The 230,686-nt window shown below is 36.2% G+C and carries 165 protein-coding genes (1 of these 165 only partly in view); 78 read left to right on the forward strand and 87 right to left on the reverse strand.

The window, feature by feature from the left end; all coding sequences use genetic code 11:
* Both A3EM_RS45355 and A3EM_RS0100985 read right to left on the reverse strand, forming a co-directional pair.
* Positions 1-463 carry the 5' portion of a hypothetical protein gene (locus A3EM_RS45355; protein WP_020526284.1) on the reverse strand. It extends 161 nt beyond the left edge of the window, so the window shows 463 of its 624 coding nt (coding positions 1-463); it begins with the start codon at positions 461-463; the stop codon falls past the left edge of the window.
* 328 nt (positions 464-791) lie between these two features.
* Positions 792-1,382, reverse strand: a complete 591-nt coding sequence (locus A3EM_RS0100985) for a phosphatase PAP2 family protein (RefSeq protein ID WP_026210028.1) — start codon at positions 1,380-1,382, stop codon at positions 792-794.
* A gap of 116 nt (positions 1,383-1,498) precedes the next feature.
* Between A3EM_RS0100985 and A3EM_RS0100990 the strand changes: the two genes are divergently transcribed.
* A complete protein-coding gene (locus A3EM_RS0100990) occupies positions 1,499-2,626 on the forward strand; it encodes a glycosyltransferase family 4 protein (protein ID WP_020526287.1) in 1,128 nt (375 codons plus the stop codon).
* Between the two features lie 78 nt (positions 2,627-2,704).
* Here the strand turns inward: A3EM_RS0100990 and A3EM_RS0100995 are convergent, their stop codons facing one another.
* Positions 2,705-3,745 (reverse strand): LIC11966 family surface protein, encoded by a 1,041-nt coding sequence (locus A3EM_RS0100995; RefSeq protein ID WP_020526288.1) that lies wholly within the window; start codon positions 3,743-3,745, stop codon positions 2,705-2,707.
* A gap of 45 nt (positions 3,746-3,790) precedes the next feature.
* The gene (locus A3EM_RS0101000) at positions 3,791-5,893 is read right to left on the reverse strand and encodes a carboxy terminal-processing peptidase (protein ID WP_020526289.1); all 2,103 of its coding nucleotides are present in this window, start codon (positions 5,891-5,893) and stop codon (positions 3,791-3,793) included.
* Positions 5,894-6,376: 483 nt separating this feature from the next.
* Between A3EM_RS0101000 and miaB the strand changes: the two genes are divergently transcribed.
* Complete coding sequence (miaB, locus tag A3EM_RS0101005) at positions 6,377-7,849, forward strand: tRNA (N6-isopentenyl adenosine(37)-C2)-methylthiotransferase MiaB (RefSeq protein ID WP_020526290.1); 1,473 nt, start codon at positions 6,377-6,379, stop codon at positions 7,847-7,849.
* Positions 7,850-7,891: 42 nt separating this feature from the next.
* On the opposite strand, the gene A3EM_RS41140 is transcribed toward miaB, so the two are convergent.
* Positions 7,892-9,544: a tetratricopeptide repeat protein gene (locus tag A3EM_RS41140; RefSeq protein ID WP_020526291.1), complete on the reverse strand. Its 1,653-nt coding sequence runs from the start codon at positions 9,542-9,544 to the stop codon at positions 7,892-7,894.
* Positions 9,545-9,771: 227 nt separating this feature from the next.
* Between A3EM_RS41140 and A3EM_RS0101015 the strand changes: the two genes are divergently transcribed.
* The 3 genes from A3EM_RS0101015 (at position 9,772) to A3EM_RS0101025 (ending at position 15,891) form a co-directional block, all read left to right on the forward strand.
* Positions 9,772-13,023: a DUF1553 domain-containing protein gene (locus A3EM_RS0101015; protein WP_020526292.1), complete on the forward strand. Its 3,252-nt coding sequence runs from the start codon at positions 9,772-9,774 to the stop codon at positions 13,021-13,023.
* 176 nt (positions 13,024-13,199) lie between these two features.
* Positions 13,200-14,696: a DUF1501 domain-containing protein gene (locus tag A3EM_RS0101020; protein WP_020526293.1), complete on the forward strand. Its 1,497-nt coding sequence runs from the start codon at positions 13,200-13,202 to the stop codon at positions 14,694-14,696.
* 85 nt (positions 14,697-14,781) lie between these two features.
* Positions 14,782-15,891 (forward strand): NHL repeat-containing protein, encoded by a 1,110-nt coding sequence (locus A3EM_RS0101025; protein ID WP_020526294.1) that lies wholly within the window; start codon positions 14,782-14,784, stop codon positions 15,889-15,891.
* A 12-nt stretch (positions 15,892-15,903) separates the two neighbouring features.
* Here the strand turns inward: A3EM_RS0101025 and A3EM_RS0101030 are convergent, their stop codons facing one another.
* The 5 genes from A3EM_RS0101030 to A3EM_RS0101050 all read right to left on the reverse strand — a co-directional run bounded on the left by A3EM_RS0101030 (position 15,904) and on the right by A3EM_RS0101050 (position 21,623).
* A complete protein-coding gene (locus A3EM_RS0101030) occupies positions 15,904-16,644 on the reverse strand; it encodes a gamma-glutamyl-gamma-aminobutyrate hydrolase family protein (RefSeq protein WP_020526295.1) in 741 nt (246 codons plus the stop codon).
* Between the two features lie 66 nt (positions 16,645-16,710).
* Positions 16,711-17,280: an RDD family protein gene (locus A3EM_RS45360; protein ID WP_083925149.1), complete on the reverse strand. Its 570-nt coding sequence runs from the start codon at positions 17,278-17,280 to the stop codon at positions 16,711-16,713.
* A 103-nt stretch (positions 17,281-17,383) separates the two neighbouring features.
* Positions 17,384-18,397 carry a bile acid:sodium symporter family protein gene (locus tag A3EM_RS0101040; protein ID WP_020526297.1) on the reverse strand — a complete coding sequence of 338 codons (1,014 nt, stop codon included), beginning with the start codon at positions 18,395-18,397 and terminating at the stop codon, positions 17,384-17,386.
* A gap of 266 nt (positions 18,398-18,663) precedes the next feature.
* The gene (locus A3EM_RS0101045) at positions 18,664-20,574 is read right to left on the reverse strand and encodes a glycoside hydrolase family 97 protein (RefSeq protein WP_020526298.1); all 1,911 of its coding nucleotides are present in this window, start codon (positions 20,572-20,574) and stop codon (positions 18,664-18,666) included.
* Between the two features lie 194 nt (positions 20,575-20,768).
* Positions 20,769-21,623, reverse strand: coding sequence for a DUF2911 domain-containing protein (locus tag A3EM_RS0101050; RefSeq protein WP_020526299.1), 855 nt, complete (start codon positions 21,621-21,623; stop codon positions 20,769-20,771).
* Positions 21,624-21,814: 191 nt separating this feature from the next.
* On the opposite strand from A3EM_RS0101050, the gene tpx reads away from it, so the two are divergent.
* The 4 genes from tpx to A3EM_RS0101070 all read left to right on the forward strand — a co-directional run bounded on the left by tpx (position 21,815) and on the right by A3EM_RS0101070 (position 25,185).
* Positions 21,815-22,315: a thiol peroxidase gene (gene tpx, locus A3EM_RS0101055; RefSeq protein ID WP_020526300.1), complete on the forward strand. Its 501-nt coding sequence runs from the start codon at positions 21,815-21,817 to the stop codon at positions 22,313-22,315.
* A 435-nt stretch (positions 22,316-22,750) separates the two neighbouring features.
* Positions 22,751-22,996, forward strand: coding sequence for a hypothetical protein (locus A3EM_RS0101060; protein ID WP_157637696.1), 246 nt, complete (start codon positions 22,751-22,753; stop codon positions 22,994-22,996).
* A 213-nt stretch (positions 22,997-23,209) separates the two neighbouring features.
* Positions 23,210-23,953, forward strand: a complete 744-nt coding sequence (locus tag A3EM_RS0101065) for a L,D-transpeptidase family protein (protein WP_020526302.1) — start codon at positions 23,210-23,212, stop codon at positions 23,951-23,953.
* 236 nt (positions 23,954-24,189) lie between these two features.
* On the forward strand, positions 24,190-25,185 hold the full coding sequence (locus A3EM_RS0101070; protein WP_020526303.1) for a sugar phosphate isomerase/epimerase family protein: 996 nt from the start codon (positions 24,190-24,192) through the stop codon (positions 25,183-25,185).
* A gap of 75 nt (positions 25,186-25,260) precedes the next feature.
* Here A3EM_RS0101070 and A3EM_RS0101075 read toward each other — a convergent pair whose 3' ends face one another.
* On the reverse strand, positions 25,261-25,956 hold the full coding sequence (locus A3EM_RS0101075) for a glycosyltransferase family 2 protein (protein WP_020526304.1): 696 nt from the start codon (positions 25,954-25,956) through the stop codon (positions 25,261-25,263).
* 688 nt (positions 25,957-26,644) lie between these two features.
* Here A3EM_RS0101075 and A3EM_RS0101080 point away from each other — a divergent pair.
* Together A3EM_RS0101080 and A3EM_RS0101090 are read left to right on the forward strand one after the other, a co-directional pair.
* A complete protein-coding gene (locus A3EM_RS0101080) occupies positions 26,645-28,021 on the forward strand; it encodes a carboxypeptidase-like regulatory domain-containing protein (RefSeq protein ID WP_020526305.1) in 1,377 nt (458 codons plus the stop codon).
* Between the two features lie 294 nt (positions 28,022-28,315).
* Entirely contained in the window at positions 28,316-29,191 is an 876-nt protein-coding gene (locus A3EM_RS0101090) for a DMT family transporter (protein WP_026210029.1), read from the forward strand.
* A 3-nt stretch (positions 29,192-29,194) separates the two neighbouring features.
* Here A3EM_RS0101090 and A3EM_RS0101095 read toward each other — a convergent pair whose 3' ends face one another.
* The 4 genes from A3EM_RS0101095 to moaC all read right to left on the reverse strand — a co-directional run bounded on the left by A3EM_RS0101095 (position 29,195) and on the right by moaC (position 33,151).
* Positions 29,195-29,980 carry an alpha/beta fold hydrolase gene (locus A3EM_RS0101095; RefSeq protein ID WP_020526308.1) on the reverse strand — a complete coding sequence of 262 codons (786 nt, stop codon included), beginning with the start codon at positions 29,978-29,980 and terminating at the stop codon, positions 29,195-29,197.
* Positions 29,981-30,089: 109 nt separating this feature from the next.
* Positions 30,090-31,676 (reverse strand): aldehyde dehydrogenase (NADP(+)), encoded by a 1,587-nt coding sequence (locus A3EM_RS0101100; protein WP_020526309.1) that lies wholly within the window; start codon positions 31,674-31,676, stop codon positions 30,090-30,092.
* Positions 31,677-31,732: 56 nt separating this feature from the next.
* Positions 31,733-32,566, reverse strand: a complete 834-nt coding sequence (locus A3EM_RS0101105) for a fumarylacetoacetate hydrolase family protein (RefSeq protein WP_020526310.1) — start codon at positions 32,564-32,566, stop codon at positions 31,733-31,735.
* Positions 32,567-32,665: 99 nt separating this feature from the next.
* Positions 32,666-33,151 (reverse strand): cyclic pyranopterin monophosphate synthase MoaC, encoded by a 486-nt coding sequence (moaC, locus tag A3EM_RS0101110; RefSeq protein WP_020526311.1) that lies wholly within the window; start codon positions 33,149-33,151, stop codon positions 32,666-32,668.
* Between the two features lie 1,004 nt (positions 33,152-34,155).
* On the opposite strand from moaC, the gene A3EM_RS0101120 reads away from it, so the two are divergent.
* Both A3EM_RS0101120 and A3EM_RS0101125 read left to right on the forward strand, forming a co-directional pair.
* Positions 34,156-40,530 carry an FG-GAP-like repeat-containing protein gene (locus A3EM_RS0101120; protein WP_020526313.1) on the forward strand — a complete coding sequence of 2,125 codons (6,375 nt, stop codon included), beginning with the start codon at positions 34,156-34,158 and terminating at the stop codon, positions 40,528-40,530.
* 127 nt (positions 40,531-40,657) lie between these two features.
* The gene (locus A3EM_RS0101125; RefSeq protein ID WP_020526314.1) at positions 40,658-41,872 is read left to right on the forward strand and encodes a molybdopterin molybdotransferase MoeA; all 1,215 of its coding nucleotides are present in this window, start codon (positions 40,658-40,660) and stop codon (positions 41,870-41,872) included.
* Between the two features lie 322 nt (positions 41,873-42,194).
* Here A3EM_RS0101125 and A3EM_RS0101135 read toward each other — a convergent pair whose 3' ends face one another.
* The 12 genes from A3EM_RS0101135 to A3EM_RS0101190 all read right to left on the reverse strand — a co-directional run bounded on the left by A3EM_RS0101135 (position 42,195) and on the right by A3EM_RS0101190 (position 59,989).
* Complete coding sequence (locus A3EM_RS0101135) at positions 42,195-42,956, reverse strand: metallophosphoesterase (RefSeq protein WP_020526316.1); 762 nt, start codon at positions 42,954-42,956, stop codon at positions 42,195-42,197.
* Positions 42,957-43,031: 75 nt separating this feature from the next.
* The gene (locus A3EM_RS0101140) at positions 43,032-45,011 is read right to left on the reverse strand and encodes a M1 family metallopeptidase (protein WP_020526317.1); all 1,980 of its coding nucleotides are present in this window, start codon (positions 45,009-45,011) and stop codon (positions 43,032-43,034) included.
* A gap of 294 nt (positions 45,012-45,305) precedes the next feature.
* Entirely contained in the window at positions 45,306-46,541 is a 1,236-nt protein-coding gene (locus tag A3EM_RS0101145; RefSeq protein WP_020526318.1) for an NAD(P)/FAD-dependent oxidoreductase, read from the reverse strand.
* A 226-nt stretch (positions 46,542-46,767) separates the two neighbouring features.
* Positions 46,768-47,196: a response regulator gene (locus tag A3EM_RS0101150; RefSeq protein ID WP_020526319.1), complete on the reverse strand. Its 429-nt coding sequence runs from the start codon at positions 47,194-47,196 to the stop codon at positions 46,768-46,770.
* Positions 47,197-47,508: 312 nt separating this feature from the next.
* Positions 47,509-49,023, reverse strand: a complete 1,515-nt coding sequence (locus A3EM_RS0101155; RefSeq protein ID WP_020526320.1) for a SpoVR family protein — start codon at positions 49,021-49,023, stop codon at positions 47,509-47,511.
* 141 nt (positions 49,024-49,164) lie between these two features.
* Positions 49,165-50,433, reverse strand: a complete 1,269-nt coding sequence (locus tag A3EM_RS0101160; RefSeq protein WP_020526321.1) for a YeaH/YhbH family protein — start codon at positions 50,431-50,433, stop codon at positions 49,165-49,167.
* 119 nt (positions 50,434-50,552) lie between these two features.
* Positions 50,553-52,481: a PrkA family serine protein kinase gene (locus A3EM_RS0101165; protein ID WP_020526322.1), complete on the reverse strand. Its 1,929-nt coding sequence runs from the start codon at positions 52,479-52,481 to the stop codon at positions 50,553-50,555.
* Between the two features lie 769 nt (positions 52,482-53,250).
* On the reverse strand, positions 53,251-53,784 hold the full coding sequence (locus tag A3EM_RS45365) for a SiaB family protein kinase (RefSeq protein ID WP_020526323.1): 534 nt from the start codon (positions 53,782-53,784) through the stop codon (positions 53,251-53,253).
* 610 nt (positions 53,785-54,394) lie between these two features.
* Positions 54,395-55,030, reverse strand: a complete 636-nt coding sequence (locus A3EM_RS0101175) for a rhomboid family intramembrane serine protease (RefSeq protein ID WP_020526324.1) — start codon at positions 55,028-55,030, stop codon at positions 54,395-54,397.
* 39 nt (positions 55,031-55,069) lie between these two features.
* The gene (gene radA / locus A3EM_RS0101180) at positions 55,070-56,449 is read right to left on the reverse strand and encodes a DNA repair protein RadA (RefSeq protein WP_020526325.1); all 1,380 of its coding nucleotides are present in this window, start codon (positions 56,447-56,449) and stop codon (positions 55,070-55,072) included.
* Positions 56,450-56,540: 91 nt separating this feature from the next.
* Entirely contained in the window at positions 56,541-57,173 is a 633-nt protein-coding gene (locus tag A3EM_RS0101185; protein ID WP_020526326.1) for a hypothetical protein, read from the reverse strand.
* 173 nt (positions 57,174-57,346) lie between these two features.
* Complete coding sequence (locus A3EM_RS0101190; RefSeq protein ID WP_020526327.1) at positions 57,347-59,989, reverse strand: DUF5686 and carboxypeptidase-like regulatory domain-containing protein; 2,643 nt, start codon at positions 59,987-59,989, stop codon at positions 57,347-57,349.
* Between the two features lie 329 nt (positions 59,990-60,318).
* Between A3EM_RS0101190 and A3EM_RS0101195 the strand changes: the two genes are divergently transcribed.
* Together A3EM_RS0101195 and A3EM_RS0101200 are read left to right on the forward strand one after the other, a co-directional pair.
* A complete protein-coding gene (locus A3EM_RS0101195) occupies positions 60,319-60,717 on the forward strand; it encodes a hypothetical protein (protein WP_020526328.1) in 399 nt (132 codons plus the stop codon).
* Positions 60,718-60,795: 78 nt separating this feature from the next.
* Positions 60,796-61,215 carry a thiol-disulfide oxidoreductase DCC family protein gene (locus A3EM_RS0101200; protein ID WP_020526329.1) on the forward strand — a complete coding sequence of 140 codons (420 nt, stop codon included), beginning with the start codon at positions 60,796-60,798 and terminating at the stop codon, positions 61,213-61,215.
* A gap of 2 nt (positions 61,216-61,217) precedes the next feature.
* Here A3EM_RS0101200 and A3EM_RS0101205 read toward each other — a convergent pair whose 3' ends face one another.
* Entirely contained in the window at positions 61,218-61,769 is a 552-nt protein-coding gene (locus A3EM_RS0101205; RefSeq protein ID WP_157637697.1) for a hypothetical protein, read from the reverse strand.
* Positions 61,770-62,024: 255 nt separating this feature from the next.
* Here A3EM_RS0101205 and A3EM_RS0101210 point away from each other — a divergent pair, with 255 nt between their 5' ends.
* Positions 62,025-63,647 (forward strand): M1 family metallopeptidase, encoded by a 1,623-nt coding sequence (locus A3EM_RS0101210; RefSeq protein WP_020526331.1) that lies wholly within the window; start codon positions 62,025-62,027, stop codon positions 63,645-63,647.
* A 5-nt stretch (positions 63,648-63,652) separates the two neighbouring features.
* Here A3EM_RS0101210 and pdxA read toward each other — a convergent pair whose 3' ends face one another.
* Both pdxA and A3EM_RS0101220 read right to left on the reverse strand, forming a co-directional pair.
* Positions 63,653-64,729 carry a 4-hydroxythreonine-4-phosphate dehydrogenase PdxA gene (gene pdxA, locus A3EM_RS0101215; RefSeq protein ID WP_020526332.1) on the reverse strand — a complete coding sequence of 359 codons (1,077 nt, stop codon included), beginning with the start codon at positions 64,727-64,729 and terminating at the stop codon, positions 63,653-63,655.
* Positions 64,730-64,781: 52 nt separating this feature from the next.
* A complete protein-coding gene (locus A3EM_RS0101220) occupies positions 64,782-66,251 on the reverse strand; it encodes a leucyl aminopeptidase family protein (protein ID WP_020526333.1) in 1,470 nt (489 codons plus the stop codon).
* A gap of 34 nt (positions 66,252-66,285) precedes the next feature.
* Between A3EM_RS0101220 and rsmA the strand changes: the two genes are divergently transcribed.
* From rsmA to dprA, 4 genes are all read left to right on the forward strand, one after another.
* A complete protein-coding gene (rsmA, locus tag A3EM_RS0101225; protein ID WP_020526334.1) occupies positions 66,286-67,071 on the forward strand; it encodes a 16S rRNA (adenine(1518)-N(6)/adenine(1519)-N(6))-dimethyltransferase RsmA in 786 nt (261 codons plus the stop codon).
* A gap of 98 nt (positions 67,072-67,169) precedes the next feature.
* Positions 67,170-67,664, forward strand: coding sequence for a nucleotidyl transferase AbiEii/AbiGii toxin family protein (locus A3EM_RS0101230; protein ID WP_020526335.1), 495 nt, complete (start codon positions 67,170-67,172; stop codon positions 67,662-67,664).
* Positions 67,665-67,816: 152 nt separating this feature from the next.
* Complete coding sequence (locus tag A3EM_RS0101235) at positions 67,817-68,041, forward strand: hypothetical protein (RefSeq protein ID WP_020526336.1); 225 nt, start codon at positions 67,817-67,819, stop codon at positions 68,039-68,041.
* 64 nt (positions 68,042-68,105) lie between these two features.
* Positions 68,106-69,197 carry a DNA-processing protein DprA gene (dprA, locus tag A3EM_RS0101240; RefSeq protein ID WP_020526337.1) on the forward strand — a complete coding sequence of 364 codons (1,092 nt, stop codon included), beginning with the start codon at positions 68,106-68,108 and terminating at the stop codon, positions 69,195-69,197.
* A gap of 172 nt (positions 69,198-69,369) precedes the next feature.
* On the opposite strand, the gene A3EM_RS0101245 is transcribed toward dprA, so the two are convergent.
* Entirely contained in the window at positions 69,370-69,810 is a 441-nt protein-coding gene (locus A3EM_RS0101245) for a nuclear transport factor 2 family protein (RefSeq protein ID WP_020526338.1), read from the reverse strand.
* A 190-nt stretch (positions 69,811-70,000) separates the two neighbouring features.
* Entirely contained in the window at positions 70,001-70,444 is a 444-nt protein-coding gene (locus A3EM_RS0101250; protein WP_020526339.1) for a MarR family winged helix-turn-helix transcriptional regulator, read from the reverse strand.
* Positions 70,445-70,751: 307 nt separating this feature from the next.
* Here A3EM_RS0101250 and A3EM_RS0101260 point away from each other — a divergent pair, with 307 nt between their 5' ends.
* A complete protein-coding gene (locus A3EM_RS0101260; protein ID WP_020526341.1) occupies positions 70,752-71,936 on the forward strand; it encodes a phospholipase effector Tle1 domain-containing protein in 1,185 nt (394 codons plus the stop codon).
* Here A3EM_RS0101260 and rffA read toward each other — a convergent pair.
* The 3 genes from rffA to A3EM_RS0101275 all read right to left on the reverse strand — a co-directional run bounded on the left by rffA (position 71,933) and on the right by A3EM_RS0101275 (position 76,735).
* Positions 71,933-73,090, reverse strand: coding sequence for a dTDP-4-amino-4,6-dideoxygalactose transaminase (gene rffA / locus A3EM_RS0101265; protein ID WP_020526342.1), 1,158 nt, complete (start codon positions 73,088-73,090; stop codon positions 71,933-71,935). The genes A3EM_RS0101260 and rffA overlap by 4 nt on opposite strands.
* A gap of 105 nt (positions 73,091-73,195) precedes the next feature.
* A complete protein-coding gene (locus A3EM_RS0101270) occupies positions 73,196-75,712 on the reverse strand; it encodes a zinc-dependent metalloprotease (protein ID WP_020526343.1) in 2,517 nt (838 codons plus the stop codon).
* 333 nt (positions 75,713-76,045) lie between these two features.
* Positions 76,046-76,735, reverse strand: coding sequence for an ABC transporter ATP-binding protein (locus A3EM_RS0101275; RefSeq protein ID WP_020526344.1), 690 nt, complete (start codon positions 76,733-76,735; stop codon positions 76,046-76,048).
* 565 nt (positions 76,736-77,300) lie between these two features.
* Here A3EM_RS0101275 and A3EM_RS0101285 point away from each other — a divergent pair.
* Positions 77,301-77,891 carry a rhomboid family intramembrane serine protease gene (locus A3EM_RS0101285; protein WP_020526346.1) on the forward strand — a complete coding sequence of 197 codons (591 nt, stop codon included), beginning with the start codon at positions 77,301-77,303 and terminating at the stop codon, positions 77,889-77,891.
* Between the two features lie 272 nt (positions 77,892-78,163).
* Positions 78,164-80,272 (forward strand): peptidylprolyl isomerase, encoded by a 2,109-nt coding sequence (locus A3EM_RS0101290; protein WP_020526347.1) that lies wholly within the window; start codon positions 78,164-78,166, stop codon positions 80,270-80,272.
* A gap of 236 nt (positions 80,273-80,508) precedes the next feature.
* On the opposite strand, the gene pbpC is transcribed toward A3EM_RS0101290, so the two are convergent.
* On the reverse strand, positions 80,509-82,902 hold the full coding sequence (pbpC, locus tag A3EM_RS0101295; RefSeq protein ID WP_020526348.1) for a penicillin-binding protein 1C: 2,394 nt from the start codon (positions 82,900-82,902) through the stop codon (positions 80,509-80,511).
* 236 nt (positions 82,903-83,138) lie between these two features.
* On the opposite strand from pbpC, the gene A3EM_RS0101300 reads away from it, so the two are divergent.
* Complete coding sequence (locus tag A3EM_RS0101300; protein WP_026210034.1) at positions 83,139-84,623, forward strand: sodium:proton antiporter; 1,485 nt, start codon at positions 83,139-83,141, stop codon at positions 84,621-84,623.
* Between the two features lie 151 nt (positions 84,624-84,774).
* Complete coding sequence (locus tag A3EM_RS0101305; protein WP_157637698.1) at positions 84,775-86,136, forward strand: S41 family peptidase; 1,362 nt, start codon at positions 84,775-84,777, stop codon at positions 86,134-86,136.
* 559 nt (positions 86,137-86,695) lie between these two features.
* Here A3EM_RS0101305 and gldB read toward each other — a convergent pair.
* From gldB to A3EM_RS0101335, 4 genes are all read right to left on the reverse strand, one after another.
* Complete coding sequence (gene gldB, locus A3EM_RS0101315) at positions 86,696-87,715, reverse strand: gliding motility lipoprotein GldB (protein ID WP_020526353.1); 1,020 nt, start codon at positions 87,713-87,715, stop codon at positions 86,696-86,698.
* Between the two features lie 132 nt (positions 87,716-87,847).
* On the reverse strand, positions 87,848-90,184 hold the full coding sequence (locus tag A3EM_RS45370) for a glycoside hydrolase family 113 (RefSeq protein WP_157637699.1): 2,337 nt from the start codon (positions 90,182-90,184) through the stop codon (positions 87,848-87,850).
* An 80-nt stretch (positions 90,185-90,264) separates the two neighbouring features.
* Positions 90,265-91,938: a carboxypeptidase-like regulatory domain-containing protein gene (locus A3EM_RS0101330; protein WP_020526355.1), complete on the reverse strand. Its 1,674-nt coding sequence runs from the start codon at positions 91,936-91,938 to the stop codon at positions 90,265-90,267.
* Between the two features lie 42 nt (positions 91,939-91,980).
* Complete coding sequence (locus A3EM_RS0101335) at positions 91,981-92,427, reverse strand: type I restriction enzyme HsdR N-terminal domain-containing protein (protein WP_020526356.1); 447 nt, start codon at positions 92,425-92,427, stop codon at positions 91,981-91,983.
* A 270-nt stretch (positions 92,428-92,697) separates the two neighbouring features.
* On the opposite strand from A3EM_RS0101335, the gene A3EM_RS0101340 reads away from it, so the two are divergent.
* A complete protein-coding gene (locus tag A3EM_RS0101340) occupies positions 92,698-93,528 on the forward strand; it encodes a phosphatidylinositol-specific phospholipase C/glycerophosphodiester phosphodiesterase family protein (RefSeq protein ID WP_020526357.1) in 831 nt (276 codons plus the stop codon).
* Between the two features lie 62 nt (positions 93,529-93,590).
* On the opposite strand, the gene A3EM_RS0101345 is transcribed toward A3EM_RS0101340, so the two are convergent.
* The 3 genes from A3EM_RS0101345 to A3EM_RS0101360 form a co-directional block, all read right to left on the reverse strand.
* Positions 93,591-94,121 carry a RidA family protein gene (locus A3EM_RS0101345; RefSeq protein ID WP_020526358.1) on the reverse strand — a complete coding sequence of 177 codons (531 nt, stop codon included), beginning with the start codon at positions 94,119-94,121 and terminating at the stop codon, positions 93,591-93,593.
* A 195-nt stretch (positions 94,122-94,316) separates the two neighbouring features.
* Positions 94,317-94,802: a hypothetical protein gene (locus A3EM_RS0101355; protein WP_020526360.1), complete on the reverse strand. Its 486-nt coding sequence runs from the start codon at positions 94,800-94,802 to the stop codon at positions 94,317-94,319.
* Positions 94,803-94,980: 178 nt separating this feature from the next.
* Positions 94,981-95,481 carry a cupin domain-containing protein gene (locus A3EM_RS0101360; protein ID WP_020526361.1) on the reverse strand — a complete coding sequence of 167 codons (501 nt, stop codon included), beginning with the start codon at positions 95,479-95,481 and terminating at the stop codon, positions 94,981-94,983.
* Between the two features lie 564 nt (positions 95,482-96,045).
* Here A3EM_RS0101360 and A3EM_RS41160 point away from each other — a divergent pair.
* The 6 genes from A3EM_RS41160 (at position 96,046) to A3EM_RS0101390 (ending at position 107,368) form a co-directional block, all read left to right on the forward strand.
* The gene (locus A3EM_RS41160; RefSeq protein ID WP_020526362.1) at positions 96,046-96,612 is read left to right on the forward strand and encodes a DUF4136 domain-containing protein; all 567 of its coding nucleotides are present in this window, start codon (positions 96,046-96,048) and stop codon (positions 96,610-96,612) included.
* A gap of 176 nt (positions 96,613-96,788) precedes the next feature.
* Positions 96,789-98,456: a VRR-NUC domain-containing protein gene (locus A3EM_RS41165; RefSeq protein WP_020526363.1), complete on the forward strand. Its 1,668-nt coding sequence runs from the start codon at positions 96,789-96,791 to the stop codon at positions 98,454-98,456.
* Between the two features lie 792 nt (positions 98,457-99,248).
* On the forward strand, positions 99,249-100,370 hold the full coding sequence (locus A3EM_RS45375; RefSeq protein WP_020526364.1) for a hypothetical protein: 1,122 nt from the start codon (positions 99,249-99,251) through the stop codon (positions 100,368-100,370).
* Positions 100,371-100,388: 18 nt separating this feature from the next.
* On the forward strand, positions 100,389-101,195 hold the full coding sequence (locus tag A3EM_RS0101380; protein WP_020526365.1) for a hypothetical protein: 807 nt from the start codon (positions 100,389-100,391) through the stop codon (positions 101,193-101,195).
* A 3-nt stretch (positions 101,196-101,198) separates the two neighbouring features.
* The gene (locus A3EM_RS0101385; protein WP_020526366.1) at positions 101,199-102,500 is read left to right on the forward strand and encodes a fibronectin type III domain-containing protein; all 1,302 of its coding nucleotides are present in this window, start codon (positions 101,199-101,201) and stop codon (positions 102,498-102,500) included.
* Between the two features lie 77 nt (positions 102,501-102,577).
* Positions 102,578-107,368: an IPT/TIG domain-containing protein gene (locus A3EM_RS0101390; protein WP_020526367.1), complete on the forward strand. Its 4,791-nt coding sequence runs from the start codon at positions 102,578-102,580 to the stop codon at positions 107,366-107,368.
* Positions 107,369-107,471: 103 nt separating this feature from the next.
* Here the strand turns inward: A3EM_RS0101390 and dnaK are convergent, their stop codons facing one another.
* The 3 genes from dnaK to A3EM_RS0101405 all read right to left on the reverse strand — a co-directional run bounded on the left by dnaK (position 107,472) and on the right by A3EM_RS0101405 (position 113,365).
* A complete protein-coding gene (dnaK, locus tag A3EM_RS0101395) occupies positions 107,472-109,421 on the reverse strand; it encodes a molecular chaperone DnaK (protein ID WP_020526368.1) in 1,950 nt (649 codons plus the stop codon).
* Between the two features lie 281 nt (positions 109,422-109,702).
* The gene (locus tag A3EM_RS45380; protein WP_020526369.1) at positions 109,703-112,465 is read right to left on the reverse strand and encodes an ATP-binding protein; all 2,763 of its coding nucleotides are present in this window, start codon (positions 112,463-112,465) and stop codon (positions 109,703-109,705) included.
* 225 nt (positions 112,466-112,690) lie between these two features.
* Positions 112,691-113,365 (reverse strand): hypothetical protein, encoded by a 675-nt coding sequence (locus A3EM_RS0101405; RefSeq protein ID WP_020526370.1) that lies wholly within the window; start codon positions 113,363-113,365, stop codon positions 112,691-112,693.
* A gap of 147 nt (positions 113,366-113,512) precedes the next feature.
* Between A3EM_RS0101405 and A3EM_RS0101410 the strand changes: the two genes are divergently transcribed.
* Positions 113,513-114,760, forward strand: a complete 1,248-nt coding sequence (locus A3EM_RS0101410; RefSeq protein WP_020526371.1) for an MFS transporter — start codon at positions 113,513-113,515, stop codon at positions 114,758-114,760.
* Positions 114,761-114,789: 29 nt separating this feature from the next.
* Here the strand turns inward: A3EM_RS0101410 and A3EM_RS41180 are convergent, their stop codons facing one another.
* From A3EM_RS41180 to A3EM_RS0101425, 3 genes are all read right to left on the reverse strand, one after another.
* Positions 114,790-115,848 (reverse strand): M23 family metallopeptidase, encoded by a 1,059-nt coding sequence (locus A3EM_RS41180; RefSeq protein ID WP_083925150.1) that lies wholly within the window; start codon positions 115,846-115,848, stop codon positions 114,790-114,792.
* 277 nt (positions 115,849-116,125) lie between these two features.
* Entirely contained in the window at positions 116,126-117,070 is a 945-nt protein-coding gene (gene trxB / locus A3EM_RS0101420; protein WP_020526373.1) for a thioredoxin-disulfide reductase, read from the reverse strand.
* Positions 117,071-117,175: 105 nt separating this feature from the next.
* Positions 117,176-117,790, reverse strand: a complete 615-nt coding sequence (locus A3EM_RS0101425) for a beta/alpha barrel domain-containing protein (RefSeq protein WP_020526374.1) — start codon at positions 117,788-117,790, stop codon at positions 117,176-117,178.
* 388 nt (positions 117,791-118,178) lie between these two features.
* On the opposite strand from A3EM_RS0101425, the gene A3EM_RS0101430 reads away from it, so the two are divergent.
* The 4 genes from A3EM_RS0101430 (at position 118,179) to A3EM_RS0101445 (ending at position 121,747) form a co-directional block, all read left to right on the forward strand.
* Positions 118,179-118,496, forward strand: coding sequence for a thioredoxin family protein (locus tag A3EM_RS0101430; RefSeq protein WP_020526375.1), 318 nt, complete (start codon positions 118,179-118,181; stop codon positions 118,494-118,496).
* A gap of 16 nt (positions 118,497-118,512) precedes the next feature.
* Positions 118,513-118,752 (forward strand): DUF6952 family protein, encoded by a 240-nt coding sequence (locus tag A3EM_RS0101435; RefSeq protein WP_020526376.1) that lies wholly within the window; start codon positions 118,513-118,515, stop codon positions 118,750-118,752.
* Positions 118,753-118,887: 135 nt separating this feature from the next.
* Positions 118,888-119,949, forward strand: a complete 1,062-nt coding sequence (locus A3EM_RS0101440) for an aminotransferase class V-fold PLP-dependent enzyme (protein WP_020526377.1) — start codon at positions 118,888-118,890, stop codon at positions 119,947-119,949.
* 184 nt (positions 119,950-120,133) lie between these two features.
* Positions 120,134-121,747: an aminopeptidase P N-terminal domain-containing protein gene (locus tag A3EM_RS0101445; RefSeq protein WP_020526378.1), complete on the forward strand. Its 1,614-nt coding sequence runs from the start codon at positions 120,134-120,136 to the stop codon at positions 121,745-121,747.
* Between the two features lie 98 nt (positions 121,748-121,845).
* Here A3EM_RS0101445 and A3EM_RS0101450 read toward each other — a convergent pair whose 3' ends face one another.
* On the reverse strand, positions 121,846-122,733 hold the full coding sequence (locus A3EM_RS0101450) for a metallophosphoesterase family protein (protein ID WP_020526379.1): 888 nt from the start codon (positions 122,731-122,733) through the stop codon (positions 121,846-121,848).
* Between the two features lie 287 nt (positions 122,734-123,020).
* Here A3EM_RS0101450 and A3EM_RS0101455 point away from each other — a divergent pair, with 287 nt between their 5' ends.
* Positions 123,021-125,231 (forward strand): toll/interleukin-1 receptor domain-containing protein, encoded by a 2,211-nt coding sequence (locus A3EM_RS0101455; RefSeq protein ID WP_020526380.1) that lies wholly within the window; start codon positions 123,021-123,023, stop codon positions 125,229-125,231.
* Positions 125,232-125,241: 10 nt separating this feature from the next.
* Here A3EM_RS0101455 and A3EM_RS45385 read toward each other — a convergent pair whose 3' ends face one another.
* The 3 genes from A3EM_RS45385 to A3EM_RS0101470 form a co-directional block, all read right to left on the reverse strand.
* Complete coding sequence (locus A3EM_RS45385) at positions 125,242-125,949, reverse strand: QcrA and Rieske domain-containing protein (protein ID WP_020526381.1); 708 nt, start codon at positions 125,947-125,949, stop codon at positions 125,242-125,244.
* Between the two features lie 19 nt (positions 125,950-125,968).
* Positions 125,969-128,665, reverse strand: a complete 2,697-nt coding sequence (locus tag A3EM_RS45390) for a VWA domain-containing protein (RefSeq protein ID WP_020526382.1) — start codon at positions 128,663-128,665, stop codon at positions 125,969-125,971.
* A gap of 108 nt (positions 128,666-128,773) precedes the next feature.
* Positions 128,774-129,403 (reverse strand): TIGR04282 family arsenosugar biosynthesis glycosyltransferase, encoded by a 630-nt coding sequence (locus tag A3EM_RS0101470; RefSeq protein ID WP_044237051.1) that lies wholly within the window; start codon positions 129,401-129,403, stop codon positions 128,774-128,776.
* A 546-nt stretch (positions 129,404-129,949) separates the two neighbouring features.
* Between A3EM_RS0101470 and A3EM_RS41195 the strand changes: the two genes are divergently transcribed.
* A complete protein-coding gene (locus tag A3EM_RS41195; protein WP_020526385.1) occupies positions 129,950-131,089 on the forward strand; it encodes a serine hydrolase domain-containing protein in 1,140 nt (379 codons plus the stop codon).
* 99 nt (positions 131,090-131,188) lie between these two features.
* Here A3EM_RS41195 and A3EM_RS41200 read toward each other — a convergent pair whose 3' ends face one another.
* Positions 131,189-131,398 (reverse strand): hypothetical protein, encoded by a 210-nt coding sequence (locus tag A3EM_RS41200; protein WP_020526386.1) that lies wholly within the window; start codon positions 131,396-131,398, stop codon positions 131,189-131,191.
* A 285-nt stretch (positions 131,399-131,683) separates the two neighbouring features.
* Positions 131,684-134,635 carry a PD-(D/E)XK nuclease family protein gene (locus A3EM_RS0101490; protein WP_020526387.1) on the reverse strand — a complete coding sequence of 984 codons (2,952 nt, stop codon included), beginning with the start codon at positions 134,633-134,635 and terminating at the stop codon, positions 131,684-131,686.
* A 115-nt stretch (positions 134,636-134,750) separates the two neighbouring features.
* Between A3EM_RS0101490 and A3EM_RS0101495 the strand changes: the two genes are divergently transcribed.
* Positions 134,751-135,398: a hypothetical protein gene (locus A3EM_RS0101495; RefSeq protein ID WP_020526388.1), complete on the forward strand. Its 648-nt coding sequence runs from the start codon at positions 134,751-134,753 to the stop codon at positions 135,396-135,398.
* A 52-nt stretch (positions 135,399-135,450) separates the two neighbouring features.
* On the opposite strand, the gene A3EM_RS0101500 is transcribed toward A3EM_RS0101495, so the two are convergent.
* The gene (locus A3EM_RS0101500; protein WP_020526389.1) at positions 135,451-137,832 is read right to left on the reverse strand and encodes an ABC transporter permease; all 2,382 of its coding nucleotides are present in this window, start codon (positions 137,830-137,832) and stop codon (positions 135,451-135,453) included.
* Positions 137,833-138,147: 315 nt separating this feature from the next.
* On the opposite strand from A3EM_RS0101500, the gene A3EM_RS0101505 reads away from it, so the two are divergent.
* From A3EM_RS0101505 to A3EM_RS0101550, 9 genes are all read left to right on the forward strand, one after another.
* Positions 138,148-138,657, forward strand: coding sequence for a hypothetical protein (locus tag A3EM_RS0101505; RefSeq protein WP_020526390.1), 510 nt, complete (start codon positions 138,148-138,150; stop codon positions 138,655-138,657).
* A gap of 145 nt (positions 138,658-138,802) precedes the next feature.
* A complete protein-coding gene (locus A3EM_RS0101510) occupies positions 138,803-141,319 on the forward strand; it encodes a YfhO family protein (protein WP_020526391.1) in 2,517 nt (838 codons plus the stop codon).
* A gap of 107 nt (positions 141,320-141,426) precedes the next feature.
* A complete protein-coding gene (locus A3EM_RS45395) occupies positions 141,427-141,801 on the forward strand; it encodes a hypothetical protein (protein WP_020526392.1) in 375 nt (124 codons plus the stop codon).
* Positions 141,802-142,078: 277 nt separating this feature from the next.
* Positions 142,079-143,209, forward strand: a complete 1,131-nt coding sequence (locus tag A3EM_RS0101525; protein ID WP_020526394.1) for a cytochrome-c peroxidase — start codon at positions 142,079-142,081, stop codon at positions 143,207-143,209.
* 6 nt (positions 143,210-143,215) lie between these two features.
* Positions 143,216-143,968: an MbnP family protein gene (locus tag A3EM_RS0101530; protein ID WP_020526395.1), complete on the forward strand. Its 753-nt coding sequence runs from the start codon at positions 143,216-143,218 to the stop codon at positions 143,966-143,968.
* Between the two features lie 51 nt (positions 143,969-144,019).
* On the forward strand, positions 144,020-144,382 hold the full coding sequence (locus A3EM_RS0101535; protein WP_020526396.1) for a hypothetical protein: 363 nt from the start codon (positions 144,020-144,022) through the stop codon (positions 144,380-144,382).
* A 51-nt stretch (positions 144,383-144,433) separates the two neighbouring features.
* Positions 144,434-145,246, forward strand: coding sequence for an MbnP family protein (locus A3EM_RS0101540; RefSeq protein ID WP_020526397.1), 813 nt, complete (start codon positions 144,434-144,436; stop codon positions 145,244-145,246).
* Positions 145,247-145,275: 29 nt separating this feature from the next.
* A complete protein-coding gene (locus A3EM_RS0101545) occupies positions 145,276-146,343 on the forward strand; it encodes a cytochrome-c peroxidase (RefSeq protein WP_157637700.1) in 1,068 nt (355 codons plus the stop codon).
* Between the two features lie 52 nt (positions 146,344-146,395).
* Positions 146,396-147,379 (forward strand): hypothetical protein, encoded by a 984-nt coding sequence (locus A3EM_RS0101550; RefSeq protein WP_020526399.1) that lies wholly within the window; start codon positions 146,396-146,398, stop codon positions 147,377-147,379.
* A gap of 18 nt (positions 147,380-147,397) precedes the next feature.
* On the opposite strand, the gene A3EM_RS0101555 is transcribed toward A3EM_RS0101550, so the two are convergent.
* From A3EM_RS0101555 to A3EM_RS41210, 3 genes are all read right to left on the reverse strand, one after another.
* Complete coding sequence (locus A3EM_RS0101555) at positions 147,398-147,649, reverse strand: hypothetical protein (protein ID WP_020526400.1); 252 nt, start codon at positions 147,647-147,649, stop codon at positions 147,398-147,400.
* Between the two features lie 476 nt (positions 147,650-148,125).
* Positions 148,126-149,763, reverse strand: a complete 1,638-nt coding sequence (locus tag A3EM_RS0101560; protein WP_020526401.1) for a sodium/sugar symporter — start codon at positions 149,761-149,763, stop codon at positions 148,126-148,128.
* Between the two features lie 233 nt (positions 149,764-149,996).
* Positions 149,997-150,299 (reverse strand): hypothetical protein, encoded by a 303-nt coding sequence (locus A3EM_RS41210; RefSeq protein ID WP_020526402.1) that lies wholly within the window; start codon positions 150,297-150,299, stop codon positions 149,997-149,999.
* 327 nt (positions 150,300-150,626) lie between these two features.
* Here A3EM_RS41210 and A3EM_RS0101575 point away from each other — a divergent pair, with 327 nt between their 5' ends.
* From A3EM_RS0101575 to A3EM_RS0101585, 3 genes are all read left to right on the forward strand, one after another.
* Positions 150,627-152,075: an arylsulfatase gene (locus A3EM_RS0101575; RefSeq protein WP_020526404.1), complete on the forward strand. Its 1,449-nt coding sequence runs from the start codon at positions 150,627-150,629 to the stop codon at positions 152,073-152,075.
* Positions 152,076-152,362: 287 nt separating this feature from the next.
* Positions 152,363-155,617: a DUF1553 domain-containing protein gene (locus tag A3EM_RS0101580; RefSeq protein ID WP_020526405.1), complete on the forward strand. Its 3,255-nt coding sequence runs from the start codon at positions 152,363-152,365 to the stop codon at positions 155,615-155,617.
* Between the two features lie 59 nt (positions 155,618-155,676).
* Positions 155,677-157,128 (forward strand): DUF1501 domain-containing protein, encoded by a 1,452-nt coding sequence (locus tag A3EM_RS0101585; protein ID WP_020526406.1) that lies wholly within the window; start codon positions 155,677-155,679, stop codon positions 157,126-157,128.
* 58 nt (positions 157,129-157,186) lie between these two features.
* On the opposite strand, the gene A3EM_RS0101590 is transcribed toward A3EM_RS0101585, so the two are convergent.
* Positions 157,187-157,648, reverse strand: a complete 462-nt coding sequence (locus tag A3EM_RS0101590) for a hypothetical protein (RefSeq protein ID WP_020526407.1) — start codon at positions 157,646-157,648, stop codon at positions 157,187-157,189.
* Positions 157,649-157,898: 250 nt separating this feature from the next.
* On the opposite strand from A3EM_RS0101590, the gene A3EM_RS0101595 reads away from it, so the two are divergent.
* Positions 157,899-158,963, forward strand: coding sequence for a Gfo/Idh/MocA family protein (locus A3EM_RS0101595; RefSeq protein ID WP_020526408.1), 1,065 nt, complete (start codon positions 157,899-157,901; stop codon positions 158,961-158,963).
* A 155-nt stretch (positions 158,964-159,118) separates the two neighbouring features.
* Here A3EM_RS0101595 and prs read toward each other — a convergent pair whose 3' ends face one another.
* The 3 genes from prs to A3EM_RS0101610 form a co-directional block, all read right to left on the reverse strand.
* Positions 159,119-160,312 (reverse strand): ribose-phosphate diphosphokinase, encoded by a 1,194-nt coding sequence (gene prs / locus A3EM_RS0101600; RefSeq protein WP_044237249.1) that lies wholly within the window; start codon positions 160,310-160,312, stop codon positions 159,119-159,121.
* A 226-nt stretch (positions 160,313-160,538) separates the two neighbouring features.
* Positions 160,539-161,483 carry a hypothetical protein gene (locus A3EM_RS41215; RefSeq protein ID WP_020526410.1) on the reverse strand — a complete coding sequence of 315 codons (945 nt, stop codon included), beginning with the start codon at positions 161,481-161,483 and terminating at the stop codon, positions 160,539-160,541.
* Positions 161,480-162,178: a glutamine amidotransferase-related protein gene (locus tag A3EM_RS0101610; protein ID WP_020526411.1), complete on the reverse strand. Its 699-nt coding sequence runs from the start codon at positions 162,176-162,178 to the stop codon at positions 161,480-161,482. Before A3EM_RS0101610 ends, A3EM_RS41215 begins: the two co-directional genes overlap by 4 nt.
* Before the next feature lie 789 nt (positions 162,179-162,967).
* Between A3EM_RS0101610 and A3EM_RS0101630 the strand changes: the two genes are divergently transcribed.
* Positions 162,968-163,381 carry a hypothetical protein gene (locus A3EM_RS0101630; RefSeq protein ID WP_020526415.1) on the forward strand — a complete coding sequence of 138 codons (414 nt, stop codon included), beginning with the start codon at positions 162,968-162,970 and terminating at the stop codon, positions 163,379-163,381.
* A 69-nt stretch (positions 163,382-163,450) separates the two neighbouring features.
* Here A3EM_RS0101630 and A3EM_RS0101635 read toward each other — a convergent pair whose 3' ends face one another.
* Together A3EM_RS0101635 and A3EM_RS0101640 are read right to left on the reverse strand one after the other, a co-directional pair.
* Positions 163,451-164,056 carry a tetratricopeptide repeat protein gene (locus tag A3EM_RS0101635; RefSeq protein WP_020526416.1) on the reverse strand — a complete coding sequence of 202 codons (606 nt, stop codon included), beginning with the start codon at positions 164,054-164,056 and terminating at the stop codon, positions 163,451-163,453.
* A gap of 423 nt (positions 164,057-164,479) precedes the next feature.
* Positions 164,480-164,770, reverse strand: a complete 291-nt coding sequence (locus tag A3EM_RS0101640) for an FtsB family cell division protein (protein ID WP_020526417.1) — start codon at positions 164,768-164,770, stop codon at positions 164,480-164,482.
* Between the two features lie 152 nt (positions 164,771-164,922).
* Here A3EM_RS0101640 and A3EM_RS0101645 point away from each other — a divergent pair, with 152 nt between their 5' ends.
* Positions 164,923-165,159, forward strand: coding sequence for a DUF3820 family protein (locus tag A3EM_RS0101645; RefSeq protein ID WP_020526418.1), 237 nt, complete (start codon positions 164,923-164,925; stop codon positions 165,157-165,159).
* Here the strand turns inward: A3EM_RS0101645 and A3EM_RS0101650 are convergent.
* Positions 165,156-165,572 (reverse strand): OsmC family protein, encoded by a 417-nt coding sequence (locus A3EM_RS0101650; protein ID WP_026210046.1) that lies wholly within the window; start codon positions 165,570-165,572, stop codon positions 165,156-165,158. The two genes, A3EM_RS0101645 and A3EM_RS0101650, sit on opposite strands and share 4 nt — an antisense overlap.
* A gap of 145 nt (positions 165,573-165,717) precedes the next feature.
* Between A3EM_RS0101650 and A3EM_RS0101655 the strand changes: the two genes are divergently transcribed.
* Both A3EM_RS0101655 and A3EM_RS0101660 read left to right on the forward strand, forming a co-directional pair.
* Positions 165,718-166,035: a rhodanese-like domain-containing protein gene (locus A3EM_RS0101655; RefSeq protein WP_020526420.1), complete on the forward strand. Its 318-nt coding sequence runs from the start codon at positions 165,718-165,720 to the stop codon at positions 166,033-166,035.
* A gap of 181 nt (positions 166,036-166,216) precedes the next feature.
* Positions 166,217-166,963 carry a hypothetical protein gene (locus tag A3EM_RS0101660; protein WP_020526421.1) on the forward strand — a complete coding sequence of 249 codons (747 nt, stop codon included), beginning with the start codon at positions 166,217-166,219 and terminating at the stop codon, positions 166,961-166,963.
* Here the strand turns inward: A3EM_RS0101660 and A3EM_RS0101665 are convergent.
* Positions 166,956-167,378: a nucleoside 2-deoxyribosyltransferase domain-containing protein gene (locus tag A3EM_RS0101665; protein ID WP_020526422.1), complete on the reverse strand. Its 423-nt coding sequence runs from the start codon at positions 167,376-167,378 to the stop codon at positions 166,956-166,958. The genes A3EM_RS0101660 and A3EM_RS0101665 overlap by 8 nt on opposite strands.
* Before the next feature lie 325 nt (positions 167,379-167,703).
* Entirely contained in the window at positions 167,704-168,411 is a 708-nt protein-coding gene (locus tag A3EM_RS0101670) for a DUF4231 domain-containing protein (RefSeq protein WP_020526423.1), read from the reverse strand.
* A 580-nt stretch (positions 168,412-168,991) separates the two neighbouring features.
* Between A3EM_RS0101670 and A3EM_RS0101675 the strand changes: the two genes are divergently transcribed.
* Positions 168,992-170,356 (forward strand): sigma-54-dependent transcriptional regulator, encoded by a 1,365-nt coding sequence (locus tag A3EM_RS0101675; RefSeq protein ID WP_020526424.1) that lies wholly within the window; start codon positions 168,992-168,994, stop codon positions 170,354-170,356.
* A 28-nt stretch (positions 170,357-170,384) separates the two neighbouring features.
* Entirely contained in the window at positions 170,385-170,741 is a 357-nt protein-coding gene (locus A3EM_RS0101680; RefSeq protein ID WP_020526425.1) for an Hpt domain-containing protein, read from the forward strand.
* A gap of 74 nt (positions 170,742-170,815) precedes the next feature.
* Here the strand turns inward: A3EM_RS0101680 and eno are convergent, their stop codons facing one another.
* A complete protein-coding gene (gene eno / locus A3EM_RS0101685; protein WP_020526426.1) occupies positions 170,816-172,093 on the reverse strand; it encodes a phosphopyruvate hydratase in 1,278 nt (425 codons plus the stop codon).
* A gap of 309 nt (positions 172,094-172,402) precedes the next feature.
* Between eno and A3EM_RS0101695 the strand changes: the two genes are divergently transcribed.
* Positions 172,403-174,577, forward strand: a complete 2,175-nt coding sequence (locus tag A3EM_RS0101695; RefSeq protein WP_020526428.1) for a PP2C family protein-serine/threonine phosphatase — start codon at positions 172,403-172,405, stop codon at positions 174,575-174,577.
* A 13-nt stretch (positions 174,578-174,590) separates the two neighbouring features.
* Here A3EM_RS0101695 and A3EM_RS0101700 read toward each other — a convergent pair whose 3' ends face one another.
* The 3 genes from A3EM_RS0101700 to A3EM_RS0101710 form a co-directional block, all read right to left on the reverse strand.
* Positions 174,591-175,946: a sensor histidine kinase gene (locus A3EM_RS0101700; RefSeq protein WP_020526429.1), complete on the reverse strand. Its 1,356-nt coding sequence runs from the start codon at positions 175,944-175,946 to the stop codon at positions 174,591-174,593.
* Between the two features lie 31 nt (positions 175,947-175,977).
* Complete coding sequence (locus A3EM_RS41220; protein ID WP_020526430.1) at positions 175,978-177,756, reverse strand: serine hydrolase domain-containing protein; 1,779 nt, start codon at positions 177,754-177,756, stop codon at positions 175,978-175,980.
* Positions 177,757-177,882: 126 nt separating this feature from the next.
* Positions 177,883-178,656, reverse strand: coding sequence for a hypothetical protein (locus A3EM_RS0101710; RefSeq protein WP_020526431.1), 774 nt, complete (start codon positions 178,654-178,656; stop codon positions 177,883-177,885).
* 768 nt (positions 178,657-179,424) lie between these two features.
* On the opposite strand from A3EM_RS0101710, the gene metF reads away from it, so the two are divergent.
* The 3 genes from metF to A3EM_RS0101730 all read left to right on the forward strand — a co-directional run bounded on the left by metF (position 179,425) and on the right by A3EM_RS0101730 (position 185,951).
* The gene (metF, locus tag A3EM_RS0101715; protein ID WP_020526432.1) at positions 179,425-180,378 is read left to right on the forward strand and encodes a methylenetetrahydrofolate reductase [NAD(P)H]; all 954 of its coding nucleotides are present in this window, start codon (positions 179,425-179,427) and stop codon (positions 180,376-180,378) included.
* A gap of 237 nt (positions 180,379-180,615) precedes the next feature.
* On the forward strand, positions 180,616-182,982 hold the full coding sequence (locus A3EM_RS0101720) for a TonB-dependent receptor (protein ID WP_020526433.1): 2,367 nt from the start codon (positions 180,616-180,618) through the stop codon (positions 182,980-182,982).
* Positions 182,983-183,215: 233 nt separating this feature from the next.
* A complete protein-coding gene (locus A3EM_RS0101730; RefSeq protein WP_020526435.1) occupies positions 183,216-185,951 on the forward strand; it encodes a cation-translocating P-type ATPase in 2,736 nt (911 codons plus the stop codon).
* 76 nt (positions 185,952-186,027) lie between these two features.
* Here A3EM_RS0101730 and A3EM_RS0101735 read toward each other — a convergent pair whose 3' ends face one another.
* Positions 186,028-186,765, reverse strand: coding sequence for a DUF547 domain-containing protein (locus A3EM_RS0101735; RefSeq protein ID WP_020526436.1), 738 nt, complete (start codon positions 186,763-186,765; stop codon positions 186,028-186,030).
* 144 nt (positions 186,766-186,909) lie between these two features.
* Positions 186,910-191,163 carry a toll/interleukin-1 receptor domain-containing protein gene (locus tag A3EM_RS45400; RefSeq protein ID WP_020526437.1) on the reverse strand — a complete coding sequence of 1,418 codons (4,254 nt, stop codon included), beginning with the start codon at positions 191,161-191,163 and terminating at the stop codon, positions 186,910-186,912.
* A 650-nt stretch (positions 191,164-191,813) separates the two neighbouring features.
* Here A3EM_RS45400 and A3EM_RS0101750 point away from each other — a divergent pair.
* Positions 191,814-194,555: a TonB-dependent receptor domain-containing protein gene (locus A3EM_RS0101750; RefSeq protein ID WP_020526438.1), complete on the forward strand. Its 2,742-nt coding sequence runs from the start codon at positions 191,814-191,816 to the stop codon at positions 194,553-194,555.
* A gap of 20 nt (positions 194,556-194,575) precedes the next feature.
* A complete protein-coding gene (locus A3EM_RS0101755; protein ID WP_083925151.1) occupies positions 194,576-195,403 on the forward strand; it encodes a DUF4249 domain-containing protein in 828 nt (275 codons plus the stop codon).
* 67 nt (positions 195,404-195,470) lie between these two features.
* On the opposite strand, the gene A3EM_RS0101760 is transcribed toward A3EM_RS0101755, so the two are convergent.
* Together A3EM_RS0101760 and A3EM_RS0101765 are read right to left on the reverse strand one after the other, a co-directional pair.
* Positions 195,471-195,758 (reverse strand): YciI family protein, encoded by a 288-nt coding sequence (locus tag A3EM_RS0101760; RefSeq protein ID WP_020526440.1) that lies wholly within the window; start codon positions 195,756-195,758, stop codon positions 195,471-195,473.
* Positions 195,759-195,851: 93 nt separating this feature from the next.
* Positions 195,852-196,322, reverse strand: a complete 471-nt coding sequence (locus A3EM_RS0101765; protein ID WP_020526441.1) for a GNAT family N-acetyltransferase — start codon at positions 196,320-196,322, stop codon at positions 195,852-195,854.
* Between the two features lie 292 nt (positions 196,323-196,614).
* Between A3EM_RS0101765 and A3EM_RS0101770 the strand changes: the two genes are divergently transcribed.
* The 4 genes from A3EM_RS0101770 to lepB all read left to right on the forward strand — a co-directional run bounded on the left by A3EM_RS0101770 (position 196,615) and on the right by lepB (position 204,017).
* Positions 196,615-200,853: an AsmA family protein gene (locus tag A3EM_RS0101770; RefSeq protein ID WP_020526442.1), complete on the forward strand. Its 4,239-nt coding sequence runs from the start codon at positions 196,615-196,617 to the stop codon at positions 200,851-200,853.
* A gap of 31 nt (positions 200,854-200,884) precedes the next feature.
* Positions 200,885-201,883, forward strand: a complete 999-nt coding sequence (locus A3EM_RS0101775; protein WP_020526443.1) for a DUF1028 domain-containing protein — start codon at positions 200,885-200,887, stop codon at positions 201,881-201,883.
* Positions 201,884-202,070: 187 nt separating this feature from the next.
* Positions 202,071-202,790, forward strand: coding sequence for a 4-hydroxy-tetrahydrodipicolinate reductase (dapB, locus tag A3EM_RS0101780; protein WP_020526444.1), 720 nt, complete (start codon positions 202,071-202,073; stop codon positions 202,788-202,790).
* A gap of 69 nt (positions 202,791-202,859) precedes the next feature.
* Positions 202,860-204,017 (forward strand): signal peptidase I, encoded by a 1,158-nt coding sequence (gene lepB, locus A3EM_RS0101785; RefSeq protein ID WP_020526445.1) that lies wholly within the window; start codon positions 202,860-202,862, stop codon positions 204,015-204,017.
* 81 nt (positions 204,018-204,098) lie between these two features.
* On the opposite strand, the gene A3EM_RS0101795 is transcribed toward lepB, so the two are convergent.
* Positions 204,099-204,497, reverse strand: coding sequence for a biotin/lipoyl-containing protein (locus A3EM_RS0101795; protein WP_020526447.1), 399 nt, complete (start codon positions 204,495-204,497; stop codon positions 204,099-204,101).
* A gap of 25 nt (positions 204,498-204,522) precedes the next feature.
* Positions 204,523-205,503, reverse strand: a complete 981-nt coding sequence (locus A3EM_RS0101800) for a DUF368 domain-containing protein (protein ID WP_245576479.1) — start codon at positions 205,501-205,503, stop codon at positions 204,523-204,525.
* 462 nt (positions 205,504-205,965) lie between these two features.
* On the opposite strand from A3EM_RS0101800, the gene A3EM_RS0101810 reads away from it, so the two are divergent.
* Positions 205,966-206,505, forward strand: a complete 540-nt coding sequence (locus tag A3EM_RS0101810) for a hypothetical protein (RefSeq protein WP_020526450.1) — start codon at positions 205,966-205,968, stop codon at positions 206,503-206,505.
* Positions 206,506-206,864: 359 nt separating this feature from the next.
* A complete protein-coding gene (locus A3EM_RS0101820) occupies positions 206,865-207,245 on the forward strand; it encodes a hypothetical protein (protein WP_020526452.1) in 381 nt (126 codons plus the stop codon).
* An 89-nt stretch (positions 207,246-207,334) separates the two neighbouring features.
* Here the strand turns inward: A3EM_RS0101820 and A3EM_RS41230 are convergent, their stop codons facing one another.
* The 5 genes from A3EM_RS41230 to A3EM_RS0101845 form a co-directional block, all read right to left on the reverse strand.
* Positions 207,335-209,644 carry a glycoside hydrolase family 3 N-terminal domain-containing protein gene (locus tag A3EM_RS41230; RefSeq protein ID WP_020526453.1) on the reverse strand — a complete coding sequence of 770 codons (2,310 nt, stop codon included), beginning with the start codon at positions 209,642-209,644 and terminating at the stop codon, positions 207,335-207,337.
* Positions 209,645-209,779: 135 nt separating this feature from the next.
* The gene (locus A3EM_RS45405) at positions 209,780-211,147 is read right to left on the reverse strand and encodes a DUF922 domain-containing protein (RefSeq protein WP_020526454.1); all 1,368 of its coding nucleotides are present in this window, start codon (positions 211,145-211,147) and stop codon (positions 209,780-209,782) included.
* Positions 211,132-211,779 carry a hypothetical protein gene (locus A3EM_RS0101835; RefSeq protein WP_020526455.1) on the reverse strand — a complete coding sequence of 216 codons (648 nt, stop codon included), beginning with the start codon at positions 211,777-211,779 and terminating at the stop codon, positions 211,132-211,134. Before A3EM_RS0101835 ends, A3EM_RS45405 begins: the two co-directional genes overlap by 16 nt.
* A 111-nt stretch (positions 211,780-211,890) precedes the next feature.
* Complete coding sequence (locus tag A3EM_RS0101840; RefSeq protein ID WP_020526456.1) at positions 211,891-213,120, reverse strand: DUF3999 family protein; 1,230 nt, start codon at positions 213,118-213,120, stop codon at positions 211,891-211,893.
* Positions 213,104-215,479: a DUF2339 domain-containing protein gene (locus tag A3EM_RS0101845; protein ID WP_020526457.1), complete on the reverse strand. Its 2,376-nt coding sequence runs from the start codon at positions 215,477-215,479 to the stop codon at positions 213,104-213,106. Before A3EM_RS0101845 ends, A3EM_RS0101840 begins: the two co-directional genes overlap by 17 nt.
* A gap of 1,375 nt (positions 215,480-216,854) precedes the next feature.
* Here A3EM_RS0101845 and A3EM_RS0101855 point away from each other — a divergent pair.
* The 3 genes from A3EM_RS0101855 to A3EM_RS41240 all read left to right on the forward strand — a co-directional run bounded on the left by A3EM_RS0101855 (position 216,855) and on the right by A3EM_RS41240 (position 220,815).
* Positions 216,855-218,720: a 2-oxoacid:acceptor oxidoreductase subunit alpha gene (locus A3EM_RS0101855; protein ID WP_020526459.1), complete on the forward strand. Its 1,866-nt coding sequence runs from the start codon at positions 216,855-216,857 to the stop codon at positions 218,718-218,720.
* 87 nt (positions 218,721-218,807) lie between these two features.
* The gene (locus A3EM_RS0101860; RefSeq protein ID WP_020526460.1) at positions 218,808-219,848 is read left to right on the forward strand and encodes a 2-oxoacid:ferredoxin oxidoreductase subunit beta; all 1,041 of its coding nucleotides are present in this window, start codon (positions 218,808-218,810) and stop codon (positions 219,846-219,848) included.
* A 136-nt stretch (positions 219,849-219,984) separates the two neighbouring features.
* Positions 219,985-220,815, forward strand: a complete 831-nt coding sequence (locus tag A3EM_RS41240) for a hypothetical protein (RefSeq protein WP_020526461.1) — start codon at positions 219,985-219,987, stop codon at positions 220,813-220,815.
* Positions 220,816-221,020: 205 nt separating this feature from the next.
* Here A3EM_RS41240 and A3EM_RS0101870 read toward each other — a convergent pair whose 3' ends face one another.
* Positions 221,021-221,839, reverse strand: a complete 819-nt coding sequence (locus A3EM_RS0101870; protein WP_020526462.1) for an SHOCT domain-containing protein — start codon at positions 221,837-221,839, stop codon at positions 221,021-221,023.
* Between the two features lie 484 nt (positions 221,840-222,323).
* Here A3EM_RS0101870 and A3EM_RS0101875 point away from each other — a divergent pair, with 484 nt between their 5' ends.
* The 4 genes from A3EM_RS0101875 to A3EM_RS0101890 all read left to right on the forward strand — a co-directional run bounded on the left by A3EM_RS0101875 (position 222,324) and on the right by A3EM_RS0101890 (position 228,801).
* Positions 222,324-223,787 carry a hypothetical protein gene (locus tag A3EM_RS0101875; RefSeq protein ID WP_169513319.1) on the forward strand — a complete coding sequence of 488 codons (1,464 nt, stop codon included), beginning with the start codon at positions 222,324-222,326 and terminating at the stop codon, positions 223,785-223,787.
* Positions 223,788-223,924: 137 nt separating this feature from the next.
* The gene (locus A3EM_RS0101880) at positions 223,925-225,403 is read left to right on the forward strand and encodes a glycine--tRNA ligase (protein WP_020526464.1); all 1,479 of its coding nucleotides are present in this window, start codon (positions 223,925-223,927) and stop codon (positions 225,401-225,403) included.
* A gap of 195 nt (positions 225,404-225,598) precedes the next feature.
* Positions 225,599-226,219 (forward strand): hypothetical protein, encoded by a 621-nt coding sequence (locus A3EM_RS0101885; RefSeq protein ID WP_020526465.1) that lies wholly within the window; start codon positions 225,599-225,601, stop codon positions 226,217-226,219.
* Positions 226,220-226,401: 182 nt separating this feature from the next.
* On the forward strand, positions 226,402-228,801 hold the full coding sequence (locus A3EM_RS0101890; RefSeq protein WP_020526466.1) for an ABC transporter permease: 2,400 nt from the start codon (positions 226,402-226,404) through the stop codon (positions 228,799-228,801).
* Positions 228,802-228,820: 19 nt separating this feature from the next.
* Here the strand turns inward: A3EM_RS0101890 and A3EM_RS0101895 are convergent, their stop codons facing one another.
* Genes A3EM_RS0101895 through A3EM_RS0101905 form a run of 3 tightly spaced genes read right to left on the reverse strand, consistent with a single transcriptional unit; the run spans position 228,821 to position 230,559 of the window.
* The gene (locus tag A3EM_RS0101895) at positions 228,821-229,564 is read right to left on the reverse strand and encodes a class I SAM-dependent methyltransferase (protein ID WP_020526467.1); all 744 of its coding nucleotides are present in this window, start codon (positions 229,562-229,564) and stop codon (positions 228,821-228,823) included.
* A gap of 9 nt (positions 229,565-229,573) precedes the next feature.
* On the reverse strand, positions 229,574-230,134 hold the full coding sequence (locus tag A3EM_RS0101900) for an NADPH-dependent FMN reductase (RefSeq protein WP_020526468.1): 561 nt from the start codon (positions 230,132-230,134) through the stop codon (positions 229,574-229,576).
* Positions 230,131-230,559, reverse strand: a complete 429-nt coding sequence (locus A3EM_RS0101905) for a MarR family winged helix-turn-helix transcriptional regulator (RefSeq protein WP_020526469.1) — start codon at positions 230,557-230,559, stop codon at positions 230,131-230,133. Before A3EM_RS0101905 ends, A3EM_RS0101900 begins: the two co-directional genes overlap by 4 nt.
* Positions 230,560-230,686: the final 127 nt, after the last annotated feature.

Raw genomic sequence — 230,686 nt, forward strand, 5'->3', positions numbered from 1 at the left:
CAAATATTTCAAATCTTTTATCCTGATTAGCCGGATCATTTTCAAACCTTGGAATGATTGGTAATTTATCCCAATTGTAATTGGCATACTTAGGACCAAAAACATTTTGAATTACAGGTTCAATACCAATGGTATCAATCTCAATTCTAACACTATCCCCTAAATATTTTCTTGGGTCATCAAACTCCCTTTCAGTAATGATTTCTCTTTGCTCGGTGATATAAATCGAATCATTTTTAATAAAATTGATGAGCGTATCAAAACTACTGGTATACTCATCATATTTAGCCAAATAAGCTTTCTCTGCATCCCTGACCAGCATTAATTTGTTTTTAACTCTTTCTTCATCTGCTGCAATTTCCTTGGCAAGTTGAATTTTGCCAGCAATTCCATCAAATAATAAATATGACAGAAAAATAATTAATGGGATTAAACTGATAGAAAAGATTCTAGTCTTAGTCATTACTATTAAGTTTTAATGCAATTTATAATTTTTTTTAATTCTAAAAAATTTCACTTTATGATAAGACAGCAGAACAAAGTAAAATTTGTTAATACTAGCTTATTAAATAATATTATTCAAGTTATTAATTGTACTATTCCAAGTAAAATTAGTACCTTATCCACTATCTTACAAGTTTTTTGGCCGCAATCATCAAAATTTTGTTCCAAAATACTTCCCCCGCAATTAGTGGAATGCAAAAGTGTAAAAAAAGATACAGGAATCTAAATAAAATTTTAATAATTATTTATCGTTAAATAATATTTTTTTCCGCTTAAAAGCCAATGTTTTAAACTTCCCCTGATTCCTTTAATCTAATTAATAATTCCCCTTTAAATCTTTTAAAACCCTGAAAGACCAACCAGCCTATCAGGCTACCAGCCAGTGCTCCGAAAAAAATATCTCCCGGATAATGAACACCAACAGCAATTCTGCTATAAGCTACAATTGCCGCCCACAAGTACATAAGTTTGATATATTTTACATCATTTCTAAGCAGCAGGAAAAATATGGTAGCAATTGCGAATGAATTGGAAGAATGTCCCGAAATAAAGCCAAACTGGCCACCACATCCTCTAAATGTAAGATGCACAAGTGAGGAAATTTCCGGATCGTGACAGGGCCTGAGCCTGGCAAAAAATGGTTTACAGAATCCGGAAGAAAACTGGTCTGCTAAACCTATAGTGATTAAAATTGCAGCCAAAAGATAAAGGCCCTGCCAGCGGTACTTTTGAAAAATAAAAATCAGAACTAAAGCATATAGCGGGTACCAGGTCTCCTGATCGGTCATAAACCCAAAGAAGGAATCGGTAAAAGAACTGTGAAGGCTATTTAGAAATAAGAATAGTTGTTTATCAAGCTTATCTAAATATTCTATCATTTTATTCTCTTACTTTTGCGGTTCAATCTTAATTCCCCTGATTTTAAAAAAGGAAATTTTGGCTAAAAATAGAGAGAAATAATTATTTCAAAGAATTGAAAAGTAAAAGTTTAAGGATGAAAATAGGTTTTTTGTGTAATTCTCCATCATGGGGTGGACTTGAAATCAACAACTATAAACTCGCTCAATGGCTTACGGAAAGAGGACATGAAGTGGTGATGATCGCCCATTCGGATTATCCTATCTACAAGCATTCCAGAGACGCGGGCCTTCCTCTTATTCACTTTCCAGCCAGGTACAAAGACTTGAGCCTGAGAGCCTGTATGCGATTATCCAAAACTAACAAAACTGAAAAATTTGATACCTTAATTCTCGGGGTTAATCAGGACATAAAGCTTGGAGTACTTACCAAAAAATTTGGATTAGGGAAAACCCTGCTCATTTATCATCAGCAAATAGAACTTGGGGTAAACAAAAGAGATTTTTGGCATACTTCCATCTACAAGTCATTGGATGCCTGGGTAACACCCCTAGAAGTATTGGCCAACCAGGTGAGGGAAAGGACAAATATTGATCCTGACAAAATTAAGATAATTCCCCTGTGCATAGATGTAAATAGGTTTTCGGAAAATAAAATGAAAATGCAGGAAGCCAGGGAAAACCTGGACTTGCCACAAGAAGAACTAATTATTGGGATGGTAGGGCGAATGGACCACCAAAAAGGACATGCTTATTTTATTGAGGCATTGGGAGAATTGAGGAAAAAGGATATTGAGGTTAAAGGCTTGATTTGTGGGGTAAAAGAAGAAGATAAAGGCTCTGAATATTTAAAATCACTAGAGTCACTTGCAGAAAAAAATGGGCTAAAAGACCAAATTTACTTTCGGCCGTTTAGCAAAGATGTAGAAACAGCCTACAAAGCCATGAACATTTTTGTGATGGCTTCTCCTGCAGAAACTTTTGGAATGGTGACGGTTGAAGCACTTGCCTGTGGAGTTCCTGTGGTAGGAACAAACCATCTGGGCACTAAGGAAATTCTAAAAAGTGGTGATTACGGACTGGTATTTCCCCCACGTGATGCAAAAGCCTTATCCAACTGTCTGGAAGAATTAATCGATGATGAACTTTTAACCAGTACACTTGCCGCAAAGGGAGTTGATTACGTAAAATCCACCTACAACTTCACCAGACAATGTGAGCTATTTGAACAATTAATTACGGAGTTGAAAGAAAAGAGAGGGTGATCAAAAACAAAAAAAGCGAAGATAAACCATTTTAACTTCGCTTTTCAAGATATCTTTTTTCTAAATTAACAGAGCAAATTAAGGCACATTTTTATTAAGGAAACTATCACTAACTTTATTATACTCCTTAATCATATCATTTTTTTCATCAAACAATTTCGCATTTACTTCATTATATCTTGCAATGGCCTCATTCACTTCCTTAATTCCATTGTTATATTGATCCACATCTGCCTGAGTCCGCTTATTGGGTTTTATGGCATCAAATGAAGTTTTTATTTTTTCAAATTTTTCCTGAGCCAATATGCATTCTATGATAGCAGGTACAGTAACTTCAGCCTCTTCTTTGTAAAAGTTTAAGGCCTTTTTGGTCATATTAGCCATGTCATAGTTGCCTTTAAAAGCCCCAAATTCTTTCAGCTTTTCCAGCCCCTCATCGCTGTAGCTGATTAATGCACTTTTATTTTGTTCGATCCCGCTTATATCCTTAGCTGACAATGCTTCCATAAGATAATTATCCTGGTGATAACTTTTGAAAAACAACAGATATAAGTCATTATAATAACTAAATACTTCAGAAGCTTTTCTCATCTTCTCCCCCAATTTAGTTTCAGATTCTATCAGTTTAATATTGTTTTTGGCAGCAAAGGCCTCCTGCGCAGTTGACATTCTTATGGCAGCATCAGTCAATTTTTCATCAGCAAGCTCCTTAGCTATTAAGTAAGCCTCCATGGCATCAAATGATTGTTCCTTCACTTCATCCATATCCACCAGCTTTGCATAATCTTCATTAATCACATTATAACTGATGGCCAAAAAACTTCCTACTGAATCCTTAAGGGTTTTGTCTCCTTCAAAGGCAGGCATTTTTGAAATTTTGTACTTAGTTTCCTTTATGGTATTTAAAAGTTCCTTTCTTCGTTTTTCAACTTTTCTCGCACTTTTTCCATGTGCAACTGATCGTGTATAATCCCATTGGTCTTTGGTGATTTTATTATATTCTTCACCAATGTAACTCATATACCCAACACTGGTTTTCAAATCCTGAGCCTGTATTTTTTTTAGATGTCCACTAATAATAAAAATTAGTATTAAGAATAGAAATGATTTCAATCTCATGTTTTTACAATACTTATATGGTTGAAAATTTTTTAAACTTTAAAATTATTTAGCATCAATTAAATCCCTTAGAATAAGATAGGTCTCCTCCAGATAGGTGTCTTTTTGCAGCGCTGTTTTAAATTCATGCTGAGCCAATTCCCTATATTTATCCATCTGCATTAATTCCTCATCCCAGGCAGTATTTTTTAGGACAAATCGGGAACTTTCCTTTCCTTCCAGTTCCTCCAAGCCATTCACCAAAGGAGCTTGGGATTTTTCATTCTTGTAAGTTTGAATATCCAAGGGTACGACATGTTCAGACAGCTTTGTTTTTTTAAGGAATTCACCTGTCTTTTGCACCTTTTTCAGATATTCGTTTTCACTTTGCCTTTCAAGACTTCTTTTCTGTAAGGTGAAGACGGGAAGTTTCTTTAGAGGTTTATAATATACCTTTTTCACAATTTTATCATTGGCCAGGGCAGTTTCATAAGTTGCCTCTTTTTCAATAAAATATTCCATCAAATCAGGTAAATAAACATCTGGTTGAATTCCCTCTTTTTGATAAGTTCTCCCATCAAGGCGGTAAATTTTAGAATAAGTAGTCTTCATAAAACTTGAGTTTAAATCAGAAGTATTATAATCCGAATATTCTGATTCACCCTCTATATTAGTTGGGAATAATATCTGAGCTGTTGCCTTTCCATAGGTTGGGCTGCCAACAATTACAGCCCTGTTATAATCCTGCATCACTCCTGCAAAAACCTCTGAAGCAGAGGCACTTAAACCATTCACCATCACTACTAAAGGACCATTGTAGATAGTCCCTCTATTCATATCTTTTTTCAAAATAAGATTTCCTTCGCTGTCTTTCTGAATAAATACAGGTCCCGAATCTATAAATATACCAGCAAGTCCAATGGCCTCATTCAAAGCTCCACCACCATTATTCCGGAGATCGAGAATTAATCCCTCCACACCTTCATTTTTTAATTTAATTAACTCCTTGGCAACATCATTTGCACAACCCAATCGCTGGTTATCCATATCTGTATAAAAGCCAGGAAGAGCTATATAACCTACTTTTTTGTCTCCATCAATAATCAAACTATTGATGATATTTTCCTCTGAAACAGCATTTTCATTTTGCAAAATAATTTCCTTCTCCCGCCCATCAGATTTTTCAATAGTTAATTCAATACTTTTTTCAGCATTGGACACTAAAAGTTTGTTCACTTCATAAATATCCAGTTGTGAGAGTTGATAAATTTTTTCATCAGATTCTTTCAAAACCAAAAGCTTATCCCCTTTGTGAATAGCATTGGATTTCCATGCAGGACTGCCAGGAACAAGCTTTTCTACCAAAACTTCCCCTTCTTCATTTTCACCTATTTCAATTCCAAATGAATAAGTATTTTTCGATACATGGGAAAGGAAAAGCTCAGTCATGGAAAGTGAATAATAATTGGAATGGGGATCAAATGCAGTGGTAATGGCATTAAAAAATGACATGGCAACATGGTTTTCAAACCCCATAGGATGGTCAATTTTCTTTTCAATATTTCTTTGGTAGATTTTACATATTTTTTCCCGTGAAAAAGGTTCTCTACTCAGTAGTGCCTCTTCTGAAATGGAAAAAGGGTCATCAGATTCATCAGCAGGGGAAAATATTTCCTTAATGACCTGGTACTTAATCCATTTAGCCCATTTATTTTCTAAGCTTTGAACATCATTTCTAAACTGCCCCTTTTTGGATTGAATAAAAACGATTGAATCTTTTTGCACAAAGTCAATAGGATTCCCGGCCATTTTTACCAAAATACTATCGGCTCTTAATAAAGCTTTTTGGTACTGTTTGATGGCCGTTGTCAAGAAACTACAATTTTTATTTCTAATATTATCATCAATTTCCAGACTTTTTGAAGCCAAAAAAATAGAATCCTGACGAGTAAAGTAAAGCCTGGATGGGTCAAGGGCTTTTATAAAATTTTCAAATGTTTTAACAGCAAGGGAATCATCTAAGGCCAAGGGGTGATAATGGATTTTTTCCAATAAAGCATACACTCTACCTGCCTCTGAACAATTATTTTCATTTATTTGTGAAAACGCAATAACAGGGCAAATCAGCCATAAAAGCAAAGTCCTTAGAATAAAAGGAAAGATTTTCATGGTAAACAATTGTTTATTAAAACTTTGATAGCAAGTGGATTTGAACTTTCAGGAGAAATTAAACAGCATTTTGACTCAAAATAAAATTAATCACACCGCTTAAATAATTTCACCTAACGGATATTGGCAAATATAACCCATTTTATCATATGTGAAAGATTTCTCTTAAATAATAACTATTATTCACTTTTTCCCATATTTTAAATAACTCAGTAAAAAAATACCCACATTTTGCATTATTATAAAATCCCCCTTAAATTCCTTAACTTAATTATTTGTTATTTTTCTTAAAAGAGTTTTTACAGTGTTAAATCCATGATATTCATAATTAAACATCCATAAGAATAAATTAACCAGATCGAATAGCACTTATTTTCCGAAACAAAATTATTACCTTTGCGGGTTGAAATTGAGATGGAGGGTTTTGGCTAAAATCCACTGAAAATGATTTGATTACCCTATACTTAAAAGTACCGGAATTAAATGACAGAATTAATTAAAGACATTGAAATATTAGATAAAAGCAGTCAGGAGGCATGTGAAGTGGTAAATATATCTAAAGATAAAGCTGAAGCAGGGCAAAGGAAACTTTACATTGAAAGCTATGGCTGCCAGATGAATTTTTCTGATAGTGAGATCGTAGCTTCCATCATGGAAAAACAGGGTTTTGGTACTACTTCAAAGTTTGAAGATGCTGACCTTATTTTCCTGAATACCTGTTCTATCCGGGAAAAAGCAGAGCAAACCGTACGTACCCGATTATCTCAATTTAATAAGGTAAAGAAAGACAAACCAGGCATTACCATCGGGGTTTTGGGATGTATGGCGGAGCGGCTGAAAGCCAAACTTTTAGAAGAAGAAAAAATTGTGGACCTTGTAGTTGGCCCGGATGCCTATAGAGATTTACCCAATCTGGTAGCCGATGTGGATGATGGTCAAAAAGGGGTAAATGTATTTTTATCCAAAGAAGAAACATATGCAGAAATCACTCCGGTAAGGTTAAATTCCAATGGCGTTACGGCTTTCATCTCTATCATGAGAGGATGTGACAATATGTGTTCTTTCTGTGTGGTTCCTTTCACCAGAGGAAGGGAAAGAAGTCGGGATCCTTATTCTATTGTAAATGAGGCAAAAGATTTATTTGCCAAAGGTTATAGAGAAGTGACGCTTTTAGGACAAAATGTGGATTCCTATAAATGGTCTGCAATTGATGAATTAAAAAGCAAAGCTCAGATTGAAAAGAAAGAAAAGGAAGGTGTAGAAGTTCAGTCTGTAAACTTCGCTAATTTGCTGGAAATGGTGGCTGAAATCGATCCGGATTTAAGGGTGAGGTTTTCCACTTCCCATCCTAAGGACATTACCGATGAGGTTTTGTATACCATGGCCAAATATGAGAATATTTGCAAATACATTCACCTTCCTGCCCAAAGTGGAAATAGCAGAGTATTAGAATTGATGAACAGGACTTATTCCAGAGAATGGTATATGGAAAGAGTGGACGCCATCAGAAATATTCTGGGTGAAGAATGTGGGATTTCCTCTGATATGATAACTGGTTTTTGCACAGAAACCGAAGAGGAACACCAGGATACTTTGAGCCTGATGGATTATGTAAAATACGATTTCAGTTACATGTTTTTCTATTCTGAAAGACCGGGAACACTTGCTGCTAAAAAATATAAGGATGACATTCCTCTAGACATTAAGAAAAGAAGGCTTCAGGAAGTGATCAATAAACAACAGGAACTTTCAATGGAAAGAAATAAGCTGGATGTGGGAAAAACTTTCAGGGTTCTAATAGAAGGCACTTCCAAGAGGTCTGATGATCAATTGAGAGGAAGAAATTCGGCTAATAAAGTAGTTGTTTTCCCAAAAGGCGATCAGAAGATTGGAGAATATGTAAATGTATTCATTGAGGATTGTACTGCAGCTACATTGATTGGAAAGGCGGTTTAATTTAAGTCATCAATGGGAATTTATTTCATTAATAATTAGTCCTTAAAACTTTGAAATAAATTCCCACAAGCCTTCTTCTCTGTTTAATCCCAGTTTTTTCCTCAACCGATATCGGGAAGTGTTCACACTTTCCACAGAAATCCCCAATAGTTTTGCCATTTCCTTGCCCGAAAAATTCAATTTTACCAGGGCACAAATTTTCAGGTCGTAGGGACTAAGTTTAGGAAATTCCTTTTTCAGATTTTCATAAAACTGATTATTCACTGCTATAAATCTGGCTTCGAACTCTTCCCAATACTGGTTAGAATTATGATCAATTTTTCGAATAATTTTTTCAATATCCCTGTTATCTTTTCCCTCTGCAGCCTTCTTCTGAGCTTTTAATTCTGTTTTTATATTAGCCAGCATTTCTTCTTTTTCAATTAACTGGATGGTAAATGCTGTTAATTCTTTATTTTTAATTTCCAGAATTTCCCTAGACTGCTTTTGCTCCAGCATCCTGTTATTTTCCAAAATTTTCTTTTCAGCCCGGTGTTTCACAATTAAAAACCTGACAATTAAAATACCTACTATCAGGATAAACACCATACCAATCACAAATATCAGCGATTTCAAAAACCAGACACTTTGTTCGTGTTCCAGTGAAGCCAGCCTCTTTTCCTTTGCCAATTGTTCTATTTTACTTTTTTCAATCCTATAGTTATCCTGAATCTCCAGTAAATGACGATTGTTGGGACTTCTGCTACTGTATAAAATATAATTGATTTCATTGGCCTGCTTCAGAGATTCAAAAGCAGATTCAAATTTTTCAGTTTTGGCATATAGCCGGGATAATTTGATATAAACATCAGGAACAAAATTCAGATGCTTCATAAAATGCTTTCCAGCATGAAGGCTCATCAAATAATAATATTCCGATTGCTCAAAGTTTCGGGTATCATAATAAATATCACCCAAAAAAGAATAAATGACTACCAGATACTGACTTTTATAGCTTTCAAAAATTTGAAGTTGCTGAAGAATTTGGGGAATACTTGCTTCTATTTCCCCAAAATGATATTGTAGGAAAGCCCCCTCCAAATCATAAAATGCTTTATTAAGGGCAGGAATACTATCCCATGATCGAACATTATAACAACTGTCCAGATAATTTCTGGCTGTTTTAAATTCCTTTTCATATCGATAATGGATCGCCAGGGAGAAATAACTTCTGGCTAATAAAAGATCACTTCCCAAATTTTCCATCACCAGGTTTCTACGCAGTTCCAAAGCCTTCAGGTAATAATCCAATGCCTCCTCCCTTCTTTCATAAAGACTATACAAAATCCCTATACCATTATAAGCCGCTGCTTTGGTTTCTAAATTGTTCATTTCATCGGAGAGCAATAAGGCTTTCCAATAGGCTTCATAGGATTTATCATAATTCGCCCGATTGCTATAAAATCCCGCAAGGTTATTCAGTATCCTAATCGCCTGAAGGGAATCTCCATTTTCCAAATACTGCTTATAAGCTCTTTCCAGATTTTCAGGAATAGAATCCTGTTCAGCATTGAAGTCATTTTCCAGATCGAATAATTGAAGATTGGAAACCTGAGGTAATTGGATAGGATGATTTTGATTTCCCCACAAATCCATCGGGTAAAGAAAATTAAAAGCAATACTTATGAATAAACACCTGAGGGTTAAAGCCACCATAAATAATTTCTGTAGGTTTCAGAAATATAAAATTGAGGAATCTAATTTATTGTCGATAGAAAATCACAGAGAAATTCAGACCTGTCTATTACGTGTCTATGTAAAATCCTTAATTCTGAGCCGCAGAGCGGGTAAATTTGGAATAATGATGATCAAAGCTGTACACCATTCCATTTCAATGTTGTACAGTTCTCTTAACTATAATAGCTTTCAATTTAATCTTTATTATGCATTCCAAAACAACTACCGGATTCCTTTGTCTGCTTATTTTTCTGACAATACAATTCACAGCCTGCTCACCAGATTTACCAGATGATGTAGCTGAAGCTTATGCTGAATTACCCCAAACGCTGGATTTCAACATCCATGTAAAACCAATTTTATCTGACAAATGCTTTGCCTGCCATGGTCCGGATAAAGCCAATCAGAAAGCAGGCTTACAATTGGATGAAGGGAAATTTGCTTTTGCAGAATTACCCGAAAATCCAGGGAAATATGCCATTAACCCGGGAAATCTCAAAAAGTCTGAAGTATTTCACAGAATAACTTCCGAAGATCCGGAAATATTGATGCCAACTACCGAATCTAACCTGATCCTGACCGCTAAAGAAAAAGCTACTCTAATTAAATGGATAGAAGATGGGGCGGAATACAAACCCCACTGGGCATTTATTAAACCAGAAAACAGGAAAGTTCCAAAAGTTAACAACCGGGAATGGATAAAAAATCCTATAGACAACTTCATATTAAAAAAACTGGAGGAGAAAAATCTTCAGCCAAATAAAGAAGCAGACAAAGCACTTTTATTAAGGAGATTATCTTTTGACCTGACTGGCCTTCCTCCTACTCCAGAAGAGTTGGAGCAATTCATCAATGATAAATCTGAAAATGCTTATGAGAAACAAGTTGACAGGCTACTCAATACAGTCCATTATGGGGAAAAAATGGCAATTGACTGGCTGGATGTGGCCAGGTATTCAGATACTCACGGATATTTGGTAGATCGCTATAGGGACATGAGCCCCTGGCGGGACTGGGTAATCCAGTCATTTAATGAAAATATGCCTTATGATCAGTTTATTACCTGGCAACTGGCTGGCGATTTGTTGCCCAATCCTACTCGTGAGCAAATCCTTGCCACCGGGTTCAACAGGTTGCATCCCCAAAACCTGGAAGATGGCATCATAGATGAAGAATTTCGGGTGGAAAATGTCGCTGACCGGACAGCAGTTCTGGGTCAGGGACTCATGGCTCTGACACTAAGTTGTGCCCGATGCCACGATCATAAATATGATCCGATTTCACAAAAGAACTATTATGAGTTTTTCAGTTTCTTCAATAATATCAATGAATCCGGGCAAATTCCCTGGGATTGGGCCACTCCAGTTCCCACCCTAATGATTCCGGATGAAGAACAGGAAAAAATCCTGGCTTTTCTGGAACATGAGGAACAAGAAAAGCTCGCTCAAACTAAACGATCACTGGATCAGGAACAACAGGCTTTTGAAAAATGGACAGAAAATGAAGCTTACCAAAACCTGTCTTTTCCCAAAAACCCTAAAAACCTGGTCGCCCGCTTTAATCTTGAAAATACCCAATTAGTCAATCAAATCAATCCCGCGCAAAAAGGAAAAATGGGCAGGCAGGCTTCTAATAATGAGTTTCCCGAATTTACAAAGGGCTTAAATGGCAACGGACTTTTATTAAATGGGGATGCCTGGCTCGATCTGGATGAAGTTGGAATCTTCCAGAGACATCAGCCATTTACCATCAACCTGAATATTTATTTACCCGAAAGCATTAAAGAAGGGGTAATTTTCCATAAAGGCTATGGCACTTATCTGCATAGTTTCAGAGGCTATCATGTGACCATTAAAAACAATAGGCTGGAAATTCTCATGGCACACACCTGGCCGGATAATGCCATTATTGAACATACACTGGATGAGATTCCAAAAGACAAGTGGATTAATCTGGCTTTAACCTATGATGGTTCCAGCAAAGCCAGCGGTCTGAAAATTTTCCTTGATGGCGAAGAACTCCAAACAGAAGTACAAACAGACAACCTGTATAAAGACATCATCTTCCATGATTTCGAAGATTATATTTATAGTGAACCCATTGAACCCGGATTACAAATTGGAGCAAGATGGAGGGGAAAGGGCTTAAAAAATGCCATTGTGGATGATTTGCTGGTTTTCAACAGGGAAGTTACCCAATTGGAATTGATGCAAATTAGTAATCCAGAAAAGGTTAAATCCATTTTACAAAAACCTAAGGCACAACTGAACCAGGGAGAAAAAGCTCTGCTAAACGAATATTTCCTCAATCATTTTTCCAAATCCTACATCAATTCCCTGAAAGCTCTTGAAAAAGCCAGGGCTGTTCTGGTAGATTCTATGGAAAATGTACAGGAAATCATGGTAATGAAGGAAATGGAAAACAAACGGAAATCCTTTGTTTTGAATCGTGGGCAATATGATGTATATGGAGAAGAAGTTTTTCCAGCTACTCCGGAAAGCATTATGCCCATGAAAGATGATATGCCCAAAAACAGACTGGGGCTTGCCCAATGGCTAATTCATCCCGATCATCCGCTGACAGCCAGGGTGGCTGTAAACCGGTATTGGCAAAATTATTTTGGCAAAGGCCTTGTAAAAACCACTGGAGATTTTGGCAATCAGGGTGAGCTCCCAAGCCATCCCGAATTGCTGGACTGGCTCGCACTTGAATTTATACATTCAGGGTGGGATGTAAAAGCCCTGCAAAAATTGATGGTCATGTCCGCTACTTACAGACAAAGTGCTGTTTGTCCCAAAGAACTCCGGGAAAAAGATCCGGAAAATATCTGGTTGGCAAGAGGTCCAAGTGCACGACTTACTTCGGAAATGATTCGTGATAATGCCTTAATAGCAAGCGAATTACTCAATCGGAAAGTTGGCGGGCAAAGCGTTTATCCTTATCAGCCAGAAGGGCTTTGGAAGATGAATAATGCCACCTACCAACAAGATACCGGAGATAAACTTTACAGAAGAAGCCTGTATACTATATGGAAACGGACCGTGCCTAACCCAACTTTATCCACTTTTGATGCCCCTGACAGAAATGAATGCACGGTAAGAAGGCAAAAGACCAATACCCCTTTGCAGGCACTGGTTTTACTGAATGATCCCACTTATATAGAAGCCGCTAAGGTAATTGGGGAACAAATGACGGCAAATGGAAATGATAAAAATTCCATTGAAAATACATTTGAAAAACTGACTGGAAGAAAACCAAAAGAGGAAGAAGTGGGGATTCTAATGGAATTAAGGGATAAAGAATATCAAAACTTTAAGGAAAACCCTGAGAAAACCTTAGGCTGGTTGGAAGCAGGGGAATATCGGGTAAATGAAAAACTTGATTCCAACTGGATTGCTGCTAATGCAATTGTAGCAAGTGTAATTTTAAATGCAGATGCGTCAATCACAAAAAGGTAAATTGTTATAAGGAACCTTTTCACTGGCTAAGCTATAAGCAAAGCGAATACTTAAACCTCTGAATATAAGAAATATAGTAAACTTTCCAGATTCGCTTTTTGCAGTCTAAAAAGGCTAAAGTTGCAAGTTTTAGCCAGTCATAGATTTATAAAAAAAATTAAAAAATATAAAAAACCATGTGTAACCATCACCACAAAAGACCACCTCAAACCAGAGAACTATTTGAAGAGAGTAAAAAGCTGGACAGAAGACAATTTCTGACCAAAACGTCCCTTGGCATAGGCGCCATGGCACTGTCAGGTTTACTTGGAACGGAAAAGGTATTTGCCAGTACCAATCCTGAACCTTTAATAGATACAGGAAAAGGGCTTCCCGGATTTCCCAACTTTGTACCCAAAGCCAAAAGAATTATTTACCTTTTTCAAAGTGGAGGTCCTTCTCAGTTCGAAACGTTTGATTACAAACCCAAACTGGGAGAAATGCAGGGACAGGATTTACCCGATTCTGTCCGGCAGGGACAAAGACTTACGGGAATGAGCACCAATCAGGCTTCACTTCCCATAGCTTCTTCCATGTATAAATTCAATCAATATGGAAAATCCAGGGCCTGGGTAAGTGACCTAATGCCCTATACGGCTGAGGTTGTGGATGAGCTTTGCTTCATTAAATCCATGCATACGGAGCAAATCAATCATGATCCGGCTATCACCTTTTTTCAGACAGGCCATCAACTGCCAGGCAGACCTTCTATTGGTGCATGGCTGAGTTATGGACTCGGCTCGGATAATGAAAACCTGCCAACATTCATTGTGCTGCAATCCAAAAATTCGGGTGGTCAGCCTTTATACTCCCGACTTTGGGGAAATGGATTCCTGCCTACAGAACATCAGGGTGTACAATTCAGATCAGGGAAAAATCCTGTTTTGTTTCTCAGTAATCCGGAAAACTATGATGGCCAGGACAGAAGAAGAATGCTGGACTACCTGAAAAAACTCAATGAAGTGCAGGAAAGTACTTATGGTGATCCGGAAATAAATGCCAGAATTGCCCAATACGAAATGGCTTACAGAATGCAAACTTCCGTGCCTGATGTGGTTGACCTTTCAGATGAACCTGATCATATTTTTGAAATGTATGGAGAAGACAGCCGGGATCCCGGAACTTATGCCGCCAATTGCCTTTTGACCAGAAGATTAATTGAAAAGGATGTAAAATTTGTCCAGCTATACCACCGGGGATGGGACCAACACTTATTCCTGCCCAATGGCATAAAAAAACAGTGTAAAAACACAGATCAGGCTACAGCGGCTCTAATTAAAGATTTGAAACAAAGAGGCTTGCTGGAAGATACACTCGTAGTTTGGGGAGGAGAATTTGGCCGAACTGTTTATTCTCAGGGTAAGTTAACCGCTACGAATTATGGAAGAGATCATCATCCCAGATGCTTTACGATGTGGATGGCCGGGGCCGGAGTAAAACCAGGATTTACCTATGGGGAAACCGATGATTTCAGTTATAATGTGGTAAAAGATCCTGTCCACGTGCATGATTTTCAGGCTACCCTAATGCACTTATTCGGTATAAACCATGAAAAGCTAAATTACAAATATCAGGGCAGAAGATTTAGGTTAACCGATGTCCATGGACATGTTGTAAAAGATATATTATCTTAGGGATTAGTAGTTAGTGATTTGAGGTTAGGGGTTAGAAATAATTCTAGCTTCTAAAAAGAAACAATTTTTAAAACATAAATTCACCATGAGTTCCAGAAGAAAATTTATTAAGAAAACTACCTTATTATCAGCCACGGGAATGGCTTTACCCTCCTTTGGGTTTAATATTATTAAAAATGTAAAAAACGATCAACCTGTAATAGTGGGTCATGGGGATTACCAATACAAAGTGATACGAGACTGGGCAAAAATGTCCAGTGTGGAACATCCTATTTTAAATTGCCATGAAATGGTAATGGATTCTAAAGGCCGGCTGATTATGATTGGGGATCACCCCAAAAACAACATCATGATTTTTGACAAATCGGGAAAATTACTGGATACCTGGGGCACTGCTTATCCGGGCGGTCATGGGCTTACTTTATCCAAAGAAGGAGAAGAAGATTTCCTATTTCTTTCCGATTCCGGATGGTTTCTGGATAAAAATGGGCAATGGATTCATCACAATGGGAGAGTTACTAAAACCACATTAGATGGTAAGGTAATTTTTGACATTGGACATCCTCAAACCATTGGGGTTTACAAACCAGGGAACCAATTCTGCCCTACCGAAATAGCCATTGGACCCAATGGAGATATTTATGTGGCCGATGGTTATGGCAGTGATTTTATCATTCAATATAATATGCATGGAGAATATATCAGGCATTGGGGAGGACATGATAATGAGGACAAAAATTATAATCTGGCCAATGCCCACGGGGTAGCCATCGATTACAGAGATAAAGAAAATCCTTTAGTAGTTTGTACTTCCAGAAATGAAAATGCTTTTAAATTTTTCACCCTTGACGGGAAATATGTAAAAACCCTGCATTTGCCAAATATGTTTGTGTGCAGGGCTGTTTTTGACGAGCAGAATTTATATGCCGGGGTATGCTGGTCCACTCCAAAAGGGGGAACTTTTAGCTGGAAAGAACATACCGGATTTGTAACAATTTTGGAAAATGACAAGGTAGTTTCCAATCCGGGAGGCACTACCCCGGAATATAAAGAAGGGAAATTACAACCCACATATCAGGCAGAAGACAAACCTTTCCATCATGGCCATGATGTTTGTATTGATGAGGATAAGAATCTTTATATTTGTCAGTGGAATGCAAATAATACCGCTCCAATAAAGCTGGAACGTGTATAAAACAGGAAGCCATCAGGTGCAGAATTGCAGAAAATTATCATAAAGCAATTCTGCATCTAACATGGTTCCCTTTAAGGAATAGGCAAATTCAGGGTGCCATTGTACGCCCAACACTTTTCCCGCTGCTGTGCCTTTCCACATAATGGCTTCTACCATGCCATCTTCGGTAGATTTAGCCAGAATTTCCAGCTCATTTCCCAAATCCTTAATTCCCTGATGATGGATTGAATTGATAACACGTTTGGTATGTTCCCCATAAAGATTTTCTAAAAAATCGTTTCCAGTAAAGACTATTTCATGGGTGATGCTGTCATATTTTTCCGCATCTCTGTGCACAATGCTGGTTTGGGTTTGTGTGGCAATATCCTGATATAGTTTTCCTCCAAAATATACATTGAGTAACTGCATTCCCCGGCAAATGGCAAATACCGGTTTATCATTTTTTATGGCAAAATCCATGATTTTCAGTTCATAATCATCACGGTGTTTATTGCCTTTCCATCTACCAATTGGAGTTTCTCCATATGATTCCGGAGCAATATCATCCCCTCCCTGAAAAACGAACCCATCGAATTCACCCAGGAATTCCCGTAGTGCTGCATCGGGCAATTCAGGAATTAAAACGGGAATTACTCCCTTTCGGGTGAGATAACGAGCCATGTCATTTTCAATGTAAGTCAGTGTTTTAGGGCCGAAAACGGCTCTGTTGATATCCTGATAAATGAAACATGGAGAAACACCAATTTTGATCATATTGAAAAAATTCAGGTGAAGGCGCAAGCTTGAAGCTTGCGCCATAAAAACCTTAATATTTATATTTTACTTCGATTTTATACAAAAGGTACCAGCCGACTTATCGTGAATTCCCTGCTTAAATTTGTCGAATATAAGGCTACCAACCAAAATTAAAAAAACAAAATTATAACCCCTATTTATGGCATCAAAAGGCAAACCTTCTGTAATCATCCCCAATTCCACAAAATCAGTGGTGGTACCAAATTCAGGAGAGGTAAACAGAAAGAAATCCAAAATCAAAGCCAGGGTATAATTTATCATCCAGGGAAAATACCTGATCAAAGCCTGATTGAGGGTAATTGGTTCAAAATTCATATTAACCACTTTTATGCCTACCGCACTTTTCCCTATTGTAGCCCCTTTTTTCCATTCAAAATAAGGCTTATAAATTGCCCCGGCAATCGTAAGAACCAGCATTAAGCTCATTGATTTAATACTCAGCATATTAAATATACTCAATCCTACAACAGGTAACAAAACCAAAAAGTCGATTAAAGAGGCGCCAACCCTAATCCAGAATCCGGCATATTCTACATTTTCTAAATCTTCAGGGCTGGCTGTAAATTCAGCATCTAATATTGACTCATTCATCATTTATTTGTTCATTATAATTAAAAGATCATCATTAAAACGAACAAGTCTTTTTCACTTACATGAATTTAGAAAATAAAACCAACTAAATTAAGATTGCCCAACCCTAAGCAAGAGCTTCAGCCTGCACATTTTGCTTATTTCCAATGCCAATAGGAATAAGAGCCGTGCCATACATAATAAGACTATAAACTGCTGCGGCAATAGCCAAATCAGACCGGCCCAGTGAAACCACTGCAACATGAATGGCTAACGTTCCATTTTGGTTTCCGGATTCTATACAAATCGTTAGAGCCTGCCTAAAGCTCAAACCAAATATTTTTGCCGTAATAAATCCTACCAGCATAGTGGCTATATTTAAGCTCAGGGCAATGATTAAGGCACTTTCAAAATAGGCAGGGAGATTATCCTTTTCTTTAATGGTAATCCCAATGATAACCAAAACGAGCACAATTGCACTGGCAATTCGCACTGGTTTTTCCATTTTGAGGGCAAAATTATTGGAGTATTTTTTCACTGCCATTCCTATAGCCAAAGGAATCGCAATTACTACCACAAGAGATCCGGCAATTTTTCCGATTGGAGCATCCACTATTGTACCTTCCCCTCCCATAAATTCTGTTAAACCGAAGCTCACAATTAAAGGGATGGTGACAATGGTAATCAGGCTGTTTACTGCTGTAAGGGTAACTGAAAGTGCGGTATCCCCTTTGGCCAGGAGTGTCAATAAATTGGAGGTTGGTCCACCCGGACAAGCGGAAAGAATCATTATCCCAACTGCGATATTGGGGCTGACCTCTAGCAAATTTAAAAGCACATAAGCGATAATTGGTAATAAAATGATTTGATTTAAAAATCCGGCAAAAACAGCCAGCGGGAATTTCAGCACTCTCTTAAAATCATTAATAGTAAGAGAAAGTCCCATCCCGGTCATGATAATAAAAAGGGCAATGACAAGAATTGCCGTAGATAAGCTATCCATAAGGTAAAAGTTTGAGGTGTCAGAAACCTTAAATATAGCAAGAGATTTCTTAAGCACCCGTGCTCCACACCGGGTACTCCATACCGGGTACTCCATACCGGGTACTCCATACCGGGTACTCCATACCGGGTACTCCATACCGGGTACTCCATACCGGGTACTATTATTTCAGAGAAATTGTAATCTCTCTATCAGTCTTTTATGGCAAAATAATACACGATTAATTTTGAATTACTACTTATAAAGGTATGAAGTAAACAAAAATGGGTTGGATACATGAACACCCAACCCCCTATATTTTTCAGGTTACACTTTTTCGAAAATGCTACTTAATCATAATCTATTTTAAACCCAGATAAAGCATTTAGGTCCGTGTCACCTTCTATAATTTTTATTTGCATTAATTATTCTACCTCCACTATTCTGATAGCCATGCCACCACTGGGTTTAAGGTCCATTTTTATTTTATCTCCTGTTTTCACTTTTTTCTCTTCAATTTTGACATGGGTCCTGGTTTTAATTTTTTCTCCTCCATCTTCATACAAGAAAGCCTTATATTTTTTGCCTTCCTCCAGAAAATCAAGAGGAATTTCCAAACTCCTCCCATCATTATTGGTAATGACACCTACAAACCAGTCCTTTCCACTTTTCCTGGCCATAGCGATATATTGACCAATTTCCCCATCAATTACTTGAGTTTCATCCCAAACAGTTGGGACATGGTCGAAGAACTCAATCTCAGGTTCTCCCTGATAATCAGCAGGTTTATCATACCAGTAAATCCATTGTAGCGGACTGTAATAGATTACAGATATAGCCAGCTGATGAGCAGGCGTAGTTTGAATATGCCTTTTCGGATGTCCAAATTCTTCCCTGTAATAATAACAAACCGTATAATCTCCTGCACCGGCAATGTATCGGGTAAAAGGTAAAATCGTGTTGTGTGTGGCATCCGGCATTTCCTCATTCCCCCGAATTCCTTCCTGCGTCATCAGGTTAGGGTAGGTTCGACTAAATCCAGTAGGTCGGTAAACATCATGAATATCCACCATTAGTTCATGATCAGCTGCTTTTTTTACCGCTTCATGCAACCATGTGGTCCATCGATGTGAGCCGGCATGCACGAAACCATATTTTATTCCATCAATTCCCCAGCTCTTATAGAGGGGTAAAATTTCATCAAGCTGCCTTTCCAAAGCCCTGTGATTCACATAAACCAATACACCTATTCCTTTTGATTTGGCATATTTGATAGCCTTATGCAAATCCAGATCCCGTCTTGGGTTTCTTAAAGAATCAACTGTAATGGTAGTGGCATCTTCAGCCACATAATATTCATGGCCATACCAACCCGCATCAAAATGAATGTATTGTAAATTTCTTTCCACAGCAAAGTCGACACAGGCTTTCGCTCCGGCATCAGATAAAGTAACTTCCCTGATCACCTTTCCCGGTCTAATCCAAGAAGTATTTTCAATTTTTGAGGGAGGATTCAGATTGAGAATAATATCATTGTTTTCAATTAAATCACCTGGATTTTCGGCCACCATTACTACCCGCCATGGTGTGGTAAATGGAGGGCCTTCAGTTACTCCTCCAAACAAATTCACCTTTAAGGTATGGGATTTTCCTTCTGCCAGCACCAATCGCATTCGGGAATAATTTACCATTTCTGCTTCAGCCACACAAGCGTATAATCCATTAGGCAATACAAGTGTAAGCGGTCTTTCACTTTCGTTCTCCCAATCACTTAATGGTAATAATTCGTATTCGCCCTGAGCTCTGTTGGAGAAATACCCTTTGGTTCCGGGTTCAAAAGCAAATGAAGTCAACTCGTTTTCAATATCAATAATATGAGCACTCTTATTTTCCGGATAGTGATACTTAAAGGCTATACCTTCATTATAAGCCCTCACAAAAACGATGAGTTCTCTTCTGGTCTGGCCTTTCATCCCCAACCGAATAGTCATTTCATTATAGTGATCCCTGACAGTGCTTCTTTCCCCATAAACGGGTTGCCAGGTGGTATCCTTACTCGATTCCTCTGAATCTATAAACTCCATGTTTTCAGACCAGGCTGGGGTATTCCAGCCATTTCTGGTCTTGTGTAAAATACCTAACTGGGAAGGTTTTACCACTTCTTTTCCATCATACTGAATGGAATAAAACATTGCCTGCTGCAATCCCTCACTGTTTTTGATCTCAAAAGTAAATTCAAGTTTCTGATCAGGAGACTGTAAAACAAGGGGAGTATTTTGGGCAAAAAGTGTATGTGTAATTGAGAAATAAAGGATAATAGAGATGAAGTATTTCATTAGTAATCAATCATTAGTAGTCAATTATTTTTTAGGAAAACTAATGAAATACTAAAGGATTATCAATTTTCAGATAGTATTTTAAAGGAAAACGATTGCCATCAATTTTGATTTCATGACTAAAAAACCAACAAAAAAGGGAAGGCCTAAATAGGTATTCCCTTTCCTGAAAAATTTCTAAACTTACAAAAGCCTTACAATTGCTTCTTCCACTCTTCGATATTATTTCTGTTAAGCCTTACATAATCCATATTTCCAGCAGCTTCAGCAGCTTCCATGCTTTTCTCTGCAGTTTGGATAGCAGCTTTGTATTCTTTTTTACCTGCCAGAATACTCGATTTCAATCTGTACACCCAGTAAGGTTTAGGATCCAGTTCCAATGATTGATTTACCCACTCTAAAGCCTGGTCCAAATCCCGGTCGGTTTGTAAATAATATGCTGCAGCCTGATAATATGAACCCGCATTCAATGCATCAGGATTTTTCATAGTGGCTTCAATTTGGGCCATCACCTTGCTGTCTACCTCCATTTCTATTTTTAGAGGAACAGACACATTTTCCCATTTAAGAGACATTATAGTACTGTTATCAGTGAAATCACTGAAATCAATGGTAAAAGTTTCCACTGATTCCGCTAAAGTTTCTGCTTTTGCACTCAATCGTAGAACATCTTTCTTTTTATCGTATACAGTCCCCCACCCCTCAAAACTATTAAGAATAATGGTCCATTCTTCTTCTCCGGGAATTGTATAAATTGAATATTTACCTGCTTTCACATTTTCGCCAGCAAAAGTAACATCATCTTTAAAGGTAATGGCTGTGGCTCCATTTGCCCCTGTCCTCCAAACAGCACCATACTGAACCAGGTCACCAAAAATTTCCCTTCCCTTTTTCCCGGGGCGATGATACTCCAATGTAATTTCGGAAAGTCCAAAAGCCTGGGTAATTGTAGTTTTTGGGCTTGCTGCAGGAGCCTGGATTTGGCTAAAACCTACCGATACAAATAAAGCCATCACATTAATCAGGCAAAAAGAAATAAACTGTTTCATTAAAGTTTCAGTGTTTAGTTAAAAAATTTGACAAAAAAATCATGGTCAAATATCCGATGGAATGAGATGGCATCAAAAAAAAATGAAACAAATAATGGTAAAAGCAACTTCTTATATTTAGCTTAGAGATTATAGACCGATTAAAATTATTAATTTAATACTCATATTTTTTAACCTTAAAATTTAACCAAATGGCTTCTATTACATTAAAAGGAAATCCAATAAATACCATAGGAGATTTGCCCGCAACTGGCACATCAGCTGCAGATTTTACTTTAACCAAAACTGACCTTAGTCCTGCTTCCCTAAAAGATTTTGAAGGAAAAAAGGTGGTGCTAAATATTTTCCCAAGTGTAGACACAGGCATTTGTGCTGCTTCAGTCAGGAGCTTCAATGAAAAACTTAATTCCCTTGACAACACTGTTGTACTCTGTATTTCAAAAGATTTACCATTCGCGCACAACAGATTTTGTGAGGCTGAAGGATTAAAAAATGTAATTCCATTATCTGATTTTAAATCAAGTGAATTTGGTGATGCCTATCAGGTCACAATTAAGGATGGTCCCCTGGCAGGATTGTTATCCAGGGCAATTGTGGTAATTGACGAAAATGGCAAAATTGTTTATACTGAGCAGGTTCCCGAAATTGTACAGGAGCCAGATTATGACAAAGCCGTAAGCGCATTGAGCTAAATTTCGCAAATAATCATTCAAAGGTTGCTACTCAAATGGCAACCTTTTTTTGTTTTTAGGCAATTTATTTTTAGAAATGGAGAACTTTTTAGCTAAAACCTGGTGTTAATTAAACACTATTCTTTTGACCCTGCATAACAATAATCAACCTATTTTTTATTGGCAACACACCTCAAACAAACAATTTTTTATTTCATAAAAACCAAAATTATCCTTATTTTATTTTTAATAAAATTCAATTGAAATAAATTAAATTGATAATAAAAAATAAACCAACCAATCAGTTTTTTGTACTTTATAAACTCACTTAATTTTAATATTTTTTTCAATTGTTTACATAATTTAAACCTTAAACCATAAGGTATCTGAAATTATATTTGGAGTATTAACATTTTATTAATACTTTTACAGATTAACTTTCCAAAAATTACTTCTATGTCGATGAATAGCACTATTAATTTTGAAGGCCTTTCCCTTATGCAAAAGGGAACAATCGTATTCGGAAAAGGACAATTAATCGGGTCTGAAACAAAAGGTAATTGTAAGGTTTCATTATTTGATTTAGATGGGCAGTTTTATGAAGTTGTTTATAATAATGACACTCAAAAAGTAATTAAAATTGAACCAATGAATGACTTTAAAAGAGCCCAGATTTTAATGAAAAATGGTATTTCCGAATAACCCAATCATTAATTTTTGAAAAATATTAATAGAAAAGTAACTTGAAAAAGTTACTTTTTTTATTTATGAGGTGTTCCTTTTTTCCTTCGCTGTATTATGAACAATAAAGCAACCTTAAGTACAAGTGCTTTTTAAATATTGAGTTACCACATCTCATTATCAATAAATTATGGTAACTGAAATACTTGTTATTTTGCCCAACCACTTACTAAAATGAAAACCACCTTTTTTGTTTTTATCTTTTTTCAATTTCTTATCAATCCTGGGAGCGACTTTAAAACTGACCAGATGAGGTACCCAAGGGTAAGGGAAGCTTATCGTGATTGTGCAAAAACTATTGAGCAAAACCTGAGTGACAAGGGCTTTACGATCTCCAATTTCCAGATTTTTATAAGGGCCTTTAAAAGAGAAGGTATTCTGGAAGTATGGGGAAAAAGGAAAGAAGATCAAAAATTTCAATTTATTAAAGACTATAAAATCTGTAAAGCATCGGGAGAAGCCGGCCCCAAAAGAAAATCAGGTGATTATCAGGTACCCGAGGGATTTTATTATATTGATCGGTTTAACCCAAACAGCACTTTTCACCTTTCTCTGGGAATAAATTACCCTAATCAATCTGATAAAATACTTGGAAACCAGGAGAACCCCGGTGGTGACATATTCATTCATGGCAACTGTGTAACTATTGGTTGTCTTCCCATTACCGATGCGAAAATAAAAGAGCTATATGTAATGGCAGTGGAAGCCAGAAACAATGGGCAACAAAAAATTCCTGTACACATTTTCCCCACTATCCTGAATGAACCAGGAATGGAATGGTTGGATGACCAGAATTCTTTTTTCAATTCAAAAATGAACTTCTGGAATAATCTCCAACCTGCTTTCAAGCATTTTGAAAAAAATAAAACACTTCCAAAAATTAAGGTAAAAAACAATGGGGAATATTTCCTGGATTAGCCCACACCCCTACTGAATTGGAATATTTCGTGGGCAACAGCTATTTAAAACGTATTAATTATTAAATTTGAGCGATTTCACGTAGATGACTATTGTTGATAATTATCCCTTTTTGCCTGAATTTTAAGGATTCTTGCAGTAAAATTTTAATGTGGCTCATACCTGATAAATTGAGGCAAAACATTTAACAATAGTCCTGCGACTACATACAAACTTATTTTGAAAAATCATTAATAATGAAAAAACAAAGACGAATTTTTTTACAAAATTTAGGTAAATCAACTGCTGCCCTTACCCTTGCCGGGGGAGCTTCTTCCCTTCTCTGGGGATGTGGACAAAAACAAGGTGGAGCACAGGAGAACGCTCCTTCAGCTGAGGAACAAGAGGAAAGCAACCTGGCTAAAGCATTGTTTTTCGATATTTCCTTAGCAGAATGGTCGCTACATAAAACACTGTTTGCCAATAAAATGACTAACATGGAATTCCCGGCCAAGGCTAAAAATGAATTTGGTATTTCGGCTGTGGAATATGTGAATCAGTTCTTCAAGGATAAGGCTAAAGACATGGAATACCTAAAAGAACTGAAGCAAAGAACTATTGACCTGGATGTAAATAATGTGCTGATCATGATTGATGGTGAAGGTAATCTGGGAAGTACAGATGCCACAGAAAGAAACACTGCAGTAGAAAACCATTACAAATGGGTAGAAGCCGCAAAATTTCTGGGCTGTCATTCTATTAGGGTAAATGCAGCCGGTAAAGGTACTGCTGAAGAAGTTGGTGGTGCGGCTGTTGAGGCGCTTGGCAAACTTTCCACATTTGCCAAAGACCTGGATATAGGGGTAATTGTAGAAAATCATGGAGGATATTCTTCGGATGGTTCGTGGCTGGCCAACGTGATGAAGCAGGTTAATCTACCAAACTGCGGAACACTTCCCGATTTTGGTAACTTCTGTATTGAAAGAGGAGATAACGGTTGTGCCAATGAATATGACAGATATAAGGGAGTGGATGAATTAATGCCATTTGCCAAGGGTGTAAGTGCCAAAGCGATGGGTTTTGACGATCAGGGAAATTGTACCGAAACCGACTATTCCAAAATCATGAAAATTGTGAAAGATCATGGATACAAAGGGTATGTGGGAATCGAATATTCAGGTCAGGTTCCTGAAGATGAAGGAATTATGCTTACTAAAAAATTACTGCAAAAAGTTGGTGCTGAGTTAAGCTAAGCTTTTGTTGAAGATAAAAGTAGGAGTTTAGAAGCCAGAATTGAATCCGGCTTCTAAACTCCTACTTTCAGAAAATTATCGGTATTTAAACAAAGTCCAAAGTATTTTATAACCGGCCAAAATGGTTCCTTTTATTGTTCCAGAGACTTTGGAAACGCCAATTCTCTTTTTATAATTGACCTTTACCTCACAAAAACGCAGTTTGTGTTTAGCAGCCTTCACCTGCATTTCCACTGTCCAGCCATAGGTTTGATCCTTCATATCTATTTCCAGCAATTTATCGAAGCGAATGGCACGGAATGGGCCCAAATCGGTAAAGTCGGCATTATAATATAATTTTAGCAATTTGGTGGCTAGCCAGTTTCCAAAAATCTGCTGAGGTGTCATGGATCCACTTTCCCGTTTTCCCAATGCCCTCGAACCAATTACCATATGGTAATCTTCCTCCACGATTGGCCTGACCACATCGGGCATTTCCTGTGGGAAATCGGAATAATCTCCATCTATAAATACAATGATCGAGTTTTCTTTTTCAGCTAAAACTGACTCGGCATACTCAATTCCTTTCAGGCAGGCAAAACCGTAGCCCTGTCTGTTTTCATTCAGCACAGTAGCTCCAGCCTTTGAAGCTTCTTCTGCGGTCTGGTCTGTGGAGGCATTATTCACCACTACAATTTCCGTAACAAAATCTTTAGGAATATCATTTATCACTTTCCCAATTGACTTTTCCTCATTGAAGGCGGGAATAATTACCAATACTTTATATTCCAATTTGCTTAGTGTTTAATAATGCTATTGTCTTCTTTTAATTGGTCCTAATTTATAAGGATTTAAGGTAAGCCGGTTATTTAAATCCAGGTTTTAAACAGGAATTTAATTTCAACCGTTCATTTCTGCTAAAATTAGGGAATTACCAGAGTTCCAATCCTGGTTTTTTAAGCACCAGTGCCCCACACCGGGTACTTTTATTTCCGAGAAAAAGTACTCTTTCTATCAGTTTTTTATGGCAAAATAATACACAATTAATTTTGAATTACTATAAATATGGAGCAAATCCCACTTAATATCCATCAGTACAATTCATATTAGAGCCCGATCATATTTTTTCCAGAATCTATTAAAAACCTTCTTTTTTTATAAAAAAACCACCTATTTACTTACAGCCTCCTCCCACCCGTTATTTTCCAGTTGTTCCTCTTAACGGTTAACAGACGTTCAATTAAAAACATTAAAAAAACACAAAAAACACAATATTATATTCTGTTTTTGCTTTTCTACAATTTATTTAATAAATTTTAATATTCTTAAGAGATGTAAATGAGAAAGGCCAAATCATTCTTTTTCTGTAAAAAATTGGCGAATATTACATCAGGATTTCGAAGCAATCCACAATCCAGGATTCCTAACTACTACTTCAACCACTATAAAATTTTCTTAGAACTGAAATTATTAACTGGCAATGAAAAATTTATTCTTAACAACACTTCTCTTACTCTCCTTCTCATTTTTATCTGCAGAAAATAGAATTATTACCGGAATTGTAGGTACCACAGAATTGTCACCCACTATCCCTGGGGGAAAACATTTGGAACAATTTATGGCAATTCCAGGGGTAATGGTAAAAGTAAAAGGCTCCCCCCTCGGTGCAACTACCAATATTGAAGGAAAATTTGCCTTAACCGTAGCAGACAAAGAAGTTACTTTGATTTTCAGTCATTATGGATTTTTGGAAAAAGAATTTAAAGTAGGCACTGAAAACAATATTAATATTACCCTGGAATCCGACCAGGAGGTAAAAGACAAAACTGAACCTTCTTATAAGGTTGGGGGCAAATTAAGAACTGATTTACCCAAAGAAGCACTTACTGCTGCTGCCTGGAGTGATTTGGATAACTGGGATTTGTGGATGGAACTTTTGATTGATTACAATTGGGATTACATGGAAAACTCGCTTGGGTTTAACCTGGAAAACCGAATCACGACATTCATTGTAACGCCCGGGCAATTGCCAGTTAACAATGTGGAAGTGAAATTATATTCAAAGAAAGATGAAGTGCTATGGAGTGGTATTTCGGATATGGAAGGGAAAGTAGAACTTTGGCCTGACATCTACGATCTTGCTCCCTCAGATAAATTTACTGTAACTGTAAAAGCAGAAGGTTCAGATCTAAAAACCTTTAAAGCCATCCGATCGGGTGGAATTTATTACCTGGAATATAATGTTCCGGTTATAACTCCACAAAACCTTGATATACAATCCATTGGCATCACCAATAACACAGAGGAATTTAGAAATATTGATAAAACTATTTCAGAAATTGCTCAACATTTATCACTAAACAACAGAAATATTGAGGCCAACATGCATACTACTTATTTCACTAAGAGTGCTCAGGGGCAGTATATCAATCAGAATGAAAAAGCCAGAGGAATGGCAGAAGATTTGGCAACCACTTCATTCGAAGATTTATTATCCAAAAAAATCAACTCTGCTGATTGGTCAGAAAAAGCCTGTTCGAAAGTACTTTTTTTAAGTTTAGAAGAGATGCCTCACAGAAATAATTTAAATCTTCCATACCTGCAAAAATCAATAAGAGAAGCTTCAGAAAAAGGGATAAAAATTGTACCTGTAGTAACCAAAAGTATAGACAAGGAATCAGAGTTTCTACTGAGATTTATGAGCATGGCTACCGGAGGAACCTATATTTTCTTAACTGATCACCTTGGTAATACTAATTATATTAAACCGACCATTGGAAAATATGAAGACAATAAACTGGAAGTAGTATTGAAAAAATTACTGGAGAAATATGTATCTCCCGTAGGACAACTTTAAGCACCTTTTCTTCCTTTTAAGATATTTTTAATTGCCTTAATTTTTTAGTAAAAGCTGTATAAATCAATGATTTGTACAGCTTTTTGTTTTTTACCTGCAATTCCAATGTACCTTAAAAACTACTTTTCTCAGCAGGGACTTCGGAAGAGACCTTGCGGAAAATTGAATTCATGGGCTTTAAAGACGCAGGGTTGCGAAAATGCAGCCTCTGCCGGGAGATCTTTTTAATTACATTAAGGATTACTGATTTTTTATTACTCTCTTTGCGGTTAATCAGAAAACCCATAAGAAGCAATGAACAAAAATATAAAGCACCTTCTTGAGCTTAATTTTGCGACAATTATCATGTCCACCTCCGGGGTTTTTGGAAAATTAATTTCACTGCCTCCATCCTACATTATTTTTTTGAGGTGCTGCATTGGGACTATTTTCCTTTATATATTCCTTAAATTAACTAAAAAAAAACTCAAAATTGACCTTAAAAATGATTGGAAGTTTTTTGCGATTTCAGGGGTTTTATTGGCTTTTCATTGGGTCACTTATTTTTATTCTATTCAAATTTCTACAGTGGCCATCGCCTTTATATCTCTTTTTACCTTTCCGGTAATCACTACTTTACTGGAACCTTTCTTTAGAAAAACACCATTTTCTTTTCAAAACCTGATCAGTGCGGTTTTAGTCATTATTGGAATTTATTTTATTGTACCCGACCTGAATGTGGGAAATAATATCACCATGGGGGCTGCTTTTGGTGTATTTTCTGCCCTTTTGTATGCGATAAGGAATCTTATGAACAGTAAAAAACTGGTAAAATTTCAGGCTTCTACCATGATGTTTTATCAACTCATGGTAGCAGGTATTACCCTTTTCCCAGTGCTTTTTATGGTTGATCTGGAAATAGGTTACACTAACCTTGGATATTTGTTGATATTAGGAATTGTGAATTCGGCAATTGGCCAGATGATGTTCACCCATTCCTTTAAATTCTTCTCAGCCAGTACAGCTAGTATTATAAGCAGTTTCCAGCCTATTTATGGCATTATTATCGCCTTTTTTCTATTGGGTGAAGTGCCTGAGGGGAACACCATAATAGGGGGCACTTTGATATTTCTGACTGTCCTTTATGAAAATATTAAACCATTTTTGGGGCGAAAGCGGGTGTTAAACTGAAAATTATTTCACTTGAACCTGACTCTTCACTTGAGGTAATTGCTTGATGTAATTGGCAATTAGGAAAAAATGGTTGGAGGGAATCGTACTTAGCTTGTAATTTTTAATATTGCTTACCAGTGGCTGAATATGTTTTTCGGTAATGATAAAATCCTTGTCTCCAAGTATAACTTCTACTTCTACTTTATTCTTAGAGATTTGTTTTCCAATTTTTTTAAAGTTGAATTGAAAATACCGGTAAAGCCGCCAGGTATAAAAAATTCGATCTCTTAGTTGTTTATCTTCCAATTGCCATTTAGCAATTTGAATTTGCCCTGCGGGTATAATTCTTAGGTTTTTCAACATATCCAGCACTTTGATGCACCAGGCAGGATTAGCTATAATCGAGGAAAATATTTTTTGTCCGTAGCTATTTCGAATGGCAAAGCGGTACCAGAAATTTTCTTTTATACCATCAGGAGCAATCAGGGTAATTTTATTAATTTTTTTGGGGAAATACTTGAGTAATGCCAGCGCAGACCTGCATCCCATAGAAAAACCGATCAGTTCGAAATTTTTTATGCCTTCTTCCTGGAAAAATTGTTTAAAGGCCTTCTTGAGTTTTTTTGGTTTCAAAAAATCTTTTTCTTCATTCCAATAGCTTTTCCCATGGAAATAAAGATCGAAACTGTAAATTTTATAATCAGGTTTTAATTTGGCTAATGGTTCGTAAGCAGAACCATCCTGACCAAAACCATGAAATGCCAATAAAACTTTCTCCCCATTCCCGAATTCAGAATAATTTTTCATTTGGCTTTATGCCTAAGGTATAAAGTGATTGATTAAGGTAATTAATAATTAAAGGGATACAGCAAATGCCATATCCCTTTGGTAAAAATAAATGATAAATTTCACTTTTTTAAATCTCTTCCTTAGATAACTCTCCGTTTACCAATCTCCAGATTTTTAAAGGATTTTCATTTTTTAATTCATCGGGAAGAAAGGCATTGGGGAATCCCTGAAAACAAACTGGTCGGGCAAATCTTTTTATTGCAGCTGTCCCTACGGAGGTAGTTTTGGAATCTGTAGTAGAAGGAAATGGACCACCATGCACCATGGAATCACAAACTTCTACTCCGGTGGGGAAACCATTGAAAAGTACCCTTCCGGCTTTCTCCTGAAGAATGGAAATTAATTCTTTAAATTCCTCCAAATCAGCTTCTGTTCCGTGAATTGTGGCCGTTAAATGTCCCTTTAAATTTCGTGCAGCTTCCAACATTTCCGCTTTACTTTCAGCAGAAAATACTAAAGACGATGGACCGAAAACTTCCTCTGCCAAATCAGGATTTGCTAAAAGACTTTTGACATCTGATTTTAAAATTTGCCCCTGAGCACTATTGTAGGTATCTCCTTTTATCCCTTCCCCCACTGTGGAAATGGAAGCCTCGCCTTTTAGCCTTGAAATTCCTGCATCAAAAGCTTTCCTGATTCCTTCGGTAAGCATATTTCCGGCATCAATTTCAGCCATTTTTTCACCAGCTTTAGCAATAAGTACATCGGTTTCCTCATTGGCCAAACCTATAACTACACCCGGGTTGGTACAAAACTGACCTACACCCAAAGTTACTGATCCTGCCAGTCCAGCAGCAATAGCCTCTCCCCTTTCCTTCACTGCGCCAGGCAATAAAAAAACAGGGTTTGAACTACCCATTTCTGCATAAACAGGTATAGGCTCTGGTCTGCGGACAGCGGCATCAAATAAAGCTTTCCCTCCTCCAAATGAACCGGTAAATCCAACGGCTTTAATTAAAGGATGGTTCACTATGGCCATTCCCACATCAGTGGTAGTACCTTGTACCAATGAAAATACGCCCTCGGGCATTCCAGTAGCTTTTGCAGCGGAAATAATGGCTTTGCCCACTAATTCGGAAGTTCCCGGATGGGCGGGATGACCTTTCACCACCACCGGGCACCCTGCTGCCAAGGCAGATGCAGTATCTCCTCCTGCTACAGAAAAAGCCAAAGGAAAATTACTGGCGCCAAATATTCCTACAGGACCTAATGGGATATGCATTTGGCGAATGTCTGGTTTGGGAATAGGCTGCCTGTCAGGAATTGCAGTATCAATTCTGGCATCGAGCCAGGTACCTTCCCGCAGTACCTTGCTGAAAGCTTTTAACTGATTCACCGTTCTTCCTCTTTCCCCAACTAACCTTCCTTCGGGCAAAGCAGTTTCCAGCATACACCTTTCAATTAGTGTATCTCCCAACGCTAATATTTCTTCTGCAATTTTATCCAGAAAATCAGCTTTTTCCCTAGCAGACTTTCTTTTATATATTTCAAATGCTTTTTGGGCTAAATTTACGGCTGCGTCAACTTCAGCTTTGGAAGCCTCATAAAATTCCACCTCCAGATTAGTGTTGTCTTTTGGATTTTTGGCAAAAAAGCTCATGCCACTTTTTGCCGATTGTTCATTTCCAATTTGTTGTTTTCCTTCTATTTGCATTTTGGGAAAATGGTTTATAATTATTTAAAAAAATTGTAGAAATTTCATTTGAGCCACTACTTTTTGGCAATTGAGTGAGTAAGCGTACCAATATGCTCAATAGAAATACTCACTTTGTCCCCTTCCTGTAATGTGAATTCATTGGGAGGCACAATACCTGTTCCGGTCATTAAAAAACACCCGGTAGGAAAGCTACATTCCCGGAATAAAAATTCTACCAGATCCGTATGTTTTCTTTTCATTTGGTCGATTCCAATTGTTTCTGAAAAGGCTTTTTCATTGTTTCTGAAAATTTCAAGGGTTATAGATGTATTTTCAGGAATGGGTTTTTCAGTAACATACAGGCAAGGACCAAGACCAGCACATTTATCATATACTTTTGCCTGGGGAAGATACAGCGGGTTTTCCCCTTCAATACTCCTTGAGCTCATATCGTTGCCAATGGTATAAGCCACAATTTTCGCATTTGAAGTCATAAAAAGGGTTAGTTCTGGCTCTGGCACATCCCACTTCGAATCTTTTCGAATGAATAATTCTCCTCCCGGATGGGCGGTTCTAAAAGCATTGCCTTTAAAAAATAATTCAGGCCGTTCGGCATCATAAACTTTATCATAAAAATCGCCCCCATCTTCAGACTCTTCCATTCTGGCCTCTCGGGATTTGTAATAAGTTACACCCGAGGCCCAAATCTCCTGACTTCCAATTGGGCTCTCTATATTTTTAAGCAAATCCCCCTCACTTTTTTCAGGAGTAATTCCCTGAATAGCTTGTTTGAGATGGTTATAAAGATCGTCTCTATTTACCAGGTTGTCCCACAATACCTGATCTAATTGATAATAGCTACCATTTTCTTCTACAATAGCTCCCTGAACTACCTTATACAATTTCATTTTCAATAATTTAAATTAATTTCAATTAAAGTCCCAGTGAATATAATCCATCTTTTTCCCTTTCAGAAAAAAAAGCAAATAAACGTTTACTGAAAGGTTTCACCTTTTAAAATCACTCTTTCCACCCGTTTTTTCCATAAGTTTAATTTCCTTGATCACTATTTTATGGGAAAAAGCTTTGCACATATCATAAACAGTAAGCGCAGCAACAGAAGCACCAGTTAAGGCTTCCATTTCAACTCCGGTTTTTGCTGTAAGACTGGCAGTGCAATCTATCACTATCTCATTATCCTGATTGATGACAATTTCGATTTTGCAATTGTCTAATCCCAAAGGATGACATAGTGGGATAAGGTCACTCGTTCTTTTGGCTCCCATAGTCCCGGCAATAATTGCAGTCTGGAAAACAGGGCCTTTTTTAGTTTGAATGTCCTTATCTTTAAACTGGGCGATTACTTCTTCTTCTAATACCACAATTGCCCTTGCCCGGGCTACTCTAAGGGAATTTTTTTTTGCACCTACATCCACCATTTGTGGATTTCCTGAGGCATCGAGATGGGAAAAACCTTTATTTTTTTCTTCCATTGTTCCAAAATTTTCGAAACAAAGTTAAGCATTCAGTTTATTTTGAATAGGAAAAACAAATGAAGTTTAAACAAATAAAAAAATAAAGACCCCATCCTGAATCAGAATGGGGTCTCAATGCTTTAACAATTAAACCAAATAATCCTTAAAATATCCTACTGACAAAATAAACGGAAGCATTACCCAAAGGATACCAACCTTCGATTAAGGGCACAAAATTTTCGATAAACAACAAGTTAAATCGGTAAAGCAATAAAATGCTCCTCCAAAATTTTGTGTATGGGTTGGGAATTTTTCAGGAAATCAGAAATTAAAAACAGCAGAAAACCCAAGAAACAAAAATGAGTAGTGACTACTTGGAATGGGAAAAATAAAAGTCAGTCACTACTCTAATTGGTGAGGATTCCAGTATGGAAAATGATAATTAAAATTACAAAAATTCATAGATTATAGTCAAGCATTTTTACTAAAAAATTTGATTTTAATGATAAAATAATTTCCACTTCATAGTTTATTAAAAATTGATTTTCTGCAAGTCAAAAAAAATTGCAAGTCTTTTTTACTCAAATCCAATTTCTGGTTATTTCAGTAAAATTTAGTACATCAGCATGAAATGAGAAATTAAAGACTTTTTTAGGTCTTTCTTTTCAAATGATTTTTTGTAATATATTTTCCAAATAAATCACAAAGCCTTAACCTTCATTTTCTTACCCTAAATGCACACCAATACACGGAATTTAATTCTGAAAAATTAAACTTAAACAACAAATTATTCTATTTTGATTCGCCAACTTTTTAGATAAACACAACACATTAAATCCAGATTGCAATTCCTTATTTTATTAATTGTGTTACGTTCTAAAAAAAACATCAATTCATAGAAATTGACAATTTTAATTCCTTAAAAATCTTACAATATGAGATTCTAACAAAGCTTAACAAATACCCCATATGGGCACTCGTTTGTATTGAAAACGATAGATTGACTAATTGAAACAACATCTATGGCATACAAATACCAGTTAAAATCTAGTTCAAGGAAAATTTTCCAGTATTTATTTCTTCCCTTTTTCCTCATTTCCTATTCTTCATTTTCGCAGGTAGTTTTTGTGGATCAAAATGCGCCCTGTGTTGGGGTGGCATGTGATGGACTAAACTGGAATTCGGCCTATAAAACCCTGGAAGAAGCCTTACAAAATCCAATACTTTCAATTGCAGGTGGAGAAGTATGGGTAGCTGATGGCATTTACAAGCCCACAAATGGCTCAGACAGAACTAAAAGTTTCATTATTCCAGATGATGTAAGGGTAATCGGTCATTTTAAAGGCGGAGAAATCTCCCCGAATGACAGAAATCTTAATGACTCTTCCTATAAAACCATTTTGTCAGGAGATATAGGCATGGCCAACGACCCCTCTGACAATTCTTATCATGTGGTTACTATTCCTGGAAATGGAACATTTACAGCTTTGGATGGCTTACACATTACTGAAGGATTTGCCAATGGAGGAGGAACAAATCAAAAATTTGGAGGGGGAGTTTTGCTTTTGGATGGATATTTAAAAATAGTTCAATGTCATTTTGTAAAAAATTATGCTGAAATAAAGGGAGGTGGTATTTATTCAAAAGATGCCGTACCAAAAATTACAAGTTCCAGGTTCGTAGGGAACAAATCAGATGATAATGGAGGAGCTATCCATGTAACTCAAACGATGGGGGAAACAGTTGAAATAATAAACTCCATTTTTATCGGAAATATGGCCGAAAATGGCAGTGGTGGTGGAGTGTATGCAAGCAGTTTTTCAACTGTTTATGTAGTAAATAGTGATTTATTATTCAACAAGGCAGATAAAGGAGGCGCTTTAACAAATGCATCAGGTAACAGCATGGAAGTTTACAACTCCATTTTTTATGGGAATAATGGAAACCTAAACCCTTTAGAAGAACTTATTTCCGGAAGTATAACTTCCCAGAAAAATTTAAGAGATGTAAGCTGTACTGTAGGTTGCTCTTTTAATATTTATTCCAGTACGCCCCAATTTGTGAGAATGCCCTCGGAAGGTACAGATGGCATTTGGGGAACTCCTGATGATGATTTGGGAGATTTAAGATTATTATTTTGTTCTCCTGCAGTTGATAACGGAGATAATTCCAGAATTTCGCTGTCAAAGGATATCGAAGGGAAAGATCGTTTTCAGGACGTTATCCAGAATAGTAATACAGGGTTTGGTACTTCTCCTTACGTAGATATAGGAGCTTATGAATCCCGATCAAACAGTAATTTCGCTCCCACAATTGATCTTTCCCAAAAGCCTGAATTAGAACCCATAACCAGAGACATCCCGGATTCAATTAATGATGGAACTTATATTTGGGACCTTGTAGATGGGGTTATTTTTGATCTGGAAGATGCCTGTGTTGGTGAATCAAATGGAATGGCCATTGTAGATATAGAGAATAGTAATGGTATTTGGGAGTATACTTTAGATGGTACAAACTGGAATACGATAATTAACCCTTCAAATACTAATGCCTTATTATTAAATACAAATGGAAGTACAAAAATCAGGTTTATTCCAAACCCAGGGTTTTCTGGAGATTTGGAACAGGCATTTACCTATCACGGTTGGGACCAAAGTGATGGTAAGCCTAGTGGTTCTTATTCAGACATCTCAGCATCCAATGAATTTGGAGCTTATAGCCAGGAAAAAATTTCAGCTACATTATTGATTAGGAATCCAATTGCCATCACAAAACTAAACCCATACTTCGGTTATATTGGTGATGAGATTTCTATTGAGGGAATAGGGTTTGGTTCTAATCCCGATTCTATTGCAGTAACTTTTGGTACCATATCCGCTAAAATTATATCTGTAAGCGAAAATCAGGTTAAAGTAGAAATTCCCAAACACGCTCCCTCATTAGCTCCCGTTTATGTATCAAATTTTTCCTCAGAGGAATTGGGTTCAACCATAAAATCTGAAACCCCTCTATTTCAAACTATTTTCTATAATGGAAAAATAAGCAATGATTCCTATAACCTGAAGGATATTGGGAGTACACTGGAGAAACCTTCAGATTTGGCCACTGGAGATTTTAATGGAGATGGACAAATTGATTTAGTTTCTTCACATCCCAATAAAGATGAAATTCGAATTGCCTTTTCAAATCAGTCAGAATTCACAAATTATTACACCATTAATATTGCGGATCAACCGGATAAATTGGATGTAGCAGATATGGACTTTGATGGTATCCTGGATATTATAGTTGCTTGCAGGAACAACAATCAGATTGGGATTTTATATGGGAAAGGAGATGGTTATTTTGAAAGCCCTACTTTCTTAAATACGGGAAATAACCCAAGTTCTTTATTAGCTGTAGATTTAATTAATAATGGTTATCCTGATATTGTTTTTACAAATCAAAATGATAATACTGTTGAGTTGTATATCAATGAGGGAAATAGAACATATGACTATGATGGAGGATCTTTAATTGGAGATATCCCCGTGGAAGTAATTTCAGCGGATTTTGATAAAGATGGAAACCCAGATGTTGCAATTGCTAATAGTGGTTCTAATGATATTGGGATTATACTAGTGAATCCTGGTGATGAGGCAGAATTCTATAATTTTTCAACAGGCTTAGCACCCTCTGCCATTGATTTTGCAGATTTTAATTTAGATGGAAATATTGACCTGGCTACCTCAAACTATTCCGGAAACAATATTTCCATTTTACTTGGAAATGGAGATGGTACTTTTGCAAATGCGATTTCTGTAATTGGAGGACAAATAGATAAACCAAGTGATATAGAAACTGCTGATTATAATGGAGACGGCATCCCGGATATCGCAACAACAAGTGCAGGAAAAAACCTGGTAAATATTTTTTTAGGTGATGGATCTGGAAATTTTCCCGAATTTTATGAATTTCCTGTAGGACAACAACCTGTTTCCCTTAAAGCCATTAATGTAGACCGAGGAGGGGAAACTGATATTTTAGTTGCTAATGAAAATTCGAATTCAATTAGCCTTTTGGCTTATTCCCCCATTCCGACAAAAAACCTTAAAATGTGGTTGGCTGCGGATTTAGGTGTTAGTAAAGATGGAAATGGAAAGATAAGCAGTTGGAACGATTGGAGCAATAATGGCAATAATGCCGGTCAGTTGACTCCTGCTAATCAACCCGTATTGGAAGATAATCAGATAAATGGCTTACCTACTATAAAATTTAACGGTTCCAACCAGTTTCTAAATTTTAATGCAGACTATCTAATCGATTCAGATTATGCATTTTTCGTAGTTGAGGCCAGAAACTCTAATAAAAATAATAATTTCTTTATTGGAGGAAATGATAATTCCCAAAATAAGGGAATCATGGCAGGATATTATAATGAGAATATGATTTCACTTGGCAGCTTTGAAGATAATCTTGGGAACTATTTAACTGATTATAATATTCCTGAATACGGCATAACCCATTTCGAGTTCAGTACAGACAGCGGCAGATACCTTACCTGGAATGCTGCCCTTATGGCCTTTTCTTTCGATTCAACTGGTATTTCTTCTTATGATTCTCCTTTTATAGGAAGGAGTCTTAATCAGTACTATGAAGGTAATATTGCAGAAATTATTATCTACAATAAATGGCTTTCAGAATCAGAAAGGGAAGATATTTTCATTTATCTTCAGCAAAAATATAATATTTACCAAAATGGATCGGAGGTCAGTAACCCACCAACCAACCTTATTTTTGATGAAGTGACAGATATCAATGTAAATGCCAGCTTTACTCCTTCAATCGATGCACCAGATGGTTATTTAGTGCTTAGACATAATGGAGTCAGAGTTGCACCAATTGATACAGAACCTCTTGCTTATGGTAATATTTATGAGGACCAGCAAGTGGTGTATATAGGTCCCTCCACCAGTTTTGAGGACAGTTTAAACATAGAACCTCTTACTAAATATTATTACGATATTTATCCCTATAATGAATATGGTTTGGGTATTAATTATGGAGAGAATTTCCTTTCGGACTCAATTGTCACTTCAAAGGAAATTTACCGGGGAATAAATATAGCTGACTCCTTAGCCTTGGCTAGTCTTTATGATTCAATTGGTAATAAGCTTTTGTGGGATAAAAATAGTCCAGTGATCGAATGGGAAGGAGTTGGTATCACAGACAAACGAGTCACTTCACTGGATTTAAGTTATAAAGGACTATATTTTATTCCAACTGAGCCTTTACAACAATTAGAGGAGTTGGACAGCCTTAATATTATTTATAACAAATTATCTTTTTCACTAATCAACGATTATAAAAATCTAGTGGATTCAATTTGGTATAATCCTCAATTAAACCTGGATGAAGCACAAAATATTTATGCCTATGAGGGGGAAAACCTAATTCTTAACATTTCCAAGATAAAGCAATCTGGAAAAGACCTACTGCAATGGCAATTGAATGGACAGGATATTTCGGGTTCTACTTCCGATACCCTTATGCTGGCAAATGTTGATGGAAATACTGAAGGGAAGTACCAATGTATTTTTACCCATCCGGATTACCCCAATATGAAACTTGCTTCTGGTTACAGATATGTAAATGTAGTAGAAGAAGTATTTTATGACGATTCTATCGCACTAAAAACGGTTTATGACCAGTTTACCGAAATTGATCCTGACTTACCTGTTGAAGCGTGGCCAGGTGTAAAAGTTGAAAATAAAAGAGTAGTTGAGGTGAATTTGCCAAGTAAAGGTCTATCAGGAACAATTCCTGTTGCTTTTGGAAATCTTTCCGAACTAAAAAGACTAGACTTGTTTAATAATAATCTTACTGGTACAATACCAGAAGAGTTAGGCCAATTGAAGGAACTCACTTACCTTGACCTGGATAAAAATAACCTAATTGGTAAGGTACCAGAGGCACTAACCCAGTTAACAAAGCTTAGAACACTATGGATTTCACGAAACTTTTTCACAGCACTTCCAGATTCAATCAGTAAATGGGAGGAGTTAGAAAATTTTTATGTGCATAGTAATAAAATTGATTCCGTTCCTGCTCAATTGTCTTTTTTATCAGCTTTAAAGGAATTGACTTTTGGAAAAAATAACCTTTCAAACTTCATCCAAAATTTTGATTCACTAAATAATTTAGAATACCTGGATATTAGTGAAAACAAGATCAGTGTCCTAAATACTGGAATTGAAAAGCTTATCAACCTTCAAAAACTAGATTTAAGTGATAACGAGGTAATTCAGATTGAATTTTCACCAGATAATTTACCTGCTTTAGCAGAATTAAACCTTAGGAGAAACAGACTTTCTTTTAAAGACCTGGAAAATTTAGATTATTCCGGAAGCACTTATCAATTAGATTATTCTCCCCAAAAACTAGACACAAATATCACAGATACTTTATTGTTAATTGATTCTGATTTTACCATATTTTCAACTGCAGAAGGTGATAATAATATTTACCAATGGCAAAAAAACGGGGTAGATATACCTGGAGAGAACCAATCATTTCTTAATCTAAATGCCATTGCTATAGCAGATAGAGGTATCTACTCTTGTAGAATAACCAATAGCATGGTGCCCAATTTAGTTATTAATGATGACATTACAAGACTCCAGGTAAATTGTGGAGAACAACTAGCGACAATAACTACGGCATTTGAAACAAGTATTTGTAAAGGAAGCAATATTTATGTGGAGTTGGTATCTACGGCAGATACAACGTTATCCTATCAGTGGTATAAAAATGGGCAGGCTATTGGGCTCGCCACTTCACATGAATATATTGCATACGAACCTGGGAATTACGTACTCACTGTAACTCAGGAAAGTGGATGTTCTTCCAGATCAAATAAAATATCCATAGTTGAAAAACCCACCGCAAATTTAAATCTTGTGCATTTAGACAGTACTACTTTATTGGCCAAATCCAATCAGACTGGCCAATTCAAATGGTATTTAGATGGAGAGGAATTGGAGGGGGTAAATGACTCTATCTTAAGCATTCCCCAATCCGGAAATTATAAAGCAGGGTTTATTAACCAATATGGATGTGAAACCCAAACTGAAGAAGCTTCTTTTGTAATTACAGGATTAGAAAACAATCATTATTCAAAGGAGATAATAATCTATCCCAACCCTACAAAAGGGATTGTTGAAATAGATTTTGGGAATGTTTTTACTGGTAAAATTCAGATCAATATTTTCAATACACAAGGTGATTTGTTTCAATCAAAAGAATTGACTAATGATGCCAAAACACAATTGGACCTCAGTGGTCTGCCAACAGGACTCTATCTCATTGAAATCGTATCGAATCAGGGCCGTGCACTTAAAAAAATAAACAAAAATTAACTTATAAATACATTCTAACAAAAAAGGGCAGGCCACAACTAAAACATGGCCTGCCCTTTTGTTTTGCATTACAGATAAATGTAATTTTGGTGAGATTTTACCTCAATTTTATCAAAATTATTTATCCATGATTTCCGTACAAGAAGCCCAATCAATTATAAGTAATAACAAAATTCAATTAACAACTGAAAATGTAGCATTGGTAAATGCATCTGGTAGAATTCTAAAAGAGGAAATTTTTGCAGATCAGGATTTCCCCGCATTCAATCGGGTAATGATGGATGGTATTGCCATTAATTTTGATGCCTATTCAAAAGCTGAAGGGTTACTAAAAGTGGAAGGTATCCAATTGGCCGGAACTCCTCCCAGGACCTTACAAAACAACAGCAATTGCGTAGAAATAATGACAGGAGCTCCAATTACACAGGGTTGTGACACGGTAATTCGGTATGAAGATGTAGAATTTATAGAGCAAAATGGAGAAAGGTTTGCTAAAATTAATGTTGGTCCGAAAAAAAAAGGACAAAATGTGCATCCAAAAGGCTCCGACCAACCCAAAGGGGCCTCTTTGCTTAAATCTGGAGTTATTATGGGCCCTGCGGAGGTTGCAGTGGCTGCCACAGTAGGGAAAACAACCCTTAGTGTATCCCAATTACCAAAGATTGCCATTATTTCAACTGGAGATGAACTGGTTGATATCGATCAAACACCCCTGCCCCATCAAATTCGGAAATCAAATGTTTATGCAATTTCTTCCGCCTTGGATGAATTTAAAATTTCCCCGGAAATTTTTCACCTTTCAGATAATAAGCAGGTTTTACTAGAAAAAATTGAAGGTTTACTTGAAAAATTTGACATACTGGTGCTTAGTGGAGGAGTATCAAAAGGGAAAGCAGATTATATCCCCGAGGTACTTTCCGAACTTGGAGTTCAAAAATTATTTCATAGGGTAGCACAAAAGCCAGGAAAGCCATTTTGGTTTGGAAAAAATGCTTCTAACAAAGTAGTTTTTGCTTTTCCCGGCAATCCTGTTTCTACTTATTTATGTTATTATAAATATCTCCGACCATGGCTCAAAAGCTCCATGGGACAGAATGAAAATCAACCTATTTTCGCTCAATTACAGGCTGAAGTCACCTTTAAACCACCCTTAACTTATTTTCTTCAGGTAAAATCATATTTTAATTCCAAAGGAGTGTTGGTGGCCGAACCATACGCAGGAAGAGGATCAGGGGATCATGCAAACTTATTGAGCAGCACAGGTTTTTTAGAATTACCTCAAAACCAGGAATCCTTCCAAAAAGGGAAAATTTTCCAATATATCCCATTTAAAGGCATGTAACTTTTACTTTATTCTAACAAGAATTAACAACAAACACATAAATAACTAAAAATCAAATATTTAAAGTAAATTAAATTTCAAAAAAATCAAAATTTGACTCAATTTACTCATGGAAAGGAAAGTTTAGTTTTAAAACAAGGCGTAAATGGCACGATATTATACAGTTTTTTATGTAAGAAATTAATTTAACTGTAAACTTTCCCGCCATGAAAAATCATAATGACAGCCTTATGGGCAACCTTGAGCATACCCTTGTTTTTGTTTTAACTGTTTTTGTGTTTGTAATATTAGCCTTTACAATTTTCATTTAGTGGCTAATGGCCTATATTTCAAAATAAGCATTTCTTTTGAAGGTAAGATGCTCCTTGAATTCAATGTATCCAAGCTGATTGGTAAGTAATTGTGTACCATTCAGCATTTGAGGCAATACATTTCTGTGACTATGTCCATAAATCCAAAAATCTATTGAATTGGACTCAATAAAGTTATTCAGGTTTACACAAAAAGCATCGTTCATTGGGGTATTCATAAATTCAGGGGCATTGCATAAGGGAGAAGGGAGATGATGGGTAACTACCACAATTTTTTTCCCTGCATTTTGAGCAACTGCCCTTTCCAGAAACTGAAAAGCTCTTTGATGTAAAAGATTATAATATTCAATTGTTAATGGTTGTCCATCTGCATGGATGTACTTAAAGTCAGCCATATTTTCACTTATAAACTTCCCAAATTTTAGCTGAATCATGGACCAGAGTGTGGAGAAAACAAAAACTACCCCACCATATTCTAAGCACTGATTATTATATAGATATACATTTTCCCTTATCCTTTTCTCCAAAGGCATATCGAGAATAGATACATCTTTTCCACCATAAAATTCATGGTTTCCGGGTATCATGAAAACACGTTCGAATTGATCTGAAAGTTCATCAAAAAAGGGGTTCTGAAATCTTTGCTCATCCAGATAGGTAATATCACCTGCTAAAATTAATACATCTCCAACAGGCACGATTTTATTTCTAGCCAGAAATAAAGTATTTTCACTAATTTCCAAATGTAAATCTGAACAATACTGTATTTTCATAATTAAATTAACCCAACTATCAATTTAACCCTGATTGAATAAAAATGAAAATATACAATTACTTTTTAAATTAATTTACGGCTGAACCATCTCGCCACTGTCCATCCATATATCATTTTTGGAATTTACATCCGGTAACATCCTGTCCGGATCAAGTTGTACAGATTTTATTTTGCTTGTACTTTTATATTGAAAAGTCCATTTGTTCCCCCTTTGCCATATTTCTACAGGCAAATTTACTCGTCCGGTATTTCCATTTTCTTCCTTAATTTCCACCACAACTGGCATTACCAATTCACCATTGTTACTAATAGAAATAATCGCACCGTCTTCTGGATTTTCTCTGATATATGAGATATTTTCTACCCCCTGATCCAGGGTGCTGTTTGAATAAAACCATCCTCTCCAGAACCAGTCAAGTTCTTCTCCTGCGCCATTCTCCATTGCATTGAAAAAGTCTATGGGAGTTGGATGTTTGTAAGCCCAGTTTTGAATATAATTTTTAAAAGCAAAGTCGAATCTTTCCGGACCTAAAATAACTTCCCTTAATAGATAAAGCCCAATTGCAGGCTTGCGGTAAGCAATAAATCCTAAATTATATGTTTGAGAAACATCTGGAAAGGTATTAATACTTTCACGGGAAGGAGCAGTTAAAAAATATGCATTTCCCCTTACATTATCCAGCGAAGACGGGTACTCATTCCCATTAAAAGCGACAGTACTATAATGGTTAATAAAGGTATTAAAACCTTCATCCATCCAGGGATAAAGCCGTTCATTACTGCCCACAATCATGGGAAACCAATTATGACCAAACTCATGGTCAGTTACATCCCAAAGACTCCCTCTGGTAGCCCTCCAACTACAAAATGATACTCCGGGATATTCCATACCTCCCACAATTCCGGCCACATTCACAGCAGCTGGATAAGGATATTCAAACCACATCTTTGAATTAAACTCTATGGAAGCTTTAGTATATTCAGTTGACCTTCCCCAGGCATTATTTCCATAACTTTCCTTTGGATAAACAGACATCGCCATGCAAGACTTTCCTTCTGAAAGATTAATTCTGGCAGCATCCCAAATAAAACTTTTAGTAGATGCCCATGCCACATCTCTGGAATTTGACATTTTAAAATGCCAGGTTAATGTCCCTTCCTCCGCTGGCCTTGTAAGTTTAAAATTATCAATTTCTTTTGGCCCTACAATCATTACCGTTTCATCACTTTCAGAGGCCTTCTCTAATCTTTTTATGAGAGTGGTCGTTAAAACTTCTTCAGGATTTTGAAGTTCACCCGACCCTACCACAATATGGTCATAAGGGACAGTTATTTTATAGTCAAAATCTCCATACTCCAGGTAAAACTCACCAGACCCAAGGTATGGCTCATTATTCCACCCTTTCACATCGTCATAAACAGCCATTCTGGGATACCATTGAGCCATTTCATAAAGCCTGCCTTTCTTGGTCACCAGTCGTCCCATTCTATCAGCACCGTATTCCGGGACTTTGTAAGAGAATGCTATGGAAATGTTGATATTTCCTCCATTAGCTACCAACGCTTTTGGTAACCTGAGCTGCATTCGGGTATCATTAATAACTTTCTGAGGCTCAGCGGTTTCCCCATCATTATATTTCACTTCAACCTGGCCAATTTTATATCCTCCTGCGTAGTCTCCTACCCATCTCCCACCATTCATTGGCATTGTAAGAGATCCTCTGGATTCTTTAGAAAACTTATTTTGATCCAGTTGTAACCATAAAAAATTCAAGGAATGGGGGCTGTTGTTGGTATAGCTAATGTTAACATTTCCACTAATTAAATGATTTTCCTCATCCAGTTCCACAGCTATGGAATAATCAGCTTTATTCTGCCAGTATTTTTCACCAGGCACCCCTAGTGCTGCCCGGTAAGGATTGCCTTGCCACTCAAATAGTGGCGCAAATAACTTTTGGTTGGTTTCCTCAGCTTTCTGGGAAAATACAGGAGAAAAACTAAAAATTATGAATACAGTAATAAGAATTTTATTAATAAGGGAGTTACTTATCATTTTCAATACTCGATTTAATTAAGAAATTGAGGGACTAAAACTTTTAACATTATTGGTGTTAGAAGATTTAGCATCCTGGTAATTTTAAAAAATTTGTAATTTTCTAATCAATAATTATTAGCTTGCTGTATCAATTATCCTTCAGAGTGGGCCCTTTATGGTGAAGTACAACTAATTTTGTAAGGAATAAAATTGTACTAATATTTTGCTCTGGTTTTTAACCTTTCAAAGGTAATCATAAACCTTATAATTTTATGGAATCCTTTATCGGAAGTTTAAGCATTTGACTCAAGCTTAATCAAAAAGAAGTTTGAAGTAAAATGAAGGTTTTTTTAAATTATTCCGCACATCTAGGTCTGTAAGCATACAGGATATAGTTTCCCGAAGGGTTTTATTGGCTGAGGCTTTATTGACCACCCAGCTAAACAACCAGGGGAAATTCAACAAATCCTGCATAAACTTGCTTAGCCTCAGTTCCTTCCATATTTTATTATAGGTATACTCATCGTATTTTTTCATGAAAGCTGCGGAAAAATCATTGGCCTCAATACATTTTTTGGCGTGTTCTGCGGCATACATTCCACTTGCCATGGCATTTCCTATACCTTCCCCGGTAAAAGGATCAATTAAACTTGCGGCATCACCTACCAACATATAATGATCTCCCGAGAGACTCCTTTTTTTCGAACCTAATGGCAACCCGAATCCTTTGGCTTCCTCAATTATTCTGGCATTTTTAAACCTTTCTTTCAGGTAAGGGACATTCTCTATGGCTTCTTTAAGCTTTTCCTTGAGGTTTATTTTATGTTTGCTGATCTTATCACTTCGCATACCCAGACCTACATTTGCTTTTCCATTTGGCAAGGGAAATATCCACAAATATCCAGGAAGTAATTCTTTCAAAAAATGTAATTCTATGTAATTCTTTTCATGCATTCCTGAAACGCCTTCATAGTAAGTTCGGATGCCTGCTACATAGTGCCTTTTTTCCATCTTTATTCCGGACAATTTGGAATACCTGGACAAGGCCCCATTGGCGAAAATCACCAGTTTTGATTTAATTTTCACCTTCCCGGAATTATCCTGAAGCAGAGAAAAACCATTTTCTTTTTTAAATTCGGTAATAGAAACACCTTCCAAAACCTTAATCAATGGATTGTTCCTGGCTTCTTTAAATAAAAAATAATCAAAATCCATTCTTTTACTCACAAAGCCGGCTGGTAATCCATCCTGAATGGCATCTTCATTTTTAAATGGGACATCCAATTGATTGAAATTAGGAGCTACAAACCGGGCTCCCCAGGAATTTAACTGAATGGGTTCCAGGGCAAGCTTTTTATTTAGCTCCGGATCTAATTTATTCATAATATTTAAAACCCACCCACTAATTCCATCCCCACAGATTTTATCTCTTGGGAAAACATCCTTATCTACCAATACACTGGAAATTCCCATTTTGGCAAGAAACATGGCAGCAGATACTCCTCCTGGTCCCGCTCCAACTACACAAACTTCCGTTTCAATCATCATTCATTTTTTATTGCAAAATATCACCAAAGGCTTAAATCTCGGTGTAAATCACATTATGGCAAAATCAAAAAGGAAATTTTTCAATTAAGAATAGGATTTAGTGATTGCTGAGAAGAAAAGTAAAAAAGGGCAATGTTTGGAATCAGGTTTTACTATCAACAAAAAATAAAATGCAATAAAAATTAAATGAAAATCTATTTACCCTATCCATAAACTATGAATGGAATTAATAGTAAGATAAATTTTTGTTTTCCTTCCCAGTCAATTCCTTTAATTTTTCACATGAAAGCGGCTTCATTATAAAACCTGAAACCCTGGGGTGTTGTTTGGCCTTTTCAAAATTCTCCCCATACACTGCTGAGGTTAGCATATAAATCTTAATGTCCTTCTTTAAATTACCCAATTCTTCCTGGTAGGCATCTAGAAATTGCCATCCATTCATAATTGGCAAATTAATATCAAGTAAAATGATATCGGGAAGTTCCTCCGGTTTATTTGAATTACAGGAATCTAGATAATCCAGTGCATGAACACCAGAGTTGCAGGAGGTAAAGCTCTTTGCATTTCCAGTGTGGTTAATGAGTTGTTCACATATATAATTATTTATATCATCGTCATCTATAGCTAAAAATCGCATCCTTTTCTCCTGGTCCATTTGTCTTTATTTCAATAATAATTGGAATACTAATTTTCCAGGTATTAATGCAAATTGTGTTCTTGATCTCCCTCAGAAATGGCTGAAGAATCTTGAAAAAAAACTCATGTAATAAAAAATTAATTATCAATGGAATAAAAAAAGGTCCCTTTTAAAAATGCTTCCAAAGTGTAAAAAATTAATATAATCTCTGATAGCTATTTCTTTAAAAAACAAAAAAATCCTTTCAAAAAATTAATTTTTGAAAGGATTTTTAATGAATTGACTACTTTAAATTATTTCATCTGACTACAAAATTTTTCTAAAAAATAATTAGTCACACTGATAAACCTCTTCGTTAATTCCCAGCTTATTCTTTGAAGTAAGTTCAACCGGAAACTCCCATAAATACCTTACATGCTCCAGGGTACTTTGGGCCTCTCTTGGATCTAATCTTTTGTCATCTACAATTTGGTGCACTAAATGGAGCTTACTTGTAGTATGCAAATCCACCTTATCCACTTGAATATCAGGCACATAAAAAGCTCTTTTATATTGATCACTTAATGCTTCCCTTATTTTTCTGTACCCTCTTTCATTATGAATCGCACTAATTTCATATTCCTCTTCTTCCTCAAAATCTGCAATTAAAAACAAGCGCATGTCCCGAATAACTTTGGGAGAAAGATATTGTAAGACAAAACTATCATCCCTAAAATTTTCCATGGCGTAATGCACCTCATCCAGCCAGTTTTTACCTATCAAATTCGGGAACCATTTCCTGTCCTCTTCTGTAGGATCCTGGCATATTCTTTTAATATCCATAAAAATATTAAACCCTAAGGCATAAGGATTTATTCCTGAAAAATACGGGCTATTAAATTCCGGCTGGAAAACTACAGAGCTATGGCTATGAATAAACTCCAGCATAAAACCATCATCAATATATCCCTGCTCAAACATTTCATTGATGATGTGATAGTGCATAAAAGTGGCAAACCCTTCATTCATTACCTTGGTCATACCCTGAGGATAAAAATATTGAGCCACTTTCCGAACTATTCTAATTAATTCTCTTTTCCAGATCGGAAGTGTAGGAGCATTTTTCTCTATGAAATAAAGGATGTTTTCTTCCGGTTCTATTGGAAACTTAGCATGTTCCTCATCTTCCTTTTTCTGTGGAATCAGGTCTACAGGAAGTGTACGCCATAATTCATTGTAATTTTGCCTTTTTACATCAGCCAGCCTTTTCAATCGATTCCGCTCTCTTGTGGCAGAAAGCTTCTGAGGTTTTTTATACTTATCTACACCATGATTCATGAGGGCATGACAGGCGTCCAACACCGCCTCTACTTCCCCATGGCTAAAGTCTTCTTCACAACGCAACACATAATCCCTTGCAAAAACCATATAATCAATAATTGAATCAGCAGAGGTCCAATCTTTGAACATATAGTTATTTTTAAAAAAAGCATTGTGACCCTGGCAGGCATGGGCAATTACCAACACCATCATGGTGGTGGAATTATTTTCCATATTATAGCTAATACAGGGATTAGAATTAATCACCATTTCATAGGATAACGCCTGCCTTCCTTTGGAATAATTATTTTGATTTACAACGAAATCTTTCCCAAATTTCCAGTATGGGTAAGAGGTCGGCAAACCAATAAGAGAATAGGCATCCAGCATCTGTTCGGATGTCACAATCTCAATTTGATTAGGATAGGTGGATAACTTAAACTTTTCCCTCCCAATTTTACTGGTAATTTCATCCGCAGCCTTTAGCGTTTCATATTCCCAGTTTGAAGATGAAAATAATTTTTTATAATGTTCTTTATTCTCCATAGCTTTCTATAAAAATAACCAATTTCACAGAGAAGTTAATCTGTTGGTTATGGAATATGGCTTAGTTAAACTAAATAATAAGGTGAAACCGATTTTCTAACACTAAAGTGTCAGCACCATCAATTGAAACTAAAAATACACTTAACTTTCTTCCAAAACTTTATTTTTTCTGAAAAGCCCTTTAAAAACCGGCCAGATCTGACTCACATCGTAAATATTTCGCATCGAAAATTGGGCTTTTTCTTTAAATCTTGAATAAACCTGCCAGAGAGAACCATCAATATCATGATCATTTATCTCCAGATAGGCCATATATTGAATTACAGGCAACAAATCTCTTTCTACAATTCTTCCACAATCCACCGCATCTCTATCCGACCATACATCACCATCAGTAGCCTGGCAACAATAGATATTCCATTGGTCCACATCGTATCTTTCCCTTATGATTTTATGCATCAGCTCCAATGAAGGTGCCACAACAGTCCCTCCACTTTCCCTTGAATTAAAAAACTCTTCTTCATCCACCTCTTTGGCAACCGTATGATGACGGATAAAGACAATTTCTACATTTTTGTATTGCTTGGTGAGAAAAATATAAAGTAATGTAAAAAAACGTTTGGCAATGTCCTTCTCATGAAACCCCATAGAGGCCGAAACATCCATAATGCAAAACATTACCGCAGATGTTGTAGGCAAAGGCACCTTTTCGAAATTATTATACCTCAAATCAACCTCTTCGAAAAATGGAATAGTCCTCATGTGCTTCTTTCTCTCTTCTAGTTCATCCTGAAGCATCTTTTTCTTTTCCTTATCCTTTTCCTTTTTAATTTTTTCTTCAAGCTCTTTTATCTTCTGCTGAAAAGCCCCTTTAAGAGCAATTTGCCTTGCCAGTGATTGCTGGTAACTGGTCTTTACATTAAGTCTGGATGGAACACCGTATTTCACATAACCTGCCCTTCTATTCTTAAAACTATCAGTACTCTGCATGTACTTCTTAACCATATTCGGCAGTTCCAAATCTTCAAAAAAATAGGCCAGGAATTCCTCTCTGGAAAGTTCTACTACAAACTCATCCTCTGTAATTTCAGGACTATTTGATCCCTTTCCTCTTCCACTTCCTCTGCCCTGCTTGGGTTTTGGCACCCTGTCTCCTTCCACAAACTTATCATTGCCTGGTCTTACAATATTTTTATTCCCAGAACCAGGATCATGGCTAAAACTGTGTTCTTTTATCCCTTTGACAGGCACCTTCACTTTCCCCCCATTATGGCTGTCTTTTATTTTTTCCTGGCTTAAAATCTCAGGAAGGGCCTTTTTGATCTGGCCTTCTACCCTCTTCAAAAACTTTTGCCGGTTATTTAGGGATTTCCCTTTTGAATTTTTCCGCCTATCAATAATATTCGACATCCTATCAGTTTTTTTAATATTTGAACACTAAGTCAATGTTTTTGACTACAGACCCTTTTCTCAAAAAAGGAAATTAGAAGTAAGAACACTTTCTCTGTTCTTACTTCCGGCAAACTAACTTATGACATTGTCTTTCTGACTCTCATAAACCAATCCACCAATATTCTTATCTGTTTATCGGTATACCCTCTTTCTTTCATCCTTTTCGTAAAATCTTTATGCTTTTTCTCGTCATCTTTATTTGATTTTACATTGAATGAAATTACTGGTAACAAATCTTCAGTGTTAGTGAAAATCTTTTTCTCAATTACATTTTTAATTTTTTCATAGGCATCCCAATGAGGCATATTACCTTCATTATTAGCCTTATACCTAAGCGTAAAATTGGTAACCTCTGCCCTAAAGTCTTTTGGATTGGCTATACCTGCAGGTTTTTCAATTTTTTCAAGTTCCTCATTCAGTATCCTTCTGTCCAGTATTTCTCCAGAATCAGGATCTCGATAATCATTTCGTTGCATCCAGTAATCGGCATAGATCACATACTTTTCAAAAATATTCTGTCCATAAGTTTGGTACGACTCTATATAAGCTTTCTGGATTTCATCGGCAATAAACTCTGCATACTTACTGGCCAGAATAGATTTTACATAATTCAGGTATTTCTCTTCAGTTTCTGCATCAAGTTGCGACTTCACAATCTCTTGTTCCAAAACATATAAAAGGTGAACAGGGTTTGCGGCAATCTCCTCAGCATCGTAATTAAACACCTTGGATAAAACTTTAAATGCAAATCTTGTGGAAGTACCAGCCATTCCCTCATTAATTCCAGCCTCATCTCTATATTCTTGTATAGATTTAGCATTCGGATCGGTCTCCTTTAAAGTTTCCCCGTTATATACTCTTAATTTTGAATAAATATTGGAATTTTCAGGTTCTTTTATTCTTGTAAGCACAGAAAACTGAGCCAGTAACTCAAGAGTCTTAGGCGCACAAATAGAATCCCTTAGAGAACTTTCCCTGATAAGTTTTTTATAGATTTTAACTTCCTCATCTACTCTGAGACAATAAGGAACCTGTACTTTGTAAATCCTGTCAAGGAAGGCCTCATTTTTCTTATCATTGGTAAATTTTGCCCATTCCGATTCATTTGAGTGAGCCAGAATTATTCCATCGAAAGGAATAGCACCTATTGGTTCCGTTCCTTTATAGTTGTTTTCCTGAGTTGCAGTAAGAAGCGGGTTTAAAACTTTAATTGGCGCTTTAAACATCTCTACAAATTCCAATATCCCCTGATTGGCAAGGCATAGTCCTCCTGTATAGGAATAAGCATCAGGATCACTTTGCTGAAAATCGGCTAGCTTCCTGATATCTACTTTACCCACAAGGGTTGAAATATCCTGATTATTTTCATCACCTGGTTCAGTTTTGGCCACTGAAATCTGATGTTGAATAGAAGGATAAAGTTTTACAACCTTAAAATTATTGACATCCCCATGAAACTCCCTCAGTCTCTTCGAGGCCCAGGGGCTCATACACATAGGTACATATCTTGTGGGAATTCCATATTCATCCTCCATTTCACTTTTATAGTCGGCAAATAGGCCAAGGGGACTTTCATAAACAGGACTCAACTGGTGCCCTGCCTTCAATACATATATAGGGTTTTGCTGAACCAACTCTTTAAGTTTTTCAGCAAGAGAACTCTTCCCACCGCCTACAGGACCCATTAAATACAGGATTTGCTTCTTCTCCTCCAATCCTTGAGCAGAATGTCGGAAATAGGAAACAATTTGTTCAATGGTAGTTTCCATTCCATAGAATTCCTTAAAAGCCGGATAAATTTTTATGGTTTTATTCGAAAAAATCCTGCTTAAAGCCGGGTCCTCTCTGGTATCCAGTTGTTCCGGTTCACCAATGGCAGCTAGCATTCTTTCTGCCGGCTTGGCATATACACTAGGATCTTTTTTACACAATTCAAGGTATTCTGAAACTGAAATTTCATTTACATCGGTACTGTAATTGGTTTTAATCTTATCTAATACACCCATAATTAATATTTTGATTTATAAAATTGACTTCAATAAAAACCTTTTTAATTGAATCGTAAATTCAAATATTGTTTGTCAGTTTAATAGGGATTTAAATATTTACTTTAAAAAATCTACCAAAAGGTAGTTGTAATGACTAAAAGTAACTTTCTTGGTATTTTTACCCTGGTGTTGGGAATAGTTTATTAGTAAATTAAAAAATTAGAAAGTAGTTGTAATATAAATTTTGTAGAATTTACAATGAAAACATTTAACAATCTTTTTGATTATCGACTATTTAGTACACAAAAAAGTTTGATACAATTTTTCAAAGAACTTGGGCGAAGGAATACAGCCTGATTTATTTAGTAATCTTATTTTAAATTTCGCCCCTGATGGTTTGTCTTGAAGGTTTTTAGCACAATTATTTTCAATACTTATGCTAAATTTAATCTAAAAATTCAAAATCATTTACCTAATTAAGGTAAATTATAGTGAAAACATTGGCTATAACCTAAAATTTCACAGGAAATAAATATCCCGATATTACGACTATAGCATATAAAAAAAAGTTAATTCGATAAAAATTATTACATGGTAATAACAACATTCCAAATAAAAATATTCAAACTTTTATTAAAAACAACAAAAAAAGCAAACAGTTTTAACTTTAAACCATTTGCTTCTTTCCCCTTTTTGTAATCCTGATTCTATAATTAAACCGGCTCTGTGCTAACTTTTTCGTTATAAGTAGATCAAAATATTTTTAATTAATTGCACTCCCATTTTATCATTGGTCTTCCACTATTTTTTCTACCTTAATATCCAGACTGTATCTTGAAAAATCCTCATTTTCAGGGACAATTGAAGCCTGCAAATTATTTTCCGATAAAATGGCTACCTGAATTAATCCTATCCCTGCTCCTTTACTTCTCTCTCCCTGAGGCTTTCCTCTTTGCTCTCTTTTATATTTTCTTAGGGCTTCTTTATCCATTCCCTTGATCGTAGCACAACTTTCTTCGAGTTCTCCAGCATATTGCTGTTCCACCAAATTGCTACATTGTATAGTATATTGCTCTTCTTCCTCGGTAATGGAAACCGAACCTATTCTTTTTTCCGAATCAGAATCAGTTATTTTTTCGGCTGAATAGAAAAAAATATTCTGAGTTAGCTCCATAAAAATTGAAAAAAGTTTCCGATTAGTTTTTGGAGCATCGGCAAACCTTTCCCTTATCTGATCTCCCAAATGGGAAATCACTAATTCATCAATTACACCTGAATGAAAAACAACCTTTGAGTTATTAGTTTGTACTTCAACTGACATTTTAGAAAATGATATTTTTTAAATGAATAGTTTGGTTTTGTTTCCACAAGCAAACTACCACTTGCTGGCAATTTGAATTTTTTTGAAAAATCGTAGGTATAACGCAAGAAATTAAAAAATGGGGTGTATAAGTTTTTGCCAGCTGGAGTTGAGTGAAGTATTTAGAAAATTAAGGTAATTTGTTCAAAAAATATTAGCTTATCATTCATTTATTACCCAGTGATTATTTTTAAAAAAACCAGAAATAAAATAGACTCTTCTGTATACATATGTTACAAACCTAGAATTAAAGCGCACAAAATACTGATAATCAATAAATTAAGCTCAAAAAAGCAAATTTAAATCACCACCTTTTTTTTAATAATCAACAATTTTCTTACTTCCAATTAAAAAATTGCAAGCTCAAATTTTTATTCCAAAAAATTGTGTCTAATTCGAGAATGGCGTGAAGTTTTGATGGCCAACTCAAAAAATCATTATAGTTTTTGAACCAAAAAGCAAAATTCCCTATTGAATTAGTATGCCAGGTTAATTATCAAAATTTTATAGGCAGATTTAAACCCCGGTTTTTTAGATCGGGGTTTATTTTTTTTAAGTCACTATTTAAACTCTAAAAAATCGACCAGGAAGATAGTTTTTCCACAAAAGAAGCAGGAACAGAGGGATCAATTGCTACACTTGCTATTACGCCAAACAATGCTCCGAACAAATGTGCATCATGCCCAATTCCATCAAGACTCCCATTTTTTGACATGTTATAAGAGTACAATAGATAAATAGTCGCGAAAATAAATCCGGGAATTCCTATCGGAATAAATATAAGATAAAGTTTATTTAAGGGGAAAAACATCACATAAGCCAAAACAATAGCCGAAGTACCACCTGAAGCACCAAGAGCATGGTATCCTGGATTTTCTTTGTGTTTTAAATAGGACGGGATTCCCGCAATAATTACTGCAATAATAAAAAATACCACATAAAGGATTTTTCCCAGTTCTCCGAACCTATAATCGAAAACAGCCTCCAGGGTACTTCCGAAAAGATACATGGTGAACATGTTAAAAAATAAATGCATGTAACCACTATGGATAAATCCGGAAGTTATAAATCTATAATATTCATTGTCATTCTTAATTTTATAGGGGGTAAACATGAATTTCATTTTCAACCCATAGTTTTTATCAGCATATAAACTCACCAAAACTATTATTATGACCAGAATCGTATTCGCACTAATATTTTCCATTCGAAAAAGAAATCTTCTTTAATTTAATTAATTGTCTGATTATTTAAATAACTTGTTCATAAGGTCATCTAGTTTGCCCACCAGGTTGATCTTTATTTTATAGTTTTTCAAATCCATCCCTTTCATATTATATTTCGATATATAAATCTCCTTAAATCCCAGTTTTTCAGCTTCTGAAATTCTGTTTTCAATTCGATTAACCGCCCTTATTTCCCCCCCCAGGCCTACTTCCGCTGCAAAACAAATTTTGCTATCTACAGAATATTCCTCCAGGGAAGAAATAATAGAGGCACAAACGGCCAGATCAATTGCAGGATCTTCTATTTTTAAGCCTCCGGTAATGTTAAGGAAAACATCCTGAAGTCCCAATCGAAGCCCCCCTCTTTTTTCCAGAACAGCCAATATCATATTGAGTCGTTTGGCATCAAAACCGGTGCAGCTTCTTTGTGGGTTACCATATACTGATGTACTTACAAGCGATTGAATTTCAATCAATAAAGGTCTATTACCCTCCAGGGTAGCACCAATTGTAATTCCACTTAAATCCTCATCTCTTTGAGAAATCAGGATTTCTGAAGGGTTACTCACCTGCCTTAAACCTACAGATTGCATTTCATAAATTCCAAGTTCTGAAGTGGAACCAAACCGATTTTTAGTAGTTCTCAAAATTCTGTAACTCATGTGCCGATCACCCTCAAACTGTAAAACGGTATCTACCATATGTTCTAAAACTTTAGGGCCGGCAATACTTCCTTCCTTATTGATATGCCCGATTAAAAAAACCGGAGTTTGCGTTTCTTTTGCAAATTGAATGAGTTCGGAAGTACATTCCCTTACCTGCGAGACACTTCCTGCTGCAGATTCCACCAGATTAGATGCCAGAGTTTGGATGGAATCTATGACCAAAATATCTGGTTGTTCCTTCTTTACATGCTGAAAAATATGCTGTGTATTGGTTTCTGTGAGGATAAAGCAATTATTGGATTTCAAGGCTAGCCGATCAGCACGCATTTTTATTTGCTGGGCACTTTCTTCTCCCGATACATATAACACTTTCTGAAAAGGGAGGCTCAAGGCCACTTGTAACATTAGGGTTGACTTGCCAATTCCCGGTTCCCCACCTATTAAGACAACCGAACCTGGCATAATTCCCCCTCCCAATACCCTGTTCAGCTCACTGTCATTAGTATCCGTGCGGTCCTCTTCACTATACACAATTTCGGCAATGGGAAATGGTTTATTTACCTTTTTTTTCTGATCTGTTGAGGAAACCCAGGAGCCTTTTTGTTCTACAGGAGACTGAACAATCTCCTCTACCATGGCATTCCAGGTACCACAAGAAGGACATTTCCCCATAAATTTTGGAGAATTATAACCACATTCCTGACAAAAATATGCTGTTTTAGTTTTCTTGGCCATCCTCCAAAAATAGAGAAAATTAGAGAATATTTTATTTGAAAACTTAAGGGTAGATTGAATTTTTACAGAAGAATGACAACTAAAAAATAATTCATTCCAAATCAGTTCCGCTCCCAATCCATTTGTATTCGGGATCTACAAGATGATTGAAATAATCAATCAGAAAAATCTGATGATTGGGTTTGGTTAAATTAATTCTCTGGTCGTGAATAAAACTGTTTATTTTCGATTCATAAGCACTCATAAATGGCATTACATCCTTTTTAAAGTTATTAACCATGTAGGTTTTCTGGCCAACACTGATATAATAAAAAGCCTTTAATGCGCCATCATGGTGGGAAGTTTGCCCGTTAAAACTCACGTATTCACCATCTCTCAACACTACAATGGGCCCGTCAATTAATAATTCAAGAAAAGTATTGTTTACAAAACCTATTTTTTCAATAAAATTTTGAGAGGTAAACACTCTTTCTTTCTCCCGCTCCTGATCAAAAAATGTGAAATAACTCACTGAATAAGGGGTAAAAGCTTTTATTTTTGTCCCATTTTTTAACCTTACTACTTTTGTATTGATATTATAATTTATTTTTCCCTTTAATACATTCCCATCAGTAAGAATAACTTCTCCCTTATACCAATTTTTTTCAATAGTATCTCCAAATACAAGGCAGAAAGAAAAATAGAAGAAGGTGAAAGTAAAAATACTCCTAATGATAATTCCCATAATTGGATTGCAGTGTTAGTCTTGTTTGTGGTAAATTGAAAATTAACTCAAAAAAAACAGGCATATTTTAGACCATGACTAAAAAAATATTCTTTTAGTTAAAACAAGAATCATACACAAATCAGATATTCCAGAATAAAATTCCAAAATTCCTACCTTTACTACTAAGGAAGTTATAATAATTTAAAAGTAAGGGATAATTTTATGGCCAGGTTATCGGAAAAGGAATCAAATCCATATGGACCATACCTGTAAAAACCACCCACTCCAAGGCCGGCAAATGCAATTCTGTAAATATCTTTTATGATTAGCCCGGATTCATAAAAACCCTTTTCCATTGTTTTGAATGGATAGTTAAGATGCTGTTCCTGATTGCTTAGTTCCCCAAATCCAGCAGCTGAAGTCAGGTAAAATTCTGGTTCCGATTTTCTTCTTTTAATGGTGGCTTTAAAAAGTTTATGGGTGTAGAATAAGGCAATGTATTTGTCAGACAAAAACTCATTCATTTGCATGGTCTGAAAACTATTTACAGCCTCCAGTTGAAACCAGTCACTACTGGTATAACTTCCCCTGATATTAAATAAATCAGTGTATGGCAAATTTCCATCAATTACATACCCTCCCGAAACCTGGAAGGAGGGCTCGCCAAACCGATGGAAAGTAAAAGTCTTCTGAACTTTAAAATCTAATTTGGTATAATCAAATTCTCCCTCCAATATACCATCGAATCCTTTATATAAATTCAGCCAGACCAAGGGATATTTTGTGCCAGTAGAAATTTTATTTCCAAGTAATTGCACATATTTCTCCCTAAATGAATATTTCAAACCTACTTTTAATTCTGTGAAATTAAATTCATTTTGAGGGGTAGAAGAAATCTCATTTCCTCCTTCTGTATTCAAAAACTGGTAGCTGGTAGTCACTTTTTTATTCACCTGGCTAAATCCCACCTGAACATCAAGATATTTGAGTGTATAAAAACTTAACCTTGCCTCCTTTCGCTCTACTTTATCCATGTTTTCAATTAAAATACTCCTGTACGTTTCAGAAGAAAGTAAATTATTATCCAGGTAAAAACTGGTTCCTCCAGATTCAAAAACATCATTGGAATAAAGTAATGAGAAGGTCAGGTCATTTCTTTTGGTCAGAAAGAAATTAATATCCCCTCCGTATTTAAAGGCTTTGTCTTTGGTACCATAGGCGAAATAACCACCTAAATTAAAGGCATTCGATAATTTTTTACTGGTATGAAGTCCACCACCAAGCCGCAATCCCTCATACAGGTTAAAATTCACAATTCGATTTAAATCCAACTGTAAATAACCCAGCGGGAGCTTTCCAGAAGTCAGCATGCTTACACCAGCCATAAACCGGTCAAGCTTGGCTTCTTTCCCGATACTATCAATAAAAGTATATGTTTCTAAGTCTTTCGGCTGAAGTGGTTCTACCCTGTATTGTGCCCAATACTCATCCTTTCTTTTATTCGCATCCGGGGCAAATTCAATGGCATCCCTGTTAAAATCCCTCCCTCTTATTTCACGCTTTCCATTTTTTTCCGGCTCTATCCTGATATCCGACAAATAGGACCTTCCTACGCCCTTCACTCCTTCATTTTCTTCCGCTTCAGGATCCTGAATTATCATATCGGTATTCAATTGCTGTGGAAACCAAAACTGACCATGAAGCAATTCATATTGCTGTTGAATTCGAATAACAAAAGTTTGTTCTTTATTGGCTGCTTCCGCTTTTACATTTTGGATGGCATAGCCGTTGGTATTGATGTATAAAAAACCTTTGAGCCCTTCGAAATTCAGATTTTTCGGTTCAAAGCTAATTACATAAACAGTATCCTGATCCTTATAAATTGAGTCCTCAAGCGTAAAGTAATACTTTTTAAAACTTCCCTTACTTATTGGATTCAGGTAGGTTTTAAACATAATTTTAATCTGATCATCGTAAAAAGAAAAAGGCTGAAAAGAATTTGCCATAGTAGTAAACATGGGATTTTTCAGCCCTGAAACTCTATTGGCTAACACCATTTCTTTACTTCTATCGGGGAAAAGATACTTTCGTTCAGTAACCGATTCCATTAAAAACAAATGTTTGTCCTCCAGAAACTCATCTAATTCCATTTCTTCCTCTTCATTATTTTCTTCCGGTTCTTCCTCTTCCTCATCATTTGCTCCTTTTTTCCCTTTTGAATTGTTATTTCTTTTCTTCTTACTTTCCTTTTCCTCATCCTCATCAAAGTTAATCCCAAATGATTCTTCGTTATCCTTTGTTTTTTCTGAGTCTGCCACAACAGTAGAATCTCTTTTTACTTTGGGAACACTATCACTTTCCTCCAGTCCGGTTACAAAAAATTTATTATAAGACTTGTAAGAAAATGATTTTATCTTTTCAGGATTGTTCTTCTTTTTGTTCTTTGCAGCCAGCCTTATAATTCTATGAGCCGGATTCTCACCAGCCAGAATGTCCACCTCCTTTAGTGCTTTAATCTGGCTATTTAACCTTATAGTGAGGTTTTTAAAATCAACATTGGGGTTTTGAACACTGTAATTATCTGGGATTATTTTCACAGGATCGTACCCCACATAACTAAATTGAATGGTTTCTATCGGCAGGGATGAGGTATAAGAAAAAGTCCCGTCAATTCTGGTGGTAGTTCCTTTTCGAGCTTCATTAATTACAATATTTACAAAGGCTAATGGCTCTTTGGTTTTAGCATCAATTACTTTTCCTTTAATAAAATTGAGCTGAGCATTACAACAAAGAGATATAAAGACAAAAAAATGAATTAGGATGGCAGCTTTCATTCACAAAAAATTTATTGAACTCTCAAGACGATTTGGCTTTTAAAAAGTTACTAAAACCAATAAAAAGGTTAGAAAAAATTTATTTTAAATTAAGCGCTTTGTAACCAATCGTAAACCAAATTATTTCCCTTAACACCAAAATGTACAATGATCCACCGGGAAATAACCGAAATTTTAATATCTTATCTTGAAAAAATTCAATGATGTATAAAATAGGATTTAAATAAACGAAAAAGAAAAGTTGACTTATAAAATTAGCAATTTACAGTGGGAGTTGTAGTAAAAACATTGTAAACCAAATGAGAATTAACAGCTAAACAAAAAAACATATGTCAACTAAATTTGCCAGCATTCATTTTAAGGAGAAGGATATTATTTACGTAAAGTTTACCAGTATAAAACCAGAGATCAACCAATTTGAAGAATACCTCAAGGAGCTAACAAAAAACATGATTAGTGCCGATCAAAAGGTTTTTATTATTTTAGATGCCACTTACTCTTTTTTCCTGCCTTTTGAACTCAGGAAAAAACAGGCACAATGGATGAAAGAAAATAAGGAGTTGATTATAGAAAAAGTTTTATGCACAATTTCCGTTATTCCAAACGCTATTCAAAGGACGGTGCTTTACAGTATTTTTGCAATTCAAAAACCATATTCTCCCTATAAGATTTTTAAGAGTGTAAAAGAGAGCATGGATTACATTTCTTATCACAAGGAATTAGTTTAAGCACTAAAAGGAACATTTTACTAATCAGATTAGTTATTTTTGGAAACTAACAAGGCTGTCTAACCAGAAAAATTTGTAATGGAAGGTTCTAAATCCGCTCAGATATACCAAAAAGTAATTTTGTTCGATGGAGTTTGCAATTTGTGTAACTCCAGTGTTAATTTTATTATCGATCGGGACCCTCAAGCCAAATTCAAATTTACTTCTCTACAATCTGAGGAAGGCCAGGAAATCTTAAATGAATTCAATTTACCCACCAAAGATTTTGATACAATCATTTATGTAGAAAATGGCAAGTTATATAATAAATCTTCTGCAGCATTGAAAATAGCCAAAGGGCTCAACGGAGCATGGCCTCTACTTTATATTTTCTATTTCCTGCCTAAATTTTTCAGGGATTTCTTTTATAACATAATTGCCAAAAACCGGTACAAATGGTTTGGAAAAGAAGATGCCTGCCGAATTCCCACACCTGAACTCAAAAGCAGATTTATATAAAACTATACCATCTCCTTTTCCAGCTCAAATTCAGTTTTATAATCTGAAAGTATCCCCCACTCATCAAGTCCGGTTTGATAAAATCTTGACGAAGAATAAGTGTAATTCTCCGCTTCGGTTACTTCGATTCGTGTTTCCTGAACTGGTTCCTGGTGGATAAAATTGAGTATATGCTCCAACTCTTCAGTTGAATTAATTTCCTGAGGAACACCGCTTTTTTGCCAAAACTGGATTTTTTGGAAAAACCTATCCACCCAAAACCTGTCTAATACAGAAGGATGGTTTTCTCTAAGGTGTACTAAAAACTTGTAGGAAGTCATTTTCATAAGGTTAACATGAGGCATATCTTCCTTGCTTCCAGGGTGTTTTAATATTTTCCAAATAATGTTTACATGAGTAGGCATAATACAAAACCCATAAACTTTCACTACTCCGGTTTTTTCAAGCAGTTTTAAATGCTCTATTACATAGGATTTATAAATGTCATTGGAAAAGAGATTTTGATGTTTGTAAACTCCAAGAGTAAAAAAAGTGATGATATCGGAATTCATCATGTTTATTTTTTTTAAAGTTTAAAAAATATGAATTGCACTATTACCGTAATTGAAATTTTTTATTAGGCGTATTTGGTTTGAATCAAACTGGACAAAAAATTTCAGTTTCTAAAAAATAACGTCTCCAAGAGGATATTGTTTAGGCAGGAAACGCCTATTAAACATCTTTGTTGTAGGAAATAATTAGATCTTTATATAATTTTTCCCAAAACTTTTTAGCAACAATAGATTGTTCATTTCACTCCCACTATTTAAATGAAAAATTATCTTATTTTTCTTCTTTTCATTCTTTTAACCTTTACTTTTCACGGTCTAAGCCAGGCAAAGGATATTTACCCAAAGAATCATAATATTGATATTCTCCATTACCTTTTTAAATTGGAGTTATCTGACGAGCATGACCAGATTAGAGGTGAGACTACCATTACCTTAAAATACCTATCTGATTCGATTACCACTTTCCAATTGGATTTAGTATCTCCGAAAAGCTGGGATCCTTCAGTGGGAATGAAAATCAGGAAAATTCTAAATGAAAAAAGGGAACCAGTCCTTTTTGAGCATTCTTCGGATAAAATCAGGCTAAAATTTGAACAAGACTCCAAACCTAACCTCATTACAATTATTTATGATGGAATTCCTGAAGATGGTTTAATCATTTCAAAAAATAAGTATGGCCACAGAACATTTTTTGGTGACAATTGGCCAAACAGAGCGCACCACTGGCTTCCCACCATCGATCATCCCTACGAAAAAGCCACCTGCGAGTTTATCATCACTGCTCCGCAGCATTACCAGGTAGTAGCCACAGGACTCAAAAAAGAAGAAAGTATGCTGACCGGAAATAAAAAACTAACCCATTATGAAAACAAAGTTCCTCTTTCTACAAAAGTTATGGTAATAGGCGTAGCCAGGTTTGCCATCCAGTATTTGGGAGAAGTTAATTCAGTTCCCATTGAAAGTTGGGTGTATCCTCAAAATAGAGAAGAAGGGTTTTATGATTATGCCATTGTGGTTAAAATATTCCGTTTTTTTTATAGCCATATTGGTCCATATGCTTTTGCAAAGCTGGCCAATGTTCAATCAAAAACGAGATATGGAGGGATGGAAAATGCCGGAAATATATTCTATCATGAAGGATCTGTAACTGGGAACCGACAGTCTGAAGCATTAATAGCTCATGAAGTAGCCCATCAATGGTTTGGGGATTCGGCTTCAGAAAAGGATTGGGAGCATATCTGGCTCAGTGAAGGTTTCGCCACCTATTTCACGCATTTGTATTTTGAATTTTCCTACGGAAGGGATAAGATGATCGAACGGATGCTGACAGATAAAGCAAAGATTTTGTCATATTACGATACTCACCCCCATCCAATTGTTTTTAGTGGGTATACTGACCTGATGGAAATTTTAAACACCAATTCCTACCAAAAAGCAAGCTGGGTTTTGCATATGCTTAGGTTTGTAGTGGGGGACGATATCTTTTGGGAAGGAATAAGGAAATACTATCAGACTTATAATTTAAATAATGCCCTAACTAAAGATTTTCAAAGCGTTATGGAAAATGTATCCGGGGAAGATTTGGACTGGTTTTTTAAGCAATGGTTTTTCCACCCAGGCCAACCGAAACTTCAATTAGACTGGAAATACCACAAAAAGGATAGAAAAGCGATTATCACTATTCATCAAACCCAGAAAGATCTTATTTATCAAATGCCGATAGAGATTGGGATAACTTCAAAAAATGAGGAGGGGAATCTGACTGAAACTATTCACAAAATTCAACTCAAAGAGGGGGTCCAAACTTTTGAAATAAGTACAGAACACCCTCCCAGGGACATCATAATGGATCCAAATCATTGGTTATTATTTACTGAATGAAACCCCTAATTCATTTTTTCCTTTTCTGCTTTAGAAACATTTACCCTTATTTGGTTGGTAATTACATTACTCCTGTTTCTTACAATATCACAAGCCAAATAAATGGACTCCCTTAATGAGGTTTCACTGGCTTTATTTAACCCGGCAATATTGAAGGCAGTCCCATGATCGGGGGATGTTCTTACGATTGGTAACCCGGCTGTAAAATTCACTCCTGTATCAAAAGCTATTGTTTTAAAAGGAATTAAGCCCTGATCGTGATACATGGCTAAAACAGCATCATATTTTTGGAAAGAATAAGTCCCGAAAAAACCATCTGCGGGAAAAGGACCGCCAATTAAATTTCCCCTGTTTTTTAAATCGGAGATTACCGGAGAAATAATTTCCTGTTCTTCCTTGCCCAAAAGCCCACCCTCTCCGGCATGCGGATTGAGTCCTAAAACAGCAATTCTTGGTTTAAGGATTCCAAAATCAACCTTCAATGATTTTATCAACACCTTAAGCCTTTTGGTTAATAATTCTTTGGTAATCCTTTGTTTAACTTTTTCCAACGGAATATGTCCTGTAGCCACAGCCACCCTCAAATCCTGGCTACACAGCATCATTAAACTATTTCTGCTTTCGAATGCGGAGGCATAATATTCCGTGTGTCCGGGAAACTTAAATTCTTCACTCTGAATATTTTCCTTGCTTATCGGGCAGGTTACCACCGCATCTATAAATCCATCCTTTAAATGTTTTGTGGATTCCTTAATGGCCAAAAATGCCGATTTCCCGGCTTCATCAGTCAACCGACCTGGGTCAATTTCATAATTCTCATGCCAGCAATTAATTAGGTTGGGTTTCCGCTCATTGATATAGCTATTCTCATTGTATTGATGATAGCTGAATTTTTCAATATTGAGTGCCCTTTTATATTTTGTTAATATTTTTCCAGAACCATAAATAATTGGTGTACAAATATTCGAAATCCTGGAATCTCCCAAAGCCTTTATAATTACTTCCGGGCCAACTCCATTGAAGTCACCTATAGTAATTCCTATTTTGGGTTTAGTTTTATTTTTAGTATTTGAATTGTCCATCTTCATTTATATATACCTTAATTCATAAGGTGTATTCTTTTGGTAAAAAATTCTAATTGTTTTCTGCTCTGTGAACCAGTTTTTTAAAAAATTCCACTAATAGCCTAACTCCTGCTCCGGTTCCAAACTTTCCTCTGTAACTGTCTTCCTTTAAAAGATAAGCCGGCCCTGCAATATCAAAGTGAACCCAATTGTAATCTACAAAATGTTCCAAAAACTTCCCCGCTGTAATCGCTCCGGCAGCATTACTCCCTAAGTTCCTGATGTCGGCAATCCCAGATTTCAATTCATCTCCGTAATCTTCCCATAAGGGAAGCTCAACTAATCGTTCAAAAACTGCTTTTCCAGCTTCCTCCAGCTGGTTTTTCACGTCTTCACCTGCATTGCCCATATACACAATGCCATATTGCCCTATTGCCCGAATCGCTGCCCCTGTTAAGGTCGCTAAGTCAAAAACAAGTTCGGGGTTCAATTCCCTGGCATAATCCAAAGCATCAGCCATAACCAGTCTTCCTTCTGCATCGGTATTGGCCACTTCTATAGTGGAACCTTTTCTCGAACCAATCACATCACCAGGCGCATATGCATTTCCCCCTGGTCGATTATCTGTTGCGGGAATCAATCCAATTACCTTTACCGGCAATTTACTTTTGGCAATAGCCACAAATGTACCCACAACAGCTCCAGCTCCGGCCATGTCACATTTCATGATGTCCATGGAATTCTCTGTGGGTTTCAGACTTAAACCTCCAGTATCGTAAACCACACCTTTACCTACCAAAACAATAGGCTTTTCATTCACCGAATTTTCCGGAGCATACTCTAAAATTGAAAAAGTAGGCGGATCAATACTTCCTTTATTCACCGCAAGTAAAGCCTCCATTCTTTCCTCCTCAATTTCCTTTTTTTGGAGCACCTTCACCTCAAATCCTGAAGCCTTGCCCAGTTCCTCAATGCTTTTGGCAAATTGCTGTGCGGTTAAATAACTGACCGGTTCATTTACCAGATCCCTTGTAGCAAATACGCCTTCTGCTATATTTACCACATCTTCAGCATGATGGGTATCAAATCCACCTTCCAGCAGTGTCAGGCTCTCCGGGAAAGTTTTTTTCTTTTCTTTCTTATATTTCCCAAACTGGTAATTGCTCAATAAAAGCCCTTCAAACAAATCAAGAAAGTAGGACTCTGTTTTCTGTTCATTCTTTAGCTGAAGAGATTCCAGTTTTTCCTTATCCGCCAATTTTTGGATTTCATTGCCCAGTTTTCTGCATTTTTCCCTCAGTTTGTACGCCTCCCCATCTGTATTAATAATTACCAAAAATAAAAAAGCAGCGTACCGATTGAGAACAATAAGTTCATTTCCCTGATCAAATTGCCTTTTTGCATACTGGAATTCAGCGGGAGTTTGGCAAAAAGATTCTGCTTTAGCCAGTTCATCACACAGGACAACCAGACTTTGCTCACTATCAATTTCTTTAGAAAAATTCACCGGAGGCACCATATTTCTTGCTTTATTTGCCAAATATATTAATAATCGCAAAACTCTACACAGGAAAATGGGATATGTAAGGCCTAAGAAAAAACTCGGACAGCATTTTTTGAAAGACAATCATATTGCAGAGAGAATTGTAAAAAGCCTCACACTACATAATGGCTACACAAATGTTTTGGAAATAGGCCCGGGAACAGGAGTTCTAACCAGGATTTTATTGAAAGATTCTCAAATTAAAACCAAGGTAGTAGAAATTGACCGGGAATCAGTAACTTATCTTAAGGAAAACTTTGAATTAAAAGAAGAAGACATCATCTCAGGAGACTTCCTCAGAATGCAAATAGACACTATTTTCCCCGGAAAATATGGAATTATTGGGAACTTTCCCTATAATATATCCTCCCAAATATTTTTTAAAATTCTGGAATATCGAAATACGGTAGAGGAGATAGTCTGTATGCTTCAGAAGGAAGTTGCGGAAAGAATAAATGCCGGGCCGGGAGGAAAAACCAGTGGAATTTTAAGTATTTTACTTCAGGCCTATTATGATATTGAGTATCTGTTTACAGTACCTCCGGAGGTTTTTAATCCACCTCCAAAAGTACAGTCCGGGGTTATTTCCTTAAAAAGAAATGATAGAGAAAAGCTGGGTTGTGATGAAAAATTATTTGCCCGAATTGTAAAACAGGGATTTAACAATAGAAGAAAAACTTTAAGAAATGCTTTAAAAAGTCTGGGCATTCCAAAAGAAATCACACAGGACGAAATTTATGGAAAAAGAGCAGAAGCCCTTTCAGTAGATCAGTTTATTGATATTACCAAAAATATAGAGGAGGGGTTGAAGGAATAATTTTCCCAAAAATTAGATTATTTTTATAGAATTAGAGTTTTTCAGATAAACAACCACTTTTGGATTAAAATATCCACCTTCAAAACACTTGCTGCTGTATGGAATATTTAAACCTCTTCCGGAAATTGTTTGAAAACCGAATCAGGTACCTGGTTTGTGGTGGATTGGCAGTAAATATTTATGGAATTCCTCGAATGACTGCCGATATTGACCTGCTGCTGGATTTTAATCAGGTAAATATTACCAATTTTAACAAATCGGTGAAGGAACTGGCTTACCAGCCCCATGCGCCTATTTCGCTCGAAATGCTTCTGGATGAGGAAAAAAGGATGGACGTAGTCAAAAATAAAAACATGATTGCCTATTCTTTTTACAATACCCTTTCCGACTATATGAATCTTGATGTATTAATTGATGCACCCTTTGATTTCGATCATCTCTGGAACAATAGGGAAACCAGAAAAATAGAGGAAGTTGAAGTGTATATTGTGGCGCTGGAAGACTTAATCGCTATGAAAAAATATGCCAACCGAAACCAGGACAAGCAGGACATTATCATGTTGTCCAAACTCAAAAACATCAAACCAGAATAAAAATCTTATGCCCTCAAAGCATAAAACCCTTTTGGATGCCATCTAAATTTTCCCAATAAAATCCTGCAGCTACTTACCATTTTTTAAATTCTCCCGTTAGAACTCAGAATTTTCATATTTTTTTAATCCTGGTACCTACAAACATTTTTTTAATGCACGACCCTATTTTTATTCGTCCTATTGCCGCAAATAAAGACAAAGGTTTTTATGCCGAAGTGACCGAATCAGAAATAAAAGCACACTTAAACAGAAGCCTGGGAGATATTTTCAATTGGCTGGAAAACACGAATAAGTTTATTTCTGCGCTACAAACAGATACTGAAAAAGAAAGAAGTAGAAAGGCCAAACTGGTTTATAATCCCATTGAATTTCCGTAAATCGGGATAGTTACTCTGAGATTAACTGCTTCCTCAAATCACCTTAACCACAAGCTCACTTTTCATGGAAATCACCAATAATCTATATGAAGTCGCACTCAATTTCATTCCGGGAATTGGAAATGTGATGGTGAAACAGATTGTAAGTTATTGTGGTTCAGCTGAGGCGGTTTTTAAAACGCCCAAGGGAAAACTGCTCAAAATTCCAGGTGTTGGACCAAAAACCGTGGAATGCCTTCAGGATAAAAGTTGCTTTAATACAGCCGAAGAAGAACTAAAAAAGGCAGAGAAATTTGGGGCTTCCCTCCTATTCTATACCAACAAAAACTATCCAGAAAGACTAAAAAACATCCCTACGGCTCCGGTACTACTTTACTACAAGGGAAATAGCAACCTAAATGCCACAAAGGTAATCAGTATCGTAGGCACCAGAAAAGCAACTCCCTATGGTCTTGGTTTTATAGAATCTCTAATGCAGGAATTGAAGCATTTCAAAGACATTATAATCGTCAGTGGATTGGCCTATGGGATTGACATTTGTGCACATCGGGAAGCCTTGAAAAATAACATTCCCACCATAGGAGTTATGGCCAACGGACTGGATAAAATCTATCCGGCCGTACATAAAAATACGGCTTTGCAAATGCTGGAAAATGGTGGATTAATTTCGGAAAACAAATTTGGCACTTTACCTGATGCTCCAAAATTCCCGGAAAGAAACAGGATTATTGCCGGAATGTCGGATTTGGTCATTGTAGTGGAAGCTGCAGCCTCCGGAGGAGCTTTAATTACCGCAGAAATCGCCAATTCCTATGATATCGAGGTTTTTGCAGTTCCGGGAGATGTCAATAATCCATTTTCTGAGGGATGTAATCAACTCATTAAAAAACATAAAGCACATTTACTTACCTCGGTAGAGGATATTAAATACATGATGAATTGGGAAACTGGAGAAGCACCGCCCAAAAAAATCAATTTCCAACTCACCATGGAAGAGGCTAATATTGTCAATTGGCTGGCTAAAGAAAAAACACAAATTGATATGCTAAGCCTGAAAACCCAAATACCCATGAGTCGGTTATCCGCCCTGTTGCTGGAAATGGAATTTAAAGGACTGGTGAAAGCCTTGCCGGGTAAGAGGTTTACTTTGGCTTAATGCTTCAACCCACCACACTAAAAAAGAAAAGGGATGATCTCCCTTTTCAGTTTAACCCACCCTTTTCAAAGCAATTAAGCACCAGTGCTCCACACCGGGTAATATTATTCCCGAGAAACAGTAATCTCTTTATCAGTCTTTTAGGGCAAAATAATACGCGATTAATTTTGAATTACTGCTTAAATTTAGCTGTTACCAATTCATGGAGAATCTTCCATTCATCACCCTGCCGCACCAGCGTGTATACCGATTCGAAATCGGCTTTTGCCCCAGTCATAGTGACTCTTGCTAAAGCATTATTTCCATCAAAAACTTCCGTAATTTTGATGTCCACTTTTCTTTTATCACCACCCCACACTTTCTGCTCTATATTTCCAATAAAGGTAGCCTTATCGGCAATGAATAAATCTGGTTTGGTTTTATCATTCCAAACAAGACGATAATCATCATGTAAAACAGTCTGTAATAAACCTGTATCATGATTATCCCCTCCTTTCGCATAATTGGAAATAGTAGCTTCAATTTCCTTTTTCATATTCTGGGCATTTAGTTGAGTAAAAAAACAAAAGCTGGCAATAGCCATTACCAATAATTTCAATTTTACAGTTTTCATAGAATTATAAATTTAAATTTGACTTTACAATATTTGATATATCAATTAAATAAGCAGAGAAATAGAAATTTTAATGAAACCACCTTCAAAACTCAGTGTATTTTGATTAATAGCAACTCAAGTCGTCCCTATGCCACACATTTTATTTGATTTATAAAAATTTGATATATCAAATATATTGGCAAATTTTTTATTTATCAAGGGAATGATAAATTTTATCCAGATTTATTTTTAATGCTTCTACTTCGTCTTCTTTTAAATCTTTAATTCCTTTCGCCCTAATAGCCTGAATTAATGGAGTCATTTCAATTACCAGATCTTTCCCTAGAGGTGTTAATACCAACCTGTGGGCCCTTCTATCATTTTCCACAGGAAGCCGCTCTACCAATTGTTTCTTACACAAATGATCAATAATTCGGGTGATGGCAGCCGGATCCTTAAAAGTTGAGTTGGACACATCCGTCTGGCTGATACCATTATCATCCTCACTTATCCTTTTCAAAATAATCCATTGGTCAATGGTAATTCCATATTTATTCTCCTTCAAAACCTGTCTGGTATATTCCTTTAACCTCCGCATAGTTCGCTCTATTCTAAAATAAAGCACTTCGTGTAATTCCTTATCAATCTCCATAAAATAGTTTTGTGAGTTCTAATAACTGTAAATATAAAGTCATTCTTCACTTCCAGAAAACTAAAGTGAACAAAAGAAAAAATTGATTTAGGTCGATTTCTTTCCCTTTCTGTTAAAAGGAATATAGTAGACCTCCTTCCATAAAACATACCCATTGAATTTGACCTTCCCAAACCTTACAATAAAAATGCATAGGATTTTATCTCTTACCAGGGGTAAATTTTGCATTATTTCTCCATTTCCCTATATTCAATAAAATTTTTACTTACCCTACTTTTTAAACTAAAAAACACTATCACCATCACCTATGATCGATCAAGACCTTAATTTAGAAACCATTCATTTAGAATACACCAAAGATTTTAATGCTCAGGAAAAGGAAAGAAAACATATTATATTAATAGATGGCACTTGGAATGATGAAACAGGGGTAGGCCTGGATGGACTGGTAACCAACATCGTACAACTTCAGCGGATATTAAAGAACGATGAGGAAAAGCAAATTGTAAGGTATCATCGGGGTGTAGGGAATGATGATGACAATGGTTTTTTGGGAAATTTAATAGGTGGAGCCACTGGAAGAGGAGTGGAAGATATTGTAGAAAGGGCATATGTCCGTTTTGTGCAGGACTGGCAGAAGGGTGATAAAATTTGTGTATTTGGTTTTAGCCGGGGCGCTGCAGCTGCAAGAATGCTGGCTGCTAAAATTTGCAAAGAAGGAGTGCCAAAATCGATAAAAATCGACTATATGGCCAGAGAAAATAAAGCCACAAAAGTGGTAGAACAATTTATGTCAAAATTTGACCTGGATACCTCAAGAGCTCCTTTTCAGGTGGAAGTTGATTTTGTAGGGGTTTGGGATACAGTAAGTGCTTTTGGTCTGTTTAATAACCTCCAACGTTTTTTAGGCAAAAAGGAAAAGGATTTATTTACCGACAATTATATCGCAGATAATATAAAAAGGGCTGTTCATCTTTTAGCAATGGACGAAACAAGGCGGATTTTTGTACCTTCCTTAATGAACCAGATTGAGGATAAAAATCACAACTCAATCGAAAATAAAATACATGAAGTATGGTTTCCCGGAGTACATTCTGATATAGGCGGGAGTTATAAAGAAGATGAAATTGCTAAAGTTTCCCTTTACTATATGCTCAAAAAATTTCATGAGTATGTAAATGACCAGGGTTATGCGCCCTTGCTTATTGATGAGGAAATGTATAAAAAACGTACACTAATCACTACACAAAGGGCTCATTTCCATTTTTTTGGTTTATCCCGTGGAGAAGGACTCAGGCATATAAAAACCCAGGTTCATGGAATGGCCGACCCGGTACGTAAGCCAAAAATTCACAGGCTTTACTATGACTTGTGCGGCTCCCACCAAACTTTTTCGGTGGTGCCTTTTGGAAAAGTAACACGTCCCATCAAATTTCAATATATGCCTTTTAATGTAAAAACATTAAGGGGAAATTTCGAAATAGTGGATTAATTAAAAAAGGTATTTATACACTTGCAAATTCTGGCCACATTTTCTTTGGTAAGCTCAAAAAACAGGGGCAACCTTACCAGGCAATCTGAAAACCTGACGGCATTTGGAAGCGTTTTTCCCTTATATTTATCTTTGAAATAGGGCGACTGATGTAAAGGCAAATAATGAAATACCGCCATTATCCCCTTTGTCTTTAGAAAATTGATGAGTTTGTCCCTGGTCTCCTTGTTTTGGCAAACGAGATAAAACACATGCGCATTATTTGAAGAATAATCGGGGATAAAAGGCAAGCTGACAACACCTTTATCTTCCAATGGTTTTAAATTTTCCCGATACAAATTCCAAAGCATTTTTCGCTGTAGTTGTATGGCATCCAATTGCTCCAATTGGGAATACAAAAAGGCAGCCATCACATCGGAAGGTAAAAAGGAAGAGCCAATATCTACCCATTCGTATTGATTGACTTCTCCTTTGAAAAAAGCCGAACGATTGGTGCCTTTCTCCCGAATTATTTCTGCTCTTTCAGCGAACTGTCCATCATTTACCACCAGCATTCCCCCCTCCCCTGACATTACATTTTTCGTTTCATGGAAAGAAAATGCAGCCAATTGCCCTAAACTCCCCAGAGGCTTCTCCTTCCAAAAACCATTGATCGCCTGGGCAGCATCTTCAATTACACTTAAATCATGTTTTTCGGATAGCCACAAGATTTCTTCCATGTTACATGAGGTTCCACCATAATGAACCGGAACAATTGCTCTGGTCTTTTCACCGATTAAACTTTCAATTTTTGAGGCATCGAGATGTGGTCTTTCAGGCTCGCTATCCACAAAGCGAATAGTAGCTCCTCTTAAGGCAAAGGCGTTGGCAGTGGAAACGAATGTAAAAGAAGGCACAATGACTTCATCCCCGGGCTTTATATCCAAAAGTAATGCGGCCATTTCCAAAGCATTGGTGCAGGAATTAGTCAACAGCACTTTCTGAAAACCAAAAGTTTTTTCAAAAAAGGCATGGCACTTTTTAGTGAATTCTCCATCTCCGGAAATCCAACCTGACTGAACTGCCTTGTAAATATAATGGACCTCCTTCCCCGTAAGATAAGGTTTATTAAATGGGATATTCAAAATAAAGCTATCAATTGGTTTTCTACCCAAAGTTAGAAGAATCAGGATGAAATGGAGCAGAAAAGTTCAGAAAGCAAAAAGCTGGAAATAGACCTTTGCTAAATCCAGCTTCTTGATAAAATAAGGAGATTTTAATTATTTTGGGTTTAATATACCATCAATTCTGGCCAACAATTCATCATAATGATATCTTGTCAATTGATCATTGGTCAGGTTTCTTCCTCTTTTTATTAAATTTTCCACAGCTTTGAGTTCTCCTCTGGCAATTGGCCGGATGTCCGAAGAACTCACATCAATAGCCGTATAATCCAGAAAATCCACCATTCTCCCATTCACTTTTCGTTGTTCTTTTGTCATTAATTTTTCTAACTCTTCCACATACACCCTTTGCAGATTTCTTCGGTAGGTATCTACTTTTCTACCTCTGGTGGTTTCAGTAAATATGCCACCTCTCAGGTCATTCATCATTTCGAGTACGGTAAAGGCCTCTGTTCCATTGATACTTTCATTTTCGATCATTCGTGCCAGTCGACTGAAATCAAGGAGATTTCCCAACGCCCTCGCCTGATTGGCTCTGATCCTGTTCACAATTCCTGCTGCTTCAATTTTTCTCAGGATTTCCTCATTAATCATCCACTCGGGGGTTTTAAAAGCCTGATCAATAATAAAATTCAGTGATTCTTCCTGTCTGGCTTTTGGCACATGAATATACACATCTCCTTCCTGATCGTAGGTTTTATAATATTCATAAACTCCCCCAACATTTGCAGCAACATGCCCCATATACCTGTTCCACTGGCCTAAAACATTCATGTAAAGTTCATCCAAATTCTCATAATCTTTGCCATCTTCTTTAGTCCATTCTATCAGGTTGGGCAAAATAACTTTCAGATTTTTAATACCATAATCGCTGGCTTTTACCGCATCATCCCCTAAATCTTCTGTTTGAGCCGATGGATCCAATGGACTAAACATTTGCTTACCAAACCGGTACATAGGATCGTCCTCATGTTCCCTTATCCATTCGTGCAAAATCTTATCTTCCTCATCCGAACTTTTGGCATCAGGAATAAATCTATATCCCCAGTTAATTGCATGCATATCATAAATACCAATATTTGGCATTAGTACCACTCCTTCATCTCCCGGCTGGGCCACATAATTAAACCTGGCATAATCCATAATAGATGGAGCAGTACCCATTTTCTGGGTAAACTCGGCAGAACGCAGGGAATCTACAGGATAAGAGGAGCTGGCTCCCATATTATGCGGAAGACCAAGTGTATGGCCTACCTCATGAGCTGAAACGAACCGAATACACCGTCCCATTATTTCCTCATCAAATTTCACTTTTCTAGCATCGGGGTTTATGGCAGCTGTCTGCACAAAATACCAGTTTCTCAACAAATTCATCACATTATGGTACCAGATAATATCACTTTCCAGGATTTCCCCGGTTCTTGGGTCATGTACATGTGGTCCCATCGCATTTTGAATCGGATTGGTCACATATCGAATCACCGAATAACGCACATCTTCAGGACTAAACTCAGGATCTTCTTCAGCAGTAGGAGGATCTTTAGCGATAATGGCATTTTTAAAACCAGCTCCCTCAAAAGCCACCTGCCAGTCTTCCACACCCTGTTTGATATATTTTCTCCACTTTTCAGGAGTTGCCGGATCGATATAATACACAATTGGTTTCACCGGCTCTACCAATTCACCCCTCTCATAAGCTTCAGGGTCTTTGGGTTCCAGTCTCCATCGGGTGATAAACTGCCTTTTAGCCGCTTTTTGCTCATCCAATCCGTAGTCATATTGAGAAACGGAAAAATACCCTACTCTTTTATCAAAATTTCTGGGCATCATCGGCTCTTTTGGCAACAACACAAAAGATTGATTCATTTCCAAAGAAAGTGCATTGGTAAGTTGATTTGCAGGAAGTTTACTCCCATTATAAGTCATCACATGTCGAACTTCCACATTCTGCGGATAGCTTTTCATACTCATTATTAAGCTCCTGCTTTTATCCAGACTTTTTACTCCAAAGTTTTTCCTTTGATCAGGAGATAACGGTCCAAGCATTTCCACATCTGTGGTAAATAATTCAGAAACTTCCAGGATAGTACTGGTAGAGTCTTTTCCAAAAGCGGCAATATCAAAAGCCATAATGATTGGCTCAAAATTGTTATTCTTTACAGATTTATAAATGGGAAGTTCCTCACTGGCTACATTGTTATAAGAAACAGACCTAAGTAATACTTTTTCCCCGTGCTTTTGCCATCTCACTACTTGTTGAGGCCTTGAGCGCATGCCAGCTCCACCAAAATTCAGGTTTTCTACAGTTCCGGAAATTCGGCTTACCACCAGGACTTCTCTTTCCATCAGGGAATCTGCTATTTCAAAGTAATACTTATCCCCTATTTTATGTGTGGTAAAAAGCCCTTCATCAGTTATTGCTTTTTCAGTGATGATCTCATCATAGGGTTTAATTTTTGAATCATCTTTATCTTTTTTAGCTTTTTCTCCCTCCGCATTTTCTACCTTTCCTTTTTTACCTTTTTTCTTCTTTTTCTGCGCATAAAGCGCTGGAGTAGATAAACTCCCTATAAGGACAGCAAATAAAAACACTGTCAATAACCTTCTGATCATTGTAATTGTTGTTTAAAAATTGTTGTAATATTTAATTTCAATTGCATTCTATTTTAAAGCTATCTTCCGAACAAAGACAACTGACAGGTCTACCAAAAATCATCCATTATGGTAATCAAAACCATTAACAATTTTCTGAAAATTCTGTTTGAAAAAACCTTCATGAAGCTATTGAATAGACATTCATGAAGGCATAAAAGATGAACAACGTTAAGGAGTCACTCCTAATATAAGATAATTTTTCACTAAATAATAGCTCAAGTCTTTGTTACTCACCCAAATTTAAAAATTATTTGTATATACACGCAATTCACCCCTAAATGTGGCAAAATTTCAGGCATTCACGGCATTTGGCTTTTCATCTTTCACAATTGCCCCATCTTCAATTGTTACCACTCTGCTGCCATAACTGGCATTTTTTTCTGAGTGTGTCACCTGTATAATGGTCATTCCTTCATCATTAAGACTTTTGAATAAATCCATTATCATTTCCCCCTGCTTGGAATGAAGATTACCGGTCGGTTCATCAGCCAAAAGTAATTTGGGTTTTCCAATAATGGCTCTGGCAACACCCACTACCTGCTGCTGTCCACCCGATAATTGGTGTGGAAATAAATCTTTTTTGGCCACAATATTAAATCTGTCCAGCATTTCCGCTACCATACTTTTCCGCTCACTTCCTTTTACCCCTTTATAAAGTAATGGCATTTCAATGTTTTCGTAAACAGTTAGTTCGTCTATCAGATGGTAGGCCTGAAATACAAAACCAATATAATTTTTATGGATTTCCCCTCTTCTCTTTTCATTGAATTTATGGGCAGGCTGATCAAGGAAAAAATATTCCCCGGCATTTGGCTGATCCAACATACCAATGATATGCAACAGGGTAGATTTCCCAGCTCCACTTGGGCCCATAATCGTTAAAAACTCGCCTTCATTTACTTCTAAATCAATCCCTTTAAGAATAAAAGTCTTTTGGAATCTTGATTTAAAGTACTTATCAACATCAGATAGTTTTATCATAATAAATTATTTACTAGAAAATAAAGCACATTTGTGTTCCCAAACAAAAGAACATAAATCAATGGTTAATTTAGATAAATAATTGGATTAACCCCAAGATAATTTTGATAAAGGGTAGAAGATTAGTTTTAATCCTTTGAGTTTATATTTCTTATAATTTCCTGAGAGGTTTACCGTATAAAAATTATAGTGCTCAAAAATTTCCATTATCCCAGGATATTTATTTTATTGATTTTTCTTGTTTGAAGAAATTGGTAAAGTTGGGAAAACAAAGTCCTATTTTTATGCAGTTATTTTTTTCCAGGATGACGCGTTTTTTGGACACATAGCAGCATTGTACAATGAAAAAACAAAGACGTACCGGGCAAAAAGAACAAGTAGAAAACGGGAAGTTATTGTTTTATCTTTATTTTAATTAGATTTTTGGGGAAATGATTTTTTTCACTACTGTGTTAATTTTTTCAACATTCAATCGACACACTCAATCATTTGATTACTAATTACCGAAGAAACTACACTTAATTTTTTTGCTTTTTGTTAATTACTCGTAACCTGCTATTATCTCATGAAGCTTCACTATAATGCGCCAGTCACCCTTACATACACCATAATTTGTACTGGAGTACTGCTGATTAACAACCTTACGGGTGGTTTAATCATGAATCTTTTTACCGTTTATCCCATAATGAATTTTGCCAACCCTATAGATTATTTCAGGCTTTTCAGCCATGTAATTGGACATGGGAGCTGGGATCATTTGGCCGGAAATTTTACTTTCATATTATTATTAGGTCCTATTCTGGAAGAAAAATACAGTTCCAAAACACTACTTAAAATGATCGTCCTCACCGCTTTTATCACGGGGGTGATTAATATCTTAATTTTCCCGAGCGGATTATTAGGGGCGAGCGGTATTGTATTTATGATGATTCTTTTAAGCTCCTTTGTGAATTTCAGACAGGGCCATATTCCGCTCACTTTTGTATTGGTAGTTATCCTATTTTTGGGAAAAGAAATCACCAACATCTTTGCCCAGGACAATGTTTCTCAATTTGCCCATATCCTGGGAGGAATTTGTGGAGGAGTTTTTGGATTTTACAAAGGATCTGCCAGTAAACTGAAAGCCAAAAATGAAAGGCACGAATATTTAGGCTAAGATTTAGGTCGAATTTGTTTTTTGAAAGATTTCTAAAACGGTTGGAATATACGAAGCCTCCTTTTATTCAACTAACTGAAAATGAGGCTCAATTCCATAAATTAACCATTCACTTTTTTATTATCCATAATAAGTTAGTGTTGTACTAGATAAAATTTCCTTTTTTTACCTACTTTTGCAAATCCAAAATTTTTTATCAGTTTTGTTTTCCGCTAAATATTTTGGTGAACTTTGATGTTGTTGAACAATTAAATTGCTGAAAACCATTTATTATGACAATTATTAATAAAATCCGGGATAAATCCGGGTTGCTTTTTCTGGTCATTGGTGTCGCTATGTTAGCCTTTATCCTTGGAGATTTATTTTCAAGAAACTACTTATCACAAGGTAATGATCGTATTGTTGGAACTATAGCCGGTGAGGAAATCACTTTCCAGCAATTCTCCAATGCATTTGAAACTTTCAAAAACAACTACGAATCGAATGTAGGACGACCTGCAAGAGATGTAGAATTGCCCGGACTGAGACAACAAGCCTGGCAACAATTGGTTTTTGAAATTGCTTATACTAAGGAATTTGAAAAGCTTGGTATTCAGGTTACTTCGGATGAAATGACAGATATGATTCAGGGGAATAACATTAACCCTGCTTTTGGAAACCTTTTTGTAAATCAGGAAACCGGAGAAGTGGACAGAGGAGCTATTAAAAACTTCCTGGCTTCATTGCCTCCAGGCCCTCCAACTAACCCCGGACATGCTTTCTTCTTAAATTTTGAGGCGAATCTCAGACCTAACAGATTGAGAGAAAAATACGAAGGTTTAATTAACCAGACCTATTATGCCACTGAAGCCGAGGCAAAAAGAGAATATGAAAGCCAGAATACCAAAGCTGATATCAGGTATGTGTATGTACCTTATACCAATATTCCAGATTCGGCAGTGGATGTTTCTGAAGGTGAGTTGAAATCATACTATGACGATCATAAAGATGATTTTGAGAGAGACGGAACAGTTTCCCTGGATTATGTAACTTTCCCAATCAGTCCTACAGCTGAGGATATTGAGGAAATTAAAAAAGAATTGGACGTAATTGTAGATAGATTTGCCAGTACTCAAAATGATTCTATCTTTATCGATGCCAACTCGGAAACCAATAATAATTTCCAGATTTTCACTCCAAAAAATCTTCCCAAAGCAATTGATATCAATGAGTTGGAATTAGGGAAAGTTGTAGGACCTGTTCAGGAAGGGGATTTTTACAGGCTTTATAAAGTGATTGATATCACTGAGGATACTGTAAATACTTTTGCAAGAGCAAGTCATATTCTGATAAAAGCTGATGACAGCAACAAAGCTGAGGCGAGAAGTAAGGCTCAGGATATTCTAAATCAAATAAGAAACGGAGCTGATTTTGCCGAAATGGCTCAACAACATGGTGAAGATGGAACTAAAGCCGTGGGAGGTGATTTAGGATGGTTCGATGACAAAACCATGGTTACCGAGTTTAATGATGCTGTGATGAACGCCAGTTCTTTAGGTTTAATCCCAAGGTTGGTGGAAACTCAATTCGGATTCCATATCATTTCGGTTACAGGTTTGAAAAACAACAAGAACTTCCTGATGGGAGTAGTTGAAAAGGAAATTGTTCCAAGTGATGATACAAGGAATGAAATTTATAGAAAAACAACTCCATTCGGAAGTGACAGGTCAAAAGAAAATTTCATGAAAGCCTCTGAATTGGATTCATCCATTATCAGATACCAGGCACTTAACATCAACAAAGAGGCACAGTCCATTAATAATATCTATGATAGAAATATCAGAACGATTATAACCTGGGCCTTCAGAGAGGCTGAAGTTGGAGATGTTTCTGAAATTTTAGAATTAGAAGACCAATATATCATTGCTCTTGTAACAGGCAAAACTGAGGACGGTATTGCAGAATTTGAGGACGTAAAGGATGAGATAAAAAGGATTCTTGTAAAAGAGAAAAAGAAAGCACAACTTATGGCCAAAATGGAAGGTTTAAGTGGTACTGTTGACGAAATCAGATTGGCATATGGTCCGGGAGCTACTGTTTCTTCAGCAACTGACATTTCATTAAGCAGTACTTCATTGCCATCTGTAGGATTTGCTCCGGTTACTATAGGAACTGTATTCGGAATGGCTGCAGGAGAATCTTCAGCACCAATTGCTGACGAAAATGGAATTTTGGTAGTAGAAGTTGATAAAATTGATGAAGCTTCAGAACTTGCTGAGTATTCTATTTACAAGCAACAATTAGAAGCCGCTCAAAATAATGTAAATACAGTAGCCCAAAAAATATCCAGTGTAATCAGTGATTATGCGGAGGTTGAAAACGAACTGTATAAATATTACTAAAAGTAAATTTTAGGAATATCTAAAAATCCCCTGGAAAATGAATTCCAGGGGATTTTTTTTGTTAAAACAAGTTTGGGGCACAAGCATGTCTCATTCGTACAAAGTTCACCACCACCAAGACCAATTCAGCCTCTTAAATAAGCTGTTTCCAAAAGGGACAATCAATAGAAATAGACAACTGGAATAAAAAAACCAGAGCGCACACCCAAAAAAGCCATTGTTAATTTCAACAGAACTCATCTGCTCTCCACTATTTTAAAATTTCTCGTGATCATTTCCCCTTCCTCATCAATTAAAATTAGCGTATGATCACCTGGTTCGGGCTGAAGTCCCATTTCATGAATCCTTTTGGTCTCCCCCAAAAACTCATCATCAAGATGCCAGTAAATTGTAGATGAAGCCTTTCGATGTGCCAATTCAAAAACTGCCTTACCCATAGTTCCATCCAGTTCTCTGGGGATAATAATCTGGGCATTTTCCGGAGGATAAATCACCTGCATAGCCGCAGTACTCATTTTCAATTGTTGGTTGCAATCTGCCCTGAATGGCGGAACGGTTTTATAAAAAGCATTCTTCGATTTAAAATACCATTCTTGTACAGGAGGAAGCACAAAATAGGCTTCATGACGCATATTCGTCACAGATTCACAATCGCTTGTGACCTGTAAATCTTCTGTTTTACTCAGGTGAATTAATTTTTCGTATGGACAAACACTTGTGCGAATTCCAACCGCAGGAATATCCATAGAATCCACCTTTTGGCAAAATTCTCCGGCTAAATGGCCACTATTTCTGCAAATCCTTGTTGTAGTTAACTCATCGTAGGGAGGAGTAAACCATTCTGAATTGGGCAAAAGATTAAAAACATCAAACAATATGGGAGCAGCGGCTGAAAACCCTGTCATTCCCGGCCTCCCTTCCCCATCGGCATTCCCTACCCAAACACCCACCACATACTTTGGATTTAGCCCAATGGCCCAGGCATCTCTATGGCCAAAACTAGTCCCGGTTTTCCAGGCTACTTTTTTAGATGTTTCAAATAATTCCCAGGACGACTCAGAATCCGGTCTGTAAACTTCTAACATAGCCTGAAACGTAAACCAGATAGCCGAAGCACTTAATTTAGAGCTTTTCGTGGTTATAGGTTCATGCCCTTCCTGCTCATCCTCCTTTTTATACCAGACATTTTTCCAGTCCTGTGAAGCATAATGATAGGGAGCATGCTCCTGAAAATTATTGAGTGTTCGGGCCATACTTCCATAGGCAGAAACTAAATCCCATAATTTAGCCTCCGCACCACCCAGGATAAGTGAAAGACCATAATGATTGGGGGAACTCGTAATCGTACTCAAACCTAAATCCTGCAGTTTCAAATGAAACTTCTCCACACTGTAATCCTGTAAAAGTTTAACCGCAGGCACATTAAGTGATCTGGCTAAGGCAAGATTAGCTTTTACAGCACCTTCATATTGTTTGTTGAAATTTTTCGGGGAGAATCCATTCAAATAAGTCGGTACATCTTCAACTATTGTTTCGGGGAGGATCAAACCCTCATGGAGCATAGAAGCGTATAAAAAAGGCTTTAAAATGCTTCCTGTACTTCTTGGGGCCATAATTACATCTACATCATCGCCATATTCTGTACTGCCCTCAATTGACGTATTGCCCACATAAGCCAGGGTTTTCCCGGTGGCCACCTCTATTACAATAGCTGCAGCATTGTAAATGTCATTATTTTTCAAATGGTGATGATGTTTTTTAATCACACTGCTGGTTCGGCTTTGTAAAAACCCATCAATGGTAGTCTGAATTTGCTTACCAGCATCCCCTTCATTCAGGGTTCTTGTCAATAGATGTGGTGCATCCATAGGTAATTTTACCGGAGCTCCGGGCAATTCTTCACTTTTCGCCAACTCGTAAGAAAGAGAATCGAGAATTCCTTTATGATATAATTTTTTAAGTAAGCGATCTCTTTTATTTTTCAAAATCTGCTGATTTCTTCCGGGAAAAATAAGCCCTGGCTGATTGGGTAAAACAGCCAAAGTAGCGGCTTCTCCCCACGAAAGTTGAAATGGCGAACGTCCGTAATATCTCCAGGCAGCCGCCTCTAATCCTACAATATTTCCCCCAAATGGGGCATGAGAGGCATACTTGGATAAAATTTCTTTTTTGCTAAGTTTTAATTCCAGGCGTGTAGCCAAAATGATTTCTACAATTTTTTCCAAAAAAGTCCGGGAATTTCCTTTACGAGAAAGTCTGATGGTTTGCATGGTGAGGGTACTTCCCCCGCTCACAATCCTTCCTGATTTTAGGTTCTGATAAGTTGCCCTAAGTAAAGAAAATGGATTAAATCCTATGTGCTGGTAAAAATATTCGTCTTCAAAAAAGCGTATGGAGGTTTCAAATTTGGGGGGCACTTCGGACAGTTCCGGGAATCTCCATTGGCCATCTTTTGCAATAGAAGCACTCATGAGGTTTCCATCCGAATCCATTAAAATTGTAGCTGTAGGGTCATTAAATAACTGTTCAGGCAGGCAAAAATAATAGCCTGTGAGCCCGGTAAAAACCACTCCTAAGAAGAAATACTTATATTTTATCCCTATTCTCAAAATGAGTTTCCTGTTTGCCAAAATTTCACGTTTTTCTCCACAAAAAACAATGATCGTTTATATGGTACAAAAATCCGCAAACTGTTTTGAAATTATTTGAACGGATACAACCAAAATTCTAAATTCATGGCTACTAAAAGTAATTTCAATATTAAAAATTCCCGGTATAATTAAAATTTCACCTTAATATTTTATTTTTTTTACCATATTTGGGGGATTTTAAAAACTAGACGAATTCTGCGCAAAGAATCCACCACATGAAGAGATTGCTTTTTTTGTTGATTTTCATTGGATCACTGATAATTACACCTACCATAAATTTATTTGCATCTGAACTGACAAACGTTTCATCAGTCACAAATGAACTAAATATTTCATCGGGAGGGGAAGGAGATGCACACCATTTACCTTCAGCTTTTTCAGTTATACCATTCGCCATACTTTTATTAATGATTGCCACAGGGCCATTATTTTATGAGCACTTCTGGCATAAAAACTACCCTAAAGTGGCAGTTTCACTGGCCGTAATTGTAGTAGGGTACTATTTATTTGTACTCCATAATACCCACGGACCGGTTCATGCCCTGTTTGAATATTTCCAGTTTATATCCCTTTTAACCGGATTGTATATTGCCTCTGGAGGTATCCTGATAGAAATTGATAAGGAAGGCAAACCACTTTTAAATGTAATTATATTGTTTATTGGGGCCATTATATCCAACGTGATTGGAACTACTGGAGCTTCCATGTTATTAATTCGTCCGTTTATACGGCTTAATAAACATAGAATTAAACCCTACCATGTTATTTTCTTCATATTTTTGGTAAGTAACATTGGAGGAAGCCTTACCCCTATTGGTGATCCACCATTGTTTTTAGGTTTTTTGAAAGGTGTTCCTTTTTCCTGGACATTTTTCCATAACTTCCCAGCCTGGATATTTGCAGTAATTATTTTCTGTATCCTATTCTTCTTTTTTGACAAGAGGAATAAAGATGAAAACCCGCTTTTTGCCGGGGATAATGGAGAGCGTTCCGGAAAAATCACCATTACGGGAGGAAAGAACTTCCTTTGGTTGGGAGTAGTAATTGCAGCCGTTTTTCTGGACCCGAATGTAGATGGATTTGAATGGGTTCCTAGTATACATTATGATGGCCAAAAATTCTCTTTTGTGCGGGAAATAATTATGCTTTCAGTGGCATTCATGTCCTATAAATTTGCTAACCCTGTTGCTCTAAAAGGAAATGAATTCAACTTCGAACCGATACGGGAAGTAGCTTTTATTTTTATTGGGATTTTTGGCACCATGATGCCTGCACTGGAACTAGTCGCAAGCTTTGCAGGCTCTGAAGCCGGTAGTGCCTTAATTAATCATAATACACTTTATTGGGGAACGGGTTTAATCTCAGGAATTTTGGATAATGCTCCTACGTATCTCAACTTTTTCGCTGCGGCTCTTGCGGCCCAGGGAGGATCTATAAATATCCCCTCAGAGGTAGTCAATTTTGCTTATGGTGATGGTTATGTAGATTCGGTGCTACAGCTCACTGCAATTTCAGTGGCTTCTGTATTCTTCGGAGCGATGACTTATATTGGAAACGGGCCAAATTTCATGGTAAAATCTATTGCAGAGCAGGTAGGAATTCAAATGCCCTCATTCTTTGGGTATATTATCAGGTTTTCAATACCTATTTTATTACCTATTCTTTTCATCGTCTGGCTGGTATTTTTTGCATTTATATAAAAAATTTACAGTTCAGCTAAAAAATTGAAATCTTACATTACCCTTTTTCGTAAATTTGTTTATGGGTAAAAGGGTAATTTTTTTAACTATACAAATTTTTCTGCTTTTTTCAGTTCAGGTTTTCGCACAGGATACCTTAACTACAGCAGAAATGCGGAAAGATCTTGCCTATCTCAAAAATTTAATCCTTACCACTCATCCCCAACCATTTACCTACATTAGTAATCAGCAATTTGAACTTGCATTTCAGAAAGCTGAACTAGAGGTGGAACAAAAACTTACTCCCCTGGACTTTTCGGCTGTACTTTCCGAGCTCACCGGAAAATTAAAAGACACTCATTTTAGAATAATTTTCAATGAAGCCTTTCAGGAATACCTGAAAAACGGAGGCTACTACCTTGATATTAATATAAAAATCCTTTCCGATAAAATGTTTCTGGTAAAGGGTGGTGAAAACCTGATCGAAAAAGGCAGTGAAATCCTGGAAATAAATGGGAATTCATCGAAGGAAATAATTGACAGGCTATCAAAATTAAGCCTTACGGAAGGAAATGTATCAGCAACCCGAACCAGGATTGTAGAATCATTTTTTAAAATGTTCTACCCAATGGTTTATCCAATAGATAGCCTGAATAATGTCAAATTCAGGACCTTCCCTTCCGGAAGCGTAAAGGAAATTTTCTTACCTTCTCAAAAACTTGACGAAGCCACACAAAAAGAAACCCATAAAAAGCAAAACAAAAAATTCCCCTATGAACTAAAATTTTGGAATAATGGAGCCATTGCACAGCTCATCATCCGATCCTTTTCCGAAGGTAGAGACAAGGATTTCAAAAAATTTATCAAAAAATCGTTTGTCACCTTTCAGCTGAGAAATACACGGGCACTTATTATTGACCTCAGAAATAATGGCGGAGGATCGCAACAACGGATGAACTGTTTATTTTCCTACATTGGTGGTGAAGAACAAATTCTGGCTAATACCATCCTCAAGCAAAGCGAACTTTCCAGAAGGTTGTTTCGAAAGCGGTTCTTGTATTGCGGAAGTCTGATTGCGCCAATTATTGAAAGGGGAACTGGGGAAGGACAACAAACCAGGGGGGCAATAAAAACTAAAATTGGAGAGTTGGATACTGCTTATTTTAACAATCCTGCCAGATATAAAAAGGACCTGATTTTTAAAGGCAAAACTTATGTGTTGGCCAATGGCCTGACAGGCTCGGCTAGTGCTCTTTTCTCAGCGGCAATACAGCAAAAAGGCCTGGGAAAAGTGATTGGAGAAGAATGCATGACTACTGTAGACGGAACTTTCGGGATGTCTTTAAAAGATGAACTACCAGAATCTAAATTACCACTGGTTATTTCCATCATGCGGTTCAACCTGAACAATGATTTTAAATATTCTCCTGAACCTTTTCAGCCGCATTTTTTAGTGGAGGAAAAAATAGAAGATTTGGTGGTGGATAAGGATACCCAACTGGAATTTGCTCTGGATTTGATTAGAAAAAAGTAGACCTGTCTGAAAGATGGTTTGGAAGGTTACGCTAATTGCATTCTCAGAATACAGGCCGCTTTCCTGCCATTAAATGAAATCCTAAAAATGAAATTACGGAGTATACCAGTAAATGAAATGGTTGTAGGCCTCTGTATAGATTGAGCTCTATATGATTAAAAAAACATATCTCGCAATTATCTTTTCCCAGGGCAACATTTATCCCTGCTAAAAACACCCCAAAAAACCCTATTAAGAATAAGATAAAGCCCAATTTTTTCATTTAGTTTCAGTATTAGTTTTGTTGACTGGTTTAATTAATACTGTTTAAATAAAATTTAATGCCAGGTAAGGCAGGCTCTAAAAAAATTATTGTTAAAATTTAGTTAAAAAAATCAAGTTAGCGGCAAAATCCTAATCTCAGTCAAATCCGGGTCATAACAACCATTAAATAAAATTTCAAAAATAGATGCAGGTGGGAATAAAGAGGAATTCTTCCAAAAACAAAATATATTTTTAAGCCACCAAAATGTAGAAAGTTTCCTCAAAAATCCACATTTTGGCTGGCCCTGATTTCTGATTACCGCTGAGGTTTATACCTGGACTTTTGAAAAATTTCCTGAGCATTATTCATATCCATAAGGGCTTTTAAATCCACTTCCGGATTTTTCTTTTGGAATTGTTTAATAATTTGCCATCCCAGCCATCTGCCAATTCTTGGCGGGCAATTATCGGCTACTTCCGGAGTAGAAGGCCTTTCCCCCACATATCGGTTTTTATCGTCATTACTGGTTTTATAAAACACATTATCTTCCACAAAAACCCCAAATATCCGGTCTTCAAATTGTTGGCACCAATTCAATTGTGCGGTGGTATATCCCAATAAAACAGAATCACTTTTATAGGGCAACAATTTATTAGTAAATTCAATAGCCTTACCATAATAAAGCATATCCGCCAGCAATGTCTTATCTTTAAAATCGTAATTGTTATATTTCTGGCTGATGTACATAAGGGTGTTGGGCACGATGTAATCTTTTTCCAGCCTTCTTATTATGTATTGAGGTGTATTTTGTGGAAAATATGTTCCCCCTACCCCAGTAAAATATTCAAGGCCAATCACGACCACACTATCAGTAATAAACAAATCTTTACCAAAGCCAAAAGCTCCAAACCCGGAAACCGAAGTGTAAATTTTGGGAATTACAAAGTCCGGATAATAGTACTTGGCGAGCCGAAATGCCAGCTCAAACTCCTCCTCTAAATCTTCCATTTCCCCAAATATTTTTTCTGTATCCATCAGAAGAGTATCCGTATGGACATCTGTAGCTAATTCATAAATGGTATTAATCAGAATAGAATCGTGAGGATAGTTACTTCTTTTAAAATACAAGTCTGAAAACTCCGGATTTTGATTTATAAAACTGGCAATGCTTTCTCTGGATTCCGGCATTAAAAGTTCTCTTTCGATTCTGGTAAATTCCACATCAATTTTCGGAATCTGTGAAAGGTCGGGAATTTCTTCTTCCTCTTCCGAACAGGCTAAAAACAAAATGGGAAATATGATAAAAGCGAAATAAAAAAATAACTTTTTGTGCATTTTTAAAATAAGACAGTCAAAAAAATAAAGCACCTGGAATGGCACCCTTTTACATTACGCAAATATCATGAAATATTGCTTTAATTTAAATGAGTATTTCCATTACATTACCCCCAATCAGCCAGGTATCTTTTAATGGCCAAATCCCTCTTTTCCAAACCATTTTTTCATGACCAGTTCGGCTTCTTTTCCTGTAGGGATAAATCGCCTGTCATCCACATTTATCCGATCCAAAGTAGAGGGCCATTTCCACCAAAAAACACCTTTACACCAATCCTTTTTCTCAATCGCAGCCAATACAATTTCATAAGCTCTTGCCTGGTGTGCTGTATTGGATTTTTGTTGGCCTGCATCAGCATGAGGCGTTATCCAGGGAGCTTCGATACTTCTAAAACCTATTTCTGTCAAAATTACGGGCTTTTGGTAGGTATTGGAAACCTTTTCCAGTGTATTCAACACTTTGGCAAATCCTTTTTGCAGTTCTTTTTCAGACGCATTTTCCTTATCAGAAAGCGGATAATAGCAACTGATGCCTATGTAATCCAGTTCATCCCAAAATTTTATATTCTCAAATTCCTCCCCCCAGTTGGCAGAATACACCAATTTTCCGCTGTATAATTTTCTTACTTTCCCAATGATTTCTCTCCATTTCTTGTCATGAGACTGGGTGGTTTTGGCAAATTCCGTCCCGATACACAACATATCTATCCCGTGAATTTCAGCAAGTAATGCATAGTGCCTGATCCAGCAATAATAATATCGGAAAAAGCTGTTCCAGTCCTCCTCATTTTTCATTTCCACATCTCCCGGCCAGCTTCCTCTTCCCAGCCAAACCTGAGGTTTAAGGATGGTGGCCAGACCCAGGTTTTTAGCCTGGTAGGCTGCATGGATTACGCTTTCATCATTTTCACTTCCAGCCCCATTGGTAACAGGGAAAAAGCTTGGAATTTCAGGATCCCGCATAAATGAATAGGGCACAATAGTTACTGCATTTCCTCCAATATTTTTAAATCTTTCTAAAGAAGCTCTGGCATGATTGGAGATGTAGCCATTGTAAATCTGATAACCTTCATGGGTAAAATTGACACCTTTGTAAAAGGGATAATTACGATCTGTTAAATTATGCTGCCTGTCAGGCAAGACATAATGTTCTGACAGATATTCTCGCCAGCCTTCCTCTAAAGTAGTAAAATCATCCTCCTTCTGCCAATTCCAGTTTTCGTATTTGTTTAAAAAAGTCTGCTTTCCCCAACTTTCAATCAGGTAATCTACCAAAAGTGCAGCAGCACAACCAAACACAATATCCGACTCTTTTTCAAAAATTTCAGGGTTGGCCAATTCAGAAATAGCGGGTAAATTTCCAGAATAAAACAACTTACTCCCCCAATACCGAAAACCCTTCATTTGCCAGTTTTTGGTAAAATAAATTGCCAGCCCTTTTTCCATAAAATCGAGCTTAGGTTTGCCTAAAAGCCTCCTAAGTACTAATTCATTTTCCATTTGAAGGTAGTTCCCTTTGTACTCCCCATTCAAAACAGCATGAATTTCCATTTCGGCATGATCAATATGAACCTGATCAGTATTTCCAGTCATTAAACCTTTTCTTTCGGTGGAGGGATAAATCACATAGTTGATTTTTAACTCATTATTTTTTTCTGAATGAATAAATTGAATTAATTGATCAAAATAAGCCTCAAATTGCAGACTAAGCGACTCTAATTCTTTTTCAGTGATGCTTTCATCATATGATTGAAATCTGAAATGGCCAGACTCAAATTTGCTTATCTGCTCTGAATTTAATTCAAAGTGAACGGCTTTATCCACCTGCCACATGGTTTGGGGACTTTGAGAAAAATCCCCAATTACGATTCTTTCCTGATTTTGGTAAATTTCATAGCCCCACGAATTCCAATATGATACAGCTGAATTATTTGAAATCACTTTTAAAATTTCTTCCTCATTTGTGCCAGTTGCCAGACTCATAGGCGATTGATTAAGATAAGGATTTGGGAAAAATGAAAAAAGGAAAACATGAGAAGAGTCAGTATAGGCTTTTCCAGCAAAATCAAAACCCTGAGGGATATTTTTCAGGGATAAGGTTTGAATTAACCGCTCGATCCAGGGATTGCCAGCTACCGTTCCAACCAGATATACGGGAGCTTCCACCAGATCCTTTTGAGCAACCTGTTTTGCCTCTTTAACTTCAATGGAAATGTCTGAGTTTTCAGATTTTAAACTTTCTATTTGCCCGATAAATTTTTCTGCATTTACTGCTTTTTCAAAACCATAAACCATAAGTACTTTTTTCTGATTTCGAAAAACCCGAAACAAATCCCGCTTACTTACCAACTTTGGATTTTCCTGTTCTTTTCCAGGCTCCTGACCTCTGGAGCTATTGCAACCCCAAAGCATTACGCAGGAGATAATCACAGCCAAATAGATATTTTGCATCATGTTTATGTTAGTCATTTTAGATTTTGCCAGCACTCAAACAACCTTTGAAATAGATGTGGCAGCTTCTTTCAGGTATAAACAGCATTAAAGCTCAATCAGTTTTCCTTCCCACTTATTAGATTTTCCATTAAATCTACAAATAGTTCAGTATGTGGAAGAGGCGCATCATCATTAATAAGCAACTGCTTATGGTAAATTAAAAACCTTGGAATTTTGTCCATTTCCAACTGCTCTAAAAATTCTGAATGGGGCCCAATTCTAATATGCTCTTCTTTATCCATCATAAAATTAAGAATGGCATTTCTCCAAGAATCTACATCCTCATCTATTGAAACCATTAAAAATTTCACCCCTGAAGCGGAAAATTTTTCTCTATTGAATTTTGATTTATGAAATTCCAACATACATGGTCTACACCAGGATGCCCATAAATCTATCACCAAGATGGAATCAATGTTAGCAATAAGGCTATCCAATTTGTTTTCCTGTTTTAAAATATCTTTAGCAATTCCTTCCTCAAGTGCACTCATTTTTTCAAACTGATCGGTTAAAGTAAGATCTGTTTTAAGATCCCAGGCTAAGGAATCAGAGATAGAAGCATCAAGCCTTGGAGCATATTGACTCCAAAAAGATTTATTATAAGGAATAGAAGCGAGATAGTTTCGGGTAATATTGGTCTGGTTAATATTCTTCTGCCTGCCAAATTCTATGTGATTGACCATTAGGTCAATATTTGTAGTGTGACCATTACAATCTTTATGAAAACTTGAAATCACGCACCTGGAATGAAAAAGTCCATATTTTCCATTGTATTTTCTATAAGTAACAACTTGATCAACCTTAGTGTACAAATCATTAGAACTCGCTGTACTTTCAAATTTTAATATGGCAAAATCTGTGGAATTAATATAGAAATAGCCAGAATACACAACATCTTCAATCTTATTGGATTTATGATCAGATGTAGAAAGCATTTGATAACCAATTTTATACACCTCCGATCCATCCATTTCAATTAAACCTTCCCATTTGAAATCAAAGTATTTTTTTCTGGTATTCACAAAATTTTCAAAACCTTTTAAAAGACTGATTATTTTTTTCTTACTTCCTGAGTGTTGTTTCAAAGCAGCAATATCACCTTTAAGAACTACATCTAAAGCCATAGGAGAATGCCACCCTTTCATCATATTAGATTGATCAAAACTTCTCCGCAGTTCATTCACTTCAAATTTATCCTTATTATGCTCATACTGCTCAATTTTGCCATAGCCTTTTTTCTTATAAACATTTATTTGTGCATCTATCATTCTACAATACTTATCGTTATCCTTGCAGGTATGTCTGTAAAATGTTTTTAATAGGACAGGTTCCTTAATATAATTCTTTTTAATGTTTTTGAACGCTTTTTTTACAATTGCTTCTGGTGCTAAAGTGTTGGCAACAATATCCATTTCCTTAAGCATAATTGCAGAAGGCTTTAACAAAAGGTCAATATTTTCGCCCTCAAAAAAAATAGTTTTTGACTGATAACCTATAGCACTTATTTGAAGTTGAATATCCTCCTGAATAGGAATATACATCAGAAAACGTCCTTCCTCATCAGCCACAGTTCCATAATTACTCCCTTCTAGGCTAATATGTGCAAATGAGACAGGACTTTTGGTTTCTTCACTTTTAATGCCTCCTGAAATTTTAACCTTTTCCTGGGCGAATACCTGGGTACAGTTAAACAGGAAAACACAGTGAAAGAGCAGTATTTTCGAATACATAATTCAGTTGAATTTAAGGAATTATTTCCGTTAAAAATCAATTCAAAGTACCTCAGCAAAAACTGGTAGTTGGTTAATCCTATGGTAGCTTTTTGTGGTGGTATTGTAGCTTAAGAAAATATGGTCAACTCCATTGGTAACACAAGTAAATGGAGCCTGGTAAGTCTGATTGTATGCCATAGTTTGTCTAAGCACTGCCTCATTTATTTTAATATGCGGAGCTTTACATTCTACCAAAAGAAATGGTTTTCCATTACGTCCATATACTACCAAATCAGTCCGCTTCTTTAAAGTATTGTATTGATGCCCTTTTTCAATCTGGATTAGACTTTTCGGATAATCTTCTTTCAATAAAAAATGAATAAAATGCTGCCTTACCCATTCTTCCGGAAAAAGTAGCACATATTTCTTCCGAATGATATCAAGGATGTAAATCTTTCCTTCTCTTTTTTGAAGTTTGTGGTCAAATGTGGGTAAATTAAGTTTCAATTTTGGTAGCTGAATAAAAATGAAGCCATCAAATTGCGTAAAAATATTGGGTATTCCAAAAAATATCTATACCTATTATCCTAAAACCGCAAAGTAGTTTTTTCCCAAGAGCATAGTTAAATTTAAAATCACTGAATTTACATTTTGGAAAAAATTTGATAACATTTAATTCTTAGATTTACAGCAAAAATATAAAGTACCAATAGTAATTTATTTTGAGTGATATCATCTCATTGTCAAACAATTAAATCTCAATTGAATCATCACATTATGTCCAACCACTTTCCAATGCTCAAAGCACTCCTATTAATTGTTTTATACTTTTTTTCCGAGCTTCCTTTCCTCCAGGCACAAACTCACATAATTCCCCTGTCCAATGCCCATTCCCATAATGATTACCATCAAAAGGAACCCCTTTTCGGAGCCTTAAAAAATGGATTTTCCAGTGTAGAAGCTGATGTGTTACTAATAGATGGGGAGCTTTATGTAGCCCATGATAAACCTGTGGGTAAAAATAACCTGCCGACCCTGGAAGACCTTTACCTGAAACCTCTTTCTCAAAGAATTACCTCAAATAATGGAGAGGTTTACCCAAATGATAAAGGGGTATTTTATTTGATGATCGATTTTAAAACAGATGCTGAAAAAACCTATCAAAAACTGGAAGAAATCCTGGAAAATTATGCACCTATTTTAACAAAGTGGGAAAATGGAAAAAGAGTTAGTGGACCTGTAGAAATTTTCATATCCGGAAATCGCCCTATAGAAACTGTTTCCAGTCAAAAAAACAGGATGGTTAGTCTGGACGGGAGACCATCAGATCTGGGTAAAAATATTAGTCCGGAACTAATGCCGGTAATCAGTCAGAATTTCAACCAGATATTGAAATGGAATGGCAAAAAGGAAATTAAGGAAAAGGAACTAAATAAGCTGAAAACTTTGGTAAAACAGGTTCATGAAGAAGGAAAAAAACTAAGGCTTTGGGCCTCCCCCGATCATCAACAAGGATGGATGTTACTTTATTCTGCTGGGGTGGACCTCATCAATACAGATGATCTGGAAGGATTGAGCGAATATTTACGGACTCAAAAAAACGAATAAGGGAAACCTCTAAAGGGGAATCCCTTATTTTTAAAATTCAGGCCTATATCAGTGAAATAAAATTACTCTTCCACTTCTACAACCATTTCAATTTCTACGGCAATATTTCCCGGAAGTGAACCCATTCCCACAGCAGCCCTGGCATGTTTACCCTTTTCCCCAAAAATTTCCACCATCAAATCGGAATAGCCATTAATTACTTTGGGCTGGTCCACAAAATCAGGAGTAGCATTTACCATTCCGGTAACTTTTACAATCCGTTTCACCTTACTCAAATCTCCCAAAGCCTCCTTCAAAACAGCAATCTGCTGAATGCCAGTAAACCTTGCCGCTTCATAACCCTGCTCTATAGTCAGGTCTTTTCCCAGTTTTCCGACTATATTTTTTCCATCAGGTTTTTTAGGGCCTTTTCCCGATAAAAAAATTAGATTTCCGGTTTTTACATAATTCACATAATTAGCCACCGGCTTTCCGGGTACCGGCAAAGTAATACCGGCCTTTTCAAGTTTTGATTCTGGCGTCTCCGTTTGTGCAAACAGATTTACCATAAAAAGAGAAAGAACAACCGGGAGTAAGAAATACTTCATCATCATTAACAGGTTTTGTGCATGTGTTTTAAAATAAGGCTAAAGTTAGCCATCACAATTAATAATTGTAATAAGCCAAAAGTCTTAGATTTTAAATAATTGGTATTCTCCACAACTCTCCATTCCTGATAAAAGACAAAAGGCTCTGGAAATAATATTCCAGAGCCTGAGCTCATCTCTCAACATACTGTATCTCCTACCCTACTCACTATAATTTACAGAATAAACTTCTGTAAACTTTTCCTTCGAAGGTTTGGCTTTATCTCCCCATTGCACCTTAATTTTCACAATATTATGCTCCTCCATTAATTTTCTTTCCTCCTCATTAAGCGCAAAAGTGAACTGGTAAATCAGTTTGCCATTCTGCTCCTCCGGATAGGCATAAAAATCCTTCACAATCACCTTTCTATCCTCCAGCATAAGGGCAATTTTGTTCCCTTCAATGGCTCTCCCATAATACTTATCCGATTGATTAGATGACATTTCAAAAGAAACAAATACCCACTCTCCCGATCGCTCCACTCCCCCTTTAATTACAGGGTTATATTTTTCATCAATGTTGGTATAGTTCACCTTAAAATCCTGGGCCATTACCACGGGCTTACCCAACCCTAGTATAAGTAAAAACATCATTCCCAAAAGACCTACTAATTTTCTTGTTTGCTGTTTATTTCTAATATTGAACATAGCTGTGAAATTTTGTAAAACATTTGATTTTGACTTTTGCCAAATGTGGCACTAGTTGCTAATTGTTATTCAAAACAAGTGTGTAAGCGTTCAATAAAATATTTATTCGCAGTGAAGGGGAATATTTAGGAAGTGGGAGGAAATAAAGTAAGATTATAATCGATTTATTTTCAGAATATTAGCGAATACTCATCGCCTTAATAAGTTCGGTATGCTGAGGAAAAAGTTCTATTAATTCCTTTTCCTTTCCCAATTCAAAATCGGCAAAATCGAATCCTGGAGCCACAGTGCAACCTACAAGGGTAAAATTATCTGGCTCATTTACCCTTGCCCCAAACCATGCCCCTGCCGGAATAATACCCTGAAAATATTCTCCTTTTTCAATATCTGGTCCTACTATTACATGCTTTAATTTTCCATCGGGCAAAATCATATGGATCGTCACTGAAGAGCCAGCATAAAAATGCCAAATTTCGTCAGAGGCAATTCGGTGAAAAGCTGAAAACTCATTCCCTTTCAATAAAAAATAGATAGCAGTTGAAAAGGACCTGTTCCCTGTATATCGCTCGGGCAGTGCTTCTTTTTCAATTTCACCATCACTCCTATAAGTCTCTTTAAAATATCCTCCTTCCGGGTGGGCAATTAGTCCTAATTTTTCTATCCAAAAAGCAGCATCCATAATTTAAAATTCGAGTTTTCCTGAATGGGCAAATTAATTAACATTAGGTTTCTGACCTCAAGAATAAAACTTTTGGAAAGAAAGTCTATGTCTCAGCTATAAAAAATTAAAAATTTAGTTTTTAAAATTAAAAATCACTAAAGGAAAATAGGCATTTCTTAAATAATCTTTCAACAGACATTACAAATACATGAAAATTTCATCAATTTTAACAAAAAGAATTTTATACAAACAAATTACCACAACATACTATTATTACAGCATAAAACCATAAATACACAAAACTAAAACGCAGTTAAAAAAGTAATCACCAGACATACAACACTATTTTTAACAATAAATAATACATCACTTGGAACAATTAATCCCACTTAGAGATTATTATTTTGACTATTATCTATTATATTGTAGTAATTTCTTAAAGATTTTTTGTACGAAATCCAATCACCAACCTGCTTTAAGAATTTTTTAAGTTAGCAATTACCAGCATTTTTTGATCAGCAAGGACAAACCAGTTACTTATAGATTTATGGATTTTTAACTTTACTTAATTCAATGAGAAGAATGAAGACTTCAAGTGTAATTTTGGCCCTTAGTGCCCTCCTATTTTTAGGTTGTTCCAGTTCCAAAGACTACTTAATCGAATCAGACTACAGCTATCATGGAAAATTCAGAAAGTACAAAACTTTTACTTTCGTAGATCAAACCAGTTCTGATGAAGACAAAGCTATTTACAACCCTTTTATCGAAGATGCGATAAAGTATCGAATGAAATTACAGGGTTATAAATACACAGAAAAAAAGCCCAGCTTGCTAATTTCTTATAGAATGTTCTTTGATGATTTCGATTTTATGGGTTATAACCAGCCTGATATTGAATCATGGTCTAAAAGAGGCGATGAAGAAGAAGAATATGATCCAATAGAATATGGATTGAGAGAAGGAACCCTTTTAATATTATTGCATGACAGAAAGCAAAGGAGAGTCATTTGGCAGGGCTATGCAGCAGGTGTATTTGGAAACAAGGATTTTGATAATGAAAGGTATCTAAAAAGAGCTGTAAGATCGATTTTCGATCAATACAGATTTTTTGCAGATGGTTACATGGTAAAAAATCAGGAGGTTGAATAAAAAATTTCCTCTTTCCAATAGAATTTAATTATCCAGGCAGTGAAGAAAACTACACTGCCTTATTTTTTGATTTGATTTCATTCAGCCAGTAGAGCTGTCTTGAATTGTGCTTATTATTCCTTTTTATTTTTATTTCAAATGGTGTAATTTAGAAATAAACTTTCAGGAAATTATCAGTGCAAGAAAACAAAGAACTCCCACCAAAATATTATCTCACCTACTTCCAGGAGGTCATTTCATTCCTACAGGAAAAAAGCGATCATCTTATTTCCGAACCTGAATTTGATTTTATTAGTCGCTTTGAGCAATTGCAGGAAAATGCGCAATGTTTGTATTTGAGGTTGATGAACAGAAAAGGAATTTTCTTCCGTTTCGAAAAATTCAATTACCCTGAAATTAAAAATATACAAGAGGCACGCGATACCCTTTTCGCAAATGAATTTGCCAGCATTATTACCGAAGCACATGAGGATTACAAACTGGAAATCCTCAGGATTTTCAATAAAGGTGAGATAAACAAGATGCTTTCCATCACTGAAATTGAGCCAAAAAATTACAAATCATTAAGTAAAAATGAGCTACTGGAATTTGCTTTTAACGAACTTTCATTGTTGGATATCATAGAAGAGAGCCAACAGTTTGGACAGGTGATCAAACAAAATTTCATACAGGAAACCGAAATGCTGCTGTTTCTCTATTTTGGTTCGCTTCATGGAGAGATGACCAGTTTTGTAGTTAGAGATGTGGGAAACCTGAAATATGAATCTCTCAATCAGGATTTAATGACTTCTTATTTTAAGAACAGGAAGGAAGCTGAAGATAAATATGAAGTGAGTAAAACAGGACAGTTTATTCGGTTGATGATGGAAGAAGCCCCACCGGAAGAAGTTTATGAATTTACCTTTAACTGGCTTTCTGATCATAAGGAAATCTCTGAACTGGCCATGAACCGGTATAATAAGCTGGCAGCAAGGGTAGGAAGATGGCTGGAACAAAGAAAAATGTATAATGAGGCCATAAGTATTTATTCCTTCTCCCATGAACCACCATGCAGGGAACGAAAAGTCCGCATTCTTTACAAACTGGAAAGGTTTGAAGAGGCACTGGATATCTGCCTGATCATTGATGAAAGCCCTTTTAATGCCGAGGAAAAATACTTCTCACTGGATTTCAAAAATAAAATTCTCAATAAAAAGTCGAAGAAAATTGCCACATTGGTTAAAAATGAAGCTGAAACCATTTTTGTTTCTGATATTTTTAAAAATAAAGTAGAACTTGGTGTATTGGATTATTTTGAAGAGCAAGGTAAAAATGGTTTCTTTTCAGAAAATCATTTGTGGAGAAACTTATTTGGACTTATTCTTTGGGATGAGATTTTTGAAATGGACCAGGGACAACTTCACAATCCTTTTCAACGAGCTCCTTCCGATTTTTTCAAACCTACATTTTTAAAAAATCGGAGACAAAAAATCAAAAAAAAACTAGCTATCCTTCAAAATCAGGATGAAGCTTTGGCCTTAATCACCCAAACCTTTAATGAAAAACTAGGAGTAGTTAACCCAATGGTTAGCTGGAATGATGACACCCTGGCGATCATCAAAGCCCTATTAAGCATAGTAAAAAAACAGGCCATTGAAGCTGTATTGTTAAAAATGGCTGAAAACTTAAAGGAAAATACAAGAGGATTTCCAGATCTTTTCATTTGGGACGATGCAGGTTATTCATTTATCGAAGTAAAATCTCCAAATGATACACTTTCTTCCCAACAGCTTTACTGGCTGGAATTTTTTTCTGAGCAAAAAATAAAGGCAGGAGTATTAAATGTAAAATGGAAGAAATTCTAACTTTTCCTCATTTTAAGGGTTACCTTTCTCTAATTCACGGATGAAAGAGTAAACCTAATAGCAAGGTTTTATCTACATGTTAACTAACAAAGCACATCAAAACAACCAACTTTTTAATTTAAAATAGAAGATAAATTTAACTTATGAAACAAGTCCCAATCGAAAAAGCATTTTTTGGTTTATTCCAATTAGTTCAGCAGTAGAACCTGAACTCACCCATATTAAATTTTACAGATTTAATAGTGTAAGATTATGTTATAAAATGGTTGATCTTAAAAAGGTAAAAATTCAATAATCTGAATTCTAAATATTTGTAAACACCAGGAATTACCTGAAACCTTCTCAAATTAAAAACTCGTAAACTGGAATAAGAATAACAGCAGCAAAGATCAAATCACTGATATTCAATATGTTATTCATATTTTGTTAAAAGTTCAAATTTAAACTATAAAATTAAAGAAGATAAATCAGGAAATGGGCTACATTTTTACAAGTTTCAAAAACAATCAAATTCGCACCTTGGAAAGTATTAACAAAATAAGCCTTGGGAAACATTTGCAATGTAAGAATTAGATGATATTTTTACTTTTTTAATCAAATTATTTGTAAATTCCCTATTCACAATTTAGAGAATTATCCTTACTTAATTTCTATTATCATTTAACAATTGTTCAGCCAGACAATAACTTGAATAACTATTAATTTTAACTAATTTAATACTACTGATTGGTAATAAAACCTAAATAAATGTTGATTTTCGGTTAGGTAAAATTGCTTATTAATTTTTACATTATGAAAACACTTATTTTGAAAAGGAACATTGTTATAAACTTAACTTTGGGTTGCATTTTAACGCTGGCATTCACACTGGAAACACTTGCTCAAAGTCCAATGCTTTTTCGCAATGACGGCAAAACTTTTGCGCTAAAGGAATTAGATTTCATGTCGCATGGAGTTGAATATATTAAGGAAAATGACCCTGTAGAAGCCAAAAACAGTTGTCTTAATTTTGATATATTATTGCTTATTTATCCATTAGGAACTTATCATTATTATTCCAAGCCTCAGGATAAATTGGTAAATGTTGAATATTCCAATAGTAGGAATAATAAGATAGATAAAATAATTACCCGTGATGAAAGGGTCATTCCTGCCAATATCCTGGGTACAAATGGTGGCTCATATCAATACACAGATTTGAATACAGGGGAAGACGCTGTAATGAAACAAGATCAGGTATTAGCCATATTATTTAAGGATGGAAACTATAAATTCTTCTCTGACAAAGTTACAGTTGCTTCAGCACTCCAAAAAATCGCAGATCAAATAAATACATTTAATAATGCGATGGTGGGCACACAGGGAGGAAACCAGATTCCTACCATGCCAGAGGATAATCTGGAAGAAGAATTACCTGATTTTAACCGTCAACTTTTCAGAGATAAAGCGCTTTCAAAAACCAAGGAATTAGGCGACTATTTAAGCCTTATTTCCAATAAAAACACAAAATTCCAAAAGGCAAACGAGGCTATAGATGCTGCTGTAAAGTTATTTTTGAATGAGGATGCCATTATGGAGGTATCTTCTGTAAACCGGAGTGAAGTACAGAAATATAAAATCAGAAAGTATTTTGAAAGACTCAAACTACTGAAATATTCTGAAATAAAAATTACCTGGTCAAATATTTCTTATGTGAGTAATATAAAGAAGCATGAGGATGGTAACTATTATGGAATTGTAACTCTGGAACAAAAATTTGACGGATACAATTCCGATGGGCAGCTTGTCTATTCCGATGTAACCAAAAAGAATATGACCGTAATCTTAAAAACCTATGATAAATATGTTGTGGGGAAAAAAGAAACACACTGGGATGTATATCTTGGTGACATCGGTGTAGTAGTAACAAAATAGTTAACCAAACGACTTCTAATGAAATTCCTTTTTGTAATATTTATTGGACTATTCGCAATTCCAGCTGTGGCCCAGATTGGCAATGGGCTGGATGAAGAAAGGTTTGCCTTTGAGGTAAAACAAATTGATGAATTTTTTGAAAGATTCAACAATTCTGATAAAACCTTAATTGCAACATATATAAAAGAAAATTTTAATGGGCATGAAGTTACCAGAGATGAATTGATAAACTCTCTTTTTAATATGCAGGATAATTCATGGAATAAGGATGAAAAAAATGAATTCATAGCTTTGGTTAATTCCAATCCTTATTTTCTTAGCTTTTATGATCCAAATTGGTTTGCGGAGCTTAATTGTACTGTCGATTATAAGGGGCAATCATATCCTCTGCAAATGATTATGAAGGTGGAATATTCACCTGAAACTGAATCAACCAAATGGGTTATTTCAGCTGTTAAGGGCGATTTCCTTGAACCTCCTTTTAGTACAAATAAATCCAAATCACTAAACCCTGCAAGCCATGGTACAAACTTCATTTCACTTGACCGAGCGTTTATTGATACTTCGAACATCAGAAATTATGTCAGTAGCGATTTTCAGGCGGACCAACTATCTATATTCTTAAGCTTACTTCCATCAAAATCTCTTGTTTTCAAACAGGTAGACAAAATCACTTACCACTTTCTACAAGTTAATGGATGGGTTTTTACCGTAGAAAATTTTGAGAGAAGAACTAAAAACTCAGGTTGGCTAATTAGTAAATTAAGAAAAATGGACGATTCGCAGAAAGAAAGCTACAAATTGAAAGCTTTAAATTTAAATTAACCTGTGAAAAACTATATTTTTCTTTTCGCCATTGCCTTTTTTGCACCGTACTTTTCAGTTTTTAGTCAGGAACTTTCCGAAAGTGATCAGAAAGAAATAAAATTTCTGTCAGAGGGATTTGTAGGAGAGTTTGAATTACTATTAAATCTTCTGAACGACCCTGATTTAGGAGAATACCAGAAGAAAGAGATTGCAGAAAACAGTTATAATCCTAAATCAGGAAACCGGATTTTCAAAGATGCTGATGTGATTATTGAGGACGACATTGATCCCAATAATACAAGTTTTGAGAATGTAAAGGATTTAAAAGTAAAGAGGTATTTAAATGACTATGAACTCTTCTATGAAAAGAAAAGCGAAAATTCAGTTGAATTCTCAGATATCACACTTTTCAGTGTAAAACAAGATGAATATGTTTATACTGAAGTTTATTTTAAAAGTAAATTTAACAGTAAACATAGGATAAAAAACATTTCTTATACGCAAACTGAAAGGGTTGCTACGATAAAAGCAGAAAGAATCAATAATAAATGGGTTCCTTTAATTGTAAGTGTAGTCTTTTATAATCCTGCCCTTCATATAAATGAGGAAATTAAAAAAATTCCTCTGGATATCCCCAAAAACATAATGGCTAATAAACAGGAAATCTATCAATTAGGGATTTCATGGACGCCTATTGCCAATAAAGTGGATTCAATTACTTATGAGGTTTATATGAACGATAAGTTAATTGGAGTAACAGGAAATGAATTTTTTGATATTTCTGATCTTGAAGCAGACTCTGAATACCGTTTTCACATTATAGCCAAGGAGGAAAAAACTGGTCGTGTATCTGAAAAAAGTGACATTACACCTATTAAAACCCTACCTAAACCTCTGGTTCAGAGCTATTCTTTTACAGAAATAAAAGGGAAATATGTAAAAGGGAAAAGTTACAATATTACCTGGGCAAATAGCCTAAGTGGAATTGGAAGTAAATTAGAAATTTTACAAAACGGAAGGCTTGTCAATACCATTTCCAATAATGATCCGGATGGATCTTTCAGTTGGAGTCCGGATTTATATAATGCAGGCACCGGCTACCAGTTTAGAGTAAGTGATCCTCAGGATTCTAGAAACAAGGCTATCAGTAAGGAATTTAAAATATCCAGAAAAGTACCTTTATGGTTAAAAGTTGCTCCTGTAATTGTGGCGGGTGCCGTTGTTGGAGTTTTGGTAGCTGGAGATTCCGGTGATGGTGATAAAAAGGATGAACCAGGAGGAAACACTGGAAATTCCATTTTGGCTGAGCCTGGGAAGCCTTAATATATATCCATATCAATTCAGCAAATCTTTCGGCCAATTAAAGCCATACGAATAGCATTTTACAAACAACTGAAACTATGAAAAAGAGTTTACAAATAGTATTGATATTCTTCATTACTATTCCCACTGTTTATGGGCAATTAAAATTAGTGGATAAGGTCACAGATGGAGACCTTACTTTACCTCATTCAGCTGCTGTTAGCCCAGATAATAATTACATTTATGTAGCATCATTTGAAGGTTTTATTAATATTTATAAAAAAGAACCCTCAGGTGAATTAAGCTTTGTAGATGCATTTAAAGACAAAGATAAACTTAATGGCGCAAACTCATTAATTGTCTCTCCTGATGGTAATTTTTTATATGCCTGTGCTGTAAATACTGGTAATGTTGATGGAAAATTAGTCCTTTTTGATATCAATAAAACAGATGGAAAAATTACTTACAAGGACATCATTGAAAATATTCATGAACCAAACTCTCTCCACTTTAGCCAGGATAAGGATGGGAAATATTTGATTTTAGTAGAAGTAAAAGGCAATAATATTTTGATTTATGAAAGAGATCTAAGTTCTGGTAAACTATCCATTAAAAATACTATAGGTGGATTTAAATTTCCAAGAGAATTAATTATTTCCCCTGACGATAAACATTTATACGTAACTGAAGCTGGAAATAAATCTGTTACCCTGGTTAACAAAAACGCAGATTGGTCTGCTGCTAGTTTTGTAAAACGTTATGATGCAGGAGGTAATGATGCTTCCAGTGATCAGCTGGGCCCATTCGGAGTGGATATTTCTAAGGATGGAAAATTTGTATTTGTTGGTAATAGAAATGATTTTTCTCTTTTATCTTATAGTAGAAGCCCTTCATCTGGTGAATTAATTCAAAAGGATATAGTTGAACACAAAACAAACGATAATTTAGATAGGATTAGAAAAGTATTGGTCTCTCCGATAAGCAATCAAAATTTTGTATATGTTTCAGCAGAATCAAGTAATCGGGTTTCAGTTTATACTTATGATGATAATGGAAATTTTTCCCTGGAACAAGTGGTAATACAAACCATGAATCGACCAATTGACATGGCCATCTCCTCTGATAATAAATATTTATATACATGTGCATTTTCCGAAGGAGCTTTATTTGTTTTTGCCATACCTGAACCCCTGGTAAATGACCCTTCCGTTTCATCCATTACTCCCAATCAGGGTACAATCGGGACAGAAGTTACCATTTCAGGAGAATATTTTGGGACAGATAAGGGAAAAGTCAGTTTTGGGAATATAATTATCGAAGGAAATGCCATTACAGAATGGACCAGAACTTCAATAAAGACTTCTGTTCCTGCAGGAATAAGTGGAAGTGTGGAGGTGAAAATCATTACTTCTGATAGTAAAGAAGCAGTTGCTCCTGAGAAATTCAAAGTGATTTCTGCAATTAATGAAATAGTAAACCCCGCTGCCAAGATTGGAGATGAGGTTACCATTTCGGGTTCGGGGTTTGGTTCTGCCGGACAGGTAAACGTTGGTTCAGTCACAGTTTCCTCTGATCAGGACGGTGTAGTGTGGAGCCAGACTTCTATTAAGCTAAAAGTGCCTGATGGATTAAGCAGTAATGTAAGTGTTACTGTGGAAGTTGACGGGAATAAAAGCGCTGGTAAAACATTAGCAATCATTCCGGAGATTACTAACCTTGATAAAACCAGTGGTTTACCAGGTAATGAGGTCACTTTAACCGGAAACGGTTTTGGAAGTACTCAGGGAAGTAGTGTGGTAAAATTCGGTTCACGGACCGCCTTGATAAAATCTGGCAGTTGGTCACAAAAAGAAATTGTGGCCATTGTTCCAATCAATTTGGAAGGAGAAGTTGATGTTTCTGTAAAAGTAGGAAATCAGACTGGGGTTTTCCCCACTAAATTTAAAGTCACGTTATCCCCATCAATTTCGGATTTTGACCCAAAATCGGGAAGCCCGGGATCAAAATTTACAGTAAGCGGTAATAATTTTGGTATTTTAAATGGAGAATTATTGTTTGGATCTTTAAATGCATCAATTGAAACCTGGACAAATACTTCAATTTCAGGAATTATTCCCAATGAAGCTTTTGGGGATCAGCCTATTACTGTAAAGACTACTAGTGGGCTCTCAGCAAATTCGGGAGCAGTTCTTTATTCAGTAATCCCGCTAATTGATGAAGGTAATTCCGAATTAGAAGATAAAATTGGGGATGATGTCACCATTGTAGGAAAAGGATTTGGAAATACCACAGGTATTGTATCATTTGGAAATTCTCCTGCCACCATTAATAATTGGAGTAATACTTCTATAAATGTAACTGTACCTACTGGCATTCACAATGATGTGAGCTTAAAAGTAGAAGCCTCAAATGCAAAATCAGATGCGGTTACTTTTGGTGTAGTTCCCGAAATTACCGGTATTAAACCTGCTGAGGTCCATGAGGGGCAACAAGTTTCTGTAGAGGGTAGTGGATTTGGACCGGTTGCAGAACAGGGACAGTTACAATTAGCCGGATCTAATATTACCCCAAACTCCTGGGCGGATAATAACATTTCATTTACTGTTCCGGAAGGGACCACACTAGGCAATATTGAGATAAAGGTTATTAGTAATAATGGTAAGGAAGATGCAAATGCTGATTTAAAAATCATCGCGAAACCTGTTACAGGTCCTGAAATCACCGCTATCGATCCAGGAAAAGGCAAAAATGGTTCCCTTGTAAAAATTATGGGGAAACGATTTGGAACTGATAAAGCTACTGTAAAAGTTTCTTTTGGGGAAACCGAGGCAAATATTGAAAATATAACTGATAATGAAATCCAGGTTAAAATACCCGAGAATATAAGTGGGAATATAGAAGTTACTGTAGAAAAAGGTGGAGAATCGAGTAAAGGGGCATTTTCAATTATTCCAACAATAAATAGTCTGAATTTATTGAAAGGGAAACCTGGAGATATGGTAATTGTTAGCGGAAAAGCTTTTGGACCAGCTGCAGGAAGCAATGGATTTGTTAAATTTGGAGATTCAAATGCCGAAATCGCTGATGGAGGCTGGTGGGAAACTGAGGTTAAGGTTATCGTTCCTGATATACCTGAAGGTGTGGTAAATATTGTTGTTTCAGCCTTTAATGGAGAAACTGACACCCTTCCAAATGGCTTTACTGTAGAGGCCAAAGACACCATCATTATTCCACCTGGGGAGAATCCTATTATCAATTTTACTCCAAATGGACTCGTCAACAATGGTTTGAATAGCCTTGCAGTTTCAGCCACATTTGAAGAAAACACGACAATTTCAGAATTAAAATTAATGTACTCAGGTATTCAATTCCCTGATAAATCGGCTTCAAAAACTTTTACAGTAGCCCCCGCTAAAGGCTTGGTCAATGAAACATTTGAGGACCTTCCTTTTGATCAGGACGGGATTGGTATAAAAGTCCAGTTATCTTATTCTGCTAATGGGAAAAACTTCACTACAGACCCAATACCAGTATATAAAAATTTCCCGGACGGAATTACAAAAGATGCCACTGAATTTATTTATGGGACTAAAGAAGATGATTACCAAATAATTGCCTTCCCTCTAAACAGACCCAATCATCAAAGTGTTACCGTTGCTTTGGAAGATGATTTAAAAGCTTATGATAATACGCTTTGGAGGTTATGGCATTACAATAATGGTAATAACATTGAATTTAAAACAGGTTTTACTACCCTGGAACAAGGCAAGGGGTATTGGCTTATTATGAGACATGCAGACTCTGTATTTAGATCAACCAAATCTATTGATACAGGAGAGGGAACAACAGAATTACCAAATGATGAACCTTTTACCATTTCTTTGAAGCAAGGATGGAACCTCATCGGCAACCCTTATACCTTCGATGTAAATTGGACTGACATTGTTAACTTTAATCCTGGATTTTCATCCTCAGAAAACCTTAAAGTATTTAATAGAGGATTTAAGGATGGAGATGTGCTTAAGGCGTTCGAGGGAGGATTTGTTTTTAGTGATGGATCATTTGAATTGAAAATTCCAATTGAGCAAAATATTCCATCAGGAGGAAGAATGGCTAAAGGCCTGGTGGAAAAAAATGCAATAGATCAGGAATCCTGGAAAGTAGATTTAAGTTTAACAGCCGGAGAAATAAAAAATAGTATTGGAGCTTTAGGTATGCATCCATATGCAGAATTAAGCAAGGATAGATATGATCAAATGGCGCTGCCCCGTTTCCTGTCTTATTTAGAAACTAATTTTTCCCATCCGGAATATTTTTTCCCAAGGTTTGCTCAGGACATAGTTTCTACATCTGAGGGACATACATGGGAATTTTCGGTGAATACCAATCATGAATTAAGCCCAACCATCGAAATGAACTGGGACAACTCTTATTTTGGGGATAATGATAAAAGCCTGATTTTGGTAGATTTAGCATCCGGAAAGGTGATTGACATGCGAAAAAATACTCAGCACACCTACCCAAATAGCCCGGAAAGGAAGTTTAAAATTTATTTCGGTGATCAGGACTACATTTCTGATAACCTGAACATGGGCGAAGTCGCCCTTGGTAACGCTTACCCTAATCCTTTAGAGGTTTCTACCAACATTCCATTTGTACTTCCAGGTGCTCAGGAAGAATTTCATGTCACCCTCACCATTTATGATCATTTGGGTAGAGAAGTGAATATGCTTATCGATCAAAAATTCAAATCTGGATTTTACGAAACTACATGGAGCGGAGATGGAACAAATGGAAGTAAAGTTAGCCATGGCCTTTACATTTACCAGCTAAAAGTTTCAGGACAAAATATTGAAAAAATCTACACAAGAAAAATGCTGGTAAAATAGGACGGATCCACTATCAAGTGTTTTCGTGAAAAGGAAAATAAAAAAGGCTGTTGGAGAAATCCAACAGCCTTTTAATTTATTCTAGATCAAAGTAATCAGCTGATTACTTATCCTTATTATCCACTTCCTCAAACTCCACATCAGTAACGTTATCATCTCCCCCTCCTTCTGCATTTGCCTGAGCTCCTGCATCTGGTCCCGGTTCTGCACCTGGTTGTCCACCTGCAGCCGCATTTGGATCTGCACCAGAAGCCTGATACATTTCCTGAGAAGCAGCCTGCCACGCAGCATTAAGGGCTTCCATTCCTTTATCAATTCCTGCAATATCCTTAGCAGTATGCGCAGTTTTCAGGTCAGTAAGTGCTGTTTCAATAGCAGTCTTATTACCTTCAGAAAGCTTATCACCATACTCACTAAGTTGCTTTTCAGTTTGGAAAATCAGAGAATCTGCAGCATTCACCTTTTCAATTTTTTCCTTCTCAGCCTTATCAGCCTCCTCATTGGCTTTAGCCTCATCTCTCATTTTTTGAATTTCTTCATCAGTCAAACCTGAAGAAGCTTCAATTCTAATTTTCTGCTCTCTGTTAGTTCCCTTATCTAAGGCTGAAACATGCAAGATACCATTAGCATCAATGTCGAATGCTACTTCAATTTGAGGAACTCCTCTTGGTGCTGGTGGAATACCATCAAGGTGGAATCTACCGATGGTTTTGTTATCCTTGGCCATTGGTCTTTCACCCTGTAACACATGAATTTCAACAGATGGCTGGTTATCAGCAGCAGTAGAGAATACTTGTGATTTTTTAGTTGGAATTGTAGTATTTGCCTCAATTAATTTGGTAAATACACCACCCATTGTTTCAATACCTAATGAAAGCGGAGTAACATCAAGAAGTAATACATCTTTTACCTCTCCAGTTAAAACACCACCCTGGATTGCAGCACCAATTGCAACTACCTCATCAGGATTAACACCTTTCGATGGTTTTTTTCCAAAGAATTTTTCTACTTCCTCCTGGATTTTTGGAATACGAGTAGATCCACCTACAAGAATCACCTCATCAATATCTGATGCAGTTAAACCAGCATCTTTTAAAGCAAGTTTACAAGGTTCTAAGGTTCTTCTGATCAAATCATCACAAAGCTGCTCAAACTTCGCTCTTGATAGAGACCTTACCAGGTGTTTTGGAATTCCGTCCACCGGCATGATGTACGGAAGATTTATCTCCGTGTTAGAAGAACTAGAAAGCTCTACTTTTGCCTTTTCAGCAGCTTCTTTTAATCTTTGAAGTGCCATAGGATCTTTCCTTAAATCAATTCCTTCGTCAGCTAAAAACTCTTCTGCTAACCAGTTAATAATCTTCTGGTCAAAATCATCACCACCAAGGTGAATATCTCCATTAGTTGATTTTACTTCAAAAACTCCATCTCCTAATTCAAGGATAGAGATATCGAAAGTACCACCACCAAGGTCAAACACCGCAATTTTTTCATCGTGATCTTTTTTATCAAGACCATATGCAAGAGCAGCCGCTGTTGGCTCATTTATAATTCTTTTTACTTCAAGACCGGCAATCTCACCAGCTTCTTTGGTCGCTTGTCTTTCAGCATCATTGAAATATGCAGGAACAGTAACTACAGCTTCAGTCACAGTTGTTCCAAGGTAATCTTCAGCAGTTTGCTTCATTTTTTGAAGTACCATTGCCGAAAGCTCCTGAGGAGTATATTGTCTATCTCCTATTTTTACTCTACTGGTATCGTTGCTTCCTTTTTCTATTTGGTAAGAAACAGTTTTCAATTCATTTCCTACTTCAGAATGCTTTTTACCCATAAACCTTTTTATGGACATAATTGTATTCTGTGGATTGGTGATGGCTTGCCTTTTTGCAGGATCACCTACTTTTCTTTCCCCTTTGCCATTATCCAGGAAAGCAACAATTGAAGGAGTGGTTCTCCTTCCTTCACTGTTAGGTATTACAACCGGCTCATTTCCTTCCATTACAGCCACACAAGAGTTGGTAGTACCTAAATCAATGCCTATTATTTTTCCCATAATCTAATTTTATATTTTACTGTTATAAATTTTCAAACCTTACCTTTGATTTATCAATGCTTATGCCAAGGGTATGATTATGACAGAATGTCACAAAAAATAAAGAGTAAAGAATTTACACTATTTTCTTAAAAAGATTTTCTGACAATCTAAATCAAAATTGAGCTGTAAACTGACAAAATGAGAATTAAAAAGTTTGAAAGGAAAATACCGGCAAAACAATAAGGCTGATGGATAGCTTATTTTTTTAAAATCAATTCTCCGCTTTGGAAAAATATCCCTCAGTTGAGGTTGGGGAGGCTAATAGTGAAAGTAGAACCTTCTCCTACCTGAGACTTAAGATCTATTTTACCGTTTAGCCTGGAAACTGATTCACTTACAATATAAAGGCCCAAACCACTACCCTTTATATCCTGACTTGCACGAAAAAACATTCCGAAAACTTTCTTTCGATGCCCCTCTTTTATCCCAATTCCGTTATCCTCTACCTTTAAAGTAGCTGCCGAGTTACCTACTTCTACGCTTACTTTTACATAAGAATCGGGTTTATGAGGCATGGCATACCGAAAGGCATTTGAAATTAAATTCCCCAGGATTACTTTTAATCGGTTTTTATCAGAAAAGAATAAATAATCCTGATTGACCTCTATGGATAAGGTTACCTGATCCGAGTTTTCTCCATATTCATACTTTTCGGCTAACTCCTCCAACAAAATATTAAAGTCAATATTCTCCTTTTGGATTTCAAGACGAGTGTCCCGGGACAGGTCAATCAGGTCCTGAATGAATTCATTTAATTTGATTACACTTTTTTCTTTGAGTCGAATATATTCCTGGATTTTTTCCACATCAGTTTCCAGTTTTGAAAGCGTAATCAGGCCTAAAATTGAATTAAGAGGAGCCATTAAATCATGCGATACCGAGTATACAAATTGATCAAGTTCTTTATTTACCTTTTCAAGCTCCTGATTTTTTTCCTTAAGGTCGTTTTCTGCTTTTTTCCTTTTTGAAATATCGTTAATCGTAACAATTTTATAGGGTTTGTTGGCTTCGCCCTTAAAAGGAGCACCTGTAATAAATATGTCAAGCTTGTTTCCATTTTTTTGAATGCCCTGGCTCTCAAAAGATAATTTTTCATTTAAATCTTTAAGCTTTTCCATAGCCTTTGAAGCCAAAATTTCATCAAGTTTCCTATTGAGAATTTCCTGCTGGTCATAACCAAACCTCCCACAAAAATATTGATTAACCCGCTCAATTTGCTCATGCTCATTTACCAGTACCATCCCCACATTCATGGCATTAAAAATATTATCAAGCATTTCCTTATTTACCCTTAAGATCTCTGCAGCCTGCTCATTTACCGTAATATCATGAGATATCACGATCACACCGGTAATTTTTTTATTGAGCTTGATGGGAAACACTTTAAACAAAAGGATATTTTCATTGCCTTTTTGATTAATCACCTTATCGATATACTCACAGGATTCTCCGGAAAGGGCCTTATCATATCTTTTTTTCCACAACTCATTCATTAAATTAGATGGGGTAGTCTTAAAAATGTTATCCCCAACATTTATTTTCACATTAAACCTTGCATAATAGACCCTTAGGAAATTTTGATTACAGTCAGTTAACTCATACTTATCGTTGATCAGCCAGATTGTATTATCATTATTTTCCAAAAATGTTTTTAGGTTTAACTGATCCTGCTTTGCCTTCATTTCTCCTTCTTCCCATTGAAACATTTGTTCCCCAGGATTTTCAGTTCTAAGTACCTCATAAACATCCTGCTGAAGTAAATTTGAGGTATTGAACAGGTCAAAAAAAGGATCTTCCGAAGAAATATTTAAGATTTGAGGTTCGAATTCTTGTGACCAGGAAACCCTTCCCAATGTTCCGATTAATTCATTTATCCTTGTACGCTGGTTTTTTTCTATATCCGCTCTTTTCCTTCTTTCTGCTTCCACTAATGTGATTAGTTCCCGCTTGGATAAACGCTCTAAATCTTCCTTGGTCTGCAGCATTGATGCACTTTTGATATCAGTCCCCTGGGCAGCCCCCTTATTTTGAAGACAACAGGCAATTCCTTCATGAATAGATTTTACTGATACTATGGGAGGAGTGTTGTTTTGGGAAAACAACCTGGTAAAAAAAAATTTCACTTTATCAACATTTGAAGAAACTTTGTAAATTGCATTCCAGTGGTTAATAAAAGTTTTATTCGACTTATTAAGTATTTTTTTAAATCCCTTATCAAAAAGATAAAATTCAGAAATATCCGTAATCACATAAACCTGTTCCTTCCCCGCTACGAAAAATACCTTCTCAAAAATATCAATCACTTTTGTGAATAAATTACCCGGAATCCTACCAAAATCTTTAATAAGCAAAATATCCGCACCCAAAAGGAATACATTAATAAAAAAGTTACCTGATTCACTATAAAGATTCCATTCGGGGCGATTTAGCAGGGATATTTTTTTCCCATTCGAGTAAATATGTTTGCGATTGAGCCAACTACTGTCCCATTCCGTATTTATAAATCCACTTCCTGAATCATCAATTAAACTTGCGGAATTTAATTTATATTTTTGAATTTCGGCAGTAGCACCCGCCAGGTCATCGTGAAAGCTAATAGAAAAATTACGGAAAAAGTAAGTAGCCAACCGTATCATATTTAATACATATGAAACCCCTCCAACAACACTGACATGGTCTATCAGATTTTCTTTATCAAGCTTTTTTTCAAATTCGAGAAATAAATTTCTGCCTTTACGGCTAACTCCTTCATATAGCCGTACATCCAGAATAAAATAAATACCGGAAACTTTAAGGTAGGGTTTTATTTCCTTAAGAATTTTTTCCGCAATTACCAAGTCACCCTGCACGGATTGTAAACTTGCAAATCCTTTTCGGGTAATAAGAATGGTATTGCCTCCCAAATCCTCATATTGTACACTATAAGAGCCATTTTCATCTTTGAAAAAAAGCTCTTCTTTGGAAAATGGTAATACAAATTCTTCTTTGGCTTGCACATTCATAATGAAATCATGGAACACCTGGATGGGATAAAACTTCTCATATATTTAGGCTGTAAAAGCCAGCCAAATATTCGAACCTACCCGAATTTAACAAATTGATTTAAGTTATGTACTTACCTCGTCAAATTAGAATTTAGGTATACCTAAAAACATGTCTTAAAAATAGACACAAAAAAGCCTCCATCCAAACCATTGGAAAGAGGCTTTTAAAAACAATGAATACAACTACTCTTCCTTTCCTTCCTCCTTCATAGACTCTAGTTCATCTAAATCTATTTCATCTACCAGGTCCCTTAAATCATCCAGTTCGATTTGTCGCCCACTAATTTCCACTATAAATCTGTCTGCAACAAATAGAGATACTTTTCCGGATTTATCATCGAACCTATATTCTTCATACCCTTTGTAGCCTTTTATTTTGGTGGTCCTTTCCATTTCAGTATCCGATTCCCGGTCAATATCTGCCATCAGCCAGCCTGCTGTCATCATTGCACCTAAACCACCCGATGCCATAAAACCCATGTCTGTAATAGAAATATCAATTTTTTTATCACCATCTTCATATTCCCCTTCGGCTTTTGATACTTTCATTCCCATTGCCCCGGCTTTTTCACCTTCAGCATTGGTTCTTGAGATTCCGGCCAATTCCTCAGGAAGCAATTCCTTCAATTTTCTGAAATCTACAGGTTCCACTTTAGTAATGCCACTTTCTTCAAAAGCATTTTCCATTTCCTTCATGGCATTTTCCATTGCTTTAGCAGGATCTTCTGAATCCAAAGATTCATTTTCCTCCGTATAACTTTTTTCATTTTCGTTTCCATCATTCGATTTCTCACCAGAACATCCCCACATAATGGCAGAAAAAATAAATAGGGTAAAAATTAATCTGAACTGTGTCATAATTCAAGGTTTTAAAATTTAGTTTTCATTTATATTGATCTCAAAAAATAAATTCTACTTCCGTTTGCTCAATAATTTTCTGCTTTTGTTTAAAGTAAAAATATATCCTTTTACTTTGAAGGTAGATTTTTGTCCTGAATTAAGCAAATGAACTACTTACAACTATTTAAAAGTAACCAGCGAATAATCATATTTGGTTTTTTACTCAATTTCTTCTCTAGTTTTGGACAAACCTACGTTCATGCTCAATTTGTCCCCAGTTTTATCCGTGATTTCCAGCTGACCAATACACAATTTGGATTAATATATGCCTTGGCTACCCTGGCAGGGGCATTCTCTTTAATGTATTTCGGGAAATTCATCGACCAGATGGACTTAAAAAAATACGTTTTAATTGTAACAGGGGTTCTAATAATAGCCAGTTTATTTATTCTTTCGGCTCAAAATTTCTGGGTGCTTGGTTTTGGAATTTTTCTTAACCGGCTATCTGGCCAAGGGCTGCTTACCCATATTTCCCTCACTTCCATGGCAAGGTATTTTGAGAAAATGAGGGGCAAAGCACTTAGTTTCGCAGTATTAGGTCATTCCGGAGGCCAGGCTGTTTTCCCTATTCTAATGGCCTTTTTAGTTTCCTGGCTAGGTTGGAGAGAGGCTATAGGGATAGAAATAATATTAATTGTTTTAATTCTCATCCCCTTCATCTTTTTTGTTTTTAGGAAACCTATAGTAATTAAGGAAAGCCTAAATGGAAATAATGAGGAAATTGAATCCACTATAAAGGAAAATGAAGAAATTTCATTTGAAAAATCATGGAAAAGAAGGGAAGTATTTAAAGATATCCGTTTTTTTTTATTTGTATTCAGTGCATTTTCTCTACACTTTTTAGTGACAGGGTTTCATTTTTTTCAGGTAGATATAGCATTATCAAAAGGATGGTCTGAAAACTGGATAGCAGTCTGTTTTATAGTTTATGCCTTTACCAGAGCATTTTCTTCCATTTTCACAGGAATTCTGATCGACAAATTTACAGGGATAAAAATCACTCCGTATTTCCTTATTCCTTTCATTATGGGTTTAATTACAATGATATTTTTCGATCATTTCCTCATTGCTTTTCCCTACCTCATTGGAATGGCTATTTCAACTGGTATGATGGCGAGTTTAAATTCCGCTGTGTTAGCCGAACTTTATGGGGTAAAAACTTTGGGTGCTATTAGGGGACTTTATGGCACATTTGTGATTGCCAGTACTTCCCTAGCCCCTTTTATTATGGGCTACTTAATTGATCAAGGCTTCAGTTTCAACTTTATAATGAAAATGGCATTGATTAGCCTCGGATTAGCCAGTTTATTTAATGTAAAATTATGGATGAGCAAAATGAAATCAACTCCATAATTTTTTCATCAAAACCAATTTTGATTTAATTACCTTACCCTTAGGCTTCGTCCGATTCTTAATGTGGTTTTTCTGGAAATACCATTTAGCCGACAAAGTGTATTGATAGAGGTTCGGTATTTCCTACTGATGACCCAGAGAGAATCTCCACTTCTGATTCTATGGTACTTCGCTGAATTCATTTCAATTAAGCCTTTGTAATGATCAGGAGTAAGGGCAAATTGATTGGAAACAATAAGGGAATCTTTTTCAAAATCATACAAATAGCTTGGATTAAAAGCATAACCTTTATATCTGGTTTCAAAATGTAAATGGGGCCCTGTACTTCTTCCTGTATTTCCACCCAAACCAATTAAATCCCCTGCTTTTACTTCATCCCCAGGCTTCACCAGATATTTTTTCAAATGGCCATAAAGTGTTTCCAAACCATTTTCATGACGCAACATTACATAATATCCATAACCACCATAATTGTATTTTGCTATTCTTACCACACCATCGAAAGCAGCAAATATGGAATCACCAACAGTTAAATCCAGATCGGTGCCATGGTGCCACCTCCACCTTCTCAATCCATATTTTGAATTGATTTCCGTATTTTTTAAAGGAACAGACCAGTTAGTATCCTTAAATAAATTCAGTACAACTGTATCTTTAAAATCAGTCACCTTATAGCCATATGGATCTATATTTTTAGTATCCCAAATCCCAAAATAGTCTGCAGAAGTCAGCCATTTGGTATTAATTACGCTCTGGCTATCCCTGAGCATCACAAATTCAGGTTCAAGACAAGTATCTTTTGGAAGGGCTTTGGGTTTTGGCAGGTCAATTTTAGTGAGCAACTGATATATGGAATCCGAATTTTCCAAAACCAGATTTTCAATCTTATCCTTGTATAAAAAATCTGAGCAATAAGGGTCTTCCTCCATAAACTGGGGAATGATCTCTTCTGCAAGTACTAAAGGAGCCACTTCAAGAGCTACCTTTGTCTGTTTGTTTTTTTTATTTCTTTTCCTTTTCTTCTGTGCCTCCGCATGATGCGATAAAGTTGCCAGAGAAAAAATCATTAGTATAAAAAAGTATCGCATAAAGCCTGTTCTATAACCTTTAAGGTAAATTTACAAGATTTCTAACCTTACCTATATTCCTGAAAACCAAACCATTATCAGTAAGAAATATTGTATGTAATTTAGTTTAGAACTCCCAAATGGTATATTTAGTCGCTCAATTTTCACCCAAAAGTGCTCTATTTATACTTAAATTTCAAGAAAAATGACCAAATTATACTTTGTTAAAAAATTTAACAAAATACAATCTGGTCATTTCCAGGTTCGTACATTTTGTACAGTTAAAAACAGTCAGGAATTATCCTACAGCAAGTTCCTTCTCTGCTAAATACCTTTCGGCATCCAGGGCCGCCATACATCCAGATCCTGCAGCAGTAACCGCCTGTCTGTAAATATTGTCCTGAGCATCTCCTGAAGCAAATACGCCCTCTACATTTGTTCTTGTTGAACCTTTTTCAGTGATGATGTATCCACTCGAATCCAAATCCAGATAATCCTTGAATATATCTGTATTTGGTTTATGCCCAATAGCCACAAAGAAGCCCTGAATAGCAATTTCTGATTTCTCCCCGGTTACATTATTTACAAGTCTTGCTCCTTCTACTTCATCTTTCCCTAAAACCTCCTCAGTACTGGTATTCCAAAGGATTTCAATATTTTCAAGGCTTTGCACCCTTTTCTGCATAATAAGTGAGGCTCTCATTTCATCCCTTCTTACTATCATGTAAACTTTTTTACACAACTTCGCCAAATAACTTGCCTCTTCAGCAGCTGTATCACCTGCACCTACTACTGCCACATCCATTCCTCTAAAAAAGAAACCATCACAAACTGCACAGGCGGAAACTCCTTTACTATTTAATCTCTGCTCTGATTCCAATCCCAGCCATTTGGCAGAAGCACCAGTAGAAATAATTATTGAATCAGCCTCAATTACATCTCCATTATCTACATACACAGTGTGTGGAGGTCCGGAAAAATCAACTTTATTCACATAGCCAAACCTAATATCCGTTCCAAATCTTTTCGCCTGATTCATAAAATCAGTCATCATTTGAGGACCAGTAATCCCTTCAGGATATCCCGGATAGTTTTCAACTTCAGTTGTGATGGTTAATTGGCCACCAGGCTGATCACCCTGATACAAAATCGGCTTTAAACCAGCTCTGGCAGCATATACGGCTGCAGTATAACCAGCAGGACCCGACCCAATTATTAAACATTTTGTTTTTTCCTTTCCCATAATTATCAATTTTTTTATATCTATTTCTTACTATTTTATGCTAAACTTTTGGCTAAACAGATTTTCTAACAAGAAGAAAATTTGTATAGTTCAATTTTAAAAACCTCAAAGATACTCATCGGTATCAATTGCTTCCAAAATATCCGCCAATTCATCAAAATTATTTAAACCTGTTTTTATTTCCTCTGCCCCCTTTAATCCAATTCCCAGGGGTTTTATGGCATCAATAATTTCATTCACATTTTCCTTATTTATCCCAAAACCTATGAAAACATCATATTTAGCAGCCAGTTCTTTCAATAGAATTTTTTTGTCCTCATCCATTTCCTCTGAGGATTCCATCAGAAAAAAAGCTGTTAAATCTGCATATTGACTTAGAAAGGCTGTCAATTCATCCTTCTTTACAAAATCATCCAAATCTACTCTTAAAATTATCGGAATTCCACTTAAAACCAACTGATTAATAAGTCCCGGCTCACCTGTTTCAATAAAATCTAATGAATAATCATCCAGGTTTACCAAATCCAACTGCTCAATTTCACCAGCATAGCTAATTCCTGAGAGCCAACTTGAAATTTCGGAAAAAGTTTCCGGATTGATATAGCCTGGCAAGTTGGGGTCGATAGGCAGCCCGATCATTTCCACACCCATCCCTGCACAATATCTTCCATCGTGCAAATTTTTCACTTCACTTACCTTTACTCTTGTCTTCAGTGCCATTTTCAAAAAAAATTAATATTTGTACTATTCAATTTTGGGTAAAAGTATTTTATGGATCGAAGTTGTTTAAAATTTTCGTTTTAATGCGACAAATGACCCTTTTGAATAATAAGCACCAGTACTCCACACCGGGTACTCCATACCGGGTGCTCCACACTGGGAACTATTATTTCCGGGAAATAGTAATCTTTCTATCTATCTTTTAGGGCAAAATAATACACGATTAATATTGAATTACTACTTAAATTTAAATTTCAGACAACTTCAATATCCAGATTGAGCCAAAAAAGGTTCTCCTTTTTCTATAAAAAATATTTATTCTGGTATAAATAAATTTTAAGCTTTTCCAATTACCGGATCAATATATTTGCAAAAAAAGTAAAAAAACATGGCAGTAGAATTAGTAAACGATAGTAATTTTTCAGAAATCATTAAAAATAATGAAAAAGTAGTAGTGAAGTTCTTCGCTAACTGGTGTGGAAGCTGCAGACTTTTCAAACCAAAATTCAGAAGATTATCAGAAAATGAAAATTATGCTGATGTGAAATTTCTGGATGTAAACGCAGAGGAAAGTCCTGAAGCCAGAAAACTGGCAGGGGTTCAGAATTTACCATTTTTTGCAGTATTTAAGAATGGTGAATTGGTTGACGGTGTTCCTACCAGCCAGGAACCAGCTGTAGTGGAATTAATTGGGAAATTAGGATAATAATATTTCAAGCAAAATGAAAATACCAGTTATAAAAAAACTTGTGGAGGAGCATTCGGCTGAAGCCCTCGAAAAAGCTGAAGCCGCCTTGGCTGAAGAACAAACACCAGAAATTGAAATTCCAGGAGATGATGAAGGCGAACAGTTGACACATGCATTTGCGGCTTTATGGATAAAGCAAAAAATGGATGAAGGGGAAGAATTCAAAACAGCTTTAAGAGCTTATACGCAAATGGTAAGAAGTTCAATAAGTTAACTTCTTTATTGAAGGTGCATTTATAAATGTCTGGTTTGAAATAAGCCAGGCATTTTTTATTTGTACCAAGCGCTGGTAGAAATATCAAAATTTGTCCATTTTTGGGTTTTCTAATCTAAAAACACTTTTGCCATAATGATTTCATTCTATCCCGGTCCATCTAAAGTTTATCCACAAATAAAGGAATTCATGGCAGAAGCCTACGATTCCGGGATTTTAAGTGTAAATCACAGGAGCCCTGAATTTGTAGACGTTTCGAAAAAAACCATCCAATTGTTACGGGATAAACTCAATATCCCAAATGAGTTTACTATTTTTTTTACTTCTTCTGCCACCGAATGTTGGGAAATTATCGGGCAATCATTTATCGACCTCTACAGCTTTCATTTGTACAATGGAGCTTTTGGGGAGAAGTGGATGGAATATCGTAAAAAACTGATGCCAAATGCTTCAGGTTTGGGTTTTAATCCTCAGAAAACCATTGGTATCAATAAATTAAAGCAAATAATAAATCCTGGTTTGATTTGCCTCACCCAAAACGAAACCTCCAATGCCACCCAGGTAAAAAATAAAACCATTAAAAAAATTCGAAAACAATTTAGCGATTCACTTATTTGTGTGGATGCGACTTCTTCCCTAGCCGGAATTGAACTGGAATGGAGAAATGCGGACATTTGGTATGCTTCTGTGCAAAAGTGCTTTGGACTTCCAGCCGGACTTGCTGTAATGATTTGCTCAAAAAGAGCAGTGGAAAAAGCCTTAGAAATCAATAACAATCAACATTATAACAGCCTTCCTTTTTTAATCGAAAAGATGAAGGATTTCCAAACCACATATACGCCCAATGTACTCAACATTTACCTTTTAATGAAGGTAATGGAAATGGTCCCAAAAATTGATAAGGTCCACAATAAAATTAAATCCAGAGCCCTGGAAATGAATAAATTTCTGATAAAAAATGGCTATTCTCCTCTAATTCAAAATGCTAATGTCAGATCTTATACTGTTCTGGGAGTTAAAGATACTCCGGAAAGAATTGCCCAAATTAAAAAAGGAGCAAAACAACAAGGCCTGCTATTGGGCAATGGTTATGGGAACTGGAAATCCAACACTTTTAGAATTGCTAATTTCCCAGCTATCACAAAGGAGGAGTTTGAGCAATTGAAGGACTTCCTTTCTAAATATTCCAAATCTTAATCCATCATTTTTTCTCAAAATAAAAGCACATTATTTCACCATTTACCGTCCAATTTCATCCGCCTATAATTGATTTTTTTTCTTTAAGGGAAAGTTTTCTATCTTTTGCAGGTAAATAGGAGGTTTTGCACAGTAAAGTTCGAGACCTCCTAAATTTATTATAGAAACAACTACAACAAGAATGATGACTAAACTTTTTATTAAACTCCTGCTGATTACTTTCTCAATCAGCGCGATGGCTCAGGATTATCCTGAAGATCATTTACCCAAAGAATTCCATAAAAAGAGAAGGGATCAAATTCGAAAGATGATGCCTAAAAACTCTGCCGCTGTGTTTTTTGCCAATCCGGTAAGAAACCGGGCCAATGATGTGGAATATGTATATCATCAGGACCCAGACTTCTATTACCTCACCGGGTATCTGGAGCCGCATGCTGTTTTGGTGATTTTTTCCGAAAACAAAAAAATTGAAGGAAAGTCTGTGAATGAACTATTTTTCATTCAGGAAAAAAACGAAATGGCTGAAATGTGGACAGGTAAAAGACTGGGGGTGAAAGGAGTAAAGGAAAAACTTGGATTTGAACAGGTATTCAATGGTAAAGAATTTATGGATACTGAAATCGATTTCACGAAATTGGATAAGGTACTTTTCTTCGATTTTAAGAATGATGTAAGAGAAAACAAAAGAGAAGAAGCCGGATTGTATCAGCTAATTGAGGAATTTAAAGAAAAAGTGGAATATCCTGAAGATTTTGATGCAGATAAAGAACAGGTTTATGCCATGATTAAAGACTCGGATATGGCAGATGCCGGGCAAATTGCACAAACAATTGCCAACAAAAGCAGGTTAAATCCGTCTCTGATCAAAGACCCTAATATTGCAAAATACCTTGCAGCAAAAAGTGAGGAGGAAAAGAAACTGGTAATTGCCTCCTTCCCAGAACCAGAAACCAACCTGGATACTTACAGCCTCAACAAAATAATGGCTACCATGAGGGAAGTGAAATCTCCTGAGGAAATCAAATTATTAAGAAAAGCAGTAGATATTTCATGTATCGGGCAAGCCGAAGTAATGAAAGCAATGTCTCCGGATTTGTCAGAAACGGCAATTCAGGGTATTCACGAATTTGTTTTCAAAAAGTATGGCGCTGAATTCGAAGGCTATCCGTCAATTGTTGGAGCCGGAGCTAACGGTTGCGTTTTGCACTACATCACCAACAATAAAATGAAAGTAGGCAATGACCTTGTACTTATGGATTTGGGGGCAGAGTACAGAGGCTATACAGCAGATGTGACCAGAACAATTCCTGCAAATGGTAAGTTTACACCTGAACAAAAAGCCATTTACGACCTGGTTTATGAAGCTCAGGAAGCCTCTTTTAAAATTTGCAAACCAGGGAATGTCATCAGAAACACAACCCTGGTTTCCAGAGAAGTAATTAACAAAGGGTTGGCTAAACTGGGTATCATAGAAAGTGAAGATGCTGAGCATATGTATTTCCCTCATGGTGTTTCTCACCATATTGGGCTGGATGTGCATGACAGGGGAAATTACACCACTTTTGAGCCAAACATGGTCCTAACTGTGGAGCCTGGAATTTACATCCCGCCAGGAAGCCCTTGTGATGAAAAATGGTGGGGAATTGGTGTGAGAATAGAAGATGATATTTTAATTACTGAAGATGGGTACGAACTACTTTCTGATTTGGCTCCAAGATCTTCGGATGAAATAGAAAAATTAATGGCTGAAAAAAGTGCCCTGGCAGATTTTATGTTGCCAGAACTAGAGGAGGAATAATCAACTTTTATTATTGAATAAAAAGAGGCTGGATCATTTATGATTTAGCCTCTTTTCGTTTTTCAAAAACATATCATTTGTATGTAGCTTTCCAAAATTTACCTCCAATCCAGTTTCACGGTTTTCCCATTCTCCTCTAAATTCCCAGCAATTGCCCTTAAAGTAAACTCTCCTGATGTTTTGGAAATTTTAGCATCCAGCCAGCCAACAGGCTGATCATCTGAAAAATTATATCCGATGCCCGGCTGGCCGATTACATGTATATCTTCCATTTTATCATATTGATATTGGTGTGCATGGCCATGGAAAATTGCTTTCACCTTTTTATAAGGTAAAATAATTTTGAACAATCTGTCATAATCCAAAAGTGCTCCGTCCGACTCGTTCAGGGTATGGTGAACAAAAATAAAGGTAGGTTTATCAGCACTTGTTTTCAAATGATCTTCCAGCCACTCCCGCTGTTTTTCACCTAAAAACCCAGGAGTTTTATTCACAAACATCAAGGAATCCAAAATGATAACGCTGATTAAATCCAATTCAAAGGCAAGTGCATGTTTATCCTTTAAATCTCCCTGGTGCTCCTGGGCAAATGCTTCGTGGAAATTTTCCCTGTGATCATGATTTCCCAATGTCATCAGGACAGGATGTACATCTGAAACTGGTTTTAACAGTTTACTAAATTTCTCATAATCAGCCTTTTCACCTGTAAGTCTTGCCAGATCTCCATTTATTATTGATAATTCGGGTTTTTGGGCAAGAACCTCCCCTACTACTTTTCCGAAATTTTTCACTGGGAAAAAATCACGATAACTTTCCGTTTCATCAGCGGGAATATGTGTATCAGAAAGTAAGGCCAAATGGTGATAATCAGCCTTTTGTTGCCCCAATAAATTAATAGGCGAGGCTAAGGCTGCTATCCCGGCAAACTTTGCTGAAGAGATTAAAAATTTTCTTCTACTTGATGAGTTATAAACTACTCCAGGCATAATAATAAAAGTTAATGACTAATTGAGGTGTTGAATTTATTTTTTAAAATTAATCTTTAAATTTAAGTACAACCTGAGAACTCAGGGTTAATACCTGGTTAAATTACTAAAATTGAAGAAAGACTGAAGTTAGACATTCTTTTCAATTTGGAATCATTTTTTTAATTCACCAAAATAAATCTATTGGCTGATATCTTTAAGATAATTTTTTAAGAAGTAAATTAAACTTTTTGTGTAAAAACATAAGGGATCAAGTTTAAACCATTTCAAAGCCTAATTCTACGAAAATGCCAAATAATCGAGATATTTTTATTTCCTATGGAAGGGGAAACGAGCAAAGTAAAGGAAGTAAAGCATTTGCCATCCAATTGCATCAGATTTTAGAAGGGAAAGGCTATGCGGTATGGCTGGACAAGGAGGATATTCCTTTGGGGGTAGATTACCAACAAGAAATTGATGAAGGAATAAAAGGGGCTGATAACTTTCTTTTTATCATTTCACCACATGCTGTAAAATCAGCCTACTGTTATCGTGAAGTACAACTCGCTGTTGAGCTTAATAAAAGAATAATTCCAATTTTACATGTGCTCCCAAGTAATGAAGTAGTAGAAGAAAGTACTCATCCTACCATTAAAAGGCTTAATTGGATTCCATTCGATCAGCCTGAAAACCTGGAAGAATCTGTTGAAAAACTCATTGAAGTAATTCAGACAGACAGAGCGTATATCACCAAGCATACGGAACTTATTTCCAAAGCTTCTGATTGGGCAGCAAAAGGAAGACACAGAGATTTCTTATTGAGAAAAAGCGCACTGAAAGATGCAGAAAAATGGATAAAAGCTGCCATTTCCGAGAATAAAGAACCTGCGCCACCGGAACTACTGGAAGAATTCATATCAAAATCAAGGCGAGTCAGCCGGTACAGATTTATCATTACCAGTGTAAGTGTAGTAGCTTTAATTCTTTTCGGGTCGATTCTGAGCATGGCCCTTTGGTTTAAGCACCAACAGCAAAAAGCCACTTTGGAAGCCTTCCATAATATGAAAAGGGCACAATCCAATAAACTTATAGCCAAAACGACCAACCAATGTGAGGATGAGAAAAATCCTGCTGCCAGTTTGCAAGTGGCGGCATTAGCCTATAAAGTGGATGAAGATAATGAAATGGCCAAAGGAAATTTACTTCAGGCTTACTACCAGATGTACCCTCCACAAATTTCGAATGAAAATTTAGAAGGGAATAAAGGAACAGATATTTATTCTGACAATCAGGAATATCATTTTTATGTTTCAGGTAATGAAATAATGATGGCTACCGGGAATGGTGAAGAAATAGCCATTTTTACCGCCAATGAATCGATTTCCCAACTGGATTACAAGGAGAAAGATCAACTGCTTTTGGCTGAAACCAGTAGCGGAACCGTATTGCAATATAATCTTGATTTAAAAGGAATTGTTTCCAGTTTATCTCGACAGAGAGGTTTGCCGGGATTATCAAAAAAACAAATCCAGAAATACGGCATTGATGTAAAGGAATTAGAGGATTTGGGATTAAAAGTTTCACTGAATAATATTCCAGATATTCCTGAGGCAGGCACTTTAGAAAAGACTGAGGTAAAAGATAAGATTGAAGAAAGAAACAATGAGGATAAAACTGTAAATAAGCCCAATCCTGCCAGGGATCCGGTAACCAACCCTGTAGATGAAATTGTTTCCAAAGTAGATGAATTTTCCGAAATTATGGCTTCTACCGATAAAGACGTACTTTCCGAGGCTTTTAAAGATCATCTTAATCTTTATCAAAAATCTAATGGAGCTGAAAAAGTAAAATATGGAGAAGAGCTCATAGCAATCGGGCAAAAGGCAAAGCAATTGTTTCCTGCAGATAAAAACATAAATACAGCGCTAGGGAAAAGCTATGACCTGATTGGTTGGGAATATTTGAAAAATGAAAAATATGGGGATGCCCTGGAAAACCTGGAAAAAGCCAACCAGATCAATACAGCTGATGGTAAAATTAAAAAGGATTTAATAATCGCCAATTTATTAAATGGCAATTTGACCAAAGCCACAATAAAGGCTACTCCTATGCTAGATCAAGATTGCTCAAAAATTAGTAATTACAGTACTTATCGGGACTGGCTCATAGCCGACTTAAATAACCTGAGCAAAAATGGAAATTTACCACCTGAAGTTTCCAAATTCACCAGCATGCTGCAATCTGTTCCACTTCAGGTTAAAAATATTTCCATTAACAATGGTTCTGAATATACCTATAAATCAAGTGTCAATCTAAAGTTTGATGTAAAAGGAGCCACTGAAATGATGATTTCCAATGTGCCCACTTTCGCTGATGGCACCAAATGGGAACCATATTCGGCAGAAAAATCATGGAATTTAACACCAAATACAGGATTGAAAAAAGTATTTGTAAAATTTAGGGACTTCAATGGACAAGTCTCCCGGCACTATACAGCCTCTATTGTTTTATCCAAATAAAAATCAGCAATTAAACGTATGCGATAAGAGTGGAATCATCTACCTTTTCCAACCTGATTTCATCGAGGTTTCTTTCGGCCGGGCCTTTGGTAACACTGCCATCAATATTAAACTGAGACCCATGACAAGGGCACGCAAAACCACTGTTCCCCTGCAAATCTATCACACAACCCTGATGCGTACAGACTTTCGATAAACTTCTAAAGGAATCCCCACCAGTATTCTGAACCACAAAAGGATCGGTTGAACCATCATCAAATTCCACAATTCCCCCATCTTCCTTTAGCTGAGGATAATTGTCCAGGTTTATTTCAAATTTGAATATTATTTTTAAAGGAGTTCCCTCATTGGAAAAAGTTTCATCAATTGCATCAGAAATCCTGAAGGTCAACACTTTCCCATTAATATTCCTGAAAACATCAAAAGTATAGTTGCCTGGTGCAGCTGGATATTCCCTTTCAATTGTTAACCAGGACGCAGCATTATCTACCTTATAGGCAATATCTATATTTTCCACTCCACTGCTGATCCATTTCAGGGTAAATGCTTCTCCAGCAACAAGCTCCTCATGGGATTCGGGAGGAGCAATTGTTAAACTTTTTTCTGGCCCGATCTGGTTGCTTTCACAACTTGTAGCTATAGGAATAACTGGTGTGATTAGCCCTATAGGGATGATTTTTGAAATAGTTTTTGAAAATTTTCGTCTGTCAGTCTTCATGTTGTATTTTAATTCTTCTTTATTGAGATATTACCACAAATTCAGTTCTTCTGTTTAAAGCACGTCCTTCCTCAGTGTCATTAGTAGCGATGGGATTGTCTTCTCCAAACCCGGCAATTAAAATCCTTTCCGGTTTAATCCCTGTACTCACCAAGATTTCCTTTATACGGTTTGCCCTCTGGGTAGAAAGCATAAGATTATCCTTTGCTGTGCCAATATCATCAGTATGTCCTCTAAGCTCCACTGTAATGTTAGGATACTTATGCATATAAGCAATTGCTTTTCTCACCTCATCTTTCGATTCCTCCAGGATATTCGTATTGGCAAACTCAAATTTTACATTCAATAATTTAACTTCTCCCTTGTTAGGTTTTCGGTTAAATTCATCCTCTTCAATTTCTTCCACAGGATCATCCTCCATTACAGGTCTGTTGGAAAATGTAATATTGATTGAGTCGGAAATATTTTCACCACAGATTTTAAGTGTGGAATTGTAAACGTCTCTTCCATCTACTTCAAAATTTACGGTATAATAACTTTGATTCTTTTTATAGACATCATCAAAAATCCGCATAAAATCAAGGCGGTCATAGATTTGGAAATATCCTCCTTCAGTTAATGTTGAAATTTTTTGCAGGTATCGTTCATCTACTACATCCCCAAAACCAATATTATGGATTTTTACCCCTTTTTCTCTGGCTTCCAACACCAATTCATTTGGGGTAAGTACAGAACTGTTTTCATTGCCATCAGTAAATACAATAATGGATTTTTCTTCATAACCCTCCAGTTTGTCCAGCATTTCTACACCTTCGTAAGTGGCATCAATTAATGCAGTCCCACCTCCATATCCTGAAAGTCCATTTTTATTAAATTGTTGCATCAGCGTATCCTTACTGGTGGAAAAACCGGCTTCAGTACCTACATGGCTATCATATTTTACCAAAGCTACCATATCCACTTCGCGTTTGTTTTCAATGAATTGATCCACCGCATCCTGCACAATATAAGCCCTTTCATTTCCCATTGAGCCACTATGGTCCATCACTATCACAATGGCTTGAGAAGGATGTGCTTCACTGGTAATTTCTTCTACTTCAAATTTTTTTTCAATTGATTTCCCCTTCTTATTAGTCAGTTTAAGATTACACCAGATTTTCTCCCAGTCTTTTTCAGACGCCCCGTAATAATAATTCCCTTCTTCATCCATCAAATGTACCTTCACTCCCACCTTTTTCCCTTCATGTTCCTGAGAAAGATAATGTACTTTTAAGCGGGCATCAGGAGGTAAATCCTTGATATGTTTATAATTTTTCAGATAAGTATATTCATATCCGGGTGGAGCCTTGGCATCATCCACAATAGCGGTTTCTCTTCCTGGTCGGAATAGGGTTTTAGAAAATTTTAATGGTCTGGAAAATTGGCCTTTTTCCAAATCACGAAGCTTAATTAAAGCATGAGTGGTATCCTGTTGTTCAATAAATACAAATTGATTATCCGCGCTAAAAGACAAAAACATGGCATCGGTATAAGAAAATGATTTTGCCGATTTCCTGGTCTCTTTTAATACCAGATTATAACCATTTCTCCATTGATCAAACCCAACCTTTTTATTCACATAAGCTGCCTGAAAACCATAGCTATCTGAATAAGAAGCAAAGAATTTATGCTTAAAAGAAAGCGGTTCAGGATCAGCATCTGAATTAATGGAAATTCGGGTACCTTCCTCATCTTCCTGTAACAAAACCATTTCCTGGCTTCCCACCCATTTATAAGGTTGATTAATTTCCAACAATTCGGTGGTAAACTGGGAGGAATCCAATTCAAAAATCAGCTTTTTGGAATCAATATTAAAGACACCAACACTAAGTGTTTCACCTAATTTCTTTGCCAGAAATGCCACCAGTTCTCCATCAGGGCTTAAAGAAGATCCCGTTTTGTAATCGTAATAAAGGTAGCTTTTGTAGGCATTACAGTTGAATTCAGTTTTTTTGTGCAGGGACAGGGTTTCATACTGCTTTACAAATACCAGCCTGTTTTGGTAATCGAGGGTAACTATTTCTTTTCCATTTTTTATAAACCTGGCATCAAACCCGGGAATTCGCCCCAGCATCTCCGGCTTTCCACTCAAGCTCCACAAAATAAAGCCCTTACTGGTTTTGCCCAACAGGAAGTTCCCATCAGGACTTTCAATAAATGAGATAAAACTGTCATTATGGGTATGCCCGGTAAGTTGCCGGTCCGGGTTCCAATTATATCTGTTATAAATATTGAGCACTTTCCCCGGTTCCATTACCAACACATCCTCCCCGTTTTCCATCACAAACAATCTGGAAATGTTTTCAAACTTTTTTTCAAGCTTCATTTTCCTGTAATCGAACAAATAAAAGTCTTTCTCCGACTTAAGTACTAATAATTTATTATCAGGGGAAAATGTTAAGGATTCCGTTTTTCCAGAGGCTTTAAAGCGCAAAAAAGAAATGAATTTTCTGGATTTTACATGATAAACCCTGATGGTATTGTAATAAACAAATTCACCTGCCTTATACCTTTTTTCAGAATGATTTACGGCAAAAAACTTCCCATCGGTACTGCTTCCTGTATATATTTCAGGTGGAGACAGTTTGCTTCTTTGTGCAAAGCTTATTGAATTTATGAATACTAAAAGAAGTAAAAAACCGACCAGTCTTGTTTTTTCCCAAATAAAAATTTGCATAGCTCAAAAAAATAGGAAAAACTCTTAAATAAGCTAACGAAGATTAAGCCAAAATAATTGAATGAGTGGGTAAAACTGGAAATTTAAGCACCTTGCAGGTTATTATTTTCAGATATCCTGCTCTTTATAAAGTTTTTCACTAAAAGATTTGAATTTAACTAAATCTTCTTCCCGATCGATATCGCTCAAAGTGGGAAGAATCTTATAAGTCAGTTGGTGCGCACGAATGTCCTGTATAGTATCTTTGAAAACAGATGAAGTACTCCATTTCTTATTTTCAAACAAAAACGGAAAATAAGCATTCATTCCGAGCAGGTAATAACCACCATCACTTGCAGGCCCTATCACAGTATCAGATTTTTCCAAAGCCATAAAAGCATGCTTTAAAATTTTTGGTGTTAGTTCAGGACAATCACTCCCTATTATTACTATCTTTTTATAACCACTTTTAAATGCATGAGCGAAAGCCCCTTGCATTCTTTTTCCTAATTCTCCAGCGCTCTGTAAAACTTTTTCAAAGTTTTGAGTTTCCCACAAATCATTCTCATCGATGAATTTACTATAATGAACCTGCTTTTTCACTAATACTTTATTAACTACATGATGGGTAAATTGCAATAAATCTTCATAAACTTTAAAAGCGTTATCCTCCCCTATTGTAGCTGCAAGTCTTGTTTTTACCTTTCCCTTTTCAGGATTTTTTACAAAAATCATCAATAGTGATTGCTGGTCATTCATAATAAAATTGTGGTTAATCTTAATGATCCTTTGGTTGAAGATAATAAGCATTATCCAAAAACCAGTTGAATATTCACCCTTAAAAAATCATTAAGAAGAAAAATAGTTCGATTTATTTTTTAAACAATTTAGGACCTCAACTTGTTATCCTTCTAATAAATATCAGGTTTTTTATATTTCTTGAAAAAAAGTTCTAAAAAAAATAATTTATTGATAATAAAATATATCAACACCTGTTAATCATACAGTTTTTATTTAGTAAAATTCAGATTGATTAATTCATAATTATCGGTCTTTCAGATATAAGATTTTTTCATTTTCATATTTAGAGGATTAGGGCAAAGACAATGTTTTTGTCCTATTTTGTTTTTAGCCGTTTTGAGTTTCAAAAAACTCACCATTAAACTTGATTCTTCCCCAGGATTTCCCATTTTATAAATTCTGCCTGTACCTTTTTCAGTTTATTAGATTATCTTAGAATCAGAATTCCGGAAATGAATATTAAACTGAATCCTATTTAATCTTTAAACCAACTGAAACCAGGCCATGCAACTGAAACTATTCCTTTCAATTATTTTTTATTTTTCGATCTCCATTTTATATGGACAGAGAAATGTTGAGAAAATTGACAATCTTTTTAAAAAATATCATAATGAGGAAGGATTTGCAGGTGCCGTTTTAGTAGCTGATAAGGGAGAAGTTATTTATAAAAAAGGTTTTGGATTAGCCAATCAGGATTGGGGAATAAGCAATCAGCCAGATACTAAATTTGACATTGCCTCCATCAGTAAACAATTTACTGCAGCTGTCATTTTAATGTTAGCTGAGGAGGGAAAAATTGATCTGGAAGGGAAAATTTCAGATTACCTGCCCTATTTCAGAAAAGATTATGGCAAGAAAGTGACCATTCACCATTTACTAACCCACCGATCAGGCATCCCCAATTATACTTCAATTCCTTATGTTTGGGAGGATTCTTTAAAATATCACTACAAACTCAAAGACCTGATCACTAAATTCTGCAGCAGAGACCTTGAATTTGAACCTGGTACTTCTTATGAATACAACAACTCCGGTTATGTGATTCTGGCTGCCATTATAGAAACAGCCTGTAAAGATAAGTTTGCCAATATCCTGAATGAGAGGTTGTTTAAACCATTAAACATGAATAGTACTGGGGTAGATGTGAGAGAAATGGTTATTCCCAAAAGAGCTACCGGATATATTAAACAGGAAACATCTTCAAAACCTGCCGATTATATGTATATGGGGAATTTAGTTGGCGCTGGAAATTTATACTCCACGGTTGAAGATTTATTCAAATGGGATCAGGCATTATATTCCAATGAAATTTTATCGGCCAGTGCTAAAGCTAAAATGATAAAATCCTATTCTAAGGGTTCGAGTTGGATTCTACCCTTTGAAAATGGCTATGGCTATGGAGTAGGTACTGCCAATGTAGGGGGGAAAGGGCAACCAAAAGTCAATTTAGTTTTCCACAGTGGCCATATTTCAGGTTATAGTAGTTATTTAGCCAGGTTTACAGACAACCGAAATACTGTAATTATCCTAAGCAATACTGGCTCTATGACTACCACAGGAATGAATCTCCTTGCTGTAGAGGTTAATATGATTTTATCTGAATCTAATTTGCAAAAGACCGGGACTTCGGGGAAAGGACAGTAAAACAATAAACCTTAGCTTGATTCAATTCTAAGGTGAATCTGCTAAGGTTATTTCTTAAATCTCATTCGGAATTAAAAGAGATTTTCTTTTATTTATCTTTTATACTAAAACTCCATCGGGCTTTTTAACATCCGATGGCCAGCATACCCCAGGTGGAAGATCAATTTTTGGAGGCATATCGCTATGATCAAAATCTCCTCCATCATCATTATTCCCTTTTTCCCTTTTATCATCGCTTATTACCTTAATTATTACACAAACCACAGTTGTGAACGAGAGTAAAAATACAATTATGTAATCTATTGGCATGACTGTAAACTATTTAGTAATCTTATTTCTATATAAAAAATTTGGATTGGTTACTTGAATATTACCTCTAATTAAAGTGGTTTCAAATAATTATTGTGATTGTTAGGTTAGTCAGGTGTGTAAGGTTTAAATCAATTCGTTTAAAAAGTACAATCTAAAATGTGGGATTTTGTAGATTGTTTGGATAAAAAATATATGATTTTACTACACAAACTAAATAACGCACTTCGGGTGAAGATTGTTTCCAATTTTTTTCTTGTGTAATGAAATGAAGGGAAATAAATTCTAAATATTTGTTTCTTTAGAAATATTAGAATATTCGGAAGGCTGGTTGCTGAACGGATTTTCCGGATCTAATAAATCAATTACAAAGTTTTGAAGGAAGTTTTCCACATAGACACAAAAATCGGCTGGTTTGTAAGGCTCTTCTTTAAGGGAATAAGCTACAAAATCATCTCCCAGATTTCTGAAGAAATAAAAGCCCGACTGGATTTTAAATGTTTCTATATCGAAATTATCCGGCAAATGTTCAATTTCCCCTTTTTCAATTGTCTTAATCAATAAATACTTGTATAACACCAGCTGAACAATTTTTTCCTTTTCAGGCTCAAAAAACAGATCCAGTATCTGATCAGCCTTCAATTTTGACTTGTTATATGTCCCGGTTTTATAATCCACAATTCTGATTTGATTGTCAATGATATCAATTCTGTCGGCCTTACCCGAAATACAAAATGGCACTACCTCACCATTTTTTAAAGTCACTTTTATGGTATGCCTGTAAAACCTTTCCTGATCCACTAAATAAAAGGGGGCAGCTGATTCCTGCTGTCTTTTCAGGTAATTGAGGATTAGCCTTTCAGCCACTTTTTTCAGGATGTAGTTCTTGCCCTGCTCGGTAACAATTCCCCCAATTTTTTCCTTAATTACCTGCTCAATGGTTTCAGAAATAATATTAGGATGACTTATAATTTCCTGTAAATCCTCCTTTTCCACAAACTGTCCGATTTTGTTTTTAAAAAACAAATCAAGCGTTTCATGGATTACAGTTCCAAAAGTTTTCCGGTCAAGGTCTTCCTCTATTTCGGCAGCTTCTTCCAACTTTAGTATGCTTTTGAAAAAAAAAGCCAAAGTATCTTTTATATACAAATTTATAGCGGAAGGACTTAATCCTTTTTTGAGTACTGCTTTAATCAAATCGAGAATAACTCCATCTTTTTCTACCACTTTTTCTTCTCTTGAGCTTTCTGGCAAATCCAACACCAACTGATTTTTAAACAACTTTCCTCTCTCTCTGGGCAAACCGGGAAGATCAGCAATAATTGTAGAGGCGTTTTCTTCGGCAATGGCCTGTTGAAAGCCAAACTCTTCTTCAATTTGGGTTAAAAACCGGCTTTTCTCTGCTCCACCCCCTGCCGAAGGATCGGTGTACATTAAAGTAATATTTTTGGCTTTGTGAAAAAGACGATAAAAAGTATACGCAAATGAAGCATCATTTTCCTTGTGTGTAGGCAGTTTGAACATTGCACGGATGTCAAAAGGGACAATGGAATCCAGTACTTTTCCGTGCGGAAGCAGGCCTTCATTTGCCGAAAGAATAATGATATTTTCAAAATCAATCGCCCGGCTTTCCAACATACCCATTACCTGAATTGGACTGATCGGCTCCCCAGTAAAAGGCACTTTTACATTTTTAATTAATTCGAAAAGGAATTGCTTAAATGTCTTGATCGTCAGTTTTTCATTCTGGCTTGTAAGCACATCCTGAAGCCGCTTTAAAGTGGTAAAAAACTGATATAAAAACTCATTTTCCAATGCATCTTTTTTATCCTTGAACTGCCCGGAAAGTAATTCAATCACTTCAAATAAGTGATCAAAAGCATTGTTCAGCTCTCCTTCCCAAAACCGGAACAAAACATCATAAGTTTTATCCTCCTTGCTTTGTTCCAACAGCCATTTCCTTGAGATATAAATGATATTTCCACTTTGTACCTGATTTTGAACCTTTAAATGTTCTTCCTGCTTATCTCCATAAAACTGCACAAAAGGATGCTTGATAATTTTCAGTACATCCTTGTAATAAATTTGGAAATCATCCTCCTTTTTTCGAATATTTTCCTGCATTCTAAATAGGGCATCAATTAAAGTATAAAGTGGCGTATTGTTAATTGACATACCCATGGTAACATTTACCAACTCGCCAATATTTATCCCCAAATCCTCTTCAGATGGCAGGGAATGCAACAAAGGCATCAATAAAGTTTCATCGGGAAGGAGAATTGCGGTGTGGTTAATGCTTTCTTTAAAAGCTTCAAATTCACCTTTTTCAGTCAGTGATTTGATTTGTTTAGCTAATAAATCCCCCACTAATTTAGTCTGGGATATCGCATTATTGACATTTATTATTCTGATATTTTTTTCTGGTGAATTCACCGAATTATTCACAAACCCCTCAATACCAGGCAACCAGTTTTTGAGAAATTTCCTGATATAAAGCCCGGCTTCATGTTTTTCATTTTGGAGATAATAATTGTCCATATCCCAATAAGCTGTTCCCATTTTCATATCAATCAGTTGCCCGATCATTTGTTCTTCCACAATGGTAATCTGATTGAATCCGGCAAAGGCAATATGCTCTATTTCATTGTCTCTCAGAGTTTGCTCAAGGTTTTCGTAAACTACCCGATAAGCCAGTCCTGTATAAGCCTGCTTTTGGCTTAATAATTTTTCTCTGAAATGGCGGTAAGTATTTTTCAGGTTTTCCCAAAACACAAAATAGTCTCTTAAGGTACTGGATTCCTTCACTTCCAGATCTTCTCCTAGTTCCAAAGCCCATCTTTCAATGGCTTTTACTTCTTCCAAATGCTCAAAAAGAGAGTCTGCCAGTGATTGAGAGAGATTTTTATCAATCATGCTAAAATCTTTCAGCATGGCATTTCCCAAAGGAATAAATTTCTCCAGATTGTGGTCTTTATCCTTATCGAAAATTTTATAACTCCGATATAGCTCAAAAAGCAATTTTACCCGATCCACCACCTGAACACCACAAACAGAAAGGATAAAATCGTCCATAGCCATAACTTCCGGGGCAATCAGGTTTTGATTGGCAATTTCTGCCAGATAGTATTTAAAATAAAGCCCGGCCCTTCGGGAAGGCAGCACCACATGAATCCGGCTGATTTTTCCGCCAAATTTATTGTATAAATCCTGTGCTACTTCTTTAAGGAATGGGGTCATCTATTTAAAAAATTGCCTGTAAAAAATGCTTTACAAAAGTAAGGTTAAAGACGGGAAGTACTAAACCTTTTAAGAATTAGAATTAAATTGGTCTAACTTAAATACCATTTTTTAAATGAAAAAATTAGTTTGTATTTTAATAACTATTACCCTGGGTTGCGGTCCGGTAGTAGAATTTGAAGTACCCCAACCTGAAGGGACAAAGGATTTACCCATATTCCCATCCAGGTTAATCGGCAAATATCTTAATTTTTCGGACAGTTCGATCATTACCATTGATGCTGAACAAATTACCCGTGAATACCATTTCACAGGCATAATACATAAAGCCGAATTTGAAAATGAAATGGAAATTGCTATTCATCATGACACGGTATTAATTGATGAGGGAATGAAAATTAGCCTTGATGTTATAAATGATTCGGTTAAATTAAGTTCCTGCTTCAAAAATTCTATATTTCAAATTTCTGAAAAAAATATCTTAAGAAAATTCAAAGGGCATTACTTTCTGAATAAACAACATGGAGAAAATGGCATATGGACTGTGCAAATTCTGAAACTAGAGAAAAAGAAATTAAGATTGGAAAACCTTATATATCTGGATGAAATTGAGCCTTTATCAGAAAATGAATTATTAGAATCAAATCAGGATACTACTTCAGGCCTTTTCCAAAAACCTTTTATTGTAAAAGTAAAAAAAGGGGATTTAAAGAAAATCTTAAAAACAAAAGGTAGTAAAGGAGAATATCTGAAGATCAATTAAAAAGCCGTACAAATCCATAATCTGTACGGCTTTAAATATCCAAAAAAACTTATTACTCATCTCTCAAAGTATCCACCGGATTGGCTCTGGCAGCCCGGAAAATTGTGGTACTTGTAGTCAACATTCCAACCGCAAAAATGATAAAACCAGACAATGAAACTGAAATGAGACTTACTGGAATATGATAAGCATAAATTTCACTAAGCAGTGCATCTGTTAATAAAAAACCAACAATTCCTCCCAGAATCACAGCTGAAGTCATGATGATCAAAAACTCCCTGTTAATTAAAGCCACCACACTTTTTACAGAAGCTCCCAAAACTTTCCGTACCCCAATTTCCTTGGTCCTTTTTTCAATATTTAAGGAAGCCAGCGAAAAAATTCCCGAAGCGGAAAGCAATCCTCCAAGAATAGTTAAGAAAATGAATACTTTCTTCAGGTTTCCATTCACATTTCTGGTTTCCTGAAAAACAATTTCCTCCTGTGTTCTGCTTTCAAAAGGCTTTTCCGGGAACACTTTTTTCCATGTATTCTCTAAATCCTTTTGCATCCTTCCGATATCACCTTTATCCACATTTACAATTAACCGGCTATACCTGTCTTTACTTGTCATTTTGAACATATAAGGTTCCGGTTCTTTACTTCTGAATAAATTATCAATATGATTCTCCACCACACCTACAATTCTCACTTTTTTACCCTGGAAAGTTACCACTGTTTCAATTGGATTTTTCAACCCAGTTTTTTCTACAAAGGTTTGATTCACCACCACCGATTCTTCAAAATCAGACTTACTGTCTTTTTTAAATTCTCTCCCTTCTATCAGGTCCAATCCCATGGCCTCCAGGTAGCCATCCCCTACTTCATATACCCTTATTGAGTACTCAGTTGTATCAATTTTTATAGGGTTTTCATAGGGAAATATTCCTACGTGATGATCACAAGCAGCTACTTTTCTAACTTTTGGATTACTTTGAACTTCATTGTAAAGTGCTTCAAATTCCTGCTCTCCCCTTATTCTCACTGTGATTACATTTTCTTTATCATACCCAAAACTTAAACTCTCCTGAAATTGTCCATTCTGAATAAAAACTACTCCGGCTACCAGCACAATTACCGATAAGGCAAACTGCATAGTGACAAGAATTCTGGTGAGCACATTTGTACCTTTTATCTTAATGCCACCTTTCAATAAAGCAATGGTATTGTGGCTACTGTTCAAAATGGCCGGATAGGTTCCTGCGATTACAGCGGCAGTAAAAAGCAGGATGAGCATTGCAATAAAAAAGTTAGCTCCACTTAAATCCTGAAGGCCATATGGCAACTCCCACATTTGTGAAAAAGCAGGCACAATAATTTGTGACAATGCCAGACCAACGATCAAAGCTAAGGTGATGGTGATGGAAATTTCAAATAAAAACTGAAATACTATTTGAGATTTTCTGGCCCCAATTGCCTTTCTGACTCCTACCTCTTTAAGTCTTTTGGCAGTAAGTGCTATGGATGTATTAGTGAGATTGAAACAGGCAATAAGTAAAATAATTAAAGCCAAAATTGAAAAGACTAACAAGGGCACATAGCTAATCCTCAGGTTTACGTAAGTCCACCCAATATTTTCCTGATTAAAATTAGCATCGAAATGTTCTAATTTGTAAGCGGTAACATGCTGGTCTTGTTTTGCCTCATTTCTTATTGGGACATATTTCTGAAGGTTATTGGTGATGTTGTCCACATTTTCGACATTCGCCACCTCAAAAAATACTGCAGGATCCCGCCAATCACTCCAATTCCCAGCTTCTAATTTGTGAAGATCAGTATAATTTTCAAACCTCATCATTGCCTCAAAATAAAAAGTAGAATTAACTGGGGGCTTTTCAAAAACGCCACCCACAATCACCTCTATATCATATTCATTAGCAAAACTCATCACCATTAACTTCCCTACAGCACTCTCCTCCCCAAAATATTTTTTGGCCAGCTTTTCACTCAAAAAGATGCTGTATTTGTCATCAAAAGACTTAAAATCTCCCTCCAACAAATTGAATTTAAACATGTCAAAAAATGTACTATCAGCAAAGCTCACCCCTTCTGAGAAAACTTTTTCATCATAGCGCATATAGCATCCCTCCCCAACATAGCGGGTAAAACGGTCAATTCCTGAAATTTCCTCAATAGCTATAGGAGCAAGAGGCAAAGGCGCATTGATATTTTGCTGGTAGGTTCCATCATTATTTTTAATATGAGTATGGACCTTATAAATCCGTTCTGTATCCTCACTATTGAAATGATTATCGAATTCGATATTGTAGGCAAGCAGAAGATAGGCAGCCACACAACAGGCAAGGGAAATCCCCAATCCAAAAGTGTTTATAATTACATAACTTTTGTTTTTCAGAAGGCTACGCAATGCTACTTTTATATAATTCTTGATCATGTTTTGGGTAGTTAGTTATCGATTAAAATTCAAAACACCAATCAACATACCAAAACAATAAAATACTGCAAATCAATTACTTATAACAATTTACAACTAAACAAAGTGAACGAATTTGAACACCCTATGAGCGATATTGTACGCAAACATTAATGTATTGGAGCACTTTCTGAAAAGATACATTTTGGCTACAAGAAAAAATTAACCAACTATTACCAAACAATTTCCCTAAAAAGAGGCACGGTTTTTTATTTTTACCGTTTATTCAGAAATTGAATTAGACCATTACTACTTAATATCCTATATCATTCTCTAATGAAATCCATCATTTTCCTATTCTTCCTTACGGCAATCCATTTTCAAATATTTGCTTGCGGCACCGTAGAAAGCAGAACAAAATTTTATTTTGAAGCTGAAGATGCTCAAGGGAAGCTCAATCAACTCACTTTTCTGAATTGTGAATTTGTGCTGAAAAGCTATGATTACTCGGCACATCATGATTCCCTTTTGGTATTGGTAATTAATGATGCCTTAAAACAATCTGATGATTTACTAAAATCATCTCCTATTATTTCCTGGAAACTCAGAACAAATGCCATTTCTACTTTTTTCAGATATGAACAATTAAGAGCTCAGGAAAACTCACAGGAATATTACAAACTCCTGACCTCATTATCGGAAAAGCTAAAGGTTAGTGAAAATCTCCTTGACATCAAAAGGCTGGAGAAAGGAATTTATGCCAATTTCAACTTCCCATTTAAGCCAGATAGTTTTGCCCAGGAAACCTATTCTGTGATCAAACGATATTTCCCGGAATATCGATGATTTTAGGAGCAATTCGTCAATTACTTTCCTAAAACTTCTTAAAAAAGTGGGAAATTCGATTTTTCAGTTAACTTTGATTTTTTAATATAAGTTTTTACAAAACTGATTTTTTCAAGTCTTTAAAATCATCCATTTTCACCCTCTAATGAGAAATATAGAATTCAAAAAAGTTCTTCCCTATATTGTTTCTATCGTAGTTTTTTATCTTGCAACCCTTTCCTTTTTCTATCCGGAGTTGATGGAAGATAAAAGTTTAACTCAGACTGATATTGTTCAGTTTGAAGGGATGTCCAAAAGATCGGTAGACTACCGTGCTGAGTCAGGGGAAGAAACCCTATGGAATGATGCCATGTTTTCAGGAACACCTGATTATCTGATTGCAACAGGTCTTCCCAAAAGAGCCATTCTCATTTTAAAGAAGTTCACTTTTGGATTCATTAGTAAGCATAAGGCAGCACATTTACTGTTTCTGGCTATGTTCAGTTACTGGATTTTACTGCTCACATTCGATATAAAGCCCTATCTGGCTATGGTAGGTGCAGTTGCTTTCGCCTTCACTACCTACAATATTGCCACCATCGAAACCGGCCACGTTACTAAATGCTGGGCTATGTTTTATGGCTCTATGGTTCTTGGGGGACTCAATCTGGTTTTTAAAAAGAAATATTTATTAGGCTTTGCCCTCACCACCTTTGCTTTTACGCTGGAAATTGGCGCTACACACTACCAAATTACCTTTTATCTGTTTTTTGTTTGTGCTGCATTTACCATCAATAAATTAATTATCGCCATCAAGGCCAAAGAGCTGGGAGAATTCGGGAAACAGGCCGGAGTAATTTTTGGGGCAATTCTATTGGCTGCCAGTACCGCCACTGCCAACTTCTGGATGACCAAGGAATATACACCTTATTCCATTCGGGGAAATGCCATCTTAAGCAGTGTTGGAGCAGATGGTAAGGCAGAGAAAAAGAAAGATGGGCTGGATAAGGATTATGCTTTTAGCTGGAGCCAGGGAAAAATGGAAACCTTCACCCTTTTGGTTCCCTATTTATATGGCGGTGGAAGCAACGAAAAGCTGGATAATGACACTGAAACGTATAAATTGCTGGAGCAGGCTACCAGAGGTGGGCAACTGGACAGAAACCAGATGAACCAGATTTTGAATGGCGCCCCACTTTATTGGGGAGATCAGCCTTTCACAGCCGGTCCGGTTTACGCAGGAGCAATTTTTTGTTTCTTGTTTGTTTTATCACTTTTTGTATTGGATAAACAAACCAAATATTGGATTTTGGCAGGCGTGATTATTTCCATGATGTTTGCCTGGGGGAAACACCTTTCTTTTTTCAATTATTTCTTATTCGATCATATTCCCGGATTCAATAAGTTCAGGTCGGTTTCTATGGCCTTAACCATGGTAATTATGCTTATGCCATTGGCTGGATTAATGGCTGTCCAAAAACTTTGGGCAAAAGCTGATTTCAATAAAAAGGATCAAAAGAATTTATTCATTGCCACAGGAATAGTAGCCGGAATTTGTCTGCTTATGGTCGTTTTCTCCGGAATGGGTAGTTATGAATCTCCTTCCGATGCCCAAATGGGTGCGTTGGGAGAAGCCCTACAAAAAGACAGAGAATCCATTATGAAAGCAGATGCCTTGCGGTCTATGTTTTTGATTTTGGTAGCTGCTGCATTACTTTATTTTTCAAACCTTGGTAAATTAAGTAAGGATATTGCCCTGTTGGTTTTAGGCATTCTGCTTGTTGGAGATGTCTGGATGGTGGGAAAAAGGTATTTATCTTTTGATAAATTCACTAAAAACCCGATTCAGAAATACATGCAGAAAACCAAAGCTGATGAATTTATTTTAAGTGATAAAGATCCACATTACAGGGTTTTCAATATCTCTACTCCCCCAAGCAGTTTTGATAAAGAAGCCAGAACTTCTTATTACCACAAATCGATCGGTGGATATTTTGCTGCTAAATTAATGCGGTATAAAGATCTGATCGAACGTCAGTTATATGGTGAACAACAAAAAATTATGAGCAGAATCCAGGCAAAAACCTACCCAGATTTTGCTGAAATTCCCAACCTGAATATGCTCAATGCCAAGTATATTAAATTGGGAAGTGGGGAAAGGTCCGTAATAAAAAATGAAGGCGCTATGGGTAATGCCTGGTTTGTCCCAAAATTAACCGAGGTAGAAAACCCTGATGAAGAGATGGCAGCTATTTCTGCTTTTAACCCAGCCGAAGAAGCTTTTATTTATACCAAAGATGAAAATTCAGTTGCAAATACTTCATTTCAATTAGACAGTGCTGCCAGTGTAGAACTGGTTTCCTACAGTCCCAGAGAGATTAAATATAAAACCAACAACTCTAAAGATGGTTTTGTGGTATTTTCAGAAATCTATTATCCGGAGGGCTGGTCCGCTAAAATTGATGATCAGGAGGCAGAAATTAAAAGGGTAAATTACCTACTTCGTGGCCTGGAAGTTCCGGCTGGTAATCATGAAATAATATTTGAATTTAATCCTACTTCTTATGTAGTCGGTTCTAAAATTACAATGATTAGTAGCTGGCTTGTAGGATTAATTGTGGTTGTGGCTCTTTCACTCTCACTTTATCAAAAACTCAATAAAAATGAAGAATCTCAGGAATGATTTGATTAATTGATTTTCATGTATTTCAGAAAACCTTTCATTCCTACAAAAAAATGCACCATTGTTTTGTTAAATGGTGCATTTTCATTTTAACTTTGCCCTCATATTTGAAAACTGCAATTTCCATATTATTTCTGGTAGTTTTTCTGCCAGGACTTTTCAATCAGGGCATTATTATTCTTAATTATGAATTGAATAAGGAGGTCATCACCGAATTATTTTGCATCAATAAGGATAAACCCATGCTATCCTGTGCAGGGCAATGCCATTTGAAAAAGCAATTAGAAAAGGAGCAGGAGAAAGAAGAAGAAAAGGAAAACACCCAACAGGAAAGTGTACAATTTATCTCGATTTCAATTGTCGCAGCTTTTCAAAAACTAAAGGCATTTTCAAGTACAGAGCAAAATCATAATTGTCTCTACCTTTTCACACCAAGTACAACCTATTTTACCGATATCTTCCACCCTCCCAGACATTGCTAATTGTGCACGCTCCATTTCGGATTTTTTCATCTTGAAAGGCAGTTCTGTCATCAATACTTTATTAAATGTGCTTAACTTTCATTATGAAATTCAGTCCGGTTTTGGGATTTCTTTTTCTATACCAAATGTTTCACCAATAGCTTTCATGGGCTGATTACAACTATATTTTGTCTAAAGGGTTCCTTTTCTAAGGATAATACAAATTGATTTTTTATTATTTTTTAGAAGGTTAATATACTTTCCTTTAGGATGGAATAAACCAGCCGCTTCAATACACATGAAATTATTAAGATTCTTTAATATTTTAGTTTTTTTCAGTTTTCCGTTTCTGCTTTCCTGCGAAGAAGAAAATCCTGTGGAAGACCCTAAACCAGTTCCGTACGATCTTGAAGCGGAACTACCTTTTTATTTTGGGAAAAACTATGAAATACCAGATGATAATCCCATGACCATCCAGGGTGTGGAATTAGGCCGAATGCTGTTTTATGAGAAAAAGTTATCGGGGGATAATACCCAGGCCTGTGCAAGTTGTCATCAGCAAAAAAATGCTTTTTCCGATAGTAATAGGTTTAGCACTGGAATCGATGGAATAGACGGTACAAGAAACTCTATGTCCCTTGCCAATTTGTTATGGAATCAGAAATTTTTCTGGGATGGAAGAGCTAACAGCCTTGAAGAGCAGGCACTTATTCCAATTCAGGATCCCATAGAAATGCATCAAAGTCTGGAGGATGCTGTAGCCAAACTACAGGCCTCCGATATTTACCCTCCAAAATTCAAACAAGCTTTTGAAAGTGAGATTATTACAGCTGAAAACATCGCCAAAGCCATTGCCCAGTTTGAAAGAACACTCATTTCGTCCAGTTCTAAATATGACCTTTACCTGAAAGGAGAATATGAATTGACTGCTCAGGAACAACTAGGACTCGATTTATTTTTTACTCATCCTGTCCCACAAATTAATTTGAGAGGAGGAAACTGTGGAGATTGCCATACCAATGTATTAACCAGTGGTGAATTAAATGCATTTGACGGTTTTCACAATAATGGCCTGGATGAAGATAATGACATGCAGGATGAAGGTTTGAAAAATGTAACTGGAAATGATTTTGACCAGGCAAAATTTAAAGCCCCAACACTTAGAAACATAGCATTAACTGCCCCCTACATGCATGATGGCAGATTTAGTACTTTAGAAGAGGTACTTGACCATTATGATTTACACATTAAAAAGAGTACGACCTTAGACCCTTTAATTCGGGAAGCCAGCAATGAACTTACTCTTCCCGAAGACCCTATAAGATTATTCCTTACGAATGAGGAAAAAGAGGCGATTATAGCTTTTTTACACTTGCTTACAGACGAAGAGTTCATCAATGACCCACGTTTTTCAGACCCTTTTAACTAGAATGAAATGAAAAAATATACCTTTGGATTAATTATTTTGACAGTCTTATTATTTAATTCCTGTGAGAAGGATAATAATGAGCCTAGCGAAACAGGCAGTTTGAAACTAATTATTTCCCACCTCAATGATGGAGCCCCGCTGGAATTGGAGACCAGGGAATACACAAATGAAATGGGGAACAATTACACCATTTCAGAATTCAAATTTTACCTGAGTAACATCAAGCTCAGGAATAAATCTAATGGAAAGTTTTATATAGAACCGGAAAGTTATCATTTAGTAAGAAGGCTTCCTGATACACATCAATTTGAATTGACCATTGAAAATGTTCCACTTGGCGAGTTCAATGAACTGGAATTTGCCGTTGGAGTGGATAATTCAAAAAATTATTCCCTTGACAATGTGGGAGATCTCGACCCTTCCAACAATATGGCCTGGGACTGGAATTCGGGTTATAAATTTCTTTTGCTGGAAGGCGAATTTTTCCCGGAAAATGAAGATAAAAAAGGCCTGGTTTTTCATATTGGAAGTGATGCCAATTATAGAAAAATTCTACTCCCAACCGGAACGGAAAACATTAATATTAAAGAAGCCCAAACCACTACCATTCAACTGGAAGTAGAAGTTTCGGAAATATTCAAAGATCCCACTTCTATAGATTTCAAAGAAAATAATGTGGTAATGTTCGATGCCATATCCAACAAAGTGGCAGATAATTATGCCAAAAACATGTTCTCACTAATCGAAATTTCTGAATAGATTTTGGGCAAAAGGCAAATTTATATTTTCCCCTTATTGTTACTCCTTCTGATGAGTAATCTGAGATTTACCCTGATTACCAGTGGATTTTATCTGGGAGAAGATTATTTTGCCCAAAACTTATGTGAAAACACCGATCGTCCTGAATTACAATGTCATGGAAGCTGTGTGTTACAAAAATCCATAAAATCAGCCAGTCAGCATGAAGATCAGGATAATGGGAAAAGCGTTTTTATCGATTATCTCACAAAGTTCAATTATCTAGAAACTGATTTGTTAATTATCATATTTGGCGAGGAAACCTATATTCTTGTCTACCCCATATATGCACAGGTTATTCCTCATCAAGAGTTTGAAAAAGGATTATTAATTCCACCCGAGAAAAGGATACTGTTTACGAAAATTAAAACTTAATTTAATCTATATCCTAAATTTTTAACAGATAATATAAAATTCAAACTAGATATGAAATCTATCCATATATACACATTAATTGGCTTATTGATTACAGGACTTTTATCATCATGCGATGATGATGATAAAATGGACCCGGAAATGCCAGGCAAAGTTTCGTTAATGCTAGAAAATAAATTTGGTGATGCCAACATAGATTTATCCTCTACTTTTACTTCATCTAAAGGAGATAAAATTACTTTTTCAGGATTTGAATACATTATTAGTAATGTAGAATTGATAAAAGAAGATGGTTCAATTTATGCCGTCCCGGATTCCTATTATTTCATGGGACAGCGAAGTGGCACAGATTCAAAAAGGGAGATGATTGAAATAACAGATATCCCTGCCGGTAATTACAAAGGAATAAAATTTTATGTAGGCGTGGACCCGGAAACCAATGCCAATACAGACAATTATGAGAAAGGAGAATTAGAAGGTGGAGTTGGAATGGATTGGGGCTGGGCTTCTGGTTACAAATTCATCCGGTGGGATGGTTCTTATTTTAATGACGCAGAAAACAAGGACGTTAACTTTTCCTTCCACATAGGCACAGATGCTAATTTTAAATTAATTTCCAATGAATTTGGGAAAACCATTACTATAAATGATGATATGACTTCCCAAATCCATTTTGAGGTAATGGCAGACAAGGTATTTGACGCTGTTGGGCTAAATGAAATCGGCTTAAACTTCCCCCCTCCTGCGGATGTAAAAACCTTCACAGGAGTAATGGTGGGTCCTGAAGACAAGGCTACAGCCATTGCAAATGCTTATGCAGAAATGTTCATGCTTCATCATGTGCATAACATGGAAATGAACTGATATTTCTTATCAAAAAAGAAATAGGAGTCATGGAAAAGCGTCTCATATTATTTTTACTCATTTCAGGGATTATGTTAGCCTGTAATGAGGATATTTCACCTGATATAAAGCCTTTTTATATTGATTTGGATGTGCCGGAATATATGGGGACTACTGTACCCTTCCCGGAGCGGAATCCATTCAGTAAAGAGGGAATTGAATTAGGACGGATGCTTTTCTATGACCCCATTTTATCCTCTAACAATCAGGTTTCATGTGCGACCTGTCATAAACAGGAATTGGCTTTTTCAGATGGCATGTCTTTATCTACCCTGGGTGTTTCAGGGGAAAAGTTGCAAAGACATACTCCGGCCTTAATCAATCTCGCATGGAATAATGGTTTATTTTGGGATGGAGGGGCAAAAGACCTGGAATCCCTGGCTTTTGCGCCACTCACCCATCCCGATGAAATGAATCAGGATATCACAGAATTGGTGGAAGAATTAAAACAAATTCCTGATTATAAAGAAAGGTTTAAAAAAGTTTTTGGAAAAGATACCATTCAATCGGCTCTTATTGTGAGAGCACTGGCTCAGTTTCAAAGAAGTCTGGTTTCATTCGATTCTAAATATGATAGATATTTAAAAAGTGGGGAAGCTGGATTCCTTAATGCACTTGAATTGGAAGGGATGCAGCTGGTTGAAGAAAAATGTGGCGGTTGCCACAGTGGTGTGAATTTCACAGATTTAGGTTTTCACAATAATGGGCTGGACGCTGAATTTCCCGCTGCACCTGAACATGTAGGCAAAGGCAGAAACAGGGTTACGCTAAACCCTGAAGAATTGGGGGCATTTAAAACTCCTACTTTGAGAAATATCATACTCACCGCTCCTTACATGCATGATGGTCGATTTAAATCTATAGATGAAGTTTTAGATCATTATGCGCAAAATATGGTAAATTCTCCTACGCTGGATACCCTCTTAACTGGGCAAAATGATAAAATTGGAATCCCGATTTCTGAAAACGAAAAGCAGGCTATTGTCGCATTTCTCCATACTTTAACCGACCTTTCCTTTATACAAAACCAGGCTTTTTCAAACCCTTTTAAAAAATAAAAATGCACTTTTTGGTGAACCAGAGAGTGCCTAAAAAACTCAACAACTAATAATGAAATTATTAAAAACTATCATCATCACAAGTCTGTTTTTATTATCATGGTTTCCCTCATTTAGCTGCGATGTTTGTAATATTTTTGAATACAGCACTATAAAAAACAAAAGCTATTTTGGGATTTTTTACCGGCACAGAGTATTCAATGGATATGAACATCTTGGGAACAACCATGATTTTTTACCGCAAAGAAAAAGCACACTCCACGAGCCTGAAAATTCAGGGTTTTATGTAAATAAATCGGATAAGGATTATGAAACTTATACTACACTGGAGCTTAGGGGCAATTATACTTTTAAGGAAAAATTTAATTTCCTTTTCATCCTGCCATACGAAAGAAATGTAATTTATTATGATCAGGTGATCGATGCACCTAACCCAATGAAAGACAGTACAATAAACCTCTCTGGTTGGGGTGATCTTATCATTGCCATGGATTATATAATCCAAAAAGAGACAGACAAAGGCAGGCATACTTTCAGGCCGGGAATAGCCTTTCGCCTTCCAACCGGGCAATACAAAAAACAGGACGATTATGGTAATGTTCATGATCCCATCATACAACCAGGCACAAGTGCATTATCTGTAATTTTCCGAATGAATTACCAATACTTTTTAAATAAACAGGGCTTGAATGCAAGCATAAATTATAAAATATCTGAACTGGGTAAAAACCAATATCAATTTGCCAATAGTTTTAATGTAACAGGCAATTATTTCCGTCAGATACCAATTGGAAAGAATTACATCATACCCAAAATTGGTGGTTATCTGGAAACAGCCGGCCATGATTATTATTATGAAAGCAAACAAAAACTCACAGGAGGCACTACTTTTTTTGGAAATTTCGGGCTCGATTTTAACAGAAACAATGTGACTTTACAAGTGTTGTATCAGGCCCCAATATCAGATAATCTCAATGGGAATCAATTGGGAAATGCAGGCAGAATAAACACGGGTATCGTGATAAATGTAATTTAATTTCAATCACTTTAATCGTTAATCTTTTTTGGTTAAAACCTGGATTTTCTTTAGCAAATTATCGAGTCTGGAATTAATATCAGATGTCCTGGCAGCTACTGCAGAGAAAAACTGTTCCTGCTCAACTGAGGACATATTGAATAATTCATCCAATTGATCATGGATATAATCTTTCCTGTCTTTCTCAGGAACGGTTTTGAAACCATCCAACATCTTTTTCGCATCGAATGGAGCTTGCTTTGATTGTTTGCTTAAAAATAAATTTGCCATAATTGTTGGAGCATTTTTGCATTTTCAGGAAATCTAAAGAGTTAAAAAGATACGTGTTGAAATGTATAAATTTAGCCTATCTCTCTTTCCCTGATAAAAAATAAATTAAGGTAATTTCAATGGTATAAGGCAATTGTTAGTATAAAATATACTTCAAAAATTATAGCTGGAAATTTGAAAGGCAGTATTAAATAGTAGATGTAATTGACAATCATTTACGCAAGCAAATTTTTAAGAGTTGCGGCATTTGTGAATCATATTTTAACAATTCACAAATATTCACACCAACCTTAAGACAAAACAAACTGAAAAAATTGATAATTACTTCCTGAAAAATGGGGAAATCAATTCAATTTTGCTCCTTTTAATTAAAAAATAAAAATCTGGTACTGGTATTAAACCTTTACCTTAGGGACATAAAAAAAGAGCCTGATATCAAAACATCAGACTCTATCATGTTATCAGTCAGATTCGGATTACCAGAAAATGGTATATAAGGCTGTCAAAATTCCACAAATGGCAATTGCGCCAATTTTAAACTCAAGACTTGTTTTAAAATAATCTTTATCCAATTCTATACCTTTAGGATTGTCCTTACTTTTCGGATCTGCAAGGCTCATTGCTACCATAATTATCATAATTATTATAAAAACAGATCCCATCCTATCTATAAATGGCAAATCTGTCATAAACTTAAATGCTGTTGATAATGGGATCGTCAAAATTGCAGCCGTAAGTGCCGCATTACTTGTTGTTCTCTTCCAGAAAATTCCCAAAATAAAGATGGCAAAAACACCTGGTGAAACGAAACCTGTATATTCCTGAATAAACTGGAATGCCTGATCTAAAGCTCCTAAGGCAGGAGCGACTAATGCCGCTACAACAAATGCAATTAAAGCCACAACTCTACCTACGGTCACCAGTTTTGTTTCAGAAGCGTCCTTATGAAAAATATTTTGGTAAATATCCATGGTGAATATTGTTGAGGTACTGTTGGCCATAGATGCTAATGAAGAAACAATTGCCGCAGCAAGCGCAGCAAATGCCAGTCCTTTCAATCCTGCAGGAAGAAGATTAAGGAGTACAGGATAAGCTTTATCAGATTTCACATAGCCTGTGATACTGTCTGTCATAGCTGTGGTAAATTCGCCAGCGCCACCTTCCTGCTGAAGAATAACATAAGCTGCAATACCAGGAATTACCACTATAATTGGCATTAAAAGTTTTAAAAAACCTGCGAATACAACTCCCATTTGTGCTTCATTAAGGCTTTTTGCCGCAAGTGCTCTTTGGGTAATATATTGGTTGAATCCCCAATAACTCAGGTTAATAATCCACATTCCCCCAATTAAAACACTTAATCCCGGCAAGTCCATGTAGGCATCTTTTGTCCCACCATTTCCATCAGAAATCATCATCTGTCCTTCACTGAAAATCATATGAAAATGGCCAGGAGCTTCTTTTCTTAATAGGGAAAATCCTTTGGTTACACTACCATCTCCCACCAATTCCAAAGCAAGGTAGGTAGTAGCTAACCCACCGGCAACTAAAAAGACTACTTGTACTACGTCTGTCCAGGCTACAGCCTTTAATCCTCCATAAATGGAATAAAGCATCGCAAAAGCTGCAAGCCCCATTACCGAATAAGAGAATGGGAATCCCATAATCGTTTCTATACTAAGTGCTCCCAGGTATAGCACTGAGGTAAGGTTTACAAATACATATACCAGCAGCCAGAATACTGCCATCACCGTTCTTACCTGATGATTATACCGTTGCTCCAAAAACTGAGGCATGGTGTAGATGCCTTTTTTTAGAAATATAGGAAGGAAGAATATACCAACAATTAACAGTGTAGCTGCCGCCATCCATTCATAGGTAGAAATGGCGAGTCCCATGGCAAAACCTGAACCGGACATTCCGATAAATTGCTCGGCTGAGATATTAGAGGCAATTAAGGATGCTCCAATTGCCCACCATGGCAATGATTTTCCAGCTAAAAAATAATCTTTTGAATCTTTTGTGTGGCCTTTTTTCTCCCTCGACATCCATAATCCGAGCGACACGATGACCAGGCCATAGCCAATGAAAACAATAATATCCAGCGTTGACATTAATCAGAATTTTTAGAATAAGGTTGTAAAATAGAAATCTTTCAAATATATCTAAAAATATTGCAAATATACCAGCTTAAAAAAGAGATTATATTTTTTTACGTAAAAAGTACGCTTATTCGATTAATGTCTATTGATTTGATTTAAAAAGGCAATTTGTGGCGTTCGGAAAATAAAAAAGCCGATAGTAAAAAAACTACCGGCTTAACCGTTTTGCTGATTGAATTAAAATTTTAGGCCTGTTTCAAAGTTTTAATCTCATCAATCGGACCAAATGTTTGAGTCATAATTACCCTTTTTCCTTTCTTCAAATGAATTTCAGAAGGAAGTACTTTGAATTCCTGGGTATTCTGAACCACCTTATTATAAAACTCAGTTGCCTCTTTAGAAGCACCCTTTTCAAAATCATGTAAAGTAACGTTTTTGCTTACTGGCAAACCAGGTACAACATTGTAAATTGAAAATTCCACATAATATGCGGGTAAAAATGGTTTTACAATGCCTTTGTAAATTTGCTTGAATGATCGCTTTAACATAGTCAGAAGTTTAGTTCAAAAAAAGACTCAAATTACAAGAATGGTGCACGACATTCCATTTCGGGGTCACTATACTCTATATATATTACATGGGTAATTTTTCATGCCAAGGTTTCTATTTCTACCCTTTCCTAAGTTTAAAATAATTTTGTGTTATTTGAGAAATTTTGATTTTTAGCAGATTAATTGGTAATTCGCCAGAAATCAATTTAAAATCATGGAAACCACAAAAGAATGCCCCTGGATTAATTCCATTTAATTTCCGGTCATTCTGTAAATGACTTGTTTCCAAAAACTATTGAAAATGAATCAATACCAAATTAATTTATGAAAAATTTACACTACCTATTATTGGCATTCCTTTTCTTCCAATGCCAATCATCTAAACAGGAGGACTCCAAGGGAACTTCGCTTCAAGCCGCAACCCAAAAGCCTAATATCATATTCATCATGGCAGATGATATGGGTTATGGAGATGCAGGTTGTTACGGGCAGCAAATCATTCAGACTCCTCATATTGATAATATGGCTAAAGAGGGAATTAAATTCACCCAACATTATGCTGGAAATACTGTTTGTGCCCCTTCAAGATGTGCCTTAATGACAGGCAAACACATGGGGCATGCTGAAATCCGGGGTAACGGCCTGGTGGAGCCTTATGGTCAGCCTCCAATCACAGCAGATGCCATAACGGTAGCTGAGCTGCTCAAAAGTGCTGGTTATACTACTGGAATGATTGGAAAGTGGGGATTAGGAATTATCGAAAATTCAGGAAATCCGATGAAACAGGGCTTTGATTTTTTCTATGGTTATCTCGACCAGGTTTTAGCCCATAACTATTTCCCTGAATATCTCATGAGAAATGACAAAAAAGAATATCTAAAAAATAAGGTAGTCTATCAGGACAGTAGCAAATGGCATAAGGGTTATGGTAGTCATTCCATCGAACAGGTAGAATATTCTCATGATTTATTTGCCAATGAAGCGCTGAAGTTCATTGAAACAAACAAGGATAATCCATTTTTCCTTTATCTGCCTTTTACTATTCCTCATGATAATGGTGAAGCTCCTGAGGGCCAAAGGCAGGAAGTTCCGGATTTTGGACCATATGCCGATCAGGACTGGAATCACGATACCAAAGCTTATGCAGCCATGATTACCCGAATGGATAAGGATATTGGAAGGATAATGGAAAAACTAAAGCACCTGGGAATAGATGAAAATACCATTGTATTTTTTACAAGTGATAATGGCCCAATGCCCGGTGAAGATTTTACAGAATTTTTTAATAGTAACGGAGCCTTGAGAGGAGGAAAAAGAGATATGTATGAGGGTGGAATCAGAGAACCTTTTGTAGCAAGATGGCCTGGAAAGATAAAGCCAGGAACTGTAACTGATCATATGAGCGCCTTCTGGGATTTTCTACCAACTGCATGTGAAATTGCAGGTATTGAAGCTCCTTCCGATACAGATGGGATTTCATACCTTCCTGTTTTAAAAGAGGGAAGCCAGGAAAAACAACATGAATATCTATACTGGCAGTTTCCCGAACAAGGTTACAAAGAAGCCATCCGGAAAGGGAAATGGAAAGGGATAAGACTGGACATGAAGAAAAATCCTGAAAACCCTTTGGAATTATACAACCTTGAAGAAGATCCCGGAGAGGAGCATAATATAGCGGATCAATATCCTGAAATAGTATCAGAACTGGAAGGTCTTATTCAAAAAGCACATGTACCCAGCGAACGATTTCCCAAACCCGGTGATCATATTTAACAAGTAAATTTTATTACACATTTCATTGAACCAAAAGAGAAAAGGTGGTAAATTCAATAACCGAACTCTTTTGGTTTTTTTGTGCCCTTTAGGATCGGTCTACCACATTTTAACAGGCTATTTTGAACAATTCGTCCTACTTATATGAGAAAATAGGACAAGCCAGGAAACCGTAAATGGACGATATTTGAAGTTAATTCTTTAACTATTTTAGGCATTTAACCAAACACCTATTTGGGAAATGCAAAATCAAACTCCCAAATATATTAGTCATACTACCAATGAAAATGAACCATATTACTAATCTAAAATTTAGTTTTTTCTTTTATCTTATTTTATTTACTATCCTGATAGGATGTGGAGTAGATAAACCGGCAGAAATTGTAGAGGCTGAAAAAAATCTTCCTGACCAGATCGACTTCAATTTTCATGTTAAACCTATCCTTTCGGATCGTTGTTTTGCCTGCCATGGCCCTGATAAAAACAAGCAGGAAGCTGGCTTACACCTTGATACCGAAGAAGGCGCCTACGCTGCACTGACTGAAAACCCCGGAAAATATGCCATTGTAAAAGGAAATCTAGCTAAAAGCGAAGTTTACCATAGGATTATAACAGAAGATCCTGAACTGTTAATGCCACCACCGGAATCTAACCTTACACTCACCCCAGAAGAAAAAGCAACTATTGTAAAATGGATTGAACAAGGTGCGAAATACAAACCTCACTGGTCATTTATTAAACCAGAAAAGCATCCCCTTCCCGAGGTAAAAAATGAGGATTGGGTGGCCAATGAAATTGACCAGTTTGTCTTAAATAAACTGGAAGCAAATGGCTTAAATCCCACTGAAAAAGCTAAAAGGGAAACCCTGATAAGGCGTGTTACTTTTGATTTAACAGGCCTCCCGCCAACAATTGAGGAAATTGATAATTTTCTTAATGATAAAAGTGAAAATGCATTTGAAAAAGTGGTTGACAGGCTTTTAGCTTCTCCTCATTATGGGGAAAGAATGGCGGTAGACTGGCTTGATTTGGCCAGATATGCCGACACACATGGTTATCAGGATGATGGAATGAGAAACATGTACCCCTGGAGAGACTGGGTGATCAAATCTTTTAATGAAAATCTGCCTTTTGATAAATTTCTTACCTGGCAAATGGCTGGGGATATGCTGCCCAATCCTACCAGAGAACAGATTCTGGCCACAGGGTTTAACAGAAACCATATGCAAAGTCAGGAAGGAGGAATTGTGGCAGAGGAATACAGAGTGGAATATGTAGCTGACCGTACCAATACCTTGGGAAAGGCATTTCTTGGATTAACCTTGGAATGTAGCAGATGCCATGATCACAAATATGATCCTATTTCTCAAAAAGAATATTTTCAGCTTTTTTCATTTTTTAATAATGTCAATGAATATGGACAAATTCCTTATATAGGCGAAGCCAGCCCAACCATAATCCTAACTACTGAAGCTGCAGATAGTGCATTGGCCTTTATTCAGGAAAATATTAAATCGGAGGAAGAAAAATTAGCTGAAGAAAATTATAAGGAAGGATTCTCCCGATGGATGGCTGATTCGCAGGAAAACAATCAGAATAAAAGTATTAAAATAAAGGGTTTAATTGGGGATTATCCTCTGGATGGTTTTAAGAAAGCAGATAAAAAGTTCTGGCTCGAGAATAAACAGAGTTCAAAATTCAAAGGGAAAATTGAAGGTTATGAAGAAGATCATCCGAAAGTTACCGCAGGCAAGTTTAATGAAGGATTTCAGCTAGTTGGGGATAGTTATCTGGGTTTTGGAAAGGAAATCGGGGAATTTGACAGGCACATGCCTTTCTCCATGAGTATCTGGGTAAAAACCCTCTCCGACAAATTGGAAGGGCCTATATTATCCAGGTCGGGCGGTTTATTTGATGGAAACAGAGGATACGATCTCATGTTGAATAAGGACGGGACTTTGTATGCCAGCCTAAACCACACCTTCCCGGATAATTCAATTGCCGTACAGACAAAAAAATCTATCCCTTCAAAAGAATGGGTACAGCTTACCATTACTTACGATGGGTCTAGTAAAGCAAGTGGTATAAAAATATTTGCCAATGGTGAACTGATGCCGTCAGCCATTCAAGTGGACAATTTGCAAAGTAGTATTTTGTATTATGGAAAGGGAAAACGAAACTGGTATGGCGGACAACTTTCTGTGGGGAAAAGATTCGAAGAAACTCTGGATAGTGCCATTGTAGATGAATATAAAATTTTCAACAGGCAACTCTCCCGGATTGAAGTCAAAGCATTATTCGATGAAAATATTAATCTGAATGCTTATTTGGATAAGCCAGACACCAAATCAGATTTATTGGAATATTACCTGTTGGCTTTGGATAACTCCTATGAAAACAATTTCAAAAAACTTACTGAATTAAGGGGAGAAGAAAATGAAATTTATACCAATCAGGAAGAAGTGATGGTAATGAAAGAGTTACCCGAACCCAGGAAATCCTTCATACTTAACAGAGGACAATACGATGCACCCACAGATGAAGTCTTCCCCGGAACTCCTGCTTATATATTACCTTTCCCCGAAGAGCTTCCAAAAAACCGACTTGGTCTGGCAGAATGGTTACTTCATGAGGATAACCCATTGACTGCCAGAGTAATTGTAAACCGGTATTGGCAAATGTATTTTGGTCAGGGACTGGTGGCTTCTTCCGATGATTTTGGCAATCAGGGAGATTTACCCTCACATCCGGAATTATTGGATTGGCTGGCTATTCAGTTCAGGGATAAGAATTGGGATATAAAGGCTATACAAAAATTAATAGTAATGTCCAATACCTACCAACAATCTTCCATTGCTTCAGCAGAATTAATGGAAATTGATCCGGCAAATAAATTATTGGCCAGAGGACCAAGCTACAGAATGAGTGCTGAGATGATTAGGGATAATGCACTCGCTGCCAGCGGATTGTTAGTTAGAACCATTGGTGGCCCTAGTGTGAAGCCTTATCAGCCACCTGGATTATGGAAACAATTAGCTACCAGAAATGCCACAGAATATGTACAGCAACATGGAGACAACCTTTACAGAAGGGGAATGTATACCATTTGGAAAAGGACCTCTCCTCCCCCCTCTATGATTAGTTTTGATGCTGCGGAAAGGAGTTTCTGTACTGTAAAGCGTCAAAAAACAAGCACTCCATTACAATCATTGGTATTGCTAAATGATCCCCAATATGTGGAAGCAGCCAGGGTTTTAGCGGAAAATGCGCTTATGCAAGGAGGAGATGATATTGAAGATCAAATTACTTATGCATTCCGAATGTTAACCAGTAAAATGCCAGATGAGAAACAACTCAAATTACTTAAAAGACTTTTTCAGGAAGAATTTGCCGAATTATCCAAATACCCTGAGGAAGCCCAAAAACTAAGATCGGTTGGAGAATATCAGTCTGAACAGTCACTTGACCCTGTGAAAGTTGGCGCATTTACCCTGGTCACCAACACTTTAATCAATTTTGATGAAGCTGTTTTTAAAAGATGATAGCACATTAAATAATTTTCTCAGACAAAAATTAACAGCATTTAAAATATAACCTGAAAATGGAAAACTTAAAAGAAAACATTAATTTCCAATCTAACAGAAGAGCATTTTTATCCAAAACAAGCCTTGGAATCGGGGCTGCAGCTTTGGCTTCAATCATAAATCCGGTTAAAAGTTTTGCCAAACCATTTACTTCCGATAACCCACTAGGGAAACCTCACTTTGCCCCCAAAGTGAAAAGGGTAATTTACCTTTTTCAAAGTGGAGGACCCTCCCAGTTGGAATTATTTGATTATAAACCCACACTTCAAAACAGGAACGGGGAACAACTCCCGGATTCAGTAAGAGGAGGACAAAGGCTAACAGGAATGACTGCTCACCAGAAGTCCTTTCCCATGGCGGGTTCTCAGTTTAAATTTGCTCAGCATGGTCAATCAGGAGCCTGGGTAAGCGAATTAATGCCACATACCGGAGAAATTGCCGATGAATTGTGTTTTATCAAAACCATGCACACGGAAGCAATTAATCACGATCCGGCCATCACATTTTTTCAAACAGGTTCTCAACAGGCAGGCAGGCCTTGTATCGGTTCATGGTTGAGTTATGGACTTGGCACAGACAATGAAAATCTACCTTCTTTTTGTGTATTGCTTTCAAGAGGAAGAGAAGGAGGACAACCCCTTTATTCCCGATTGTGGGGTAACGGTTTTCTTCCTTCATTACATCAGGGGGTACAATTCAGGTCAGGCGTAAACCCCGTACTTTATTTGAATGACCCGGAAGGAATGTCCAAAACCAGCCGAAGGAGAATGCTGGATTACCTGAAAGAATTGCACCATTTGCAATATGAAAAAATAATGGACCCGGAAATAAACACCAGGATCGCCCAATACGAAATGGCTTACAGGATGCAAACTTCTGTTCCGGAAGCGATGGATATTTCCAATGAACCTGAGTATATCTATGAAATGTACGGAGAAGAATCCAGAAAACCTGGCACTTTTGCAGCCAATTGTCTACTAGCCAGAAGATTAGCGGAAAGGGATGTGAAATTTATACAGCTTTACCATCAGGGCTGGGATCAACATGGAAACTTACCAAATGACATTAGTACCATGGCCAAAAGTACCGACCAATCTTCTGCTGCCCTTATCAAAGATTTAAAACAAAGAGGTTTATTAGAAGATACTCTTGTGATTTGGGGAGGAGAATTTGGGCGTACAAATTATTCCCAGGGAAAATTGACTAAAACCAATTACGGAAGAGACCACCATCCAAGATGTTTCACGATTTGGATGGCTGGAGCTGGAATCAAAAAAGGGATTACTTATGGGGAAACCGATGACTATGGTTACAATATTGTGAAAAATCCTGTTCATGTTCACGATTTTCAGGCTACCCTGATGCATTTATTGGGAATTGATCATGAAAAACTGACTTTTAAACATCAGGGAAGAAGATACAGGCTCACAGATGTTCATGGAAACCTGGTTAAAGATATTTTGGCATAAAAAAACCGAAAGGGAAAATGAACCCTTTCGGTAGTACGCAACAAATAAAAATTATTTTTTAATCCATTTCCACGGCTCCTAAAGCAAGTTCATTGGTGGGATCTTGCCTTAATACCGCTTCGGCAAATGGTTTGACATATCTTTCTGGTAAAAGGTTTTCCGGATAAAAGGATAATGCCTGCTCCTTTAATTCCCAGTCCTTTGGATCTAATTCCACCGCTTTTAAAATATGATAAAGGCTGGTGTTTTGTGCATGTGATTTTTCCTCAAGGGTTTGGATGGCCAGACTAGCTGCAATCCTGTGCCAAAAACTATTTTGGTGTTTTTCGGAAAGATGGGCGGCAAATGTATAAGCCAGTAAGCCAGGTTTTCCTTTAGATATTTGCTCTAACAATTCAAGGACATCATCTTCATTAAAGTTTGACTTAATTAGTTCCTCGGCTTCATTAAATTTGTAATCCAGAATTAACTGGGAAATTTGTGATGTGGTTGAATCCATTGATTTAGCTGAAAGTTTCATAATAGATGTTTTAGTAATGGTTGTATTGATAAGGTTTATATAATCCGCAATAAGGAATCATCCCCGGTCTATTTGTGGAATAATTAATTAAAACCGAAGGCAAGCACCTTATTTTTAGACTAATATATGTAATATTTCACGCTTAAAACCATCAAAGAGTTCGATATATTAGGATGTATTATTAATTTTAAAAAAAGTTATTTCCATTCAAAGAAATAATTGTACTTTTTAAACAAAACACATAAATCAGATGAGCAAAAAGATAAGAATTTTGGTAGCAGGATGCGGAAATATGGGAGCTTCACATGCAAGGGCATACCATAAAATGGACGAATTTGAAATTGTTGGCTTAGTCAGCAGAGGACCAAAAAGCAGGGAAAAGCTTTCGGAAGAATTAGGAGGATTACCAGAATTTGACGATTTCGATACTGCATTGGCTTATACCAAACCAGATGCAGTTTCCATAAATACATACCCGGATACCCATGCAGATTATGTAATGAAAAGCCTGCATGCAGGAGCACATGTTTTCGTAGAAAAACCACTGGCAGAAACTGTGGAGAAAGCTACAGAAATTGTAGAACTAGCCAAAAAACTGAACAAGAAATTAGTTATAGGATATATTTTGAGAGTTCATCCAGCCTGGAAGAAATTTATTGAGTTGTCCCAGGGATTGGGTAAACCATTGGTAATGAGAATGAACCTGAATCAGCAAAGTAGTGCTGATACTTGGTACACACACCTGAACCTCATGAAATCTATTTCCCCAATTGTGGACTGTGGTGTGCATTACGTAGATGTAATGTGCCAAATGACCAGATCTAAACCAATCAGAGTATCTGGAATAGGGGCACGACTTACAGATGAACTGGTTCCTGGAATGTATAATTACGGCCAGTTACAAGTTACATTTGAAGATGGTTCTGTTGGTTGGTACGAAGCAGGCTGGGGCCCTATGATTAGCAACACTGCTTATTTTGTAAAAGATGTTATTGGACCTAAAGGATGTGTAAGTATTATGGACCAGAAGGAATCTGATTCGGATGATGTAGATGCACATAGTAAAACCAATGCGCTAAGGTTACATCATGCTGAACTTGATGAAAGCCGGAATTTTGCTAAAAAGGACGAGATCGTAGATACTTCCGAAGAACCAGACCACCAGGGATTATGCGATCTGGAGCAGGAATTTTTCCTAAAGGCAATTTTGGAGGATCAAGACCTCTCAGAACATATGGAAGATGGCATTAATAGTCTTAGAATAGTTTTGGCTGCTGATGAATCTTTTAAAACTGGAAAAACTATTGAACTTTAAATTAAGCACCCGTGCTATTATTTCAGAGGAATAACAATCTCTATATCAGTCTTTTATAACAAAATAACACACGATTAATTTTGAATTACTACTTAAAAGAAAAACCTGTCTGGAATGGACAGGTTTTTCTTTTTTCTCTTAATTTTTCATAAAATTTAATTATCAGATAGCCCTCTGTAATTATCTGATCTTGGATTTTTATCGGACATGTTTTCAGTATATAAAGGCTCTTTGATTTTTAAATTCAATCCCAGCCTTTCATTTATATAACTGGCAATCCATTTGTTAATCTTCAACACAGCAAATTTTTTCCTTAGCCTGCCCTGGCTATCTCTGTTCAAAATAGAAGGCAGCGTGTTGGTTGTAATAATCTCAGTTATAGCCGAAGTCGCCAGATTACTTTTCGTTTCCTCTGAACTGTGAAAGTGAGTGGTCATAAAAATAATTTGCTTAGGCTGATATTCCTGCAACAATTTACAGCAAGTCACAATGGTTCCACCCGTACGAACCATATCATCCAGTACTACCACATCCTTTCCCTTTACCGAACTAAGAGGATAAGGAGAGTCCGGAGCAACTGTCATGTGTACTTTTCTTTCCCCGGTCCTGATTTTATCCATCACTACAACCGGATAGTTATTCCCATTGGCATTGGCCACTTGGGAAACATAAGCAAATGCCCCTTTATCAGGAGCTACTATTACTGTATTTTTAGGATCAACCGTTCCTGAATTGGTGATATAATAATTAAAAATTTTGTCAGGAAAAAGATTTACGAAATTATTTTCACCAAAAATGTTTTTATACTCATACTGTGTGGAAACACTGTGATTATGCACTGTAATGACGACATCTACACCAGAAGCTTTCAGAAGAGTAGCATATAACCTGGCTGTGAAGGCCTGCCCATTAAATTTATGCAAGTCTGCAATATCTCTATCGAATGGGGTATAACCGTGATCTTTTTTGGGTCCTCTGTCCTGAGCCGAATAAAATAAATCGGGTTCCACCAAAATCACTTCCTTTGCTTCATTATCCTTAGCTGCCCTGGCAATGATAAAATTTCTCATGGCTAGCTCGTTTCGAGAAATATGCCCTCTATGCACTGAGGCAATGATCACCGTTTTTCCGGCTAGAGTACTTCCTATTGATTGTAAATCATCCTCATCATGTAAAGTAAACCTTGGGCAAAATTCCGTATTTGCAAAAGTTTTAAGCATGATAAGGTCTGTAAAGTCAGTTTTCTGACCCAGGAAATCCGCAATATCTATGGCAAAATAGGTATCATGCAAATTTCCAATGACAATGATATCACTTTTTTCAACAGATTCTTTTTCTGATTTTTTCACTTTAGGGGAGAGATTTATTTTTTGAAACCGCAAATTAAAATGGTCAGTTTTTTTTCACAAAACCAGCCAAATCATTTCAGCTCCAAAAAAAGGAAAAATCCCTTATTCTAAAAAATAAATCGAAGGATAAAATCAGGTAATTATTTCAGTTTTCCTACAAACAAAAATATTCTTCAAATTGTTAAAGAGCTGTACATAAATTAAAATCTTCAGCTTCCCTTCAAATTCAATTTGATTTGTTTGGAATTAATTCATTAAGTGTTTCATCCCAGAAAAACTGATTATTTTTAACACCTCCCAACCAAAATTCATTTTTCTCTGTACTCAGAAAATTTGCTTTTCCAGCATAAACTTTTTCTCCCAAGGGGCTAAGACATAGTGAGACATTTTTTTCAATTAATGAATTGATAGTATCCACAGTTTTAAAATATTGTAAATCTCCAAATCCATAATAATTTTCTTGTCGCAACATTTTTCCAACCAATTGCCTTTCAGTCTCGATTTTTTCAGATTGGATGAAATTGAGTATTTCCTGCTGAGTTTGGGAAAGCCCATTGAAAATTGAGGGGAATCTTTTAAAATGAGCCTCAAGGGCTGGCCTTAAATAAGGAAATTTCAAAGCTGCATTATCCGCCAAATCCAGAAGAGGTAAAGGATTATCGGAACAATACTGTGCCCAGATGGTATTGGCCATTTTCAAATCATCCCCATCAAGGAAAATTCGATTTTCGAATAAATCGGGGAAAATTTTGGCATCTATTTCTCCCAAACCAACAAGTTTCTTATACCCGCTAACTTCCCCAATAGAAATGAGACTTATTGGCTGAGAGGGAAGCTTTTTTTGGTAAATCAGAGCAAGTGCTCCCAATAGATTAATCTGACAGAATAGGTCATATTCAAACCAAAGCACAACTTCATCATACTTTTCACATTTATCCAGCTTTTCAATTTCTTTTATGGTTTTTTCGTGAAATGCTTCGGCATCTACCTGATAATTTTCTGAAAAAAATTGCAGCCGCTGGATCCAAAAATCTGATTTTACAATGTCCTCTGATACGGGCCCTTCACACAAAACTTCCCGCCATACCAAAGTATCCCCGGTAATTTTTGTCTTTTGAATCTGAAATAAAGTACTGTCACCATTCAAGATATGTAAAAAATTTCCACTCATTTCACTACTACTTCCTGTTTTTGTAAATAGTGTCTGATACCGGTTTTTAGAAACATAGTGATAATTTTACTGGGATTATCAGGAGTAGAATTTAACTGAGGCACATATAACACCCCTACATAAAAGTCATTCTTTAAATATTCAAGTATTTTAATCCGTCCCTTTTCATCATTCCCGGACAAAATAAGCCCCTTTTCGCTTAGGAATGGGTATAAATTGGCATTGATTTCAAATGTAGAGTTATCTTGTTTAAAAATGGAATTCTTCTTATAACTTAAGTTTGCAATAGTATTTGGAATAATTTTCACAGAAACAGTCTGATACTCCTGAGGTATGTCTGTTTCAGTTATAAAATTCTCAAAATTCGCGGGTGCTTTTACTGCATTCCTTGCAAACTCCCAAACCATCTGCTTCATTCCCATTGCGGTTGCAAGCATAGGAATATTTTTTTCTCTAATGAACTTCAGTAAGTTCAGCAGGTTTTCATCTACTTTATTTTCACTTGAAGGCACCCAAATGGCATCAAATTGATTAAGCTCCACAGGATCATTAATTTCATTTGCAGAAATCCAGGTTGTTCTATAATCAACTCCCAAAATTCCAAAAGAATCAGAGATAGCTTTTTCTACATAAATGTGGTGTAAAAAGTCATGGTTGTATTGGGCGATTATTCCAATTTTTATCTTCTCATCCATGTCATTGCATAGTTTAAATTATACATGGCTTATAAATAAGCTGGTTATAGCGTAAATTATTGGTTTGTCATTTTAAAAATATAGGGCAAATAGCCTCATTGCTTGATACTCAATAAAAAATTTATTTAGACTTATAAGTTAAAACAAGATTTTTGAAAAAAAGTTAATTCCCACAATATTTAAGTACCCGGTAGTTTTTAATACTTTTTTCAAATTTCTTAAAAACTGAAGTTCCTCAATTCGTCTTGAAAAACCTATTAATAGACATTTTGGTTAGGTAATTTGGAGAGATGAACAGCAAAAATTCATCCTGGGAAAAGGCGTTTTTTAGAGTCGTTAACCTTAATAAAGGTACAATTTATTACCAAATTACCAAATACCTTGACCTATTTTTTTAATTTTTTATGAGTCAAGCCCGAAAAAATCAAGATGTAGGAAAATCCGTGGTTTCCTACTTTTTTTTCTTCTGAATCAAACAGCAAATCAAATCAGAACTAATGCCCATCAGGGTGTTTCCAAAACCACCCATAAGCGCAAAAATCTATAAGAGACTGATTATCAAAAACAAATAAAACATACATTTGAAATATTCTCTAAATAATGTTAATGCTGATTTGAAATCATAAGGTTTTCTCAATTGAAAGTCGTACAATTGTTCCCAGGTAGGTTTTTAATGTTTTTTCAACAAAACATACCCTTTTCCTCAAAAAAGGGAACCAGGAATCCATTTGAAATGCGAATTAGCTCTTTGGATGGTAAAAATGAAGATAAATTGACTTAACTATTACTATGAAAAAAATTCTTTTACTCCTTGCCCTATTTATGCCCATTTTTGGTTTTGCGCAAGATAACCAGGATGATGAAATTACCAAGACTCAATTGCTGATGGATTTAAACTCAAAACTATTTTACTTTCATAAAGTAAATGGAGGAATTTCATGTAGCAAAGATGGAAAGATGATTTTGAACGGAGTAGAACTTGACCTTTTGAATTCAGAAATTGGATATCAGTCATCAGAAGATGGTCAGGATCACTATATTTATTTTATGACCACTGATAAGTCTGAGAGCTATACTTTTACGCATGAAGGAGAGGTTTTATTTAAAACAAATAACATACTACATCCAATTAAAAATCAGGAGCAGGCAGTTGAACTGGTCATTCTTTTCAATTTTTTAAAAGGATTTTATACCACCCAATAAATTAAAAAGGAGGCCCTTCAAAAAATCATTTTTTTGAAGGGCCTCCTTTTCATTGTAAATTTTCTATTCTTATCTGCAGTACTTTTTCATGGCTTCATCTACATTCTTTTCGCCAAGAATTTTTGCTTTTTCAAAATCTTTACACGCATCCTTTTTTCCTGTAAGTGCTTTTAAAATTCCCCTGTGATAATAAGCCGCCCCATGGTTCTTATCGAATCTCAAAGCTGTATTATAACTTTCCATAGCCCCTTCCACATTTCCTTGCTTTATTAAAGCCAAACCTTTCACAAAATAGGACTCCGGGTTATTTTCATTTATTTTGATTGCATCATTTAGATTGATAATGGCCTGATTGTATCTGGCAAGTTTATAATTACACATTCCTGAGGCAATTTTATAAGTAATTTCATAGGGATCAAGTTTACTGGCACTTTCATAATCCGAAGCAGCTTTCTCAAGCTCCCCCATCTCTTCAAATGCTCTTCCTCTATTAAATAAAGAACGTGCATCTTTGGGATGAGCCTTTATATAATTAGTGTAGGATACTACTGCGGCCTTATAATCTTTGGAAGAAAAATGCTTATTACCATGATCAAAATCCGAATCTCCACAACTCGAAATAAAAAAGACACTAAGTATAAATAAAAAATTGATGAATGATGGTTTAAAACACATGTTTAATATTGATAGTATGAAATTAGTAATTTTACCAAGTCAGGCAAACCGACTGATTTACAAATAATACTATTTGAGGAACCAGTTGAAATTTGGCGCAAAAATAAAAGAAAAAATTAAAAGCCTTTGCCCTATGTACTTTTACTCTCTCGTTTGTCATTTATTTTCCTCCTGATACAAAAAACTTAAACCTCTGCTAATAAGCAAAAGAAAAGGCTGTCATAGGAGGAAGGTATTATTAAAAACAGTTGGCCTACGCTCTATTTACCAGACACAAAAAAAAGCCAAATCCCCCAAAATAGTGATTAGGGGATTAATAAATGGTCCATTAATTTACTTGGGTAAAAATTGCGCTATAGGTTATAAGTTAGGGTAGAAAAAAAATGGGAATGAAATAAATAATACAATAAAAACCAGAGAAAATTATTCTTCATTTTTTTCTTCAATCAGGTAAATATCTTCACCTTTTTTCTTGAATAAATACTTTTCTCTCACAAATTTTTCCAGCTTTTTTGCGCTTGTAGAAAGTTCCTCCATATCCTTGTCAAGGGTAACAATCCCTTCTTCATAATATTTTTTTTGTTCCTCAAGCTCAACCACCTTTTGGTTAAGTTTAAACTGGTTCAAAATGTTGTTGCCATCAAAAAATGCCATCCACAAAACGAATAATACTCCAGTGAGAAAATAAATATTTTTAAAAATTTTTGGGAACATTTCTATTGTATTTTATGATTCGTATACTAAGTTAGTAAATTGCTCTAAAAAAACTAATAATTTTCTTTTCAATAAATTGTACAAATTCACAATTCATTTTTAATCAGTTCATTTTTTCGCCAATTTCCATATTTTTCCAACAAACGATACTAATGGAGGACAATATCTTAAATCCTGAATTTCTCAAAAAAACAGCTAATATGGTTATGCCTTATGGCAAGTATAAAGGCCGTTTATTAATTCATCTACCCGAACCTTATTTAACCTGGTTTCATCAAAAAGGGTTTCCAAAAGGGCAGCTGGGAAATATGTTAGCCACCATTTATGAAATAAAAATAAATGGATTAGAACATCTCATCCGTCCATTAATTACCCATCGTCCGGATTAATTTAAGATCTCGTAAGAGTGGGTAATTTTGGCTGTTTTTTCCAGTGTTTTAGCCACAGAACAGTACTTTTCCATCGATAAAGTAATGGCCTTTTCTACCTTCGATGGATCTAAATTTCCTTTTAATTTAAAGTGTACATTAATATCCGTAAAGAGTGAAGGAACCTTATCTTTTTCCCTCTCTCCTTCCACCACTATATCAATATCTTCAAGAGGCTGCTTCTGCTTTTTTAATATGGAAATGACATCAATTGCACTGCATCCTCCTGCCCCTGCAAGTAGCAGCTGCATTGGCCTCATTCCCAAATTATGCCCTCCAATAGCAGGTGATCCATCAATTTCAATGGTGTTACCATCTTCATTTTTTACCTCCATATGGAAGGCATCGTCTAATCTGCTCAGTTCTATTTTCATTGCTAAAAAATTATATCTAAAAAATGCAAGAATAAATATTACTTGCAATAATTCCATATTTTTTGTTTACTTACTTCCCGAAAATAACTTTGAATAAATACCTTTATGGAAATCTATTTTTGTTCAGGTAAAAACATCAAGAAAAATGAAAGAAATATCAGTTAGCGAACTAAAAGCTTTGCAAGACAGCGGAGAAGACTTCCAACTAATAGATGTAAGAGAAGCAAATGAGTATGAATTTGCCAACCTGGGTGGAGAGTTAATTCCTTTATCAACCGTAATGGCAAATGAAGGGAAAATATCCAGGGATAAAAAGGTTATAGTACATTGTAGAAGCGGAGCAAGAAGTGCAAATGCCATTTTGCAACTCGAATCAGCTTTTGGTCTTGAAAATCTATATAACCTCAAAGGCGGAATTCTGGCATATGCTGATGAAATTGACAATTCTATCCCAAAATATTAATTTTTATACCTGCTCTTAAATTTGCATACAATCAAAATTTAGGAGCAGGATTTCCTGATACAACCACTCCAACAAATTCTGCATTAACATGGTAAAATAAAACTTTCAGATTATTTTTAGGTTTTATGCGTCTCTATTATTCGAATTTCATTCAATTTTCATTTAACATAACAATTCTAAAATGAAGCATTTTTATGTTTTGGTGATAATTACACTAATTTTTTCCTGTAAAGAAAATATATCACATAGTGAATTGATTGGAATCTGGAAGTTTGATAAAGTAAAAGTTAATGGGTTTGACAGAACTGATTACCAGAACTGGCCTTATCAGAAATGGCTAAAAATAAACAAAGATGGTACTTTTACCAGTGGCCACGGCCATATAGTAAACTACCGGGGTAGGTGGAAAACCTCAAAGAGTGAACCTATCCTAAGCCTTATTTGCGATGAAGGCGACATTTGGGATACAAAATGGGAATTTAGGATATCAAATAATATTTCTTTTTTCGAAAGTCTGCAGGGTGGAGGAGGATATCAGAATGTGAAAATTTGGGGAAAAAAGTCGAAAAAAATCCCGGTGGATTTTGAGGAAGAAACTCCATTTTCTGGTCTGTGGCAGCTAACCCCTCAAAACATTAAAAACTTTGATGAGGATGCTATTGGCTGGATGCATTTTTACGATGATGGCTCCATGATGATGGGTTATGGGAACAGAATAATCGACCATGGTTTTTGGGAATACAACAAATACAAACAAGTCATTTCCCTTTGTATTGGTCCAAATAGTTCTTACGTAAGTGACTGGTGTTTCCAAAGAATTGGGAAAAAACTCATTATGGAACAGGTGGATGGAGATTATCTGAACCTCAGTTTTAATAAAATAGAAAACCTGATTTATTTATCAATGGCCAAAAAGTTTGTCAGGTAACTTTTTCCAAATGATTTACTTTATTGCTGGAATTTAAGAATAATATTAATTTTTTAAGGGAGCGGAACCATTTCCCACCATTTTTTTCTACCATTTTCCCAACTGCTTCGAGAGATTTTACCTGAGCTTCGGTAAATCTGTCTCCACCGTCTTTCAGTAAAACACAGAATAAAGTCTTCTCAGGTCGCTTATTAGAATCATCAATGACTTCAGCTATAGAATAGACTCCTGTCATTTTAGGAGTAATCACATACACACAATAATCACAGTGTTTTCGCTCATAGAGCTCCTTTTGGTAAGCCTCATCATCCCAATTTTCAACAACCGGATTGAAATAATCAATTACTAATTTGGGAATAACAAAATTTCGCCACTTTGATTTATTAGCTGTACCGCCTAAAAAAACTTTTGTCATAAATAAATATTAAACCTTTCAGAACAAGCAAAGAACAATTGTCATTTGCAATAAAGTGAATTCTCCATTTCAGAAAACTCCAGATTATTCGGTAGGAAGGGTCATTTGACTGTTTCATTCTCCCGTTGAATCCTGCTCATCAATAATCTTTTTGAGATAATGTTTCAGCTAATCCGATTCTTCCGAGAGCACTTATCATTTTAGTAGGTAATACCCTACACATTGATATTAGTACAATTATATAATTTAAAGATAAAATATCCTAGTTACCGTTTTTAAATCCAGTTTTTAATATAACCGGTTTTACTGACTATCCTTAATTTTTCTATCCATTTGAAGTACTTTTTCCTTTTTTATTAGAACTGGTTTCTACCTGTTTTACCCTCTGCTGCCATCTTTGTGTTTCCTTACTTAAAACGGATTCTACCTTTTGAACCAACAAAGGAAAGGCATCCTCCTCATCATAGGGTTCTGACCTTGTTAAATATAATGATCTTTCGTATTGTAAAGCCTCACAAGTGGCCCTATACTCTTTCCAAAATTTAAAATAATCATCCAGCTCAAGGAATTTATTGATAATTACCAAAACAATACCCCCTAATGCTGCGCAAATTTGTAATATAGTATCCAGTTTATAGAATTCATGATCTGCTACTGCACTTAGCGTAGTAATTACAGGAATGGTGGCCGCTATAATAAATTCAATGCGTTTATACTTCTTGTATTTTTTTTGATTAAAACTACTTTTCCTGTCATACCAGTCTATTTGATTATTCAGTCTTTCCTCAATATATTGAGCGTCTGTCATTAAGGGAGCTTCCCGCTGAATTGGTTTATAATTCTGATAATTTCCACGATATTTTAAAGTGGAATCTTTTTTACTAATCACAGCAGTTTCATCCCCTTCTGTAGAAGTTATTTTTTCTTCCACAGAACTGGCTTTCTGTGATTTAGTTTCAGATTTGCTTGTTTCAACTTCTTCAGGATCTTTATTGTCGGAAGCATCAATTTTGATTGACTTAGCAGTACTCATAATCAATATAATTTAAGGATAAATGGTAGTCAAAAAGATAAGTATCAGGTAATTATGTGAAATTTCCAGACCAAAGAATACTCCATTCTAATAGTTTATTAACTAACCCATCTAAAGAAAAGTACAGTTCAGACAAAAAAATATAAACTATTAAAGAATCTACATTCGGAATGTAATTTAGTTATTTTTTTCAAATAAACATATTTAGTTGATTTTTAATCAGATACAAAATTGTTATATGACATTTTTCTAGGAAATTAAAAAAATTATATGTTATTTTTCTAATAATAAATTAAAGACAAACTTTTATACCAATACCTATTGGCAGAATCAAATATAATCTTCAAAAACACCCAAAGCATATTAATTATGATTGAGTTTATAGCCTTGGGTATCTAAAAATGTATTAGACAATTTTATTTAAGTGATTGTTAAGATTTATTAATGCAAACAATAATTGAAGTCCATATTATTACATGAAATTTGTTAATGCATAGGAATAATATATTTTGCCAATAATTTTTTAAACTACTCATGAGTTATTTAGGATGAGTAGAATTTTATTTATCCCAAAAGACAAATGAAGAGTAATACGTCCATAAGAATATTTGCTGTAGAAGATGATCCGGTATTTGCTAAAATGCTAAAGTATGTACTGACATTAGACCCTGAGCATGATGTTAAAATTTTCAGCACAGGAAGAGAGTTGTTGGATAACCTTCATAACCGGCCAAGCCTAGTAACCTTAGATTATTCTTTGCCAGATACAACCGGTGAAGAACTGCTAAAAAGAGTAAAATATCAAGACCCTGATATTCCTGTCATTATTATTTCAGCTCAGGAAAATGTAAGAACGGCTGTAAAGCTCTTAAAGGAAGGGGCTTATGATTATATTGGTAAAGATGAGGATATAAGAGAACGTCTTCTTAATGCTATAAATAATGCGAAGAAGCATGTTTCACTGGCAAATGAAGTGCAGGAATTAAGGGAGGAATTATCCGAAAAATATGATTTTGAAAGAACAATTGTTGGTCAAAGCCCTGCAATAAAAAAGGTTTTCAACATGCTTGAAAAAGCTGTTAAAACCAACATTACAGTTTCTGTAACAGGCGAAACAGGAACAGGAAAAGAATTAATTGCCAAGGCCATACATTTTAATTCCAGCAGGAAAAAATCCCCTTTTATTCCTGTAAATATTGCAGCTATTCCTCCGACTCTACTTGAAAGTGAACTTTTCGGGCATGAAAAAGGAGCATTTACAGGAGCCAATGCCAGAAGAGCAGGAAAATTTGAAGAGGCTAACAAAGGGACCATATTTTTGGATGAAATTGGAGAAATGGATTTTAGCCTTCAGGCAAAATTACTTAGGGTATTACAGGAAAGGGAATTAGTCAGAATTGGTGGAAATGAGGTAGTTAAACTGGATGTAAGGATAATTACAGCAACACATAAAAATTTAGGAGAGGAAGTAAAGAAGGGAAACTTCAGAGAAGATTTATATTACAGATTGCTAGGCATGCCAATTTTCCTTCCACCGTTAAGAGAAAGACAAAATGATGTCTTAATAATTTCAAAATTTTTGCTAGAAAATTTCTGTAAGGAAAATAAAATGTCAAAAATTACGATATCACCCGAAGCCCAACAAAAACTTTTAGGGTATTCATGGCCAGGAAACATTAGAGAGTTAAAGGCTGTAATTGAACTAGCCGCGGTGATGTGTGACAATGGAAAACTTTCACCAAATGATATTCAGTTTAACAACTTAAACAAGGATATAGATTTACTCACTCAGGAATTATCATTGAGAGAATATATTTATAAAATCGTGAAAAATTTCCTTGACAAATATGATGATAATGTTATACTAGTGGCTGAAAAACTGGATATTGGAAAATCCACCATCTACAGATATTTAAAAGAAATGGAAGAAATGAATATTTCTTAGCGATACTTTAACCTAACATAAAATTATAATGAATTTGACAAGCAACCTTACTAGTTTTTCCTATTTATCAGAGTTTAGTGAAAATGATACCGGATTCATGCGAGAAATGGTTGATGTTTTTATTGAAGAAACTCCCAGGGAAATTCAAAAATTGCAATTTGCTTTATCAAAAAAAGACTGGAAAACGATTGGAAGCATTGCGCACAGTTTAAAAACTTCGGTCAGATTAATGGGAATGGAGGAAATCCATGTAGATGTTGAGGAACTGGAGATAATGGGGAAGTCGAAACAAAATGTAAAACTGATTCCTGAAAGAACAGCGAAAATCATAAAAATTTGTGAAGAAGCAGTAGTAGAACTTAAAGAAAAGAAGAAATTTTTATAGTAATAGATATCAATAATAAAAAAAGTCCTGGTTGGAAATCAACCAGGACTTTTTTTATTTTATGGAAGGGAATATTAGATATTCTTACCTGGGAAATAGGCTACTTCACCAAGTTCTTCCTCAATTCTAATCAACTGATTATATTTTGCCATTCTATCAGATCTGGAAGCAGATCCGGTTTTTATTTGACCAGTATTTAGTGCCACAGCCAAATCAGCAATAGTATTATCCTCAGTTTCTCCTGATCTGTGAGACATTACACAGGTATAACTATTAGATTTTGCCAAATTTATAGCGTCAATGGTTTCTGTAAGTGTACCGATTTGATTTACCTTAATAAGGATTGAATTGGCAGAACCAGCTTCAATTCCTTTTTGAAGTCTCTTCACATTAGTAACAAAGAAATCGTCACCAACCAGTTGAATTTTCTTTCCGGCAATATCAGTAAGGTATTTCCATCCATCCCAATCATCTTCATCCAAACCATCTTCAATAGATTTAATTGGATATTTATCGGCCATTTCTTTTAGATAATTAGCCATTTCCTGAGAAGTTAATTTATCTCCGGATGACTTATGGAAATGATATTTTTTCTCATCTTTCAGGTAGAACTCAGAGCTCGCTACATCAAGGGCAATCATTAAATCTTCACCTGGTCTGTATCCGGCTTTCTCAATTGCCTGGATAATCACTTCAATAGCCTCATCATTTGAACCCAGGTTAGGAGCAAATCCTCCCTCATCACCTACGTTAGTTGACATTCCTTTGGACTTCAATACGTTTTTAAGGTGATGGAAAACTTCAGTTCCCATTTTCAAGGCACCAGAAAAAGATTCAGAATTCATAGGCATAATCATGAATTCCTGGAAGTCGATTGAGTTATCTGCATGGCTTCCACCGTTGATGATATTCATCATTGGAACTGGAAGTGTATTTGCATTTACTCCACCAACATACCTGTACAATGGAAGTCTAGCCTCCAAAGCTGCAGCTTTTGCCACGGCTAATGAAACTCCAAGAATCGCGTTTGCACCCAGTTTTGATTTATTTTCAGTACCGTCTAATTCAATTAGGGTTTTATCAATAAGGTTTTGCTCGAATACTGAGTAACCTATTAGTTCTTCGGTTATAGCTTCATTCACATTTTGAACAGCTTTCAACACTCCTTTACCCATGTAAGCATCCTTTTCACCATCTCTTAATTCAACCGCCTCATGAATACCTGTTGAAGCACCAGAAGGAACAGCCGCTCTGCCAATATGCCCATTATCTGTCAGCACTTCCACTTCCACAGTAGGATTTCCCCTTGAATCAAAAATTTGCCTTGCGTGAATGTTTTGAATAAAACTCATCTTTATAAAAAATTTATCAGTGGTTATTAATTACGGTTCAAATATAAAGATAATTTTTAGTAATTATTCAGATATTAATTTGATTTGAAAGGAATTTAACTTTCAGTAAACAAGGATTTTTCACTTATGTCTTTTCCCACCGGAAAAAGGGCTAAAAAAGTACTTACCAGGCCATTTAAAAGGCAATTTTTTAAAATAAATCAGGGACTATCAGGTTAGATTAAAGGTTATGAAACCGAATCCATTCATTGGTGCAAACTAACCGAAACTCAGTATTTTTCTTAAAAAAAACAGCCTTTGGGCTTTGCTATGAATATTTTTCTAAAATCTTCACTTTACTTATTCCTCATTTTTCTTTTGAGTAAGTCTATTTACGCTCAAAAAGTCTACGATGGAATAGCGGTTACTAACAACGATAAACCAATTGAAGGAGTAGAAATACGGATTGATGGAGTAACAAATGCCATCACAGATTTAAATGGCAACTTTAAGGTTCACTTAAAAAAAGGCTACGATATCAAGTATGTTGAGACAGAAGCAGTAAAACAAGGATTTGAACTTTCTTCTTTTCGTTTAATTGATGGAAAAATAAAAATTGTATTAATTGAAAAAGGAATAATTCTGAAAGGGAAAATATTGGATCACAATGAAAACGCTATTTCCGGAGCAGATGTGTACATTAAAGGGGACCAAAAGAATAAAACCCAATCGAATCACAGAGGGATTTTTAGTCTTAATATTTCGAATAATATTTCTATTGGTTCAAATACCTCTTTTATGGTTAACGAAAAGACTATACCTGCCTCAGGTTTATCATTTAAAAATCAAAATAAATTTGTAACAATTACACTTCCTGAAGCTGATGCAAAACAAATAATTGCCAAACAAAAAAAGGAAGATAAGCAATATAAATTCAAATTAATAAGCGAGGAAGGTAAATTACTCACCAGAAAAAAAATTATAGTAAATGGGAAAACTTACCAAACTGATTTTAACGGGGAGGTAGAAGTTAAAATGCAAAGTTTTGCGGGGAGTAAAGTAAAGGTAGAAAATTATGAAATTACCAAACTTGATTCGGGAGGGGTTAGGGATATAAGAGTTTTTGTAAAGGCAAACTCAGACAATACAGAGCAAGCGATTACCTTTACCCATGAATTAATCGCCCAAAGACAAGCACTGGCCAAAAGATCCGCAGAATTAGCCGGAAAGGTAGAGGGACTTATCAATAAATATAATTCAGGGAACATTAGTGAAAAAGAGAAAAAAGCTATTGAAATCCAATTGGCAAAGATTGAAACGGAAATTCAACAACATGAATTGGATTTCATTGCTAATCAGGAAAAAACACATGATTTAATTGCGCAAATGAGAACTGCCATCTCATTTAAAGATTCGATTAATAGTCTATCTTCTGAAACCATTGCCCAAATAAAAAAGGAAAAAGATGCCATTGCACAGGCCAAAAATGACCTGGAACTTGCCAAACAAAAAGAGCAGGAAGAATTCAGACAAAATTTCATCATTCTGTCGATCATTATCCTCTGCCTGTTGATTCTTGCGATTACCTTCTTTTTCATGGTCAACCGGATTAGGAAACAAAAAGTTGAGTTGATGATAACCAAAAAAGAACTGGAACATAAAGTGGAGGAAATTGAAGTGCAATCTGAAAACCTAAAAAACCTGAACAAAAACATCAGCATTAAAAACAAAAAAATCACCGATAGTATCAGGTATGCAAAGAATATTCAGACAGCCATTTTACCATCTGAGAACACTCTAAAAAATGCTTTTTCATCTTATTTCACACTTTATTACCCAAAAGATATTGTCTCCGGTGATTTCTACTGGTGCTCACATATTAAAGATGAGGAAACTGGGATTGAAAAAACTTTTATTGCAGCAGTTGATTGCACTGGCCATGGTGTACCTGGTGCATTTATGTCCATGATTGGTAATTCTCTTTTAAATGAAATTGTGAATGAGAAAAAGATTTACGATACGGAAAAGGTGTTGGAAGAGCTTGATTCAGGGGTAAAACTAGCTCTGAAACAAAAAGAAACCTCTAATGATGATGGAATGGATGTTTGTCTATGTGCAATTGAAAAGATTGGAGGAAATGTTCAATTATCATTTTCAGGAGCAAAACGGCCATTATTTCATATTTCTGCTGCTTCAGGAGAACTTCAGGTAATTAAGGGTGATAAAAGATCAATAGGTGGATCAATTGTAAAGAATGTTCCTTTCACAAAAAAAATAATCAAAACACAGAAAGGGGATAAAATTTACCTTACCTCTGATGGACTTATAGACCAAAATGACATCTCCAGGAGAAAACTGGGAAGTGCAAGAGTGCGGGAATTATTGAAAAACACCGCAAACCAAACTCTTGAAGAGCAGAAAATTGAGGTAGAAAAAATATTGGAAGACTACAAAGAAGGTGTGGAACAAAGGGATGATATTACACTGATAGGAATTGAGGTTTAAAAAGACTGGGAGGTCAATTGAAAACAAGGGAAAATCTACTGCCCTGCCCCTTCTCAGAATAAACTTCTAATGCACCACCATGCAAATTCATAATATTTTTTGAAAGACTTAGCCCAATTCCCGAGCCCCCTTTCCTGGTGGAATAAAATGGAATGAAAATTTTATCCAGTTTATCTTTTTCAATTCCTTTTCCATTATCTGCGACTTCCAGTATTGTATTTTCACCTGATTTGGCTACTGAAAGTTTAATTTTTGGATTTTCCTCCCTTTCCAATGCATGAATCCCATTTGTAATCAGATTGATTAGTATCTGTTCAATTAGTTTAAAATCCGCTGAAATTTTTTCTAATGGAAACTTTAAATCTATTTCCAGGTTCACCCCCTTATTTTTCAACTCTGCCTGCATTAACCTGCCAACACTTTCAAACAGAGTTTTCACCAAAACTTCCTCTTTAACCGGAGCAGGAATTTTGGTCAACTTCCGATAATCATCCACAAAGTCCAGCATCCCATCACTCCTTTTCTGAATAGTTTTTAAAGAAAACCTTAAATCTTCAATGATTTCCTTATTTATTTCTGCAGTTGGTTTTTGAACTCCATCTTTATCTTCCAAAAGCATCAGCATCGTTTCTGTAAGTGAAGAAACCGGGGTAAGGGAATTCATAATTTCGTGAGTTAGAATCCTGATTAATTTGTTCCAGGCCTCCAGTTCTTTTCGCTCGAGTTCCGTTTTAATATCTTTAAAAGTAATTAATTCATACTCGTCTCCTATTATATTTAAGGGCACTACATTTACTGCAAACTGCTTTATATTTTCATTCACCACTATTTCAATCAACTTGCTTCCCCCAGCGAATATAGACTCTACTTCTTTTCCAAATTTGGGCGATTTATTTTTAAAATGACTCCAATTCTTTAAGTTAGGAACCTTAAGCAACTTTTCAGCAGCATCATTCATCAATACTATTTCCGATCCGTTTTTGATGGAAATGAGCCCAATATCAATATTCTTCACGATCACTTCCAAAAACTGAAACTGTGCCTCTCTTTCAATTTTAACCTGAGTATAAGATTTAATTATTTCCGTAAATGCTTCATTAAGCGCTGAAAATGATCGTCCAAGCTTTTTATTGGTGAAATTTACAGTAAAATCAGCATGGTGAATGGCAGATAAAAACTTTGAAAGCTCTTTGTTCGTCCTGGTCACAAAATTGATCAGTTCAATTACTTGTATGACAATGAGAACCGAAAGAATAATTTGATTGAAAAACAGTTCTGGTTTACCAAAAATGATGGCCAGGCCAATCATGGTGACCTGCAGGAAAAAAACCCTTAATACGATCAATCCAGTAAACCTGTTTTTAAACATGGGATTATGCGCTAATTCTAATGCATTTTAACTAATCTTTTAAAATTAAGTCATATAGCGTTTGATGCAAATTCTGATAAATATTCAATTGGTAAATTTTGCGATTTTCTCTTGTTTGATATACCCTGTTAGATAGAAATACCACCAATAAATCATGTTCCGGGTCTGCCCATGTAAAAGCTCCCGTATAACCTGAGTGTCCAAAACTTTTATCGCTGGCACTCACCCCCACATATCCCCTTTCCTTCGATTCTAATCGTGGTTTATCAAAACCTAACCCTCTTCTTACTCCTTCTTCTTTAAATTGATAGCTGGTAAATTCCTCCAGCACTTTCTGATCTACAAAACGGACACCTCCGTACTCTCCCATATTCATATACATCTGCATGAGCTTTGCCAAATCATTGGTTGTGCCAAACAATCCGGCATTTCCAGCAACTCCCCCAAACATGGCCGCTGCTTCATCATGAACAGTCCCTCTCAATTGAATATGGCGAAAGAATGTATCATTTTCTGTAGGGATTATTTTTGAAATCGGATAATGTTTGTAAGGATTAAAAGTAAGTGTATAAGCTCCTAATGGTTTGTAAAATGTGTTTTTAAGGTAATCTTCGTACTCTTTCCCCGATAAATCACTAATAATTTGTGGATATAAGAGAAAGGAAAGTCCTGAATAAACATATTTTTTCTCCTTTAGTAAACTGGATTTTTTAATCTCTTTATAGATTTTATTATCATAATTTCTATTCAGGTATAAGCCTTCACTCACTTTCAGGGGAAACCTCTTTGAAGAATCCGCTTTTATCGTGAACCACTTATATTTCCCATTTTTCTTCAGGGTATTTTTCCAGTAAACCAAATAGGGCTGTAATTGACCATAATGGGCTAAAACCTCTCTCACTTTAATATTTTCCTTCTCTGTTCCCTTAAAATCCGGCCAATAAGTACTGAATTTTTCATCCAGTTTAAACTTTCCCTCATCATTCAGCTTCATTAATGCAGGAAGCGGGCCTGTAATTTTAGTAACAGAGGCAAAGTCATATAAATCATCCGTGCTTACAGGCACTTTTTTGTCATAAGTTTGAAATCCATAAGCCTTTCTTAGAATAATCTTTTGATCCTTGGCAATTAAAATCTGACAACCGGGGGCTGCCGCAGAATCAATCACCAGTTTTGCGATTGAATCTATTTTATAATTCAAAACTTTTGAATCAATACCTACTTCCTCTGGAATGGCATATTTAAACCTGATTCCTCCGGCTAAATCAAGCCCATCTCCTTTTTTATAATTTGATCCAAGATTATCTTCTAACCTTCCAGAAAAACCCATTCCTCCAAAAATCCCCTGAGCGGCTATTTTTTGTCTGATATCACTGTTTTTAAAAGCAGCTAATAGTACATCAGAATTTTCCTGGTCAGTGTTTTTTAAAATGTTTTGGTCCTCGGTAAAATCTACTACAATTGTCTTATTTCCACTTAAAAAAGATGAAATTTGATTTTGGGAAATAGAAGATGAATGAATCCCAATAATTAGAAGATTATGCTTTTTCAGGTCTTCAATCTGCTTTTCATTTGCCGCACTTTCAAATGAATAATTCCAGGTTTGGGTATAATTGCCCAACATTTGCTGAAAAGGGGTTACTGAAGAAACACCAAAGGAAACCACCCCAATATTAAGGGTATCAAGCCTTTTTAAAGGAAGTAAACCATCCTGATTTTTTAGTAGTGTTATTTGCTGGGCAAATCCAGGTGCTGAAATAAAAAGAAAACTTAAAAGAAAGTATTTGGAGTATTTAATAAATGAAATCATTGAAAAATAAAAAAAGCCCTTAGAAGAGGGCTAAATTAGGACAAAAAATGTAAGCTTTTCAAGATTTCATCAAATCAATTTTTGGATAGAATTTATTTATTCCTTTCTTATGATTTTAGAACTCCCTTATTTTTTAAAGAATTTTTCCGTGGAATTTTCAAAAGTCACATAGTATAATCCACTTTCCAGTTCATTACAAGCCACTTTATTTCCAAGTCCCTCCAATTTCAACTTTCCATAAGCATCCCTGATTTGGTACTTAACTTCTCTTGAAAAGTTTAAAGTAGAAGAAACCCTTTTGGGATAAAATGAAACTTTTTCAATATCTGTAGTATAATCCACCGGTTTTGAGGAATAAGATCTGCCGGAAATTTCAAGGTACTTAATCCTGTAAGTATTTAATCCGGCCAAAGGATTAATGTTATATTGATAAACATTCTCTCCGACTGTTCCTTTGCATTCCAGCACACTTTCAGTTTCCCACTTATTATTGGATAATCGCATAATGAAGTATTTGCCATATACCTTTTCTCCTTTAGCCTTCCATTTCAACTGGTTGTTTTCAGCTTCCACAGAACCAAACTGAAAGTTTTCAGTGGCCTTTATCGCATTTGGGTTAATCACTTTAGGAATACAGCCATCATGATGAATAATTCTAATCCTAATGGCGGTATTTTCCTCCAAATGAGAAAGGTTGATATCGAAGGCTGTAGCCTTTGGAATCATCTCACTTTTTTCTCCATTAATAAATACTTCTTTTACACAAAACTCATTTTCACCAAGTCTCGGGTTTTGAATATATAAGTTGGTACCTCTGTAAATTCCATCCAATACCAATTCACCAGCCTGTATGTTTAAGCTTACACATAATAAACTGAAAAAGAAGAGAAGTTTTGGCATGTTTAATTTTCCTTTATTAGTAAAAAAACAATTGGATTTTTTGCAGATTGGCTAATTGTTTTTGTTTTTTAATCCCTATTATTAAAGGATATTTAATTTGTTGTTTTTTTAAATAAGACAGTTTTTTTCAGAATTAGAATATTTTGTTGTCTTTATTCCCATCTTTAACGTCTCCTTACGTGATATTATTTGAAATATTACCCACTTTTTTATAACATTTTTATGACAATGGCCTCTCTGGCTTACCAATGGGGTATTCTACAGCAAAAGCTCCTCCTTTAATTACTCATGTAAGAAATGACCAGTTTTTCAAAAAATTGCATTTCTTCTCCTTCATTTCACGATTCTCAATCGTCCTAATGTATTTCTGAAAAACCTAATCCATGCTCATTATCAGATAGTTGTACAAAAAACTATATGCTAATATTTTGAGAAATGCCTTTACTTAAAGGTAATTGAGGAGAAGAATTTAAAGCCGTTAATTCATATCTGAAACTGAATTCCCAGTGGTATCTTTCTCTCAAAGAGAGGCTCACCTATTTTAATTTTGAAATTTCAGGTCTGATTTACAGGCAATTTTGAATAAAAAGAGAATATTTAATTTTCACCCATTACTGAGTTAAAAAAAATATGATAGTTTTGTGCTACTATTTTTTAGAATGGGAATAATTTACGAGCACAAATATATTTTTTCAACTCGACTTACCTTATAATAAAATAATAGTAGTTGGATATTAGTCTTATGGTTATAAAAAATTCTGATCGGAAGTGAAAGTTACGGAATACATTAAGTCTGCAAAAGACACACTGTTTTCATTTGAAATTTTACCACCACTTAAAGGGCAAAGTATTAAAGATTTTTTTGATGCGATAGACCCTTTAATGGAATTCAATCCTTCTTTTATCGATGTTACCTATCATAGGGAAGAATATGTATATAAATCGAGAGGAAATGGTCTTTTAGAAAAAATTACTACCAAAAAGAGGCCAGGTACAGTTGGAATTTGTGCCGCTTTAATGAATAAATATAAGGTAGATACCGTACCCCATATCATTTGTGGAGGGTTTAGCAGGGAGGAGACAGAAAATGCCCTTTTCGACCTCAATTTCCTGGGTATAGAAAATGTATTGGTTATCCGCGGTGATTCTATTAAATCAGAAGGAAGATTCGTTCCTGAACCAAATGGAAACGCTTATGCCATTGACCTTTTAGCTCAGGTAGCTGATATGAATAATGGGAAATATCTCGGTGAGGAAATTCAAAATAAAAATACTACCAATTTTTGTATTGGGGTGGCAGGCTATCCTGAAAAACATTTTGAAGCCCCTAACCTGGCTACTGACTTAAAATACCTGAAACAAAAGGTGGATATGGGTGCAGATTATATCGTAACGCAAATGTTTTTCGATAACCAAAAATATATTGAGTTTGTAAATGGTTGCCGGGAAATGGGAATAGATGTTCCGATAATCCCTGGCTTAAAACCCATTACTACCAAAAAACAATTGAGTGTTTTACCAAGTATTTTCCATATCGACATGCCAGAGGAACTCGTAGAGGCTGTTGAAAAATGTAAAGATAATGCACAAGTGAGGCAAGTAGGGGTAGAATGGTGTATTCAACAGTCCAAAGATTTAATCAAATTTGGAGTACCATGTTTGCATTATTACTCTATGGGAAAATCCGGTTCGGTGAAAAAAATCGCTTCAGAGATTTTTTAAATGATTTTATCATTTATTGCACTTCAACTAAATAAGAACCTGAATTTTCGTTTACTTGTTTAGTTGAAGACTTTTATTTTTTAAGAAGAAATTTATCCTGACTAAAATTCTTAAAAGTTAAAACATCACAAGCATATTCATACCAGTTTTTCTTAGGGGCAATATGATACTTGTTTATCCCAAAACTTTATTTATCAGCAATTCATGATTAGGGGGATTTTATTTTTTATAGGCTTCATGTTTTTCCAAATAAGCCTATGGGGCCAAACCGGAAAAATTGAAGGTATAATTACCGATAGCCTACAGCAACCCATTTCCCTGGTAAATATTAGTATAGCGGATTCCAATAAAGGTACTGCCACAAATAAAAATGGTCAGTTTTCCTTAACTGTTCCTGCTGAACAGGATATTATTATTAATGTATCGCATAGCCAGTACCTCCCACAAACCTTTAACCTCAAACTGGAAGAAAATGAAGTTTTTCAATTGAATATTGAATTGAAGCTCTCTACGGTTTATTTAAAGGAACTGGAAATTGGAGATGATGAAAACTATCAGATCAGGCAGGAAGCTGGTGCATTAGAATTAGACCCTAAAGATTTAAAAGCCATTCCCACTCCATTTCTGGATTTCAATCAGGCCATTATTTCCAGTGGGGCATTAGGGGTGGTTGGCAATAATGAATTGTCTTCATCCTATTCGGTGAGAGGTGGTAATTTTGATGAAAACCTGGTGTATGTGAATAATATTCAGGTTTACAGGCCATTTTTGGTTAAGGCAGGGCAGCAGGAAGGTCTAAGTTTTGTAAATCCTGATATGGTCAGTGGTGTTAGTTTTTCTTCAGGTGGTTGGCAATCCAAATATGGAGACAAATTATCCTCAGTTTTAAATGTGACTTACCGCGAACCTACACGAACTTCTGCCACTTTAGTAGCAGGTTTACTGGGAGGAAGTTTTTATCTGGAAGGTGCCTCTAAAAATAAAAAGGTGAAATACCTGGCGGGGGTCAGACACAAATCATCTAAATACCTTTTAAATTCACTGGAAACTCAGGGGCAGTACCTGCCTAAATTTACAGATGCCCAGAGCTATGTCCATATTGACCTTAGCGGGAAGGGAAAAGCAAAAGAAACCACTACTTTGGGTATTCTCGGCTCAATTGCTTCTAATAGATACGAGTTATTACCAGAATCCCGAACCACTAATTTTGGAACTTTTAATCAATCCTTCAGGCTGAATGTATTATTTGTAGGGTCAGAACAATTGAATTATGATACTTTTCAAGGAGGTATAAAACTAAGCCATAAATTCAATTCCAAATTCACTTCTCACTTCATTACCTCTGCCATGACTACAAGGGAAAGAGAGTATTCGAATGTAGAAGGTGGTTATGAGCTGTGTGATGTCAACACCAATTTCAATTCCGATAACTTCAATGAATGTGCTATTGTAAGAGGTTTTGGTTCTGAATTTACCTATTCCAGAAATGCCCTTGAAGCTCAAATTTATTCGGCAGAGCTAAGAAATGAATATCAGTGGAACCCTCTGACTAAAATTGAATTTGGCTTGAGGTATGACAGACAAATCATATCAGATAAATTACATGAATATACCTTTCTGGATTCAGCAGATTTTGTAAGGGATATCCGATTAAGAGTTGGGCAAAATGATTTAGTAACCAACATTATAAGTGGTTATGCACAAGCGAGCCATCTCATTGGGGAGATTCATTCTCTTACTTATGGGGCTAGATTTAATTACAGAGACTTTAATGATGAATTATTGATAAGTCCCAGAATTCAATATGCTTTGCATCCAAACTGGCGAAAAAACATGGTATTCAGAGCTGCCCTCGGGCTATACCAACAACCTCCATTTTATAGAGAAATGAGAGATTTTAACGGTAATTTAAATCCTGACCTGAAAGCCCAAAGCTCCCTTCATGCAATAACCGGACTGGATTATGATTTCACTGCCTGGGACAGACCATTTAAGTTTATTACAGAGGTTTACTACAAAAAATTATGGAATGTTGTGCCTTATGATATTGATAATGTAAGGCTTCGCTATTATGCAAAAAATAATGCTGAAGCCTACGTTTATGGTGCAGATTTCAGGGTAAGTGGAGAGTTTATTCCCCACACCGAATCCTGGTTTAGTCTGGGTTATTTAAAAGCTTTTGAAGATGTGGAAGGAGACGGCAGAGGAGAAATCAGAAGGCCATCTGACCAAAGATTAACCTTTACATTTTTCTTTCAGGATCATTTGCCCAAAGATCCTTCATTAAGAGTTTATATCAGGACTTTAATTGGATCCGGACTTCCTTATGGTCCCCCTGAATCCCCTGAATACAGACAGGCATTTCGTTCGGGTTCTGAATATGTAAGATCAGACATTGGCTTTTCCAAAATATTTACCTTCAAGCAACCAGAAGGGAAAAGATCGGTAGAATCACTTTGGTTTGGAATAGAAGTACTGAACTTGTTTGGTGTAGAAAACCATATTTCCTACAACTGGGTACCCGATTTTTCAGGTAACTTATTTGCCGTTCCCAACAGCCTTTCCCAAAGGTTTTTTAATGCCAGAATTGTATTAAAATACTAAAAACTAATGTCCAGATAATTCCTTTTATCCATCCCACCCACTCCCTTTTAATTCACGCTCACTGCCATTCAATTTTTTCCTTCTTCTCCACACATCATTTTTGATAAAAATGAAATGTTTCCGGCTAAACATTTAAGTTACTAAGCGGAAAATTTTATGAACATTTCATGAAATTATTTTCCTGAATATCAGGCAAAATTAATTTTGAAATACAACTGATAGCCCGTATTATTATGGAAACCCTAGCACCTCGCAAAGCAATGAATGCTACAAAAGAACACCCCTGGCATAGCCAGACAGTCCAGGAACTTGCACAGTCGCTCAATAGTGATATTGAAAAAGGAATCTCATCTGATGAAATTCCAGAAAGGCAAAAAATGTATGGCACAAACGAATTAACTGCCAAACAGACCGACTCCGTATGGAAATTAATCTGGCAACAATTCAACCAGCCACTTATTTATATTTTGGTTATCGCTTCAGTGATCACATTTTTCTTTAAAGAATATGTGGATAGTGCGGTCATCATGGCCATTGTAATTGTAAATGCGGTAATTGGTTTTATCCAGGAATCTAAAGCACAAAAAGCCCTTGAAGCCCTTTCAAACACGATGCAAACCTATGCCATGGTGATTAGAGATGGGAAAAGGAAGGAAATACCAGCCAAAGAAATTGTGGTAGGAGATCTTGTTTTTGTACAATCCGGTGATAAAGTTCCTGCAGACATCAGGCTGGTAAGTGTGAAGGAGATGCAGGTTGCGGAATCTGCCCTGACAGGTGAATCTGTTCCTGTAAGTAAGTCTTTGGAGGTACTGGAAAATGATACAGTTTTAGGAGACCGGTTAAATATGGCATTTGCTTCCACTTATGTCACTTTCGGACAGGGAATGGGACTGGTTACCGCTGTAGGTGATCAAACTGAGGTCGGTCATATCAGTGGTTTAATTTCCAATGTAGAAAGTGCAGAAACACCGCTTAACCAAAAAATTAATCAACTGAGTAAGTATATTGTGTATGTAATTCTGGCAATGTCGGTACTTACTTTTGCTCTTGGTATTTACCGTGGTCAGGATCCAATTGAAGTATTTATGTCGGTTGTTGCTCTGGCCGTAGGTGCCATTCCCGAAGGACTTCCGGCTGCCATCACCACTATATTAGCCATTGGGGTTTCCAGAATGGCTAAAAGGCATGCCATTACCAGGAAATTACCGGTGGTGGAAACACTTGGAAGTGCCACAGTAATCTGTTCGGACAAAACCGGAACATTAACCGAAAATCAGATGACAGTAAAAGAAGTTTTTGCGGGAAGTCAGATGTTTGAAGTAAGTGGTACCGGATATTCTCCTGAGGGGGAAATTAAACAAAATGACCAGGTTATTGACAAAGAAAATTACCCGGCTCTAAAAGATTTGCTGGTAGCAGGTTTACTGTGCAATACCAGTGAAATCAGCAGGGAGGAAAATCAGTATTTGGTAAAAGGGGATCCCACTGAAGGAGCCTTAATTGTGGCTGCCCAAAAGGCAGGTTTATCAAGAAGTAATCTCCTGAAAATATTCCATCAGCTGGATAACATTCCTTTTGAATCAGAAAGGCAATATATGGCTACGCTATTTAAACTGGAAGGCCAACAGAAAAACACTGTATATCTAAAAGGATCGGTGGAGAAAATACTGGAAAAATGTTCCCATTTCCAAAATGATAAAGGAGAAATTGTTCCTCTGCCTGGTGTGGAAGAAATCCATAAAAAAGTGGAATTAATGGCCAGTGAGGGTTTACGGGTTTTGGCTTTTGCCAAAAAAGAAATCGATTCGAAAAAGGTAACTGAACAGGACCTTGAAAATGATAACGTTTTTATTGGTTTACAAGCTATGATTGACCCTCCCAGACAGGAAGCCATAAAAGCGGTGGCAGACTGTAAAAAAGCAGGAATTCAGGTAAAAATGATCACTGGTGATCATGGATTAACAGCAGTAGCCATTGCCAAACAACTGGGTATTGAATTAGGAGCTGGCAAAAAGAATTATACGGGAAAAGAACTGGCCAGACTTTCGGAAAAGGAATTTCAGGAAGCAGCGATTAACACCAATGTATTCGCCAGAGTAAGTCCTGAGCAAAAACTGAGGCTGGTAGAGGCTTTACAAAAAAACAATGAAGTAGTAGCCATGACTGGTGATGGGGTAAATGATGCTCCAGCCCTGAAACAGGCTGCCATTGGTATTGCCATGGGTATCACCGGAACTGAAGTATCAAAAGAAGCTGCAGATATGGTCCTTACGGATGATAATTTCCGGTCAATCAGGGATGCCGTGGAAGAAGGAAGAGGAGTTTTTGATAATATCATGAAGTTCATCGTCTGGACTTTACCCACCAATATGGGAGAAGGATTAATTATCCTGATTGCCGCTCTTTTTGGAATAGCCCTTCCAATTACCCCATTGCAAATCCTATGGATTAATATGACCACTGCCGGCTTTTTGGGTTTAATGTTGGCCTTTGAACCCAAAGAACCGGGAATTATGAGTAGAAAACCCAGAAAACCCGGCCAATCTATTTTTGGAAAAGATGTGGTTGTAAAATTAATTCTGGTGAGTCTTGCCCTGGTTGTAGCCTCATTTGGCTTTTTCCAATATGAATTGGCTATGGGAACCTCAGTGGAGGTTGCAAGAACAATAGCCGTTACCACCTTCGTAGTGCTGGAAGGTTTTTACCTGCTCAACTGTCGCTCACTTAGTTTACCAATGCACAAAATTGGCTTTTTCAGCAATTTATGGGTGTGGTTTGGCTTTGTACTGATGTTCGTTTTCCAGGCTTTCTTTATTTATAATTCGTGGATGAATGAAATTTTTGGAAGTGCACCTATCACTTTGGCCATGTGGGGAAAAATTATGGTGGCCGGCCTCATTACTTATATCATTATTGAAATCGAAAAAGCCATTCATCTCAAAATGTTGAAAAAAGTAGATGGCTAAATGCCATGATATAAAACAAAGAGGTCAATTCTAAACCAATTTAGAATTGACCTCTTTCAATTTTCTTACAGAATTTTTATTTACTGTTGAGTTCCCAGTTATACTCATAAAATCCCAATTCAAAACTCTCCGGAATCTTGGTCTTTCTATAATCATTAATGAAAGTAAGGATATCACCATGACTTTCTTCAAACTCTTTTTTATACCATGAGAAAATTTTAGACAATTGTACTTTTTCCTCTTTGGAACTCACCCTAGTAAACTCTGAGTCATTTACCGCCTTCTTTACTCTCTCTTCTAATTGATCAGTCAGTTTTTCAGGATTGTATGCATAACTGGCAAGTTTGGGACAACCTTTGGCCGCACAGGCAATAGAAAAATGAATTCTGGGATCTTTAAATGGAATCACGAGCTTCTTAAATTCCAATTGATTCAATGTTAGTTTTTCCCCGGCTACCAAATGCTTATTTCCGGTAAAAAACCCGTTCTGATTCATAGGCGACTGGATAGGATAAAGTTGTACTACCTGGTGAATTACTATAATATTATAGGCATTGATATAAAAGGCCTTCCCCTCCTCTCCCTTCGTTTCTGTAAGGCTAATTTTACCAATTTGGGCATACAATGCATTAATTTCTTCTGGATTTTTTTTAATTGCGGCATAGTTCACTTTCCCTTCTTTCACCCACTTTTTCATAAAATCATCTACTTCTGTAATAAACAGGCTTAAATTTTCTGTAGGGTTTGAAAACGAAAATGGGGTAACTGAAAAGAAAAGAATTAAGAAAATGGAAATTTTGTAAAATTTAAACATAGCTGAGCTTTAGGTTAGGTTAATTATTTGACAGTTTGAAAACTCAAAACCATGTACTTAAATTCCTGAATGACTTCCAATTTCTCCTATTAAATGTTAATGGAGTATGATGCAAGAAAATTGAAAGCTAACCTTTTTGTAATCTCAGTAGGCCAAACCCTCTATAAAATAGGCAAAAACCTCCTTATCTTTATCTGCAATTTCATTAAAACTCAATTCTACAACCCTTTTTACCTTAAGTGCTCCTTCTTTTTCCCTTAAGGAATCCACATACTTCAAATACCCTTTCATTCTCTCCTGATAATTATCCACTCCAAAATTCCCCCATTCTTTCATTTCTTTTAATACGGGCAGTGCTTCATGAATTTGCTCATCATACAAATAACCCAATGCCAGTTTGGTATTGATCCATCTGTAGGTAGAATCCATAGCTTTCCCCTCCAATGCCAGCTCGATCCCTTTTTCCATATCTCCATCCAAAATATAATAATAGGAAAGCGAATTATAATTGTTGGCGGCCTTTCGGGAAATGAAACTTCTATTTCCTGATAAACCAATGTATTTTCTATCGTTTAAAATTTCTTTGTAAAGTCTGGACACAAGTTCAAAGGCCTGAATCTTTTCCTTAATTTTTCTATCACTAAATTTCTGCCGGAGATATTGGGTAAGAAAAAGTTTTTTATAGGAAGTCTCCACCTGGAATAATTTTTCAAAATTGATTTCCTCCCCCAATTCCAGCTGAATATCGGCAATATTGGTTTGTATATAAACATTTCCAAAGCCCAATTCTAATAATCTGGTAAACAGAGCCTTTGAGCGTTCAAGGTTTTCTACCTTTTCTTTTTTTTCAAATGAATTCTCCCCTTCTTTCAGGTAATAATTGGCATATAAATTTAAAACGGTAGAATCTTCCGATTCAATGATATTATCATAGTCGCTGATTATCCCAAACCTTACCCTGTCTACTTCAGCCATTTTAAGTGTATCTGCCTGGTGTTTTTTCAACCAGTCTTCAATGGTAAGTCTTAGGTTATAGCTTTCCTCCTCGCCTTCCGCATGCATTCCTTTTTTAATAAAGGTAGAATCATCTGCACTCCAAATTTTTAAAATACCATCTTCAGAAACGGTATAAAGTTTTTCATTGGTCTTTGAAAAAAGAATATGCCTGAGTTTGGTTTGATGCGCCTTAAGTACAGCCTGTTCATTTCCTTTTTTATCCCAAAGGGTAATTAATCCTTCCAAACTTGTTCTTAAAATATATTTCCCTGAGGGAGAAAGTGTTATCAAGTCAGTAGTCCCCTCCTGATCTTCCAGATCTACCTCCCCAATCATTTCCCCATTTAGCCCCCAGGTAGCTGCAGTACCCGATTTCTGATAAGTCAAAATAGTTTTTTTGTCCTCTGATAATAGAATAGAATCCACTCCTCCCTCCAACTGGGAATAAGTGATTAATTCCCTGAAAAAACTGGCATCATTTGTTGCTTCCTCCAGACTCACCCGCTTGTCTTCATTTTGAATGACGATAAGGTTGGAAGAATGGGTAAATCGTACGGATTTTACATGATGTTTCCTTTTTAGAATGATAATTTTATTGTCCTTCACTTCCCAAATCAACAAGTCATTATTATCCAAAAGGGTCAACAATTTAGTACTGTCACTTGAGAATTCTGCAAACCGGATTCTATGACTTAACTCCCTGATTTCCTGCGGATTTTGCGGGTTTTCAAAATCCCAAAACCGAACCGATTTGTCTCTGGCGTAGGTTAAAAGAAAGTGTTCTCCCGGGGAAATTAAAGCTCCGGCTAAAGGTGATTGCCTGTTATAATGATTAAAAGTGCCTACCCAATCCCAACTTTCCTTTCCTTTGCTATATACTCTGGAAACAATTCTTTCGAATTGGGTGAAAATTTTCTCCCCATCCTCATAAACTATAAAATCCTGAATAGAATCTGCCTTAATGGTCTGACTTAAATCAATATCCTCCGCCAATGGATTGATGGCAAATAGCTGTTTATGTTGATCCCTCACATACAAATTACCAAATGCAGCCCTTGCCTCCAGGATGGGATACTCAAATTGAATAACAGGATTTGTTTCCAGCAAATCCCCATTGATATTTCGGAGAATTACAGAATTGCCAGTAAAAGTAACAAGTATAGAATCTGTCCCCTGATCGAGAAAAAACATCTCTTCTGGTGCTTTTTCCAGCTTTATGGTCTGTTCACTTAAGGAATTGGAAATATCTCTGAAAACAGGAAGCAATTTATTCAATGATTTTTTACTGATATAAGAATAAGCCTCCTTGGCAATACTCAACGCACGGATAGGATCGTGCTCTGTATTCAAAATTTGTTCTGAAGCATACACATAATTCAAAGCTGTTTTTTCCCTAGACTCCTGAAAGTAGTAAGCCATGATCATTGGAGGAATTAAAAGTGCGATAATTGCTGCCACAATAAGCGCATTTCTCCTCAATCTCAGGTAGTGTGAACAGGTTTTCAGATAATCTTTTTGGAGCTTTGTGGCGGTGGGAATTTTCTTTTCCTGAATGGACTTCTTCATCCACATGTCAAATTGCCTAAACTCAGCTTTTTTCAACAATAAATCCTTATCCGCCTGATTGAAAAGAAAATTGTGCACTTTTTTCCCGCCTTTTTCCCTCCATGCAGCTGCTTTTTGTTGCAGGCGGGTATGCTCCCTCACGTATTCTCTGTCTATGTTGAGGGTGTGCATTAAGGTACTAAATGCAATGTCAAATTTGTGCCTTTTAAAATCTATCCATTGCACTTCTTTTAAAGCATCCGGAAGATCCTCAGGTTTCACATCTTCAATGAGCACAGTAATAAACCGCTTGTTATTTTCAGCAGCATAGGTTACTTCCTCTACACAAAATTCCGAAGCCAGAGAATCCGGAGAAATCACAAACAGGAAATTATCGGAAATAGCAATGCCGTTTTTTATTTCCTCCTCAAAATTGCTGGCCGAAGCAATACTTTCCTGATCGAACCAGGTGGTTTTCCTGAAACTCTGAAGCTTTAAGTTGAGTTTTCTGGCAAAATCAGCATCTTTCTGGGAATAGGAAATAAAAACTTCAGAAGTTAAAATACCTATTTTGGAAATACTGCTGCTAATAAACCTTTCGTGAAGTCCGGTTGGCTTATGGATTCCCCTTCGGTTGCCAGCTTCCAGCCATTCCTGGGATTGAATCAGGTTGTTTCCCCTCAACAAAAAGCTATCACTCTCTCCCATCCGGCTCCACCTCAGTCCCTGCACAAGCAACTGTTTGTGTTTATGGTGATATTCAAAATCCTGCTCTATCTGATTGAGCAATTCATCTATATCCTTATCAAAATCGCTTTTTTCATTTTTAGCAATTTTTACTTTATCAGGATCATTATCCCTAAGATTTATCGATTTCAGTTTTTTGATTTCCTCGGGAATTTTATCGGAGGGCACATCTTCCAGAATAATGGGAATCACCCTTTTATTCAAAGAAACAGCATACCTCAATTCATCAAGACAAGTAGGTTCTTCAACAGATTTGGAAGAGATGACAAATAAAAGATTATCTGAATGCTCAATGCCTTCCTGTACCGCCTCTCTAAAATCCACTCCGCCTTTCACATCCTGACTGTCCATCCAGGTGGTAATGCCATTTTTCATCAATGCATGATTAATCGCATTAGCCATTTCTTCCTCCTCCGTGGCATATGCAATGAAAACATCAGTCATCATGTTTTCGGCATTCTTCCTGGCCTCACAGATATACTGGCAATGAATTGGAGAAAATGGATTTGGAAGATCTTTCAAACGATTACTATCCAAAAGCTTTTGAGCCTGAATTCTCTCCTGGGCAAAAAGCAGGTATGCAGGTCGTTGGTTATTTTTATCCCATTCAAGCGCCTTTAATAGCAAATGGGTATGGATGGCATTGTAAAAATCATTCTCCACAATTTTGTTTTTTAGGGTTTCCATACCCAAATCAAAATCGTCTATACTTTCCCATTGGTCTATTGGTAGCCCTGGGTCTTCTTTTTCCTTAATGGGTAAAAAATTAATTTCCCCAATTACAGGATTCAACTTTTCCAGTTCTCTTTCAATATGAAGAATGGGAATAATGCGCTTATTATATGCGATAGCCAAGTCAATCTCCTTCTTACAATATTCTGAATTGATGGCATGTGGGGAAATGATAAAAATAAAATTTTTGGAAGAAGCAATACCCTTGTCAATTCTATCCTGCCAATCGGTGGCTACATCAATATCCTCCAAATCGAGCCAGACTTCCAGGTTTTCTCCCTCCAGATACGATTTTACCCGCTGAGCAAAATGCTTGCTTTCTTTCCTCCCGTAGGAAATAAAAGCATCATAAATGGTGGTAGAAACAGAAGCTTCCATGTTGAAGAATAACTAAGGATCTGGTTAGTAAAAAAATCGAGTCTGTATATCTGTTCAAAAAATACCCTGGCAAGTTAGTAAAAATTGAGATAATGCCTACAGTGCTAAAACAAATGTACATTCAATATAGATCAAAATGCATCCTGTTAATTCAGGATGTTTTATTATTCATACCCCAAAAAACCTGTATTTGGTTCAATATTCTTATTAATAAAAGTAAATAGCGCATTTTAGAGCATGCATGAGCTAAAATCCTTTCTGTTCATAGAAAGTTTCCAATCCACTCATTGAAAATATCTGTCCACTGGTTGAAAAAAATTCCTTCCAAAAGCAAAAAATTAAACATTTGGATTTAGATATGAATCAGGTACTAAGTTTCAATTCTTGAATTTTTCCTATCCCCCGAAAAAAATTTAAAAAGAAAGAGTACAAAATTCATTTGCCTGGCTTCCCTGGTTAAAGATTATTTAACCGGGGGGTTAGGTAAAAATTTTGGATTAGACTGTACCAGCTAAACAGTGAACCGAAATGCTGGAACACACTAACGATTTTAAAAGGGGAAAAAGCATAAGCATCTGAAACTGGATAGCTTACTGTTTCTCCTCCCCAAATCTTTAGTTGTTGCGTATAACTCTAAAATTTTTCAAATCATGATCAGATATTTATTAATCACCATAGGGCTTCTCTATGGGTTAGGGGCCTATTTGCCTGTTTTTTCACAGGAAAATACGAATGCCAGTGAAATTATAGTCAATAAGGACTATATGAGTAAATCCATCAGGGCTATGCTCGAAGACCTTAAAAAATCATACAATTTCCAATTAGATTACGATCCCAAGTTACCCATTCTTACCAGTAAAATTTCCACCAAGTTTTTTCGAAACAAGTCATTGGAAGAAACGATGGAGATGCTCTTATCAGGCACTGACCTTCATTTTAAAATAGTTGATGAGAAAGTAATCATCAGGGAAGAAAATGAAAAGATTATTACCAAATTCGATTTTATACCAACTCAGTTCAATTTCAATTTAAGTGGGCTGGTGAAAGCTGATGAAAGTGGGGAATCTCTCCCGTTTGCCACTGTGGTAATTAAATCTACAGGAAAGGGAAGCACCACCAACCTGGACGGTTTTTTCACACTTTTCAATGTGCCTTCGGATACTTCTACCCTGTTGATCAGTTACCTGGGATATCAAACACAGGAATTAAAACTTACTCCGGAATTGATGAAGTCAGAATTGTCCATTTCACTGAATTCTATTGTCAATGAACTCAATGAGGTGGTTGTATCTGCGGTGGGAGAAGAAAATATGATGAAAGCTTCAGAAAACATCAGCCAGGTTTCAATTTCCCCGGCTCAAATTGCAGCCTTGCCCAGTCTGGGTGAAAAGGACATTTTTCGGTCCCTGCAATTATTACCCGGAGTGAGTGGTACCAATGAAACTTCTTCCGGACTGTACGTAAGAGGAGGGACACCCGATCAAAACCTGGTTTTGTTCGATGGGTTTACGGTTTACCATGTAGATCATTTTTATGGCTTTTTCAGTGCCTTCAATGCCAATGCGATCAAAGATGTGCAATTGTACAAGGGAGGATTTGAATCCAAATTTGGCGGTAGAACTTCCAGTGTAGTGGAACTGACCGGAAAGCAGGGAAACGCCAGACAGGTGAGTGGAAACCTTGGTTTAAGTTCCCTCAGTGCCAATGCCTCCCTGGAAGTTCCATTAGGCAAAAAGGCCACTTTTCTACTGGCTGGAAGAAGATCTTACACCGATATTATTCAGAGTGGTTTGTACAACGATGTTTTTGCACTCTTCAATGAAACCGGCAATAACCAGCAACAACAGGCCCAGATTCCACAAGGGCCTGGTGGTGGCGGTGGAGGAAGATTTGGAGGCCGAAACTTCCAGCAAAATACTACTGAGCCATCTTTCTATTTTTACGACCTCAATACCAAATTAACCCTCAAACCAACCAACAAGGATATCATTTCCTTCTCCTTTTACAATGGCCAGGATAAATTGGACAATTCCAGGGAAACCGAAAATACATTTAGCAGAAATGATGAAGACCGGACAATTTATAATAACACCATTGATAAACTGGACTGGGGAAACTGGGGATCAAGTGCCAAATGGGGAAGACAATGGTCTCCAAGATTTTATTCCAATGTGGTAGTGGCTTATTCCAATTATTTCAGTAATCGGAATCGAATAACAGATATTGAAACCGTTATTGAGGATTCCGTCACCCGAAGGAGTTCAGGCACCATAGAAGATAATGATTTGAAAGATTACACCATCAGGCTGGATAATGAGTATTTATTGAATGAAAACAATAAGATAGAATTCGGTGCTCAATTAACTAATAATGCCATTGATTACAAATACACTTTAAACGATTCCCTAAATGTTTTGGACCGTGCTGACCAAGGCAATGTGGGCGCATTGTACCTCCAGGATACCTGGGACATCACCCAGAAATTACAACTTAAAGCCGGACTCAGGGCTTCTTATTACGATATTACCGAAGAATTCTATTTGGAACCCAGAGCCTCTATGCAATACAAACTTTCGGACAAAATTAAACTGAAAGCAGCATGGGGCAAATACTATCAATTTGTAAACCGGATTATCAGAGAGGATGTCTCTCAGGGAAGTCGGGATTTCTGGCTTTTAGCCAATGATGAAACCAATCCTGTGAGTTCAGCCATGCATTATATTGCCGGGGTAAGTTACGAAACGAACAATTTCCTTTTCGATGTGGAAATCTTCCAAAAGGATATGACAGGACTTTCTGAGTTCACCCTAAGGTTTGCAGGCCCCCGACAGGCAGAGGCTTATGAACAACTTTTCTATGAAGGCACTGGCATAGCCCGTGGTGCAGAATTTTTAATCCAGAAAAAAGTTGGGAATTACACCGGCTGGATAGGTTATACCCTCAGTGAGGTAGTACATGAGTTCCCGGAATTGAGCCAAAATCCATTCTATGCCCTGCACGACCAAAGGCATGAGGGAAAAATCGTCAATAGCCTGAAATTAGGCAAATGGACATTATCAGGCAATTGGGTGTATGGTACAGGAAAGCCCTATACAGCACCCTATGGGGAATACGAATTGACTTTACTGGATGGCACCTCCAATAACTTTGTAAGTGTGGGTAGCAAAAATGCTTTCCGGCTACCGGATTATCATCGGCTTGATTTAAGTATGTCAGTTGATCTTCACCTAAGTCAGCGCACCAAATTAAATACAGGCATTTCAATGTTTAATGTGTACAACCGAAAAAACATCTGGTATAAAGAATTTGAAGTATCCGAAGATGAAGTGATCACAACCGATGTCACCCTGATTGGTATCACCCCTACCCTATTTCTAAACCTGAGTTTCTAAGAAAATTTACGATTTTAATCATGAAAATATATACAACAATTTTAATGAGCATGATTGGCTTGTCTATCTTCAGTTGTGAAGATGTGCCGGTATTTAATGAAGACCAGCAAACACCTGTTGTGGAAGCTTTTTTATACACAGGAGAACAAGTTGACGATGTCAAACTCACAGAATTAATTCCATTTGGAAATGATGAGGAAGATATTCCCCCAATTAATGATGCTCAAGTCAGCCTTATTTATGCTGAGTCATCCTATCAGCTTGAACCCTCTCCAGGTGATTCAGGTTATTACCATTACCCTGGAGATGACCTGGTCATCAAACCGGGTGAAACTTATAACCTGGAAGTATTGGCCAATGGCGTGGCCATCCATGCAGAAACAGTGGTGCCGGAAGCACCTTCCGGAGTAGTTATTTCCCAGGATACCATTGAAATTCCTCCCATTTACTCCTTTGAAGATTTGAGAAATATCCGGGAAACCTTTCAGGAAACCATTGACATCAGTTGGGAAAATGATACTGGGGAATATTATTATGTTTTGATAGAAAACATGGAAGAAAATCCCCAATCCATTGATGTGAATGAAACCCTCCCTTTTAGGTTTTCATTTGTTTCAAGACCAACCACCGATGATTTTTTTTCCTTAAGGATATTTGCCCACTATACTCAATATGGCTTGCACCGGGCCAGAATATTTAAAGTAAATCAGGAATATGCGGATTTATATGAAAGCTCCGAACAGGATTCCCGAAACCTGAATGAACCCTTGTCCAATGTCAACAATGGGCTGGGCATATTCACCGCATTTACCAGCACCGATATCTATTTTGAGGTAAAACAGCCTTAGTAAATTAAAAATCAAGAAGAGGTTTTAGCAGGGTTTTCGCAGAAACCCTGCGTTTTCAAAGTTGCCCCTACTCTAACAAAAACTTCAATTCCTCACAAGTCTTGCTGGGTACAAATTCTATAATCTGGTAATCCGCCAAATCATTACTTTTAAAAGGATCCTGGTCCAGAATTTCCACTAATGTTGCTTTATCCGATACTTTACTCAGAATGATTCCACCATCTCTTGGAACCTTTCTTCCCGAAGCCAGGAAATTTCCACTTTCAAATTGCTTATTCAAGTAAGTGATATGATCTTCTAAATACTGATCAACTTTTTCTAAAGGTACTTTATAAGTCAGGTTAATAATGAACATTATTTTTTAATGGTTAATTAAGATTATTTAATCTCGAAAGGGATTCAGGTCTGATTCCAATAATCCGTCTGGACCTTTTCCTAATATATTTTTCTACTCTCCCAGCCACCTCTCCATCATTACATCGCCTCTTTCATATTCACTTTTGAAATCTTTTACATGTTTGAAACCCAGGCTTTCGTAGAGTTTAAGAGCCGGTGTTAGACCCGAATTTGAGATCAGCACTATTTTCTTCGCCCCCATTTCCTCTGCTTTTTTCAAAATAGCCAGCCCCAGATACTTTCCCACTTTTTTGCCTCTGGCACTTTCCATTACACCCATTTTTCCCAATTCAAAAATGCCTTCCCCTACTTTTATCAGGGCACATGTACCTACAACTTCTCCACCCAATTGGGCAAAAAGAATGGAACCTCCTTTATCAATAATTGCCTCTTTTGGATGGTCGAGCAATTCAAAATCCGGACCTTCCAACTTGAAATAAGTAGTAATCCAGGCTTCGTTTATGGCTTTAAAGTTGGGATTATATTTAGGGTTATACTCTATTATTTTGATTTCATCAGACATAAAAACCGGTGTTTTTCACCATACATCAATTTAATAACTTTCACTAAATTAGTGCATTTTCCTAATCCATAAAACAATCAGTTTTCGGCAAAAAAACCATATCAGATAATGAAGTTGTTTAAGATAAAACCGTTCGGCTGCGATTGGTACATACCAAAATAAATCCTTCCCAAAATTAAATTATCAAAACCTTTTCATTAATTTAAAGATTGATTTGAGTATCTGAGCTATTTCCGATTTAGGAACCTGATGTCAGGCATCTTTATTGGGGCCAATTGTTTCTTGATGGTTCATGAAATTTCCTTTCAAAAATGTATTTAGATCCATATATCCACCAAAAAAATGGTGGCATTGGTTGGGTTATGTCATCACATTTTTGGTATTGGTTGTGTACCTGGGAGGAAAATTTACAGAAAACCTTATTGGTGACCGGCTTATGGAAGTGGCCAAAAATTCATCAAAAGGGATTTATACCATTGGTTACCGTAAGGCCACTTTCAATATCTTCAGTGGGGAACTGGATCTGCACCACTTCGAATTTAAAATTGATTCAACAGATCAGGAAGCACTTAAAAAACTTCCCATCACCAATAAGAATCTGTATCAATTCAAATGCCCCCATTTTTATTTAGACATAGAAAACCTTTATCTGATTTACTTCACAAAAAAACTGAAGGTAAACGGAATTTTTATAGAGAATCCACATGTAGAACTGATCAATTATCCAACTTATGACAAGCCCTCAACACTCTCCAAAGAAACTGGTAATTTATACTATCTCATTTCAGATTACCTAAAACTTTTTAAGGTAGCCAATCTGAAGGTTAAAGAAGCTTCCTTTAAATATGAAGAATATGGCCAGGACAAAATCACCGAAATTAACCTGAACAGCCTGACTTTTGGGATTCAGAACCTGTTGCTGGATTCTGCTGCAGACAAAGACAAAACCAAGTTTTTCTATACAGAAGACTTTGAGTTTTCTGCAAGGGATCAGAAATTCATTTTGCCTGATAGCCTTCACATGCTAAGTTTTGACCAGATACTGATTTCCACGGATGAATCCCGAATTTTATTCAAAAATTTCAAACTAAAAAGAATCCCGGATTTAGATATTCCGGACTCTGCCATTGCTCATCTCAATCATTACGATATAGAACTTCCTGAATTCGATCTGGAAGGAGTTGATTTTAAAAAAGCATACAATGAAAACCATCTTGATATTGCTTCAATCATACTTTCAGCACCCAATATTTGGATAAACAACAGGAATAATGAATTGATAAAATCAGATAAAATTAACCATTTGGATAATGAAAATAAGGGGAACTCCATTGCTGAAATTCTCACTCATTTCTTCTCTGGAGTTTCGGTGGATACTTTTAATATTAAAGATGGAAGGTTAGACCTAAACCTTGCCGACAAAACAAGATATTTCGCCAAAAATATCAATCTCCATCTGGATAATTTCCATTTAGATACCACATTGCTGAACCAGGGGCGGTTTTTCCCTCATTATGAGGATATGTCATTTTCAATAGAGAATTATGAAATTGATTTGCCTGATAGTATTCATTCTCTAAAAGTAGATCATTTTGGTTTTTCCACTAAAAAATCTACCTTATTTGCTAAAAACATCAGTTTTAATACCAACTACTCTCAAAAACATCTGAATTACCTGAAGAGTATGGGTAAGGATGATCTGTATTCAATTGACATTCCCGAATTAAATATTAATGGATACAATATTGAAAATATGTTTTTGAACAGGGAATTTGCAGTAGAACAGATTAAACTTTCTCACCCTAAGGTTCATATTTTTTCACACCCTGATTTAAAAAAATCGAATTCTCCCAAAACTCAAATTGATTTCAACAATCTTTATCCCCTGGTTTCCAAATTTGCCACAAGCATATCGATAAACGAGTTTATAATCGATAGTGCCAATATCGAATACACACAGACCCAACATAAAACTAAAGGATTATTATTTGTGGAAAACTTTAGTTTTATGGCCCGAAAATTTAATCTGGATAGGGAAGCTCACCAAAGGAAAAGTATCTTTTATGCTGAGGATATTGGGTTCCAGATAAATGGAATAAACCTGAATATGCCCCAAAAAGGACATGTAATTCAAGCCGATCAAATCACCTTTTCAAGCCTGGATGAAATTATTAACCTGAAAGATTTTTCCCTAAAACCACTATCCGGAAGTTCATCAAATCAGGCAGAAAAATATACCATAAACACCACCGAATTGAAACTGAAAGGGATGGATTTGAAAGCACTCATTTATAACAAACGCTTTGAGTTCGATACCATCCAGTTCATGGATGCAAACATAAAAATTGTGCAGGAGGAACACTTTGATGATACAAAAGACGAAACCATACGGGAGGAAGGTTCGAAATCCATAGGGGATTTTGCCAAAAATATAAGTGTTAACGATCTGGCCTTCAGAAACATTAATTTTAGTTTCTTAAAACAAAAAAGGGAAATAATCGGGTTCAAAAATGCAGACCTGGAAATTCTAAATTATCAGGTAGATTCTTTAAAACTCAGGAAAAACGATTTTGTAGCAAAATACGATGACTTGTTTTATCAGCTTAGTGACTTCCGGTTTAACCTGCCCGATAGCATTCACATACTCCAAGTGGATTATTTGGATGCCTCAGTAAAAAAAGGCACAAGCAGAATACTAAACCTTAAACTTTTCCCAAAAACCACTCAGGTTCCTGATTCAGCCAACATTTTTAAAGTTACTATTCCGGAAATTATTTCCACAGGTTCGGTGGCCTACCACAACTATTTTAACAAAAAACATGATTATGGAAACCTCACTATTAAAAACCCCAAAATTGACCTGTTAATTAATCAGCAGGGCAAAAACAAAGAATTAACCAGGGAAGAAAAGCGGGAAAAACTCAATAAAATACCTGAGGGGATTCTCCAGGCGCTCAGGCTGGATACCATGTATATAGAAGCATTCAATCTGGAAAATGCAAACATCCATCTAAACCTAAGAAAAAAGGGGAAGGAAACACATGTTAGAATTCAGGATTATGATTTTTCTCTTTTTGGTTTTGAGCTCAATAAAGCCTCCTCTCTGGAAAATGACAAAAGATTTTTGTTCTCCAGACAAGCCAAATCAGAGGCAAGGGGTTTTTCTGTTAAAACACCAAAAGGAGATAGTTTAAATATTGCCGGGATTTTTATTGATACCGATAATATAACCTACGACCTAAGGGATATATATTTTACAGATAACTTTCACCAAGAATTGGTTTATCCCACTAATCCGGAAAATATAGAAGTAAAAATACCCCATTTTTCTGCCAGCGGATTGCGTTTATACCAATTTGTCCTGGATCAAAAAATTGACCTCAATGAATTGATTATTACTGAACCGGAAATTAATTATGCGAAAGCAGATCATTCAAAGGTGGCAAAAAGTACCAGCTCTATTGCAAAGCATGAAAATAAGGGCTTCGTTTATCCATTCAATCCTGAGAAAATAGCCTTCCTTGGAGTAGAGAATTTACAAATAAAGAATGGAAAAGCTAAGTACAATACAATTTCAGATTCAAGCCAATCCCCACTAAATATTGGAAGATTTAACCTGGATGCTGAAAATTTCAAAATTTCTCCAGACATAAGATTAACAAAAGAAAATCCACTTTTTTCCAGAGCAGTTGAATTTAAAATAGAAGATTTTGATATGCTGCTCGCAAAAAACACCCAAAACCTTTCTATTCAGAATTTGGGGTTTTCCACTGCAACTGGCCAAATATTTCTGGATGACATTGCCCTTGACTATACCATCAATATTAATTCTCTTACCGTAAAGGACTCCAGAATTGCTTATCAGGAATTACCGGCAAAAGGTGAACAGGAAGGAGAATTCAGATTAACTGATTTGAATGCTACCATTAACAACATTACCAATGATGATTCCATCCTAACCATGCAACCTTTTATGAGCCTCAATGCTTCCACTAAAATAATGGGGAAAAGTAACTTAAATGCCAATTTTATATTCGATCTGAAAGACCCTAAAGGGAAATTCAGTTTTAATGCTTCTATGGGGCAGCTGGATTACACAATCCTTAATGAATTTATTGTGCCCGTTTTTTCTGCTCATATTAATAGCGGAATGATGAATGAAATGGAACTCTGGGCTGAAGCTGATGATAAATTTGCAGCGGGGGAAATGGCCATGTATTATGAAGATCTGAATGTGGCTTTTTTAAATGCCAAAAACCCTCATAAAACCGGAATAGTAAATTCATTGGGATCTATTATAGCCAATTCTCTGGTGAAAACCCATCACAGAGAAGTACCATTTGCTAAAGCAAAATATATCTATTTCGAAAGGAATAAATACAAATCACTTTTTAATTATTGGATTAAAATTGCGGTGAGTGGGGTTACCAGTAATATTGGCCTGGGAAACCATAAAAAGAAAATTAAGAAAATTGAAGATAGTGAGCTAAAAAGGAAGCTCCACATTACCCACCCGGTACAGGGTAAATAAAAACCTGCAAACAATTAATTATTTACATAAAATGAACACATCAATTATTAAAATTACAATCATCACATTTGTTTTACTCAGCACCAATTTATTATTAGCCCAGGTGTACCAAAAAGAAAATCCTTTTGCCCACACTTTTTCAATTGTGGCCAGGGATGCCCAAACTGGGGAAATGGCTGTTGGAGTACAGAGCCACTGGTTTTCTGTAGGAAGTATTGTTTCATGGGGGAAATCAGGGGTCGGGGTGGTGGCCACCCAGTCGTTTGTAAATCCAGCTTTTGGCCCGAACGGACTAGAATTAATGGAGAATGGAAAGTCTGCTGAAGCTGCCCTGAAGGAACTCATTGAAGGGGATGAAGGCAGGACATTCCGCCAAGTGGCTTTTTTGGATACTAAAGGCGGTGTTTTTGCCTATACCGGGGAAAAATGCATTGAGGCAGCTGGTCATGACACAGGGGATAACTTTTCAGTTCAAGCCAACATGATGCTGAATGAAAAGGTAGTTCCTGCGATGGCAGCAGCATTTAAAAAACATATGGATTTGCCATTGGCAGAGAGGGTGGTGAAAGTATTATTAGCCGCACAGGAAGCCGGTGGAGATATAAGAGGCAAACAATCTGCAGCCTTAATTGTGGTTGGAGGAAAAAAAGTAGAGGAACCCTGGAAGGATAAATTAGTGGATTTAAGGGTGGACGATCATGAAAACCCACTGAAGGAACTGGAAAGATTGTTAAAAGTACATCGGGCGTATGAGCACATGAATAATGGAGACCTGGCCATGGAAAAAGATAATATGGAACTGGCGCTAAAGGAATATGCTGAAGCGGAAAAACTATTTCCTGAAAACCTGGAGATGAAATACTGGAAGGCTGTCGGATTGGCCAACAACGGGGACCTTGAAACAGCAATACCAATTTTTAAGGAAGTTTTTGAAAAAGATCAAAACTGGAAAGAATTAACCAGGAGATTACCAAAATCAGGGTTGCTAAACCTCAGCCAGAAGGGAATTGACCAAATTCTTTCTTTGTAATTTGAAAGTAAATTGCAGACCCTAAAACTAACCTTAACTCCCTGATTAAATACCAATTAAAGGTCTGTTTTTTAAATTATGTACCTTCAAATTATTAAATCGTCCAGAATCTTTTTCAATGCTTTGCTATTTTTCATTTAATTTGCAGTAATTTTTTTTAAAAGCATAAGGACATAAGATTAAGAACATGAGGATATTATTGGTTGGATATGGCAAAATGGGGAAGACCATTGAAAAAATCGCCAAAGACAGAGGAAATGAAATAGCCGGAATTATTGATGTGGATAATTTCAGTGATTTGGAGAATATGAAGAAAGAAGATGCTGATGTGGCCATTGAATTCACCCAGCCTGATGCCGCTTTTAAAAACATTTCTACCTGTCTCAGCAAAGGGATTCCAGTGGTAAGCGGAACAACTGGATGGCTTGAAAAGAAGTCTGAAATCGAAATGATTTGCCTCCAAAATAAAACTGCATTTTTCTATGCCTCCAATTATAGCATAGGAGTAAATCTGTTTTTTAAGTTGAACCAGATTCTTGCAGGTATGATGAACAGGCATCTACAATATAATGTAGCCATGTCAGAAACACACCATACAGAGAAAAAGGATGCGCCAAGTGGCACTGCCATTACATTGGCGGAAGGAATTATTGCCAATTTGGAGAGGAAAAACAACTGGAAACTGGAGCATGACCAACAAAATGAGGATGACATTCCAATTCAGCCATTTAGAAAAAAGGATGTTCCCGGAACCCACACCATAGAATACAATTCCGAAGTAGATAGTATTTCTATACAACATGTAGCCCATAGCCGACAAGGTTTTGCTGAAGGTGCTGTGCAGGCTGCAGAATGGCTTGTGGGAAAAGAAGGGATTTTTGGAATGGATGATCTTTTAAAATTTTAATGGTCTTTACCTGAAATTCAGTATTATCAACCATATAGCAAATAATATTAATTACTTAAAATCTATAAAATGAATTTAAATGTCTTCAATAAAAAGGATAACCCCTCTGAAGCCCATAAGGTGGAAAAGAAGAAAGGCGTAGTAAGGGAGTGGGCCGATGCAATTGTATTTGCAGTAATTGCAGCTACAATCATCAGATGGTTATTGTTGGAAGCTTTTACCATACCAACCCCTTCTATGGAAAAATCACTTCTGGTAGGCGATTTCCTTTTTGTAAGTAAAATACATTATGGTGCCCGGACTCCTAAAACTCCACTTCAGGTTCCGCTCACCCATCAGAAAGTTTGGGGTACTGAAATTCCTTCTTATGTTGATTGGATTCAGTTGCCACAATTCCGGTTACCAGGATTTTCATCCGTGGATAACAACGATGTGGTGGTTTTCAATTATCCCAATGAATATCCCGGGAACCCCAGAGGAGAGGCTCAATATCCGGTGGATCTTCGAACCAACTACATTAAAAGATGTATAGGTATTCCCGGTGATTCCTTGAAAATTGTCAATAAGGTAGTCTATGTAAATGGTGAAGAATTACCATTCCCTGAGCATATGGAAACCAGCTATTCTGTAGAATCTAATGATGTCATTAATCAAAGAGTTTTTGAAAAGCTGGATATTACAGATGTAAGACAGGGTTCCAGAGCTGGATCTGCCAGAGTGCTTTATAACGTTCATGCTGAGCAGGAAAAAATTGACAAATTGAAATCCTATGATTTTATAAAGTCGGTGGACGAAATCGTGTATGAAGAAGGCCAGTCTGCAGGGGTTTTCCCCAATGACAGAAATTTTGACTGGAGTCTGGATAACTTCGGATCGGTTTATATTCCTCAGGAGGGCGACAAAATAAAGCTGGATTCCATTTCCCTTCCTTTATATGAGAAAATCATCACTATCCACGAAGGAAATGAAAATGCCAGAGTGGAAGATGGGAAATTATATATTGATGACAATGCTGTTTCGGAATATACTTTCAAGCAAAATTATTATTTTATGATGGGTGATAATCGTCATAACTCACAGGATTCGAGAATATGGGGATTTGTACCAGAAGATCATATTTTAGGTAAAGCCTTATTGATCTGGTGGTCTGTGGCTCCTCCTACAGCAGAAAACAACAACATTTTCTCCAGAGTAAGATGGAGTAGAATATTTAAATTGATTGATTAAAAGTTCCACTTTTGTCTACAAAAAAGCCTTTCAAATTCATTTTTTGAAAGGCTTTTTTATTTTCTCTGCCGAAAAAATTAATCATAAAATTTCTCCCGGAACAAATGGGGTAAAGTCAACCTGTTCTTTTGCCACAATTGCCATTAAACCATCCACCGGAATTTTCTTTTTGCTTTCTGCTAATAAATAGATAAACCCCGAGGTATATGATTCCAATTCCATGGTAGCCTTATCAGTTTCTACTTCTGCAATTGCCTGGTTTCCATTCAAACTTTCCCCCTCCTTCACCAGCCATTTAGAAATTGTAGCATATTCCATATTATCTGCCATTTTAGGCATGAGGATAGGTTCGAACTCAATTTTTGTTTTCAGGTCTTTTAATATAAATTCCTTTTCTTCAGATGTATATTTAGATTTTTGGTTGCTATCTTCTTCCTCCTCTAAGGACCCAAACAAAAAACCGAATATTTTTTTGATCATCGTACGGGATTTTAATTTTAAACTGTTAAGCAGTTTCCACTTTTCCCTTTCTTTTAGAAATTAACTCAATACTGTAAACACTAAAAAATCCTAACACTGCCAGTACAATTGCTCCCAGTAAAAAAGCTTCATTGCCGGTAATTTCCTCAAATAAAAATGGACTGACATTTACCTGCCCAAGAGGTTTTTCCACTCCATGCCTGTCGAAGTAAGTGGTCACTGTTTCTTTCCATGGCCATACTTTATTTAATGATCCCAAAAGAAAACCAATTAAAGTAGCCACTATAATATCATGATACTTTTTGAAAAGCCAGGTGAGCAAATGGGAAAAGGAAATTAGTCCCACCAAACAGCCTACTCCAAAGGCAGCAATAATTTTCAAATTAGCCAGAATCTCTGCTGTATCCACTGCCACAAGTGCATCAATCAGCTGCTTTATTGATCCAAAAACCAATTGATAAGCACCTAAAAGAATAAGGATAAAACTTCCGGAAATACCAGGCAATATCATGGCACAAATGGCAATTGCTCCACACATAAAAACATAAGCCATTCCAGAGTCTTCATCTGCAATGGTACTAATGGAGGAAATGTACCAGGCCACTATTGTACCTATAATTAAAAAAACCACTGCCAAAGCGGACCATTTTTTTATCTGACTGGCAACCAAAAAAACTGAAGCGATGATTAATCCAAAGAAAAATGACCAGATCAGGATGGGATGATTTTGCAATAAAAATAAAACCAATCTTGAAAGTGAAACAATTGAAAGCCCTATCCCTAAAAATAAAACCGCCAAAAATTTACCATTAATTTTTTCCCAGAAGGCTTTTAGTTTAAAAGAAAATAATAATTTGATGGCTTCTAAATCCACCGATTTGATGGAAGCTAAAAGCTCCTCATAAATTCCGGAAATAAATGCAATTGTTCCTCCGGAAACCCCCGGAACTACATCAGCAGCACCCATCGCCACACCTTTTAAAAATAGAAATATTCTGTTTTTCACTTTGTTTGTGGATTTATTTTAATAATAGAAGATTATTATTTACTCGGTAAAAATGATCAACCATACTGTAATGGTGAGTCCAAAAAAATCTTCGGCAAAACTGAGGAAAATTTTACAGGAAACAAATTTAATCAAATGGTGCATTTACAAAAATTAAGGAATGGAAGGTAGGGAAAATAAATTCAATGTTGTATTACTTGAAAAATAACGAAAAAAGACCAACAATTTTGAGTACAAAGACTACAGTTTAGTCTTTCTTTTATAATAACAAACAAATCCCTATTCACATTAATAATCCATATCTGCATTCCCATACTGTGGGTACCAGAAATCTTTTGTTCAATTTTTAAAAATACTGCATGACCAAACGATTACTCATTTTATAAGCCCTGATGGCTTAATCTTTACTATAGCCCGAATGGAGCTATCTATAGTTTTATCACCTAAAATGAGACAACCGTTATGAAAACTAATCAGCTAATAAAGTTATCAATTCTGTTTTTTCTTGCCCTTTCCACCAATTCCTGTAGTGATTCGGCAGATCTGGCCAATCAGGAAGAAGAAATTTCTGAAGTTGTAGGCTATCCAAATGTGGATGAAGAATTATGGCCTTATTTCGAAAAGTTTGAAATAGAAGGGAAACAGGAAGGCTGGGACATTGATTTGGTAAAAGAAGGTATTACAGGGACTATTGCCGAAATTGAGGAGAATAATGTGCTCGGTCAGTGTAGTTTTAATCGCGCTAATCCCAATCATGTAATGATTGACAAAACTTTTTGGTCAACTGCCAGCGACCGGTTTAAAGAGTTTGTGGTATTTCACGAACTCGGCCATTGCTTTCTCTTGAGAGACCATTTGGAAGACGTAAATGTAAATGGAACCTGTGTCAGTATAATGCGAAGTGGTACAGGCTTCTGCAGAGATAATTACACCGCATTCACCAGGGAAAATTATATTGATGAGTTATTTGATCGGGACCGATTTAATGATATTAATTTCTAATTTCTCAACCCTGGGCAATTCTCAATTGGTTAAAAGATTTTGTTAGCGGGGCCTGTCTTTTTCGGCCCTGCTTCCTTGAAGCTTCCGAAGTGAGATTGACAAAAGAATTCTTATGAAGATCTTGCTCGAGAAAGTGGTTTATTCAATACATTGGAAATTATTGATCAATTTTTCGAAATGATACTCCAGGGCCATTTCAGAGAAGTTTCCCAAGATATTCCAATACTTTACTCCGGCTGTTTTCCGGTCCACTCCGGGCTTTTTCCCAATGACTACTTTATGGTTTTTAGGCTGGATGATTACCTACATATTTGTAGTGTAATCAAAATCAATTTATAAACAATAAAAAACAATCAGTCATGAAAACTTTAAAAAAATTAGCGCTTTTTTCATTTGCAAATTTATTCGCTCTAGGGATAGTAATGGCAGATCCAGGAACAGGAAATGATTCCAAGAATAAAAGCAATGAAACAGCCGTAATGACTCAGAAAAAATCAAATAGTCCAATAGCTAATAATTATAAATTAAATAAAAATATAAAAGCCAATAGAGAATTGGCAGCCCCTGTGGTTTCAAGTCCAACCAGCAATAATTTTAAGGACAATAACTATAAACTGAATAAAAATAAATCAGTAAATACCGAGGAGGGGAATTCGATTGTAACTCAGAAAGAAGAGCAAAGCAGTTTCCCGGTATTTAAAGGACACAAACACGCGAAAAGTAGTGGAAAGACTCAATAGTTTGGGATTAGTAAAATAGAAAGTTAAAAATACCCGGCAGTTGCCGGGTATTTTTTTATATATCATCGTGATTAGAATTCTTTTTTAAATTACTTATACTCAAACCCTTCACTTAAACCTCCTACATGCAATGTAAAATCACCTGGTTCAATTAATTTTTTACCATCCTCATCGGGATAGCTCAAATCTTTTTCGGGATTGATCTCGAAAGTAAAGGTTTTACTTTCACCTGGTTTAAAGTGCTGCTTTTCAAAATATTTAAGGGCCTTTACAGGTCTGGTATAGGTTCCTACTTCATCTGAAATGTACCACAACACTGCTTCCTTGCCTTCCACATCTCCCGTATTGGTAACCGTCACCTGAGCAGTCATTGTTTTTTTTCCTGAAATAGATTTACTACTTAGTTTCAGATTCTTGTATTCGAAAGTAGTATAACTTAAACCTTCACCAAAATTGGCAATTGCATTTCTGTTTGTATGGTCCTCCTGAAAGAACAACTCCATATTTTTATGGTTATATGGATACCAGTGCCCTGCAAAAGCCGGGTAGGTAAAGGACATTTTACCACTCGGATTGGTTTGGCCACTCAACACTTCTGCTATAGCCTGCCCGCCTTCAAATCCGGGAAGCCCTGCCCAAATGAAAGCATCACAATTATCCAATACTTCTGTGACCAGTCTTGGCCTGCCTGCCACCATAATCAACACAACAGGTTTACCAGTTAACTGCGCTTCCTTAATCAATTCAATTTGATCTTTTTCTAATTCCAAAGAAGGTATATTCCCAGGTGTTTCTGAATAGGGCTCCTCCCCGGCTACCACTACAACCGCATCTGCATCGATTGCAGATTTTCTTAAACCTGCTTTATCAGTAAGCTCCACCTTAGTACCGGAAAATTCCTTTTTCATCGCTGTGAAAACAGTATGCATGTCCTTGGGAAATAATTGCTCATCAGTTGGAATCCATCTAAGGGTCCACCCCCCGGCCAAAGCCTTTTTCGAGTCTGCATTTTTTCCTGTCAACACTATTTTCTTTGGGCTTTTTAAAGGGAGAATTCCTTCATTTTTAGTCAGTACTAATGATTCTCTGGCAGCGTTCAAAGCCTTCTCCACGCTTTCAGGGCTTTTTATTTTGTCCGATCCATTATTCCCTGGATAGGGATTATCAAATAAGCCGGCCTGAAATTTCAACCTCAGGATTCTGGCTACTGAAAGATCTATTCTATCCATGGAAATCCTTTTTTCTTCTACCAATTCTTTGAGCTCACCAAAAAAGTCGGTGGTATATGGTGTCATGGACATATCAATTCCGGCCATGATGGCTTTGTAGGTAGCCTCTTTCATATCTTTTGCCACTTTATGCGTTTTATGCAGCCGAATCACATCCTCCCAGTCCGTCACAACCGCTCCTTTAAATCCCATTTGATCTCTTAGCAATTTAGTCAACAACTTATGAGAGGCATGCACGGGAACACTGTTGATATCCCCTCCATTTATCATAAATGATTTTATCCCGGCATCAACCAAAGCCTGGAAAGAGGGCACAAAAAACTCCTGTAGCTGCTGATCATCAATAGTAGCCGGAGTTCTGTCCCACCCATTATCCGGATCAGAATATCCAATAAAATGTTTGGCTGTAGCCACCTGTTTGTGGGGAGCAGTTTCCGGATGATTTTCCAGCATTTTCACATAGGCCGCTCCCATAACCGAACAGACATAAGGATCTTCGCCATAAGTCTCGTAAAACCTTGGCCAGTTGGGGTTTCTTCCAATATCTACCACAGGGCAAAAAATCCAATGATGCCCCAGGTTTGCAGTTTCCAGACCAACCACATAGGCTTCATCTGTAGAAAATTGAGGTTGAAAAGTAGCCCCAATATTTATGCTATGGGGGAAAATAGTGCTGTTCTCCAGATAATTTGCCCCATGCATATGGTCAACCCCATAAATCATGGGAATTTTGAGCCGACTATACCGCATATTTAACTCCTGAAGCAATTTGGAATATTCATACCAGTTTTCCGCAGGAACGGCAATTCCATTCAGAAAAGAGCCAATTTTATACTTGGTTAAATACTCAATTACTTTAGCAGTATCAAGATTCAGCAGGGTTTCAGGTGGAGCAGAGGGGTCGGTAGCTGCGTTTACTTCTTCAGCAATCATATTGTTATTGATCTGAGTCATCTGACCGATTTTTTCCTCGAGAGTCATTTTGGAAATCAGGTCATCAATTTTAGCCTCCATCTCTTTATCAGAGGTCCTCTCATGCGCTCTTCTCTCTTTGTCAGTCATTTCCTTTTCCTTTGGATCATTGGGAATTTGGTAGCCAAAAATCATAAAAATCCCAATGGAGATCAGAAATATCCTGAGCTTAAACGTTGTTTTGTAATACACTTTCATTTCATATCATTTTTTAATTTCCTTTAAACTTAAAAAATGAATGAATGAAGTAGAAATCAGTTAAAGAATATCTTTTAAGAGCTGAAAAGAATCATGTTTTTTTATGAGGGCAGATAGGTTAAAGTAAAATCCCTACTAATTAAGCATAAGATATTCGTTTATAAACGGAATACATTCCTGGGTTGAATCCATTTTTTGAAAATACCCTATAAATAATTCATCATTCTCACTATAAAATTCTTTAGGAATTCTTATTTTTTGTAAACCAGAATCTAAGGGAAAATACATTATTCTATTTCCATTGAAAACACAGTTTTTTATGATCAATGAATCAGAAATGCCTACAATATCATAAACCAATCCTAAATCCCCATTATCTAGTAAAAGTGGTTTATAAAATAAATACTTCCCATTTTCTTGTATCTGGAAACATTCCCCCTTTTTATAATTCTTTGGTTCTACCCCCTCAGTTTTATTTATTTTCCCTTTATTAATATCTACAGATAAAAATTTATTCTTCCAATACTCTTCACAATCAAAAAATTCAATTGAGTTTAATATTGAATATGCTATTTTTTCATAGCCTTTATTATTTTTCGTATGTGGGATTGTGACCACTGCCTCAACAGATTCAAAATCATTATCCAGCCAAAATTTTATTTTTTTATTATTTTTAAAAGTATCAATCACAATAGAATACACACCTGTTTTTCTCTTAAACTCTATACTTTCCAAGGAGTCTATTTGAAGAGAATCTGCAAGTAACAGATTTTGAATCTTATCGAGATTGTAGATGGTTTGTACGGTTTGTTGAATATTGGTAATTGAAAAACTTATCCCATATTTAAAAAATTTATTCATTTTATAAACATAATCCTTTTCACTTCCAGAAATTATTTCAGATACAGTATCTGGAAAAAATACCCTGGTCCCTGCCAAATAATCTGTGTGAACTGAAGGATTATTATCAATAGATGAGCCTATTAGTAAAGAATCAATTTTAAACTCCCAATACCGCTGAATATCTACATTTCTACTATGATCAGTTTCCTTATCATAATCCTTCTGCATTTTGGATAAATCTTTTCGTGTTTGCCTTAGGAGTTTGGTTACTTCCTTTTCATTCTCCTTTCCCAATCCTTCTATTTTTGAATTTAAAACTCTGGAATGATACTCTGTAATATTAAAATGGTATTGTTCATGCCGTAACAAATCCTCACTATGTTTGGCGGAAGACTTCACCCAGGACCCAACATTATTTTGTCCTGCGTAAGATTTATATGCCTTGATTATTGAATCGTACTCTATATATACAAAGCTTTGGATTCCTGCACTGTAGGAAGTAAAAGGAAGGGGAATCCCATCAAAATCTTCCCAGGTTAACAGAGTCCAGTTTTTAATCTTTTTTTCTCTATAAAAATCTTTTTCATATAAGATTACTATAGATAATATTGCTAGAGAAAAAACTGAAATATAACTTTTAGTTTTTACCAGATTCGCCACTTGAATAAACTTAATAATTGATTTAATAAGAAATATACCAATTCAAAAAATAAAACGGCAAATGCCATCCCCAACAGGCTTAGGACTATTTTGAATATTAACCTGAATGATAAAATATAATAAGTTTCATTTATTAGGTAGTCCAATAAACTTATTATAATCCATCCAACAATAAATGAAAAAAAGGTATGATAAAAACGACCTTCGAAATCATTGCTCCTCTTATGTTCTATTCTATAGGAAATATGGATAAAAGGAATGATTACCAACAAAAGTGTAATGTAAAAATATTTACTTACTTCCTGGTACCATGGTTCTGAAGAATAAAGATTAAAAACAATTATTCCAGAATAAAATATTAAAGAAACACAAATAGTTGAGTAAAATTCCCTGAAAGAAAGTGTTCTTAAAAATGGTTTCCTTTTCTTCGGATTTGTAGTGTTATCAATTGGATTTGTATTTTCTGCTTCTATTACTTTTTTTTTGATTGAAATACAAGCTCCATGCTTTTCATTCAAAACCAGAATTGCCGCTTCCAAAGCCTCTTCTTGATAATCTTTTTTATTAACTAGAATTTGTCTTAACTGGCTTTCTGTTTTTTTGCTGTATAAGTCGTAAAAATGCTTATTCATTAGGAATAAAAAATTACCAAATCTAGAGATTAAATATAAAACATCCTTCTCACATTATTGATAACCCCATAAATATACACCTATTATTTAAAGTTTTCGAATTGTATATTTCTACTCCTTCCCCATCATTCTAAAAGAAAACCAACCCAGCATGCCAATTAACAAAATCATGATTCCCCAAAGCCAGGCTTTGTTTTCAAATAAGGGTGAAGCTTTTAGTTCTTCCGGATGGTCAATCTCCTCTTCTTTTCCCAATTGAAGTACAGCTAAATTTGCAGGAATATTGGCGGTGTGATGATTGATATCGTAAGATGGCATTCTGACATTTCCCCCATAAACCAGGAAATAATCAGCTGTTTTGGTAAACCTGGCTAACAACTCATGCTGATATCCTTTGGCGGTAATTTTCCCAATGGACAATGGCTCATTATCCCGATTTTCTATTATCAACCTCAACTTTTTTAAGGTGTTACCATCCAGCGAAAAAGCATTATTTTCAATAGAATTCAGAATTCCTGTCCCAATAGTTTTGTAATTATAATGCCAGCCCATTTCCGTTTTTACTGAATCTGATAAATACTGAATTCTCACAGGCCGGTAAAAATCAAAATCTTCATTTATTTCTACTTGCAGGTAATTAACCGGAACGGAGATTTCCAAATCAATATCTAATATGGTTTTATGGCCTTTTTGATCCTCTGAAACAGCCTTTTTCACAATTTTATAATCGTTGTAAACCGGCTTCAGGATGTCATTTTTAAGCACTTTTGCCGATTTTAAGGCTGGTTTATCCGGAGTTTTGATGAGCAGGCGATAATAGGAATAAGTAGCATTTGGGAAAGATACTTTAGTAAAATGGTAATCAGTTTGAGGATTTTTGATAGACAAAATTCTATAATCATCCACCAGGGTAAACCATTCCTGTTGATCCTGACTGCCTTCTAGCTGCACTTTCCAGTCAAAATTTTCCTGATTAAAATCCAGGGATATCTGGTCAACAGTTTCCGCTGAAGCTACTTTAAAAGTAAAATAGTGACCCTTCGCATTTTGGGAAACATTCATCAGCTCAAAACTGATTTCTTTAGTGGTGTGTTTCCCATTCAGCTTTTTGAGCAAATATGGTGCTTCCACTGTATCATTTTCATTGGTGATGCCATAAATCCTCAAATCATTCAACCGGGAAGAAACCCTGCCATAAATATCCACCGGAAGTGTTATTTTATGCCATTGATCAGAAACACCATCAATTGATCTTTTATAATTAAATTTCTCCACCTGTGCATGGGAAAGTGAAGCAACCAAACACAGTAAAAAGGTAATAATTTTAAGCCTCAACTTCATCTGAAAGAACAGTTTTGTATTTGTTGTATAAAAAGGAAATAATCAACAATAATAGCCCCAGGGATACAAAAACTATGGTTTTTGAAATGGTATCGAGTTGGGAAATATCATAGAAAAACAGTTTGATTAGGGTAATTGCGAATAAGGCTATCGCCCCAATTCGGAGATGTTTTTTTCGTTTCCAAATCCCCAAAGCTATAAGCATGAGCGCATAAACTCCCCACAATATACTTAAACCCAGTTTATAAGCCTGATCGGACCCTGAAAGATCTAGCCAGTTGATTAATTCGCTACTGGTTACCCATAAAATTGAAATATGCATCAAAGCATCGAAAGCTATAGGAAATTGTTTTTCCTTAAATTCCTGTTTCACATATTGATAAGTAGCCAATAAAACCATCCCCAGAAATACAAAAGACACATATCGGATACCGATATGAAAAGTCCCCTTGTGGTAGTATTCGGCTAAATTTTGGGAAATAAAACTATCTCTTAATTCGCTGAGTGCGTACAAACCGGCAGTCAGGAAAGTAATAATAGCCAGCACATTGAGGAACAAATTAACAATGGCCAGCTTCCTGTTTTTCAGCTTTTTCAAATTAATAAAAGACAACACTGCCCAAAAAAACAGGGAATAAATAATAGTCCAAATGGACTTAAATGTTTTCAGATCGTAATTGAAATAATAGTTGGAGTAAGTATCACCATCCTCCGTGATGTAAATTTCCGAATCTATGTACAACTGATCCCAGTAAGTTTCAATCTCCATATTAAAGGCAAAATAAGAAACAATTAGTAAAATACCGGGTATTACCACCGGCATAATTTGATAAATACCTTTTGCCGGTTTTAAGGGAGAAGTAAATTTGGTTTGCTGATTCAGCCAATTGATAAAACCAAAGGCTGCTATAAAAAGCATGGAAGTCAGGAAATTAATATTGAATAGCGGAGTAATTCTGGATTCCGGAACTGATTTATAATAATTGCCATAATCATTATCCCAATCGTGGAAAATACTGAAAAATGCCAAAAGCATTAAGGCATAAGAGATTTTTTCATAAAAATCTATGTTTTTGGTTCGGCCAATCCAGAAAAGTAATGCTGCTTCACCCACCCAGAGCAAGGTTACCCAGTTTCCATCCAACTGAACAGGAATCGCCATGGTGATGAAAACCATGACCAAACCAATGACCAGGTAAAACAAGTTATTGGAACCCAATTTTTTCTTTTTAATCAACGCACCTACTGCAAAATGGACTAATGCATTAGCCAGGGTAAATAGGCCTAGCAATTCTCCGGTAAGGGTGTGATTATCTAAAATATCGAACCCTATTCCATAATAAATAAAGGAATTTGCCAGAATGAGCAGGATATCCACCTTCATGAATTTTTCCTGTTTCACCAGTTTGTAGGCCAGGAAGGTTACATAAAAAGTGATGAAGAATATAGTCAGAAAAGTTATGGCTAAGGCAAAATGGTCTTCAAAATTATATTCCATCAAAAACCAGGGAATGAAAATTAACCAGGTAAGCCCAAAAGCCGCATAATATAAGGATTTCCAGTATTTTTTAAATGCAATTACCAAAATTCCGACATTGATAATCGCCATGTAGCTGAACAATACAGCCACTTTTCCGGAACCATCACTTAACAAAAATGGAACGGCATATGCGCCTACAAGACCAAAATGGGCAATCACAGGTCTGTTGTAATTCAGGGCAGCAAAAACGGTAAAAGCGGTAAAAACAACCATGAGTGCAAATGTGGCAGCCTGTGGGAAAAGGTCGTAGAAACTATAGGCGGCAAAAGTGATAAAATACATAATTGCCATGGCTCCACTCACCAAAACAGCACTGAAATTCTCGTACTTTGTCTTGAGTTTCATGCCGAAACCTAAGAGAACTATCCCACTAATGTATCCGAGTACAATCCGGGTTAAGGGACTGATCAGGTCATGATCGATCGAATATTTGGCACCAATAGCCACCCCAATTACCAGAATAATAATACCAATTTTATTGATCAGGTTTTCCCCGATAAACTTTTCAAAATCAGATTTTGGGAAATAACTTTTGGCAGGTTTTTTCTTTTTTGTTTTAGCAAAAAAAGGCTGATCCTCCAGGCGAACCGACTTCTCTCTTTTAGGTGTTTCCGGTTGGATAACAGGTTTAATTTCTTCCTTCTGAACAGGTTCGGGTTTTATCTTTTCTGATAAAGCTTCCGATTTCTCTTCCTGAACTTTCAATTCAAGCAACTCCCTCCTGATATCCTCAATTTCTAATTCAAATTTCTTTTGCTGAACTGAAAGCAATTCCAACCTTTTTAATAGTTCATTTATTCTGTCTTGATTGTCAGTCATAAGTACCTGTACTTTTTTAATATTGAATCATTCCCCCTCATTATCAATTAGTTGCAGTAACTAAAAGATAGTTATTTCTGTCCAACCACTTATATCTTTTAGCAGGTTAGTAGTTATGGTTGTACGGGGGTTTATCATATTTAGATATAATTTTTTGGATAAAACGTCTCCTAAGGCAAATATTTATTCAATACCCATTCAGGAGTTGATATATCTGTTGGTTTTTTATCTCCGCATTACATACGGAGCTATTCGTGTTAAACCCTTTCCTGGGGTTTCGCGATTAAAACTTTTATTTCACACTATATCCATTTTTGATTTTTAAAATGTTCTGATCTTAAAATTCAAAACCGTGATTTTGTACAATGGTAAATTGCATTTATCTAAAAAAAACTCAGGCTCAAAAGACTTAATTTCACGTACCTAAATTTTATCAGCATTCAAATTCAATCCCGAAAGGGATTAAACATATCCATAACCTCGGATGAAATCCGGGGGCAAGGCAATACCTAAAAACTAATCCCTGAATAGGAGTTGAAAAATCATTCCACAAAAAAGCCAATTCAACAATCCAATTCTAAGCTCTTGATTGTTACCTTTTTAATAAAATGCAGAAACAATATCAGAATTTATTTGGTTGATTAGGAGATAAAACAAATTAAATTTTCAATTTTATTTTTTGTTTTTTGGAAAAAATCTTTACAATTGTGCCATCAATCACAAAATGATGAATACAAACACACCATATCAATCTCGTCCAAATGCTCACAATAGTTGTTGCTGTTGCCTGAGTTCCTGTTGTTGTGGTTAAAGAAAATTCTTTATTATTTCAGTTCATACTGATTATGTTGCCTTTTCTACCACAAGAAGAGGCTTTTTTGTTTTTTGAAGTGGTTCATACTTATTTTTTTAAGCTGCAAATTGCCACAGAGGCGTCTGCCTGGTTCAAGAACCTCAGTTCATAGAAAAATCTAAAAATAGCTCCATTACCAAATCTTGGCGCAGTCCAAATTTTCCTATTACCTGAGAACCTTAATTTGACAATTTACGGTAACCAACAAAAAGTTTAAATCACTTCCTTAATATTCATTTTCCTAAACAATTTCGAAATGCTACTTTCTTGCTGTTGTTGTAAGTAAACTACCGGTTATACCTAATTTAATTCTATCAGGACTAATCGGCCAAATCTTACTCAAATTAAGCTATGATTCTTTTACAGTTTTTTTTAAATTGTAAGGACATCTCAGGCTTTTCAACCAATTTTTAGCTACTCCGCAATGATTAGCCAGGCAGGTAAAAACCTTTGATAAACTAACAAGTCTTCCTGCCTTCACTTTTGGTTACGGGGTAATTCACCCAAATTCAAAAACTAATTATGACAAAGTCAACCGAAACTAAACGAGAGGTGGTGATTCTGTTTGCCGGAGATTCCGGGGATGGGATTCAACTTACTGGTGGCCAGTTTAGTGAAACTACTGGCCTTTATGGAAATGACATCAGTACATTTCCAAATTTTCCGGCAGAAATCAGGGCTCCCAAAGGGACATTAGCAGGGGTTTCCGGATTTCAACTCAAATTTGGCAGTGTGGAAATTTTCACACCCGGAGATAAATATGATGTACTGGTGGCCATGAATGCAGCCGCATTAAAAGTCAACCTGGAAAACTTAAAAACTGGAGGATTGATCATAGCCAATACCGATGGATTTGACAAGAAAAACCTCAATTTGGCAAAATATGCTGATGGGGAAAACCCATTGGAAGATCATTCTCTGGATAAATATATAGTTCATAAAATTGATGTTACAAAAATCACAAGAAATGCCCTGAAAGGATCAGGTTTGGGGATAAAGGAGATTGACAGAAGTAAAAACATGTTTGTGCTGGGGTACATTTACTGGATGTACAACCGAAAACTTGACAATACCATCGCCTTCATTAATCAGAAATTCAAGAATAATGAACAGCTAAGGGAAGCCAATATTAATGTATTAAAAACCGGTTACCATTTTGGTGATACCAGTGAGGCTTTTACATCTAGGTATCAGGTTGAGCCAGCGCCAATGCCCAAAGGAATTTATAGAAATATAAAAGGGAATGAAGCCACGGCCATTGGCCTGATTGCGGGGGCAAAAAAAGCGGGACTAAATTTATTTTATGGAAGTTATCCCATTACCCCGGCTTCAGATATTCTTCATTTCCTTTCCAAATACAAAAATTTTAAGGTTAAAACTTTTCAGGCTGAGGATGAAATTGCTGCAATTTGTTCTGCCATAGGAGCCTCCTATGGAGGAACTTTGGGAGTTACCGCTTCATCAGGGCCAGGTATTGCCCTTAAAGGAGAGGCCATCGGGCTGGCCACCATTCTGGAATTGCCGCTGGTCATTTGTAACGTGCAAAGAGGCGGACCATCAACAGGATTACCAACCAAAACCGAACAGGCTGATTTGTTTCAGGCCGTTTACGGCAGAAATGGAGAGGCTCCGGTGCCCGTGCTAGCAGCCTCCTCCCCGTCAGATTGCTTTGAAGTGGCATTTGAGGCGTGTAGAATTGCCCTGGAACACATGACTCCGGTTTTTGTACTTTCCGATGGCTATATTGCCAATGGTGCCGAGCCCTGGAGATTTCCCAAGTCTGAAGCTTTAACTGAGATCCATCCAAAGTGGGTAAATGACAACAGTAAAAATGAAGAAGGGAAATACCTCCCCTACAAAAGGGATGAGAAGCTCGTAAGAGAATGGGCTATTCCCGGAATGAAAGGGTTCGAACACAGGATTGGAGGCTTGGAAAAGGAACACGAAACAGGAAATGTATCCTACGATCCGGCTAACCATGAATTTATGATAAATCTTCGAGCAGAAAAGGTGAAGAAAATGGCCGAATTCTTACCAGAACAGCAAATTGCCATAGGAGAAAGTCAGGGGGATGTGCTGGTATTGGGTTGGGGTTCCACTTTTGGAGCCATCCAAACTGCTGTAAGGGAATTGAGAAAAGAGGGTCATTCCGTTTCTCACGCTCACCTGCGTTATGTATTTCCATTTCCCAAAAACCTGAAACAGCTTTTGAGCAGATTCAAAAAAGTTGTTATTCCGGAAATGAATAAAGGACAATTGTTACAAATGATCCGAAGTGAATTCTTAATTGATGCCAAAGGGGTGCAAAAAGTAAAAGGCCTTCCTTTTACAGTAGATGAAATCAAAAATGCAGTCCTGGGTGAAAACACTTTAGAAGCAGTGCAGTAGTTGAACAAAAATAACAACCTTTTAAATTGTTATACAGAGCGGAGCTTTCGAAGTGAAACTCTGGTACTTTATTAAAATATTGAAATCATGAGTCAGAATACACCAAACGATATAGTAGAAAAATTAACCCCAAAAGATTTTGCCACCGATCAGGATGTACGGTGGTGCCCGGGTTGTGGAGATTATTCCATTCTCAAACAAGTACAAACCATTATGCCGGAAATTGGTGTGCCCAAAGAGGACATCGTGTTTATCTCAGGAATTGGATGTTCTTCCCGGTTTCCCTATTACATGAATACTTATGGTATGCACAGTATCCATGGGAGGGCTCCTGCCATTGCTAGTGGACTGAAAGCGGTAAACCCTGACCTCAGTGTTTGGGTAATTACAGGTGATGGAGACGCCCTTTCCATTGGGGGTAACCACTTAATTCACATGCTCAGAAGGAATTTCGATCTTAATGTATTGCTTTTTAATAATGAGATATATGGGTTGACTAAAGGGCAATATTCCCCAACTTCACCAGAAGGAAGTATTTCAAAATCAACTCCTATGGGTTCTGTGGATCATCCTTTCAATCCATTGGCCTTATGTATGGGTGCAGAAGGGACATTTATAGCCAGAACCCTGGATAGAGATCCCAAACATTTAAGGGATGTATTATCAGAGGCTCATTTACATAAAGGTACTTCCATGGTGGAAATTTACCAGAATTGTAACGTGTTTAATGATGGGGCTTTTTTCCCATTCACAGAGAAAGCCACTAAGCCTGATAATGTCATTTTTCTGGAGCAGGGAGAACCACTGGTTTTTGGTAAAGAGGGAAATTTGGGTATTAAACTGGATGGTTTTAAACCTACAGTAGTCAATTTGGATGAAGGGTTTTCAAAAGAAGATTTATGGAAACACGATAAATCGGACAAAATAAAAGCCTCTATTCTCACGCAACTATTTGATGATCCCAAAACGGAAGGAGCTTTACCAAGGCCATTTGGCGTATTTTACGCTGAGGAAAGGTTTAATTATGAAGATGTGTTTAATAAGCAGATTCAGGAGGCATTAGCTTCAAAAGGCGAAGGTGATTTAGATGCCCTTTTAGCCGGCCACAGTACCTGGGAAATCAAGTAGATTTTATTTTTGGAAATTTTTTCCCCCTCACCTGAAATTTTGTTTTGGGTGAGGGTTTTTAGTTTTATCCCACCAATTAATGTATAGATTCTTTATTTTTATCAAGTAATTTACAAGCAAAACTAAACACAACCTTATGGGATATTGGGGAACTGGAATATCTTCCAATGACACTTTTGAAGATATTCGGGAGGATTTTTTTGCGTTCTATAATGAGGGACAAGAAGTAAAAGAGATTACAAATCATCTCATTAATTCAAATAAAGAAATTCTAGAAGATAATGAAGAAATCAACAATTTTTGGTTCGCTTTAGCCCTTTGTCAGTGGGAATGTAAATCTCTTGAAGCTAAACTTTTGAATCGGGTAACAGAAATTATAACCTCAGGAAAAGATATTGAACTTTGGAAAGAACTTGGAGCAAAGCAATCCGAAATTACAAAGAGAAAAAAAGCACTTACAAATTTTCTCATTAAATTAAATTCAGAAAGGAAAACCCCCAGAAAAAGGAAAAAGATAAAATTAATAGATTCAATTTTCGAAAAAGGGGATTGCCTTGGTATTAATCTATCAAATGGACATTTTGGGGCTCTTTATGTTCTAGAATCTGAAGAACAAACAGAATATGGGTTTAACCTGATTGCAATTTGTGATTATTTTAAAAAACAACCTCCAAATCTCGATTATTTTAAATATGGGAATATTCTTATATCCAAGTATCAAGAATTTCCTGGTACATTTAAAGATGATCCTCTAATTAAATGGTTCATGGCTGTAAATTTTGAAACATCCGATATTGATTTCGAAAAGGTTGGATCAATTCCAACAAGCAAAATATTTACAAAAGATCATATTTATAACAGTTATTCCCATTGGACAAACATTCCAGATCATATAGTAAGACAACCTGAACTTATTGAAAAGCACGGACCTACAATAATAGAAATTCAACTTAAATCATTGAGATAGAAAATTTGTCCTTTTTATAAAAGAAACATGAATTCTCAGGAAAAAACACTTTAGGAAACGGGGCTTTTCCTTGAAAACCCTACTGAAACAATAATCCTATATCCTTGAGTTTTTTAGTTTAAAGCCTTTCCCTTTATAAACGCAGGGTTTCTACGAAAACCCCGCAGGGACATCAAGAGCCTATGGTTTTTGATTACTAAAGTAACTATATCCTTCCCAGCAATTCCGTTTTTTTATCGTCAAATTCTTTTTGAGTCAGTATTCCCTTTTCTTTTAAGGCGGCTAGTTTTTCTATTTTTTCAAAAATATCATCTTCAGCTTCTTTAGTTTTTGCCTCTTCCGCAGAAGAAATTAAAATATCCTGGTTTGGCGTTTTTTCCTCCTTTTCTATAGGTTCCTCTGCCTGAACAGATGAGGATGAACCCGGTTGGGGCTTCACTTCATCCTTTGGCTTATTCTCCCCGGAAATAACTGGCAAATCGCTTAAGGACACATTCCCGTATTGACTCGTAAAATTCACGGAATCACTTCCACCTTGCTGCTGCCCTACCCCATTAATCTGGTGGTCGAGTGTATCGTAAACCGTTACCTGCCCGTGCCTTTTGATGGCGAGCCTTCCAGGATTTGAAAAAATGGCATAATGCATATCATTCTGGCTGCCGGAAGAATTGGGAATACCTAAATCTCCCCACCAGTTTCCTCCCTGAAAACCACCTTCATCTGGCGATTTTTTAAGCAAAGGTTTATATTGAATAGAGCCCTGAATAATTAAGTTAGACAAATCAATACAAAGCCCATCTACAGTAAATTTCAATTGATTGTTAAACATGTCGCCTACCATAGTCATTCCACCCTGCATCCATTGGCCAGACCCTCCCAGCTCGGGAAGATTGAATTGTGCCATGGTGCCATTGCTACGAATCAAAGCATGTGACAATTCCTGCACAGTCTGGAAGCTTACCTGGTATCGGTTGGCCACTTCAGCCATTACTTGTACACTTGCATCAGTAAATAAACCACTCATTATTTTGCCTTCCGGATTTAAAATATTCAACTATTGTTTTTTATAAAGGTAGTCATAATAGGGATAATAAGTTTTTTGAAAAGGATTTAATTGGAATTTAAGCAAAGCAGTATTCACTATTCATAATGGAGAAAATGCTCAACCATAGGAATTAAAAAATAAAAGTTCAGGAATTTACTCACAAAGAGATGAATTCAGCAGAACTCTATTAACAATTAAAAATAATTTTCGGCCTGTATATCAATTAGTTATAAAAATCCTGCAAAAAACTGCAACATTATTCCTGCAGTTTCCGAATTATCATTTATCTGGAATAGAAGAAGATCAAAAATTTAATTTCCAGCTAGCCGTAAGTTGTTTTAGCTATTAAGTGATTTATCTTAGAAAACGCGTTTCTAAAGAACCACTTCCCTTAATATTTTTTCTAAAAAACCCAAAGCCAGGTTAAAACACATTTCACACGTACAACTTTTTTATGAAACTAGTGTCAAAACTATTAATTGGTATCATGGTGATAGCCAATTTTATCTCCTGCAATGACGAGGATGAACCACAGGTAACCCCAATTTCACAACCCGTTAAAATTCAATTTGGTGAAGATGATTCGATCCCTGAAAATGGAGGATCAAAAGAAATTTTCCTCCAATTTGATAAGGCTGCTCCTTCCGATGGAGAAATCACATTGGAAGTAGAATCTGATTTCCCGGACGATTTTGAAACCAGTCCTGAAATTGCTGAAAATCTATTGAAAATACCTATTGAAAAAGGTAAAAAAACAGTATCTTTTGATTTTATTCCCGTCAATAATTCTGTCCTGGGATCAGATAGGGCAATAAATTTTAAAATACTGGAACTTAGCAAGGGATTTGAACCGGGCATTAAGAACAGTTTAAAAATTATTCTGGTGGAGGATGAGGAAAGAGTCACTGCTTCCTTTTCAGAAGCCTCTTCCAGCCTTCTTGAAACTGAGTTAAAAGGAACCATAATCCAGATTAATTTGTCTGGTCCTGCTCCAGGCGAAGGGTCCATTACCTTAAAAATAGAGGAAGGTTTTCAAAATGGTAATTTTCAGACCGAGCCAAAATTCAATTCAGAAGGAAAGTTAAAAATCGTAGTGCCATTGGGTGCAACTACAGCCAGTTTCCAGGTAACCCCAATACATAACAATGTATTATCTGGCCATCAGCTTTTCAAATTTTCAATTTCAGAAACTGAAGGAGCCATCACCAAAGGGGAATTAAATAAAAGGGAATTTACAATTCTGGATAATGAATTGGTAGGCAAACCAAAATCCTATGAAGTAATTGGAGGAAACTGGAAATCCAGAAAGACCTTCTTTTATGAAGCTTCCGGAAAAATCGAGAAAATAGAATGGGAAACCGAGACTCCGGGTAAACGCACAGGAACAGATACCTATTATTATAATATTCATGGGCAAATAGAAAAGATTAATCATTTCCCTAATCACGATGAGTATTTTTATTATGAGGATGGCAGAGTCACCCGTTCAGAAGAAATAGAAAATGGGGAAAAAAGTTCCTACAAGGAATATGACTACGATCCTGCTGGCAACATTGGAGGAGAAGCCGTTTATTACAAACAAAGTTCAGGAGAATTCAAATTAGGTTTTGTATTTGTATTCCTTTATTTCGATAATGGCAATTTATATAAACAACTGACCTATATTCCGGTAGATACCGAGGAAGAATACGAACTCATTTCTACCAGAACTTTTGATAATTACAACAGTAGCTCCAATCCTTTTCCAGTAGAAATTGTTCCAACTATCGCAGCCCAAAAACAGTTGCCAGGTTCTTATCAATTGGAAGAAAATGGATTTGATATAACCTACAATTTTTCATATACATTCGATGAAAATGGACACCTAGCCACTCGGTCAGCTTCATCTTCTTCTGGTGGAGAATCAACTACATATTCATTTTATTAATTTTATTTGAAGCAAACATTTTTAGTGCTGTGGCTATTATTTGGCTACAGCACTTTTTTTGTTTTTTGGGGAATTTCAATTCTATACATCCTTACTCCTATTCTTTAAAAATTAATTTTAACCGCTATATTTGCGCCATGGCAAAGAATGACAAGAAACAGGAGAACACAGTATTACAAAAAGTAATTGCTCATGCTAAGGAATACGGGTTTGTATTCCCCTCCAGTGAAATTTATGATGGTTTGCAGGCGGTATATGATTACGGCTCGAATGGGGTTGAATTGAAAAATAACCTCAAACAATTTTGGTGGAAAGCTATGACCCAGCTCAATGATAATATTGTAGGGATAGATGCTTCTATTTTTATGCATCCCACCACCTGGAAGGCTTCTGGTCACGTGGATAGTTTTAACGATCCCATGCTGGATAATAAAGATTCTAAAAAGAGATACAGAGCCGATAATTTGCTTGAAGATAAAGCCGATGAATATAGAAAGGCTGGTGATGAGGCCAGGGCTGATGATTTAATCAAAAAAATGAACCAATTGCTGGAAGCTGAAGATTTAGCTGGTGTTCATGATTTGATTATGGAAGAAGGCATTACCTGTCCTATTTCGGGAACAGCAAACTGGACCGAAGTAAGACAATTTAACTTAATGTTTTCTACCCAGACTGGTGCCATTGCAGATGCTGCCAGCACCATCTTCCTTAGACCGGAAACTGCTCAGGGTATTTTCGTAAACTTTCTGAACGTGCAAAAATCTGCCAGAATGAAAGTGCCTTTTGGAATTGCCCAGATTGGTAAGGCTTTCAGAAATGAAATCATTGCCCGTCAGTTTATTTTCAGGATGAGGGAATTCGAGCAAATGGAAATGCAATTTTTCGTAAGGCCAGGTTCGGAAATGGAATGGTATGAGAAATGGAAGGCGCAAAGAATGGCATGGCATACCGTATTGGGAACTGATCCTGAAAAATTAAGATTTCACGATCATGATAAATTGGCGCATTATGCCAATGCTGCTGCTGATATAGAATTCGAATTTCCTTTCGGTTTCAAAGAAATAGAAGGTATTCATTCCAGAACTGATTTTGATTTAAGCAAGCACCAGGAATATTCAAGGAAGAAACAACAATATTTCGATCCTGAAATTAATCAGAATTATGTGCCTTATGTAGTAGAAACTTCAATAGGTGCCGACAGGTTATTCCTCTCTACTCTTTGTAATGCATTTACTGAAGAAGAAGTTGGAGAAGGAGATAAGGTGAAAACCAGAACTTACTTTAAGTTCAATCCGGCAATTGCTCCGGTTAAGGCGGCTATTTTACCTTTAACTAAGAAGGACGGACTTCCTGAAAAGGCAAAAGCCCTTTATAATGACCTGAAATTTGATCATAATATTTTCTATGAAGAACAGGCTGCCATTGGGAAAAGATATACCAGACAGGATTTAATCGGTACTCCATTCTGTTTCACAATTGATCACCAGACACTTGAAGATGATACGGTGACTTTAAGACACAGGGATTCTACAGCACAGGAAAGGATGAGTATCAGTAAAGTAAAAGAATGGTTAGGCGAACAGGTTTCAATGACTAATCTGCTAAAAAAATTGTAATTTTACTTATTGAAGTAAAACCTCAAAAAAAGTCTTCCAAAGTAAATTTGGAAGACTTTTTTTATCTTAAAGGCGTTTAAATGCTCAATATTAGATTTGGGATGAATTATTGTCTGAAGCCTGATATTTGCTTTTATGAAATTTACAATTCAATTTAACACTTTACTTTAAATAGCTCTGGAGCTTTGATTTACAATGACAAATAACACTAATAATTCCACCTCAGGACTTTCCTATTTCATCAATAAAATATTACCCAAGGTGGAAATGACCGGGCTGGTCATTACCCTCATTGGAGGTTTATTCTGGATCAATAATTACCAGGGGGGTAATAATCTTTTGACCCTTGGGTTGGTGTTAGTGGCTATTTGTAATTTAATTTTAGGCTTCGGTTCCAGCAATACTGCAATTAAAACCCCTTCTGAAAAACCAAATTTCCTTTATCATGTAATCCTACCCAAACTTATCAATCTGGGTATTTCCATAGCTGCTATTGGCACTTTACTGGACCTGCTTTTTCTTCCGGGCAGCAAGCAATTGCTTTTGATTAGCGGACTTGGGCTTATGCTTTTACTGATCATCAGGGTGGTAGTAAAGCCTGAATCACTTTTCAAGGAAAATATTGATAAGAAACTGGTCTTTTTTGCACTTCTATCCATCTACCTTTGGCAAATGGAGCCGCTAAGTCTTTATCTCATAAAATATAAAGGTCATCCGGAATTGATTAACTTGTTTGAGCTCAGTCTGCAGGATCCTGAAAACCCTAAATACCGGAATGCCATTCAGGAATATAAAACAAAAAACTTGTTGTATTAAAAAATGGCAGAATTCTAATCATCAGGAATTTTCAATTCAAACACAAATTATAAAAATATCTGGGAGGCTTTAAGAGCCTCCTTTTTTGTTTTAGATTCCTCCCCAACCATCCTTTTCAATGCTGGTTTTTTTTCATAGTTTTAAGAACTGTACTTAAATTTTTAGTGTCAATTTTTCAAATTATGTTCAGGAACTATCTCAAAATTGCCCTTCGTCATTTAACGAGGAATAAAATTTATTCCTTTATCAATCTGGCTAGTTTAACTCTTGGCCTAACCTGTTGCTTTCTAATTTTGGTTTTTGTCCGGTTTGAGTTGAGTTTTGATAACTTTCACATCAATCAAAATAAAATATTCCGAATTATTCCCACTTCTGTTAAAAAGGGAATAGAAGCCAGACAAACCTGGTCCCCTTCTGCTTTTGGACCGCACCTGAAAGAAAAGTTTCATGAAATAACCCACTACAGCAGAACTTTGAATTTCGGAGATGATGCCCTGATTAAATATGAAGAAGAAAAACTTGCCAAGGGAGAAGTTTTGATGGCGGACAGTGATTTTGTGGAAATGTTCTCTTTTAAAATAATTGAAGGGAACCCCGCTAATTTATTGGTAGAACCGACTTCTATGGTTATTTCCCAACGAATCGCAGCACAACATTTTCCAAAGGAAAGCCCATTGGGAAAGGTAGTCTCTTTTAACAAAGATTTTCAGTTTACCATCACCGGAGTTGTGGAAAACCCACCAGTTAATTCCCATTTACAATTCGATTATATTCTTCCTTTCACTTCTCTTTCAATCATCTACACAGACTGGATGAGAGAGGATTTTTTTGAAAACTATGATTCATGGAACTATCCTACCTATGTAATGGTAGATCATATGGAAAATACCCAGACCATACAACAAGATGCTACCGATTTTCTAAATAAAAAACTAGGTAGAAACCAGGAAGAATCCACTGGTTATTTTTGGTTTCAACCGCTCCGGGAAATTCATTTTGGTCAAAATATTAGGGGTGATGTCATTACCACCGATAGAAATTATATTTATGCTTTTTCAGCGATTGCATTATTTATTCTTCTAATTGCCTGCATCAATTTCATGAATCTTTCCACAGCACGAGCCTTTAAGAGGGCAAAAGAAGTAGGTATGAGAAAGGCCATGGGAGCATTCAGAGGCCAATTGATTAGCCAGTTTTTAGGAGAAACATTGCTACTGAGTCTTAGCTCGCTTGCACTGTCCATCCTGCTATTAGAATTGATGATTCCCTGGATAAATGACATGATGGACATCCGGTTGGATTTCATCTATATGGAAAATCTTTCCATTCTCGCAGGTATGCTTGGCATTGGTATTCTAACAGGAATTTTGGCTGGAAGCTATCCTGCTTTTTACCTTTCAGCATTTCATCCGGCTAAAGTACTTAAAAGCAACTTAAGTGGATCGGGTTCTTCTTCAATTAGAAAAGTACTGACCGTTTTCCAATTTGCTATTGCAGCTTTTTTGGTAATTTTCACTATCACAGTGTATGAACAAATGAGCTTTATGAAAACCAGTAAGTTGGGTTTTGAAAAAGAACAGGTAATTTTTTTCTATCCAACTGCTGAAATTACCAGGAATTACGAGGTATTTAAACAAAAACTAAAATCCTTGTCAGGGGTTAAAAATGTAACCCGTTCGAATGGAGTTCCTGGAAAAATGCAGTCTCATTATTCCTATGTAATTCCTGATGAAAATGGAGAAGAGTTTAAAACCAATATCAATACGCTTATCCTTGATCAAGAATATATGGAAGTAATGGGTCTTGAACTCGCAGATGGACGGAACCTGAATGAGGAAATAGCTTCTGACATAAAAAAGGGCTATCTGGTAAATGAAACCGCAGTTAAAAAATTTAATATAAAAAACCCTGTAGGAAAAGAATTCGCTGTATTCCAGCCTGACCGACCACTGGATGGCAAAATCGTAGGCGTGGTAAAAGATTTTCACTATAAATCGCTTCAAAATCAGATTGATCCGCTGGCCATGTGGATTAGCCCTGAAAACACCTGGATGATTGCTTTAAAACTGCAAAGTGAAAACCTGGAAAAGGACCTTGCAGCCATAAAAAAAGTTTATGCGGAATTTGCTCCGGAGTTTCCTTTCGATTATAAATTCCTGGATGACGATTTTGATAATCTTTATAAAAAAGAAGAAAATTTGGGCAACTTGCTGGGTGCTTTTTCGGTTTTGGCCATTTTAGTAGCCTGCCTGGGCTTATTTGGATTAACTGCTTTTATGGCAGAGCAAAGGACTAAGGAAATTGGGGTTCGTAAGGTATTGGGAGCATCTGTAAAAAGTATAATTTTACTTTTGTCCAGGGATTTCTCCAAATTGGTAATTATTGCTTTTTTAATGGTAATTCCGGTGGCCTGGTACCTGATTAATAAATGGCTAACAGATTTTGCCTATAGAATTGACTTCGGGTACGAAATTTTTCTGACTTCAGGGGTGCTTATTCTGCTATTTGCCTGGCTAACCACCAGTTATCAATCAGTAAAAGCAGCTATAGTAAATCCGGTAGATTCTCTTAAGGACGAATAAAAGCAAAAAAGGGAAGCCCTTAAGCCTTCCCTTTTTTGCCAACCCTCAAAATAATTGGAAATATCACCTTGATTTTTTCAGTCCCTCCCCAGGCATTTTTTAATTTCTCTTGAATTATATCAACAGGATTTTCCCTATTCTGACTGATATAATGTTTCACAGATGACCAGGTGTTTAGGTACCCAATCAATTGCTCAAAAGTCCAATGGAGTTCAATTTCAAATGCTGGAGTTTCTATTTCCCTGAAAGGAAATGGAATGGTTTGATAACCGGCATCAATGTGCCTTCTTTCCTTATCCCAATATTTGCCCACCACCTCAGTGTAGAAATGATGGATTATTTCATTCAAATGAGGCGGTATTTGAATAGTAGAATAGCCAATTGCCACAAAAATACCTTCAGGCTTAAGTACTTTTTTTACTGCCGGATAAAATCCATCAAAATCGAACCAGTGAATGGCCTGTGCTACGGAAATAAGATCAAATGAATTTTCAGGAAAGGCTGCATTTTCCGCCTGCTCTACTTTATATGTAATTCGATCGTGCGGAACAGCATTTTTGATCTGGTTGGCACTTAAATCAGTAGCCCAGACCCGGTCAAAATATTCAGCAAGTTCCACTGCAAATTGCCCATTTCCAGTACCACAATCCCAGGCTTGCTTTTTTTCTTCCACCAGAGCAATTAGAAATTCAATGGCTTCTCTGGGATAGCTGGGCCTGTAAAGGGCATATTCTTTCGACTTATCAGAGAAATTATCGATCATTTTGCCGGCTTATTTTCCTACTTTTTCCAAAGGTAAAACCGCATTTTCAAATGTGCCCAGTTTTAATTTAAATTCTTCTAAAAGTGGTTCGTCCGTAATTCCGTTTTCTTCTGAAAAATTATCATTGAAAAAAGGAAGGGAAAAAGTGGCAATTGTATTTTTATTGGCCAGCTGGAAGCGATTTAAAGCAATATCCAAAACAGTTTTTCCTCCTCTCCCCCCGGGTGAAGTTGCCATTAGCAACATAGGTTTACTTTCCCAGACATCCTTACCCAGGCGGGAAATCCAGTCAAAAATATTTTTAAAAGCGGCTGAGTAGACTCCGTTGTGTTCCGCAAAAGAGATGATTATCCCATCAGATGCTTTGATCAATGCCTTGAACTTTTGCGCCAGTTCGGGGATACCCGATTCCTTTTCTCTGTCAATGCTGTAAATAGGCATTTCATAGTCATTTAGGTCAAGGAAAGTGATTTCTGCCTCATCTACCTGGTTTGCGGTAAATGCTACTAACTTTTGATTGATCGATTGTTTACTATTGCTCGCAGCAAAAGCTAAGATTTTTTTAGTCATGATTTATTTGATCTTAATTTTGATATCAATTGATTTAATAATTTCAACTCCTGTTCCCCCAGGTTTTCCATCATGGGTTTATGGATTGTATTTACCTTTTTATTTAATTTTCTAAGTAGTTTAATTCCTTCTTCGGTAATGGTAATATCCATTTTCCTTCGATTAGTACAACACTCACACCTGTTCACATAGCCTTTTGCCAAAAGCTTATCAATTATTCGGGTCACATTACTCGATCTTTGCACCATCCCTTCCAGAATTTCCTGGACAGTTAGTGGCTTTCCATTAGCCGTTTTCAATATAAGTAACACATTATACTGCGGTTCGGTTATGCCAAATTCTTTCAATTCCAAACTAACCTGATCCGTAACCCAATGGCCCATTGTGATGATTTTGTGAATGGTTTCGAAATAGGTATTATTCATATTTACATCATTAGAATTGTAAAAATAGATTCATACAACTATTGTACATACAATAATAATCCCAACAAAGTTCAACTTCCAGATAATATATTTTTAAACAAGTCTTAAAAGGACCAGAATTTTCACC

Source organism: Flexithrix dorotheae DSM 6795 (genome assembly GCF_000379765.1).
In the GTDB taxonomy this organism is placed as follows: domain Bacteria; phylum Bacteroidota; class Bacteroidia; order Cytophagales; family Flammeovirgaceae; genus Flexithrix; species Flexithrix dorotheae.

Excerpts from the sequence above, each read along its gene's own strand:
- A3EM_RS0100985 (WP_026210028.1), bottom strand. The coding sequence starts at position 1,382 with ATGATAGAATATTTAGATAAGCTTGATAAACAACTATTCTTATTTCTA.
- A3EM_RS0100990 (WP_020526287.1), top strand. The coding sequence starts at position 1,499 with ATGAAAATAGGTTTTTTGTGTAATTCTCCATCATGGGGTGGACTTGAA.
- A3EM_RS0100995 (WP_020526288.1), bottom strand. The coding sequence starts at position 3,745 with ATGAGATTGAAATCATTTCTATTCTTAATACTAATTTTTATTATTAGT.
- A3EM_RS0101000 (WP_020526289.1), bottom strand. The coding sequence starts at position 5,893 with ATGAAAATCTTTCCTTTTATTCTAAGGACTTTGCTTTTATGGCTGATT.
- miaB (WP_020526290.1), top strand. The coding sequence starts at position 6,377 with ATGACAGAATTAATTAAAGACATTGAAATATTAGATAAAAGCAGTCAG.
- A3EM_RS41140 (WP_020526291.1), bottom strand. The coding sequence starts at position 9,544 with ATGGTGGCTTTAACCCTCAGGTGTTTATTCATAAGTATTGCTTTTAAT.
- A3EM_RS0101015 (WP_020526292.1), top strand. The coding sequence starts at position 9,772 with ATGCATTCCAAAACAACTACCGGATTCCTTTGTCTGCTTATTTTTCTG.
- A3EM_RS0101020 (WP_020526293.1), top strand. The coding sequence starts at position 13,200 with ATGTGTAACCATCACCACAAAAGACCACCTCAAACCAGAGAACTATTT.
- A3EM_RS0101025 (WP_020526294.1), top strand. The coding sequence starts at position 14,782 with ATGAGTTCCAGAAGAAAATTTATTAAGAAAACTACCTTATTATCAGCC.
- A3EM_RS0101030 (WP_020526295.1), bottom strand. The coding sequence starts at position 16,644 with ATGATCAAAATTGGTGTTTCTCCATGTTTCATTTATCAGGATATCAAC.
- A3EM_RS45360 (WP_083925149.1), bottom strand. The coding sequence starts at position 17,280 with ATGATGAATGAGTCAATATTAGATGCTGAATTTACAGCCAGCCCTGAA.
- A3EM_RS0101040 (WP_020526297.1), bottom strand. The coding sequence starts at position 18,397 with ATGGAGTACCCGGTATGGAGTACCCGGTATGGAGTACCCGGTATGGAG.
- A3EM_RS0101045 (WP_020526298.1), bottom strand. The coding sequence starts at position 20,574 with ATGAAATACTTCATCTCTATTATCCTTTATTTCTCAATTACACATACA.
- A3EM_RS0101050 (WP_020526299.1), bottom strand. The coding sequence starts at position 21,623 with ATGAAACAGTTTATTTCTTTTTGCCTGATTAATGTGATGGCTTTATTT.
- tpx (WP_020526300.1), top strand. The coding sequence starts at position 21,815 with ATGGCTTCTATTACATTAAAAGGAAATCCAATAAATACCATAGGAGAT.
- A3EM_RS0101060 (WP_157637696.1), top strand. The coding sequence starts at position 22,751 with ATGTCGATGAATAGCACTATTAATTTTGAAGGCCTTTCCCTTATGCAA.
- A3EM_RS0101065 (WP_020526302.1), top strand. The coding sequence starts at position 23,210 with ATGAAAACCACCTTTTTTGTTTTTATCTTTTTTCAATTTCTTATCAAT.
- A3EM_RS0101070 (WP_020526303.1), top strand. The coding sequence starts at position 24,190 with ATGAAAAAACAAAGACGAATTTTTTTACAAAATTTAGGTAAATCAACT.
- A3EM_RS0101080 (WP_020526305.1), top strand. The coding sequence starts at position 26,645 with ATGAAAAATTTATTCTTAACAACACTTCTCTTACTCTCCTTCTCATTT.
- A3EM_RS0101090 (WP_026210029.1), top strand. The coding sequence starts at position 28,316 with ATGAACAAAAATATAAAGCACCTTCTTGAGCTTAATTTTGCGACAATT.
- A3EM_RS0101095 (WP_020526308.1), bottom strand. The coding sequence starts at position 29,980 with ATGAAAAATTATTCTGAATTCGGGAATGGGGAGAAAGTTTTATTGGCA.
- A3EM_RS0101100 (WP_020526309.1), bottom strand. The coding sequence starts at position 31,676 with ATGCAAATAGAAGGAAAACAACAAATTGGAAATGAACAATCGGCAAAA.
- A3EM_RS0101105 (WP_020526310.1), bottom strand. The coding sequence starts at position 32,566 with ATGAAATTGTATAAGGTAGTTCAGGGAGCTATTGTAGAAGAAAATGGT.
- moaC (WP_020526311.1), bottom strand. The coding sequence starts at position 33,151 with ATGGAAGAAAAAAATAAAGGTTTTTCCCATCTCGATGCCTCAGGAAAT.
- A3EM_RS0101120 (WP_020526313.1), top strand. The coding sequence starts at position 34,156 with ATGGCATACAAATACCAGTTAAAATCTAGTTCAAGGAAAATTTTCCAG.
- A3EM_RS0101125 (WP_020526314.1), top strand. The coding sequence starts at position 40,658 with ATGATTTCCGTACAAGAAGCCCAATCAATTATAAGTAATAACAAAATT.
- A3EM_RS0101135 (WP_020526316.1), bottom strand. The coding sequence starts at position 42,956 with ATGAAAATACAGTATTGTTCAGATTTACATTTGGAAATTAGTGAAAAT.
- A3EM_RS0101140 (WP_020526317.1), bottom strand. The coding sequence starts at position 45,011 with ATGATAAGTAACTCCCTTATTAATAAAATTCTTATTACTGTATTCATA.
- A3EM_RS0101145 (WP_020526318.1), bottom strand. The coding sequence starts at position 46,541 with ATGATGATTGAAACGGAAGTTTGTGTAGTTGGAGCGGGACCAGGAGGA.
- A3EM_RS0101150 (WP_020526319.1), bottom strand. The coding sequence starts at position 47,196 with ATGGACCAGGAGAAAAGGATGCGATTTTTAGCTATAGATGACGATGAT.
- A3EM_RS0101155 (WP_020526320.1), bottom strand. The coding sequence starts at position 49,023 with ATGGAGAATAAAGAACATTATAAAAAATTATTTTCATCTTCAAACTGG.
- A3EM_RS0101160 (WP_020526321.1), bottom strand. The coding sequence starts at position 50,433 with ATGTCGAATATTATTGATAGGCGGAAAAATTCAAAAGGGAAATCCCTA.
- A3EM_RS0101165 (WP_020526322.1), bottom strand. The coding sequence starts at position 52,481 with ATGGGTGTATTAGATAAGATTAAAACCAATTACAGTACCGATGTAAAT.
- A3EM_RS45365 (WP_020526323.1), bottom strand. The coding sequence starts at position 53,784 with ATGTCAGTTGAAGTACAAACTAATAACTCAAAGGTTGTTTTTCATTCA.
- A3EM_RS0101175 (WP_020526324.1), bottom strand. The coding sequence starts at position 55,030 with ATGGAAAATATTAGTGCGAATACGATTCTGGTCATAATAATAGTTTTG.
- radA (WP_020526325.1), bottom strand. The coding sequence starts at position 56,449 with ATGGCCAAGAAAACTAAAACAGCATATTTTTGTCAGGAATGTGGTTAT.
- A3EM_RS0101185 (WP_020526326.1), bottom strand. The coding sequence starts at position 57,173 with ATGGGAATTATCATTAGGAGTATTTTTACTTTCACCTTCTTCTATTTT.
- A3EM_RS0101190 (WP_020526327.1), bottom strand. The coding sequence starts at position 59,989 with ATGAAAGCTGCCATCCTAATTCATTTTTTTGTCTTTATATCTCTTTGT.
- A3EM_RS0101195 (WP_020526328.1), top strand. The coding sequence starts at position 60,319 with ATGTCAACTAAATTTGCCAGCATTCATTTTAAGGAGAAGGATATTATT.
- A3EM_RS0101200 (WP_020526329.1), top strand. The coding sequence starts at position 60,796 with ATGGAAGGTTCTAAATCCGCTCAGATATACCAAAAAGTAATTTTGTTC.
- A3EM_RS0101205 (WP_157637697.1), bottom strand. The coding sequence starts at position 61,769 with ATGATGAATTCCGATATCATCACTTTTTTTACTCTTGGAGTTTACAAA.
- A3EM_RS0101210 (WP_020526331.1), top strand. The coding sequence starts at position 62,025 with ATGAAAAATTATCTTATTTTTCTTCTTTTCATTCTTTTAACCTTTACT.
- pdxA (WP_020526332.1), bottom strand. The coding sequence starts at position 64,729 with ATGGACAATTCAAATACTAAAAATAAAACTAAACCCAAAATAGGAATT.
- rsmA (WP_020526334.1), top strand. The coding sequence starts at position 66,286 with ATGGGATATGTAAGGCCTAAGAAAAAACTCGGACAGCATTTTTTGAAA.
- A3EM_RS0101230 (WP_020526335.1), top strand. The coding sequence starts at position 67,170 with ATGGAATATTTAAACCTCTTCCGGAAATTGTTTGAAAACCGAATCAGG.
- A3EM_RS0101235 (WP_020526336.1), top strand. The coding sequence starts at position 67,817 with ATGCACGACCCTATTTTTATTCGTCCTATTGCCGCAAATAAAGACAAA.
- dprA (WP_020526337.1), top strand. The coding sequence starts at position 68,106 with ATGGAAATCACCAATAATCTATATGAAGTCGCACTCAATTTCATTCCG.
- A3EM_RS0101245 (WP_020526338.1), bottom strand. The coding sequence starts at position 69,810 with ATGAAAACTGTAAAATTGAAATTATTGGTAATGGCTATTGCCAGCTTT.
- A3EM_RS0101250 (WP_020526339.1), bottom strand. The coding sequence starts at position 70,444 with ATGGAGATTGATAAGGAATTACACGAAGTGCTTTATTTTAGAATAGAG.
- A3EM_RS0101260 (WP_020526341.1), top strand. The coding sequence starts at position 70,752 with ATGATCGATCAAGACCTTAATTTAGAAACCATTCATTTAGAATACACC.
- A3EM_RS0101270 (WP_020526343.1), bottom strand. The coding sequence starts at position 75,712 with ATGATCAGAAGGTTATTGACAGTGTTTTTATTTGCTGTCCTTATAGGG.
- A3EM_RS0101275 (WP_020526344.1), bottom strand. The coding sequence starts at position 76,735 with ATGATAAAACTATCTGATGTTGATAAGTACTTTAAATCAAGATTCCAA.
- A3EM_RS0101285 (WP_020526346.1), top strand. The coding sequence starts at position 77,301 with ATGAAGCTTCACTATAATGCGCCAGTCACCCTTACATACACCATAATT.
- A3EM_RS0101290 (WP_020526347.1), top strand. The coding sequence starts at position 78,164 with ATGACAATTATTAATAAAATCCGGGATAAATCCGGGTTGCTTTTTCTG.
- A3EM_RS0101300 (WP_026210034.1), top strand. The coding sequence starts at position 83,139 with ATGAAGAGATTGCTTTTTTTGTTGATTTTCATTGGATCACTGATAATT.
- A3EM_RS0101305 (WP_157637698.1), top strand. The coding sequence starts at position 84,775 with ATGCGGAAAGATCTTGCCTATCTCAAAAATTTAATCCTTACCACTCAT.
- gldB (WP_020526353.1), bottom strand. The coding sequence starts at position 87,715 with ATGCACAAAAAGTTATTTTTTTATTTCGCTTTTATCATATTTCCCATT.
- A3EM_RS45370 (WP_157637699.1), bottom strand. The coding sequence starts at position 90,184 with ATGACTAACATAAACATGATGCAAAATATCTATTTGGCTGTGATTATC.
- A3EM_RS0101330 (WP_020526355.1), bottom strand. The coding sequence starts at position 91,938 with ATGTATTCGAAAATACTGCTCTTTCACTGTGTTTTCCTGTTTAACTGT.
- A3EM_RS0101340 (WP_020526357.1), top strand. The coding sequence starts at position 92,698 with ATGTCCAACCACTTTCCAATGCTCAAAGCACTCCTATTAATTGTTTTA.
- A3EM_RS0101345 (WP_020526358.1), bottom strand. The coding sequence starts at position 94,121 with ATGATGATGAAGTATTTCTTACTCCCGGTTGTTCTTTCTCTTTTTATG.
- A3EM_RS0101355 (WP_020526360.1), bottom strand. The coding sequence starts at position 94,802 with ATGTTCAATATTAGAAATAAACAGCAAACAAGAAAATTAGTAGGTCTT.
- A3EM_RS0101360 (WP_020526361.1), bottom strand. The coding sequence starts at position 95,481 with ATGGATGCTGCTTTTTGGATAGAAAAATTAGGACTAATTGCCCACCCG.
- A3EM_RS41160 (WP_020526362.1), top strand. The coding sequence starts at position 96,046 with ATGAAGACTTCAAGTGTAATTTTGGCCCTTAGTGCCCTCCTATTTTTA.
- A3EM_RS45375 (WP_020526364.1), top strand. The coding sequence starts at position 99,249 with ATGAAAACACTTATTTTGAAAAGGAACATTGTTATAAACTTAACTTTG.
- A3EM_RS0101380 (WP_020526365.1), top strand. The coding sequence starts at position 100,389 with ATGAAATTCCTTTTTGTAATATTTATTGGACTATTCGCAATTCCAGCT.
- A3EM_RS0101390 (WP_020526367.1), top strand. The coding sequence starts at position 102,578 with ATGAAAAAGAGTTTACAAATAGTATTGATATTCTTCATTACTATTCCC.
- dnaK (WP_020526368.1), bottom strand. The coding sequence starts at position 109,421 with ATGGGAAAAATAATAGGCATTGATTTAGGTACTACCAACTCTTGTGTG.
- A3EM_RS45380 (WP_020526369.1), bottom strand. The coding sequence starts at position 112,465 with ATGAATGTGCAAGCCAAAGAAGAATTTGTATTACCATTTTCCAAAGAA.
- A3EM_RS0101405 (WP_020526370.1), bottom strand. The coding sequence starts at position 113,365 with ATGACACAGTTCAGATTAATTTTTACCCTATTTATTTTTTCTGCCATT.
- A3EM_RS0101410 (WP_020526371.1), top strand. The coding sequence starts at position 113,513 with ATGAACTACTTACAACTATTTAAAAGTAACCAGCGAATAATCATATTT.
- A3EM_RS41180 (WP_083925150.1), bottom strand. The coding sequence starts at position 115,848 with ATGCGATACTTTTTTATACTAATGATTTTTTCTCTGGCAACTTTATCG.
- trxB (WP_020526373.1), bottom strand. The coding sequence starts at position 117,070 with ATGGGAAAGGAAAAAACAAAATGTTTAATAATTGGGTCGGGTCCTGCT.
- A3EM_RS0101425 (WP_020526374.1), bottom strand. The coding sequence starts at position 117,790 with ATGGCACTGAAGACAAGAGTAAAGGTAAGTGAAGTGAAAAATTTGCAC.
- A3EM_RS0101430 (WP_020526375.1), top strand. The coding sequence starts at position 118,179 with ATGGCAGTAGAATTAGTAAACGATAGTAATTTTTCAGAAATCATTAAA.
- A3EM_RS0101435 (WP_020526376.1), top strand. The coding sequence starts at position 118,513 with ATGAAAATACCAGTTATAAAAAAACTTGTGGAGGAGCATTCGGCTGAA.
- A3EM_RS0101440 (WP_020526377.1), top strand. The coding sequence starts at position 118,888 with ATGATTTCATTCTATCCCGGTCCATCTAAAGTTTATCCACAAATAAAG.
- A3EM_RS0101445 (WP_020526378.1), top strand. The coding sequence starts at position 120,134 with ATGACTAAACTTTTTATTAAACTCCTGCTGATTACTTTCTCAATCAGC.
- A3EM_RS0101450 (WP_020526379.1), bottom strand. The coding sequence starts at position 122,733 with ATGCCTGGAGTAGTTTATAACTCATCAAGTAGAAGAAAATTTTTAATC.
- A3EM_RS0101455 (WP_020526380.1), top strand. The coding sequence starts at position 123,021 with ATGCCAAATAATCGAGATATTTTTATTTCCTATGGAAGGGGAAACGAG.
- A3EM_RS45385 (WP_020526381.1), bottom strand. The coding sequence starts at position 125,949 with ATGAAGACTGACAGACGAAAATTTTCAAAAACTATTTCAAAAATCATC.
- A3EM_RS45390 (WP_020526382.1), bottom strand. The coding sequence starts at position 128,665 with ATGCAAATTTTTATTTGGGAAAAAACAAGACTGGTCGGTTTTTTACTT.
- A3EM_RS0101470 (WP_044237051.1), bottom strand. The coding sequence starts at position 129,403 with ATGAATGACCAGCAATCACTATTGATGATTTTTGTAAAAAATCCTGAA.
- A3EM_RS41195 (WP_020526385.1), top strand. The coding sequence starts at position 129,950 with ATGCAACTGAAACTATTCCTTTCAATTATTTTTTATTTTTCGATCTCC.
- A3EM_RS41200 (WP_020526386.1), bottom strand. The coding sequence starts at position 131,398 with ATGCCAATAGATTACATAATTGTATTTTTACTCTCGTTCACAACTGTG.
- A3EM_RS0101490 (WP_020526387.1), bottom strand. The coding sequence starts at position 134,635 with ATGACCCCATTCCTTAAAGAAGTAGCACAGGATTTATACAATAAATTT.
- A3EM_RS0101495 (WP_020526388.1), top strand. The coding sequence starts at position 134,751 with ATGAAAAAATTAGTTTGTATTTTAATAACTATTACCCTGGGTTGCGGT.
- A3EM_RS0101500 (WP_020526389.1), bottom strand. The coding sequence starts at position 137,832 with ATGATCAAGAATTATATAAAAGTAGCATTGCGTAGCCTTCTGAAAAAC.
- A3EM_RS0101505 (WP_020526390.1), top strand. The coding sequence starts at position 138,148 with ATGAAATCCATCATTTTCCTATTCTTCCTTACGGCAATCCATTTTCAA.
- A3EM_RS0101510 (WP_020526391.1), top strand. The coding sequence starts at position 138,803 with ATGAGAAATATAGAATTCAAAAAAGTTCTTCCCTATATTGTTTCTATC.
- A3EM_RS0101525 (WP_020526394.1), top strand. The coding sequence starts at position 142,079 with ATGAAATTATTAAGATTCTTTAATATTTTAGTTTTTTTCAGTTTTCCG.
- A3EM_RS0101530 (WP_020526395.1), top strand. The coding sequence starts at position 143,216 with ATGAAAAAATATACCTTTGGATTAATTATTTTGACAGTCTTATTATTT.
- A3EM_RS0101535 (WP_020526396.1), top strand. The coding sequence starts at position 144,020 with ATGAGTAATCTGAGATTTACCCTGATTACCAGTGGATTTTATCTGGGA.
- A3EM_RS0101540 (WP_020526397.1), top strand. The coding sequence starts at position 144,434 with ATGAAATCTATCCATATATACACATTAATTGGCTTATTGATTACAGGA.
- A3EM_RS0101545 (WP_157637700.1), top strand. The coding sequence starts at position 145,276 with ATGGAAAAGCGTCTCATATTATTTTTACTCATTTCAGGGATTATGTTA.
- A3EM_RS0101550 (WP_020526399.1), top strand. The coding sequence starts at position 146,396 with ATGAAATTATTAAAAACTATCATCATCACAAGTCTGTTTTTATTATCA.
- A3EM_RS0101555 (WP_020526400.1), bottom strand. The coding sequence starts at position 147,649 with ATGGCAAATTTATTTTTAAGCAAACAATCAAAGCAAGCTCCATTCGAT.
- A3EM_RS0101560 (WP_020526401.1), bottom strand. The coding sequence starts at position 149,763 with ATGTCAACGCTGGATATTATTGTTTTCATTGGCTATGGCCTGGTCATC.
- A3EM_RS41210 (WP_020526402.1), bottom strand. The coding sequence starts at position 150,299 with ATGTTAAAGCGATCATTCAAGCAAATTTACAAAGGCATTGTAAAACCA.
- A3EM_RS0101575 (WP_020526404.1), top strand. The coding sequence starts at position 150,627 with ATGAAAAATTTACACTACCTATTATTGGCATTCCTTTTCTTCCAATGC.
- A3EM_RS0101580 (WP_020526405.1), top strand. The coding sequence starts at position 152,363 with ATGAACCATATTACTAATCTAAAATTTAGTTTTTTCTTTTATCTTATT.
- A3EM_RS0101585 (WP_020526406.1), top strand. The coding sequence starts at position 155,677 with ATGGAAAACTTAAAAGAAAACATTAATTTCCAATCTAACAGAAGAGCA.
- A3EM_RS0101590 (WP_020526407.1), bottom strand. The coding sequence starts at position 157,648 with ATGAAACTTTCAGCTAAATCAATGGATTCAACCACATCACAAATTTCC.
- A3EM_RS0101595 (WP_020526408.1), top strand. The coding sequence starts at position 157,899 with ATGAGCAAAAAGATAAGAATTTTGGTAGCAGGATGCGGAAATATGGGA.
- A3EM_RS41215 (WP_020526410.1), bottom strand. The coding sequence starts at position 161,483 with ATGAGTGGAAATTTTTTACATATCTTGAATGGTGACAGTACTTTATTT.
- A3EM_RS0101610 (WP_020526411.1), bottom strand. The coding sequence starts at position 162,178 with ATGGATGAGAAGATAAAAATTGGAATAATCGCCCAATACAACCATGAC.
- A3EM_RS0101630 (WP_020526415.1), top strand. The coding sequence starts at position 162,968 with ATGAAAAAAATTCTTTTACTCCTTGCCCTATTTATGCCCATTTTTGGT.
- A3EM_RS0101635 (WP_020526416.1), bottom strand. The coding sequence starts at position 164,056 with ATGTGTTTTAAACCATCATTCATCAATTTTTTATTTATACTTAGTGTC.
- A3EM_RS0101640 (WP_020526417.1), bottom strand. The coding sequence starts at position 164,770 with ATGTTCCCAAAAATTTTTAAAAATATTTATTTTCTCACTGGAGTATTA.
- A3EM_RS0101645 (WP_020526418.1), top strand. The coding sequence starts at position 164,923 with ATGGAGGACAATATCTTAAATCCTGAATTTCTCAAAAAAACAGCTAAT.
- A3EM_RS0101650 (WP_026210046.1), bottom strand. The coding sequence starts at position 165,572 with ATGAAAATAGAACTGAGCAGATTAGACGATGCCTTCCATATGGAGGTA.
- A3EM_RS0101655 (WP_020526420.1), top strand. The coding sequence starts at position 165,718 with ATGAAAGAAATATCAGTTAGCGAACTAAAAGCTTTGCAAGACAGCGGA.
- A3EM_RS0101660 (WP_020526421.1), top strand. The coding sequence starts at position 166,217 with ATGAAGCATTTTTATGTTTTGGTGATAATTACACTAATTTTTTCCTGT.
- A3EM_RS0101665 (WP_020526422.1), bottom strand. The coding sequence starts at position 167,378 with ATGACAAAAGTTTTTTTAGGCGGTACAGCTAATAAATCAAAGTGGCGA.
- A3EM_RS0101670 (WP_020526423.1), bottom strand. The coding sequence starts at position 168,411 with ATGAGTACTGCTAAGTCAATCAAAATTGATGCTTCCGACAATAAAGAT.
- A3EM_RS0101675 (WP_020526424.1), top strand. The coding sequence starts at position 168,992 with ATGAAGAGTAATACGTCCATAAGAATATTTGCTGTAGAAGATGATCCG.
- A3EM_RS0101680 (WP_020526425.1), top strand. The coding sequence starts at position 170,385 with ATGAATTTGACAAGCAACCTTACTAGTTTTTCCTATTTATCAGAGTTT.
- eno (WP_020526426.1), bottom strand. The coding sequence starts at position 172,093 with ATGAGTTTTATTCAAAACATTCACGCAAGGCAAATTTTTGATTCAAGG.
- A3EM_RS0101695 (WP_020526428.1), top strand. The coding sequence starts at position 172,403 with ATGAATATTTTTCTAAAATCTTCACTTTACTTATTCCTCATTTTTCTT.
- A3EM_RS0101700 (WP_020526429.1), bottom strand. The coding sequence starts at position 175,946 with ATGTTTAAAAACAGGTTTACTGGATTGATCGTATTAAGGGTTTTTTTC.
- A3EM_RS41220 (WP_020526430.1), bottom strand. The coding sequence starts at position 177,756 with ATGATTTCATTTATTAAATACTCCAAATACTTTCTTTTAAGTTTTCTT.
- A3EM_RS0101710 (WP_020526431.1), bottom strand. The coding sequence starts at position 178,656 with ATGCCAAAACTTCTCTTCTTTTTCAGTTTATTATGTGTAAGCTTAAAC.
- A3EM_RS0101720 (WP_020526433.1), top strand. The coding sequence starts at position 180,616 with ATGTTTTTCCAAATAAGCCTATGGGGCCAAACCGGAAAAATTGAAGGT.
- A3EM_RS0101730 (WP_020526435.1), top strand. The coding sequence starts at position 183,216 with ATGGAAACCCTAGCACCTCGCAAAGCAATGAATGCTACAAAAGAACAC.
- A3EM_RS0101735 (WP_020526436.1), bottom strand. The coding sequence starts at position 186,765 with ATGTTTAAATTTTACAAAATTTCCATTTTCTTAATTCTTTTCTTTTCA.
- A3EM_RS45400 (WP_020526437.1), bottom strand. The coding sequence starts at position 191,163 with ATGGAAGCTTCTGTTTCTACCACCATTTATGATGCTTTTATTTCCTAC.
- A3EM_RS0101750 (WP_020526438.1), top strand. The coding sequence starts at position 191,814 with ATGATCAGATATTTATTAATCACCATAGGGCTTCTCTATGGGTTAGGG.
- A3EM_RS0101755 (WP_083925151.1), top strand. The coding sequence starts at position 194,576 with ATGAAAATATATACAACAATTTTAATGAGCATGATTGGCTTGTCTATC.
- A3EM_RS0101760 (WP_020526440.1), bottom strand. The coding sequence starts at position 195,758 with ATGTTCATTATTAACCTGACTTATAAAGTACCTTTAGAAAAAGTTGAT.
- A3EM_RS0101765 (WP_020526441.1), bottom strand. The coding sequence starts at position 196,322 with ATGTCTGATGAAATCAAAATAATAGAGTATAACCCTAAATATAATCCC.
- A3EM_RS0101770 (WP_020526442.1), top strand. The coding sequence starts at position 196,615 with ATGAAATTTCCTTTCAAAAATGTATTTAGATCCATATATCCACCAAAA.
- A3EM_RS0101775 (WP_020526443.1), top strand. The coding sequence starts at position 200,885 with ATGAACACATCAATTATTAAAATTACAATCATCACATTTGTTTTACTC.
- dapB (WP_020526444.1), top strand. The coding sequence starts at position 202,071 with ATGAGGATATTATTGGTTGGATATGGCAAAATGGGGAAGACCATTGAA.
- lepB (WP_020526445.1), top strand. The coding sequence starts at position 202,860 with ATGAATTTAAATGTCTTCAATAAAAAGGATAACCCCTCTGAAGCCCAT.
- A3EM_RS0101795 (WP_020526447.1), bottom strand. The coding sequence starts at position 204,497 with ATGATCAAAAAAATATTCGGTTTTTTGTTTGGGTCCTTAGAGGAGGAA.
- A3EM_RS0101810 (WP_020526450.1), top strand. The coding sequence starts at position 205,966 with ATGAAAACTAATCAGCTAATAAAGTTATCAATTCTGTTTTTTCTTGCC.
- A3EM_RS0101820 (WP_020526452.1), top strand. The coding sequence starts at position 206,865 with ATGAAAACTTTAAAAAAATTAGCGCTTTTTTCATTTGCAAATTTATTC.
- A3EM_RS41230 (WP_020526453.1), bottom strand. The coding sequence starts at position 209,644 with ATGAAAGTGTATTACAAAACAACGTTTAAGCTCAGGATATTTCTGATC.
- A3EM_RS0101835 (WP_020526455.1), bottom strand. The coding sequence starts at position 211,779 with ATGAATAAGCATTTTTACGACTTATACAGCAAAAAAACAGAAAGCCAG.
- A3EM_RS0101840 (WP_020526456.1), bottom strand. The coding sequence starts at position 213,120 with ATGAAGTTGAGGCTTAAAATTATTACCTTTTTACTGTGTTTGGTTGCT.
- A3EM_RS0101845 (WP_020526457.1), bottom strand. The coding sequence starts at position 215,479 with ATGACTGACAATCAAGACAGAATAAATGAACTATTAAAAAGGTTGGAA.
- A3EM_RS0101855 (WP_020526459.1), top strand. The coding sequence starts at position 216,855 with ATGACAAAGTCAACCGAAACTAAACGAGAGGTGGTGATTCTGTTTGCC.
- A3EM_RS0101860 (WP_020526460.1), top strand. The coding sequence starts at position 218,808 with ATGAGTCAGAATACACCAAACGATATAGTAGAAAAATTAACCCCAAAA.
- A3EM_RS41240 (WP_020526461.1), top strand. The coding sequence starts at position 219,985 with ATGGGATATTGGGGAACTGGAATATCTTCCAATGACACTTTTGAAGAT.
- A3EM_RS0101870 (WP_020526462.1), bottom strand. The coding sequence starts at position 221,839 with ATGAGTGGTTTATTTACTGATGCAAGTGTACAAGTAATGGCTGAAGTG.
- A3EM_RS0101880 (WP_020526464.1), top strand. The coding sequence starts at position 223,925 with ATGGCAAAGAATGACAAGAAACAGGAGAACACAGTATTACAAAAAGTA.
- A3EM_RS0101885 (WP_020526465.1), top strand. The coding sequence starts at position 225,599 with ATGACAAATAACACTAATAATTCCACCTCAGGACTTTCCTATTTCATC.
- A3EM_RS0101890 (WP_020526466.1), top strand. The coding sequence starts at position 226,402 with ATGTTCAGGAACTATCTCAAAATTGCCCTTCGTCATTTAACGAGGAAT.
- A3EM_RS0101895 (WP_020526467.1), bottom strand. The coding sequence starts at position 229,564 with ATGATCGATAATTTCTCTGATAAGTCGAAAGAATATGCCCTTTACAGG.
- A3EM_RS0101900 (WP_020526468.1), bottom strand. The coding sequence starts at position 230,134 with ATGACTAAAAAAATCTTAGCTTTTGCTGCGAGCAATAGTAAACAATCG.
- A3EM_RS0101905 (WP_020526469.1), bottom strand. The coding sequence starts at position 230,559 with ATGAATAATACCTATTTCGAAACCATTCACAAAATCATCACAATGGGC.